The organism is Ruegeria sp. AD2(2025) (genome assembly GCF_056542385.1).
Genome location: NZ_JBQFZS010000006.1, coordinates 57,672 through 275,788, shown reverse-complemented (window position 1 = coordinate 275,788; position 218,117 = coordinate 57,672). Strand labels below are relative to the sequence as shown.

Annotated in this window: 184 protein-coding genes and 3 tRNA genes (1 of these 187 only partly in view); 90 read left to right on the top strand and 97 right to left on the bottom strand. The window is 60.9% G+C overall.

Translation table 11 applies throughout. From position 1 onward, the window contains the following. Positions 1 to 180: 180 nt before the first annotated feature. Positions 181 to 2,487 (bottom strand): Tex family protein, encoded by a 2,307-nt coding sequence (locus tag ACR1XV_RS14515; RefSeq protein ID WP_480532536.1) that lies wholly within the window; start codon positions 2,485 to 2,487, stop codon positions 181 to 183. Positions 2,488 to 2,648: 161 nt separating this feature from the next. Between ACR1XV_RS14515 and ACR1XV_RS14510 the strand changes: the two genes are divergently transcribed. The 4 genes from ACR1XV_RS14510 (at position 2,649) to ACR1XV_RS14495 (ending at position 8,153) form a co-directional block, all read left to right on the top strand. Then, positions 2,649 to 4,118: a DUF4153 domain-containing protein gene (locus ACR1XV_RS14510; protein ID WP_480532534.1), complete on the top strand. Its 1,470-nt coding sequence runs from the start codon at positions 2,649 to 2,651 to the stop codon at positions 4,116 to 4,118. Further along, positions 4,096 to 4,773 (top strand): response regulator transcription factor, encoded by a 678-nt coding sequence (locus tag ACR1XV_RS14505; protein ID WP_480532532.1) that lies wholly within the window; start codon positions 4,096 to 4,098, stop codon positions 4,771 to 4,773. The genes ACR1XV_RS14510 and ACR1XV_RS14505 overlap by 23 nt, the downstream gene beginning before the upstream one ends. Further along, complete coding sequence (locus tag ACR1XV_RS14500; RefSeq protein ID WP_480532530.1) at positions 4,761 to 5,729, top strand: sensor histidine kinase; 969 nt, start codon at positions 4,761 to 4,763, stop codon at positions 5,727 to 5,729. The genes ACR1XV_RS14505 and ACR1XV_RS14500 overlap by 13 nt, the downstream gene beginning before the upstream one ends. Positions 5,730 to 5,939: 210 nt before the next feature. Continuing rightward, the gene (locus ACR1XV_RS14495; RefSeq protein WP_480532528.1) at positions 5,940 to 8,153 is read left to right on the top strand and encodes an NADP-dependent isocitrate dehydrogenase; all 2,214 of its coding nucleotides are present in this window, start codon (positions 5,940 to 5,942) and stop codon (positions 8,151 to 8,153) included. Positions 8,154 to 8,514: 361 nt separating this feature from the next. On the opposite strand, the gene ACR1XV_RS14490 is transcribed toward ACR1XV_RS14495, so the two are convergent. The 12 genes from ACR1XV_RS14490 to ACR1XV_RS14435 form a co-directional block, all read right to left on the bottom strand. After that, entirely contained in the window at positions 8,515 to 9,621 is a 1,107-nt protein-coding gene (locus ACR1XV_RS14490; protein ID WP_480532526.1) for a peptidoglycan-binding protein LysM, read from the bottom strand. 44 nt (positions 9,622 to 9,665) lie between these two features. After that, positions 9,666 to 10,928: a type 2 periplasmic-binding domain-containing protein gene (locus ACR1XV_RS14485; RefSeq protein ID WP_480532524.1), complete on the bottom strand. Its 1,263-nt coding sequence runs from the start codon at positions 10,926 to 10,928 to the stop codon at positions 9,666 to 9,668. A gap of 22 nt (positions 10,929 to 10,950) precedes the next feature. Beyond that, positions 10,951 to 11,730 carry a PP2C family protein-serine/threonine phosphatase gene (locus ACR1XV_RS14480; RefSeq protein WP_480532522.1) on the bottom strand — a complete coding sequence of 260 codons (780 nt, stop codon included), beginning with the start codon at positions 11,728 to 11,730 and terminating at the stop codon, positions 10,951 to 10,953. Further along, positions 11,730 to 12,734: an FHA domain-containing protein gene (locus ACR1XV_RS14475; protein ID WP_480532520.1), complete on the bottom strand. Its 1,005-nt coding sequence runs from the start codon at positions 12,732 to 12,734 to the stop codon at positions 11,730 to 11,732. Before ACR1XV_RS14475 ends, ACR1XV_RS14480 begins: the two co-directional genes overlap by 1 nt. 201 nt (positions 12,735 to 12,935) lie before the next feature. Next, on the bottom strand, positions 12,936 to 15,110 hold the full coding sequence (locus ACR1XV_RS14470) for a serine/threonine protein kinase (protein ID WP_480532518.1): 2,175 nt from the start codon (positions 15,108 to 15,110) through the stop codon (positions 12,936 to 12,938). A 338-nt stretch (positions 15,111 to 15,448) separates the two neighbouring features. Then, the gene (locus tag ACR1XV_RS14465) at positions 15,449 to 16,735 is read right to left on the bottom strand and encodes a dynamin family protein (protein ID WP_480532516.1); all 1,287 of its coding nucleotides are present in this window, start codon (positions 16,733 to 16,735) and stop codon (positions 15,449 to 15,451) included. Then, positions 16,732 to 18,774 (bottom strand): dynamin family protein, encoded by a 2,043-nt coding sequence (locus ACR1XV_RS14460; RefSeq protein WP_480532514.1) that lies wholly within the window; start codon positions 18,772 to 18,774, stop codon positions 16,732 to 16,734. Before ACR1XV_RS14460 ends, ACR1XV_RS14465 begins: the two co-directional genes overlap by 4 nt. Positions 18,775 to 18,844: 70 nt before the next feature. Next, complete coding sequence (locus ACR1XV_RS14455; protein WP_480532512.1) at positions 18,845 to 19,696, bottom strand: hypothetical protein; 852 nt, start codon at positions 19,694 to 19,696, stop codon at positions 18,845 to 18,847. A gap of 23 nt (positions 19,697 to 19,719) precedes the next feature. Further along, on the bottom strand, positions 19,720 to 20,121 hold the full coding sequence (locus ACR1XV_RS14450; RefSeq protein ID WP_480532510.1) for a hypothetical protein: 402 nt from the start codon (positions 20,119 to 20,121) through the stop codon (positions 19,720 to 19,722). Positions 20,122 to 20,160: 39 nt separating this feature from the next. After that, entirely contained in the window at positions 20,161 to 21,777 is a 1,617-nt protein-coding gene (locus ACR1XV_RS14445; protein ID WP_480532508.1) for a dynamin family protein, read from the bottom strand. An 8-nt stretch (positions 21,778 to 21,785) separates the two neighbouring features. Beyond that, positions 21,786 to 23,786 (bottom strand): dynamin family protein, encoded by a 2,001-nt coding sequence (locus tag ACR1XV_RS14440; protein ID WP_480532506.1) that lies wholly within the window; start codon positions 23,784 to 23,786, stop codon positions 21,786 to 21,788. A 2-nt stretch (positions 23,787 to 23,788) separates the two neighbouring features. Further along, a complete protein-coding gene (locus ACR1XV_RS14435) occupies positions 23,789 to 24,202 on the bottom strand; it encodes a hypothetical protein (RefSeq protein ID WP_480532504.1) in 414 nt (137 codons plus the stop codon). A 749-nt stretch (positions 24,203 to 24,951) separates the two neighbouring features. Between ACR1XV_RS14435 and ACR1XV_RS14430 the strand changes: the two genes are divergently transcribed. From ACR1XV_RS14430 to arcC, 6 genes are all read left to right on the top strand, one after another. Further along, positions 24,952 to 25,036, top strand: a tRNA-Leu gene (locus ACR1XV_RS14430). A gap of 715 nt (positions 25,037 to 25,751) precedes the next feature. Next, positions 25,752 to 27,158 (top strand): YfcC family protein, encoded by a 1,407-nt coding sequence (locus tag ACR1XV_RS14425; RefSeq protein WP_480532502.1) that lies wholly within the window; start codon positions 25,752 to 25,754, stop codon positions 27,156 to 27,158. Between the two features lie 58 nt (positions 27,159 to 27,216). After that, positions 27,217 to 28,506, top strand: a complete 1,290-nt coding sequence (locus tag ACR1XV_RS14420; protein WP_480532500.1) for an amino acid permease — start codon at positions 27,217 to 27,219, stop codon at positions 28,504 to 28,506. After that, positions 28,503 to 29,732: an arginine deiminase gene (locus ACR1XV_RS14415; RefSeq protein WP_480532498.1), complete on the top strand. Its 1,230-nt coding sequence runs from the start codon at positions 28,503 to 28,505 to the stop codon at positions 29,730 to 29,732. Before ACR1XV_RS14420 ends, ACR1XV_RS14415 begins: the two co-directional genes overlap by 4 nt. Before the next feature lie 20 nt (positions 29,733 to 29,752). Beyond that, positions 29,753 to 30,754, top strand: coding sequence for an ornithine carbamoyltransferase (gene argF, locus ACR1XV_RS14410; protein ID WP_480532496.1), 1,002 nt, complete (start codon positions 29,753 to 29,755; stop codon positions 30,752 to 30,754). Positions 30,755 to 30,757: 3 nt separating this feature from the next. Further along, positions 30,758 to 31,687 carry a carbamate kinase gene (gene arcC, locus ACR1XV_RS14405; RefSeq protein ID WP_480532494.1) on the top strand — a complete coding sequence of 310 codons (930 nt, stop codon included), beginning with the start codon at positions 30,758 to 30,760 and terminating at the stop codon, positions 31,685 to 31,687. A gap of 177 nt (positions 31,688 to 31,864) precedes the next feature. Here arcC and ACR1XV_RS14400 read toward each other — a convergent pair whose 3' ends face one another. Beyond that, entirely contained in the window at positions 31,865 to 32,482 is a 618-nt protein-coding gene (locus ACR1XV_RS14400; protein ID WP_480532492.1) for a TetR/AcrR family transcriptional regulator, read from the bottom strand. A gap of 148 nt (positions 32,483 to 32,630) precedes the next feature. On the opposite strand from ACR1XV_RS14400, the gene ACR1XV_RS14395 reads away from it, so the two are divergent. The 6 genes from ACR1XV_RS14395 (at position 32,631) to zapE (ending at position 38,370) form a co-directional block, all read left to right on the top strand. After that, entirely contained in the window at positions 32,631 to 33,560 is a 930-nt protein-coding gene (locus tag ACR1XV_RS14395) for an AEC family transporter (RefSeq protein ID WP_480532490.1), read from the top strand. Between the two features lie 103 nt (positions 33,561 to 33,663). Continuing rightward, entirely contained in the window at positions 33,664 to 34,497 is an 834-nt protein-coding gene (gene fghA, locus ACR1XV_RS14390) for an S-formylglutathione hydrolase (RefSeq protein ID WP_480532488.1), read from the top strand. Positions 34,498 to 34,500: 3 nt separating this feature from the next. Next, positions 34,501 to 35,961 carry a Si-specific NAD(P)(+) transhydrogenase gene (gene sthA, locus ACR1XV_RS14385; protein ID WP_480532486.1) on the top strand — a complete coding sequence of 487 codons (1,461 nt, stop codon included), beginning with the start codon at positions 34,501 to 34,503 and terminating at the stop codon, positions 35,959 to 35,961. Continuing rightward, on the top strand, positions 35,958 to 36,410 hold the full coding sequence (locus tag ACR1XV_RS14380) for a YaiI/YqxD family protein (protein WP_480532484.1): 453 nt from the start codon (positions 35,958 to 35,960) through the stop codon (positions 36,408 to 36,410). The genes sthA and ACR1XV_RS14380 overlap by 4 nt, the downstream gene beginning before the upstream one ends. A gap of 145 nt (positions 36,411 to 36,555) precedes the next feature. Continuing rightward, positions 36,556 to 37,206, top strand: coding sequence for an HAD family hydrolase (locus ACR1XV_RS14375; protein ID WP_480532544.1), 651 nt, complete (start codon positions 36,556 to 36,558; stop codon positions 37,204 to 37,206). Between the two features lie 105 nt (positions 37,207 to 37,311). After that, on the top strand, positions 37,312 to 38,370 hold the full coding sequence (gene zapE, locus ACR1XV_RS14370; protein WP_480532482.1) for a cell division protein ZapE: 1,059 nt from the start codon (positions 37,312 to 37,314) through the stop codon (positions 38,368 to 38,370). Between the two features lie 75 nt (positions 38,371 to 38,445). Here the strand turns inward: zapE and ACR1XV_RS14365 are convergent, their stop codons facing one another. The 4 genes from ACR1XV_RS14365 to ACR1XV_RS14350 are packed head-to-tail and all read right to left on the bottom strand — an operon-like array spanning position 38,446 to position 44,688. Then, positions 38,446 to 39,720: a bifunctional folylpolyglutamate synthase/dihydrofolate synthase gene (locus ACR1XV_RS14365; RefSeq protein WP_480532480.1), complete on the bottom strand. Its 1,275-nt coding sequence runs from the start codon at positions 39,718 to 39,720 to the stop codon at positions 38,446 to 38,448. After that, positions 39,717 to 40,649, bottom strand: a complete 933-nt coding sequence (gene accD, locus ACR1XV_RS14360; RefSeq protein WP_480532478.1) for an acetyl-CoA carboxylase, carboxyltransferase subunit beta — start codon at positions 40,647 to 40,649, stop codon at positions 39,717 to 39,719. The genes ACR1XV_RS14365 and accD overlap by 4 nt, the downstream gene beginning before the upstream one ends. A gap of 60 nt (positions 40,650 to 40,709) precedes the next feature. Continuing rightward, the gene (locus tag ACR1XV_RS14355) at positions 40,710 to 41,603 is read right to left on the bottom strand and encodes a CPBP family intramembrane glutamic endopeptidase (RefSeq protein WP_480532476.1); all 894 of its coding nucleotides are present in this window, start codon (positions 41,601 to 41,603) and stop codon (positions 40,710 to 40,712) included. Continuing rightward, positions 41,593 to 44,688 carry an ABC transporter transmembrane domain-containing protein gene (locus tag ACR1XV_RS14350; RefSeq protein WP_480532474.1) on the bottom strand — a complete coding sequence of 1,032 codons (3,096 nt, stop codon included), beginning with the start codon at positions 44,686 to 44,688 and terminating at the stop codon, positions 41,593 to 41,595. Before ACR1XV_RS14350 ends, ACR1XV_RS14355 begins: the two co-directional genes overlap by 11 nt. 232 nt (positions 44,689 to 44,920) lie before the next feature. Here ACR1XV_RS14350 and ACR1XV_RS14345 point away from each other — a divergent pair, with 232 nt between their 5' ends. The 3 genes from ACR1XV_RS14345 to ACR1XV_RS14335 all read left to right on the top strand — a co-directional run bounded on the left by ACR1XV_RS14345 (position 44,921) and on the right by ACR1XV_RS14335 (position 47,669). Further along, entirely contained in the window at positions 44,921 to 45,682 is a 762-nt protein-coding gene (locus ACR1XV_RS14345; protein ID WP_480532472.1) for a DUF6478 family protein, read from the top strand. Positions 45,683 to 45,692: 10 nt separating this feature from the next. Continuing rightward, entirely contained in the window at positions 45,693 to 46,058 is a 366-nt protein-coding gene (locus ACR1XV_RS14340; RefSeq protein WP_480532470.1) for a hypothetical protein, read from the top strand. An 84-nt stretch (positions 46,059 to 46,142) separates the two neighbouring features. Beyond that, positions 46,143 to 47,669 (top strand): MFS transporter, encoded by a 1,527-nt coding sequence (locus ACR1XV_RS14335; protein WP_480532468.1) that lies wholly within the window; start codon positions 46,143 to 46,145, stop codon positions 47,667 to 47,669. Positions 47,670 to 47,699: 30 nt separating this feature from the next. On the opposite strand, the gene ACR1XV_RS14330 is transcribed toward ACR1XV_RS14335, so the two are convergent. The 7 genes from ACR1XV_RS14330 to ACR1XV_RS14300 form a co-directional block, all read right to left on the bottom strand. After that, on the bottom strand, positions 47,700 to 49,040 hold the full coding sequence (locus tag ACR1XV_RS14330) for a S41 family peptidase (RefSeq protein WP_480532466.1): 1,341 nt from the start codon (positions 49,038 to 49,040) through the stop codon (positions 47,700 to 47,702). A 6-nt stretch (positions 49,041 to 49,046) separates the two neighbouring features. Continuing rightward, complete coding sequence (locus ACR1XV_RS14325) at positions 49,047 to 50,177, bottom strand: murein hydrolase activator EnvC family protein (protein ID WP_480532464.1); 1,131 nt, start codon at positions 50,175 to 50,177, stop codon at positions 49,047 to 49,049. Next, complete coding sequence (gene gpmI / locus ACR1XV_RS14320; protein ID WP_480532462.1) at positions 50,174 to 51,691, bottom strand: 2,3-bisphosphoglycerate-independent phosphoglycerate mutase; 1,518 nt, start codon at positions 51,689 to 51,691, stop codon at positions 50,174 to 50,176. Before gpmI ends, ACR1XV_RS14325 begins: the two co-directional genes overlap by 4 nt. Positions 51,692 to 51,775: 84 nt before the next feature. Next, positions 51,776 to 53,446 carry a sulfatase-like hydrolase/transferase gene (locus ACR1XV_RS14315; RefSeq protein WP_480532460.1) on the bottom strand — a complete coding sequence of 557 codons (1,671 nt, stop codon included), beginning with the start codon at positions 53,444 to 53,446 and terminating at the stop codon, positions 51,776 to 51,778. A 15-nt stretch (positions 53,447 to 53,461) separates the two neighbouring features. After that, entirely contained in the window at positions 53,462 to 53,692 is a 231-nt protein-coding gene (nqrM, locus tag ACR1XV_RS14310) for a (Na+)-NQR maturation NqrM (RefSeq protein WP_480531099.1), read from the bottom strand. Positions 53,693 to 53,707: 15 nt separating this feature from the next. Next, on the bottom strand, positions 53,708 to 54,733 hold the full coding sequence (locus ACR1XV_RS14305; RefSeq protein WP_480532457.1) for an FAD:protein FMN transferase: 1,026 nt from the start codon (positions 54,731 to 54,733) through the stop codon (positions 53,708 to 53,710). Between the two features lie 65 nt (positions 54,734 to 54,798). After that, on the bottom strand, positions 54,799 to 54,984 hold the full coding sequence (locus ACR1XV_RS14300) for a hypothetical protein (RefSeq protein WP_480532455.1): 186 nt from the start codon (positions 54,982 to 54,984) through the stop codon (positions 54,799 to 54,801). Between the two features lie 123 nt (positions 54,985 to 55,107). On the opposite strand from ACR1XV_RS14300, the gene ACR1XV_RS14295 reads away from it, so the two are divergent. Beyond that, entirely contained in the window at positions 55,108 to 55,632 is a 525-nt protein-coding gene (locus tag ACR1XV_RS14295) for a CBS domain-containing protein (protein ID WP_480532453.1), read from the top strand. On the opposite strand, the gene ACR1XV_RS14290 is transcribed toward ACR1XV_RS14295, so the two are convergent. Beyond that, a complete protein-coding gene (locus ACR1XV_RS14290) occupies positions 55,629 to 56,414 on the bottom strand; it encodes a metallophosphoesterase family protein (RefSeq protein WP_480532451.1) in 786 nt (261 codons plus the stop codon). The two genes, ACR1XV_RS14295 and ACR1XV_RS14290, sit on opposite strands and share 4 nt — an antisense overlap. 151 nt (positions 56,415 to 56,565) lie before the next feature. On the opposite strand from ACR1XV_RS14290, the gene ACR1XV_RS14285 reads away from it, so the two are divergent. Beyond that, a complete protein-coding gene (locus ACR1XV_RS14285; protein WP_480532449.1) occupies positions 56,566 to 57,579 on the top strand; it encodes a GDP-mannose 4,6-dehydratase in 1,014 nt (337 codons plus the stop codon). A 15-nt stretch (positions 57,580 to 57,594) separates the two neighbouring features. Then, positions 57,595 to 58,878, top strand: a complete 1,284-nt coding sequence (tviB, locus tag ACR1XV_RS14280) for a Vi polysaccharide biosynthesis UDP-N-acetylglucosamine C-6 dehydrogenase TviB (RefSeq protein ID WP_480532447.1) — start codon at positions 57,595 to 57,597, stop codon at positions 58,876 to 58,878. A 57-nt stretch (positions 58,879 to 58,935) separates the two neighbouring features. Here tviB and nqrF read toward each other — a convergent pair whose 3' ends face one another. From nqrF to ACR1XV_RS14250, 6 genes are read right to left on the bottom strand one after another with little or no spacing between them, the layout of a single operon-like run. Beyond that, positions 58,936 to 60,159 (bottom strand): NADH:ubiquinone reductase (Na(+)-transporting) subunit F, encoded by a 1,224-nt coding sequence (nqrF, locus tag ACR1XV_RS14275; protein WP_480532445.1) that lies wholly within the window; start codon positions 60,157 to 60,159, stop codon positions 58,936 to 58,938. Positions 60,160 to 60,169: 10 nt separating this feature from the next. Then, entirely contained in the window at positions 60,170 to 60,778 is a 609-nt protein-coding gene (nqrE, locus tag ACR1XV_RS14270; protein WP_050603817.1) for an NADH:ubiquinone reductase (Na(+)-transporting) subunit E, read from the bottom strand. Next, positions 60,778 to 61,431, bottom strand: a complete 654-nt coding sequence (locus tag ACR1XV_RS14265) for an NADH:ubiquinone reductase (Na(+)-transporting) subunit D (RefSeq protein ID WP_480532443.1) — start codon at positions 61,429 to 61,431, stop codon at positions 60,778 to 60,780. Before ACR1XV_RS14265 ends, nqrE begins: the two co-directional genes overlap by 1 nt. Further along, positions 61,431 to 62,258: a Na(+)-translocating NADH-quinone reductase subunit C gene (locus ACR1XV_RS14260; protein ID WP_480532441.1), complete on the bottom strand. Its 828-nt coding sequence runs from the start codon at positions 62,256 to 62,258 to the stop codon at positions 61,431 to 61,433. The genes ACR1XV_RS14265 and ACR1XV_RS14260 overlap by 1 nt, the downstream gene beginning before the upstream one ends. Then, entirely contained in the window at positions 62,251 to 63,459 is a 1,209-nt protein-coding gene (locus ACR1XV_RS14255) for an NADH:ubiquinone reductase (Na(+)-transporting) subunit B (RefSeq protein ID WP_480532439.1), read from the bottom strand. The genes ACR1XV_RS14260 and ACR1XV_RS14255 overlap by 8 nt, the downstream gene beginning before the upstream one ends. A 5-nt stretch (positions 63,460 to 63,464) precedes the next feature. Continuing rightward, positions 63,465 to 64,805, bottom strand: coding sequence for a Na(+)-translocating NADH-quinone reductase subunit A (locus tag ACR1XV_RS14250; RefSeq protein ID WP_480532542.1), 1,341 nt, complete (start codon positions 64,803 to 64,805; stop codon positions 63,465 to 63,467). Between the two features lie 247 nt (positions 64,806 to 65,052). On the opposite strand from ACR1XV_RS14250, the gene ACR1XV_RS14245 reads away from it, so the two are divergent. From ACR1XV_RS14245 to ACR1XV_RS14235, 3 genes are all read left to right on the top strand, one after another. Continuing rightward, entirely contained in the window at positions 65,053 to 66,165 is a 1,113-nt protein-coding gene (locus ACR1XV_RS14245; protein WP_480532436.1) for a THUMP domain-containing class I SAM-dependent RNA methyltransferase, read from the top strand. 62 nt (positions 66,166 to 66,227) lie between these two features. Beyond that, a tRNA-Pro gene (locus tag ACR1XV_RS14240) sits at positions 66,228 to 66,304 on the top strand. 84 nt (positions 66,305 to 66,388) lie between these two features. Then, entirely contained in the window at positions 66,389 to 67,792 is a 1,404-nt protein-coding gene (locus ACR1XV_RS14235; RefSeq protein WP_480532434.1) for a tyrosine-type recombinase/integrase, read from the top strand. 46 nt (positions 67,793 to 67,838) lie between these two features. Here ACR1XV_RS14235 and ACR1XV_RS14230 read toward each other — a convergent pair whose 3' ends face one another. Genes ACR1XV_RS14230 through ACR1XV_RS14220 form a run of 3 tightly spaced genes read right to left on the bottom strand, consistent with a single transcriptional unit; the run spans position 67,839 to position 71,468 of the window. Continuing rightward, on the bottom strand, positions 67,839 to 70,040 hold the full coding sequence (locus ACR1XV_RS14230) for a topoisomerase DNA-binding C4 zinc finger domain-containing protein (RefSeq protein ID WP_480532432.1): 2,202 nt from the start codon (positions 70,038 to 70,040) through the stop codon (positions 67,839 to 67,841). Continuing rightward, complete coding sequence (locus ACR1XV_RS14225; protein ID WP_480532430.1) at positions 70,037 to 70,783, bottom strand: PP2C family serine/threonine-protein phosphatase; 747 nt, start codon at positions 70,781 to 70,783, stop codon at positions 70,037 to 70,039. The genes ACR1XV_RS14230 and ACR1XV_RS14225 overlap by 4 nt, the downstream gene beginning before the upstream one ends. 4 nt (positions 70,784 to 70,787) lie before the next feature. Next, positions 70,788 to 71,468, bottom strand: a complete 681-nt coding sequence (locus ACR1XV_RS14220; RefSeq protein WP_480532428.1) for a vWA domain-containing protein — start codon at positions 71,466 to 71,468, stop codon at positions 70,788 to 70,790. 160 nt (positions 71,469 to 71,628) lie between these two features. Between ACR1XV_RS14220 and ACR1XV_RS14215 the strand changes: the two genes are divergently transcribed. From ACR1XV_RS14215 to ACR1XV_RS14200, 4 genes are all read left to right on the top strand, one after another. Continuing rightward, entirely contained in the window at positions 71,629 to 71,835 is a 207-nt protein-coding gene (locus tag ACR1XV_RS14215; RefSeq protein WP_480532427.1) for a YozE family protein, read from the top strand. Positions 71,836 to 71,947: 112 nt separating this feature from the next. Next, a complete protein-coding gene (locus ACR1XV_RS14210) occupies positions 71,948 to 72,859 on the top strand; it encodes an ABC-three component system protein (protein ID WP_480532425.1) in 912 nt (303 codons plus the stop codon). Continuing rightward, positions 72,853 to 73,095, top strand: a complete 243-nt coding sequence (locus ACR1XV_RS14205) for an ABC-three component system middle component 6 (RefSeq protein WP_480532423.1) — start codon at positions 72,853 to 72,855, stop codon at positions 73,093 to 73,095. Before ACR1XV_RS14210 ends, ACR1XV_RS14205 begins: the two co-directional genes overlap by 7 nt. Beyond that, complete coding sequence (locus ACR1XV_RS14200) at positions 73,092 to 74,819, top strand: DUF2326 domain-containing protein (protein ID WP_480532421.1); 1,728 nt, start codon at positions 73,092 to 73,094, stop codon at positions 74,817 to 74,819. Before ACR1XV_RS14205 ends, ACR1XV_RS14200 begins: the two co-directional genes overlap by 4 nt. Positions 74,820 to 74,902: 83 nt before the next feature. On the opposite strand, the gene ACR1XV_RS14195 is transcribed toward ACR1XV_RS14200, so the two are convergent. Further along, entirely contained in the window at positions 74,903 to 75,184 is a 282-nt protein-coding gene (locus ACR1XV_RS14195; RefSeq protein WP_480532419.1) for a hypothetical protein, read from the bottom strand. A gap of 464 nt (positions 75,185 to 75,648) precedes the next feature. On the opposite strand from ACR1XV_RS14195, the gene ACR1XV_RS14190 reads away from it, so the two are divergent. After that, the gene (locus tag ACR1XV_RS14190; RefSeq protein WP_480532417.1) at positions 75,649 to 75,915 is read left to right on the top strand and encodes a helix-turn-helix domain-containing protein; all 267 of its coding nucleotides are present in this window, start codon (positions 75,649 to 75,651) and stop codon (positions 75,913 to 75,915) included. Between the two features lie 255 nt (positions 75,916 to 76,170). Here the strand turns inward: ACR1XV_RS14190 and ACR1XV_RS14185 are convergent, their stop codons facing one another. The 6 genes from ACR1XV_RS14185 to ACR1XV_RS14160 form a co-directional block, all read right to left on the bottom strand. Further along, positions 76,171 to 76,839: a recombinase family protein gene (locus ACR1XV_RS14185; protein ID WP_480532415.1), complete on the bottom strand. Its 669-nt coding sequence runs from the start codon at positions 76,837 to 76,839 to the stop codon at positions 76,171 to 76,173. Positions 76,840 to 77,765: 926 nt separating this feature from the next. Next, positions 77,766 to 81,239 (bottom strand): DUF927 domain-containing protein, encoded by a 3,474-nt coding sequence (locus ACR1XV_RS14180; protein ID WP_480532413.1) that lies wholly within the window; start codon positions 81,237 to 81,239, stop codon positions 77,766 to 77,768. A 625-nt stretch (positions 81,240 to 81,864) separates the two neighbouring features. Then, a complete protein-coding gene (locus ACR1XV_RS14175; RefSeq protein WP_480532411.1) occupies positions 81,865 to 82,257 on the bottom strand; it encodes a hypothetical protein in 393 nt (130 codons plus the stop codon). Between the two features lie 177 nt (positions 82,258 to 82,434). Further along, positions 82,435 to 82,755, bottom strand: coding sequence for a hypothetical protein (locus tag ACR1XV_RS14170; protein WP_480532409.1), 321 nt, complete (start codon positions 82,753 to 82,755; stop codon positions 82,435 to 82,437). After that, positions 82,737 to 83,249 carry a hypothetical protein gene (locus ACR1XV_RS14165; RefSeq protein ID WP_480532407.1) on the bottom strand — a complete coding sequence of 171 codons (513 nt, stop codon included), beginning with the start codon at positions 83,247 to 83,249 and terminating at the stop codon, positions 82,737 to 82,739. Before ACR1XV_RS14165 ends, ACR1XV_RS14170 begins: the two co-directional genes overlap by 19 nt. Then, positions 83,233 to 83,676: a hypothetical protein gene (locus tag ACR1XV_RS14160; RefSeq protein ID WP_480532405.1), complete on the bottom strand. Its 444-nt coding sequence runs from the start codon at positions 83,674 to 83,676 to the stop codon at positions 83,233 to 83,235. The genes ACR1XV_RS14165 and ACR1XV_RS14160 overlap by 17 nt, the downstream gene beginning before the upstream one ends. Before the next feature lie 532 nt (positions 83,677 to 84,208). Between ACR1XV_RS14160 and ACR1XV_RS14155 the strand changes: the two genes are divergently transcribed. From ACR1XV_RS14155 to ACR1XV_RS14145, 3 genes are all read left to right on the top strand, one after another. Beyond that, positions 84,209 to 84,311: transfer RNA gene (locus ACR1XV_RS14155), tRNA-Pro, on the top strand. Between the two features lie 300 nt (positions 84,312 to 84,611). After that, a complete protein-coding gene (locus ACR1XV_RS14150; protein WP_480532403.1) occupies positions 84,612 to 86,351 on the top strand; it encodes a type I secretion system permease/ATPase in 1,740 nt (579 codons plus the stop codon). Further along, positions 86,352 to 87,659 carry an HlyD family type I secretion periplasmic adaptor subunit gene (locus ACR1XV_RS14145; RefSeq protein ID WP_480532401.1) on the top strand — a complete coding sequence of 436 codons (1,308 nt, stop codon included), beginning with the start codon at positions 86,352 to 86,354 and terminating at the stop codon, positions 87,657 to 87,659. Between the two features lie 21 nt (positions 87,660 to 87,680). Here the strand turns inward: ACR1XV_RS14145 and ACR1XV_RS14140 are convergent, their stop codons facing one another. After that, complete coding sequence (locus tag ACR1XV_RS14140; RefSeq protein WP_480532399.1) at positions 87,681 to 89,726, bottom strand: dockerin type I domain-containing protein; 2,046 nt, start codon at positions 89,724 to 89,726, stop codon at positions 87,681 to 87,683. Between the two features lie 223 nt (positions 89,727 to 89,949). Here ACR1XV_RS14140 and ACR1XV_RS14135 point away from each other — a divergent pair, with 223 nt between their 5' ends. From ACR1XV_RS14135 to ACR1XV_RS14115, 5 genes are read left to right on the top strand one after another with little or no spacing between them, the layout of a single operon-like run. After that, complete coding sequence (locus ACR1XV_RS14135) at positions 89,950 to 93,798, top strand: beta strand repeat-containing protein (protein WP_480532397.1); 3,849 nt, start codon at positions 89,950 to 89,952, stop codon at positions 93,796 to 93,798. A 54-nt stretch (positions 93,799 to 93,852) separates the two neighbouring features. Continuing rightward, a complete protein-coding gene (locus tag ACR1XV_RS14130) occupies positions 93,853 to 94,653 on the top strand; it encodes a SapC family protein (protein ID WP_480532395.1) in 801 nt (266 codons plus the stop codon). A gap of 4 nt (positions 94,654 to 94,657) precedes the next feature. Next, a complete protein-coding gene (locus tag ACR1XV_RS14125; protein ID WP_480532393.1) occupies positions 94,658 to 95,983 on the top strand; it encodes a TolC family protein in 1,326 nt (441 codons plus the stop codon). Then, positions 95,980 to 98,112: a type I secretion system permease/ATPase gene (locus ACR1XV_RS14120; RefSeq protein WP_480532391.1), complete on the top strand. Its 2,133-nt coding sequence runs from the start codon at positions 95,980 to 95,982 to the stop codon at positions 98,110 to 98,112. Before ACR1XV_RS14125 ends, ACR1XV_RS14120 begins: the two co-directional genes overlap by 4 nt. Further along, positions 98,096 to 99,406: an HlyD family type I secretion periplasmic adaptor subunit gene (locus ACR1XV_RS14115; protein WP_480532389.1), complete on the top strand. Its 1,311-nt coding sequence runs from the start codon at positions 98,096 to 98,098 to the stop codon at positions 99,404 to 99,406. The genes ACR1XV_RS14120 and ACR1XV_RS14115 overlap by 17 nt, the downstream gene beginning before the upstream one ends. A gap of 37 nt (positions 99,407 to 99,443) precedes the next feature. On the opposite strand, the gene ACR1XV_RS14110 is transcribed toward ACR1XV_RS14115, so the two are convergent. From ACR1XV_RS14110 to aspT, 4 genes are read right to left on the bottom strand one after another with little or no spacing between them, the layout of a single operon-like run. Continuing rightward, the gene (locus ACR1XV_RS14110) at positions 99,444 to 100,145 is read right to left on the bottom strand and encodes a response regulator transcription factor (RefSeq protein WP_480532387.1); all 702 of its coding nucleotides are present in this window, start codon (positions 100,143 to 100,145) and stop codon (positions 99,444 to 99,446) included. Continuing rightward, the gene (locus ACR1XV_RS14105; RefSeq protein ID WP_480532385.1) at positions 100,145 to 102,046 is read right to left on the bottom strand and encodes a PAS-domain containing protein; all 1,902 of its coding nucleotides are present in this window, start codon (positions 102,044 to 102,046) and stop codon (positions 100,145 to 100,147) included. The genes ACR1XV_RS14110 and ACR1XV_RS14105 overlap by 1 nt, the downstream gene beginning before the upstream one ends. A 54-nt stretch (positions 102,047 to 102,100) precedes the next feature. Further along, positions 102,101 to 103,717: a bifunctional aspartate transaminase/aspartate 4-decarboxylase gene (locus tag ACR1XV_RS14100; protein WP_480532383.1), complete on the bottom strand. Its 1,617-nt coding sequence runs from the start codon at positions 103,715 to 103,717 to the stop codon at positions 102,101 to 102,103. A gap of 18 nt (positions 103,718 to 103,735) precedes the next feature. Continuing rightward, positions 103,736 to 105,421, bottom strand: coding sequence for an aspartate-alanine antiporter (aspT, locus tag ACR1XV_RS14095; protein ID WP_480532381.1), 1,686 nt, complete (start codon positions 105,419 to 105,421; stop codon positions 103,736 to 103,738). A 331-nt stretch (positions 105,422 to 105,752) separates the two neighbouring features. Between aspT and ACR1XV_RS14090 the strand changes: the two genes are divergently transcribed. The 4 genes from ACR1XV_RS14090 to ACR1XV_RS14075 are packed head-to-tail and all read left to right on the top strand — an operon-like array spanning position 105,753 to position 109,669. Beyond that, positions 105,753 to 106,877 carry an MlaE family lipid ABC transporter permease subunit gene (locus ACR1XV_RS14090; RefSeq protein WP_480532379.1) on the top strand — a complete coding sequence of 375 codons (1,125 nt, stop codon included), beginning with the start codon at positions 105,753 to 105,755 and terminating at the stop codon, positions 106,875 to 106,877. Position 106,878: 1 nt separating this feature from the next. Then, on the top strand, positions 106,879 to 107,694 hold the full coding sequence (locus ACR1XV_RS14085; protein WP_480532377.1) for an ABC transporter ATP-binding protein: 816 nt from the start codon (positions 106,879 to 106,881) through the stop codon (positions 107,692 to 107,694). Positions 107,695 to 107,699: 5 nt separating this feature from the next. After that, positions 107,700 to 109,016, top strand: a complete 1,317-nt coding sequence (locus tag ACR1XV_RS14080) for an MlaD family protein (RefSeq protein ID WP_480532375.1) — start codon at positions 107,700 to 107,702, stop codon at positions 109,014 to 109,016. Further along, positions 109,013 to 109,669: an ABC-type transport auxiliary lipoprotein family protein gene (locus ACR1XV_RS14075; protein WP_480532373.1), complete on the top strand. Its 657-nt coding sequence runs from the start codon at positions 109,013 to 109,015 to the stop codon at positions 109,667 to 109,669. The genes ACR1XV_RS14080 and ACR1XV_RS14075 overlap by 4 nt, the downstream gene beginning before the upstream one ends. A gap of 2 nt (positions 109,670 to 109,671) precedes the next feature. On the opposite strand, the gene ACR1XV_RS14070 is transcribed toward ACR1XV_RS14075, so the two are convergent. Continuing rightward, positions 109,672 to 111,252, bottom strand: coding sequence for an FMN-binding glutamate synthase family protein (locus ACR1XV_RS14070; protein ID WP_480532371.1), 1,581 nt, complete (start codon positions 111,250 to 111,252; stop codon positions 109,672 to 109,674). A 192-nt stretch (positions 111,253 to 111,444) separates the two neighbouring features. Here ACR1XV_RS14070 and ACR1XV_RS14065 point away from each other — a divergent pair, with 192 nt between their 5' ends. Continuing rightward, a complete protein-coding gene (locus ACR1XV_RS14065; protein WP_480532369.1) occupies positions 111,445 to 111,852 on the top strand; it encodes a fluoride efflux transporter FluC in 408 nt (135 codons plus the stop codon). After that, positions 111,849 to 112,220: a fluoride efflux transporter CrcB gene (gene crcB, locus ACR1XV_RS14060; protein ID WP_480532368.1), complete on the top strand. Its 372-nt coding sequence runs from the start codon at positions 111,849 to 111,851 to the stop codon at positions 112,218 to 112,220. The genes ACR1XV_RS14065 and crcB overlap by 4 nt, the downstream gene beginning before the upstream one ends. Here crcB and ACR1XV_RS14055 read toward each other — a convergent pair. Genes ACR1XV_RS14055 through ACR1XV_RS14040 form a run of 4 tightly spaced genes read right to left on the bottom strand, consistent with a single transcriptional unit; the run spans position 112,213 to position 116,201 of the window. Continuing rightward, complete coding sequence (locus tag ACR1XV_RS14055; protein WP_480532366.1) at positions 112,213 to 112,539, bottom strand: cytochrome o ubiquinol oxidase subunit IV; 327 nt, start codon at positions 112,537 to 112,539, stop codon at positions 112,213 to 112,215. The two genes, crcB and ACR1XV_RS14055, sit on opposite strands and share 8 nt — an antisense overlap. After that, positions 112,532 to 113,164, bottom strand: coding sequence for a cytochrome c oxidase subunit 3 (locus ACR1XV_RS14050; protein WP_480532364.1), 633 nt, complete (start codon positions 113,162 to 113,164; stop codon positions 112,532 to 112,534). Before ACR1XV_RS14050 ends, ACR1XV_RS14055 begins: the two co-directional genes overlap by 8 nt. After that, positions 113,161 to 115,251, bottom strand: a complete 2,091-nt coding sequence (locus ACR1XV_RS14045) for a cbb3-type cytochrome c oxidase subunit I (protein ID WP_480532362.1) — start codon at positions 115,249 to 115,251, stop codon at positions 113,161 to 113,163. The genes ACR1XV_RS14050 and ACR1XV_RS14045 overlap by 4 nt, the downstream gene beginning before the upstream one ends. After that, a complete protein-coding gene (locus tag ACR1XV_RS14040) occupies positions 115,248 to 116,201 on the bottom strand; it encodes a cytochrome ubiquinol oxidase subunit II (protein WP_480532360.1) in 954 nt (317 codons plus the stop codon). The genes ACR1XV_RS14045 and ACR1XV_RS14040 overlap by 4 nt, the downstream gene beginning before the upstream one ends. 134 nt (positions 116,202 to 116,335) lie before the next feature. On the opposite strand from ACR1XV_RS14040, the gene ACR1XV_RS14035 reads away from it, so the two are divergent. From ACR1XV_RS14035 to ACR1XV_RS14000, 8 genes are all read left to right on the top strand, one after another. Next, complete coding sequence (locus tag ACR1XV_RS14035; RefSeq protein ID WP_480532358.1) at positions 116,336 to 117,565, top strand: lytic murein transglycosylase; 1,230 nt, start codon at positions 116,336 to 116,338, stop codon at positions 117,563 to 117,565. A 391-nt stretch (positions 117,566 to 117,956) separates the two neighbouring features. Further along, positions 117,957 to 119,585, top strand: a complete 1,629-nt coding sequence (locus ACR1XV_RS14030) for a peptide ABC transporter substrate-binding protein (protein WP_480532356.1) — start codon at positions 117,957 to 117,959, stop codon at positions 119,583 to 119,585. Positions 119,586 to 119,652: 67 nt separating this feature from the next. Then, positions 119,653 to 120,576, top strand: a complete 924-nt coding sequence (gene oppB, locus ACR1XV_RS14025; protein ID WP_480518863.1) for an oligopeptide ABC transporter permease OppB — start codon at positions 119,653 to 119,655, stop codon at positions 120,574 to 120,576. A 10-nt stretch (positions 120,577 to 120,586) separates the two neighbouring features. Next, entirely contained in the window at positions 120,587 to 121,516 is a 930-nt protein-coding gene (locus tag ACR1XV_RS14020; protein WP_480532353.1) for an ABC transporter permease subunit, read from the top strand. Position 121,517: 1 nt separating this feature from the next. Continuing rightward, positions 121,518 to 123,323 carry an ABC transporter ATP-binding protein gene (locus ACR1XV_RS14015; RefSeq protein ID WP_480532351.1) on the top strand — a complete coding sequence of 602 codons (1,806 nt, stop codon included), beginning with the start codon at positions 121,518 to 121,520 and terminating at the stop codon, positions 123,321 to 123,323. Positions 123,324 to 123,537: 214 nt separating this feature from the next. Further along, the gene (gene galU / locus ACR1XV_RS14010) at positions 123,538 to 124,431 is read left to right on the top strand and encodes a UTP--glucose-1-phosphate uridylyltransferase GalU (protein WP_480532349.1); all 894 of its coding nucleotides are present in this window, start codon (positions 123,538 to 123,540) and stop codon (positions 124,429 to 124,431) included. A 24-nt stretch (positions 124,432 to 124,455) separates the two neighbouring features. Then, entirely contained in the window at positions 124,456 to 125,892 is a 1,437-nt protein-coding gene (locus tag ACR1XV_RS14005) for a mannose-1-phosphate guanylyltransferase/mannose-6-phosphate isomerase (protein ID WP_480532347.1), read from the top strand. A 119-nt stretch (positions 125,893 to 126,011) separates the two neighbouring features. Further along, positions 126,012 to 127,088, top strand: coding sequence for a DUF2793 domain-containing protein (locus ACR1XV_RS14000; RefSeq protein WP_480532345.1), 1,077 nt, complete (start codon positions 126,012 to 126,014; stop codon positions 127,086 to 127,088). Between the two features lie 34 nt (positions 127,089 to 127,122). Here the strand turns inward: ACR1XV_RS14000 and ACR1XV_RS13995 are convergent, their stop codons facing one another. From ACR1XV_RS13995 to ACR1XV_RS13985, 3 genes are read right to left on the bottom strand one after another with little or no spacing between them, the layout of a single operon-like run. Further along, positions 127,123 to 128,202: a helix-turn-helix domain-containing protein gene (locus ACR1XV_RS13995; RefSeq protein WP_480532343.1), complete on the bottom strand. Its 1,080-nt coding sequence runs from the start codon at positions 128,200 to 128,202 to the stop codon at positions 127,123 to 127,125. Positions 128,203 to 128,253: 51 nt separating this feature from the next. After that, a complete protein-coding gene (locus tag ACR1XV_RS13990) occupies positions 128,254 to 128,991 on the bottom strand; it encodes an anti-sigma factor family protein (protein WP_480532341.1) in 738 nt (245 codons plus the stop codon). Then, positions 128,988 to 129,524, bottom strand: a complete 537-nt coding sequence (locus tag ACR1XV_RS13985) for an RNA polymerase sigma factor (protein ID WP_480532339.1) — start codon at positions 129,522 to 129,524, stop codon at positions 128,988 to 128,990. Before ACR1XV_RS13985 ends, ACR1XV_RS13990 begins: the two co-directional genes overlap by 4 nt. An 86-nt stretch (positions 129,525 to 129,610) precedes the next feature. Between ACR1XV_RS13985 and ACR1XV_RS13980 the strand changes: the two genes are divergently transcribed. Then, a complete protein-coding gene (locus ACR1XV_RS13980; RefSeq protein WP_480532337.1) occupies positions 129,611 to 130,192 on the top strand; it encodes a YceI family protein in 582 nt (193 codons plus the stop codon). Here the strand turns inward: ACR1XV_RS13980 and ACR1XV_RS13975 are convergent. Beyond that, the gene (locus tag ACR1XV_RS13975; RefSeq protein ID WP_480532335.1) at positions 130,189 to 130,866 is read right to left on the bottom strand and encodes a GntR family transcriptional regulator; all 678 of its coding nucleotides are present in this window, start codon (positions 130,864 to 130,866) and stop codon (positions 130,189 to 130,191) included. The two genes, ACR1XV_RS13980 and ACR1XV_RS13975, sit on opposite strands and share 4 nt — an antisense overlap. 133 nt (positions 130,867 to 130,999) lie before the next feature. Here ACR1XV_RS13975 and ACR1XV_RS13970 point away from each other — a divergent pair, with 133 nt between their 5' ends. Beyond that, positions 131,000 to 132,019 carry an Ldh family oxidoreductase gene (locus ACR1XV_RS13970; RefSeq protein ID WP_480532333.1) on the top strand — a complete coding sequence of 340 codons (1,020 nt, stop codon included), beginning with the start codon at positions 131,000 to 131,002 and terminating at the stop codon, positions 132,017 to 132,019. Between the two features lie 6 nt (positions 132,020 to 132,025). On the opposite strand, the gene ACR1XV_RS13965 is transcribed toward ACR1XV_RS13970, so the two are convergent. From ACR1XV_RS13965 to ACR1XV_RS13945, 5 genes are all read right to left on the bottom strand, one after another. Next, positions 132,026 to 133,261 (bottom strand): NAD(P)/FAD-dependent oxidoreductase, encoded by a 1,236-nt coding sequence (locus tag ACR1XV_RS13965; RefSeq protein ID WP_480532331.1) that lies wholly within the window; start codon positions 133,259 to 133,261, stop codon positions 132,026 to 132,028. Further along, positions 133,258 to 134,187: a 4-hydroxyproline epimerase gene (locus ACR1XV_RS13960; protein WP_480532329.1), complete on the bottom strand. Its 930-nt coding sequence runs from the start codon at positions 134,185 to 134,187 to the stop codon at positions 133,258 to 133,260. The genes ACR1XV_RS13965 and ACR1XV_RS13960 overlap by 4 nt, the downstream gene beginning before the upstream one ends. After that, complete coding sequence (locus ACR1XV_RS13955) at positions 134,178 to 135,137, bottom strand: dihydrodipicolinate synthase family protein (RefSeq protein WP_480532327.1); 960 nt, start codon at positions 135,135 to 135,137, stop codon at positions 134,178 to 134,180. The genes ACR1XV_RS13960 and ACR1XV_RS13955 overlap by 10 nt, the downstream gene beginning before the upstream one ends. 127 nt (positions 135,138 to 135,264) lie before the next feature. After that, a complete protein-coding gene (locus ACR1XV_RS13950; protein WP_480532325.1) occupies positions 135,265 to 136,323 on the bottom strand; it encodes an ABC transporter ATP-binding protein in 1,059 nt (352 codons plus the stop codon). After that, positions 136,320 to 137,111 (bottom strand): IclR family transcriptional regulator, encoded by a 792-nt coding sequence (locus ACR1XV_RS13945; protein WP_480532323.1) that lies wholly within the window; start codon positions 137,109 to 137,111, stop codon positions 136,320 to 136,322. The genes ACR1XV_RS13950 and ACR1XV_RS13945 overlap by 4 nt, the downstream gene beginning before the upstream one ends. Positions 137,112 to 137,249: 138 nt before the next feature. Between ACR1XV_RS13945 and ACR1XV_RS13940 the strand changes: the two genes are divergently transcribed. The 13 genes from ACR1XV_RS13940 to ACR1XV_RS13880 all read left to right on the top strand — a co-directional run bounded on the left by ACR1XV_RS13940 (position 137,250) and on the right by ACR1XV_RS13880 (position 152,060). After that, on the top strand, positions 137,250 to 138,509 hold the full coding sequence (locus ACR1XV_RS13940) for an ABC transporter substrate-binding protein (protein ID WP_480532321.1): 1,260 nt from the start codon (positions 137,250 to 137,252) through the stop codon (positions 138,507 to 138,509). A 94-nt stretch (positions 138,510 to 138,603) separates the two neighbouring features. Next, positions 138,604 to 139,530, top strand: a complete 927-nt coding sequence (locus ACR1XV_RS13935) for a carbohydrate ABC transporter permease (RefSeq protein ID WP_480532319.1) — start codon at positions 138,604 to 138,606, stop codon at positions 139,528 to 139,530. Position 139,531: 1 nt separating this feature from the next. Continuing rightward, positions 139,532 to 140,380 (top strand): carbohydrate ABC transporter permease, encoded by an 849-nt coding sequence (locus tag ACR1XV_RS13930; protein ID WP_480532317.1) that lies wholly within the window; start codon positions 139,532 to 139,534, stop codon positions 140,378 to 140,380. A gap of 22 nt (positions 140,381 to 140,402) precedes the next feature. Continuing rightward, positions 140,403 to 141,743 carry an alpha-galactosidase gene (melA, locus tag ACR1XV_RS13925; protein WP_480532315.1) on the top strand — a complete coding sequence of 447 codons (1,341 nt, stop codon included), beginning with the start codon at positions 140,403 to 140,405 and terminating at the stop codon, positions 141,741 to 141,743. Positions 141,744 to 141,801: 58 nt separating this feature from the next. Beyond that, positions 141,802 to 143,508, top strand: a complete 1,707-nt coding sequence (locus tag ACR1XV_RS13920) for an IlvD/Edd family dehydratase (protein WP_480532313.1) — start codon at positions 141,802 to 141,804, stop codon at positions 143,506 to 143,508. Then, complete coding sequence (locus tag ACR1XV_RS13915) at positions 143,508 to 144,272, top strand: SDR family NAD(P)-dependent oxidoreductase (protein WP_480532311.1); 765 nt, start codon at positions 143,508 to 143,510, stop codon at positions 144,270 to 144,272. Before ACR1XV_RS13920 ends, ACR1XV_RS13915 begins: the two co-directional genes overlap by 1 nt. 4 nt (positions 144,273 to 144,276) lie before the next feature. Then, positions 144,277 to 145,170, top strand: coding sequence for a 2-dehydro-3-deoxygalactonokinase (locus tag ACR1XV_RS13910; protein ID WP_480532309.1), 894 nt, complete (start codon positions 144,277 to 144,279; stop codon positions 145,168 to 145,170). Continuing rightward, positions 145,167 to 145,772 carry a 2-dehydro-3-deoxy-6-phosphogalactonate aldolase gene (locus ACR1XV_RS13905; protein ID WP_480532307.1) on the top strand — a complete coding sequence of 202 codons (606 nt, stop codon included), beginning with the start codon at positions 145,167 to 145,169 and terminating at the stop codon, positions 145,770 to 145,772. Before ACR1XV_RS13910 ends, ACR1XV_RS13905 begins: the two co-directional genes overlap by 4 nt. After that, the gene (locus ACR1XV_RS13900; protein WP_480532305.1) at positions 145,769 to 146,629 is read left to right on the top strand and encodes an SMP-30/gluconolactonase/LRE family protein; all 861 of its coding nucleotides are present in this window, start codon (positions 145,769 to 145,771) and stop codon (positions 146,627 to 146,629) included. The genes ACR1XV_RS13905 and ACR1XV_RS13900 overlap by 4 nt, the downstream gene beginning before the upstream one ends. Further along, positions 146,626 to 148,539, top strand: a complete 1,914-nt coding sequence (locus tag ACR1XV_RS13895) for a beta-galactosidase (protein WP_480532303.1) — start codon at positions 146,626 to 146,628, stop codon at positions 148,537 to 148,539. Before ACR1XV_RS13900 ends, ACR1XV_RS13895 begins: the two co-directional genes overlap by 4 nt. 67 nt (positions 148,540 to 148,606) lie before the next feature. Further along, positions 148,607 to 150,433, top strand: coding sequence for a family 1 glycosylhydrolase (locus ACR1XV_RS13890; RefSeq protein WP_480532301.1), 1,827 nt, complete (start codon positions 148,607 to 148,609; stop codon positions 150,431 to 150,433). 21 nt (positions 150,434 to 150,454) lie between these two features. Beyond that, entirely contained in the window at positions 150,455 to 151,381 is a 927-nt protein-coding gene (locus ACR1XV_RS13885; RefSeq protein WP_480532299.1) for a carbohydrate kinase family protein, read from the top strand. A 13-nt stretch (positions 151,382 to 151,394) separates the two neighbouring features. After that, positions 151,395 to 152,060, top strand: a complete 666-nt coding sequence (locus ACR1XV_RS13880; protein ID WP_480532297.1) for a D-lyxose/D-mannose family sugar isomerase — start codon at positions 151,395 to 151,397, stop codon at positions 152,058 to 152,060. A gap of 67 nt (positions 152,061 to 152,127) precedes the next feature. Here ACR1XV_RS13880 and ACR1XV_RS13875 read toward each other — a convergent pair whose 3' ends face one another. The 3 genes from ACR1XV_RS13875 to ACR1XV_RS13865 form a co-directional block, all read right to left on the bottom strand. Further along, positions 152,128 to 153,393 carry an ABC transporter permease gene (locus ACR1XV_RS13875; protein WP_480532295.1) on the bottom strand — a complete coding sequence of 422 codons (1,266 nt, stop codon included), beginning with the start codon at positions 153,391 to 153,393 and terminating at the stop codon, positions 152,128 to 152,130. Continuing rightward, positions 153,390 to 154,196 carry a taurine ABC transporter ATP-binding protein gene (locus ACR1XV_RS13870; RefSeq protein ID WP_480532293.1) on the bottom strand — a complete coding sequence of 269 codons (807 nt, stop codon included), beginning with the start codon at positions 154,194 to 154,196 and terminating at the stop codon, positions 153,390 to 153,392. Before ACR1XV_RS13870 ends, ACR1XV_RS13875 begins: the two co-directional genes overlap by 4 nt. A gap of 75 nt (positions 154,197 to 154,271) precedes the next feature. After that, positions 154,272 to 155,267, bottom strand: a complete 996-nt coding sequence (locus ACR1XV_RS13865) for a taurine ABC transporter substrate-binding protein (protein WP_480532291.1) — start codon at positions 155,265 to 155,267, stop codon at positions 154,272 to 154,274. A 179-nt stretch (positions 155,268 to 155,446) separates the two neighbouring features. On the opposite strand from ACR1XV_RS13865, the gene ACR1XV_RS13860 reads away from it, so the two are divergent. The 4 genes from ACR1XV_RS13860 to hisD all read left to right on the top strand — a co-directional run bounded on the left by ACR1XV_RS13860 (position 155,447) and on the right by hisD (position 159,639). Then, positions 155,447 to 156,418, top strand: a complete 972-nt coding sequence (locus tag ACR1XV_RS13860; protein ID WP_480532289.1) for a LysR family transcriptional regulator — start codon at positions 155,447 to 155,449, stop codon at positions 156,416 to 156,418. Positions 156,419 to 156,625: 207 nt separating this feature from the next. Continuing rightward, positions 156,626 to 157,639 carry a D-cysteate sulfo-lyase gene (gene cuyA / locus ACR1XV_RS13855; RefSeq protein ID WP_480532287.1) on the top strand — a complete coding sequence of 338 codons (1,014 nt, stop codon included), beginning with the start codon at positions 156,626 to 156,628 and terminating at the stop codon, positions 157,637 to 157,639. Positions 157,640 to 157,671: 32 nt separating this feature from the next. Then, positions 157,672 to 158,367 (top strand): cysteate racemase, encoded by a 696-nt coding sequence (gene cuyB / locus ACR1XV_RS13850; RefSeq protein ID WP_480532285.1) that lies wholly within the window; start codon positions 157,672 to 157,674, stop codon positions 158,365 to 158,367. 9 nt (positions 158,368 to 158,376) lie between these two features. Then, positions 158,377 to 159,639, top strand: a complete 1,263-nt coding sequence (hisD, locus tag ACR1XV_RS13845) for a histidinol dehydrogenase (RefSeq protein ID WP_480532283.1) — start codon at positions 158,377 to 158,379, stop codon at positions 159,637 to 159,639. Positions 159,640 to 159,665: 26 nt separating this feature from the next. Here the strand turns inward: hisD and ACR1XV_RS13840 are convergent, their stop codons facing one another. From ACR1XV_RS13840 to ACR1XV_RS13815, 6 genes are all read right to left on the bottom strand, one after another. Beyond that, positions 159,666 to 160,325, bottom strand: coding sequence for a DUF2461 domain-containing protein (locus tag ACR1XV_RS13840; protein WP_480532281.1), 660 nt, complete (start codon positions 160,323 to 160,325; stop codon positions 159,666 to 159,668). Next, complete coding sequence (locus tag ACR1XV_RS13835) at positions 160,322 to 160,681, bottom strand: TfoX/Sxy family protein (protein ID WP_480532279.1); 360 nt, start codon at positions 160,679 to 160,681, stop codon at positions 160,322 to 160,324. The genes ACR1XV_RS13840 and ACR1XV_RS13835 overlap by 4 nt, the downstream gene beginning before the upstream one ends. After that, positions 160,681 to 161,079 carry an MAPEG family protein gene (locus ACR1XV_RS13830; protein ID WP_480532277.1) on the bottom strand — a complete coding sequence of 133 codons (399 nt, stop codon included), beginning with the start codon at positions 161,077 to 161,079 and terminating at the stop codon, positions 160,681 to 160,683. The genes ACR1XV_RS13835 and ACR1XV_RS13830 overlap by 1 nt, the downstream gene beginning before the upstream one ends. Positions 161,080 to 161,103: 24 nt before the next feature. Continuing rightward, complete coding sequence (locus tag ACR1XV_RS13825; RefSeq protein WP_480532275.1) at positions 161,104 to 161,490, bottom strand: VOC family protein; 387 nt, start codon at positions 161,488 to 161,490, stop codon at positions 161,104 to 161,106. Positions 161,491 to 161,561: 71 nt separating this feature from the next. Further along, positions 161,562 to 162,824, bottom strand: coding sequence for an RNA polymerase sigma factor (locus tag ACR1XV_RS13820; RefSeq protein WP_480532273.1), 1,263 nt, complete (start codon positions 162,822 to 162,824; stop codon positions 161,562 to 161,564). Beyond that, on the bottom strand, positions 162,799 to 163,173 hold the full coding sequence (locus ACR1XV_RS13815) for a YciI family protein (protein ID WP_480532271.1): 375 nt from the start codon (positions 163,171 to 163,173) through the stop codon (positions 162,799 to 162,801). The genes ACR1XV_RS13820 and ACR1XV_RS13815 overlap by 26 nt, the downstream gene beginning before the upstream one ends. A 167-nt stretch (positions 163,174 to 163,340) precedes the next feature. Here ACR1XV_RS13815 and ACR1XV_RS13810 point away from each other — a divergent pair, with 167 nt between their 5' ends. Continuing rightward, the gene (locus ACR1XV_RS13810) at positions 163,341 to 164,315 is read left to right on the top strand and encodes a LysR family transcriptional regulator (protein WP_480532269.1); all 975 of its coding nucleotides are present in this window, start codon (positions 163,341 to 163,343) and stop codon (positions 164,313 to 164,315) included. Positions 164,316 to 164,317: 2 nt separating this feature from the next. Here ACR1XV_RS13810 and ACR1XV_RS13805 read toward each other — a convergent pair whose 3' ends face one another. Continuing rightward, complete coding sequence (locus tag ACR1XV_RS13805; protein ID WP_480532267.1) at positions 164,318 to 165,841, bottom strand: trimethylamine methyltransferase family protein; 1,524 nt, start codon at positions 165,839 to 165,841, stop codon at positions 164,318 to 164,320. 183 nt (positions 165,842 to 166,024) lie between these two features. On the opposite strand from ACR1XV_RS13805, the gene ACR1XV_RS13800 reads away from it, so the two are divergent. Then, entirely contained in the window at positions 166,025 to 168,460 is a 2,436-nt protein-coding gene (locus tag ACR1XV_RS13800) for a GcvT family protein (protein WP_480532540.1), read from the top strand. A 117-nt stretch (positions 168,461 to 168,577) separates the two neighbouring features. On the opposite strand, the gene ACR1XV_RS13795 is transcribed toward ACR1XV_RS13800, so the two are convergent. From ACR1XV_RS13795 to ACR1XV_RS13775, 5 genes are read right to left on the bottom strand one after another with little or no spacing between them, the layout of a single operon-like run. Beyond that, positions 168,578 to 169,456 carry a ribokinase gene (locus ACR1XV_RS13795; RefSeq protein ID WP_480532265.1) on the bottom strand — a complete coding sequence of 293 codons (879 nt, stop codon included), beginning with the start codon at positions 169,454 to 169,456 and terminating at the stop codon, positions 168,578 to 168,580. Positions 169,457 to 169,471: 15 nt separating this feature from the next. After that, entirely contained in the window at positions 169,472 to 170,383 is a 912-nt protein-coding gene (locus tag ACR1XV_RS13790) for a nucleoside hydrolase (RefSeq protein WP_480532263.1), read from the bottom strand. A 54-nt stretch (positions 170,384 to 170,437) separates the two neighbouring features. Next, positions 170,438 to 171,775, bottom strand: a complete 1,338-nt coding sequence (locus tag ACR1XV_RS13785) for a sensor histidine kinase (RefSeq protein WP_480532261.1) — start codon at positions 171,773 to 171,775, stop codon at positions 170,438 to 170,440. Next, entirely contained in the window at positions 171,775 to 172,434 is a 660-nt protein-coding gene (locus ACR1XV_RS13780) for a response regulator transcription factor (RefSeq protein WP_480532259.1), read from the bottom strand. The genes ACR1XV_RS13785 and ACR1XV_RS13780 overlap by 1 nt, the downstream gene beginning before the upstream one ends. Positions 172,435 to 172,472: 38 nt before the next feature. Further along, the gene (locus tag ACR1XV_RS13775) at positions 172,473 to 173,057 is read right to left on the bottom strand and encodes a PepSY domain-containing protein (RefSeq protein WP_480532257.1); all 585 of its coding nucleotides are present in this window, start codon (positions 173,055 to 173,057) and stop codon (positions 172,473 to 172,475) included. A 207-nt stretch (positions 173,058 to 173,264) separates the two neighbouring features. Here ACR1XV_RS13775 and ACR1XV_RS13770 point away from each other — a divergent pair, with 207 nt between their 5' ends. Then, positions 173,265 to 174,284: a hypothetical protein gene (locus tag ACR1XV_RS13770; RefSeq protein WP_480532255.1), complete on the top strand. Its 1,020-nt coding sequence runs from the start codon at positions 173,265 to 173,267 to the stop codon at positions 174,282 to 174,284. A gap of 247 nt (positions 174,285 to 174,531) precedes the next feature. Here ACR1XV_RS13770 and ACR1XV_RS13765 read toward each other — a convergent pair whose 3' ends face one another. The 3 genes from ACR1XV_RS13765 to ACR1XV_RS13755 all read right to left on the bottom strand — a co-directional run bounded on the left by ACR1XV_RS13765 (position 174,532) and on the right by ACR1XV_RS13755 (position 176,473). Continuing rightward, positions 174,532 to 174,720, bottom strand: coding sequence for a hypothetical protein (locus ACR1XV_RS13765; protein ID WP_480532253.1), 189 nt, complete (start codon positions 174,718 to 174,720; stop codon positions 174,532 to 174,534). Between the two features lie 234 nt (positions 174,721 to 174,954). Beyond that, positions 174,955 to 175,911, bottom strand: a complete 957-nt coding sequence (locus ACR1XV_RS13760; RefSeq protein WP_480532251.1) for a methylenetetrahydrofolate reductase — start codon at positions 175,909 to 175,911, stop codon at positions 174,955 to 174,957. A gap of 1 nt (position 175,912) precedes the next feature. After that, positions 175,913 to 176,473 carry a methylenetetrahydrofolate reductase C-terminal domain-containing protein gene (locus ACR1XV_RS13755; protein ID WP_480532249.1) on the bottom strand — a complete coding sequence of 187 codons (561 nt, stop codon included), beginning with the start codon at positions 176,471 to 176,473 and terminating at the stop codon, positions 175,913 to 175,915. Positions 176,474 to 176,632: 159 nt separating this feature from the next. Here ACR1XV_RS13755 and ACR1XV_RS13750 point away from each other — a divergent pair, with 159 nt between their 5' ends. Then, on the top strand, positions 176,633 to 176,875 hold the full coding sequence (locus ACR1XV_RS13750; RefSeq protein WP_480532247.1) for a hypothetical protein: 243 nt from the start codon (positions 176,633 to 176,635) through the stop codon (positions 176,873 to 176,875). Between the two features lie 64 nt (positions 176,876 to 176,939). Here the strand turns inward: ACR1XV_RS13750 and ACR1XV_RS13745 are convergent, their stop codons facing one another. The 13 genes from ACR1XV_RS13745 to ACR1XV_RS13685 all read right to left on the bottom strand — a co-directional run bounded on the left by ACR1XV_RS13745 (position 176,940) and on the right by ACR1XV_RS13685 (position 194,852). Further along, the gene (locus ACR1XV_RS13745; protein ID WP_480532245.1) at positions 176,940 to 177,992 is read right to left on the bottom strand and encodes a ketopantoate reductase family protein; all 1,053 of its coding nucleotides are present in this window, start codon (positions 177,990 to 177,992) and stop codon (positions 176,940 to 176,942) included. 152 nt (positions 177,993 to 178,144) lie between these two features. Further along, a complete protein-coding gene (locus tag ACR1XV_RS13740) occupies positions 178,145 to 179,659 on the bottom strand; it encodes a tripartite tricarboxylate transporter permease (protein WP_480532243.1) in 1,515 nt (504 codons plus the stop codon). A 36-nt stretch (positions 179,660 to 179,695) separates the two neighbouring features. Next, positions 179,696 to 180,223 carry a tripartite tricarboxylate transporter TctB family protein gene (locus tag ACR1XV_RS13735; protein ID WP_480532241.1) on the bottom strand — a complete coding sequence of 176 codons (528 nt, stop codon included), beginning with the start codon at positions 180,221 to 180,223 and terminating at the stop codon, positions 179,696 to 179,698. A gap of 123 nt (positions 180,224 to 180,346) precedes the next feature. Continuing rightward, entirely contained in the window at positions 180,347 to 181,330 is a 984-nt protein-coding gene (locus ACR1XV_RS13730) for a Bug family tripartite tricarboxylate transporter substrate binding protein (RefSeq protein ID WP_480532239.1), read from the bottom strand. A gap of 144 nt (positions 181,331 to 181,474) precedes the next feature. Beyond that, positions 181,475 to 182,338: a universal stress protein gene (locus ACR1XV_RS13725; RefSeq protein ID WP_480532237.1), complete on the bottom strand. Its 864-nt coding sequence runs from the start codon at positions 182,336 to 182,338 to the stop codon at positions 181,475 to 181,477. A gap of 2 nt (positions 182,339 to 182,340) precedes the next feature. Beyond that, a complete protein-coding gene (locus ACR1XV_RS13720; protein ID WP_480532235.1) occupies positions 182,341 to 184,008 on the bottom strand; it encodes a formate--tetrahydrofolate ligase in 1,668 nt (555 codons plus the stop codon). Between the two features lie 22 nt (positions 184,009 to 184,030). After that, positions 184,031 to 184,954, bottom strand: a complete 924-nt coding sequence (locus ACR1XV_RS13715; RefSeq protein WP_480532233.1) for a methionyl-tRNA formyltransferase — start codon at positions 184,952 to 184,954, stop codon at positions 184,031 to 184,033. 57 nt (positions 184,955 to 185,011) lie between these two features. Beyond that, positions 185,012 to 186,286 carry a formyl-CoA transferase gene (frc, locus tag ACR1XV_RS13710; protein ID WP_480532231.1) on the bottom strand — a complete coding sequence of 425 codons (1,275 nt, stop codon included), beginning with the start codon at positions 186,284 to 186,286 and terminating at the stop codon, positions 185,012 to 185,014. Positions 186,287 to 186,303: 17 nt separating this feature from the next. Beyond that, positions 186,304 to 188,079 (bottom strand): oxalyl-CoA decarboxylase, encoded by a 1,776-nt coding sequence (oxc, locus tag ACR1XV_RS13705; protein WP_480532229.1) that lies wholly within the window; start codon positions 188,077 to 188,079, stop codon positions 186,304 to 186,306. 59 nt (positions 188,080 to 188,138) lie between these two features. Further along, entirely contained in the window at positions 188,139 to 188,831 is a 693-nt protein-coding gene (locus ACR1XV_RS13700; protein WP_480532227.1) for a GntR family transcriptional regulator, read from the bottom strand. A gap of 529 nt (positions 188,832 to 189,360) precedes the next feature. Beyond that, positions 189,361 to 192,144, bottom strand: a complete 2,784-nt coding sequence (fdhF, locus tag ACR1XV_RS13695) for a formate dehydrogenase subunit alpha (protein WP_480532225.1) — start codon at positions 192,142 to 192,144, stop codon at positions 189,361 to 189,363. Positions 192,145 to 192,158: 14 nt separating this feature from the next. After that, on the bottom strand, positions 192,159 to 193,862 hold the full coding sequence (locus ACR1XV_RS13690) for an NAD(P)H-dependent oxidoreductase subunit E (RefSeq protein ID WP_480532223.1): 1,704 nt from the start codon (positions 193,860 to 193,862) through the stop codon (positions 192,159 to 192,161). A 108-nt stretch (positions 193,863 to 193,970) separates the two neighbouring features. Beyond that, complete coding sequence (locus ACR1XV_RS13685; RefSeq protein WP_480532221.1) at positions 193,971 to 194,852, bottom strand: LysR family transcriptional regulator; 882 nt, start codon at positions 194,850 to 194,852, stop codon at positions 193,971 to 193,973. A gap of 117 nt (positions 194,853 to 194,969) precedes the next feature. Between ACR1XV_RS13685 and ACR1XV_RS13680 the strand changes: the two genes are divergently transcribed. The 3 genes from ACR1XV_RS13680 to ACR1XV_RS13670 all read left to right on the top strand — a co-directional run bounded on the left by ACR1XV_RS13680 (position 194,970) and on the right by ACR1XV_RS13670 (position 199,602). Beyond that, positions 194,970 to 196,118, top strand: coding sequence for a succinate--CoA ligase subunit beta (locus ACR1XV_RS13680; protein WP_480532219.1), 1,149 nt, complete (start codon positions 194,970 to 194,972; stop codon positions 196,116 to 196,118). A gap of 12 nt (positions 196,119 to 196,130) precedes the next feature. Then, complete coding sequence (gene sucD, locus ACR1XV_RS13675) at positions 196,131 to 197,018, top strand: succinate--CoA ligase subunit alpha (protein WP_480532217.1); 888 nt, start codon at positions 196,131 to 196,133, stop codon at positions 197,016 to 197,018. Between the two features lie 304 nt (positions 197,019 to 197,322). Continuing rightward, positions 197,323 to 199,602, top strand: coding sequence for an NADP-dependent malic enzyme (locus ACR1XV_RS13670; RefSeq protein ID WP_480532215.1), 2,280 nt, complete (start codon positions 197,323 to 197,325; stop codon positions 199,600 to 199,602). A gap of 63 nt (positions 199,603 to 199,665) precedes the next feature. Here the strand turns inward: ACR1XV_RS13670 and ACR1XV_RS13665 are convergent, their stop codons facing one another. The 4 genes from ACR1XV_RS13665 to ACR1XV_RS13650 all read right to left on the bottom strand — a co-directional run bounded on the left by ACR1XV_RS13665 (position 199,666) and on the right by ACR1XV_RS13650 (position 204,792). Beyond that, entirely contained in the window at positions 199,666 to 201,264 is a 1,599-nt protein-coding gene (locus tag ACR1XV_RS13665) for a phosphoenolpyruvate carboxykinase (RefSeq protein WP_480532213.1), read from the bottom strand. Between the two features lie 249 nt (positions 201,265 to 201,513). Further along, positions 201,514 to 202,950 carry an NAD-dependent succinate-semialdehyde dehydrogenase gene (locus ACR1XV_RS13660; protein WP_480532211.1) on the bottom strand — a complete coding sequence of 479 codons (1,437 nt, stop codon included), beginning with the start codon at positions 202,948 to 202,950 and terminating at the stop codon, positions 201,514 to 201,516. Between the two features lie 95 nt (positions 202,951 to 203,045). Next, positions 203,046 to 204,011: a LysR substrate-binding domain-containing protein gene (locus ACR1XV_RS13655; RefSeq protein ID WP_480532209.1), complete on the bottom strand. Its 966-nt coding sequence runs from the start codon at positions 204,009 to 204,011 to the stop codon at positions 203,046 to 203,048. A 10-nt stretch (positions 204,012 to 204,021) separates the two neighbouring features. Then, positions 204,022 to 204,792, bottom strand: a complete 771-nt coding sequence (locus tag ACR1XV_RS13650; RefSeq protein ID WP_480532207.1) for an aspartate dehydrogenase — start codon at positions 204,790 to 204,792, stop codon at positions 204,022 to 204,024. Between the two features lie 146 nt (positions 204,793 to 204,938). On the opposite strand from ACR1XV_RS13650, the gene ACR1XV_RS13645 reads away from it, so the two are divergent. The 8 genes from ACR1XV_RS13645 (at position 204,939) to ACR1XV_RS13610 (ending at position 212,184) form a co-directional block, all read left to right on the top strand. Further along, positions 204,939 to 205,892 carry a dihydrodipicolinate synthase family protein gene (locus ACR1XV_RS13645; RefSeq protein ID WP_480532205.1) on the top strand — a complete coding sequence of 318 codons (954 nt, stop codon included), beginning with the start codon at positions 204,939 to 204,941 and terminating at the stop codon, positions 205,890 to 205,892. A 142-nt stretch (positions 205,893 to 206,034) separates the two neighbouring features. Beyond that, complete coding sequence (locus ACR1XV_RS13640) at positions 206,035 to 206,598, top strand: 3-hydroxyanthranilate 3,4-dioxygenase (protein WP_480532203.1); 564 nt, start codon at positions 206,035 to 206,037, stop codon at positions 206,596 to 206,598. Between the two features lie 94 nt (positions 206,599 to 206,692). Then, positions 206,693 to 207,856: an ABC transporter substrate-binding protein gene (locus ACR1XV_RS13635; protein ID WP_480532201.1), complete on the top strand. Its 1,164-nt coding sequence runs from the start codon at positions 206,693 to 206,695 to the stop codon at positions 207,854 to 207,856. Between the two features lie 80 nt (positions 207,857 to 207,936). Next, positions 207,937 to 208,863, top strand: coding sequence for a branched-chain amino acid ABC transporter permease (locus ACR1XV_RS13630; protein WP_480532199.1), 927 nt, complete (start codon positions 207,937 to 207,939; stop codon positions 208,861 to 208,863). Further along, complete coding sequence (locus ACR1XV_RS13625; RefSeq protein WP_480532197.1) at positions 208,860 to 209,861, top strand: branched-chain amino acid ABC transporter permease; 1,002 nt, start codon at positions 208,860 to 208,862, stop codon at positions 209,859 to 209,861. The genes ACR1XV_RS13630 and ACR1XV_RS13625 overlap by 4 nt, the downstream gene beginning before the upstream one ends. Before the next feature lie 3 nt (positions 209,862 to 209,864). Then, a complete protein-coding gene (locus tag ACR1XV_RS13620; RefSeq protein WP_480532195.1) occupies positions 209,865 to 210,620 on the top strand; it encodes an ABC transporter ATP-binding protein in 756 nt (251 codons plus the stop codon). Beyond that, entirely contained in the window at positions 210,620 to 211,321 is a 702-nt protein-coding gene (locus ACR1XV_RS13615; RefSeq protein ID WP_480532193.1) for an ABC transporter ATP-binding protein, read from the top strand. Before ACR1XV_RS13620 ends, ACR1XV_RS13615 begins: the two co-directional genes overlap by 1 nt. Continuing rightward, a complete protein-coding gene (locus ACR1XV_RS13610) occupies positions 211,255 to 212,184 on the top strand; it encodes an alpha/beta hydrolase (protein WP_480532191.1) in 930 nt (309 codons plus the stop codon). Before ACR1XV_RS13615 ends, ACR1XV_RS13610 begins: the two co-directional genes overlap by 67 nt. Before the next feature lie 6 nt (positions 212,185 to 212,190). Here ACR1XV_RS13610 and ACR1XV_RS13605 read toward each other — a convergent pair whose 3' ends face one another. Beyond that, positions 212,191 to 213,183, bottom strand: coding sequence for an AraC family transcriptional regulator (locus ACR1XV_RS13605; RefSeq protein ID WP_480532189.1), 993 nt, complete (start codon positions 213,181 to 213,183; stop codon positions 212,191 to 212,193). A 149-nt stretch (positions 213,184 to 213,332) separates the two neighbouring features. Between ACR1XV_RS13605 and ACR1XV_RS13600 the strand changes: the two genes are divergently transcribed. From ACR1XV_RS13600 to ACR1XV_RS13585, 4 genes are all read left to right on the top strand, one after another. Continuing rightward, positions 213,333 to 214,832, top strand: a complete 1,500-nt coding sequence (locus ACR1XV_RS13600) for a flavin-containing monooxygenase (RefSeq protein WP_480532187.1) — start codon at positions 213,333 to 213,335, stop codon at positions 214,830 to 214,832. Between the two features lie 23 nt (positions 214,833 to 214,855). Then, the gene (locus tag ACR1XV_RS13595; RefSeq protein ID WP_480532185.1) at positions 214,856 to 215,305 is read left to right on the top strand and encodes a cupin domain-containing protein; all 450 of its coding nucleotides are present in this window, start codon (positions 214,856 to 214,858) and stop codon (positions 215,303 to 215,305) included. Between the two features lie 137 nt (positions 215,306 to 215,442). Then, positions 215,443 to 217,728, top strand: coding sequence for a bifunctional salicylyl-CoA 5-hydroxylase/oxidoreductase (locus ACR1XV_RS13590; protein WP_480532183.1), 2,286 nt, complete (start codon positions 215,443 to 215,445; stop codon positions 217,726 to 217,728). Then, a protein-coding gene (locus ACR1XV_RS13585; RefSeq protein WP_480532181.1) for an SDR family NAD(P)-dependent oxidoreductase crosses the window boundary here: on the top strand, positions 217,725 to 218,117 show its 5' portion. The gene runs 363 nt beyond the window's last position; only the first 393 of its 756 coding nucleotides appear in the window; the start codon lies at positions 217,725 to 217,727; its stop codon lies beyond the right edge, outside the window. The genes ACR1XV_RS13590 and ACR1XV_RS13585 overlap by 4 nt, the downstream gene beginning before the upstream one ends.

Sequence of the window (218,117 nt, the reverse complement as noted above, 5' to 3'; positions counted from 1 at the left end):
AAACGGCGTCAAAGAAGGCGTCATCGAAGCCATCAAGTTCTTCACCAACGTCAAAACATACTCCCTACCATGGCCAAGGTGAGCGGGAGGAGTTTGAAATAAGAAAGGGCCTCAGTTTGAGGCCCTTTTTTGTGATCCGTCACACGAGATCATGGCAAACACCCGAACTTCTCTTTGTGACTATTTGGGCTTCAGAGCGTCCCGGAGCGCGTCACCAAATGCGCTATTCTGCGTGCCTCGAACGGGCTGGGCGTTCCGGTTACCCTTAGGCTTTCCGTGATGCGCGGGTTTGCGCGAGCCGCGCGCGGCTTTATCCTCTCGCGCGGACGCACCGGCATCTTTGCGCATCGTCAGGCCGATGCGTTTGCGGGGCACATCGACCTCGACCACCCGGACTTTGACCACCTGACCGGTCTTGACCACCTCATGCGGGTCTTTGACGAACCGGTCGGCCAGTTGGCTGACATGGACCAGACCGTCCTGATGCACCCCGACATCGACGAAGGCCCCAAAGGCGGCGACATTGGTGACGGTGCCTTCCATCACCATGCCGGGTTTGAGGTCGGTGATCTCTTCCACACCATCGGTGAACGTGGCGGTCTTGAAGCTGGGGCGCGGGTCTCGGCCGGGCTTCTCCAACTCGGCGAAGATGTCGCGTACGGTGGGCAGGCCGAATGTGTCATCCACAAACTGCTCGGCTCGGAGACCCTTCAGCGCCCCGTCATGCCCCATGATCTGCCGGATATCGCGCCCGCAGGCACTGACCACGCGACGGGCGACGTCATAGGCTTCGGGGTGGACGGATGAGGCGTCCAACGGCTCGGCCCCGTCGCGGATACGCAGGAAGCCCGCGCATTGTTCAAAGGCCCGAGGTCCAAGGCGTGCGACGTTCAGCAGGTCCTTGCGCGAGGCGAAGGCTCCGTTGAGATCGCGGTGAGTGACGATAGCCTCGGCCAGACCGGGCCCGAGGCCCGAGACATGGGACAACAAAGGGGCCGAGGCGGTGTTCAGGTCCACGCCGACGGCGTTCACCACATCTTCGATCACCGACTCCAGTGATTGGGACAGGCGGTGCTGGTCCACGTCATGCTGGTATTGGCCCACACCGATGCTTTTGGGTTCGATCTTCACCAGTTCGGCCAGCGGGTCCTGCAGCCGCCGCGCGATCGAGACCGCGCCGCGCAGCGAAACATCCAGATCGGGGAATTCCCGCGCAGCTAGCTCCGAGGCGGAATAGACCGAGGCCCCGGCCTCTGACACCACAACCTTGGTGGGCGCTTTGACGGTTTTCGGCAGCAGGGCCAGCGTGTCGGCGACCAGACGTTCGGTTTCGCGGCTGGCGGTGCCGTTGCCGATGGCGATCAGTTCAATCCCATGCGCCGAGATCAGGTTCAGGATCGCCGCCTGCGCGCCGCGCAGGTCGTTCTTGGGCTGGAAGGGATAAAGCGTATCGGTTGCCACCACCTTGCCGGTTGAATCCACGACCGCCGCCTTGACCCCGGTCCGGATGCCCGGGTCCAGCCCCAAGGTTGCGCGCGCACCTGCCGGGGCGGCGAACAGCAAATCCTTGAGGTTGCGCGAAAACACCTGAATTGCTTCGTCCTGCGCGCGGCTGCGCAGATCAGCCATCAGCTCGACCATCATCGACAAGGATAGCTTCACCCGCCATGTCCAACCGGCGACCTTGCGCAGCCATTTGTCGCCCGGCGCATCGCCTCGGGTCTGCAAATGGGCGGCGACCATCGCCTCGGCCCGCGCGGCACCGGTTTCGGGCTCGGGGGCAATGTCCAGCGTCACGATCCCCTCTTTCGAGGCCCGCAGCATCGCCAGCGCCCGGTGAGACGGGGTTTTGGCCCACAGCTCGGTATGGTCGAAATAGTCGCTGAACTTCGCGCCTTCCTGCTCTTTGCCCTCGACCACCTTGGCGGTCAGCAGGGCCTCGCGCTGCATGAAATTGCGCAGTTCCCCCAGCAGGGTGGCGTTTTCTGTCAGACGTTCGGTGATGATATCGCGGGCACCGTTCAAGGCGTCCTTGGCGGTGGGCACGGCGTCACCCAGATAACCTGCGGCCAGCGCTTCGGGATCGGCGACACGGTCGGCCAGAATCGCGTTGGCCAGCGGCTCCAACCCGTTTTCGCGGGCGATCATGGCCTTGGTCCGGCGCTTGGGTTTGTAGGGCAGATAGATGTCTTCCAACTGCGCCTTGGTTTCGGCCTGCGCGATGGATTTGACCAGATCGTCGGTCAGTTTTCCCTGATCTTTGATCGAGTTCACGATGGCCTCACGTCGGGCCTCAAGCTCGCGCAGATAGGTCAGGCGGTCGGACAGCGTGCGCAGCTGCGTATCGTCCAGCCCGCCGGTCACCTCTTTGCGGTAGCGGGCGACGAAGGGCACCGTCGCGCCTTCGTCCAGCAGCCTGACCGCAGCCCCGACCTGTTCGGGGCGGGCGTTGATCTCGGTGGCGATGGTGCGGGCGATGCGGTCCAAGGGGGCCTCCTGATAGTCGGTTGGAGGACCGTCTTAGCCAGAGGGGCAGGCGAGGGGAAGGGGCTTTGACGCCCTGCACGAAAACTGCACGAGCCATGCGCGATGTTCTGCACCCCCGGCAGGTCAGAAAGAAGGTGCACTAGAACAAATGGAGCAGTGATATGGGACAGTTTATCGTGCGCGGCGTTCCGGCCTCGGTTCTGCAGGACAGTTGGTGGTTTGATGCGCCCGAGCAGTCGGGTAACCGACGTGATGGTAGTACCGGGCCGGGCAGGCGGCACGCGGTCGGAGGTCTGGTCCTTCTGATCGCGCTGGCGGATGTGTTGTTTCTGGACCATCCCCCGGGTGTTTCGCTTGCGGTTTTTGCCTGTGCGGTGGCCGGGGTTGTGTGGTTTCTATTGGCGCGGCGGGCGGGTCTGATCGGACCGGCGGTTCTGCTGGTGCTCAGCGTGTTGCCGGTTGTTGAATATGTGCAGGCGCTGTCGGTTGCGTTTCTGCTGGGTGGCGCGACCGTGGCGCTGTGCTGGGCGGTTCTGGGCCGGTACGAGGGCCCCTCGTGGCGCAGGTTCTTGTCTGTGGCCCCGCTGTTGGCGGTCCGCGACGCCATTGAGGCGCTGCGGAGCGGCCATGTCGCATCACGGGCCGATGGTGCGGTTCTGCGCCTGCTGCGGGCTTGGGGATTTCCGGTCGGGGGCGGTCTGATCCTGATGTCGCTCATGATGTCTGCCAATCCGATCCTGTCGGACTGGCTCGATCACCTCTGGCGGTTTGACCTTCGCATCGACCGGATTCTGTTCTGGCTGGGGAGCGCCCTGTTGATCTGGCCGGTTCTCGCCGTCGCGGTGCGGCCCGAATTGCTGGCCGCGCGGTGTGGGCCAAGGCAACCCCGATCTCTGCCCGGATTTGGCCTGAACGCTGGATCCGTGGCCAATGCGCTGATCACCTTCAACCTGCTGCTGGCGATGCAGACGGTCATGGACATCGCGTTTCTGTGGGGCAATGCCGACCTACCCGACGGCATGAGCCACGCCGAATACGCCCATCGCGGTGCCTATCCCCTGCTGGCCACCGCGCTGCTGGCCGGGGCCTTCGCGCTTGCCGCGCGCCCATTTCTGGCCGAGCGTCAGGGCCTGACCCGCTGGATGATGCTGTGGCTGGGTCAGAACGTGCTGCTGGTGATCTCGTCTCTGATGCGCCTGTCGCTGTATATCGAGGCTTATGGCCTGACCTATCTGCGGGTTCATGCCGCGATCTGGATGGGTTTGGTTGTGGCTGGGCTGTGCCTGACGGGCTGGCAAATACTGCGCGGGAAATCGAACCGGTGGTTGCTGCTGCGATCGGCTGCGCTGGGTCTTGGGGTGCTCTACGTGTGTTCTTTCGTGAATTTTGCGGCGTTGATTGCGCGGGAAAATCTGCGCCATCCGCAGCGCTATGATGAGTACTATGTCTGCCAGTTGGGTCCGATGGCAGCGGCTGAGATCGCAAATTCACCGCGCCCGACCGGCTGTACGGCATGGGTGCCGCAGATCAGCAATTGGCGGGAATGGGGGTTTCGCGCGGATCGCGTGATCCGTAGTCTGAACGCCGAAACGAAACCGGAGAGACCTGATGAAAATCCTCGTCGTGGATGACGATCCGCGCCTGCGCGAGCTGGTTTCGATCACGCTGGAGCGTGCAGGCTATCAGGTCATCACCGCGCGCGATGGGCAAATGGCATTGACCCATGCACTGCGCGAGGCCCCTGATCTGGCGGTGCTGGATGTGGGCCTGCCCGAACTGGACGGGCTTGAAGTCTGCCGCCGGCTGCGCGCCCGGTCCGAGGTGCCGATCCTTTTCCTGACCGCCCGCGATGATGAAATCGACCGGATTCTGGGCCTTGAACTGGGGGCCGACGATTACGTCACCAAGCCCTTCAGCCCTCGAGAACTGGTGGCGCGGATCAAGGCGATTCTGAAACGCAGCTCGGCGCGAGGGGCGGGGGCTGTTCTGCGCCACGGGCCGGTCGAACTGGATGCAGCGGGCCATTCCGTGCGTATCGATGGTGCCGCGCTGGCGCTGACGGCCACCGAGCTGTCGATCCTGCGTCGCCTGATGCAGACACCCGAGGCCATCGTCTCGCGCCCGCAACTGATCGACGCGATCTACGGCGCGGGCAGCGCTGTGGCCGACCGCACGCTGGACAGCCATCTGCGCAACCTGCGGCGCAAGCTGGGAGAGCAGGGCTGGGCCAGCGCCATCGAAACCGTGCATGGTATTGGTCTGCGGATGGGCGCATGGCCGGGCTAAGGCGCAAGTGGCGCCCCTCGCTCGGCTTTGTTCTGGGCGGTGCGCTGGCCGGTACGCTGGCCCTGTCGCTGCTTGGCCTGATCGCGCTGCGCTATCTGGGCCCCGAGATCGGATTTCGCAACGCGGCGCTGCTGCTGGCGGGGGTGATCGGCGTGGCAACCGGGGTTCTGGGCTATCTTCTGGTGCGTTTGCTACTGCGCCCGATCTCGGCTTTGGCGGCCTATTCGGCCTCGGTCGAATCCGGCCAGACCGCCGCACCACCGGCGCATTACGGAACGCAGGAATTGTCACGTCTGGCTAGATCGGTTCTCGGGATGGCGGAAACCCTGCAACGCCGCGAAGCCTCGATCCGCGGCTTTGCCGACCACGTGACGCATGAGTTGAAGACACCTGTGACAGCAATCCGCGCCGCCGGAGAGCTGCTGGACGACTCACCGGACCTGTCCGATCAGGACCGGGCTTTGCTGCGGCAGCTTCTGGGCGCAAACGATCAGATGCAAACTCACCTAAGTGCCCTCAACCGCGTCGCAGCCGCCCGGGTGCCCGAGCATCACGGGGCAAGTACGCTGGCTGAGTTGGCCGACGATTTGCAAGAGCGTTTCACCGGGCTTGATCTGCGGTTCGACGGCCTTGATCAGAGCCTCCCACTCGCCGCATCAGGTCTGAGAGTGGTTCTGCAGCAATTGCTGGACAATGCCAGCCGCCACGGCGCGGGTCAGGTCGCGCTGAGCGCCGCACCGGGGCGGTTGACAGTTCAGGACGATGGCCCCGGGATATCAGACGGCAACCGGGATCGCATCTTCGCCCCTTTCTTCACAACCGCCCGCGAACAGGGCGGTACTGGCATGGGTCTGGCCATCGCGGCAAGCCTGCTAGGCGCGCATGGGGGGCAGATTTCTCATGAACCGTCCGTGCGGGGCGCACGGTTCAAAATTCTGTTCCCTGCCGCCCGATGATACGGCGTCGGGACGGTTTTGTCCGAACCGTGTCAATATGCGCGCCCAAACACGATTGATCCCAGACCCATCCTGATTTATGGGAGGCCCTGTCAAATCAGAGTCACCCGTGGGGCGTTGTCGTCCCGTTACGGCTCGGTGCCGGTATTCAGCATTGGCACACACTCTTGGATCGCACGCCCCGAAAGGCTTTAAAAAAGGTAAGGGAATATGGCAGAAAATTCGAACTTCGATATATTGTATACCATTGTAGACGAAGCGCCCGAGCTGGCGAGCGCGTCGTTCCTGCCCATCATCCGCAAGTTCGCATCCGCCGCGGGTGTCAGCGTCGGGACCAAGGACATCTCGCTGGCCGGACGCATCATCGCGACCTTCCCCGAGAACCTGACCGAGGCGCAGCGAATCACCGATGATCTGGCTGCTCTGGGTGAGCTGGTGAAGACGCCGGACGCCAATGTCATCAAGCTGCCGAACATCTCGGCCTCGGTCCCGCAGCTGGTGGCGGCTATCGAAGAGCTGCAGTCGCAGGGCTATGATATCCCGAACTACCCAGAAGAACCCTCGACCGATGAAGAAAAGGCGATCCGTGCGCGCTATGACGCGATCAAGGGCTCGGCTGTGAATCCGGTTCTGCGCGAAGGCAACAGTGACCGCCGCGCGGCCCGAGCTGTAAAGAACTACGCTCAGAAGAACCCGCATTCGATGGGTGCGTGGGCTTCGGACAGCAAGACCAAAGTGTCTTCGATGCCGGGCAATGATTTCTATGCCAACGAAAAGTCAGCCACCATTACCGCCGCGCAGGCCGGTGATGCGAAGATCGAATTCGTGGGCAAAGATGGCGGCGTGACCGTCCTGAAAGACGGCTGGCCGCTGGAAGAAGGCACCGTGGCCGATGCGACCTTCATGTCGGTCAAGGCGTTGTCGGCGTTTCTGGCCGAGGCCATCGAAGACACCAAGGCAGACGGCACCATGTTCTCGCTGCACATGAAAGCCACGATGATGAAGGTCAGCGACCCGATCATCTTTGGCTATGCGGTCAAGGCGTGGCTGACCCCCGTGTTCGAGAAATTCGGCGCGGAACTGGATGCGCTGGGTGTGAACCCGAACTCTGGACTGGGCGATCTGCTGGAACGCGTTCAGGGCAATGCCGATATCATGGCCGCGATCGAGGCGATCAAGGCGGACCGCCCGTCCATGTATATGGTCGACAGCGACAAGGGCATCACCAACCTGCACGTTCCGTCGGACGTGATCATCGACGCCTCGATGCCTGCGGTGATCCGTGCGGGCGGCAAGGGTTGGGATGAGGCCGGTGCCAAGGGTGACACGAACTGCGTGATCCCCGACCGCTGCTATGCGCCGGTGTATGACGAAACCATCAAGTTCTTCAAAGCCAATGGCGCGCTGAACCCGGCCACCGCCGGGGCCGTGGCCAATGTCGGCCTGATGGCACAGAAGGCCGAGGAATATGGCTCTCACCCGACCACGTTCCAGGCTCCGGCCGATGGCGCCATCCGCATCGTTCTGGCCAATGGCGAGACGCTGCATTCCCATGAGGTCGAACAGGGCGATATCTGGCGGTCCTGCACCGTCAAGAAGGCGCCCATCGAGAACTGGATTCAGCTGGCGATGGACCGTCAGCGCCTGACCGGGTCCGAGGCGATCTTCTGGCTGGACGCAAACCGCGCCCATGACGCGGAACTGATCAAATACGTCAAACCGGCGCTTGAGGCGGCTGGCGTGGCTGACAACTTCCTGATCATGGCTCCGCGTGAGGCGACCCGCCAGTCGCTTGAGACCATCACGGCGGGCAAGGATTCGATTGCCATCACCGGCAACGTGCTGCGAGACTATCTGACTGACCTGTTCCCGATCCTGGAGCTGGGCACCTCGGCCAAGATGCTGTCGATCGTCAAACTGATGAATGGCGGCGGTCTGTTCGAGACGGGCGCGGGTGGTTCGGCCCCCAAACACGTGCAGCAACTGGTCGAGGAAAACCACCTGCGCTGGGACTCGATGGGTGAGTTCTGTGCGCTGGGTGAATCGTTGAACTTTCTGGCCGACAGCAAGGACAACGCCAAGGCGGGCGTTCTGGGCGCAGCCGCTGAGGCCGCAACGCAGGGCATTCTGGACAACAACAAATCGCCCAGCCGCAAGGTGGGCCAGCCCGATAACCGCGACAGCCATTATTGGTTCGCGCGCTACTGGGCCGAGGCCCTGGCCGCGCAGTCCGATGATGCCGATCTGGCCGCCGAATTCGCGCCAGTGGCGCAGGAACTGGCCGACAAGGAAGGTCAGATCCTGGCAGAACTGGCGGCGGCGCAGGGTGCTGCGGCTGATCTGGGTGGTTACTATCACACCGATCCGGCCAAGGCGGCTGCGGTGATGCGCCCCAGCGCGACGCTGAACGGGATCATCGGCTGATCTGCCGCGGCCATCGCCGTGTGAAAACTAAAAAAACCGGCCCTTCCCGGGGGGCCGGTTTTTTTCAGGTGCCCCAAATGGAAAAGGGCCGACCCCCATAGCCAGCCCTTTTCTGAGTGAGTGGGAGGCCGGAGCCTCACCGGTGCAGTTGAATTCATCCTACGCATATTGCTGATCCTGACTATTGGGGAATTCCCGTAGCGCGGGATTTTTGTGGCCAATAAGCGGCTTATGCAGGCTAAATCTACGCAGTTGGGGAGATACACCCTCATCGGGTTGTCGATGCACAAGACCCGAATCGGCAACAAAAAAGGGGCAGGTCTTTCGACCCGCCCCAAGATTGGCCTTATCGACCGAGGGATCAGTTTGACGCCGCGTTCAGCTTTTCGTTCTGCTCGCGCAGCGTGTCCGAGATGATCGCGTACCATTCACCGGATTCACGCATTTCGATCAGACCTTTGTTCATCATTGCGATGTATTCGCGGGCGAACGGGTTGGTGCGGTGCGCCAGGAAGCTCATCGACGACAGAGTGGAAACATAAGGGTTTTCAACGATGTCTGCCGAGGTCAGGCCCATGTCTCTCATGGTTGATGCAAACAGGTCGACTTCGAATGCGGCCACATCTGCTGTGCCGGTCAGCACGGCGTCAAGGCATTCGCGGGCCGAATTGGGTTGAACCACATTTGTGTTGTCGCGGTTCAGACCCTGTTCTTCCAGAACCACCATGCTCCAGCCTGCCATGCGGCAGATGGTCGAACCTTCGAGGTCCGAGAAATCGGTGGCCTTTGCGTATTCGCTCTCGGGCAGGGTGAAGAAGCCACCGACGATGTCGTAGACCGGAACCGAGGCGACAAACTGGGTGCAGCGCGCTTCGGTTTCTGCAGACCATTCATACGAGCGGTTGGTGCAATCCGGCACGGTCCAGGCGATGGAGATGTCGAACGCGCCCAGCGGCAACAGGGTGTCCAGGTGCGAGCTCCAGTCGTCGACAAAGCTGACCGAGAAGTCACGGCTGTTACCGGCCCGCTGCAGGCTGGTTGTTGCCAGACGGGTCATGATGCCGCCGCCATTCAGGTTTTCGGTTGTGAACGGCTCCCAGCCGTTGCCCGCAACCATCTTGATTGGCGGGGCGTAGACGTTCGAGCGTTTGACGCTGGCCGCGCGCTTTTCTTCCGCCGCGATCAGTTCCTGTGCGGACTGGCCGTTCGGCAGGCTGCCGTCTTCACAGGGCAGGGCCAGAACCAGACCGGTCTCCAGCGAGCCGGGATTGGTGATCGCGTTCCGGTTCGCGTTGAAGATCGGCTGATAGTTCGATGTGCCGTAGGCCGCGATGGCAATCGTCGCCAGCGTGTCGCCGTCCTGTACCGTATAGTTCGAACAGGCCTCTTGCGCGGCGGCTGCTCCGGCGCTCAGGGCGGTGAAGGCTGTTGCCGCCAATGCGGCTTTCTTGAATGTCTTGTTTGTCATGTCCTCGTCCTCCAGACTTTTGTTTTGTCAGGCCAATTGGGGCCTTAGCCATTTTCCATTTGATAGCGCAGGGCAGTCGACACGATGTCGCGCCATTCGCCAGATTGCTGCATGATCGCCAGACCCTGGTTGAGCGTCTCAAGGATCGCTTCCCCATCCGGATTATCTTTGTGGGTCATGACGTTAAGCGACTTGATTGCCGCCAGGTTGGGGTTTTCGATGATCTGATGCTCGTAACCCAGACGGCTGATGGCCTCGACCGCCAGATGGGCTTCGATGGCAACGATATCGGCGCTGCCATCCATGACTGCGTGAAAGCAGTCATCGGGCGACACCGGGCGCATCAGGGTGATTGCGGGCTCATACAGGCCCACCGCATCCATATGCGACAGAGACCAGCCTTCGGGGCGACAGATCGTGGTGTCGACGAAATCCGCATAGGTCAGAGTTTCCTCGTAGCCCGAGCCATCCTTTGCAAAGAATGTGTCCACCACTTCGTAGAACGGGTTCGAGAAGTTGTAGGTCTCGCAGCGGGTGCGGTCCTGTTCCGACAGCGCCGCGGCCTCTTCGCAATTCGGGCGCGACCACGGGAAGGTGGCGTCGAAGGCCAACGTCGGCATCAGCAGGTCCAGATGCGAGGACCAGTCGTTGACGAACTGGATCTTATAGGGCTGCTCGGGCGCTGCCCGCAGCATGGCGGTCTCGACCAAATCGGTGTAGAGGCCCCGGTTCGGCAGCGCCTCGTCTGTGAAGGGGGCATAGTTGCCGCCTGTGATCAGCAGCAGTTGACGATCGCGGATTTCCGGTCGCTCGCCACCTTCGGCGTTGCGGATCAGGGCGGCCCCTTCGGCGCGGGCGGCTTCGATCTCTTTCTTCGCCTCGGCCTTGGCCGCGATCACAGCGTCTTCGCTGGCCTTCTTGGCCTCAGCTTCGGCGGCGGCTACGCGAGCCTCGGCTGCAGCGATGGCTTTTTCGGCGCGTTCCTCCGCTGCCTTGACCAGTTCCGAGGCCATTTCAGCCGCCATGCGACCGGCTTCGGTATCGGGGAGTTCGGGCGCGCGGCCAATGTCTTCCAAGCATGGGAAGGTCAGAACGTCACCGACCCGGATGATGTTGGGGTTCGAGCCGATGACATCGCGGTTGGCGTCATAGATGAACCGGTAATCCTCGGTCGCGTAGACCTGGATTGCCAACTCCCGCAGGCTGTCGCCGCGCTGAATCTCATAGGTTGAACACGCCTCTTGCGCCGAGGCCGCCCCTGTTGCGGCTGCAAGAGCCAGGCTGGATATGATCAGATGGGTTCTCATGTTGTCCTGTTTCTCTGCCTTGTTATGTCTGCGCCGGTTTGACCACGGCGATTGAAATATTGTCTTGATCCGGGTCCGCCTTGGCGTGCAGCGCCTGCAGCAGCGCATCCGCAATGTCGCGGGCCGGAGAATGAATGTGACTGTGCAACAGCGCCTCGATCTGGGCATTGCTGAGATATTGCAGCCCGTCGCTGCCGAGGATCAGAATGTCCGCTGGGTTCAGCGCCAGCGGGTGTTCCGGGCAATCCACTTTGGGGATCGCCGCGCCCATGATGACCGAGGTCAACTGATTGCGGTCGGGATGAGTCTGCGCCTCGGCCTCGGTCAACAGGCCCTGCGCCAGTTGGTCGTCGATCACCGGGGCCATCGAATGATCCTCGTTGATCTGGCTCAGGGTGCCGTCGCGGAACAGGTACAGGGGGCTGTCGCCGATCGAGATCCAGAACAGGTTCTGGTCGACCAGCAGGGTGCCCAGTAGGGTTGACCCCAGCTGGATCCCCGAGGTTTCGCCATGGCTGGCCACCTGAGCATTTGCTTGCATGGCTGCCATGGGCAGGGCGTCGAGCAGAGCACCCTTCGTCACGTCATCGTCTTCAAGCTGCGCATCCAGCGCCTCTTGCCAGGCGGCGATCACAAGCGCGGATGCAACCTCGCCCGCGTCGTGCCCGCCCATGCCGTCGGCGATCACGACATAGCCCGCCTGGGCTGTGTCGAAGACCCGCGCGGCAATCGCGTCTTCCTGCGTCTCGCGCTGACCCTGGTCGAGGATCAGGGCGATGTCATATGCAGGGGTTGCCAGCATCAGTCGGCATCCCGCCAGTCAAAGCCATCGTCGCAGAAGGCGGTAAAGCGGATTGAGGTTTCGCTGATGCGGATCAGGTCGCCGCTGGACAGGGCAATGGTGCTGAGCACCGGCTTGCCGTTCAGACGCACAAGGTTCGCCTTGCCGCCATGGCCCAGATAGCATTTCCGGTCCTCGGGGTCATAGGCGATGACCGCATGATTGCTGCGCGAGATGCCGGTATCGCCGAAATCAAGCTGGATGGCCTGATCGTCGTTGCGACCGATCTGCATCAGGCCTTCGGTCAGGGTGATGCTTGCGCCACGACCGGGACCGGAGGTGACAACCAGCCAACCAACCGGGAAGGTCTGTTGCGCCGCCTCGGCCTTGGCAACCGGTTCGGCGGTTTCGATCAGCTCCTGCACATGGGTATCGGCGCGTTCAAAGCCCAGGAAGGTTGTCTTGACGCGTGACCGGCGATCTTCAGCGGGCGCGGCAGGGGTCTCGGGCTGTTGGGGCGCTTCGGCAACGGGCTGCGGAGCGGGTTCCGGTGTCGGTTCGGGAACCACCTCGGCCACGATCTCGGGCTCGGGTTCCGGCGCGACTTCGGGCTCGGGCGCTGAGGCTTCGGCGACAGAGGCCAGCATGGCATATTCGGTTTTGTCGACCTCGTCCTCTTCGGTCAGATGAAGGGTGACGATCTGGTCGTCTTCCTCAACTTCTTCTTCAGCCTCGGCGACGACGTTCTCGGGGGTTGGCATTTCGTCTTCGACGACCTCGGCCACCTCTTCGGGTGCGGGTTCTTCGTCGGCGAAATCCGGCATGGTATCTTCGGGGATCAGCTCATCGCTGTCTTCATAGGCGTCCGCCTTCATGTCGCCACCGCCCAGGGCGGCGCGCAGCGCGTTGAAATCGGCAATCGGTTCGGGCTTGTCGTCCTGTACCGCTTCGGTCTCGACCGCGTCTTCTTTCGGTTTTCCGGCACCTTCGAGAAGCCGGCTGAGAGGGCTTTTATATTTGAACATGGTGTCGTTACCTTCTTGAATTCTGGCACGGGGATCATCCCGTGGGGCTGCTACAAACCCCTGCGTCTGGTGCAGAGGCACTGATGAAAGGAAAAACAGGGAAACTGGTAACTTCGCGACGGGCCGGTTCCCGACAGGGGGGCGATGTTGGGGCCACCCTCAGCACACACACGCTGGCGAATTTCACACGAACCGGTAGAACTACTCCTGCGCCAGCTGCATCGCCGCAGCGCTTTCGGATCCGTTGCGCAGTACCGTCAGGCGCGCCTCGGGTTGATTGTCGGCGACAAGTTGGGCCAGAACGGCATCCAGACTTTCGGGCCCGTCGATGGGGGTGCCGGTGCTGGTCTCGCTCAGCAGGATGTCGCCACGTTGCAGGCTGCCCGCGCTGTCCTGCGGTACGGCGGTCACGACGGTCTGCCATCCGGCCTCACCATCATGGCGCACGTCAAAAGTATAGCCGTTGTGCAGGCCGAACATGCGGTAGGCGGGCAGGGCCAGCAGCCCGTTCTGTGCCCGGGTCTGTCCCAGCGGACGGTACCGGGCGGCGACGCGGATATAGCCATCGGGATCCACCGAGAAATTGTCCAGAATCTGCGCCGCAAAAGAGGCATCCGGGCGCACCGGTTCCCCGTTGAGCGTAAAGATCGTCGCGCCGCGTTGCACCCAATCTCCGATCACCGACATATCCTGATCCGCGTCGACGCCGTTGATCGCGATAGTGCTGCCCGTGGAACTGCGGCGTTGGGAAATTGAGAACGGGATTTCGACGTCCCAATGCCCGAAAGCCACCTGTTCGGGGGCCAGATCGACCGGTTCCGCCACAGCCGGTGCCTCGGTAACGACCGGTGCGCTGGTCTCGACCTCGGCCACCGCCGGTGTTTCGGTTGGTGCCTCTGCCGGTGCTTCGGTGACAACCGGGTCTTCGGGCGCTTCCAGAGTCTGCTCGACAGGTTGCTCCTGTGCTGGTTCTGGGTCCGGTGCCAAAGCGGGTTCGGCCTGTTGCGGCTCTGTTACGGCTTCGGCGGTCTGCTCGACCGGTTCCGGCGCTGTATCCGCAGGTGCCGGAGTGACCGTCGCCTGCTCTGTTGCCGGTGTTGCCTTGGGCGTCGACTGATCGCCCGAAATCATGAAATATCCCCCGGCGGCCAGCGCGGCACATACCGCCGCGGCCCCCGCGATCATCTTGCCGCTACCGCCCGAACCGCTTTTGACAACGGTGTCGACGGCCACGGCCGCTTCGTCCTGCGGCGTGAATTTGGCCAGCTCGCCATCGGTTTTTTCTTCGTTGCCCAGCACCAGATCAGAGTTTCCGGCCAGCAAGGCGGTCACGACGGCCTCGGCATTCTCACTTTCGGCCCGGATCCGTTCCTTTTCGGCCTGCGCGTCCTTACGATCCATGCCGACGATGACCGAGACCGGGCGATAGCCGAACGTGTCGAACATCACGTCGGGACCGCGGAACATGCGCAGCCAGTCCAGCGCCGATTGCAGGCGGTCCGTGGCATGGACCTCCATCGCTTTGTCGATCGCTTCCAGAAAACCCTCGGGGTAGCCGCTGAAGCGGCCGGTGAGCGGCGAATAGGGATCGTCCTGACCGTTGTTGAAGGCGTTCAGGCGGGTCTGGCCGTCAATCGGGCGCTCGCCGCTGATCGCGTGATAGAGCGTGGCCGCCAGCACATAGAGGTCGCTGCTTGGCCCCTGTTCCGCGCCGCGCACATAGAATTCATGCGGCGAATAGCCGTCCTTGATCACCCGCAAAGTCAACAGAGCTGCCGATTTATTGGCCGCTTGTTCGCGTGCAGCACCAAAGTCGATCAGGATCGGTTCACCATGTTCGTCGATCAGGATGTTGTCGGGCGAGATATCCCGATGCAGCATCCCGCTCTGGTGGATGAACGACACCGCCGACAGCATCTTTTCGGTGACCTGAATGATGAAATCCGGGCCGCTTTCATTCTCGGGGGTCTGGACGTAATCCAGCAGGTCACAGCCGCGGATCAGGTCCATCGCGATATAGGCGGTGTTGTTGTCCTCGAACACCTGATGCACGTCGACGATGTTGGGATGCACCAACCGCGCATGATTGCGGGCTTCCTGAATGAATAGGTCGATAATGGCGCGCAGATCGTCCTTGTGGTCGGGATTTGCGGGCTCGACCAGATCGCCGTTCCGGTGGCACAGCGCGCCCGGATAGCATTCCTTGATCACCACGTCCCGATCCAGGCTATCACGGGCCAGATAGGTGATCCCGAACCCGCCATTGCTGAGGAAACGCTGGATTTCATACTGGCCGCGCAGCAGCTTTGCGCCCGGCTGCAGTCCTTCGATCTGAGGTTCGTCGTGCGTTGCGCCGACAGCCTGGTTGTGGCTCATATCTTCCCGCCCATTTCATACGTTTTGCGGCACAGATAACTGGGGCTTCAGCCCGCGAACTCACAACCAAACACAACCGCAGGACACTTGAGACGGTTAGACGGTTCAAATTTGACTTTATTGGGGCCGCCTGATGGCTTCACTAAGGATCAAGATTTAGCGATAACTACATCTAGGTGACGAATCCCTGAAAAACACCATATGACGTAAATGTGGGGCAAAAAACTTGGTGCTTATCTGCTGAAATGCGGGGCTTGGTCCACGGATTCGAAACAATGCCAGAGTGATTCTGACCATCTCGAATCGCCGCGTTGCGGCTCAATTCTAGCGCGAAAGCTTCAGGTGCCCGTTCTGGGCGGGGCTGAGGCGACGGTGCTTCCGGCCCAGGCGAGGTTATCGCTGAGTTGCGCAAGGATGCTGATCGCATCCTTCAGGGGCGCATCGCCGCTTTCGAACTGCAGCAGCAACAGCAGGTCGGTGGCCTTTTCGAACTCGGCCGGAATCCAGTCGGCCTCGGGGTCGATCTCCTGACCCGATTCCAGCCGTTCCGCGAAATCCTCGACGATTTCCTGACAGCTTTGCAAAAAGGCGGCAGGCTCCATATCCGAGTTTTCGCGCAGGTCCTCGTAGATGCTGGCAATCGCGGCAAGCCAGTCCTCGAGGATCGGGTTGTCCAGCGGGGGCAGGGCGGATTCCAGGCTGGCGTGGACGGTTTGACCGTCGGTATTGGACTCGCCGCTGTCAGCGCTGCCAATCTGGTCCAGATAGGGCAGAAAATCCTGCGCAATGTCCTTGCGGGCTGCGTCCAGATCATGCTGGCGATGGTCCGAGGCGATCTGCAGCACGTGTTCGGCCAACGTCTGACCACCGCAGGTTTCCCATAGCTCGAAATCGGGCTCGGGTTCCTGTTCCATGGCGCGCACCGCCACGGGGGTGCCGATGGGCGCCACGGCGCGGAACATTCCGGCCTTTTCCTTGTTCAGACGGCCGGTCACGCGGTCCAGCGCGTCGCGGACGGGCGGCAGATCCGCATGGGTGACGGCCAGCAGGCTGTTGTCGCGCAGCTTTTGCGGAACCTGTGCCCACAGATGCCGCTCGGATTCGCGCCATGCGTTTGTGCCGTTCGTGCACCAGATCGCGCAGTCCACGTATTCGAGCAGGTTCAACGTCTCTTTGTAGGTGTCATCCAACGCCCCTGCGCCGGGCAGATCGAACAGTGAGATTTCCTGCAAAGCCGGCGTGTTCAGCCCGACCGAGATGAAATCGGGATTGTCCGCAGCGGCCTTTTCCAGTGCGATGCCCGAATAGGTCTTGGGTTCCTTGTCCCACCAGCCGACGGTGGTTTCAGGAGCCTCGGCATAAGCCACGATGACCAGCGGCAGTTTCAGATGCTGTGGACCCGTGGGCAGGATATCGGCCCCGGCCAGCATGTTGGCAAGGCTGGACTTGCCCGCGCCAAACTCCCCGGCGAATCCGATCGACACCGCGTTCGACAGCCGCTCGGCATGGGCCAGAGCGCGGGCGCGCATCTCGTCCAGCTCTGCCGAGGCGGGCTGTTTTTCAGTGACGGTCAAAAAGCGCTCCAGCTGGCGCACTTCCTGTTCGGTTCCGGGGAATTCAATCATTCTGCAGCCTCTGCCTGTGGCGTATCTATGGGCGCGGTACCTTGCACCGATCCCAGTTCATCAGCGATGCGGCGGGCCTGATCCACGGCCCGCTGGGCCTCGGTGCGTGCATTGGCCCCTTCGGGGTTGGTCCGGTGTTCCAGATGTCCGGCTAGCAGCGCCAGATAGTGTTCCAGAACCGTCTGCAGCCGTTCTGTCAGATCGCTGCGGGCGGTGTCCACCAGATCATCGCCGATCATCTCAAATTCCTGCACGATCATCCGCTCGGCCCGGTTCAGGACGTTGCGACGGGAAATCAGGCGCGACAGCCATGTCACACGCAACTCGACCGTGATCCCGCGCGTCAGGGCGCTGGTGTCGGGGCGGAACCAGCGCACGGCGCTGGTGTTCATGCGATTATCTGCGGGTTCCTGCCAGCCGGGCAGGGCGCGCAGAGCGGCGTTGCTTTGCATGTCGATGGCATAAAGCTCGCTCAGCATCCGTTGGCGCACGACCTGCGTTGCGCCCTGGACCAATTCGCGCATCCGTTCCCGCAGCGGCGTGAAATTCAGTTCGGTTTCACCATCCCGGGCCAGCAGGGGCGATTGCCCGTCTGGTCCGCGCACGACGATCGAGACCGACTCGGCCACCGTGTCATCCATCACCCCGCGCAGATTGGCCAGGACGTTGTCCATGTCGTTGGTGATGGCTTCGGTCTTTTCGGCGATCAGGGCGCGCAGATCGGCCAGCGTCTTGTTGTTTTCGTCGGCATCGGTGGCCTCGGGCTGATCCTGTTCCTCAAGCGCGCGCAGGCGGGCGGCACTGCGTTCCAGCTCGCCTTGCGCAAAGCTGTTGAGGTGTTGCCATGCCATGTTCAGATGTTCCTGACGCGGCCCTTCGGTCAGCGCCTTGGTGACGTGACGGCGCAGATCCGGCAGCCCCGAGGCGATCATCGCCGCAAAGCGCAGCACACCTTCGCGGCTAATCGGGCCGGGGCCCTGCTTGATCTCTTCGACGCCGGACAGGTATTGTTTCATCTGTTCGGGGTGGGCGCGCAGCCAGGCCAGAATCTGATCGTGGTCGATGCCGGTTTCGTCCCCGGTCAGTGCGTAATGCGCCCACTGGGCGCTGCCCATCAGCACGTCGATGTCGGAATTGCCAAGCGCCTGCGACAGCCCGTCGATCACGTCGGCGCGCACTTTCGAGGCATCCTCGGGCCCGCCGCCCAACTCGTCCACGCGGTTGATGAACACCACGATCTGACCCAGTTCCAGCGCCTGCATCAGGCGGAACAGCTTCAGATCGGCCCGCGACAGGGCCTGATGCGCCGACAGAACCACCACAAAGAAATCGGATTCCTTGAGATACTGGCGCGATATCTCTTCGCGGATCAGCAGCGGGTCATTGACGCCCGGCGTATCGGTCACGGTCACCGGATAGGGGAAATGGCCGATGTCGAAATAGACCTCGGCCTTGCGGGTGATATCGCTGTAAAGACCCCGGTCCGAGCCCGGGTCCTGTCCGCCGTCTTCGGTCGGATCGTCCCCGGCGCAGACATAGCGCGCCAGATCATCGGTGGTCAGATTGTCCAGATCGTGATGCTGGCCCAGCAGATGCTTGTAGCTTTCGCCAAGGCGCAGCTTGGCGCGGGTCTTCATCGCCTCGACCTGCTCCTCGATCATCTCGCGCTTATAGCTGTCTTCCTCGTCGGGAAACATATTGCGCAGCTCTTCGCCCTCGGCGATCAGCGCCTGCCACTGGCGGTTGTCGAAGAAATGAAATTCGGCCCCCGAGGTCCGGCCCGAGGGGTGGCCGAAATGCATGTCGGTGATGACGGTGGTCCAGGGATTGACGTCCGAGGGCAGATATTCTGCCTGACCGGTGAAGCCATTGATCAGGCGCGATTTTCCGGCCTTGATCTGGCCGACAAAGGCAATCGACGGCTTGAGGTTCGACAGATCATCAATGATGCGCGAGATGAAATGACGGGTTTCGTCATTGCTCATCCCGTTCATGTCTTCGGCGATGCGAATAAGCTCGCGGCGGTTCAGTTCACTCATTAGACTTACCCTGGTAACTCGTATTTTAGATTTAGTTTTGCAAAATGGACACTATTGGGCAGGAACGCGGTCATTCGACGGCGGGTTTCAAGGACTTCCACAGGTTGACGACGGCCCCCAACTTGCGGGCATCATGGACAGCGGCGGCAGTTTGCTGACCGTCGCTGAGAATGGCAAGGCCCGCGCCCTGGCCGCCCGAGGGGCGCAGCACCATCAGTTGCGGCTGCGACAGGGCTTCGGACCCGTCTACCTGCCATCCGGCCAGATCACGCGCGAACCGGGCCAGCAGGTCGGGGCCGGGATGGGCGGCCTGATCCGGGGCGCAGAGGCCGTCGAATGCCGGGTTTTCACCGGATGTATCCATCAGCACACGGCCCAGTGCAAAGCGGTCGGACCCTTCGTAGAACTGTTCGGCGATACCCGCCTCGGGCGACATGTCGGCGTCCGCCTCGGGTTCGGGGTCGGGGACAATCGACATGCGCGGTTCTTCGGGCAGGTCGATCCGAGCGCAGGCAGCTTCGACCTCGGAATAGGTGATGCCGACATCATCGGCTTCCAGCGCGGTGTCGGGACGCAGCGACACCAGTTCCAGCGGGCCGGAGGCGGTCGAGATGTCCGACACCAACTGGGCCAGCCGCGCGGTCAGATCCTCGCGCGCTTCGGTTTCGAAATCCGGCACCGGCCCCGAGGCGCAGCGGAACACATCCGTGATCCGCGAGCTGTTGACCTCGATCGCCAGAACCGCGCCATCGGCGGCGGTGAACTCCAGCCGCCGGGGCAGGATCGTGCCGCGGATCGCGCCCAGCACCTGACCCCGCCGGGCCTCGGCGCTGTCGCCTGCAAGGAACGTGGCCGGAGACAACCGCGCCACCGACGACCGCCCGATATCGTCGAGCATTTCCAGTATTTCGCTATCCATCATGCCGTGACCCCCTCTGGTCCCGTCTAAACTGCGGCCGCTACCGGCCCAAGGCTGAGATGTGATTTCGTAAGCGCAAGCCCGACATTTGCGCTGTCGCGGCAGATATAGCACACGACATGGTCGGGATATTCCTTGGTTCTGAGAAAGATGTGCAGGCGATCGTTCGAAAACACCGCGATTTCCCCAAATCCCGGGTGCCCGTCATCGTCGATCTGCGCGCTGCGCAACAGATCCTCGAACCCTTTTATGCCGCGTCCCTGAAACAGGTTCGCAACCGCAAGGGCCAGCGTTTCCATCGCATCGGCGCTGTTCGGGTCAGACGCATCCGCACCCAGCAACATCCCCGTTTCCATGTCAACATACCCGGCTGCAATGCAGTCGGGTATGTTCTGAATGGCGGCGTTCAGCGCGGTATCAATCGACATCTTTCATCCCATTCTTCGGCCTGCAAAAAAAGGCCAGGGTCAAAGGACATGCCGTTCAACCCCCCGGTTTTCACGAGCTTCGGGAACCCGGGGCAGGGCGTCGCCTTGCTTGCGGCTGCTGTGTTCCATCGCGATCTGGTCATATTCGGACAGAAACGCCGCAAAGGCGCTTTTCAGACCTTTGGCATCGTCGGGCAGAGCGTCCTTGGTGACGATTTCGTTCCACATGGCGCTGGCGCTTGGCAAGGCCTCGGCGGTGGCAATCTGGTCCGGTTTGTCGCCGGGCATCGGTACGATCTGCACCGGGGCCAGCGCATTCGATTCCGGTTCCGGCTCATAATCCTCGTCGTCGCGGTCCGATTGCTCGGACAACAACGCGGTGATTGACGACACCGACAGTTCGATATCCGATGCGTCCTTGCCCTCTTTGTCGGCGCCTTGCGCCTCGGGGTCAGACGGGGTGGCGGGCTCGTCCATGGCGTCCGACGGATCGGCTTCGGGGCCCAGAACGATCAGTTCTGCCTCGTCCTCATCGTCCTCGTCGGTCATGAAGTCGAATTCGTCCACATCCGTTGTTGACCGCGCCAGTGCGTCCAGATCCAGCGGCTCATCCGGTTTGCTGGCGAAAACGGCGCGCAAGTCGTCTTCGGCGGGTTGCGCTTCGGCCTCCATCTCGGCGCGCAGACGTTCGGCCTCATCCGCGTCGATCCGGGTCCGCTCGGCTTCGTCCGGGCGTCTTTCGACGCGAGCAGGGCGCACCGGGAAGCTGGTGATCACGTCGTCCGTATCCGAGGGCTGATCGACCGGATCAACAAGCTTGAGCGGTGTGCTCTCGGGTTGCGGCGGTGTCGGCAGGGGTCGCACGTTGGGCGTGTCCGACAGGGATTTGTCGATCTGATAACGCGCCAGCATGTCCGCGCGGCTGTCCATGATCTGTTCGGTGATCTCAAGAAAGCTGTCGACCATCTTACCGCCACCGCTGCGCGACCAAAGCTCGGCATCGCCGGTCTTGTCGCGGGCCAGAATGGCGTCGCGGGCGGAAAACAGGATGGTGCGGTTGAACAGATGACCCGCTTCGCGGTTCACCCGGCGCAGTACCTTCTGCCGGTCTTTCTGGTTCAGTGCATCCGCCCGGGTGACCAGCAACAGCGACTTGTGCTGCAGCCGTTCGGGCAGCGATACCCATGTGGCACGCTCGGTCTCGCGCCAGGCTTGCGTCGAATGGGTGCACCACAGAACGCCATTGGCCTGACCGACAGCGCGTTGCCACACATCGGTCGAGATTTTCGGGTCGGAAATGCCGGGAGTGTCGATCAGATCGACCGCCTCGAGAATGTCGGCCTCAAGGAAAATCCGCACGAATTGCGCGTCATTCACGCCGACCTGTTCAAGCTGATCCAGCTCGATATTCTGCGTACTGCCGTCGTGACGCTTGATATAGGCTGGCCGGTTGCCCCAACTGAACCACACGGGCGGCAGCTGCGTCGCCGTCACCTGTGTCGGCAAGGCCTGCTTGCGCAGAAGGAAGTTCATCAACGTCGATTTCCCGGCGCTGAATTCTCCCATAAGCGCAAACACAGGCTTGCGGCGGGACCACTGCTCGATGCGGTTCCAGGCCTTGGGAGAGACGAAGCGGGTTTGTGATTCTTTTACCATAACTCTACTTATGCTGCTTCGTTGCTGAGGTCTTTGAGGATGTCACCCAGAATTTCGTCGCGCGATTTCTGGGGCTTGGGCTCTGCGATCTGCGCCGCCGCCTTGTCGGGCGATTGCGAGATGCTGAGCAGCGTGTCTTTCTGCTCGGCTATGAAATCGCTCAGGACGGCGCGGACGTTTTCCAGAACGGCTGCGATCTGGTTCTCCTCGATATCCTTGGTGATCGAGTTCGCCTCGGACGCGATCAGGCGTGTGTAATCCGCGGCATAAGCCTCGAACCCTTTGCGTTTTTGCCACCAGCGGCGCCACCACGTACTTTGCAGATCAAGCGCGATGGTGCGTCCGATCCCCAAGGGCGGCGGAACGCGCGGGACGATGGGCGCTTCGATGCTGAATTCGCCCAGATGATTGCCCAGCAGCTTTTGATACAGGGCCTCGACATCCGAGGCTGCCGCCGAATAGAGCGCGCCCGCCTCTTTGCGCATTGACCGGGCAAAGCTGAAATAGGCCGCCTTTTGCAGCGTGCGCAGGCCCGCAGGGTCGTATTGCCAGGTGCCCTGCTCGCCATTCTGTTCCAGATGCGCGATCAGCGAATCCGTTGCGCGTTTGACAAAGTTGGCCTCGGCCGAAGCCAGCCGCTCCAGAACCTTATCCCGCAGTTTCGTGGTCAGTCCGGCAGCTTTCTTGTCATATTCCGCGGAGACGGTCGCAATCGCCTGATCGGGCGACACGCCATCCAGATCGCGCACGATGCCGTCTGTGTTCGACAGCGTCTTGGCCACAGCCGTGGCCCTGATCTGGCTGGCAATGTTGCGCGCCCGGTGGCGGACCCGATCCAAGAGACGAGTGCCTGCCCCTTCGGCAATCCGTTCATTCATCGCCAGCAGCAAATCCGGCAGGCCCGAAAGCGCCCAGATCTTGTCCAGTGACGCCGCCTGATCGCCAAAACCGGCGGCCAGATAGAAGGTGTTCAGCGCCTGCCGCGATTCCTCGGTCAGGATATCGGGGTTGCCGGTCAGCGCGGCCTCGGCCCACAGGGCGCTGCCGAAGACGATGCTGGTGTTGGTGTCGATGTTGTTCTGTTTCAGCGTGTCCTGAATACGGTCGCGGATCTCGGGCACCTGGTTGACCGGGTCGGACAATTCGTCGATGCGGTTTACGAACAGAATGATCTGGCGGTTCTCGAACTGTGCGATGATCCGCATCAGCGCCATATCCATCGTCGTCAGCGCCTGACTGGCCGCCAGCACCACCACACAGACCTCGGACCCGCGCAGGCTGCGCAGGGTGATCTGCTCGCGCACCATGAAAGTGTCGTTGACGCCGGGTGTGTCGCACAGTTTCAGCGAGATCGGATATTGCGGGATATCCATGAACAGTTCCGCCGATTTCGTGACATCGGCAAAACGGCCCGTCTTGGGGTCGATATCGGGGTCATCCTCGTCGCCGAGGCAGACATAGCGCTGGATGAGCTCATCGTCGAAATAGTTATACTGGTGGCTCTGCCCCAGAATCAGGTCGAAATGCTTGCCCAGCCGGTCCTCGGACTTGGCCTTCATTTCGCCGATCTGGCGGCGGATATCATCCATCTCGTCATCGGCACCGGCGCGGTTGGCCAACTCACCCAGACGGCCACCACCGACCATCAGATTGTCCCATTCTTCCTGTTCGAAGAAGGTGAATTTGGATCGGGTGTCGCCCTCGGTCCGGGTGTTGATGTTCAGCGTGGTCACCACTGAGGTCCACGGGTTCACATCCGACGGCAGCAGGTTCGGCCGCCCCGCCAGGATATTCACAATCGAGGATTTCCCGGCCTTCACCTGCCCCACCAGCGTGACGCTGGCGGTGAAATTCTCCATCTTCGTTTTCAGCGCCGCCAGCCGCGCCGAGGAGCGCGCATCCGCCACCTCTGTCAGTTGGTCGATTTGCGTCGTCAACGAGGTCATTGCCCCTGTCATCTCGGACAGGGACTCGTTGCCGACGGACAGAAGGTGGTCGTTACGCGCCATGGTCAGCCTCCGGTGCCGGTTGCGGGGATCTGGTCCCCTGCCCCGTCAGGCAGGCTTGCCAGCGTGTCGATACGTGCGATCAGGTCCAGCGCATTGCCAAGGATTGCGGCCTCGGTGCGCGGTGAGATCGATTCATAGGCCATGGAATCGGCCAGAATTTCGATGGAACTAAAGCCTTCGCCATTCTCAAGGCAGGCCACACGGCGCCCGGTCGGGAAGTCTTGTGATTTGTGGGCAGGCAGCGGCATGCGGGCATTGGCCAGCAGGTAACGGTTGCCCGAATGGGTGCGCAGAGCGATGCCGAACCCGGTGCCAGGATGCTGGCGGTTCAGGGTTTTCAGCTCACCAATGAAGTTTTCGCGTGCAAGACCGACGGCGTCTTGCTCGGAAGCAGCGGTTTTGATCTGATTGGTCACGACAGAGACCCTTGTTTCTGGAGTTGAGCAGAAACTCGTACGGTGCCGGATGGCGAAAAGACTCATTAACTCCTGCGCTTAATCAATTATGATCACCGCGGTGTTATTTTGACGCGAATAAGATTTTTTGGCGTTTGAAATGTGGCGCAATTATGGTTCCGCCTCATAGAAATGCCTCAACCAGTGGATGAGTCATTTCCCAGAGTTTGAGTTTTTGAAGGTTGGCCTGGGTGATTTCCGGGGGCCGCATTGTGGTGAGTTTTCCTGCCGTGAGCGAAGGGGATTTCTGTTATCTATTTGATGTAGTGATGTTAATATCCTCTCTGAGGAAGTGTCGGGTTGCCGAGAATTCGGGCGCTGAACCGTGTCCATCGCGCGATCCGCGCAAGAAGGAGAACCGCTCTCAGTTGCCGCATCCAATATATACAACCTATGAGGGTTTAATATCATTCAACATTCCTTTCCAAATGTTCCCAAAATGGAAACAAATATCGGGGAAATCCCGAGCGAAATGGCAGCGGCCAAGGCGATCTCCGGGGAGCAAGGCCGAAGAGGCCAGGATCGGGTGGACCGCTTGTCTGTTGGACTTCGGGGCTGATCGCCTCGGGTATCGGTCACTGCCACCTGATACGGGGTCTGAGTGTTCTCTGACCCATCGGCACAATCTTTTGTTTTGTCCAATTTCCCTCTCGCCCTCGTGCGAAAGCTTTGCTATTCAGCGCGGCATTCCGGCGCTGTGTCGCCGTGTTGCGGGTGTGGCGAAATTGGTAGACGCACCAGATTTAGGTTCTGGCGCCGCAAGGCGTGGGGGTTCAAGTCCCTCCACCCGCACCATTCTGTCTTAGCTGGTCCTTGTCCTGCGTGGGGAAGGCCCTCGCACTGGCAGCGCTTCAAAGCCAGCACTTTCCACAATGTCAGCCCGTATGTTGCCGGGCTTCTGGGGTCGCGGGCTTGATGCTGGCCGATGCTTTTGGAATTTCCGGCAAATCGAACCTTCGAATCTGTCCGGCCAATCCCACAGACGGACATAGCGGACCCGCCGAAGACACCGAGCTGAAGGGTTTGTCGGCACCACGCGGATGCCGCCTGGAAGGATTCGGGGCGATTCCGCGATGAGTCGCAAAACCGTCAAAATGACGACGCCCTTCTCAATATTACGACAGCATCGCGGATGTGGTGGTCGAACAACAGCTGACTGTCGTGCTGTCTGACACAACGCCGGGTGCATATCGGGACTGACCGCAGATCATACCCAGCGGGCTAAGAACCCTTTTTTGGCAAGTTTTATGACATCTAAGGCGTTGTATTTATAGGTGTATTTTTGGCTGAGGCGAGAACAAGCTGCACTCTTAGGGGGCAATATCCGATTAAGAAACTTCTTTGATTCATGTCAAAGCGACGCGCGGGCCGTTGGAGGAAACCGGCTGTGAGAAAACTCAGTCTTATCCTGTTCGTCGCTCCTGGATCCGAATTTCAGCCAGGAGCGCCGACACATCCAAAGCCGGAAAATCAAACAATTCCGACGTCCTAAGTCGAAGGAGTCAGTGATATGAAATTCAAGTTCCCAACGGCGTATACAATTTTGTTTGCGCTAATTGCGGTCGTAGCGTTGGCGACGTGGTTCGTCCCCGCCGGCCAATATGACCGGGTCGCAAATGAGGCACTGGGACGGGATGTTCCCGTTCCGGGCAGCTATCAGGTTGTCGAATCCAACCCTCAGGGTTTCTTCGATGTCGTACTGGCACCGATTGCCGGGTTCTATGACCCGGCCAGCTATGAAGCGCAGGCGATTGACGTCGCACTGTTCGTGCTGGTGATCGGTGGCTTTCTGGGCATCGTGGCCCGGACGGGTGCAATCGACGCGGGCATCGGTAAGGCGATGGCGCGCATGGAAGGGCGAGAGAAGTGGATGATCCCAATCCTCATGGCCCTGTTCGCAGCGGGCGGTACGATCTACGGCATGGCCGAAGAATCGCTGGCCTTCTATACGCTGATCATTCCCGTGATGATCGCGGCGGGCTACGACGCGACTGTCGGTGTTGCGATCATCATGCTGGGCGCAGGCGTCGGTACGCTGGGCTCGACCATCAACCCGTTTGCAACCGTAATCGCGTCGGACGCTGCAGGCGTTCCGTTCACCAACGGCATCATGCTGCGCTTTGCGCTGCTGGGTGTCTGCTGGCTGGCCTGTGTCGCATTCGTCATGCGCTATGCGGCCCGCGTAAAAGCCAACCCCGAACTGTCCATCGTTGCCGACAAACGTGAAAGCAACGAAGCGCACTTCCTCAAAGGTAAGCGCGAGGGCGAAGGCACACCCGTCTTCACCGGTATCCACAGCATCATCCTTGTGATCTTTGCCGCCAGCTTCGGCGTCATGATCTGGGGTGTGTCCGTCGGTGGCTGGTGGATGGCTGAAATGTCCGGCCTGTTCATCGTTGCCTCGATCATCGTGGGCCTGATCGCCCGCATGGGCGAGGAAGAGTTCACCTCGACCTTTGTCGACGGCGCACGCGACCTGCTGGGCGTGGCGCTGGTGATCGGTATCGCACGTGGTATCGTGATCGTCATGGACGCCGGCAATATGACCGACACCATCCTGAACTGGGCCGAAGGCGCAGTGAACGGTCTGGGTCAGGTTGCCTTCATCAACACGATGTTCGGGCTGCAGGGCTTGCTGTCCTTCCTGGTTCCGTCCTCGTCCGGTCTGGCCGTTCTGACCATGCCGATCATGGCACCGCTGGCCGATTTCTCGAGCGTCGACCGGTCGCTGGTTGTAACAGCCTATCAGTCCGCAAGCGGTCTGGTGAACCTGATCACACCGACCTCGGCTGTGGTTATGGGTGGTCTGGCGCTGGGTCGTGTGCCCTATGAACGCTGGCTCAAGTTCACCCTGCCCCTGCTGGCCGTCCTCATCGTAATCATCATGGCCGGGCTCAGCCTGTCCGCGATGGGCTGAGGTATCTAAGATGTCTACCGTGACCCGATCAGAAACAAAACGAACCCTGGGGTTCTGGATGTGCACCGCTCTTGTAGTGGGAAACATGATCGGGTCCGGTATCTTCCTGCTGCCATCGTCACTGGCCGAATTCGGACCGATCTCGATGGCAGGCTGGATCCTGACCGCAGGCGGTGCAATCGTTCTGGCACTGATCTTCGGACGGCTGGCGCGACTATCCTCTGGCGCTGGTGGGCCCTACGTCTATGCCCGAGAGGGTTTCGGCGACTTCGCGGGCTTCCTTATCGCCTGGGGATATTGGATCGCCTTGTGGTCAGGCAATGCAGCGGTGGCGGTAGCCTTTGCCGGTTACCTCAGCGTCATGGTCCCTGAAGTCGGACAAAGCCCGGTGGCCGGGTTGTTCGCGGCACTGGGGGCGATCTGGCTGCTGACCTGGATCAACGTGCGCGGTGTGCGCGAAGCGGGGATCATTCAGGTCGTAACCACGGTCATGAAGCTGACCCCGCTTATACTGCTGATCGTCCTGGGCGTGGCCCATGTCGACAGCTCGAATTTCAGACCCGTGAATGTGAGCGGCATGTCAAATATCTCAGCGATATCTACCTGTGCGGCTCTGACTTTGTGGGCCTTCGTGGGGCTCGAGTCGGCCACCGTTCCGGCGGGCGACGTCAAAGACCCCAAACGCACCATTCCACGCGCCACGATCCTGGGCACCTGTGTCGCCGCGCTGGTCTATATCGCCACAACCTATGTGGCGCTGGGTGTCGTACCCTCGGCCGTTCTGGCCGATTCCAATGCACCGCTGTCCGATGTGGCAGCCCTGCTGTGGGGCTTTGGCGGAGCCTTGTTCATCGCCGTCGGAGCCTGCATCTCAACCTTCGGGACGCTGAACGGTTTCGTTCTGCTGACCGGTCAGGTGCCCTTGGGCGCAGCCCGGGACGGGCTGTTCCCACCCCAGTTCGCGCGCCTGTCACGTACCGGTACGCCCACCTTCGGGCTGGTCGTGTCCAGCGTGCTCGCCAGCGGGCTGATCGCGATGAACTACACTCGTACTCTGGCCGAGCAGTTCGAATTCATCATTCTGCTCGCCACACTTTCAACCCTGATCCCCTACCTGCTTTGTGCGCTGGCCGAAGTAATGATCCGCGTACGCAGGGGCGATCTTACACAACTGTCACCGAACGTCTTCATCCTTGCGGCGCTGGGTTTTGCCTATTCATTCTGGGCGATCTACGGCGCGGGCGAAGACGTTGTTTTCTGGGGCGTTCTGCTGCTTCTGGCAGGATTGCCCATCCATGTTTGGCTGCGCGTGCAGTCAAAAACTAAAATGTCGAAGGAGAAATCATGACTGGATTTGGAGCTCATTCCGAGATTGGCAAACTTCGAAAGGTCATGGTGTGTGAACCAGGCCTGGCCCATTCCCGCCTGACACCCGGTAACGCGGCCGAGTTGCTTTATGATGATGTTCTGTGGGTGCATAAGGCCCGCACGGATCACGCTGATTTCCGCATGAAAATGGAAGAACGCGGGGTAGAGGTGCTGGAATTCCACGCCCTGCTGGAAACCACGATGAAGGATAAAGAAGCCCGTAAATGGGTTCTGGATCGCCGCATCACGGAAAATCAGGTCGGCGTCGGTATGTTAAACGAGTTGCGCGGCTGGCTGGACGAAATGTCCGCCAAAGACCTTGCCATGTACCTGATCGGCGGTATCGCGGTCGAAGATATGCCCTTTACCCCCTCGGGCATGTTCGGCAGCTACCTCGGCACCCATGGTTTTGTCATCCCGCCGATCCCGAACACTCAGTTCACCCGTGACAACAGCTGCTGGATCTATGGCGGCGTGACGGTGAACCCCATGTATTGGCCCGCTCGCCAGCCCGAAACGCTGCTGGTGACCGCGATCTACAAATTCCACCCGGACTTCAAGGATGGCGATTTCAAGATCTGGTGGGGCGATCCTGATGAAGATCACGGCGCGGCCACCGTCGAAGGCGGTGACGTCATGCCCTGGGGCAATGGCAGCGTGCTGATCGGTATGGGCGAACGCACCAGCCCGCAAGCGGTGGGTCAGATGGCCCGTGCGCTGTTCAAACAGGGTGCTGCAGAACGGGTTGTCGCCTGTCAGATGCCGCGCAGCCGTGCTGCGATGCACCTGGATACGGTGTTCAGCCACTGTGACCGCGAAACCGCGACCGCATTTGTGGACGTCTGCAACGAAATCCAGTGCATCAGCCTGCGTCCCGGCAACAAGGAAGGCACAATCGACTTCCGCCGCGAAGACAAGCACCTGTTCGACGTGGCCGCAGAATGCCTGGGCATCAAGTCGCTCAACATCGTGCAGACCGGCGGCGACTCGTTCAACCAGGAACGGGAACAATGGGATGACGGCAACAACGTTGTGGCGCTCGAACCGGGCGTGGTCGTGGCCTATGACCGCAACACCTATACCAACACGTTGCTGCGCAAAGCTGGCGTCGAGGTGATCACCATCTCGGGCGCGGAACTCGGACGCGGGCGCGGAGGCGGGCATTGCATGACCTGCCCGATCTGGCGCGACCCCGTTGACTACTAAATTCTAAGGAGACAAATAAGATGGCTTTTAACCTTCAAGGACGTAGCTTCCTGAAAATGCTGGATTTCACCCAACGTGAGATCCGTTACCTGCTGGACCTGTCGCGCGACCTCAAACGTGCAAAATACGCCGGTTCGGAAATCCAACACCTGAAAGGCAAGAATATCTGCCTGATCTTCGAAAAAACCTCGACCCGGACCATGTGCGCCTTCGAAGTCGCCGCAATGGACCAGGGCGCAGGCGTGACCTATCTGGGCCCGCAAGGCTCGCAGATCGGCCACAAGGAAAGCATGAAAGACACCGCCCGCGTTCTGGGCCGCATGTTCGACGGTATCGAATACCGCGGCTTCGGTCAGGAACTGGCCGAGACCCTGTCGGAATATGCAGGTGTGCCGGTCTATAATGGTCTGACCGACGAGTTCCACCCGACCCAGATGCTGGCTGACTTGCTGACCATGCAGGAATACGGCGAAAAGCCGCTGCATGACATCAAGTACGCCTATGTTGGTGACGCGCGCTCGAACATGGGCCACTCGCTGATGATCGCAGGCTGCCTGATGGGCATGGACGTGCGCATCGCCGCTCCGAAAGAGCTGTGGCCCGCCGACGAATTCCGCGGCCCGGCAGAAGAGCTGGCCAAGCGTTACGGCGGCAAGCTGACCATCACCGAAGACGCCAAAGCGGCTGTTGACGGCGTTGACTTCATCCACACCGACGTCTGGGTGTCGATGGGTGAACCGGCAGAAGTCTGGGAAAGCCGCATCAAGCAGCTGAGCCCCTATCAGGTGAACGCGGAACTGATGGCTGCGGCCAACAACCCGAACGTCAAGTTCATGCACTGCCTGCCTGCCTTCCACAACACCGAAACCAAGGTCGGTCAAGAGATCGCCGAGAAGTTCGGCATCTCGGAAATGGAAGTCACCGAAGAGGTCTTCGAAAGCCCCGCCGGTGTTCAGTTCGAACAGGCTGAAAACCGGATGCACACCATCAAGGCGGTTCTGGTCGCCACATTGGGGAGCTAAGAAATGCGGATTGTCGTCGCCCTTGGGGGCAACGCGCTGCTGCGCCGCGGTCAGGCTCTGACCGCGGAAAACCAGCGCGAAAACACAGCCATCGCCGCCAAGGCGCTGGCGACCATCGCCGAAGGAAACGAGCTGATCGTGACCCACGGCAATGGTCCGCAAGTGGGTCTGCTGGCGCTGCAAGGCAACGCCTACAAACCTGACGAGGCCTACCCGCTGGACGTGCTGGGTGCCGAGACCGAAGGCATGATCGGCTACATGGTTGAACAGGAACTGGGCAACCTGCTGCCGGCTGAAACGCCGCTGGCAACCCTGCTGACCATGATCGAGGTTGATGCCAAGGACCCCGCCTTTAAAAACCCGACCAAGTTCATTGGTCCGGTTTACGAAAAGGAAGAGGCCGAACGTCTGGCTGCCGAAAAAGGCTGGGAAATCCGGGCCGATGGTGACAAGTGGCGCCGCGTCGTCGCCTCGCCTCTGCCCAAGCGGATCTTCCAGATCCGGCCGATCAAATGGCTGCTCGAAAACCAGACCGTGGTGATCTGCGCTGGCGGCGGCGGTATTCCGACCGTCTACAACGAGGAAGGCTCGCTGGAAGGTATCGAGGCGGTGATCGACAAGGATCTGGCTTCGGAACTGCTGGCGCGTGAAGTGGGCGCCGACCTGTTCATCGCAGCCACCGATGCCGACAGCGTCTATCTGGACTGGGGCACCGAAAATCAGCGCGGGATCAAATCCATCACGCCTGATGCGATCAACGACTACGGCTTTGCCGCCGGGTCGATGGGGCCCAAGGTCGATGCCGCGACCCAGTTCGCCAAGAGCACCGGCAAAGCTGCGGCCATCGGGGCGCTTGCGGATCTGGCCGAAATCGTCGCCGGAACCAAAGGCACCACCATCAGCGAATCCGCTGGCGAGACCGCCTTCCACTAGTGAAGGCCAAAGCGCGCTTCGGCTTGGAGTTCAAATCGAAGCGCGCAATTGCACTGAAAACAAACCATCCCCGCCCTGCCCTGAACGTCAATCGCGCCGGGTCTGTGCGGGGGTGGTTTCTTTTGATTATGGTCGCGCGGGCGACCTCATTTCAGGCTACTCTTCAAGACGCCAGAGTCATGCCCCATAGCGCGCCATGAACATATCCACCGCCTGTTGTGCCACCGCGTCGATCTCATCTTCGGTGAATCGGGTCTGAATGCCGAAGGCCGCGCGGTTCCAGATGCGGACCTTACACAGTTCCGAGAACTGCGCCGCCGCCGTCTGAACGTCGTCAATCACCAACTCACCCTTCTCGACAGCCTTTTCGAGATATTCGGCCATCTGGCACTGACCGTTCTGCGGCCCGGCCTTATAAAACGCCTGCCCCAACTCGGGGAAACGGTCGCGTTCGGCGACACAGGCGCGAAAGACCTGCTGGGCGAAATCCGACACCAAGAATCCGGTCAGTTGCGTGGCGGCGATGGTAAGCACCTCGCGGGCGGGCTTGGTTTCGTCCACCATGGCTACCACACGTTCGGCCATGCGACTGCATTCGGTCTGGACGACCTCGGTGAACAGCAGGCGCTTGTCGGGGAAGTAGCTGTATAGCGTGGCCTTGGATACGCCGGCTGCGCGGGCGATGTCGTCAACGCTGGCACCTTCGAACCCATCCGCCATGAAAACCTCTCGGGCCCCGCGCAAAACCTGATCGAATTTTCGGCCTGTGCGCAGGATGGTGGCGGCTTGGGTCATGGTGGCTCCTGAAGATGTGTTTGCGCGATTCTATAAACCGCTCGGTTCACTTTCAACGATTCGCGCGCGAATTGTGATGCAAGCCTGATAACCTGTGCCCGCAAACCCAAGCCTTGCCGCGGCGGCAAACCATGCTATCCCTCGACCCATGGTCGAGATCTTTCTGCGCACCCTGCCCTTTTTTGCGATCATCGGCCTGGGATACGGTGCCGGACGCAGTCGGTTTTTCCCGCCCGAGGCGACGGCCTATCTGACGAAATTCGTGTTCTACTTTGCGCTGTCGGCGATGCTGTTCCGCTTTGCCGCTACCCTGCCCTTTGCCGAGATCTTCAACGGGCGGCTGGTGGTCGGCTACCTGATCGCCACGCTTGCGGTCTATGGGCTGGCCACGCTGGTGGCTTACCTGCGCGGGCTCGACATCCCCACAGCGGCGGTCGAGGCGCAATGCGCCGCCATCGGCAATGTGGGCTTTCTGGGCCTGCCGATGCTGGCGGTCCTGCTGTCCGAGGCCGCCATCGGACCGGTGATGCTGGTGCTGACGGTTGATCTGGTGGTGTTCTCATCGCTGATCGTGATCCTGATCAACGGCGCGCGCGAAGGGCGGTTGGCCGCCAGCACGCTGCGCCTGATCGGGATCGGCCTGCTTAAAAACCCCATGATCCTGTCGATCTCGGCCGGTCTAATCTGGTCGGCGCTGCGCGTGCCCGTACCCGCGCCGCTGAACGACTTCCTGACTATTCTGGGCGGAGCGGCCACGCCCGGCGCGCTGTTTGCAATCGGCGCGTCCCTGGCCGGAAAATCGGCCGAGCGTGTTCAGGTCGCCGCCTGGCTGAGCTTTTGCAAACTGATCCTCCATCCGCTTTGCGTGGCCGTGGTTCTGCTGTGGCTGATCCCGATTGCTCCGTTCCCGGCCGCCGTCGCCATCGCCGCCGCGGCGCTGCCCGTAGCAGGCAATGTCTACATCCTGGCGGCCCATTACGGGGTCGCGCCGCAGCGCGCCTCGGCGGCGATCCTGTTGTCGACCATGGCCAGCATCCTGACGGTACCTTTCGTCATCGCCTGGGTCGGCACACCCTGATCTTCACCTTTTCGAAAAATACTCCCGCCGGAGGCTCCTGCCCTTGCCGCCGGCGCTGTGGGTCGTTAGCCATGGCGCAGACCCAAAACAAGGACCAACCCAGATGGAAACCCTATCGGAAAATGCCTGTTTCGGAGGCGTGCAGGGCGTCTACCGCCACGCCTCGTCCGCGTGCAACTGCGACATGACATTCGGCCTGTTCCTGCCGTCCGAAGCCAAAGACGGCCCGGTGCCGGTGCTGTGGTATCTGTCGGGCCTGACCTGCACCCATGAAAATGCCATGACCAAGGCGGGTGCTCAGGGCTGGGCCGCTGAACAAGGCATCGCGCTGGTCTTCCCCGATACCTCGCCTCGGGGCGAGGGCGTCGCCGATCACGAGGATTACGATCTGGGTCAGGGCGCGGGCTTCTACGTCAACGCGACCCAGACCCCCTGGGCACCGAATTTCCGGATGTGGGACTATGTGGCCGATGAACTGCCCGCCCTGCTGGCCGAACAATTCCCCATCGACGCCGACCGGCAGTCCATCACCGGCCATTCCATGGGCGGGCATGGCGCGTTGACGCTGGCGATGAACCTGCCGGGGCGGTTCCGTTCTGTCTCGGCCTTCGCGCCGATCTCGAACCCGACGGGCGCGGATTGGGGTCGCAAACAACTGGCCGCCTATCTGGGTGAGGATGAAGCGGCATGGGCGAAACACGATGCCTCGCTGATGATGCGCAGCACCGGTTTCGACGGCCCCGTCCTGATCGACACCGGTGCCGACGACCAGTTCATCGACCTGCTGCGCCCCGAGGCGCTGGCGCAGGCGATTGCGGAACGTCGCCAGCAGGCAATCTATCGGCTGCAGCCGGGCTATGATCACTCATATTTCTTCGTGTCCACCTTCATGGAGGATCACGTGAGCTTTCACGCCGAAGCGCTGTATGGAGAGTAAGGCATGAGCAAATATGACTATGACCTGATCATCATCGGCTCGGGGCCTTCGGGGCGTGCGGCGGCGATTCAGGCGGGCAAGCTGAAACGCCGGGTTTTGGTGGTTGACCGCAAGGATCGGCTGGGTGGTGTTTCGGTGCATACCGGCACGATCCCGTCGAAAACCCTGCGCGAAACGGTTCTGAACCTGTCGGGCTGGCGCGAGCGCAGCTTTTATGGGCGCTCGTACCGGGTCAAGGACCAGATCCGCGCCGAGGACCTGAAGGCACGGCTGCACATGACGCTGGACCACGAGGTCGATGTGCTGGAACACCAGTTCAACCGCAACCATGTGGAAACACTGGCCGGTCTGGCGAAATTCGTCGGCCCGCATGAGGTTGAGGTGGCCACCGACGCTGGTGAGACCACCCGCCTGACGGCCTCGAAATTCCTGATTGCGACGGGCACCAAGACCTATCGGCCCGATTACGTGCCCTTTAATGGCAAGACCGTGGTCGATGGCGACGATTTCCTCGAGATGGGCGAGATCCCGCGCTCGCTCTGCGTGATCGGGGCGGGCGTGATCGGGGTGGAATACGCCACGATGTTCTCGGCGCTGGATGTGCGGGTGACGCTGATCGAGCCGCGCGAGAGCTTTCTGGACTTTATCGACAGCCGCCTGATCCATGAGTTCACCCACCAGATCCGCGAAAACGGTGTCGATCTGCGGCTGGGTTCGGCGGTCGACAAGATCGAGGATGCCGGAGGTCATGTCGAAGTCACGCTCGACAATGGTCGCCATGTGCGGGCCGAGATGCTGCTGTTTGCTGCCGGGCGCATGGGTGCGACCTCGGCGCTGAATCTGGAGACGGTTGGGATTGAAACCGACCATCGCAACCGCATCGAGGTGGATCGCAAGACCTATCAGACCACTGTGCCGCATATCTACGCCACCGGCGATGTGATCGGGCACCCGTCGCTGGCCTCGACCTCGTTGCAGCAAGGGCGCGTGGCGGCCTGTCATGCGCTGGAAACGCCAACGCTGCCGGAAAGCCCGTGGTACCCCTATGGCATCTACTCGGTGCCCGAGATGTCGACCTGCGGCATGTCCGAAGAGGAATTGCAGGAACGTGGTATTCCCTATGAGGTTGGGGTGGCGCGGTTCCGCGAAACCTCGCGCGGGCATATCATGGGGCTGGAGCACGGGATGCTGAAAATGTTGCTGAGCCTCAAGACCCGCCGGGTACTGGGCGTTCAGATCGTGGGCGAAGGCGCGACCGAGCTGATCCATATCGGGCAGGCGGTGATGAACCTGAAGGGCACGGTGGACTATTTCGTGCAGAACACGTTCAACTATCCGACCCTGGCCGAGGCCTATAAGATCGCCGGTCTGGATGCGTTCAACCGGATGCCCATCCCCGAGGAATTCAAGGTCCGCAAGACCGCCAAGAAAGCGGCTGCAAAACCAGCGAAGGCCGCCGAGTGACCTTGTATATCGACGGCGACGCCTGTCCGGTCAAGGCTGAGGCCGAGCGCGTCGCCACCCGTCATCGGGTGCCGATGATGCTGGTGTCGAATGGCGGGTTGCGGCCTTCGGCCAACCCGTTGGTGCAGGTGATCGTCGTCTCGGAAGGGGCCGATGAAGCCGACAAGTGGATTGCCGAGCGCTGCGGCACGGGCGATGTTGTGGTGACCTCCGACATCCCGCTGGCTGCAAAGTGCGTAGAGGCCGGTGCACGCGTGCTGCGTCCCAATGGTGAAGCCTTTACGGCGGCCAATATCGGTCAGCAACTGGCGATGCGCGATCTGATGGCGGATTTGCGCGCAGCCAACCCGTTTGGCGCAGGCGGTGGCGGCAAGCCCTTTGGCAAAGCCGACCGGTCGCGGTTTCTGGACGCGCTGGAACGCGAGTTGAGGGCGGCGGCGCGGGGATAGTTCTCCCGCCCGTCATCGACGCATCGAAGATGCGCCTCTTCCGGTTGGGCCGGGCAACGCGTGCCGCGCTGCGGTTGGTGCTTGCATCCGGGCCTGGGGATTGGTTCAGTCGGCGCGAACAGGAATGCAGCAGCAGGAACGCGCGATGCCGATTGACGCCGTTATTTTCGACATTGGAAATGTGCTGATCGAATGGCAGCCCGAGCGGTACTATGACCGGATCATCGGCGAGGACCGCCGCCGCGCGATGTTTGCCGAGGTCGATCTGCACGGGATGAACGATCTGGTCGATCAGGGATATCATTTCACCGACACGATTTACGACTGGGCCGAGAAATACCCTGAATGGCGCGACGAGATCCGCATGTGGCACGACAAGTGGATCGAACTGGCCACGCCCGAGATCCCGCATTCGGTGCATTTGTTGCGAGCCTTGCGGGGCAACGGCGTGCCGGTGTTTGCGCTGACAAATTTCGGAGTGCAGAATTTCGACTATGCCACGACGGTCTACCCGTTTCTAAATGAGTTCGACCGCCAGTATGTCTCGGGCCGGATGAAGGCGGTGAAGCCGCACGCTCCGATCTATGAGATGGTCGAGGCCGATTGTAAGTTGCCGCCCAACACGCTGCTGTTTGCCGATGACAGGTTGGAGAATATCGAGACCGCCCGCGGGCGGGGCTGGCAGGTGCATCATTTTGACGGCCCGCAGGGCTGGGCTGATCGCTTGGTGGCCGAAGGATTGCTGACGACGGCAGAGGCGGCCTGGCCGTCCGGGCAAGATGCCACGCCGGGGTAACTGATCCGACGATGGCGGGACGACGCAAGCCACGGGGCGGCAAAATTGGCTGCTCTGGAAAAGGCTTCTTTTCAAGGCGCGGTCCGGTCGGTATGGCTCGGGGTTATGACGGATGTGATTTCTCTTTATGACGCGCGTATCGCGAACGGGGCGCTGACCCGCGATGATGCGCAGGAGGCGGTGCTGCCCCGGTTCGACCGAATTCGCGCGGCGCTGGCCGAGCCGGTCAGGCGGGGGCTGTTCCGCAAGGCTCCGCCTGCGCCCAAGGGGCTGTACCTGTGGGGCGGTGTCGGGCGCGGCAAGTCGATGCTGATGGATATGTTCGTCGAAACACTGGGCGACATCCCGGCGCGGCGGGTTCATTTTCACGCCTTCATGCAGGAGGTTCATGCTGGGCTGCACGAGGCCCGCGAAAGCGGTGTCGAGGACGCGCTGGCCCCTGTGGCTGAGGCGGTGTTGCGGTCCGTCAGGGTGCTGGCCTTTGACGAGATGCAGATCACCGATATCACCGACGCGATGATCGTCGGTCGGCTTTTCGATATGTTGCACGAGGGTGGGGTCGTGATTGTAACGACTTCGAACCGGCATCCGGACGATCTGTATAAGGACGGCCTGAACCGTCAGCTTTTCCTGCCCTTCATTCAGCATATCAAAGCGCAGCTTGAGGTGTGGGAACTGGTCTCGCCCACCGACTACCGGCAAAACCGGCTGGAAGGGTCGCCGGTCTATTTCACACCCATTGGCCCCGAGGCGCGCGAGAAGATACGGCAAGTCTGGGCGGATCTGTCGGGCGGTCCAGCCGAGCCGCTTTCGCTGCACGTCAAGGGACGCGAGGTGGTTCTGCCTGCGTTCCGCAACGGCGTGGCCCGGGCGTCGTTTTATGATCTGTGCGGGCGGATGCTGGGGCCCGGTGATTATCTGGCAATCGCCGAGGCACTGAAAGTGCTGATCCTTGAGGATGTCCCGCGTTTGTCGCGCAACAATTTCAATGAGGCCAAGCGGTTTGTCATTCTCATTGACGCTCTGTACGAGGCGAAAGTCCGGTTGATCTGTTCGGCGGCGGACGAGCCTGAGATGCTTTACGTTGAGGGTGAGGGAACGTTCGAGTTCGAGCGTACCGCGTCGCGTCTGCGGGAGATGCAGGACAAGGATTGGGGCGTTTAGGGGGCTCTGCCCCCGTCGCCGCGGGCGACTCCCCCGGGATATTTTTGGCCAGATGAAGCTGTGTGGATCCCGTGGTCAGGCGTTTTCGCGCAGGATGTTTCCCGCCAGATAGAGCGAGCCGCAGATCAGGATGCGGGCCTCGGGGGCCGCGTCGGTGATTTTTCCGAGAGCCTCGGCGACGCTGCCTGCGGTCGACGCGGGAAGGTCGACTTTTGCGGCGGCAGCGGCGGTGTCTTCGGCGCTCAGCGTGTTGGCCTCGCCCGGGATCGAGACGGCGGTCAGGGTGGCGGCCTGCGTGGCCAGAGGCGCAAGGTAGCCGGTGACGTCTTTGGTGTTGAGCATACCGCAGATCATATGGGTCGGCTTTTGCGGCAGTTTTGCAAGCACATCCGCCAGTGCGCTTCCGGCGGCGGCGTTGTGTCCGCCGTCCAGCCACAGCTCGGCCTGCGGGGCCTGATCGACCAGCGGGCCGGATCTCAATCGCTGCATCCGGGCGGGCCATTCGGCGCGGGTGACCGCGGCTTCGTAGGCGGCGTCGCCCATTTCCAGATGGCGCAGAACGGCAAGGGCTGCGCCTGCATTCTGGATCTGGTGTGCCCCGAGCAGATTGGGCAGGGGCAGGTCGCGCAGGCCGGTTTCGTCCTGATAGACAAGGCGGCCGTTTTCCTCGTGCACATGCCAGTGCTGGCCGTGTATCAGAAGCGGCGCGCCGAGCCGGGCGGCGGTGTATTCGATGACCTCAAGCGCCTCGTCTTCCTGCGGGCCGACAATGCAGGGCACGCCGGGCTTGATGATCCCGGCCTTTTCGGCGGCGATCTTGCCCAGCGTGTTGCCGAGGAACTGTTCGTGGTCGATCGAGACCGGGGTGATTACCGTCACTTCGGGCTGCGCGATCACGTTGGTCGCGTCGAGACGCCCGCCCAAACCCACCTCGAGCAACGTGTAGTCAGCCTTGGTGCGGGAAAAGGCCAGCAATGCGGCGCAGGTCGTGATTTCGAAATAGGTAATGTTCTCGCCACCATTGGCGGCGTAGCATTCGTCGAGAACTGCGGTCAGGGCGGGTTCCGAGATCAGCGTGCCGGCCAGCCGGATACGTTCGTGAAACCGCGCCAGATGGGGCGAGGTATATGCATGGGCCGAGCGCCCTGCCCCTTCGAGCCCCGCGCGGATCATCGCCTGCGTCGAACCTTTGCCATTGGTTCCGGCGATGTGGATCACCGGCGGCAGCCTGAGCTGCGGATTGTCGAGCGCTTCCAGCAAACGCCAGACACGGTCCAGGGTCAGATCGATGATCTTGGGGTGCAGCGCCATCATCCGGTCGAGGATGATGTCCGAGCTTTGGCTGGTCATTTCTCGCCTGCGTCCTCGGCGGGGGCTTCGTTTGCCGGGGTTTCCGGCTTGGGCGCAGGCAGATCGCCTTTCACCGCCGGGGGCTGGTTCATCAGCATGCGGGTGATGGTGATCAATTCATCGCGCATCTCGGTGCGTTTGGTCACGCGGTCGAGCATCCCGTGATCCAGCAGGTATTCGGCGCGCTGGAAGCCTTCGGGCAGTTTTTCGCGAATGGTTTGCTCGATCACGCGCGGTCCGGCGAAGCAGATCAAAGCGTTGGGTTCCGAGATATGCACATCGCCCAGCATCGCATATGAGGCGGTGACGCCGCCCGTGGTCGGGTGGGTCAAGACGACGATATAGGGCAGGTTTGCCTCTTTCAGCATCTCGATTGCGACGGTGGTCCGCGGCATTTGCATCAGGCTGAGGATGCCTTCCTGCATCCGCGCACCGCCCGCTGCTGAAAACAGGATCAGCGGGCGTTTCAGCTTTACCGCCTCTTGGGCGGCGGCGATGATCGCATTGCCGACATACATGCCCATCGACCCGCCCATGAACGAGAAATCCTGCGCCGCGGCCACGATGGGCGTGCGCCCGATCTCGCCCGAGGCGACCAGCATCGCCTCTTTCTCGCCGGTCTTTTTCTGAGCGGCCTTCATCCGGTCGGGATATTTCTTCTGATCCCGGAACTGCAGCGGGTCGTCTTTAGGTGCGGGCACCGCGACTTCGGTGAAGATGCCGCCGTCGAACAGGTGGCTGAACCGGTCGCGTGGGGTGATCGCCATGTGGTGGTCGCACTGGGTGCAGACATTCTGGTTCTCGGCCAGCTCGCGGTGAAACAGCATCGTTCCGCACTCACCACATTTGTGCCAAAGATTTTCGGGCACTTCGCGGCGTGAGAAGATCGAGTTGATCCGGGGGCGGACGTAGTTTGTGATCCAGTTCATGTCGGAACCTTGGCTAGAGCGGCGTTGACGTCAAATAAGACGCCGGCGCGGGAATTGCAATCAGCGCCTGAGGGTCAGACGCGCGACCAGCCACCCTACGAGCATCAGCGCCATGTCGACCAGCAACCAGGGACGGATGGCCTGCGTGTCCGAGGCCTCGTATGGCAGGTGGTAAAGTGCCAGACCGCTCAGGTTGTCGGGCAGCGATATGATCAGCAGGGCGGTGACATTGTTGAAGAAATGCAGGGCGGTGGCCGGTCCGAGGGTTCCGGCCCGGGCAGTCAGGTCGGCGGTCAGGACGCCGAAGACCAGTGCCCAGATGGCGATCAGAAGGGCGTTATCCCCGGCGATTGCCGGATTGTAATGCCCGGCTGCAAACAGCACCGAAGGCAGGCCGATCCAGATCAGCGGGGATCGGAAGCGTGCCGCCAGACCCTGCTGCAGGTAGCCCCGGAACAGGATTTCCTCGGCGCTGGTCTGAATCAGGACGGCGACCAATGACAAGGGCAAGAGGATCAACCAGCGGGACAGGGGCAGATTGGCGACCACCGGCCCGCCCAGATCATAGGGGGGTAACAGGATCAGAACCGCTCCCAGCGCGATCAATGCCCGCAGGACCCGCCAGAACTGCCGCAGGGCAACCGCCTGTGGCCCGATCACCGTAATCAGTGCGCGGCGCTGCATCAAGCGCGCGGCAAGCGCGACCCCCAGCGTGACAAAGATGAAGCTGGCCAGAACGACCAGCAGCGCGGCCGGGGATGATCCGGTCAGAAAGGTGCTGGCCCATTCGGCTGAGCCGAGGCTGGCAATCGCCGTGAACAGGACGGTGTTCAGTGCCAAGACGACCACCGCAACGACCGCGAGACCGATGATCAGGCGCCACAGCTCTGGCGATCTCCGGGCCTCGGTCAGCAGCACCTGATGCGGATCATAGGCGCGCGTTTCAGGTCTCATGGTCTGGACCGGCGGGGGCGGAGCTTGCGGTTTCTCTGGCCGCGGCATTCGGGGCGCGCAGGCGCTCGGCGGCGGATGTCAGATAGCCCGCGACGGTCTGAAGCAATTGCATTGCCACACCCGCGTCGCTTTCGATCACGGCGCGCAGCTCTTCGGCTCCGATCCGCAGGAAGGCGCAATCAGTGGTGGCGACCAGATCCAGCTGGCGGGGTTCATTGGTGATGATTGCCAAATCGCCGATCAACCGCCCCGGTTCAACGGTCGAGAGGGATTCGACCTCGTCCTTCTCGTTCAGCCAGTTCAGGCTGGCCTCGCCCGAGATGCACAGATAGGCCGCATCCGGGGCCTGCCCTTTGGCAAATATGGTTTGCCCCGCCGCAGCCTCGTACCATTGCGCCGAGAAGGCCAGCAGCCGCTGGTTGCGGCCGTCCAGGCGCGAGAACAGCTCGGTTGAGGAAATGATCTTGAGCTTGCGGCTCAGGTCGTCCGACGCACCATCACCGGTATCGGCCCGCACGCGAGAGACACCGTCGATCCGGCCATCCTTGACCTCGACGAACAGGTCGTAGGCTTCGGGATGGGCAAAGTGATCCTCCATGAAGATCATGACCGAGTCGGGCAGCAATTCACGCAGTTTCAGCCGCGTCCGCAGGCGGCTTTCGGAATCGTGGCTGGCCAGCGCCTTGTCGAGGATCAGGATATCAGGTCGCTTGATCCCGGCGCGCGAAAACGCGGCGCGTTCCTGAAATACCGTCGGCAGGTTGTTTCCGCCCAGCCCCGAAGGCAGGTCGTAGATGATTGCCGCCGCGCGGCGGCGCAATCCGGCTTCGTTCAGCACTTCGGCCACCAGATCCTCGATCTCTTCGGCATGGGCGCCTGCCATGATCGACACCCGGCCATAGAGCGCGTTTTCCATCGCGGTCAGCCGTGGCACGTAGAGATCGGGCGACACCGGTACGAACATCCCGCCCATCGCGCTGCGCAGCCTGTCGGCTTGACTGTGGCGGATCGACAGGATCTTGTCCTTGTAACGCTCGGGGAAGCTGGGGCCGATCTGCTCGGCGGTCAGCATGAACGGGACCGTCAGCAACAGGGCGCGGTCCTGATCGCTGATCGCGTCGTCGCCTTTGGTCTTGCGCTGTTCCTCGATATCCAGCAGGCGGTGATACATCTCTTTCGACATGCCCAGCCGCAGGAATAGCGGGTGATCCGCGCCGTCGCGCCCGAAGGTCTGGTTCAGCGTGTTAAGCACCGCCCGCGCGATGCTGAGCGCATCATCATCCAGCTCATGCGCCGTCAGCATCGACAGGAACCGCCCGTCACCGGCCAGCAGGTCAGGGGCGATGTTGCGTGATGGCGAGGCAAACAGCAGGTTGCCGCCCAGCGGCACCGCCGGATTGAACCGGTCGGGGTCAAAGCGATAGACATACTGGTCCAGCCCGCGTTCCTTCAGGCGGGTGGCGACCGTGTCGCGCAGGTTGACGATTTCCTGCGCCAGAACCGGATGGACCTTGGGGTCGAATTGTGACCGCAGGGTGCGGCGGAACATGAATTCGTCAATGCCCATCGCTTCGACCAGCTGGAACCACCAGTCGCGGATGTCCTCGATATCCTCCAGCCCGGCCAGACCCGGATCGATCCACTCGTCGTCAAGCGAATCCGGCGGGTTCCCGGCCCGGACCGCCTCGATCTGGCGGCGCGAGGGAACCCGCAGCGCCTCGGCCTCGTGCTGTGGACCGGTACGCAGCGGCATCAGCAGGTTGTCGCCCAGCGTGCCGTCAAACAGATAGGGCCGTGAATAGGCATAGCCGATCCGCGCAGCGATCACAGATTGATGCAGGTCGTTCAGATTATGGCCGGCCATGACGACCTCGCCCTGGACCGGCAGCAATTCGCGGGTCAGCAGCTGCGCCAGAGCGCTGCGTTCCGACGCATGGGTTGACTGGATCGCAACCCGGGCGCCGCGGGGAATGGTCAGATCGATATCTTCAAGGATCGTCTTGCCGTCATCGTCGCGGACGGTCACGTTGCGCAGCTCGATATCGCCCGTCAGGCGCGGGATGGTTTCGGGAACGCCTTCGAACAGATGTTCGGGGATCATGTTCGACGGAGCAAACCGCTCGGTCACGATTTCCCACCGCAGCGACATATCCTGAACCTGATTGTAATAGGTCAGAAGGTCCTTCCATGGGCCGCTGAGGTCTTTGTAGGCCCCAAGCGCCGCCACCAGCGCGCCCACCGTCACCTCACCCGTGATCGCCAGATAGCCGCCCACCGAATAGAACAGGAACGGCGTCATCTGAGTGATCAGATTGTTGAGGAATTTCATGAAGAATTTCTTGTTGTAGATCTTGAACCGGATCTCGAACAAGGTGCCCAGACGGTGACTGAACTGCGCCAGCCGGTAGCGCCAGCCGCCATTGGTGCGCAGATCGCTGATGCCCGCCGCACTTTCACCGATTTCCGAGCTAAGCTGGCGCACCTCTTGAATGCGGTCCTTGTTCAGCAGGTTGATCTGACGCTGCAACTTGGGGATCAGCCACGCCTGCAGTGGGATCAGGGCGATGCTGGCCAGCCCGAACCAGACGCTTTGCATGAACAGGAAGGTGACGATGGTCATCATCTGCCCGAACTGAAACACCGGCTGCGCGATGGCATCGCCCATCAGCCCGCCCATCGGCTCGGCCTCGGAGGTAATCATCGACACCAACTCACCCTGGCTGGTGGTGGCGAAATAGGATTTCGGGAACCGCATCGACCGGCTGATCAGGGTAAAGCGCAGACGGCGCAGCATCCGTTCGGCCAGAATGCCCTTCATGGTGTTGATGCGCATCTTCATCAAGCCGCTGGCGATCACGGTGCCCAGAAAGGCAAAGCACAGGATCAGCAGGTACTGCACCTGGCTTACCGTGATTCCCAGCACCGTCACCGTATCCGCGGGCGCACCGATGGCGTCGTTGATGATCTGCTTGGGCAACTCAAGCGAGGCATAGAGAAACGGAAACGACAGAACCGTCAGCGCCAGCAGAACCAGTTGCTGCTTCTTCGAATATTTCCAGATGAATGAAAATAGGGTGGATTCCATGGCCCTGCCTCACCGTGACATTGAATCGTCTGGGGTAGATGCGGATCGCCCACGCAACCAGAACGCCGAAGTTACGCCCGGGCGGGACCTATTGCAAGAATGCTCAATCCTCGGGCTGCGCTAAATCCGGCGGTTGTTCATCTTTGGGAAAAAATGCCGGGCTAAGGTCGGACCGGGTTTGTCCCTCGCCCGGTCTTTGGCTAAAGAGGGGGCAGTTTCGGATATTGGGGCGATGGGCAGACTTCTGGACCTTTATATTCAGCGCAAGGTGCTGGCCCGTTGGGGCCGTGCCGCGCAGCAGGCCGACCAGACCGCGCCGCCCCAGCTGCGGCATCAGCGGGATGAAGCGCGCCAGTTGCGGGCGCTTTTGGATCAGGTCGTGCAGAAGGCTGATGGTCGTCTGACCCGCCCCCTGATCGGCTCGAACCAGTTTTCTAGGCCGCAGGGCACGGACTGGTCGTGGAGGCCCGATCTGTGGCGGGGTCCGCTGGCCCGCAGGGGGTTGGCATCGCCCGCGCGCAAGGCGCGACTGGATGGGCAGGTGACGCTGTTTCACGACTGCGACCGTGCCGAGATCGCCGCGCAGCAGGTGCGCAACCGCCGCGACAAGGATCTGGCCCCTTTCAGCCTTGTGATCGAGGCGTTCGATTTCCGCGGCTCTTTTCTGTCGCTGTCCGTAGAGCTGCCCGCTGACGCCGCCTTGTCGCTGACCCGGCAACACCTGATGCGGGTTGAGGCGTTGGTCGAGGCCGAACGCCCGACCACCGTGTTCGCGCGGCTCAATATCCAGCATGGCCCCAACACCGAGCAGGTCCTGCGCGAGTTTGACCTGAGGCAGCCCGCTGCGGCGGTGGATTTCGATCTGGCGCATCTGGATCTTAACGAGCGGCGGGTCGAAAAGCTGTGGCTGGATGTGATTCTGGACGATCCGTCCATGAACCGGGTTCTTCTGCGCGACCTGACCTTCTGCCGCTATCACCGGGCCGATCTGTAAGAGGCATCCCATGACCCAAGCAACGCTGACCCCGATCCGCTTTGAAAACGCCCTGTGGGAGGGTCACGTCTCGGCCACGGAACAACCACAGATCGAAGCCCTGTATCTGGGAGAGCCCCTGCCCGATGTTGAGCTGCGACCCGCCGCCGACGGCTGGTCCTTGCACATTCCGGTGCCGGTCGCGGCCCTGTCCGAGGGGGTCCACTCGGTGGTCATCCGCGATGTCACGACCGATCTGAAACTGGGTGATTTCACCATCATAGCGGGCCAACCCGCCGCCGATGACCTGAGGGCCGAGCTTGCGCTGCTGCGCGCCGAATTGGATATGCTCAAGCGGGCATTTCGCCGATCTCAGACCTCTGACAAGCAGGGCTGAAACGGGGCGGCGCGGGAATTTTCCTATCTTTTCAGCCCTATCCGTGCATCATTGAAGCATTCCGACATGACCGGGGGGGCTTCCATGGACCGCAACAGCATCGTAAAGGTCATCGCCCTGATGATCACGGGCTTTGGGATCGGCATTGATTTCACCGGGGCCCTGATGCTGGTCCCGGCGATTGAGAACAGCTTTGACGCGGATATCACCAGCACCCAATGGGTTCTGAACATCTATGCTCTGTTCTTTGCGATGACCATGGTGGCCGGCGGGCGGCTGGGGGATATGTATGGCCACCGCAAGGTGATGATCATCGGCCTGTCGATCTTCCTGTTTGCCTCGGTCCTGTGCTTTGTCTCACCCGGTCTGGACTATCTCATCGGCGCGCGGGCGCTGCAGGGGATCGGTGCGGGTTGTGTCTGGCCCTGCACGCTCGCCTTCGGGGCCACAAAGGTTTCAAAGCCAGAGCACCGGGCGCTGGTGATGGGGCTTATTCTGGCAGGCGTGACAACGGGCAATGTCTTTGGCCCGATGATCAGCGGCGCGGTGGTTAACTTCGGCGACTGGCGGCTGTTCTTCCTGGCCAATGTGCTGTTCTCCTGCATTTCGATGGCCACCGCGATCCTGCTGATGGAGCGCGAGACCGAGCACAAGAAAGGCGAGCATATCGACTTTGCCGGTATGGGCATCCTGTCCTTTGCGGTTCTGCTGCTGCTCTACGGCCTCGACGTGGGGGCTGACTGGGGCTGGACCTCGGTCCCGCTGCTGCTGCTGTTCTTCGTCAGCGCGGTGCTGTTTTTCCTGTTCCCGAGGGTCGAAAAACGCGTCAAGGAACCTCTGCTGTTGCCCCAGCTGATGCAGAACCGAGAGTTTCTGATCACGCTCGGCCTGAATATGTTCAACGTCTCGGCGGCCTTTGTCGCCCTGCTGTATTTTCCGCAATATATGCAAAAGGTGCTTGGCTGGTCGGTGTTCCAGTCTGCCTTGGGTCTGGCCCCGCTGACGGTCCTGCTGGCGGTGGGGTCGATTGTTTCGGGGACGCTTTATAATGATTTTGGCCCAAAGCGGTTGCTGTTTTGGGGCTATCTCTGCGCCACCATCGGCGCGGCGAGCGTGGTGATCTTGCCTGAAGGCTGGGGGTATTTTCAGATATTGCCCGGCATGGCCCTGATGGGGCTGGGCGCGACGCTGACCGTTGGCCCTTCGGGTACGGCGGCGGTCTGCGCGGTCAAGCCCGAACGCGCCGGACTGGTGGGCGGGCTCAGCTTCATGACGAACCTTGTTTATGGTGCCATCTCGGTCGCTGGTGCGACGGCGGTCATGTATGTGGTCAGCCTGTCCAGCCTGCGTGATAATCTTGCTGCCGCCGGGATCACGATGTCGGGGGCGGATCAGAAAGCGATCAATGGGGGCACGCTCACGACCGAGTCTGCAAAGGCCGTGCTGCAAAAGCTTGGGCCGGGTGAGACCGAAAAGGTCAAGGCCGCCATCGCGGCGGCCTTTGATAGCGGTATGAATATGGCCTTCGTCTTTGCGACGATTTCGGTGTCGTTAGGGATCGTCCTTGCCCTGATGCTGGACGAAAAGAAACTGCACAAAGTCGAAGGCTGACGGGGTCGCGGAACACGCGACCCCTGCGGGTTATTGCGACGGTCCTGCCGGGTTGAACGCCGACAGACCCTTGAGGATGTCGATGGCATAGGCCAGCTGATAATCCTGCTCGCGCAGCTCAGCGGTTGCTTCGGCCTTGGCGCGGTCTTCCTCGATCTGGCGGATTTCATCTTCGCTGAGGCTGTCATTGTTCAGACTGCCGCGCAGATCGGCCTCGGACCGGGTGCGGGCATTGTCTTCTTCCTCATCCGTCGCAGGGGCCGGGCGGGGCTGTTCCACGATGATATCCGGGCTGACGCCAAGCGCCTGAATCGAACGGCCAGACGGGGTGTAATAGCGCGAGGTGGTCAGACGCATCGCCCCATCGCCGCGCAAGGGCATCACGGTCTGGACCGAGCCTTTGCCAAAGCTTTTGGTACCCACAACAATCGCGCGGTGATGGTCCTGCAGGGCACCGGCCACGATCTCGGAGGCCGAAGCCGAGCCGCCATTGATTAGAACAACAATAGGCTTCCCGCCGGTCAGATCGCCCGCTGTGGCGTTGAACCGCTCTCCGTCCGCGGGATTGCGGCCTCGGGTCGAGACAATCTCGCCCTCGTCCAGAAACGCATCCGACACCTTGATGGCCTGGGTCAGCAGACCGCCGGGGTTGTTGCGCAGGTCCAGCACGATGCCGTTGACGTTTTCGATGCCGCCCGCTTCTTCGATCTGCTTCTCAAGCCCTTCCTTGAGGTTGGGATAGGTCTGGTCGTTGAAGGTGGTCACGCGCAGCACCACGCTTGTGCCCTCGGTCCGGGCGCGCACAGCGGTCAGTTTGATCGTGTCACGGATTATGGTGACGTCGAACGGTTCCTGTTCGCCCTCACGCACCACGGTGATCACGATTTCCGAGCCCACGGGCCCGCGCATCAGGTCAACCGCCTTGTCCAGTGTCAGGCCCAGAATGCTTTCGCCATCCACATGGGTGATGAAATCGCCCGCTTCGATCCCGGCCTCGTCCGCCGGGGTGTCATCGATGGGCGAGACGACCTTGACAAAGCCCTCCTCCTGCGTGACTTCGATGCCCAGCCCGCCGAACTCGCCGCGCGTCTGCACGCGCATCTGTTCTGCATCGTCGGGTGACAGGTAGCTGGAATGCGGGTCAAGCGAGGTCAGCATTCCATCGATTGCCGCCTCGATCAGTTCCTCGGTTTCGACTTCCTCGACATATTGCGCACGGATGCGTTCGAAGATGTCGCCAAACAGGTCCAGTTGCTCGTAGACACTTGCCTTGCTTTCCGCCTCCTGCGCCAGCAAGGGGCCCGCGATCTGAGTGGTTGCGATAATCCCTGCCACGGTGCCGGCCAGACCGGCCATCACAAATTTCTTCATACTCGTTTATCCATCCTTATCCGTGCGGAACCAGTCGTCCGGGTCCACGGGGCTGTTGTCTTGTCTTACCTCTATATAGAGCGTTTCTGACCGATCAGTTCCAGTGCCATCACCGCTTGTTGACATAATAGCGCCGATTCCGGGGGTTTCGCCGGGCATCAGACCGACCGGAGTGCCCTCTGGGATCACCTGCCCGGCCTGACCATAGACCTCTTGCAGGCCCGAAAACACAAAAAGCAGCCCGGGCTGAGGTTCAAGGATCACCAGATTCCCCAGATCCAGCAACGGTCCACGATAGCGGATCGTCGCGGCGGTGGGCGACACCACAAGGGCGCGCGGGCGAGTGCCCAGGACCAGACCGGGGCGTGTGACCCCTGCCGCATCCGTCTCACCGGCCCGATGCAAGACAATGCCCTGCGTTGGCAGCGCGATCTGGCCCTTTAGGTCGCTCACGTTGGCATTTGTCTCGGCAATCTCACCGTCCGAGATTTCGGACAGACCGCTGGCGAACCCGTCCAGCGTTTCGGTCGACGAAATCAGGATCGCGGTGCGCACCGGGTCCTCGACAAAGCGGCGCGGCAGGTCGGTGCGGTCGGCAATGGCCTCGCTGAGTTGTGTGCGGGCGTCCTGCACGCCAGTCAGACCCTCGGTCAGCGTGTCAGCGGCGCTTTGTTGCAGTTGCCGCAGCGTCTGCACCTCTTGCAGATCAGCTGCCAGGGCGCGGGCCTGTGCGTTCAGGCCAGGGGTGACCTCGGACAGCATCATGCCCGTCCGCGCGGCCCCCAGCGGCCCTGAAGGATGCAGCATCAGCACCGGAGGCGCGGTCGTTTCGATGGTCTGCAACACACCCAGCAGCTGCGCCACATCCTGTTCGCGGGCCTGCAACTCGGCGCTCAGTTGCGCCTCGCGCAGGGTGGCGCGGCGCAGACCGTCGCGCATGGCGGCGAGCCCGGCCTCATAGGCCTGTATCGTCTCGGTCAGGGCGCGCACCCTATCGCGGGCGCTGTCTGCGTCGGTCAGGGCGATCGAAGCTTGCTCGAGCATTTGCGCCGCCTGCAACGCAGCCTCGGAAGGGCTTTGCTGCGCCATTGCGGACCATGGCCAGAGCAGGGTCAGGCAGAGCCAGAACGCCCTCATTTCAGCAGGCTTTCTCCGGTCATTTCCGGCGGTACGGGCAGGTTCATAAGCTGTAACAGCGTCGGGGCCAGATCGGCCAACCGCCCGTTGCGCAGCCCTGCCCCTTTGGGCCCGCCGACCAGAGCCACAGGGACGGGGTTCAGGGTGTGTGCCGTGTGCGGGCCGCCGGTTTCGGGATCGACCATCATCTCGCAATTGCCGTGATCGGCGGTCACGATCATCGCGCCACCGACCTGCCGCAGCGCCTCAACCACCTGCGCCAGACCCTGATCCACCGCCTCGCAAGCCTTGATCGCCGCCTGCAGATCGCCGGAATGACCCACCATATCGGGGTTGGCATAGTTGGTGACGATCAGATCATAGCCCTCATGGATCGCCCGAACGAATGCCTCTGTCACCTCGGCCGAGGACATCTCTGGCTGCAGATCATACGTCGCCACTTTGGGCGATTTCGGCATATGGCGATGCTCGCCCCCCTCGGGCTGCTCTTTGCCGCCGTTCAGGAAGAAGGTGACATGAGGGTATTTCTCGGTCTCGGCCAGTCGGAACTGGCGCAGGCCTTGCTTGGCGACCCATTCACCCAGCGTGTTCACGATATCCCGTTTGGGGAAGACCGTGGTCATATAGGCGTTGTGACCATCGGAATACTCGACCATGCCCAGCAGCGCCGACAATTGCGGACGCGAACCGGTGCCGAAATCGGCAAAACCGGGCTCACCTATGGCGCGCAGAATCTCGCGGGCGCGGTCGGCGCGGAAGTTCAGGCAAAAGAACCCGTCGCCGTCTTTCAGGCCCGCGTATCCCTCAAGCACCGTGGGCGCGATGAACTCGTCGGTTTCGGATTGGTTATAGGCATGATCCACCGCGAAATGGGCGGTGTTTTCCACCCTGCCCTGCGCTTCGATCATGGCGTTATAAGCTTCGGCCACGCGATCCCAGCGGTTGTCGCGGTCCATGGCAAAGTAACGTCCGCAGACGGTGGCGATCTTTGCGCCGTCGGGCAGCCGGTCTTCCAACTCTGCGATGTAGGTGAATGCCGATTTCGGGGCCACATCGCGCCCATCGGTAATCGCGTGCAACGCCACCGGAACGCCCGCATCGGTGATGGCCTTGGCAGCGGCCACGATATGATCCAGATGCCCGTGCACCCCGCCATCCGAGACCAGCCCCATCAGATGCGCCGTACCGCCTGTGGCTTTGACCTTGGCGATGAAATCCTGCAGCGCGTTGTTGTCAAAGAATGAACCGTCTTCGATGGCCAGATCGATCTGCCCCAGATCCATCGCCACAACGCGCCCTGCCCCGATATTGGTGTGGCCAACCTCGGAATTGCCCATCTGGCCGCTGGGTAGACCCACATCCGGCCCGTGCGTGATCAACTGCGCATGGGGACCTTCCGCCATGATCGCATCGAAGGTCGGCGTGTTGGCCAGATGCGGCGCGTTGGCGGTTGTGTCATCCGACAGGCCCCAGCCATCGAGGATGCACAGAACAACGGGTTTGGGGGCGGTCATGAAAACTCTCCGAGTGCGGTGTTGCCATCTTCTACCCCCTGCCCGCGCAAGGTTGAACCGTCTTTTCAGGGTGCTGGTTCAGAATTAATCCGGCTTGTAGTCGCCAAAGGGCCGCGCCTTTCGGTTGCGGTACTTCACCGTCAGTTCCAGCGGCATATCGTTTTCGTCGTAAATGCCGATTACCACGCCGGTTCCTCGGCTTGATCCGTGCATGTTCAACAACTGCTCTTGCGACCGCGTTGTGCGCTGTGATGGACGCCGCGCCCAGGCGAACAGGTGGTCATACATCTGGGCAATGACCTCTGCGTGCTGGGCGCTTTGGCCCAGATCGGTCAGTTCATTGGGATCATTCTCAAGATCGAACAGAATCGGGCGAAATCCACCCTCGCAATGGATCAGCTTCCATTTCTCGTTTGCGACCATGAACATGACCGCATCGCGCACCGAGACATTCAGCACCTGCGCAATGGGCGAGGCGGAATAGTCATATTCGCAGATCACCACATCGCGCGGGGTGCTGTTCGCCTGACCGCGCAGGATCGGCAGCAATGAATGCCCTTCGAGGATGTGCCCGGCGGGTTCTCCGCCCGCGATCTCCAGAAAGGTGGGGGCCAGATCAATGGATTCGACCAGCGCATCACAGGCGGTGCCACGTGTGGCGTCGGCCTCGGGGGATGGATCGTAGATGATCAGGGGCATTTTGGTCGAGGCATCGTGGAAGAAGGTCTTCTCTCCCATCCAGTGATCGCCCAGAAAATCCCCATGGTCCGAGGTCAGCACGATCATCGTATCCCGCATCCGCCCGGTCTGTTCCATCCAGTCAAACAGCCGCCCCATCTGGTCATCGGCTTGTTTGATGAGGCCCATATAGGCAGGGATCACGGCCTCGCGCACATCCTGCCGCGAGAAGGTCTGGCCGATCTTCGTATCCATGAATGCCTTGAGCACCGGATGCGCGTTCTGCCTCTCAGCCTCGGACCGAACCACGGGCAAGACGTGCTCGGGACCGTACATCGAAGCGTAAGGCTCGGGCACGATATAGGGCCAATGCGGCTTGATATAGCTGAGGTGGCAGCACCATGGGCCCTCATGGGTTTCCATGAACTCGATCCCACGGGTGGTCAGATAGGGCGTCTCACTATCTTCTTCGGCGATATTCGCCGCCTCTGATGAGTTTTTCAGGAACCAGCCCGACAGCACATTGCCATCGGCATCCAGCCCGGAATTGGCAAAGTCATGCCACGGGTTGTCGCTCTCATACCCTTTGTCTTTGAGGTATTCGTTATATTTCTTGGCTCCGTCCGGGTCGTAGAAGCCGTCTGGCCCTTCGGGGCGCATCCCGTCATCGCGTTCAAAGACGTCAAAGCCGCATTCCGCCACGCGCGCGCCGATCAGGCTGTCGGGTTCCAGCCCCAGCCGGGCCATCCCTTCGGCATCGGCGCGCATGTGGGTTTTGCCGACCAGCCAGCAATCCATCCCCGCCTTGCGCAGGTGATCGCCCATCGTCATCTCTCCGACTTTCAGCGGAATGCCGTTCCATGACGCACCGTGCGAATGCACATACCGTCCGGTATAGGTCGACATGCGGGAACTGCCGCAGATCGGCGACTGGATGTAGGCGCGGTCAAAACGCACACCCATTGAGGCCAGACGGTCGATATTCGGCGTATGCAGATGAGGGTGTCCGTAGCAGCTGAGGTAATCCCGGCGCAGCTGATCGAACATGATGAAAAGGATGTTCTTGGCTTTACTCATGCCAAGAGGGGTATCCTAGCCTTCCATCTGTTGCAGCATCTTTTTCGCACGCTTGCACTGCAACTGGTCGCGCAGGGGGCTGTCGGGGTCGATATCCTTCTGACAGACCACGCATTTGTCAGCGCCTGAAATCGCATTCAAGCCACCGCAACTGCCCTTGATGGTCTTGCCCATCAACATCACACCCAAGGACATGCCGACCATGATGATCAGCAACAGGATGAAGGCCAGAATAAAGGTGCTCATTGCGGTTCCTACCGGTCAGTTGGTCCCCAGCGCATCCTTGAAGGCGCTGCTTTGTACGGTGATATAGGCTTCTTCCCCGCTTGTCACATCCCGCGAGATGAAGAACACGGCAAGTTTATGCTTTTCGGCCAGCTCCAGCCCCTTCTCCTGCCCCAGCGCCAGCATCGCCGTGGCCCAGGCATCCGCCATCATCGCGTTTTCTGCCAGAACAGTGACCGAGGTTGTGCGATGTGTAATCGGGTGCCCCGTGGTTGGATCAATGATATGCGAATAGCGCACACCGTCCTGTTCAAAGAAATTCTTGTAATCGCCCGAGGTCGCCATGCCTAGATTTTCCAGCGGCACGATCAGTTGAATGGCCTGTGCGCCAGCCTCAGGTTTCTCAACCCCGATGCGCCAGCTTTCGCCCTTGTCGTTCTCACCCATGGCCACGAGATCCCCGCCGATCTCGACCATGTAATTCTCGATGCCTGCCCCGCGCAGTTGCGCCGCCAGCGCGTCAATCCCATAGCCTTTGGCGATTGCGGACAGGTTGATCCCCACGCCCGGCTCGGACTTGGCCAGAGTGCCCGCGTCACGATCCAGCGTCAGCAAACGGGCCTGCCCCACCTGCTCTAACGCCGCCGCAATCTCGGCATCCGCAGGCACCGGGTCTTCGGGTTTGCGGGGACCGAACCCCCAAAGCTCGATCAGCGGGCCCAGAGTAACATCGAATGTGCCGCCGGATTTGGCATGCACGTCATTGGCGGCCTCAACGACAAGAGCGAACTCGTCGGATACCTGCATCGGCGCGGTGCTGGTCGAGGCCGAGAAGGTCGAGACCTCGGAATTCGGGTCCCAGTTGGACATCTTTGCATTGACCTCGGCCAAGGTGTCCTGAACCGCTTGGCCCAGTGCGACCTCGTCCAGATCTTCGCCGATCGCGGTAATGTTGAAGGTCGTCCCCATCGTCTCGCCCGACAGGCGCACCACATCCGGTTCCTTGTCGAACAGGCAGGCGGTGACGAACAGCAGCGAAGCCAGTGCAATCAGTTGGCGCATTAGGGTCCCCCGGCAAAACACGTGCCCGGCATATGCCAGCGGCCCCGATCAGAGTCAAACCGGCCTCAGACCTCTAGCGGTAGAAAGGCCAGCGCAAACAGCCCGATCGCGGCGGGGACGCCAAATAGCCAGGCGCGTTTCTGCCACCCCTTCGGTTGCTGTTTCCACGCCATGCGGAAATTGTGGCCGCAGACGACAACTGCAAAAAAGATCAGCGCAGCCACGGGTGGGGTCAGATAGAGATCGCTCAAAAGCCTCGATTTCCTTGTAAACGGGCCGGGCTGCGCCGGAATTCGAAATTGCACCCTATACAGTCTCGGTGCCTGCGATAAGGTAGAAGAAACAGCCATTTCCGGTGAAGGAGGAGACCGCCCATGGCCCCAAGCTCTTACCAGCCCCCGACACGCGGCGACAAGGCCGGGTCGACAACCCGTAGCCAGTCCGTTGAAACCAACCTTTCACAGACCCATACCACGGTTGCAAAGCTGATGGAGGGTAAGGGCGACGCGGTGTTTGCGGTGCGCCCCAACGACACGATCCATTCCGTTGTGGATATCCTGCGCGAAAAACGCATCGGGGCCGTGGTGGTGACCGATCAGAACGGGGCGCTGCAGGGCATCCTTTCGGAACGCGACATTGTGCGCCGCATGGCTGAAACACCGGGACAGACCCTGCCGCAATCGGTGTCCGAGTTGATGACGACAGAGGTCAAGACCTGCGCACCGAATGACCTTTTGAACGACGTGCTGAAAACCATGACCGAGGGGCGATTCCGCCACATGCCGGTGCTGAGCGACGGCAATTTGCGCGGCGTCATAACCATTGGTGACGTGGTGCATTTCCGGCTGAAGGAACTGGAATACGAAGCGCTCAAGATGAAGCAGATGATCGTCGGCTAGCGGCTGACCGTGCTGCGGATGATCCCGTCGCGGCTGGTCGAGATGAACTGCACGGCCCCGTCCGAAATCTCGGCGGCAGTCAGTTGATTGGTGGCAAATGCGCCTGTGTCGATTGAGATGACGCGGCCTTGCACGCGAGGCTCATCGACGATGGAGTGCCCGTGAACCACCCATTGCCCGTCTTTGCGTGGCTTGCCGGGGAAATTCGGATGCCCCCACAGGCAGATCCGGTCCTGTTGCCCGTCTAAGGGCTGCGCCGGGTCCAGCGCGCCGTGAACGGCGGTGATGTTGCCTTGTGTCCAAGTCACGGGCCGGTCGCGCAGCCAGTCCAGCAGCGGTTCATCCATCGCATGTCGCAATTGCTCGGCCAGCGCGGTGGCATCGAGGTTCTGGATGTTGGTCACACCGAAAGAGGCGAGCGTCTGTATGCCGCCATTGTGCATCCAGATACGTTCCATCCCGGCGGGATCGTCGAGAAAGCCCAACAGCATCTCTTCGTGATTGCCTCTCAGGCAGATGGCGCGGCTGCGGGCATCGGTGCTGAGACGATGCAGGTGGCGCAAGACCTCAGCGCTGGAGTCGCCCCGGTCGACATAATCGCCCAGAAAGACCAGCGGCACCGTATCGTCCAACGCCTCCAGCAGGACCTGCAACAGGTCAAACCTGCCGTGAACATCGCCGATCGCATAGAAGCGACCCGCAGGGGCCAGCGTCGACAACCCGACACCGGGCGGCTGCGCTGTTTCGGGGGACAGAAGGCGTTTGATCCATTGCGGTAGCATTGGCCAGATGCCTAACCCGGCACGTGACGGGCGGCAATGATCAAATCTGTGCGTGGCCGGGCCTTGCTGTAGGAAACATGAAAAATCCACTTGACGACCGGACGGGGAAAGTATCCCTGAGGGACAGGTTTCGGACAATGGTGCAGAACGCATGAAGCGGGTATTGATTACGGGCACGGCTGGGTTCATCGGCTATTATCTTGCAAAGCTGCTGTTGTCTGAGGGGTTTCGGGTGCACGGCTATGATGGAATGACGGATTACTATGACGTCGCCCTCAAGCAACGGCGGCACCAGATGCTGCTGCAGAACCCGGGCTTCACCGCGACCGAGGCCTTGCTGGAAGATCATGAAAAGCTGATGCAGGTGGCCGAAGAGTTCCAGCCCGAGGTTATCGTTCACCTCGCCGCGCAGGCCGGGGTGCGTTACAGCCTTGAAAACCCGCGCAGCTATATCGACTCGAACGTGGTGGGTACCTTTAACGTGATGGAGGCCGCGCGGGTGCACAAGGTCGATCACCTGCTGATGGCCTCGACCTCGTCGGTCTATGGCGCCAACGAAGACATGCCGTTCACCGAGGTCGAAAAGGCCGATCACCAACTGACCATTTATGCCGCGACCAAAAAGGCCAATGAGGCGATGGGGCATTCCTATGCGCATCTCTGGGATCTGCCGACGACGATGTTCCGGTTCTTCACGGTCTATGGCCCGTGGGGACGGCCCGATCTGGCGCTGTATAAATTCGTTGATGCAATCCTCGATGGCCGACCGATTGATATCTATAACCACGGCGATATGTATCGCGACTTTACCAATGTCGAAGATCTTGTACGCGGCATCCGGCTACTGATCGATGTGCCGCCGATCCGGCCCGCCAGCCCGGATGAGATCGAAGAGGGCGACAGCCTGTCCCCTGCCGCGCCCTATCGGGTGGTCAATATCGGCAACGGCGACAAGGTGCGGTTGATGGATTTTATCGAGACCATCGAAGACGCCATCGGCCAGAAAGCGATCCGCAACTATATGCCCATGCAGATGGGCGATGTCCCGGCCACATGGGCAGATAACGATCTGCTGCAGCGCCTGACAGGATACCGCCCGCAGACCGATTTCAAGGATGGCGTCGCCCAGTTCGTCAAATGGTTCCGCGAGTATCACGGCAAATAAGCAGAAGTGACCGCCATGTTTGAAACCGATCCAAATGCCCGCAAGATCGCCGTCATCGGCCTCGGCTATGTCGGCTTGCCGCTGGCGGTGGCTTTTGGTCGGATCGGGCCGGTTGTTGGCTTCGACATCAATGCGGACCGGATCGCGGCCTTGCGGGCCGGTCAGGACACGACTTTGGAGGTCGAGCCCGCTGAGTTGAGCGCCGCGACTGGTTTGAGCTTCACAACAGACACCACCGATCTCGCAGCCTGCGACACCTATATCGTGACGGTCCCCACGCCGATCACACCGGGCAAGCAACCTGACCTTGGGCCGCTGCTTAGTGCGTCAGAAACGGTTGGTTCGGTTTTGAAACCGGGTGATCTGGTCATCTACGAATCCACTGTCTATCCCGGCGCGACCGAGGAGGATTGCGTTCCGGTGCTCGAACGCGCCTCGGGCCTGTCATTCAACCGGGATTTCTTTGCGGGCTACAGCCCCGAACGGATCAATCCCGGCGACAAGACCCATCGGATTGCGGACATTTGCAAGGTGACCTCGGGCTCGACCCCCAAGGTCGCTGATCTGGTCGACGCGCTTTATACCCGGATCATCACCGCAGGCACCCACAAGGCCGAGAGTATTCGCGTGGCCGAGGCCGCGAAGGTGATCGAGAACACCCAACGTGATCTAAACATCGCTTTGGTGAATGAGCTGGCCATGATCTTTGGTCGCCTTGGCATCGATACCGACGCCGTGCTGCGCGCTGCCGGAACCAAGTGGAACTTTCTGCCTTTCCGTCCGGGTCTGGTTGGCGGGCACTGTATCGGCGTTGACCCATATTATCTGACCCACAAGGCCGAGGCAGTCGGACACCACCCCCAGATCATCCTCGCCGGGCGCCGCCTGAACGATAGTATGGGCAGCTATGTCGTGTCTCAACTGGTCAAGCGCATGACGCGCGAAGGGATAGACGTAAGCGCGGCACGGGTGCTGATCATGGGTCTGACCTTCAAGGAAAACTGCCCTGATCTACGGAATACGCGAGTCGTCGATATCATCACCGAACTGCAGGACTATGGCATATCTGTAGAGGTTCATGACCCGCATGCCGATCCGCAGGCGGCGCAGGACGAATATGGGATTTCTTTGATCGCGCAGCCTGAGCAGTCATCCTATGACGGGCTTGTTCTGGCGGTTGCACATCGCGAGTATCTGGCGCTCGATCCAGCGGAAATCCGGCGATATGGCAAGGATCAAAGCGTTCTATTCGACGTCAAATCTTGTCTGCCCGTTAACGCAAGTGATCTGCGGTTGTAACACACCAACTCGGCCTGAAAGAAAACCGGCGCCCTAAAGCGCCGGTTCGTTTGCTGATCACCCGCCGAAATCGTCGAGCATGATATCTTCGCGGTCCACGCCCAGATCCAGCAGCATGTTGATGACCGACTGGTTCATGATTGGCGGACCGCACATATAGTATTCGCAATCCTCGGGGGCCGGATGGTTCTTGAGGTATTCTTCGAAAAGAACATTGTGAATGAAGCCGGTATAGCCTTTCCAGTCATCCTCGGGCTGGGCATCCGACAGGGCGACATGCCATTCGAAATTGTCAAATTCTTTGGCCAAGGTGTCGAAATCTTCAACAAAGAACATCTCTTTCTTCGACCGCGCACCGTACCAGAAACTGATCTTGCGATTACGGTTCTCTAGGCGCTTGAGTTGGTCAAAGATATGACTGCGCATCGGGGCCATGCCAGCACCGCCGCCGATAAAGACCATCTCTTTCTCGGTCTCGCGGGCGAAGAATTCACCGAACGGGCCCGAAATCGTAACCTTATCGCCCGGCTTCAGGTTGAAGATATACGACGACATCTGACCCGGAGGGATACCTTCCGACCCCGGAGGCGGCGAGGCCACACGGACGTTCAGCATGATCATGCCCTTTTCGTCCGGGTAGTTGGCCATTGAATAGGCCCGCTCGATCGGTTCGGCCACGGTGGATTTGTATTGCCACAGATTGAAGCGATCCCAATCCTCGCGATACTCTTCTTCAACATCGAAATCGGTATAGGCCAGCTGGTGCGCGGGCGCTTCGATCTGGATGTAGCCACCGGCGCGGAAATTCACATCTTCGCCTTCGGGCAGGTCCAGAGTCAGGGCCTTGATGAAGGTCGCGACGTTTTCATTTGACCGGACCGTGCATTCCCATTTCTTGACACCAAAGACCTCTTCCGCGACTTCGATATCCATGTCCTGCTTGACCGCGACCTGACAGGACAGGCGGTCGCCGCACGAAGCCTCGCGCTTGGTGATATGGCTTTCCTCGGTCGGCAGGATTGATCCGCCGCCCGAATGGACACGCACGCGGCATTGGGCACAGGTGCCGCCGCCACCACAGGCGGATGGCACGAACAGCTTCTCGGCCGCCAGGGTTTGCAGCAACTTGCCGCCTGCAGGTACCGAAATGGTTTTTTCGCCGTTGATGGTGATGTTGACGTTACCCGTCGACACCAGCTTGGATCGCGCTGCCATGATGATGGCCACCAGCGCCAGAACGATCAGGGTAAAAAGGATGACGCCTAAGCTAAAGGTTTCCATTGCGCCCTCCTTACAGTTTCACGCCCGAGAAGGACATGAAGGCCATCGCCATCAGACCCGCGGTGATGAAAGTGATCCCCAGACCCTGCAGGCCGTCGGGAATATCCGAGTATTTCAGCTTTTCCCGGACGCCCGCCATCGCGGTGATCGCCAGCGCCCAGCCAAAGCCGGAGGACAGGCCATAGGTCGCCGCCTCGGCGAAGTTATAGTCGCGTTCCACCATGAACAGCGAACCACCAAGGATGGCGCAGTTCACCGTGATCAGCGGCAGGAAGATCCCCAGCGCGTTGTAGAGCGGCGGGAAATACTTGTCCAAAACCATCTCGAGGATTTGCACCATCGCCGCGATCACGCCGATATACGAGATCAGGCCGAGGAAGGTCAGGTCCACATCCGGAAAACCCGCCCAGGCCAGCGCGCCCGGTTTCAGCAGGTAGTTCAGCAACAGGTTGTTGGCAGGAACGGTGATGGCCTGCACCACCATAACCGAAATGCCCAGCCCCAGCGCGGTCGAAATCTTCTTGGACACGGCGATGAAGGTACACATCCCCAGAAAGAAGCTGAGCGCGAGGTTTTCGACAAAGATGGCCTTTACGGCCAGTGAGATCAGACCTTCCATCAGTGCGCCTCTACCTGCTGGATTTTGTATTCACGTTCCTCGACCTGATTTGGCTTCCAAGTGCGGAAGGCCCAGATGATCAGACCGATTATGAAGAACGCCGAGGGCGGCAGCAGCAGCATGCCGTTGGGCACGTACCAGCCGCCATTGTTCACGGTTTGCAGGATGGTGACGCCGAACAGCGAACCGGCACCGAACAGTTCGCGGATGAAGCCCACCAGCAGCAGGATCAGGCCATAGCCCATGCCGTTGCCAACACCGTCGATGAAGGACGCCATCGGTGGGTTCTTCATCGCAAAAGCCTCGGCCCGGCCCATCACGATACAGTTGGTGATGATCAGACCGACGAAGACCGACAGGGTCTTGGATATCTGGAACGCATAGGCCTTGAGGATCTGGTCCACCAGAATAACCAGCGACGCGATGATCACCATCTGCACGATGATCCGGATCGAGCCGGGGATCTGGTTGCGCAGCATCGAGATGAACATCGATGCAAAACCGGTCACAAAAGTCACCGCCAGCGCCATCACGAACGCCACCTGCAGCGAGGATGTCACCGCCAGCGCCGAGCAGATGCCCAACACCTGCAGGGTGATGGGGTTGTTGTCGACAAGCGGGTCGACCAGCATCTCTTTCTTGGTCTGAGACATCAGAATTCTCCTGCTTGCAGTTTGGCCAGGAACGGAGCGTAGCCCGCATCGCCCATCCAGAACTTCACCAGATTATCGACCCCGACCGAGGTTAGCGTCGCCCCGGCCAGCGCGTCGACATAGAAATCGGGGCCTGCGGCGGGTTGCGATTTGGCAACCGTGATCTGCAAGTCGCCCGCATCGTCACGCAGCTTTTTGCCGTTCCACAGCGCCTTCCAGCGCGGGTTGTCCACCTCGGCTCCAAGGCCCGGTGTTTCGCCGTGCTGATAGAATTGCAGACCATAGATATCGTTGCCGTTGTTTTCTAGCGCGATAAAGCCATAGAGCGTCGACCACAGGCCATATCCGTGCAGCGGCAGGATCACCTTGTCCAAGGCCCCCGCCTCGTCGCGCAGCAGATAGATCACGCGGTACTTGGCCTTGCGACCGATCCCGGCCGGGTCATTGTCCAAGGCAACGCTCAGTTCAGGATCGCTGGCGGCGGCCTGATCGTCAAACGTGGCCGGGTCGAACTGGTCATCCACGAATTCGCCGGTTGCGAGGTCCAGCACATGCGGTTCAAACGCGGCGAAAGCCTCGGTCACGTCGATGCCGGGCTCAAAGACACCCGCCACCTGCAGGACGTTAACCTGCTTGTCCTTAAGCGCGTTGGCTTCCTGCACAGGGCGCAGGCTGACGGCGGCGGCGGACACGACCATTGAGGCAACAAGGCAGACCGCTACGGCGACAAAGATTGTCTTGCCGACCGAATCCGGTGAAGCCGCCAGAAACTTGGCAATCGCGCCCTTGGGTGCGTCGTTGTTATCTGGGGATTGCGTATCAGACATGGCGACGCGCCCTCCGTTTGATGTTGGCCTGTACGACGAAGTAGTCGATCAGCGGCGCAAAGACGTTCCCGAACAGGATGGCCAGCATCATGCCCTCGGGGAAGGCCGGGTTCACCACACGGATCAACACAACCATGACACCGATCAGCGCGCCATAGACATAGCGCCCAAGATTGGTGTGGCTGGCGGAAACGGGCTCGGTCACCATGAAGGCCAGACCGAAGGCGTACCCACCCAGAACGATGTGCCAGTACCATGGCATCGCGAACATCGGGTTAGTGTCTGACCCGATCAGGTTCAGCAACAGGGTAAAGCCGATTGTGCCGGCCAGACAGCCCACGATCAGGCGATAATTGGCGATCTTGGTCATCAGCAGGAATGCCAGACCGATCATGCAGGCCAGCGTCGAGGTTTCACCAAAGCTGCCCTGAATGGTACCAAAAAACGCGCTGGACCAAGTGATGCCCTCAGCCGCCAGCGCCTGCACGCCCTCGGCTGCCGACACGGCCAACGCGGTCGCGCCCGAGAAGCCGTCAACCGGGGTCCAGACCGCGTCACCCGACATTTGCGCCGGGTAGGCGAAATACAGGAACGCGCGGCCCACCAGCGCCGGGTTCAGGAAGTTTTTGCCGGTGCCGCCGAACACCTCTTTGCCGATCACCACCCCGAAGATGATGCCCAGAGCGACCTGCCACAGGGGCGTCGTTGCGGGCATGATCAGCGTGTAAAGCATTGAAGTAACGAGAAAGCCTTCGTTCACCTCATGGCCGCGCACGGTGGCGAAGATGACCTCGAAGATGCCGCCTGCAACCAGTGTCACGATATAAATCGGCAGGAAATACAGCAGCCCATGCGCGACGTTGGCAAAGATGCTGGACGGGTCCAGCGAGATGCCGAACATCTGCAACAGGGCAATCCGCCAGCCGGTCGCGGCATCCGCGCCCAAGGCCGCAATGGCCGAATTCGCTTGATAGCCGGTGTTCCACATCCCCCACAGGATGCAGGGGATCGTCGCGATCACGACATAGGTCATGATCCGTTTCATATCCACGTAAGACCGCGCGTGGGGTGCTACGGTGGCGACGGTTTTCGGAGTATAGATAAAGCTTTCCACCATCTCGTAGATGGGGAAATACTTCTCGTACTTGCCGCCCTTGGTAAAGTTCGGCTCGATCCGATCAAAGAAGCTGCGCAAACCCATGTGGCTCAGCCCTCCTTCTCAATCTTGGTCAGGCAGTCGCGCAGCGCCAGCCCGTATTCATATTTTGCAGGACAGGCAAAGCCGACAAGGCCCAGATCCTCTTCGTCCAGCTCGAGCGCGCCAAGCGCCTGCGCGGTGTCGGTGTCCATCACCAGAAGTGCGCGCAGCAGTTGCGTGGGCAGATAGTCCTGCGGCATCAGCTCTTCGAACACGCCGGTTGGAACCATCGCACGGCGACCGCCATTCAGGTTCGACGTGAACGCATAGAGTTTCTTCGCAAAGGCCGAGCCCAACACCGGTTGCACCGAATATTTCGACGGCATCGGTCTGATCCAGCCCATGGGGATCTGGTCATGATCCTCGCGGATAATGCTGATCTGCCGCGCAAAGCGGCCAAGATAGGCAGTTGGCCCCTTCGCGTGCTGCCCGGACAGAATCGAGCCCGATATGATCCGGGCGGTACCATCGACCGCCACTTCATCGCTGGTCAGGTCGTCGGTTGACGCGCCCATGACGGTGCGGATCAGGCGCGGCTGCCGCGCCCCCGGCCCGGTCAGCGCGATCACGATATTCGGGTCCAGATGGCCCGTCTGCATCAGGCGGCCTATGGCGATCACGTCCTGATAGCCGATGGTCCAGACCTGCTTGTCGCCTGCCAGAGGTTCAAGAAAATGGATATGCGTCCCGGCAAGGCCCGAGGGGTGTGGCCCGGAAAACGCCGCTGCGTCAACACCCGGCAGATCGGTGCCGGGGACCTGAGCGCCATCCCGATGGCACAGATAGGTCTTGCCGTCGGTCAGCTTCGCTATGGCTGTCAGTCCGGCGGCAAAGGCATCACCCGCCTCGGCGATGACCAGAGCGGCATCCGGGGCCAGCGGATCGCTGTCCATGGCGGTCACGAAAATCGCATCGGGTTTTGTGCCCGGCTGGGGCATCTTGGAATAGGGCCGCGTACGAAACGAGGTCCACAGACCCGAGGCGCAGAGTTTCGCCGTCAGACCCTCGGCGCTGTCATCACCTGTGCCGGAGAAATCGACGCCGCTATCGTTGGCATCGGACACCTCGATCACGACGCTTTGCAGAACACGGCGCGCACCCCGGTTGATGGCGACGACCTTGCCGCTGAGCGGGGCAACCATCATCGCGTCGGGCGCGTCCTTATGGCAGAACAGAGCTGTGCCGCGCTGAACCTCGTCGCCTTCCTGCACCAGCATCTTGGGCTTCAGGCCGATATAGTCGCCGCCCAGAACCGCAACGGTGGAAAATGCGGGGCCGGGGTGAATTTTCTGTTCGGGTGCGCCTTCAACCGGCAGATCCAACCCCTTTTTCAGTTTGAAACTGTGCATGTTGTTCTGGTCTTCCAAGCCTTGTTCCTGCGCTATCTGCCCTGGCTGTCCGTGCCGGTCCGATGCGAGCCATGCGGCATCCGTTCGATTATGGCTCCTTTACGCGTGGATTGCGGCAAACGCAAACCCGTTACCGCACAAACTCATGGCTTGGGCCCGGGTTCTGGCGGTTTTCCGGCCAGATGCGGCGATTTGCCGGGGCAAATTGGCGGTCGCGCGGGCGGGGCAACCGGTGTAAGCACCGGGAATGGAAAACGCAGAGTTCGAGATTTTTTTGATCGCTACGCCGGGGCTCGAGGGCCCCTTATGCGCCGAAGCCGTCGCGCGCGGGTTCTCTGACGCCCGTGCGACAGCCGGAGGCGTCATCTGCCGGGGTGGCTGGTCCGAGGTCTGGCGCGCCAATCTTGAACTGCGCGGTGCCAACAAGGTTCTGGTCCGGTTGGGTAGTTTTCCGGCCGTGCATCTGGCGCAGCTGGACAAGCGCGCGCGCAAATTTCCGTGGTCGGATTTCCTGCGCCCGGATGTACCGGTCAAGGTCGAGGCCACCAGCCGCAAATCCCGCATCTATCATGCCGGTGCGGCCCGCCAGCGGGTCGAGCGCGCCATCACGGAAACGCTGGGGGCACCGATTTTGTCAGACGCCACTCTGCGGGTGCTGCTGCGGATCGAAAAGGATATCTGCACCTTTTCGGTGGATACATCCGGCGATCCGCTGCACAAGCGCGGCCACAAAACCGCAGTCGCCAAGGCCCCGATGCGCGAGACGATGGCGGCGATGTTCCTGCATGAGTGCGGCTTTGACGGCGCTCAACCTGTGCTGGACCCCATGTGCGGCTCGGGCACTTTTGTGATTGAGGCCGCCGAAATTGCTCTGGGCCTGCGTCCGGGCCGGTCGCGCCGGTTTGCATTCGAGGACCTGGCGGGGTTCGACAGCGACGAATGGCAGGGAATGCGGCAGCCGCGCCCGGTATCGCAAACTGATCTGAGGTTTTACGGCTCGGACCGCAATGCCGGCGCGATCGAGGCTGCATCGAATAATGCCGCCAGTGCGGGCGTGGATCAGAGCACCCGGTTCCAACAGCGCGCAGTCAGCGACATCAAGCCTCCGGAAGGCCCCGCTGGTCTGGTCATCGTGAATCCACCCTATGGAGCGCGGATCGGTGATGAGAAACGGCTGCGGTCACTTTACGGCAGTCTAGGCAAAGTGCTGCTGAACCGGTTCCAGGGCTGGCGCGTCGGCATAGTCACAACCACGCCCGGCCTCGCCCGCGCCGCGCGCCTGCCCCTGTTGCCACCGGGCCCGGTTGTCGATCACGGCGGCACGAAGATTCGGCTGTACCGAACCGACCCGCTGGCATAGCGCTCCGGGTCAAAAACCCTCTTGCACATCCAAATCGTGAGGTATAGATCACCCGCCACGGTCGGAGTGTAGCTCAGCCTGGTAGAGCACTGTCTTCGGGAGGCAGGGGTCGGAGGTTCGAATCCTCTCACTCCGACCAATAAAATCAAGAACATACGCGAAAATTGAAATCTGCAACTTGTGCAAACTTGCATGAGTTGCGCAGAATCGCGAGAATGTTCTTATGAAGAGCCCTGTCCCATATCTCCGCCAGAGGTCCGACGACTACTGGGAGATCGTGTTTGAAGACCCTGAAACCGGGAAGACTCGGCGCAGGACCACGAAGACCAAGAACGAAGAAAAGGCCCAGAAAAAGCTGGATGAATTTCAGCCCGACGCGCCATCCGTTGACCCCGATGCGCCCCGCCTTCGCCAGCGAAAGGATGGCTACTGGGAAACGGTCTTCAAGGACAAAGATTGCAAAACCCGTCGGCATTCCCACGGAACCAAAGTTGAGCGCGAAGCGGAGGCCTTGCACGATACTTTCACCAAGGAATTGGCGCGCCCTGAATTCCCTGTGCGCCCCACGGTCGCTTGGGTCGTGGATCAATACTTCGACTACATCTGCCGTGAGAAGCCAGAGTCCACTTCTGGCCCCATGGCTGCGAATGTGGGGCCGCTGAAAGAACATCTTGGGCATCTGTGCTGGGATGAGGTCGTACAGGACACAGTAGACCAATACATAGAATGGCGGATGACGAAACCACGCTGGAAGGCACATCAGGACTTCGAAGGGCAGTATGGTACCACGTCACGCAACACCGCCTGCAAGGACCTACGAGTCCTGCGGGCCGCGTTAACACGCGCCCGGAAGAACCGATACACAGCCTATCCGCCAGACTTTTCCATCACAGAAGGGGAGCCCGTTCGGGACACTTCGGTTTGGCTTACAATGGAAGAAATGGAACGGATGATCGCTGTTTGCGAACCTCGCCCGATTTTCGTCAATGGAAAGAAGATTGACCGGGAGCGAAACCGCGATCACCTTGAGGGTTTCCTGTTGATCGCGCTGGCGACGGGCGCGCGGAAAGAGGCCATTTTGTCGCTGACTTGGGATCAGGTTTATATCCCGGAAGCGACATTGAAGGGCGTGACAGAAGTTGAGCCTGAACCCGTTCTGGACCCCGAAGACAATTGGGTTATGCCGGAGCGCTCTTTCCGGCGTGAGTACGAAAACCCACCGCTAAACTTTGAAGAAGGCACCGTGGTGAAAGGGGCCTACATCGACTTCGGTGCGGGAAGTGGAAACAAGCGACGGCCCCAAATTCCCATCGGTCAGAATTGGCGGCTTGTGAACTATTTGATTCACGCAGACCGGTCACAGCCCTACGTTATCACCTACAACGGCAAACGAGTGAAGAGCTTGAAGAAAGGTCTCGCCGAAGTCGCCAAGGAAGCAGGCGTGAAAAAACCAGTGACACACCACACCATGAAGCGCACAGCAATTACCCACATGGTCAGGGCGGGCATCCCGTTCAACATCATTGCTGAGGCGGTGAATACCACGGAAGATGTGTTGAAGAAGCACTACAACATGCACCGGCCTGACATTGAAGAGGCGTTTGGGGACGCGTTGTCAGTTCGGTAATCCGTTTCCGGGCGGGCTTGCGCTTATCAAGCCCGCACTTCACCCTCTAAGGATTGTAACGCGATTGTCCAGACAGATTCCGTGTACCTTTGCAGTGTGGATACCCTGAGCACCCCCAAAACTGATTCCCCGCATTTCGTCCACGTCTTGCGGTACGTTTCACCATTGATCTGCCGCAATAAGGACAGTCGGGAACGCCCCCCAATCTGGACGTAGTGCGGGGACGGGTAGATATGGTTGCGCGTTGAGGCTTCGATGATTGCGGGACAGGGCGCGGTGGCGGCGTCACCGTTAGGGCCACTGTGGATGCCGGGACAGAAACCCCCAGCTCGTTCAAATCACGTTCGGCCTGCGCCCTCGCGTTAAGTGCCTCAGAGAGTGCCCGGTCGTTCTTTACACGGGCAGGCAATGAGTCGAGCTTTGCGCGTGCGTTGTGAAGGGTGCCCAACCCGTTGCGGATAGTGGATTCCAGTTTAGCTTTCTCAGTGGCAAACCGCCCGCGTAGTGCCCGTTCGTCAGCTACGTCTTGAGCGTTTGGCGTCCGGTTATACTTGAACCGGGCCTCGTGCCCTCGACGCCATGCCACCAGTTTGCCGGTCATCACATCGCCGAAGCCGGGAACCCGCAAAACCGCGGAACGATTTACATCGGCTGCGGTTTCGATGCCGAAGGAAATCAGTGTTGCCGTCTTTGCTGGGCCTATCCCCGAAATGTTCGCGCGTCGTACTGAGAAACGGTCAAGATAGGCCTGTCTCTGACGCGACTCCCGGTTGGACTTGAGTATCATCACCTCGCGCGCAAGAGCGTCGTCATGGCCTTTGTAAGCGGCTATTGCTGCGTCCAAATCCCCGCGCACTTTCACAACCTCAGCCAGCCCGTTGCGCTGAACGAATGCGTTCAACTCGCGCTGCACCTTTTCATCGGCGTCTTTGTAGGTTTGAACAAACGGGCCAGACGACACCTCCCGGTCATTGAAAGTAGACCAACCCCAAATCGCCAACCCAATCCAGATGTAGAACACCGGCGCGGCGTATATGAACCCTGCGACCGCCCCACCCATCATGAGTAGGCCAAGAAACGCGCGCCCGCGTTTCCCGCTCTTGGCTTCACGAAGGGCCGGGCTGGTACTGCGAACCGAAACCGCAGTGAGCAAGTCACCAACGGTCGGGAAACGGAACGCCAATATCTCGCGGATGGCTTGTTCGGTGCCCTTCGCATCGGTTGGGATATTGGGTGTGACCGCCGACAAGTCCGGGAACATATCCAAACCGCTTTTTGCCGTCAGCTTGCACCATACACAGCCTTTGGCAGCGCTTGGGTAATAGTGCGTCTTGACCTTGCTACAGCGGCTCAGAGAGCCTTCCAGCTTCGAGAGGGTATGTATCCAGTCCAGCGCGCTAGGACGCGCGCCCGGTGACAGTCCGAATGCGTTTTCGAACGCCTTTGAAACCGCGTCTGGAAACAGATCAAGTGTCAACGCACCGGGTGGCGGTTTGGTCTGTGTTTGAACCTGCCGCAACTGCGAGTATGCGAAACGGTTCTGGGCAATATCTTCGCCCATTGAGGTTTCTGGCCCATTGCGGATTCCGGCATATGGGTGTTTTCCCATAAACAGCAAATGGAAGATCGCGACCGCTAAGCCAAAGTTATCGTGCGCAATCGTGCGCTCTACCGACGCTAGGTTTTTGCCGTGTAGCTCTGGCGGCGTGAAGTCCGGTACGCCAACAACACAAGGGTATGACGTGCCATTTAGGCGAAACTGAAAGCTGTCAGCATCAATCAGCGCTACAGTTGCATCGGGCGCGACAAGAATGCCGGAATGATTCAAATCCCCGATCACACATCCCGTTTGGTGAACTTTACCAACGGCACGGGCAACGTTCAGTGCTGCATGTATCAGAAACCTATAGTCCGCTTTCGGAAAATGGCGCATCCGTGACTTGGGGCTGTATAGCTCGTGAAGCGGGCGATAGCCCGAAACGAGACGCATAACAAAACCAAGGAAGTTCCCTTTGCGGTCTGTTACGACTTCACCGGGGTAGGCTATCAGATCGGTTTTAACGGCAAGGCCTTCGCCCACCATCGCTCGCACCTTGTCTTCTCGTTTTGAGCGTAGATTGGCGTTGTAAATCTTAACAGCTTGCCCGGCTCGCCCTCTAATCCCATAGACTTCGCCTTCGCCGCCCTTGCCAATCAGTTCAGCGACGGAAACGCGGTCCTTTCCAATGACTATTTCTTGCACGGTCACGCCCCCGAAATGAGGATGAGCGTTTTGTCATCGTCAGTGCGTTCACAAATAGCCTGCCCAGCGAGATAGGTGCCCAGCTTCGCGGACAATTCAGGTAACCGCCCTGTGCCGGGTGCGGTGTCAACGGGGCGCAGCATAGGTTTGAAGAACTGAGGCGATGCGGTTTGATCTTGGTGCGACAGTGCCAGATCGCCTATGCCGTCGGAAAACAGAGCGAACGCATCATACTCCCGCGCATAGCGCGCCATATTGAGACGGGGTTCAGGATCATCGGTCACGAAGTATGTCGTTGACGCGTATTCACCGTTTTCGGGCCAGCAAAGAACGTCCCAATCTTCGGCGCGCCGTCCAACAACGGCACTGTCGCCGATGTGCAAAGTCAGGGTTTCGTCTGGTGTTGAAACAACTGCCGCTAATGTAGATGCGAATTGGCGGGGCGTACTGTCTCGCTTCTCTGCGATAGCCGCAATTCTGTCCCGAACTTCATCAATCCAATCGGAAAGCATTTCGTCGCTAGGCAGGCTTGAATTGTCCCGGAACCACTCACGAAAGAGCACTTTCATCCTACGGCAGACAAGCCATGCCCCGAATGCGCCAAACTCCGCACTGCCAGCACCATCTGAAACAACAGCAAAAACACAATCGCCCCGCATCACCGAAACGGCATAGGCGTCCTGCAACCTATCGCCATTCCGAATATGGGACGTGCCGACTTTTGACGCAGCCGCCCACCGCCAATCCATAGGGTTATTCCGCTACAGCCCAGCCGTCTGGGGCGGTGGGGTTTGCGAGCGCCACGCCCGGATCGCCGGGGTTGGATTGTGAAACAGCGCTGAGCGAACTGGAAAGCCACTGGAACAGTTCTTTGAAGGCCAGCCCTTTGAGCTTGAGCGGTTGGCGTGTCGCGATCTGACCGAGTACACCCATGTCAGCCTGTTCTACACCCACGGCATAGAACATGAACTCTTTGCGTTCTTCGCCCTCATGGACTCGGCGTTTTGCTTCGTCCCAGCTATCAGTTGGGGCACCGTCAGTGATGAGAAACACCCAAGGCCGGAAGATTTTTAGGCCGTTCTCACGGATGTGGTCCTTTCTGACACGCAGCATGTCTAGGCCAGTTGTTATTGCTTCGCCCATTGGCGTCGCTCCGCCGACTTCCAAAGCTTCGGGAAAAAAGTTGTCAACAGTAGTGAATTCATTTCGGGTTTCGACTGGGCCGAATGTAACCAGTGCCAACTCAACACGCTTCGCGGCAAGCGAGTCTGATGCAAGCTCCTGTCGAAGCGTAGCCAACCCCTCATTCAGTTCAGAGATTGGAGCTCCATTCATCGAATATGACGTATCTAGCAGTAGCAATACCGGACATCGTGGTTCTGGGTTTTCCATAAGTTCGGCATCAACAAATGGTTCTTGTTCAAATTCGTCCATGAAATCACCTTCCGTAGTTCTTGTGCGCCCGTACCCAAACAAGATACGCCTATAGGGCGAGTCATATTGATCGTAGGTGCTCTAAATAGAACAGTACAGATGAGATTTGGCGTTGATCTACGTCATGTGCGATGCGCGACTTGAGAAGTGAAGAAATGAGATGAAGACTTTTTCGGCTTTTTTACAAGATTGGAACTTTTTCGACTCCCCAGAAGGCGATTTTGTTAACGACGCACTTGCCGACAACAAAATGCCCAATGCTAAGAGTTGGGACGAACTTGAGGCATACCTAATGAGTCAATCCGCCTCTCCTCAGGCACTTGATGCCGCTGAGAAAGTCTGGGCCGTTTATGCATCACGAGTGTAGCTGCCAAGTGAGCGCGGCAGTCCGCAATGAACCTTTGGTATCCGAAGGCAGAGTTTCTGCTACTCCACCACCATATTTTGTGTACTATGCATAGCGGGAGGGTAGATCAGGTATGAACAAATCTGATTTTGACCTGCATTTTGACTTGGCTTTAGCGACCAATAACCAATCAAAGTTTGAAGATTGGTTCGCTGCCATGGCAGCGTGCGTGTTCGGTTCCGATTTTGAGTTGATCAAAGCTGGTGGGCACGATGGCGACAAAAAGAGTGATGGTCGGCGCATCTCTACGGAGACGGTTTACCAGTGCTATGCGCCAGAATCTCCCAAAACCTTTGCCGACAAAGCAAAGGCAAAAATATCCGACAGCTTCCCGGAGGTGACCCAGTATTGGCCGAATTTGAAGGAATGGGTGTTTGTTCACAACAACGCTGATGGCCTGCCGACTACAGCAAGCGACGCACTTGAAGCGCTTCGAGGACAATATCCAAAGATCACAATTTCCGCCCCGTCGCCGCCACGCCGCTTCCTCAAGGACAACTTCCACGATAAGTTGAACCTGCAACAGTTGATTGACCTGTACCCTGCGGCGAGCAGGGACTTTATGGCGGTGACAATGAACGATGTGCGCCCGTTGCTCAAGAAAGTCATCGCCGACAAAACGGTCCAACCTGATCCAACCGCTTTCGGGGACTTGCCGGACGAAGCCAAGCTGGACTTCAACGACCTAAGCCCAGACGCAAAATACGACCTCAAACGCGCCAGACCTCACGTTGACATTGTGGATCGCTATTTATCTGGTATGAGCAACCCCCAACACGCATCTGTCATTCAGACGCAAATGCGGTCCAAGTACGAAGAGGCGCGGGACTTAGGGTATAACCCGGATGAAATCCTTGGGAAGCTGCTCGCGTTTGTAGGTGGCGACGGTACACCAACGGTCAGCGCCGCTGCGTATGTTATTCTTGCGTACTACTTCGACGCTTGCGACATCTTTGAAAACGTACCGAGCGATATCACATGCTGATGCCAACCAAACATATCAAGACCGAGAACGCATTGATTGGCGTAGGTGGCGAGGTGTTGGCGTTGCTGGATCAAGACAAGACAGTCTCTCGCTTGTTCTACGATTTACAGGAACGAAGACGCTCCAACGAACTGACGACCATTCAATTTGATTGGTTCTTACTCGCTGTCGATTTCCTATTTTCCGTGGGAGCCGTCAGATTCGATGAAGGCTTGTTAAAGAAGATGAACCAATGATTACAAGCTTATCCAGTTCGCTTCCGACTTTCAAAACACTGGAATTCAATTCCGGTCTAAACATTTTGTTGGCAGAGCGCCACGAAACCTCCGGTTCGCGTGATACACGTAACGGGACTGGCAAGACCAGTTTCATTGAACTTGTGCATTTTGTTCTTTCAGAGCGCCGCAATCCTAAGGATGATTTTCATAAGTCTCAATTAGTGGGCTCGACGTTTGACGTAACCTTCAAAGACAATGGCGCAGAATTTACCGTGAAACGACTAGCGGGAGCGACCAAGGACGAGCTTTGGCGCAACGACTTGGAGATCACACCCACCGATCTCAGGGCTGATTTGGCGCAAAGCTGGTTTGGTTTGAGTTCCGAAATTACTTCCGAGAAGTATAGCCCAAAGTTCGGGGCGCTTTTGGCTTATTTCGTCAGAAAAGAGCGCAACGGTGGATTTTCTAGCCCAGTCCTCAATAGTTCGTCGCAGCAGGGTTGGGATAGTCAAGTTTGCTTGTCATATCTTTTGGGGTTTGACTGGAAACTGCCCCAAAAATTGCAGCTAAAAAAGGATCAAAAGAAAGACGCAGATACCTTGGCGAAGATGATCAAGGGAGGCTATCTCACGGATGGTGCGCTGGACATAAAGAAGATGCAGGCCCGCCTCGATCTACTGGATACCGAGGTTGAGGCGAAACGAGCGGAAATTACCTCTGCGACTGTAGTTGATGGTTACCGTAGTCACGAGCTTACAGCAAACGAGCTTTCAACCAGTATCCGCGACCTGAATGAAGCAAACCTAGAAGATATGGACCTTTGCGAAGGTATCGACGAGGCACTGGAAGAAGTCGAAGACGCAAACATTGCCGATGTTCGCAGCTTATACGAGCAAGTGGGAATTTTCTTTTCAGATCAGGTCAACAAGAGATTTGAACAGGTTGAAGCCTTTCATCGGCAAGTGTCGCAAAACCGCGAAACACACCTGCGCAAAGAAAAACAAAATGCGCAGGAACGCATATCCGCACGCAGGGTTGAAATTGACCGCCTGCAAACTGCCCTAGCGGAAAAGCTCTCGTTGCTGCGGTCAGGAATTGCCATAGAACGCCTAACCTACTTGCAGTCTGATCTGAATCGCTTAGAGGCCGAGCAAGCCGATTTGCAGCAACAAATACCAAAATTCCAAAACGTTGCAGACGATCAAAAGAGGTTGAAACGCGAAATTGACGATCTTGTCGATTTAATCGGACAGGACGTTATGGAGCGTGATGCGCCGCGTAAATCAGCGGTGCAAATATTTGCTGACACATCGCAATTTCTCTATGACGAGCCGGGGCAACTGATCGTTGGTAAATCCAGCGGGGTTGCAGGTCTTTCGATAGAAACCGACATCGTCGGTAAAAAGAGCGGCGGGAAAAACCACATGCAGATTTTCTGTTTTGATTGGTTGCTCGTTGAAACGGCTTTGAAGCAAGATCGCTTCCCCGGCTTCTTAATACACGATAGCCACATTTTTGACGGCGTTGATGGACGTCAGATAGCGCTTGCATTGAAGCTTGCTCAAACCAAATGCGAAGCGCTCGGGGTGCAGTACATTGTGGCTATGAACTCCGATGATTTGATGAAGATCGAAGCCGAATTGGGCGATGAAGGTTTGGATGGATTCAACCCGTACGACCACGTTATGAAAACCCGACTGACGGATGAACCTGACGGTGGGCTTTTCGGAATCCGATTTTGATGCCAATCAGCCCTGGGATTTTGCACAATCGAGCGTAGATCATGCGCTCCAACTCACTCGCTTTGAGTGGAGCGCATCCAACATTACAAGCTCAGCCACAGGGCAAACGTAGTTCCACCAAATATGACCAAGCTCCACCATGCCGCCTTGCGCATGAATTCACTGTCTTCGTTGCGCTCTTGTGGCGGGACGCTTTCTGCGGCCCAGACCGCGAACACTAGAAAGAGGGTCATCAGCGCAGTGAATGCGGCAAACATGGCTCGAAAAAAGGCGACGTCAAACAGGCCAGATACAATCAGGATGACGACGAAACCCACTGCCAGTGCGGCTTTAATAATCAGACCAGCAAACCTCAAAGCAAACATGGTGCGCTCCGTTCAGTCTAAGGTGTAGCTGGTACGGTCAGAGTTGAACCGCAAAGTGTACGTGGCTCTTGTGCTGCTTGTAGAACTCACTACGCAACTAATCCGCCAGCCATCGTTTCCGATTGGCGTTACGGACATCATGCGGTGGCACCCCTTTCCCTTCGCAGCGATCATCGTCCCCAGCATGTCGCATACACCTTGATCCCCGCCCGAACAGGCCGGATCGCTTGCGTGAACGGGTGCGGCGAAAGCCATTGTTCCGAAAGCCAATGCAACAGCCACCGATCGTTCTCGAATATTTGTTCTTCTAAATGTATCCATTTCTGCCTCTCTGAACTTAGCGCGTTTTGATACGCCCTCGTCTTGGATACCTGCGCCAGACTAACCGAGCAACAAAATTATGCTGTTTTCAGATAATCTATTCTTAGCATTAATTCCTCAACCCGCAGAACGCGGGAATCGGAATGAAGAAAGCAAAAACAATAGTTTCCGATGGGCAGCGGGCTTTGATCTCTGCGCTAAAAGCTGCGCGCAAGGAAGCAGGGCTAAGTCAACAAGAGCTTGCCGACCGGCTAAGCCTACAGCAATCGTTCATCGCCAGAACTGAAAGTGGGGGACGCAGGATCGACCTTAGAGAACTGGTGATTTACTGCCGGGTGATGGATGCCGATCCTTTTGGGATTTTGCAGAAAGTTATCGACGCGACGCCGGATGACGAGTTTATCGGCTGACAGTACGGTTACACATTTTAGCTCATAACATTGGCTAACAATGCCGGTTTTCTGGCATGCACTTATTGCGCACTTAGGGCACCCCCTCCCCCGTACCCGCCGTTGGGGCCCTCAACAATTTAGTTTAAGGCAGGTAACGCTGTCGCCTGAGTAACCGGCAGATTTGTGTCGTCTTGGAAGGACAGTGAAGTTGGAAATGAGCTTTTTTCGGCTCACTCTGATTTTGTCATTAAGAACAAGCCGTGCGCGAGCTATTCATTGCTCCCAACGCCGAAGGGCAGCGTCAGCCGCCTCGGGCGTGTCCCTTATACGAAGGACGGCTTGGCGCGAAAGACCGGTCTCACGAGCGATTGCGCTGACTGTGTGAGCCCTTTGCGCCAGCATAACTTGAACCGTGTCAAAGGTGGTGCGGTCGAAGGATGGTTTCTTGCCTCTGTATTTCCGGTCGGCGTCAGCCGACTTTCGAACGTGATCAATTCCGGCCTGCCTAGCCTCCCGCTTGGCTGTTGCGTCGGCTTCTGCCAGCGCGGCCATGAATCCGAGAATGGCATTTCGAGCGGCCTTCATGGTCGGATCAGTCAGATTGTGATCCGCTTCGAACACCATACGGTTGATCACGGTGGCGACCGTTACGCCCTTCTTGTTGAAGGTCTCAATGACTTCCTTCACGTCTTCATAGTTGCGCCCCAGACGGTCCACCCAACGCACCAGAAGGGTGTCGCCGGGTTGCAGAAGGTCGAACAGCCGCTTTCCTTGGTCGCGTTCTATGAGGCGTGTGGAGACGCCGGAAACGCCGTGATCGGCGATGACATGTTCGTCTTCGACCTGAAAGCCTGCCTCTCTCGCCTGCGAAAGCTGGTGGGCGCTTGTCTGTTCGGCGGTAGATACGCGTATATAAAGGACAGTCTTCGGTGTCGGGGTCATTTCGGGCCTCATATGTCCGCAAGAGTTGTGTCCGAATATACTATTGTCCGTTGATGATTCGCAACCCTAATGGACACATCTCCGAGTGATTTTGGGGATGTTCGTGGGGCTATACCCTTACGGACAGACTTGTGCGGAAACAGTAAGGTTGGGACCGCGCAGGCTCGTCTCCGAAGAGGACCGTGCGCGGCTGGCTTCAAAGTGCAGCGGACTGGCATGAGTTGAAGCCCCCACACTTGCCCGATCCGGCAAAACCAATTTTGGACGTGTCGGAGCGCGGGCGTTTTCGTCCTATCGGACGAATGTCCGGCAGCGCTTCCGGTCTTCCGAGCAGTTCCGGGGGTAAGATTCCGGCGCACGTGATCGGGAAATTACGGGCCCGCTCTCGCCAATAACAAAAATTCTAGGGACATGATGAGTTGTGGATTTGGAAAAACCGGATTCCGTTCTCGTCAATACCGAAACAGCGAGACGTACAGAGCCCAACGCAAGCGAATCTTGCGAGACTTTAGATAACGGAGAAATATTATTGCGCTGGAGTGGAGCGGGCGGTGTGGAGCGGGATTGGCACTGTAATCAACTCGCGACGCGATGGCTGCGATGGATGGAATTTCGCGCACCCACCGCTGAAAAGTCGTATGGAATCAAGGCCGCGATGGCAGAAATGGCTGCGATGGCTCGTTCAGCACGGGTCTGACGGTATGGCGCGGATGCGCCCGATACAAGCGATGTGGAGGCATAAGAGGGGCCTTTCATAAATCTACTCTATTCTCTATCCATCGCAGCCATTTCTGCCATCGGAACGTTGATTCTAAATGGAAAAACCGCGATGGATAGCTCCCATCGCATCCATCACAGCCATCGCGGGGCGGCGTCCGCAGCACCGGCACCGAAAGGGGCGGCTGACGCCGCCCCATGACACCGTATCAAATTCCCAGCTTGTCGCGCCTCATCCGCACATTCTTCAGCTTCTTGCTGCTGCCGTCGGGCAACGCCCCGACTTCGGGCGGCAGCGACGTGTAGGGGATGTTACTCTTGCCGCTGCGATCCAATGCGTCGATCTCCTGCAACGCCGTCATGAGTGCTTGACGTTTCCCAAACGTGTTCGGGATGTTCATGGCTTCGAGCGCCTTCCAGTCGAGGATGATTTGAGTATCGGTGTACCAGCCGATCACACGCCCGCGCCCTTCGCTGTTGCTTGGTGGAGCCGCTGTGCCGAACTCATGGGCAGGTTTGCTGGCCGGGAGGATCGTCACATCCATCTGCGAATGCAGCCACGAAAGGAATCCATCCAAGAGGGACTCGTTGCCGTTGGCCGTTGCTGCCTCATCCGATTTCAGGAAGATTTCCCAGCACATCTTGACCCCACGCCGGACGGCGGCAACGTCATCCAGCAACTCGGCATCTACCGCCAGTTCGCCCGCGCGTTGCGCCAGCGCGAAGGGACGCGCCGCGCGTTCCAGCCCAGTCCCCTTGCTCAGGTCTTTCACGATGACCAGCACCTCTTTTTCCAGCTTCTCGGGATCGTCTGCGATTCCGTTGTCGAAGAGGTATTGAATGAACACCGGTCCAGCGTGACCGTAGTTCTTCTTGCAGGCCTCGATTTTCGCGCGTTCTTCCTGCGTGCGCGTTTTGCCATCGCTCACGTCCACATCCGGGAACCGGGAAGCCATGCCGCCACGGTAGGCCATGCTTGCCGCCTCAACTTCCGCCTTCATCCCGTGCTCGTTGGAGAAAAGCACGAAGGGGCGAAACTCGGCTGTAGCAGTCAGACCGGCACCGTTTCCACGCTTCCGTGCCTTTCCGCGTCCCGAGTGCAGTGCGAAGAGCAGAGGCGCGAGAATGCGCTTGTCTTGAACCGCGCCAAGGTCATCAATGTTGATGCCAGTGCCGCTGCCGAAAACCGCGAGGTCTTCGTAGGCGTTTGGAGTGCTGTTGGCACCCCAGAACGTGCCCTTTCCGTCCGCCGGATTTGCCCACGCTGCGGCGTTGAGCGTCTGCCCCATGGACTTGCCCTTACCCGTACCGCCGCTGAAATTGAACCCGACGGGATTCCAGTCGAGCACATCCAAGAGCGGCCCGGCGAACGCTGAAACGACTTCCAGCGTCCAATACGGGTTCCCTTCGACATAGGACAGTGCGGCTGACGCCGCGTCGGTCCACCCATGCAACGTACCCTTGGGGCAGGTGTCCTTGACCGTCGCGTCTTCATGCAAACGGGTGACCGAACTCCCGCGCGGAATGTATTCCCCGGTAGGCGGCATGAATCCGACGATCTGACCATCTTCATCACGGACCATCCCGGGTACGCGAAGCGTCGGCACCAGACGTTGCGGTGTCATTTCTCCCAGAAGGTCCAACATGCGATCTTCCGCCTTTTTGTCGCGTCCGGCGAGGGGCAGGCCAGCATCCGCCAGTTGCTTCCAGACGTCCTTCGGGCTGCCGTAGATGTCCGCGCGTGGAATCGTCAGTTCCACGCGCTTGCCGTTTTCATTGACGAAGGAAATGATCCGGGCTGAGTCACCCGTTCCGACGAGAGTGGCGGAGCGACCGACCACGTCGATAACGCCGCAGACCGGAACATGAACCTCATCGCCCTCTGCGTTCTTCTGTTTCAGGAAGATCGTGTCCTTCCCGCGCACGTAGCGCTTGGGCAGGTAGTCGTCCGGGTCTTCGAATTCACTGTCACCGGAATTCGCTGAACCTACCCCCACACCCTCTTCGATTTCGTCCGGGGTCGGTTGCATGTACTTATCGCCCTGCCAGTCATCCGGCAGCGGCAACATGAATGCAGGGTCTTCCAGCATCGCGGGGTCCAGATCGCCGGAGTCGATCCACGCCGCCAGATACTCCACCGTGTGGCGTTTCTCACCATTCGCTCCGCCGCTTTGGCAGGAACCGTGGCGACAGTCGATGACCGCGAAACCCGATTGGGAATCCTCGGCATTCATGACGAAGGTCGCTCCATCATCGCCGGGGTTTGTGTGCCCATCCGCGAAGGGGCAGCGGACGTGGAATTTGCCGCCACTATTGCTGACCTGCGCCGACGTTTCCAACCCGGCTGCTTCGCAGATGTCTGCGAGCATCCAGCGCTTGGCATACTTATCATAGAGGGCCGACACGTCGGTTCCGTCTTCCGTCACGACGTCGGGGCGGCGCTTCGTTGACGCATTAGACTTCGTTCCGGCTGCGAAGGCGTCGGTCGACTCGTTACCAGTGGCATCCACTTCCGGGATATCGGCGAAGCTGATCGGCGGGGCGCGATGGATAACCGTCCTGTGCGCGCTGCCTTTCTTGTGGCGTGGATCGTAGAAGAACCGGGAGGCATCTGTCGTTGCCGGGTCGGTCGGGATTCCCACCAGTTCAGCGATCCCCCGCACTTTCGACGCGTAGACTTTCAATGCTTCAGCTTGGGAGTTTGCCAAGTCACGCAGTGGCATGTCGCCTTCAGCGAACGGGAAGGTTAACCGGTATTTCGGGATCGGAGCATGACACAGGCGGATCAACCAACCGTTCGGTGTCTCAGCGCGCATTTCTTCGACTTCGATTGAGTCAACGATATGATCAGCGAGATTCTTTTTGTCCCGAAGGTACGCCTTGATCTGGTTCAACGTGGGTTCATCGCGCGTCTTGGCATGGCGCACAACGTCATCGTAGACCAGTTCCGTTTGGGTGCTCAGATGGCTGTGCGTCGTGTTCGCGATAAACCCGCACCCAATCGCACTCGCCATTTCAGTTGCCTCGTCGAAATCGAAGTGGCCTGTGTCCGAGTCAATCGAAAGTGACGGAAACGAAGTAACGGATTTTGCCCGGCGGTGAGTATTGCAGTTCGCGAAGTTCGTGCCCGCGCCGCTCTTGATGTCGTCTTCAGGGTGGCGACTGAGGCCGTGCACGGGGATGCGGTCCTTCCGGCTGAAGGCAGCTTTGCCGGGGTGCCCTTCGATCAACATCCGCCATGTGATTGCTTGACCATTCCATTGATCATCGCGCGTATTGAATTTCTTTTTGTCCGGGACAGTGTAATGGTAACCCCGCGTGACGTGCACAACCGTATCCAAAAGCTCGTCCCACTTGGAACCACCCTTGCCAGTCAATTCGGCATCGTTCCATTTCTCGCCATCAATGGCATGGATACCCGGCTGACGCCGAGCGGCATCTGCGTGGAATTCGGTTGCCGCATCCTTGAACAGCACGAACCAGTCTTTATCGAATTCATCGTCATCCTGCGCAAGTTGCAGAATCTCACGTGTCACATCATCAGGTTCGTTAACCTGTTCAGTGCGATCAAACTGGCGTTCTGCCAGAAACGCGCAGATAGCTTCTGGGGTGTTGTCTTCGTTAAGGTAGAAGTCGAGTGCTTCTTGGTCTTGGTAGTCGTTTTTAGTGGCTGGCTGGGCCATGTATGGGTCTCCTTGCACATTTCGAAAATCCCCCACCGCGAATGCGACGAGAGTGCGAAGACCGAGAGGGGGCGGGACCTACCCCTGTCCCTCCGATCTGAGCAAGAAATGTGCGGAGATTGTCATCTGTTAGCCGTATCCGTTTGACCGTGGATAGCTTGCGAAATCGCACGCGATTGCTATACTGGTCGTGTTCAAGTTGATAGCCCGTCGCCCTGTTTAGCCGTGGGGCGGCGGGTTTATTTTTTTCTATCTATCACGGCTCACGCCGCCTTGCAACCCCTTGATAGGGTTCACTTTTTTAGCTTGTGGGAAATTACCCCTCAGTAAAGAAACCAGCCTTCCTCTACGCCAGAAACAGCACGGCGTAGCTCTGGACCAACACGCATCCTGACGGGGGCATCACTCAGCGCGTCAGCAATCACGCCGTCGGCGTTTGACGTCCCAAGTTGCGCCAGCAATACACTTAGCTCTTCCGGGCTTCCGATCTCCCGGCACACCTCATGACCGGGAGTGTAGCAAACGGCATCCACGGGAAACCGAAGCCCCCGAAACCGCCGCCCATTGGGAGTCCACAAACCGCCTGAATCGACAACAACAGTCTGCGCTCCAAGGTTTGCATTCTTCACGGTTCGAAATCCTCCCGAAGCAGTGTCACTGTGACTGCTGGCACATTTTCCGGCGCATCGGACCAACGCATATCCTGAGCGCTGACGCGCTTGTCGTATCCTGCCAGCTTCATTGCCAGCCTGATCGTCGCCGCCGTGTACAACTCGTCCAGCGCACTGGCGTCCACCTCTGCATATTCGCAGCCGGAGCGGTGAATTTCACGATACACATAGAAGTCGATCTTCGCGGACAGATCGAGAAGCGTGGTCAGATCGGCAATGTTGTCTGTGTCGTTCCATGCGACAATTTCGCAGAACGCTTGTTCGACTGTCGGGTTTTCGCCCGGCATAACGTCGAGAAGGGCTGCGTGAACGCGGGCGCGCGTAGCGCGGTTGAAGTTCAGAGTCATTTTCAAGTTGCCTTCACAGGTGCCTCCGCCGGGAAGAGGGTTTCGTTTGGTTCGGGATAGATGGGTCGGTTCTCTGCGTCTGGCGAGCCGGACGGAGCCGCCCCGGCGCGCGTGCGGAGAAAACTCGCACCGGGGCTCTCGACGTCTAACCTGCGCGCAAGCTCGCAGGTCGGCAGGTCAATCGTCATGATCAGCACCGGAAGGGAGGCGTCCTCCACACACCGGGCATAGGCGATCAATCGTGCAGAGAAATGCACGGACGGCAAGTACGTCGATCTGGGCACCATCGTCGCCCGCCAATACGGGCGGCGTTTCTTCTGGCTCCAGCCACGCCAGTAGTTTCTTGATGGACGTTGAAGTCAATTCCGCCGCCTTGGTCAGCCGGTCAATCTGTTCCGGGTCGAAATCCTCAGCATACCCCCGAAGATCGCGCAGATTCTCGCGGAGCAAGATCAGTGACGAACGAGCTGTCCGATTCCTCAACGTGTTGGATGGCATGAACAGACCCCCAGATTTTGGATGCGCGCCATGATCTCCACAACGTCCGTTTCTTCACCCGTGGGCAACGGTTCATGGGCTTCATCCAGCTTGCCTTGTCGGGCCAAGTGCGCTGCCCAGACGGATTTCAGCCTTTCGATCTGTTGAGGTGAACACGCGCTTTCCACAGCACGCCGGTAGCAGTCCTCCAAAGCTTCGCTCACCTCCAGCGACGCCTGAACAATGTCTGCACGAGTCAGGGTCTCAGGGACACTTTCAGGGGCGCTGACGCGCCCTTGAATGGTCAGGTAGTCGATACGTGCGCGCACCTCAGGACGGCACTCCACTCGGTTGCCGCTGACGCGCAAAGAAAGGTCACCACCCTTGTACGCGGTCCCGAACGGGATTGTCGCCCTCCATGAATCGCTTTGCTTCAACCCCTTCGCCCGCGCGACGGCGTAGATTTCGTGGCGAGCGTTCGCCAAGGGCTCGGAGGGATCAGGCAAGGCGGGCATCAAACTTCTCCGCCACATATGCAGCCTTACGCTGTTCCAGAATCCCCGCCCGTTGTTGGTTGAGCGCTTCGCCGGGTTTCAGGCTTGCGAGGTATTCCGCTTCCAGTTCCGTCTTGCGACTGGCACTGGAAAACTCCAAATTCCGAACCGCCAGATCGTCGCTTTGAATGATGTTGCGCGTCAGCGCGCGCATCTTCGCGTGGTCCGACGGATCAACCTCTTCAGTGCCTCCCGTCACGAGGTAGTGAAACACGGCGGGATCGTTGACCAAACCGTCAACAAGTGCGTTGACCATGATCTGGCTGAGCGCGTCCGAGTGAAGAGCGGCGGCGTGGACCCGGAATGCGGATTCAACTTTTTCGAGGCGCTTGCGTTCACCGGCATGCAGCGCATCGCGAGTAACTTTGGCTTGGGGTTGATCAGACATGTTCATTTTCCTTACGGCGATTGTGGTCAAGAGCGGCAAGGTCACGTTCCATCGTCGGCGTGAACCAAAGCTGTGTGCGGAGAATTGGGACCAATGCCCCAAACCTCCAATATCGGCGCGGTCGTCCGGCATTCGGGGCGGGGTGTTCGGTGTACGTTTGTGAAAGAGCGGGGTCCCGGAAGAGTTTCCGGCAGGCATGATCTGACAGATTGCAGACCGAAGCCACATCCCGCATGGAAAGCGTAGCGTCCATGGGTGTCTCGATTGATTGGAAGGTTCATCGCCCTCAAAACGGCACTGCCCCACCGGGGAAATGTCGGCCTGCCCCGCAAGCCGAACGATGGGTCATTCATACCATAAAACCACCCGCAATGTCAAAATGACGCGGTTTTTTGTTCGGAGTTGGCCGTGTTTCCACAAACAGCATTCGATCCCAAAACCGCGCGCTTGAAGGCCGATGCAATCCGTGCAAGACTGTTCGGTGCAAGCTGTGCAGGTTTGCATAAGATTGCGTTTGTTCTACTGATGTTTACGGGGTGTTCCGTGCAAGTCTGCCTAATAGAGCCTTATTTTTAGGAGCAACCCTTGTCTTCGGGAGGCAGGGGTCGGAGGTTCGAATCCTCTCACTCCGACCAATCAAATAAGGCGCCCACGGGCGCCTGTTCTGTTTCTTGTGCCCAGGGCATATCAGCACGTCAGCGGGATTGATCATACTCTCCCCAACAGGCTTCGGATGGGTGGGCTCGGCGTCTTCCCGCCAGTCTTGCGCGGTATGGGGTCCAAACCTTGCTCAAAACATCGGACTGGGAAAGAAACGCGCGTTGTTCCTGTTCCGGGGGGCCGATATAGTCGCTGCGAATGGCGGGGTATCTCGGGGGTCAGGACGACAATCCTATGAACCATTGCCGTTCATGAACAGCTAAGGGCCGGAACGCGTGAGCATAAAAAACCGACAAACCCCGCCGCAACGGCATGAGTTGCGCAAGATACTCAGTCAGGGGAACAGTTTCTTTGCGCTTGCCTTTGTGTTCAGTGTGTTCGTCAACCTGCTGATGCTCACGGGCCCCCTGTTCATGCTGCAGGTCTATGACCGGGTACTGGGGTCACGTTCGGTCGAGACCTTGGCGGCGCTATTTCTGCTGGTGGCGTTGCTCTATGCGCTTATGGCCATGCTGGACTATGCCCGCGGCCGCATCGTGGCGCGGTTTGGTGCGCGCTTTCAGTCCTCGCTGGACGAGCGCGTCTTTGACGGCACCATGCGTCGGGCCCTGTTCCCGCAGATCCGCTCGGCCCCGGCGACCGCGCTGCGCGATCTGGAATCGATCCGGGCACTGTGTGCCTCGCCGGTTCTGCTTGCGGTGATGGACATTCCCTGGACGCCGATTTTCCTGGCGGCGATTTTCCTGTTTCATCCGCTGCTGGGCTGGCTGGCAGTCGCTGGCGGTGGGCTGCTGGTGGCAATTGCCCTGCTGAACCAGGCGCTGACCCACCGCAAGGTTGCCGAAGCGCAGAGCGCCTCGGCCAAGGCAAATGCGTTTTCTGAACACGCCCGTCAGGCTGCCGAGGTTGTGCGCTCGCAGGGGATGCAGGGGGATGTCTCGCAACGTTGGATGAAACAGCGGACCGAAGCGCTGTCTCAGTCCATTTCAGCAAGCGACTGGACGGGCAGCTTTACCTCGCTCACCAAATCGCTGCGACTGTTTCTGCAATCGGCGATGCTGGCGCTGGGGGCCCTGCTGGTTCTGCGCAACGAGATGACGCCGGGCGCAATGATTGCCGGGACCATTCTTCTGGGCCGTGCGCTGGCGCCGGTTGAGATGGCCGTCGGCCAGTGGTCGATGATCGAGCGTGCGCGAACCGCGTGGATTAGCCTGAACAAGTTTCTCGATGCCACCCCGCCTGAACCCGCGCGCACCAAACTTCCGGTGCCCAAGGCGCATCTTGTGGCACGAAACCTGACTGTCATTCCGCCGGGCGCGAATGTGCCCACATTGCGCAATGCCACGCTTGAGCTGGAACCGGGTACAGCGCTGGGGGTGATTGGCAAAAGCGGGTCGGGCAAGACGACACTGGCCAAGGCGCTGTTGGGGCTGTGGGCTCCGGCAGCAGGTGAAATCCGGTTGGGTGGTGCCACGCTTGACCAATACGACCCGAACGATCTGGGCCATCATATTGGGTATCTGCCGCAGCAGGTGACGCTGTTCAACGGCACCGTGGCCGAGAACATTGCCCGCATGTCCCAGACCCCCGACCCCGAGGCCGTTGTCGCCGCCGCCAAGACTGCAAATGCACATGAACTCATTCTGAGCCTCGAGAAAGGTTATGACACCTTTCTGGAAGGCAATGACAGCCAGTTGTCGGGCGGGCAAAAGCAACGCATTGCACTGGCCCGCGCGCTCTATGGCAATCCCGTGCTGCTGGTTCTGGACGAGCCGAACTCGGCCTTGGATGCGGATGGGACGTTGGCCTTGAACAATGCGGTGCGCGAATTGAAGGAGGCCGGGAAGTCCACCATCATCATGACGCACCGGCCTCAGGCTATTTCGGAATGTGACGATCTGGTGGTCGTCGAAAAGGGTCAGATCGTCAAATCCGGCAAGCGCGACGAGGTGCTGAACACGATGGTTCAAAATGCCAATGTCATCCGGCGGCATCTGAACAAGGTGGGTGAATAGATGTCTGATAAAAACGCGCGTCCGGCCTGGAGCATTAAGGCCCCTGCCACTGTTGGCCTGCTGGCGCTGGCCATCCTGATTCTCGGGCTGGGTGTCTGGAGTATCCGGACCGAGTTGGCCGGGGCGATCATTTCTCAGGGCGTGGTCGAAGTGCAGAGCAACCGTCAGGTGATCGAACATCCTGATGGCGGTGTCGTAGGCGAGATTTTCGTGCGTGACGGGGATCGGGTCTCGCGCGGGGACCTGTTGCTGCGGCTGGACGATACCTTCCTTGCATCGGAACAGACCATTGTGGAATCGCAGCTGTTCGAGCTGTTGGCCCGTAAAACCCGGCTTGAGGCCGAACGCGACGGCACCGAAGCGACACAGCTTGCCGCCAACCTGCAGGCGCTCAAGGCCAGCGAAAATATCGGCGATGATCTTCTGGACGGCCAGCAACGCCTGTTCGGCGCGCGGCTTGATACGCTGACGCAGCAGATCGAACAGCTGGGTGAGCAGAAAACCCAGATCCAGAACGAAATCGACGGGACTCAGGCCCAGCTGGCATCATATCGGACGCAGGTCGATCTGATCTCGAACGAGCTTGCAGATCAGGAAGGTCTGCTGAAGAAGGGACTGACACAGGCCAGCCGTGTCTCGGCCCTGCAGCGGGAAGAGGCTGATCTAAACGGTCAGATTGGTCGGCTTGAATCGCTGATTGCGCGGCTGACGGGGCAGATCGCGTCAACCGAGATTCAGATCGTGGAATTGCAGGCAACCCGCCGTGAAGAAGCCATTACCGAATTGCGGGACGTGCAGTCGCGCGCCGTCGAGCTGGCTGAGCGTCGCCTGTCGCTGACCGAGCGTCTCTCGCGCCTCGATATCCGCGCGCCGGTCGCCGGCACGGTGTATGACAGTCAGGTTTTCGCCGTGCAATCCGTGATCCAGCCCGCCGAACCGATGATGTATGTGGTGCCGCAGGACACACCCCTGCTGGTCGCGGCGCGGGTGGATGCGCTGCACGTGGATCAGCTGCATCGAGGGCAAGAGGTCGCTTTGCGCTTTCCTGCCTTCAACCAGCGGGAAACGCCCGAGCTGAACGGCCATGTGATCAACGTCTCTGCGGACACGTTCACCGATGAAAGCACAGGTTTCACCTTCTACAGGGCCGAGGTTGAACCCGACGACGGCCAGCTTGAGCGTCTGAACGGGCAAGAGCTGCTGCCGGGTATGCCTGTCGAAGCCATGATCAAGACCGACGAACGCACCCCGCTGTCTTATCTTATCAAACCGCTGGCAGATTACTTTTATCGCGCGTTCCGGGAATAGGGGGGCGTGTCACGGGCGAGGTCAGGCCGCTTCGATATTGCCAAGCAGGATTGAGGTCATGTCGACCGTAAAGTCGCCATCAACCACCGTGACCGATGTGCCGGTCTCATAGTCCACATTGGTGCGCGTGATTTCGGACAGGTCGGCATCCTTGTCCAGAAAGACCCACTCGGCCTCATGCGCTGTGGACTGCCCTACCGCCACCTGAAGAATTGCCAGCGCATCGAGCGCGTTGATTGTCCCGTCCCGGGTGATGTCGGCGGCGATGAAGTTATCGGCGGTCGCTGGACCCCATGTCGGGTCAAGCCCGACCGACATGCGCAGGACCTGCAGGGCATCCAAGGCCGTGATCTCACCGCTTGCGGTCGAATAGGATTTGACGATGTCCAGGTGCCCCGGGAATGTGCCGTCCGGTACGTCTAGCGTAAACTCCCCGTCCGCGTTGGCCTGAGCGGTGAGCGTTGCGCCGCCATCGGGTGTGAATTGAATCTCGGCGTCCCGGAACCCCGCGTTTGCGGCCGTAGAATCCAGCGTGACCGGCCCGGCTATCCCATCTGACGCGTTATTGTCGGGCCCGCTGCCCAGATTGACGGGGATATGATCTGCGCCGTCAAAGCCTGCCCCGAAAATCTCTTCGCGCGTCAGGGAAGACCCGTCATCCGAGAGGACTTCGATCGTTTCGCCGCGATAGGAAATGTGCGCGCCTTGCGCGGTGGTCAGAAAGTCCAGCTGCGCGGGGGATCGCAGGAACGGATAGTCGGTCAGGTCCAGCCGGTCGGTTCCTGCCTGAAAGTCGGTGATGGTGGTCGCGCCGCTGCTTTGACGCATTGCAAAGATGTCGGCCCCTGCCCCGCCGGTCATGGTTGTTGCGCTTGTGCCGCTGATCAGGATGTCATCCCCTGCCCCACCTATCAGCGTCGTATCCAGAATGCCGCCGGTCAGGATGTCGTCCAGCGCGGTCCCGGTGACGGTCCCATAGCCATGACGAATTTCCCCAAGATCGGCCACCGATGTCGTCAGTTGTGTCAGGCCCGCATCCTGCTGTGAGGCCGCAAATATCTGCAACTCATCGCCGATATGGGCGACGCTGATCGACTGGACGTTCTGTAATCCGCTGGCTAGCGTATCGGCAAAGCTGTCCATATGGATCAGCCGACCATCCGGCGTCATGGTAAACAGGGCGATCCCGTCATCGCCGCCTCCGGCGACAACAAAGACACGCCCGGCGACCTCGACGACCGAAAGATCCTGCACCGACGCGAACCGGGTGTGTAACGTGTCCAAGGCATGATCAGTCGGCGTCAGCCGTCCATCCGCGCCCAGTTCCATCACGCTCAGGGAATGACTGCCTGCGCCAGCGACGACAACCCACGACTTGCCGTATGCCTGAACGGTCTCAAGCGCGGTCGGCGCGGCGATGCCAAGGGTTTCGACTGCCGCATTGCCATCGATGGCCGACAGTCCGCCGGTCCCCGGACCGATTGCGTAGACGGTAACGGCGCTGTTCTGCGTATCGGCGGCGATGATGTAGTGGTTCGCCCCAACCTGCGCACCCTGCAGCGCATCGGCCCGCCCGGCGATACCGCCCGCTGCACTGAGCGATCCGTCAGCAGCGATCTGATAGGTACTGATCTGACCCGTGTCCTCATGCGACAACGCCAGCAGATCATTCGCCCCGACGCTGATCTGAACCGCCGCGGACAGGTCTCCGCCACCGTTCAGCGTGCCGGTTTCCCGCAGGCCACCGATTGAGCCATCAGAGCCCAGATCATAACCGACAAGACCTGTGGCCGTATCCACGTCGAGAATCAGCCGATCCTGCCCGCCAAGGTTGAGTGGTGTGCCGCTGCGGCCGACCTGATGGGCAATCGAAGCCTCGAAATACTGCTGATCTTCCAGCTGCGGATCACCCTGATCCACCAGTCGCCACGACGCCACCCCACCCCAGGCTCCTGTGGTGCTGTAGAGATACGTGTCGCCGTTAAACGTTTTTAAAGCCGTATCGCCGATACCTGAATCAAGCGCTGCGGTCCCCGTTGCCACCACTCTTTCGAACTGAAGCATCATCGCCCTTCACCCCAATGCCACCCAAGGCAATGACAGCAAGGTGACCTGATGCACAGACCGGAACCAGAGCAGGAATGTGGTGAAAACAAGGACTTCGGCTTCAGTTTAACTCAATTTTTCAGGTTCGGCCGCATGTGTCACCAGATCGTAATCCAGATGAACGGTTTCGAACCGGACTCACCCTATCGCGCAACACCCAGCGTCCATCAAATGTGAGAGTAAGATGACCAAAGACACTGTTTCGCCCGGAACCCCGACCGCCGATACGACGCCCGAAGCCGAACGCAAACGTCACATTCGCCAATGGATCGACAAGCGGCTTGGCAAATGGGTCGGTCGTGGGCTTGCCGGTGGATTGGGCTCGGCGCTGATGGCGCTTCCTGCGCTGGCTCAGGCAAGCGACGATCAACTGGACAGCTATCAGTTTGCCGAGGCGATCCCGGGGGTCAGATCCGTCAAGCTGTTGGCCAACGGCGACGTTCAGCTCAGCCTTGTGGACGGTCGGACGGTCGTTGTGGCGGCAGAGCACGTGCAGGTTCTTGACAGCGGCGCAATCATGTTGGCCGATGCCGTCGCCGGTGATGTCGCACAGTTTAGCATCGCCGCAGAGGCCGGGGCCGCAACCGCCGCGGGTGGTCTCAGCGGCGCGGGAATTGCCCTTGGCGGGCTGGGGCTTGCTGGTGCGGCCGCCGCAGCGGGTGGCGGCGGCGGAGGGGGTGACGACGACTCGGACAACGGAGGATCGCCCACCGTGACACCTCCGGCCCCGGCCCTGCCCAGCCTGAACCTTGCGCAACTGCAGTCGAACGCGCTCAGCAATACCAGCACACAGTCGACGGCACCTGACGGAACGACCTCTGTCGAGGTGACTATCGGTTCTGTTACCAAAACCGTCGCACCGGCAGCCGACGGCAGTTGGAGCGTTTCGCTGACGCAGGCTGAGGCCAGCATGTTGCCTCAGGGTGCCTCGTCGGTGACGGTTCGTTATCTGGACGGCGACGGCGTGGAACTGTCGACGGAAACGGCCCGGTTCGATGTGGACACGGTGCCGCCTACGGTGGCCATTACGGCGCTGTCGGACGGTGCCCTGATGAATGTAGCCGAGCAGGGCACTGACCTGCAGATTAGCGGCACGACCGATGCCGAAAATGGCCAGACCGTCACCGTAACCCTCAACGGTCAAACCTATACGGGGGCGGTCGCGGGCGGAACATGGAGCGTGTCGGTACCCGCCGCTGATCTGGCCGCATTGCCGGATGGGTCCGGGATCGCGGTGACGGCAGATGTTTCCGATCGGGCAGGCAACCCCGCGCTGCAGGCAAACAGCAGCTTTCAAACCGATTTTACTGCTCCGTCGCTGACGCTGAACCCGGTCGGTGGCGGGTCGATCGATCTGGTCGACGTCACGGGCGATCTGGTGCTGAGTGGGACGACCACCGCAGAAGACGGCCAGACGGTCGCGGTGGTTTTTGACGGCCAGAACTACACCGGTACCGCATCCGGCGGAAGCTGGACCGTTACCATTCCAAACGCGGATCTGAGCGGGTTGGAGACGGGCACTCCGGCCGCAGTTTCGGTTTCGGTCAGCGATATCGCGGGCAATCCTGCGATACCGGTCTCAGTCACGGTCCCGGTCGACCTGAGCGGCCCGTCGATTGCGATAACGCCGTTGTCGGTCGGGTCAATCCTGAACGCGGCCGAGGTTGGCTCTGACCTGACCGTATCTGGCACCACCGGAAATGTGACGGACGGCCAGCAGGTGACAATTACACTGGATGGTCAAACTTATACCGACACGGTCTCGGGCGGCAGTTGGAGCGTGGTGATCCCCAGCGTCGACCTGGGTGCCCTTGCGGATGGAGGTGACTTCAGCCTCACGGCGGATGTGACGGACGCGGACGGCCTTGCGGCCCCGCAGGCCAGTACCGGCCTGTCTAAGGACATCACCGCCCCCACGCTGAGCATTGACGGTTTCTCGGACGGTGCAGTGATGAATGCCACCGAGCAGGGAACAGACCTGACCATATCGGGCAGCACCTCGGCCGAGGACGGACAGCTTGTGACCGTCGGGATGAACGGGCAGACCTATACCGGTACAGCCTCGGGTGGCAGCTGGTCGGTGACCGTTCCGGCGGCTGATCTGGCGGCCCTATCGGACGGCGCGACCATCGTGGTCACAGCGGATGTCTCCGATGAGGCAGGCAATCCCGCGCTGCAAGCCACCGCCAGCTTCGACACCGATTTCAACGCTCCGACTCTGGCAATCTCATCCCTGTCCGCCGGTGGTGTCATCAATCTGGCCGAACAGGCAACCGATCTAGTGGTAACCGGCACATCTGATGCTGCTGACGGGACACTGGTATCGGTGCAGATCGCACAATCGGGCGGCGGCACTCTGCTGAGCGGGACTGCCACCGTCAGCAGCGGCACATGGACCTTCACCGCCGCCGCTGCCGACCTGAGCGGCCTGCAGGACGGCGAGGCCTACAGCGTGAACGCCTCGGTCACCGACAGCGCAGGCAACAGCAACAGCACGTCGGCCGGTTTCAGCACCGATCTCAGCGCGCCTTCGGTCACGCTTGACCCGCTTCCGGTGGGTTCGGTTCTGGATGTGATCGAACGGGGCGCGGACCTGCAGGTTTCGGGCAGCACCACGGCTGAGGATGGTCAGACCGTATCGGTCAGCTTGAATGGCCAGACCTATACGGGCGCAGCCTCTGGTGGCAGCTGGAGCGTCAACGTCCCGCAGGCCGATCTGTCCGCGCTGGCGGATAGCAGCAATTTCACCATCACCGCTTCGGTCGAGGATGCGGCCGGCAACCCCGCCCCGGATGCTACCACGACGCTCACCACCGATTTCCGACCCATTCTGACCTTGAATGACATTGGGGCAAATAATGCCCTGTCGCTGAACGATGCACAAAGCGGCGGGGTGACGATCACCGGCAGTTCTGCGGGTTTGACAGCGGGCCAGGCTGTGAATGTTCTTCTGAATTCGGCATCGGTCGGCACCGCGACAGTCGCCGCCGATGGCAGTTGGAGCCTTGTCGTCCCAGCCTCTGACTTTGCGGTGATCGACGCAGGAGATACCTTGGACTTCGCCGCTCAGGCCACCGTTTCCGGTGGCCCCGATCCTGTACCTGCGACCACCCAGACCGTCGCGCATGTACCAGCTGCCTACATCATTGCCGAGGCCGGTCGCAGCGGATCAACGATCACATTCGAGATCTATGCAGACTCGGACCGCGATACCTCAGGAGGGTTGGCGTTCACCGCCGAACTGGGCTTTGACCCGTCGGTTGTGACCTTCGATGCGGGTTCGGCCACCGAAAATGCCGATTTCGATCTGTTTCTGGCGAATCCGGTCGGTGCAGCGGCAATGAACTTTGCCGGAGCAGCCACAAGCTATGGCGACCTGTCCCAGCCAGTCGTCACCTTCACGATGACGGTTCAGGACGCAGATCAGCCGGTGGTTCTGACTCTGACCACGCCGGATGGCGGACCTTCGCAATTGCATCTGGGAACAGATGGCGCAGACACCCTGACCGGATCGAATATCGACGATGTGATCCGCGGTGGCGGCGGAGACGACACCATCGATCTGTCTGGTGCGGGTCGTGACGTTGTCGTGTTCGAGGCGGATCCGGCGGCCAATGGGGTCGACATTGTCAGCGGTTTCACCCTCGGCCCCGCGGCCAGCGCGGCGGATGCCCTGTTGTTTCAAGGGCTCGACCTCAGTTCGTTGCGGGGCACCGGCACTGGCGTCGAACTGCTAAGCGCCGGCGGGAATATCGGTGAAAATACCGGCTTCGTTGGTCTGGAGACCGCTTTATCTGACCTGAACGCGGATACTCTGACAACCGCAGCAGAAAGCCTGAGCGGCGCGCTGGCTGGGGATGAGGTTTATCTGCTGGCAACCGATGGAGCCGACAGCGTTCTGGTCCGGGTGGATTACTCGGCCCCCGATACCGCGACGGTTGAGACGCTGGCGCAGTTTGACGGGCTATCCGACCTCAGCAATCTGACCGCAGACAACATCCTGCTGACAGACCCGACCGGCGCAACGGCCTGACCCATCCGGCGACCGGTACCTGCCGGGCCGCAACCTTATGTATGAGAGGACCACATGGCAGAGAACGGCCTTTTCCCGGTGAGCCTTGATCGCCACGCTGAACGATATTGGCGCCGCTTTACCTCCTACGGGTTTGCACGGGCGGCAAGCACATGCCCCATTGTCAGCGCAGAGGCGGCTCAGGTGGCAACAGCTTTTCCCCTAGCCTTTCGCGCAAGGCCGGGCGGTTTTGAGCCGGTTGCATTGTTTTCAACCGCGTTCGATGCATCGTCGCCCTTTGTGGGTGGGGACGGTGAGTGGCGGGCGCATTACGTCCCGTCAGCGCTGCGCTGCGTTCCGTTTCAGGCAGGGGGTACGTCCGGCACCGACACGCTTCTTATGGTGGATGAAACCTCGGGGCTCGTGACATCCGATCCGGCGGATAATCGGTTTTTTACGTCTGGAGGGCAACTGACCCCCGAGCTTTGCGAGGTTCGGAGATTCCTGCACGCGCGGCAGGCTGCCGTGACCGAGACCCGGCGGCTGTGCGACCTGATAGCGGGGTTGAAACTGTTTGAACCATTGGAGGGGTATGACGGCGTTGCTCTGCAAGCGGGTCTATGGGGGGTCGATGCCAAACGGTTGGAACGCCTGCCCGATCCCGACATCCTGAATTTGGTGATCGGGGGTGCCCTCCGCCTGATCCATGCGCATCAGATATCGCTGTCGCATTGTGGCTGGCTGTCCCGGGCTCAGACCGCCATCATCCGGCGCTCCGATTCACCAAAGCGCGAGTTAGACGGGTTTGTTGCGGCTCTCGCCCAAGATGCCTCGCACGTGCTGATGAATTCCGAGGTAGCCCATGCTCCAGCATGAGATTATGTGGAGAGCTATTAGCCTTGTTGCCCTGCTTCTGCAGATCGCCGCTTGTGCCCCCGCCCCCGACCTTGCGCTGATCGAGAGATCCTTTGCCGGCGGCACCACCGGAGCAGGGGCCGTTGCGCCGTCGGGTCGTCTGACCACAAGTCAGTTCGGCCAACGTGTGCGCGAGGCTGTCCAAAACAGCCCGACGCTGAAGCAGAGCAAATCCGGGCTCGAGATTGCACAGGCCAACCGCAATGCGGCGCAAGGGGCGTTTCTGCCGCAGGTCGCGTTGGGTGTGAACGCCCGCTCGGAACGGGCCTTTCGGGAGGACGGCGATGTCTCGCCCTATCTGCGGGTATCGCAGCTTGTCTATGACGGTGGGGCGGTCGCCAGCGATCTGGCTGCTGCCCGCGCGCGCGTCTTCGAAAGCCGCGGCGACCAGCTGCAGACTGCAGCATCGACCGCCCTGGCGGCAATCGAAACCTATGTCATGGTACTGGACCGGCGTGAGCTTCTGCAGATTGCCCACGGCAATGTTGCGGTGCATGAAGAGATTGAACAACAGATCACCGATCGGGTGTCGGCGGGTCTGGGCTCGAATGCTGACGTTCTGACCGCGCGCTCACGGGCTGCAGATGCCCGAACCCGGCGGGCTGATGCGCGGACCAGGGTTGATCGTGCCGAAGCGCGGTTTCATGAGGTCTTCGGCGCTCCGCCCGGAGCTTTGCGACCGGCGGTCCCGGCTCCAGTGCTGGACCGCGCCGACTCGCAGATCGTACTGAACAGCCCTCAGGTCCGGCGCGCAGATGCGGCGGTGATGGCGGCCCGTGCGGAATGGGCCGCCGCACAGGCACGGCGACAACCCGACGTGCGCCTTGCGGCTTTTGCCGATCATGACGATTTCAAGGAAGCGGATTTTGGCGTCGATCTTTCGGTCAACTATCAGATTGACAGCACTGGCCAGCGCCGCGCCGCAATTGCGGCTGCGCAGGCACTGGTCGCGCAGGCCGAGGCCGACCGCGAGGTTCTGATCCGGGAAATCGGGCGTGAGTTGGGCTTTATCCGTTCCGATCAGGAGGCAGGGGCAGAACGTTTGCGCGATGCCCGGATTGCCCTGAATGCCAATGCCGACAGTGTCGCGGCAGCGCGGGCGCAGTTTACCATCGGACGCCGCAGCCTGACCGAAATTCTGGACGCTCAGCGTGACTATGTAAGCGCTCAGGAACGGCTCATCCTGGCCGAGCAGAGCTTTTTCCTGACCAATTACGCGGCGCTGAGTCTGACGGGTGACATCCTCGATTTGCTTGGGATCGTTCTGAACGGTTGGGAAGGAACCCAATGACCGGAACCTGTACATCGCTGACGGACCTCGAGGCCTGCATCCTGAACGTGGCCGAAACGCTCGAGCGTCCCATGACCATATCGGCGCTGCATGCCGCGCAATCCGGTGAGACAGAAGGGCTGACCGTGCGGGATGCAATTGTCGCGGCGCGCCGGGCAGGCTTGCAGGTGGGGTTCGGCCGCCGACAGCTTGCGGCGTTCGATACGCTGCTGGCTCCGGCTATTCTGCTGTTGGACGGGGATCGCGCCGTCGTCTACCATGGTCGGTCGGTAACCGGCAATCTGCTGGTCTTTGATCCAGCCTTGGACGATGGCATCGGAGAGATTTCGGCAGAAAATTTGCAGTCGAATTACACCGGCTATGCTCTCTTGTTTCGACGTGCGAGCCGGGATGACGCAGCGACACCAGATAATGACGCCGGTGGGCACTGGTTCTGGTCTGCGCTGACCGCCAACCGGTGGTCTTATGCGCAAGTGGCACTTGCTGCAGCGCTGGCCAACATTTTGGGGCTGTCGACGTCGGTTTTCATCATGGTTGTCTATGACCGGGTCTTGCCTAACGAAGCCATGGAGTCGCTTGTCGCGCTGACCTTTGGTGTCAGTTTGGCACTGGCGTTCGACTTCGCTCTGAAATTGCTGCGTGCCGGGTTCATTGACCGCGCTGGCCAGAAGGCGGACGGCTTTATGGCGCGTCGGATTTTCGATCAGGTACTGAACATCCGCATGACGTCTCGAACGGGTTCGACCGGTGCCATGGCCAGCACGGTCCGCGAGTTCGAGACGCTACGGGAGTTTTTCACCTCGGCCACGCTGGTCGCCGTTGTGGACCTGCCGTTTATTGCTGTCTTCGTGTTCACGATCTATCTGATCGGCGGACCTTTGGCGCTTATCCCTGCGCTTGCCGTGCCCATCGTTCTGCTTAGCGGGTTGGTGATCCAGCCGATATTGTCACGCCTTGCGGAACAAAGCTTTGCCGACGGGCAATCCAAGCAGTCGGTGCTGGTCGAGGCTGTGACGGGATTGGAAACCATCAAGACCACTGCTGCTGCGCGACAGATGCGCCGCCGGTGGGAAACTGCGGTCGAGCGGCAATCGGATCATGGCACCCGTAGTCGGGCGGTGACACAGTTTGCGCTGAACCTGACGGGCTTCACTCAGCAGGCGGCGCAGGTTCTGATCGTGTTTTCCGGCGTTTTCCTGATTGCGGAGGGACAGACCAGCATGGGGGCCCTTGTGGCGTCGGTCATGCTGACAGGTCGCGCGCTGGCACCGCTGGGCCAGTTGGCGCAAACCCTGACGCGGCTCAACCACGCCCGCAGCGCATTTCGCAACCTGAACGCTCTGATGTCGGCTGAAAGTGAGCGCCCGTCTGGCCAGAGCTGGGTCAGCCGCAAGGAATATGCCGGGCGCATCACCTTCAACAACGTTCATTTTGCTTATCCCGACCAGGCTGACGATGCGCTGAAGGGCGTTTCGTTCACTATTGCACCGGGCGAAAAGGTCGCCATTCTGGGTCAGATCGGTTCGGGCAAAAGCACCATCGCGCGATTGCTGCTGGGGCTGTATCAACCCCGGATGGGTTCGGTGATGCTGGATGGGCTGGATATCCGTCAGATCGACCCGGGCGACCTGCGGCGCAATGTCGGCTCGGTGCTGCAGGATGTGTGGCTATTTTCGGGCTCGGTGCGCGACAACATCGCTAGCGGCACCGTGCGCCCGCGCGATGAAGATCTGGTGCGCGCCGGTCAGATTGCCGGGGTTGAGGATTTTGTCGCCCGACATCCGCGCGGATATGACCTGCCGGTTGCCGAGCGTGGAGAGGGCCTCTCGGGTGGTCAGAGACAGGCGATTGCGTTGGCCCGCGCATTGGTGGGGCGACCGCCGGTCCTGCTGCTGGACGAGCCGACCAGTGCGATGGACGTCAAATCCGAAGCCGAGGTCATCCGGCGTCTGAAAGAGGCGACGCAGGACGCCACGATGCTGATCGTCACCCATCGCACCAGCCTGCTGCAGCTGGTCGATCGGGTCATCGTCATCGAAGACGGCAAGGTGGGTTTGGACGGGCCGAAAAGCCTGCTGAGTCAACATATCCGCCCCGTTTCGGAGAATCTGAATGTCGCGGCATCCTGATCTGGAAAGCCTCGCCCGAGAGATGCGGGGCAGCGCGCCGCTTCGAGGTTCGGTGCTGCTTATGCTGATCCTCGCTTGTCTGATCACCGCGGTGCTGTGGGCCTGCTTCACCGAGCTGGACGACGTCGTTCGCGTGGACGGTCGCATCGTGCCCTCTGGTGACCTTCAGCTGCTTGAAGCGACGGAGCCGGGTGTTCTGCAGGCTTTGCATGTGCGCGAGGGACAGGTGGTTGAACCCGGAACGTTGCTGATGGAATTGGACACCAACCAGATCGAAAGGGAGCTGAGCCAGGAGCAGCAGCGGGCCTATGCCCTGACGGCGCGCGCGCAGCGGCTACAGGCCGAAATTGATAGCACCGAATTGACTTTTGATAACAACCTATTGGAGGCCGCCCCTGAGGTCGTACGGTCTGAGACGGCGTTGTACCTGGGGCGGCAGGCCGAACTGGCGGCGGAGATCGCGATCCTGAGCCGGCAGCGTGAACAGCGGCACCGCGAATATGAAGAAGGGTTGGTGGATCAGGTGACCGCGGTCGAGACGCTGAATGTCCTCGCCGAAGAACGCGCAATAATGGCCCCCCTCGTGGAACAACGTATGGAGCCTGCGACAACCTTGCTGACCCTGCGTCGCAGTGAGGCCGAATGGAGAGGTCGCAAGATTCGCGCCGAGGCGGTGGTCAGCCGCTTGAAGGCCGGGCTGGACGAGGTCGAGGATAAGGTCCGCGCTACCCGCAGCCGCTTTCATAGCGCAGCCCTTGCAGATCTGGCGCAGGTCACCGCCGAACTCGCCACCCTGCGGCCCGCCCTGCCCGCCCTCCGCGACCGCGCCGCGCGGGCGCAGATACGCGCGCCGGTTCGCGGCATCGTGAACCGAATTCACCGAACCACGATTGGGGGTTTGGCCCGCAGCGGCGAGGAATTGATCGAGATCGTACCGCTGGATGATAGCTTGTTGGTTGAGGCGTATGTTCGGCCCGAGGACGTTGCCTTTCTATACGCCGGGCAAGGCGTAAAGATTAAGATTACCGCTTATGACTTCGCGCGATATGGGGGGCTGGATGGAGAGATTGTCCGCATCGGGGCAGATACCGTCACCCGCTCAGAACGCAGCGAAGAAGAGGTTTTTGTGGTCGAGATTCAAACCTCGGGCACAATGCTTGATGCGGGTGGCGTCGCGGTCGAAATCATTCCCGGAATGATTGCCGAGGTCGATATTCTGTCGGGCAGGAAAACAGTGATGGACTATCTGATCCAGCCGGTGCTGAAGATCAAAGATCGCGCATTGCGGGAATGATCTATGACGCGCCCTGCGGCCCTATCGCCCGCGCGTTTCATCGCCAGGTAACATCCCCAAGGAAAATGTAACCCGCGCCATAGATCGTTTTGATCAGGCGCGGTTTTTTGGGGTCTTCGCCCAACTTGGTACGCAAACGTGAGATGCGGACATCCATGGCCCGGTCGAAGCTTTCGCCCGCACCGCCGCCCAGCATTTCCTGCATCCTTGCCCGGCTGATCAGACGCTTGGGGCTTTCCAGGAACAGACGCAGGACCTCGCCCTCGGCATGACTGAATGGCGTTTCTGCACCCCCGGCGTCGATCAGGACATAGCGGTCGAACCGAGCAGTCCAACCGTTGAACATGGCCACATCAGAATTCTGCACTGCCGGGCCCGAGGATCGTAGGCGGGCGCGGATACGGGCCACCACCTCGGCGGGGTCGAAGGGTTTGGTGATATAGTCATCCGCCCCAAGCTCCAGCCCCGTTACCCGATCCTGCACCTGCGCCCGGCCCGAAATAATGATGACCGCCGCACCTTGTTCCAACGCCAGCCGATGCACCAGCGCCAGCCCGTCGGTGTCGGGCAGCGACAGGTCCACAAGGCAGACATCCGGTGTGACCCGCTTCAGCGAGGCTTCGAATTCCCGCGCGCGGGCGAAGCTTTGGGTGCGAAAGCCCGCATCCTCCAGCGTATCGGTCAGGATGCGGCGGATTTCCGGTTCGTCATCGAGAATTGTCACCAGTGGTTGAGTCATCACGCGGCCTCGGTGCGGATCAGCGCCGACAGTTGTGCACGGGTGAACGGCTTGTGCAAGACCGGCGCAAGGGTCAGCGCGCGCCGATGCAGCGGGTCGGAATAGGGCAGCGAGGTCATCAGGATGCAGGGCAACGACCGCTCGAGACGTTCGATCAGGTCCAAGCCGGTTTCGGTGCCCTCCAGCCGGATATCAGACAGGACCAGTGCGATGTCCCCAATATCGGCGATCAGCGCCAGCGCCTCGTTGGCCGAGGTCGCCTCGATCACCGCAAAGCCCAGTTCGATCAGCATGTCGCGAAAGGCATGACGCAGATCGTCGCTGTCTTCGACCAGCAAGGCAAGGCCGGTTTGCGCCGGGGGCGCGGGCCGGTAGGGCAGCCGTAGGATCACCGCTGCCCCCGAGGGGGTGTTGAGCAGGTTCAGGTCTCCGCCCGCCAGCTTGACAGTGTCATAGACCATCGGCAAGCCCAACCCCGACCCGTCGCTGCCCTTGGTGGTGAAAAACGGGTTCAGCGCCTTGTCCAGCGCCTCGGGCGAGAAACCCGGGCCGGTGTCCGAGACGGTGATCTCGGCCCAGATCCGCCCGATGGCGTGGGCGCTGATGGTGATCTGCCCCGAGGTCCCGCAGGCATCACGCGCGTTCAGAACCAGATTCAGCAGCGCATCCTGCACCATGCCGGGGTCCAGCATCAGCGCCTCGCCCGGCAGCGTGTTCACCACCGACAGCCCCATCCCGCGTGGCAGCGACGGCGAGGCCAGAATGCGCAGATCTTCAAGCAGCGCGGTCATGTCGGTGGCCTGAGGCTGCGGGGTCCGGTGGCTGGTCATGTCGGCGATGCGGTTCAGCAACTGCCCCCCGCGCCGCGCGGTCGACCGGGTGGCAGCGACCATCTGGCGAGCCTCGTCCGGCAGGTCCATGCGATCCAGCCGCGCCTGCATCCCCAGAATGATCGTCAACAGGTTCGAAAAATCATGCGCCAGCCCGCTGGTCATCTGCGCCGCCATTTCGCGGCGGCGGGTCTGTTGCAAGGCGACGCGGGCTTGTGTTTCCTCGGTGATGTCGACCGACATGATGTAGACGCCGCCGGTTTCATCCGGGGTGAAGGAGACCCGGATGCGGCGCTGATCCTGATCTTCGGTGAACTCGAACACCGAGGTCTGGCCGCCATAGGCCTGTTCCAGATGCGGTTTCACCCGCTCATAGGCCGCCGGCCCCAGCGCCTGAGAGATATGCAGGCCCAGAATATCCGAGGGCCTCCCCGGCATCACCGCGCTCAGGCGGCGGTTTGAATAGTCATAGCGCGCGTCAGCGTCCAGATGCGCGATATGGGCGGGCATCATCTCGGTGGTCATGCGGGTGCGGGCTTCGATCTCGGTCAATTGCCGCTTGGCCTCTTCCAGCGCGGTGATCGTGGCGGCCAGTTTGCGGTTGGTGGCCGAAAGCTCCTCGGCGCGGGTCAGCAACTGGCCCGAAAGCTCCTCGGACCGGGCGCGCAGCAAGTCCTCCGCCTGTTTGGTGCGCGTGATGTCGGTATAGACGGCCACCCAGCCACCCGTGGGCAGCGGCGCACCTTCGACCGAGATGACCTGACCGTTGGGACGGACGCGCTCGATATAGTGCGGTTCGAACGCAAGGGCCTGTTCAACGCGCTGCTCGACCATCTGTTCGACATCCTGCGCATCGCCATATTCGCCGCGTCCCGCAAGAAAGCGGATCGTGTCGCGGAAGGGGGCGCCGGGTCGCACCAACGCATCGGGCAGGTCGAACATTTCCCGAAAGCGCCGGTTGCTGACTACCAGCCGCAAATCGCTGTCATAGATCGACAGGGCCTGCCCGATCAGGTTCAGCCCCGCGGTGGTCATCGCCTTGATGCGCTGTTCGGTTGCGTCCAAATCCATCCCCTTTGCGCCTATGGGTAACACCAGTTCCGGCGCAGGTGTAGAGGGTACGCGCTATCCGTGCAGCGGCTGGTTTGTCGCGGCGCGATAGGCCTGAACATAACCGCGCGCGACCGAGCGGACGGCGGTTCCGATCTGGGTATAAGCCTCGTCCGGCAGGTTGGCGAAGGACACACGTGCAGACCAGCCCGGCGCGTCAAAGCCGCTTCCGTTCAGCAGGACGATGCCGTAATCCTCGGCCAGTTTGAAGGCGATATCCAGCGGATGCACGTTCTGCTTGATCCAGGCGACCACATCTTCGCCGACATATTTGCGCAGCCAGTATTCGAAATCGATGATGCCGTAATAGGCGTCATAATGCGCGCCCGCTTGTACGTCGATCCCCATGGCCTCGACCAGCAGTTTGAAGCGGCGGTGGACCAGCTCCATGCAGGCGGTTTGGTAGGCTTTCTTGGTGTCGACCAACTCGCACAGCGAAAACAGTGTCATCATCACCTGCTGCGGCAGCGAAAGACCGGCGGTGTGGTTCAGGGCCACATCGCGGCTGTCGGCCACCAGCCGGTCGATGAACCGGATATCGCGAGGCGTCAGGCTGAGCGTGCCATAGCGCTTATCCAGCGCCTGTTTGATTTCTTCGGGGTGCTCGGCCAGCTTGAGGTCAAAGATATTGTCCTGCGCAACCGCGATCACACCCAAACGCCAGCCGGTGCAGCCAAAATATTTGGAATAGGAATAAACCCCGATCGTATTGCGCGGCAGATGCCCCATCACGGATGTGAAGTCATGGACGAAGGTGCCATAGACATCATCGGTCAGCACGATCAGGTCGGGCCTGTGGTTTTCGACCAGATCGGCCAGTTTGCGCAGCGATGCAGTGCTGAGCGCGACCGAGGATGGATTGCCCGGATTGACCAGAAAGAACGCTTTGACCTTGGGGTCTTTCAGCTTTTCGACCGCAGCGTCGGTCAGTTGGAACCCGTCTTCTTCGTCGGTTTCCACATGCACGGACTCAAGCGCGTAATCCTCAAGCTCGGGCATTTCCAGATAGGGGGTGAAGATCGGCGTGCACAATGCGATGGTGTCGCCCGGGTTCAGCAGGCGGTTCGCTTTCAGCGTCTTGAAGATATAGCACATCGCCGCCGTGCCGCCCTCGACCGCGAACAGGTCGAACTGCGCATCGGTCTGGTGGCCCCGGCACATGGCCCACATCAGGTATTCATGAGCAATGACGGCATTGTGCTGTAAAATCCGGTCGGGCACCGGATAGTTGTCGCCGATGATCGAATCCGTCAGTTCGTGCACGAAGGCGTCGGCATCAAAGTCGAAGGCGGAAATGGCGTGGGCCACGACCTCGACCAACGTGTCAACACCCGGCATCTCGGCATTCGTGGCGGCCCAGTCGTGCAGGCGCTGATGGCACCCTTTCAACGCAGGCATCCCGCCCAGACCGGCGGGATGTTCCATCACGCGTTTGGACTCGGTGATAGCAAACTGACCAAGGGCAAAAAACGCCTCGCGCGGCCGGGTGGCGACCCAGTTGGGGTTGCCGCGGCCTGCGTTCAGAAAGGCGCTGTTGGCTTTGCGCGCCTCGGCCGAGGCCAGTTGGATCAGCTCATCCTTGATCTGAAACGGGCTGAGCGCTTCGTAATCGTGCAGCGTGACTCTATCCATGGGTCGAACCTTTCGAAATCAGCTTAGGATCAAAACAACGACCATCCCGAAGATGGTCAGCAGCGTGTTGCCGATGGCATAGGGCATCCCATAGCCAAGCGCGGGGATGCGGCTTTGGGCGGCTTCCTGAATCATGCCTAGGGCGGCGGTGGTGGTGCGGGCACCGGCGCAGGCCCCGAACAGGATGGCCGGATGGAACTTGAACACATAATGGCCCACGTAAACGGCAAAGATCATCGGCAGCGAGGTGGCAACGATCCCCCACAGCAGCAGCGCAATCCCCGCCTGTTGCAGGCCAGCGACAAAGCCCGGCCCGGCGGTGATCCCGATCACCGCGATAAAGACGTTCAGACCCAGCGTGTTCATCAACCACAGCGCAGGCCCTGGAATACGGCCAAAGGTCGGATGCACCGTGCGCAGCCAGCCCAGCACCAGCCCAGCCAGCAGCGCGCCGCCAGTCGTGGACAGGCTGATGGGGAAACCGCCGATCATAATGGCAAGCGTCCCGATGATGCCGCCGATGAAGATGCCCCAGCCCACAAAAGCCAGGTCGGTTGTGTCGACCGGGCGATCGGCATAGCCGACCTCAGCTATGACAGCCTCGACATGGCGTTTGCTGCCCTGCAGGGTCAGGATGTCGCCGCGATGCACCACCGTGCCGGGAAGCAGCGGTAGGTCCAGCATGTTGCGCGTCAGTTTTGAGACATAGACCCCGCGCGCAATCGGCATTTTGCTGAGTTCTTCGAGGGTTTTGTTGTGAACCTCTTTGCTGGTGATCAGGACATCCAGCTTTTCCGAGGGGATGCTGAGCAGATCGGGCGCATCGGCTTCTTTCAGAGTGGTTTCGAACAGTGTCACCAGATCGGCGCGGCGGCCCGAGAACATGACGATATCGCCAGCTTCAAGCATCGTATCGTCGTCTACTTCGATGATCTGGTCGCCCCGGCGCAGTCGTTCAGCGTAAACGCGCACGCCCGGCATCAGGTCCTTGACCGGCTGGCCGAGCAGATCGCTGCCCTCGGGGATTTCGAACGCCCGCGACTCGATGGCGCGATAGCCCGAGACGATGCCTTCGCCGGTTTCCATCGCCGTGCCGCCGCCCAGTTGCGCCTCGTATTCCTTGCAGGCCGCGACCAGATCGACACCAATCAGACGGGGCCCGATCTTGGCGAGGATGATCGCTGACCCAATGGTCCCATAGATATAGGTGACGGCATAGGCGACCGGGATCTGGTTGGCATAGGTCTTGGCCTGCTCGGCCGACAGCCCCAACTGCCCGATCTGGTCGGTGGCTACGCCGATCGCGGCTGAAATCGTCTGCGACCCGGCATAAAGACCGGCCGCATAGCCCAGCTCAAGCCCAGCCACCTTGGCGGCGACAATCGGGATCACCAGACACAAGCTCAGCACGCTGAGGGCAAAGAACACCTCGCGCGCACCGTCGACCTTGAGGCCGCGCATGAACTGCGGTCCGACGCCATAACCCACGGCAAAGATGAAGAGGATGAAAAAGGTCGATTTGACCGCCGAGTCGATATCGATCTGGGCCTGCCCGATCACCACCGCTGCCAGCAGCGTGGCCGTAACCGTGCCCAGACTGAACCCCATCAGCTTCCACGGACCGACCAGAAACCCGATGCCGATAGACAGGAACACCGCCAGTTCAGGATAGGTGCGCAGGATGTTTACAAACCAGTCGATCATGGCAAACCTCATAATCTCGGGCACCGGAGGCATATGGCGACCGGGGGCCGTCCGGCATTTCAATCAGAACAGGAAATCTTTGACGTCACGATACCCGGTCAGGGCGCGTTGTCTATGATTATCTGAATGTTACGGGTTGCCGGGCATTGGTACGGCGGTCGGTGAAAGGGGAGGAGCAGGTTTTCGTGGCGGGATCACAGGTATGATGCCCTCGCAACTCGGCACGTTGGGCGGAACCTGCTGTAACACCAGCGCAATTGCCTAGCGCGAAATCCCGGCGTGGTTGAACAAACCCGTTGCAGCGGATGCCGGTTTGCCATCACATACCGCTATGACTCGGCCCACGATCACCTCTGACACCGACGCAACCGGCGTTTGCATACGGATTTCGGGCGATCTGCGTACGCAGCTATTGGACAAGGTCGAACGTGATTTCGCCACGATCCAGCCCGGTGGTCAGGGCATCACCTTGGATATGTCGCAGCTTCAGGCGCTGGATACGGGCGGAGCGTGGCTGGTCGCCAATCTGGTTCAGCGGTTGGGCGCCAACGGCGCGACGGTCCGGTTCGAGGGGTTGGAGCCCGCGCATTCCTCGCTGATCGAAACCGTGTCGCACAACATCCCCGAGAAGGTCGGCGATCAGGCCCCGCCGCGCGGTTTCATGAACTGGGTCGCCCGGATCGGAGAGCGCACGGCGGGCGCGTGGCAGGACACGCTGTCGATCCTCGGCTTCCTGGGGCTGACGCTGCACCGTCTGGCGCGCACACTGATCATGCCTTGGCGGCTGCGGCGGGCCGCGCTGGTGTCGCAGATGGAACAGGTCGGCTTTAAGGCCCTGCCCATCGTGACGCTGATGGGCTTTCTGATCGGCGTCGTTCTGGCCTTTCAGGGCGCGACCCAGCTGAAACAGTTCGGGGCCGAGATTTTCGTGGTCGAGCTGATCTCGATCTCGATCCTGCGCGAGCTGGGCATTCTGCTGACCGCAATCATCGTGGCGGGCCGGTCCGGCTCGGCCTTCACCGCTTCGATCGGGTCGATGAAGGTGCAGGAAGAGATTGATGCCATGCGCACGCTGGGTCTGGACCCGATCGAGGTGCTGGTGATCCCGCGCGTTGTGGCCCTGCTGATCATGCTGCCCATTCTTGGCTTTGTGGCTGATATGGCGGGCCTGATCGGCGGTGGATTGATGAGCTGGATCGACCTCGGCGTCAGCCCCGGCATGTTCATCACGCGGCTGAACGAAAATACCGACGTCTGGCAACTGGCCATCGGCCTGATCAAGGCCCCGTTCTTTGCGCTGGTGATCGGCACGATTGCCTGCTGGCAGGCGATGCAGGTCAAGGGCTCGTCCGAAAGCGTGGGCCAACGCACCACGGCCTCGGTCGTGCAGTCGATCTTCATGGTCATTGCCATCGACGCGCTGTTTTCGATCTTCTTCTCGGAACTGGGGGTCTGAGATGGACGGCACCGCCCTGCAGGACCAACCCCAAAGCGACACCCAGCGCGAGGCGGTCATCCGCGTGCGCAACCTGACCAACCAGTTCGGTCAGCAGGTGGTGCATGACAACCTGAGCCTCGACGTCTGGCGCGGCGAGGTTCTGGGCGTGGTCGGCGGTTCGGGCACCGGCAAATCGGTGCTGTTGCGCACCATTGTCGGCCTGAATAAACCCAAGGCGGGCAGTATCGAGGTTCTGGGTGTCGATGTCCTGAACGGCCCCGAGGCCGACCGCCAGCGGATTGAAAGAAGCTGGGGCGTGGCGTTTCAGGACGGCGCACTGTTTTCATCGCTGACCGTGCTGCAAAACGTCATGGCCCCGTTGCGCGAACACACCGGCATCAGCGAAAGCCTGATGGAGGCGCTGGGGGGCCTTAAGATCAGCCTTGTCGGTCTGCCGCAGCTCAGTTGCAGCAAGTTCCCCTCGGAACTGTCGGGCGGGATGCGCAAGCGCGCGGCGCTGGCGCGCGCCCTGTCGCTGGACCCCGAAATCGTGTTTCTGGACGAGCCCACCGCCGGGTTGGACCCCATCGGGGCCGCAGCCTATGATGATCTGATCGGAGAGTTGCAGCAGGCATTAGGTCTGACTGTGTTCATGGTCACGCATGATCTGGACAGTCTTTACGCCATTTGCGACCGCATCGCGGTACTTGCGGAAAAACGCGTGCTGGTTGAAGGTCCGATTGAAGACATGACCAAGGTCGACCATCCTTGGGTTCAGGAATATTTCACAGGCCCCCGCGCGCGCGCCGCGCAAGAGAAGGGGCAGGACAGGTAGAGGCAATGGAGACCCGAGCGAATTATATCCTGATCGGTGCGTTTACCCTTGCCGGTATTCTGGGGGCCTTTGGTTTCTTCCTGTGGCTCGCCAAGTTCGAGGTGTCACGGCAATACGCCTATTACGATGTGCTATTCGACAATGTGGCCGGGCTGTCAGCCGCTGGCGGGGTCAACTATAACGGTCTGCCTGTTGGTCAGGTGATCTCGTTGAAGCTGGATGACGACGATCCGTCGAAAGTACGGGTCCGACTTGAGGTGGACGCGGATATCCCGGTGACGAAGGAAACCATCGCCCAGCTTCAGTCGCTGGGGGTGACCGGTGTTGCGTATGTCGAATTGTCGGGTGGCTCGCCCGGGGCCGAGCGTTTGCCGCAAGATAGCATCATTCAAAGCAAGCGCAGTTCGATCCAGTCCCTGCTGGAAGGCGCGCCCAAGGTTCTGGACAAGGCGCTGACCCTGCTGGAAGACCTGAACTCAGTCGTGGATGAAAAGAACCGCAATGCGGTGTCCGAGATACTGGGCAATCTGGCCTCGGCCTCGGGGCGACTGGACAAGACGCTGTCGGATTTCGAAAGCCTGTCGAGCGATCTGGGCAGCGCCGCGCGCGAGATCGGGGATTTCACCAAACGTCTGGACACGCTGGCCGACACCGCCGAAACAACGCTGACCACGGGTACCGATACGCTGAAAAGCATCAAGGGCGCATCGGAATCCGCCAAAACTGCGCTGGAGACCGCAAACGGAACGCTGCAGACGGCGCAGACCGTCATGACCGACGATATCCGCCCCTTCATCGAACGCGGCTCGCGGCTGGCCGATCACCTGATCGTGCTGTCCGAAGAAGGCAGCATCACGCTGGGCACCGTGACCGAGACCTTTGCCAATGCAAACACCACGCTCAGTTCGATCAATTCCGCTATGGACACCGCCAAGGCGGCGCTCGCCTCGGCTGAACGCGCATTTGACTCGGCCAATCGCGTGATGGACGAAGACATCGCCGCAGTCGCCGAGGATGTGCGTAAGGCGGCCAATCAAGTGGCTTCAACCGTGTCGAACATCACCGAGAAGATCGACAAGATTTCCGACGATATCCTCAGCGCCTCGCAATCGGCGTCTGACCTGCTGGGCACCATTGATGGGATCGTGCAGGACAACCGCCGTCAGGTCTCGGACTTCCTGCGGGTGGGTCTGCCGCAATTCGTGCGGTTCATCGAGGAATCGCAGCGTCTGGTCATCAGCCTCGACCGGCTGGTCGACAAGGTCGAACGCGACCCGGCCCGCTTTCTGTTAGGCACCCAAGCATCGGAGTTCCGCCAATGATCCGGCCTTTTCTTCTGACCCTGGCTTTGGTTTCGCTGGGTGCATGCACCGGTCTGGGCACGCTGCGGCAGGCCTCGAAACCCAATGATCTGTACCTGCTGACACCGAAAAGCACGTTCTCGTCTTCTTTGCCGCGCATCCAGAAGCAGATCGTCGTGCAGGAACCGATTGCGACGGCGGCCGTCAACACCGATCAGATTGCGGTTCAGCCGACACCCTTACAGGTGCAATACCTGCCCCGCGCCCGCTGGGCCGACCGTGCGCCGATCATCGTGCAGTCGCTGCTGGTTGAAAGCTATGAAAACTCGGGCAAGGTGGCCGCCGTTGGGCGGTCAACGGTCGGGCTGCGGGCCGATTATGTCATCGCCCCCGATCTGCGCGAGTTTCAGGGTCATGTGATCACGCGAGACGACAATTCCACCACGGTTCAGGTCAAGGTGCGTCTGAACATCAAGGTGATCGACGAATATAACGACAAGATCATCGCCTCGGCGTCATTCGAGGAGAACGTGATTTCACCCACCGATCAAACCCCCGATCTGGTCGAAACCTTCGACGAAGCGCTGGGGGACACCATGCGCGATGCGGTGGAATGGAGCGTGCGCACGATCCACCGGCATGTTCAGAACAACCCGCGCGATATCCCCAGCTAGGCCTAGAAACGGCTGGCCGAGGCCGCCTGCCAATCCGCCGCGAACTCTTCGGGGATGGTTTTACCCAACAACGCGCCGTCGTCCAGGAAGCTGTAGAGTTCGGCATAGGACCGTTCCCGCTCATCTGCGGTCCGGCGGCGAATATCGGAAGGCTGCAGGTCCGAGACCTTTTCCTTGCCCATCGCGCCCAGAATCTCGCGGAAGCTTTCCAGCGTTGCGTCGTGATAGCGGTGCACCCGTTGGCGTTTCTGTGGCACGTTCACCGCGCGACCCCGGATCGGGTCCTGCGTTGCCACCCCCGAGGGGCAGCGGTTGGTGTTGCAATGCAGCGCCTGAATGCAGCCGACCGCAAACATCATAGCCCGCGCCGCATTGCACATATCGGCCCCCAGCGCGAATTTCTCGACCATATCAAAGCCGGTGGCCACCTTGCCCGCGCAGATCACGCGGATCTTGTCACGCACACCAATGCCGCGCAGGCAGTTGTTGACGAAAATCAGCGCCTCGTTCAGCGGCATCCCCAACCGGTTGGTGAATTCGACCGGAGCGGCCCCGGTGCCACCCTCGGCCCCGTCCACGGTGATGAAGTCGGGCAGAATGCCGGTTTCCAGCATCGCCTTGCAGATCGCCATGAACTCGGACGGTTTACCGATACACAGTTTGAACCCGATCGGCTTGCCACCCGACATCTCGCGCAGGTGCTGCACAAACTCCATCAGCTCGGTCGGGCCGCCAAAGGCTGAATGCGTCGGCGGAGAGATCACGTCCTGATGCACGGGCACCCCCCGGATCTCGGCGATTTCTTCGTCGACCTTGGCAGCGGGCAGCACCCCGCCATGTGCGGGTTTGGCCCCCTGCGACAGCTTGATCTCAATCGCCTTGACCACGTCTTTGCTGGCCTTCTCGGCGAACTTGTCCTTGTCGAAGCCGCCCTCGGGGGTGCGGCATCCGAAATATCCGGTGCCGATCTGCCAGATGATATCGCCGCCCTCGGCCAGATGATGCGGGGACAGCCCGCCTTCGCCGGTGTTATGGGCAAATCCGCCATCCTTCGCGCCTCCGTTCAGCGCGCGGATCGCATTGGCGCTGAGCGCGCCGAAACTCATGGCCGAGACGTTCAGCCGCGACGCATCATAGGGCTTTTCGCACTGAGGCCCGCCCAGCATCACCCGCTCTTCGCTTTCAGCGACATGCTTGGGAGACAGCGAATGGTTCGCCCGGTGATAGCCGACGGTCATGATATCGTACTGGGTGCCGAAGGCCTGCGTGTCGACCTGCCCCTTGGCCCGGGAATAGACAAGACTGCGGATGATGCGGTTATAGGGCCGCCCGCTTTCGTTGGTTTCCACGAAATACTGCCGAATCTCGGGGCTGACAAATTCGAGCATGTATCGGAAATGCCCCAGAACGGGATAGTTGTTCAGCACGTTATGCTTGGTCGTCAGCATGTCGTAGAGGCCGATCACCGCGTAAGGCATGAGAATGACCAGCAGCCAATAGGCGGGCGGCCAGAAATACCCCAGCAGCAGGGTCAGCGGCAAACACACGTAGCTGAGGATGTAATAGAGCCTGCGAACAATCATTCCCGATCTCCCTGGGTGACGCCAAAAACGGCGCGGCCGTGGCCTTGTGCTGTTCGTGACCGTGGAACAGATTGACCTTTGCGCGCAAGCCTTTATGGGCAATCCTGCAGTAACGGTTGCTTCATCGGCGCGGTTGATCCGCACAATCGCAATCTGTATGCCGGAAGAAACGCCCAGAGCAGGATCAACCCAGTGCCACCAACAGCGCCTGCATTCCGCCATCGCACCCTGATGTACGCGGCGGTTTTTGTTGGCGGCGCCGCGGGGTCGCTGCTGCGCGAGCTTTTTGCGGTGCAGATCCCCGGCGCGCCCTTCCTGACAGCAACCTTCGGAATCAACATCGTAGCATGCTTTGTCCTGGGCTGGCTTTATGCCGTGCGCCACCGGGTCCACGCCCATGTGCTGCACCTGGGCGCGGTAGGGTTCTGTGGGGGCCTGTCGACATTTTCCTCCTTCGTGGCCGAGTTGGAGCGGCTGGCCGAAACCGGCGGCGGCATCGTTGTCGTGGCGATTGCAGCCGAGATCGTACTGGGATTAGGTGCCGCCATTCTGGGCGAGGCGCTGGGGCGTCGGTGGCCTCCGGTGGAGGCCCACGAATGAGCGGCCTCTATCTGCACGCCATGTTCGCAATCGGCGGCGGTCTGGGCGCGGTTCTGCGCCATTGGATCGCCCTGCGCGTGACGCATGATCTGCCATATGCAACCCTGATCGTGAACGTATTGGGCAGCTTGCTGCTGGGCCTGTGGGCTGGCTACCTGGGCGGCCCCGTCGAGATGGGTGAGGAAGCAAAGCGGCTTGTCTTCGGCTTTTGCGGCGGGTTCACCACGTTTTCCAGCTTTGCCTACCAGTCGCTGCAACTGCACCGCGAACGCACTATTGCGCTGGCGGCGGGTAACATCGTGCTCAGCCTTGTATTGTGTTGGTTCGCGCTGTGGCTCGGACTGGTGCTGACGCGCGGGCTTACATAGCGTGCATATGCATCCGCAGGGCCAGATTGCCCAGAATCCAGACGGTTCCGCCGATGATGATCAGCAGCACGAGGGTTGAGAACAGGATCAGGTCCAGATCCTCGCGGCTGCTGCGGCGGCGGTCGATATGCAGGAAATAGACCAGTTGCACGACCAGTTGCGCCAGACCCAGCAGGCCGATGGTCAGGTAGACGCCTTTGGTCTCGATACCGAAGTGATAGGCGATGGCGAACACGGACAGTGTCAGCAGAAGCGAGCCGCCATAGCCGATGACATAGCGGCGGCGTTCGCGACGGTGCATCTCGGCGCGTTTATCCATAGGTCAGCCCTCCGAAATACACGATGGTGATGATGCCGATCCAGATCAGGTCGAGGAAGTGCCAGAACAGCGCCAGCCGCACCACCCGGGACATCACCAGATCGGTCAGACCAAAGACCCGCAACTGGATGCCCAGCACGATCAGCCACAGGCACCCGGCGGCCACGTGTAGCCCGTGCAGCGGCACCAGACCATAGAACGCGGACAGAAACCCGCTGCGCTGGGGAATACCCCCAAGGGCGGCCATGTTCATGAAATCGCGGATTTCCAGCACCAGAAAGCTGAGGCCCAGCACCAGCGTCACGCCGAACCACAGCACAATCCGCGCGCGCGGCAGGTTGTATTTCAGCGCCAGCATCGCCAGCCCCACCGTCAGGCTGCTGGTCAGTAGGATCAGGGTCTGGGCAAAGATACTGTGCAGATCGAACAACTCATGCGGCCCCGGCCCGCCGGCCTGCGCGTCGATCATGGTGATGTAGATGGCGAACATCAGGCCGAAATAGACCAGATCGCTCATCAGAAAGACCCAGAAGCCGAAGGTCACGACCTGCGCGGCCTGGTCGGCGCTGGCGTGATCTTCGCCCAGATTGATGCCGGGATAGCTGTGTTTGGGTGCGCGCCTCATGTCACGGCCTCCATATCCGGGCGGGCGAGGCCGCGGTTTTCGGGGGCCGCTTCGTGGTCGCGGTCCACGGCCGGGGTGCTGTGAACCAGCGCCAGCCATGCTTCGTGATCCTTGCGGACCTCTTCGGCCGGAATGATGACCTCGGTGCTGGTATCGAAGCTCCAGAGGATGACGGCAAGGATCATGGCCACCGTCATCAGCGCCGCCAGCCACCAGATCCACCAGACCAGCGCGAACATCCAGACACCGCTGAGCACGCAGAGGATGAACCCGATGCCCGTATTGCGCGGCATCTCGATGTCCTCATAGGCGTCCGGCGTGGGATAAGCCTGACCGCGTTCCTTGGCGGCGGTAAAGTCGTCGCGGTCGGTGACCTGCGGGATGATGGCGAAGTTATACGGCGGCGGGGGAGACGGGATCGACCATTCCAGCGTCCGCCCGTCCCACGGGTCGCCCACCGGCGCACGCGCCTGATCGCGGTCGCGGATGCTGACCCAAAGCTGGATCAGGACCGAGAACAACCCGCAGGTGATCACCAGCGCGCCGATGACGGCGGTGATCATATAGGGGTGAAAGCTGGGGTCCTCCCAACTGAACGACCGGCGCGGCATACCCATCAGGCCGACGAAATACAGCGGCATGAAGGTCAGCAGGAAGCCGACCGTCCAGCAAAAGACCGAGACGCGGCCCCAGAACTCGTTCAGGCGGAAGCCGAAGGCTTTGGGGAACCAATAGTTATAGGCGGCAAGCAAGCCGAACAGCACTCCGGGCAGCAGCGCGTTATGGAAATGCGCCACAAGGAACAGCGTGTTGTGGACCTGATAGTCGACGGTCGGATTGGCAAGGATCACGCCGCTGAGGCCGCCGATCACGAACAGCATCAGGAACGCCAGACCATAGAGCATCGGCACCGAGAACCGGACGCGCCCGCGCCACAGCGTTGCCATCCAGTCATAGACTTTCACGCCGGTGGGGATGGCGATCAGCATCGTGGCGATGCCGAACACCGCATTGATCAACGCGCTTTGGCCCATCGTGAAGAAATGGTGCAGCCAGACCGTAAAGGACATGATCGCAATCGACATGGTCGCGATGACAAGCGAGTTGTAGCCATAGAGCCGCTTGGCCGAGAAGGTCGCAAAGACCTCGGAATAGATGCCATAGGCGGGCAGGACCAGCAGATAGACCTCGGGGTGGCCGAACAGCCAGAACAGGTTGGCATAGTTCATCATGTTGCCGCCAAGGTCATTGGTGAAGAAATGGAAATCCAGATAGCGGTCTGCCGCCAGCAGCAGCGCGGCGACGCCCAGCGGAGGCATGGCAAAGATGATCAGGATCGAGCTGCAGATAATCGTCCAGCAATACATCGGCAGCCGCATGAACTTCATCCCCGGCGCGCGCAGCTTATAGATGGTGACGGCGAAGTTGATGCCTGTCAGCGTGGTGCCGACACCCGAGACGACGATGGCCCAGATCCAATAATCCGGCCCCACGCCCGGATTGAACGCGGCCCCGGTATAGGGCGGATAGGCGGTCCAGCCGCCGGTCGAGAACTCGCCCACCACCAGCGACACCATCAGCATCATGCCTGCCGAGACGGTCAGGCCAAGACCGATCTGGTTCATCACCGGGAAGGCCACATCCCGCGCGCCGATCATCAGAGGGATCACATAATTCGCAACGCCGAACACGAAGGGCACGGCAACGAAGAACACCATGATTGTCCCATGGGTACTAAAAAGTTCAGCGAAATGTTCGGGTTCCAGAAACCCGTCCCCCGGCCCCGCCGCCTGTTGGGCGCGCATGACGACGCCCTCCAGCACACCGCGCGCCAGCATGACGATGGCGAAGACGATATACATGATCCCGATCTTCTTGTGATCGGCGCTGGTCAGCCAGTCACGCCAGAGCGTCCCCCACAGGCGGAACCATGTCAGCAGGCCAACAACGGCCACAACGCCGACGATCACGATGGCGGCGGCGGCGTTGGCAATGATCTCATTCGTGCTGGGGTTCTGGATCAGACCCGTGATGGGAAACGCATCCCAGTTCAGGCGGCCAAGGAAACCGGTCTCGGTGGATGTCATTGGCTGGCCTCCTGCCCAAACGCGGTGGTTCCGGGTTGCTGATCCCGCGGCAGGGGCGCGCCGCTGTGATAGCGGTGCAGGATCGACTGGAATAGGTCGCCGTCCTCCAATGTGAAATAAAGCGCGTTTAGCGGCATGAGCGGTGTGCCCAACGCCGCCTGAACCTCATCCCGGTCCGTGCGCATCGCCAGCGTACGATATGTGTCCTCGGTCAGCGGCCTGCCATGGGCCCGGACGCTTTCGACCCATGACTGAAAATCGCCGGGTTGCATGGCCTGGGTCAGAAACTTCTGCTTGGTGAAGCCACGGCCATTATATTGTGTGTTCGCGCCCTGCATGGTGGCGGGCACATCCGCCGCAACATGCAGTTGGGTCGTCATCCCCGGCATCGCGTAGATCTGCCCGGCCAGAGCGGGGATCAGAAATGACTGCATCACCGTATCGGTAGTCAGTGTCATCGCCACCTGTTGCTTGACGGGAATGCCCAGCTCTCCGACGGTGGCGATGCCGAGGTCGGGGTAGATGAACAGCCATTTCCAATCCAGCCCGACCACCTGCACCCGCAGCGCCGGTTCCTCGCCAAAAGATGCTGTGTAAGGGTCCAGACGGTGCGTGGCCTTCCACAGATAAAAGGACAGGATTGCCACGATGACGACCGGCACGCCCCACATCAAAAATTCCAACCCGGCAGAGAAATCCCAATGGGGCTTGTAGGCTGCGTTGCTGCCCTTGCGGCGGCGATACCGCAGGGCAATCAGCGGCACCAAGATCAGTACCGGAATGACCGCAATCAGGATCAGCGCCGTCGCCCGCAGAAGATGTGTCTTTTGAACCGCCGCAATCGGGCCCTGCGGGTCCATGAAACTGTCACTGGCTCCGGCTGTCTGAGCCGACACCAGCAGCGCCGCCAGAACGGGCCCTGCAACAGCAAAGATCCGGGAGATGGTCACGCCTGCTGATCCTCTAGCGACCGGGGTTCCCGGCAACTATCGGCAGAGTCAGAGGATTTCTCAAGACCTTTTCCAGAGAGATCCCGATACCGCCCGGTTGACACCGGGGGTCGATGCGCGCGAGACCTTTGAGAATGCGGTTTGTCAGTGTTCTTTTCTGTCTGCTGGTGTTTGCCACCTCGGCGCTTGCGCAGGATCGCGCGGCGGTTGAGCGCCAGTTTCAGAACTGGCTGCAACAGCAGGTTTGGCCACAGGCGCGGGCCAAGGGTGTTTCGCCGCGGACTTTTCAGCAGGCCTTTGACGGGGTCACCCTGAACTGGGACCTGCCGGATCTGGTGGTGCCGGGGCAGCCCAAGAAGACCCCCAAGGCCCAGCGGCAGGCAGAATTTGGCGCGCCCGGGCGCTATTTCAACGCGGGCTCGGTGCAGGGTGCGACATCCGTGGGGCGCAAGATGGCGCGGCGTCATGCCGAAACGCTCGCGCGGGTCGAGGCGCAAACCGGCGTGCCCGCCCGTATCATTCTGGCCATCTGGGGGCGCGAGAGTGGCTATGGCCAGGTCCCCATCCGTCACAATGCGTTTCAGGTGCTGGGCACCAAAGGGTTCATGAGTACCCGGGCGGAGTATTTCACCGCTGAACTCATCGCCGCTCTGCAGATTGCGGAGGCCGGTCACACCCGCACGTTGAAAAGCAGTTGGGCAGGTGCGCTGGGGCAGCCGCAATTCATGCCGACCAACTTTCTGGCCTATGCCACGGATGGAGACGGCGACGGACGCGCCGATATCTGGGGGTCCGAGGCGGACACGATTGCCTCGATCGGCGCCTATCTGGCGCAACACGGGTGGGTGACGGGGCGCGACTGGGGGTTCGAGGTGACGGTCCCGCCTCAGGTCTCGTGCACGCTTGAGGGCCCCGATCAGGGCCGTCCGGTCCGCGATTGGGCTGCAATGGGGATCACGCGGGTCTCGGGCCGGCCTTTTCCGACGCATGAACTGGCGGGCGAGGGCTATCTGATGATGCCTGCAGGCCGCCATGGCCCTGCTTTTGTCGTCACGCCCAATTTCTATGTCCTCAAGGATTACAACACCAGCGATCTCTACGCGTTGTTCGTCGGCCATGTCGGCGACCGCATTCGGTATGGTGTGGGGGATTTCACGGAGCGCTGGGGCAAGGTCGGGGGGCTCTATCGTTCGGACATTGCCGGAATGCAGCGGGCGCTGGTTCAACAGGGCCATGATGTTGGCGGTGTGGACGGGCTGCCGGGGTACAAAACCCGCCGCTCGATCGGGCGCTGGCAGGAAAGCGCGGGGCGTGCGGCAACCTGTTTCCCCGAAACGGCGATGAGGAGCCAACTGCGCCCCTGAGTCGATGACTGATTCGCGGCTTGCGGCTGCGCCCGGTGACCTATTCATCCGAGCCTATATGTGAGGCTTCACAAAAATGTCATGACGGCGGGACGTTTCAGAATTTTATTTCGATAGCCGCGGTCGTTACGGTTCCATTCGATATTTGATCACAGTTTTGCCCCCAAAACCCTTTACCTTTGCCCAAAAACTGGCACGTTCCGCGCCAGTGAAAGACGACTTTCGCAGTTGAGTTTCTGACATGGCTGGCTTCAGGAGCCCGGAAATTTGGGGCCCCTATGCGATCTAGATCAAAGCGAAGTCCCGGCAGATGCCAGAAACAAAATGGTAGACGAGCCACGTCGCGCAGGTGACGCGGTCATCTGATACCAAGAAAAATGGGAGTAAACACATGAACCGAATCATCCGAACCTCGTTGGCGGGGCTTATGACCTCGACCATCATCGCCGGGGCCGCCATCGCCGCGGGAACGCATCCGGAAACCGGCGAAGCGCTGGCCGATGATCAGACCTTCACCTATCGCATCCTCGACGAGCACAGCTCGGTTGATCCGCAGGTTGTCGAAGACGTCTCGGGTGCCGAGATTGTTCGGGACCTGTTCGAAGGCCTGATGAACCAGGACGAGGAAGGCAATCTGGTTCCGGGCGTTGCCACCGGTTTTGAGGTCAACGACACCAAGGACGTCTACACCTTCACCCTGCGCGACGATGCCAAATGGTCCAACGGCGATCCGGTGACCGCAGGCGATTTCGTCTTCGCATGGAAGCGCGCTGTCGATCCTGAGCTGTCCTCGCCCTACGCATGGTTCATGGAACTGATGTCGATCGAGAACGCTGCCGAGATCATCGCGGGCAACGCATCCGTCGACGATCTGGGCGTCAAGGCCATCGACGACAAGACGTTGGAAGTCCGCCTGAGTGCCCCCCTGCCCTATTTCCCGCAGATGACCACGCACTCGACCACCTTCCCGGCCCCTCAGAAAGTGATCGAAGAGTTTGGCGACGCGTGGACCAAGCCTGAAAACATCGTCTCGAACGGTGCCTATGTCCTGACCGAGCACCTGCCGCAGGAACGTTCGGTGCGTGAGCGCAACGAAATGTACTGGGACAACGACAACACAATCATCGACAAGGTCGTTGCACTGGTCATCAACGACGAAAACGTCGCCCTGACCCGCTATCTGGCAGGCGAACTGGACCGCACGGAAATCCCCGCCGGTCAATATCCGCGCCTGAGCCAGGAACACCCCGAAGAAGCCATCAGCTTCCCGCGTCTGTGTAACTACTACTACACCTTCAACCTGTCCGAAGGCGGCCCCGAGGCGTTCAAGGACCCCAATGTCCGCCAAGCGCTGTCTCTGGCAGTTGACCGCGCGATCATCACCGAAAAAGTGATGGCTGGTGGCGAGCCGCAGGCCTACACCTTCGCGCCCGAAGCAACCGCGGGTTTCACCGTTCCGGCGGTCGAAATGGCGTCGATGAGCCAAGCTGAGCGTGATGAACTGGCCAAGGAACTGTTGGCCGAAGCAGGCTACGGCCCCGACAACCCGCTGAGCTTCGAAATGGTCTACAACACCTCGGAGAACCACAAGAAGGTTGCCGTGGCGCTGAGCCAGATGTGGAAGCAAAAGCTGGGCGTCAATGCCGAGCTGGCGAACATGGAATGGAAAGTGTTCCTGGAAGAGCGCGGCAACCAGAACTTTGAGCTGGCCCGTGGCGCATGGTGTGGCGACTATAACGAAGCCTCGACCTTCCTCGACCTGCTGCAGTCGGATTCGGGTTACAACGACGGCAAGTTCAACAACGCCCGCGTTGACGAGCTGCTGAAAGAGGCCAAAACCTCGGACGATCCGGCACCGCTCTATACCGAGGTCGAGCGCATCATCGCGCAGGAAACCCCTGTGATCCCGATCTATCACTACGCTGGCGTCTACATGATGGACAGCGATGTCGGGAACTGGCCGGTCAACAACGTCGAGCAGAACTGGTACTCGAAGAACCTTTACAAGATCGCCGAGTAACCGTCTTTGAACCAAGCCCTGCTCCGGGACCGTCCCGGGGCAGGGCCAATAAACACGGGGGCAGAAAATGCTTGCCTATAGTCTGCGGCGGCTGCTGGTCGCCATTCCGACGATCCTGCTGCTGGTCGTCGCTTGTTTTTTCCTGATGCACGTCGCGCCCGGCGGACCCTTCACCTCGGAACGGCCTCTGCCGCCGCAGGTGCTGGCCAATATCGAGGCGCGCTACGGGCTGGACCAGCCGCTGTGGAAGCAGCTTTGGGACTATCTGTATAATATCGTTGTGCATTTCGACTTTGGCCCGTCCTTCAAGTTCAAGGACCGGGACGTCAATGACATCATCGCGCAGGGTTTCCCGATCTCGCTGACCTATGGCTCGCTGTCGTTTCTGGTGGCAACATCCATCGGTGTCGCGCTGGGGATCGCCGCTGCGATCAAGCACAATAGCTGGATCGACTATTTCGCCGTCGGTCTGGGCATCGCCGCGCAGGCGCTGCCGAACTTCATCATGGGCCCGATCCTGATCCTGACTTTCACCCTGTGGCTGGGTTGGCTGCCGGGTGGTGGCTGGCACGGAGGCCAGTGGCAGTATCTGGTGATGCCAGTGATCGCGCTGGCCACGTCGTATATGGGCTCGATCGCGCGGATCACCCGGTCGTCGATGCTTGAGGTTCTGAACTCGAACTTCATCCGCACCGCGCGGGCCAAGGGTCTGCCGACCAGAACCGTGATCTGGCGTCACGCACTGAAACCGACGCTGCTGCCGGTTGTGTCCTATCTGGGGCCGGTCTTCGTTTATGTGCTGACCGGTTCGGTTTTTGTCGACATCTACTTCTCGACCGGTGGTCTGGGTCAGGCCTATGTGAACTCGGCGCTGGCGCGGGACTATGCGGTGCTGCTGGGGGTCACGATCCTCTATGGCGCGCTGACCGTAATCGTGAACCTGCTGACCGACCTGGCTTATGCTTGGTTCGATCCGAAAATCCGCTACTGAGGGGCTGGCAATGCTTGGAAAATCTCAAAAAGCCGCCCAACTGGCCGAAGACGTCACCGACTACACGGCCATTCAGGGGCGATCACTGTGGCAAGATGCGCGGCTGCGCTTCGTGCGCAACAAGGCCGCGATGGCGAGTGTCTTTATCCTTGCCATGATCGTGCTGTTCACCATCTTCGGGCCGTATTTCGCAGTCTGGAGCAACGAGGAAATCGACTGGAACGTCATGGGTGACGTGCGTGGCCTTGGGATGCCCTCGGTCGAGACGGGGCACTTTTTCGGTGTCGACGATCTGGGGCGCGACCTTTACAGCCGCGTTATTCAGGCAACCACGACGTCGCTGCTGGTGGGTCTGATTGGTGCCGCGACGGCGCTGATTGTGGGCACCTGTTATGGCATCGCTGCCGGCTATATCGGCGGGCGCACCGACAGCGTCATGATGCGCTTTGTCGACATCCTGCTGGCGATCCCGGCCACGCTGGTCATCATTCTGCTGCTTGTCGTGGCGGGGCGATCCTTCTTCATGTTGTTCATCGCGCTGGGTGCGGTGGGCTGGCTAACGATGGCGCGGATCGTGCGGGGGCAGACCCTGACGCTGAAAAACCGCGAATTTATCGAGGCCGCCCGTGCCGCCGGTGTCAGCGAGTTCACCATCATGTACCGCCACATCCTGCCCAACCTTTTGGGCGTGGTGATCGTCTATGCCTCGCTGCTGGTGCCCGAGATGATCCTGACTGAGAGCTTTATCTCGTTCCTGGGTCTTGGCATTTCGGAACCCTACACCTCGCTGGGTCGTCTGATCGCCGAAGGGGCCGGTACGATGAGCTATGGCACGCTGTGGCAGCTGATGTACCCGCTGACATTCTACGTCACCATCATCATCACGATGTTCTTCATCGGCGATGGCCTGCGTGACGCTCTGGACCCGAAGGATCGCTGATATGAGTTTGTTCTCCGTCAAGGACCTGAGCGTCCAGTTCGACACCCCCGATGGCGTGGTCGAGGCCGTCAAAGGCATCAGTTTCGACATCAATCCCGGCGAATGTCTTGGCATCGTGGGCGAAAGCGGGTCAGGTAAGAGCCAGACCTTCATGGCCGCGATGGGTCTGCTGCCGCCCGCGGGGCGCGCATCGGGATCGGCCATGCTGAACGGTCAGGAAATTCTGAACCTGCCCGTGAACAAGCTGAACCAGATCCGCGGTGCCGATGTCGGCATGATCTTTCAGGACCCGCTGACCGCGCTGACCCCGCATCTGCGGGTCGGCCAGCAGATGCGGGAGGTTCTGCAGATTCACGAGGGCCTGCAGGGCTCTGCCGCCCGCCAACGTTGTCTGGACTGGCTGAACCGTGTTCGGATACCCGAGGCCGCGCGCCGTCTGGACCAGTATCCGCACGAGTTGTCGGGCGGGATGCGCCAGCGGGTCATGATCGCCATGTCGATGCTGTGTAACCCCAAGCTGCTGATCGCTGATGAGCCGACAACGGCGCTGGACGTGACCGTTCAGGCCGACATTCTGGACCTGATGGTGCGTCTGCAAAAGGACGAAGGCACCGCGATTGCTCTGATCACGCACGACATGGGTGTGGTGGCGCGGATGTGCGACCGCATTCAGGTCATGCGTCTGGGACAGTTCGTCGAGGCCGGAGACACGCGCGAGATTTTCCGCGCGCCGCAGCACGAATACACCCGCACCCTGCTGGACGCGATGCCCCGCATCGACGCGGGCGACGCGCCCAAGGCGCTGCCTCAGGTCGAGGAGCCGCTGCTGAAGGTCGATGACGTCAAGGTGCATTTCCCGATCCACGTCTCGGGCGGATTGTTCGGGCACAAGGTCCCGCTCAAGGCCGTTGACGGTGTCAGCTTTGACATCCGCAAGGGTGAAACGCTGGGCGTTGTAGGTGAATCCGGCTGTGGCAAATCCACACTGGCGCGGGCGGTGCTGCAACTGATCGAACCCAGCGCGGGCAATGTCAGTTGGCTGGGCCATCCCATCGTGGGTTTGAAACGGGCCGAGCTGAACAAGTACCGCAAGGACCTGCAGATCGTGTTCCAGGACCCGCTGGCCAGTCTCGATCCGCGGATGACGATCTCGGCCTCGATTGCCGAGCCGCTCAAGACCTATCGCCCTGATCTGACGGACCGCGAGCGCAAGCAGATGGTCAGCGAGATGATGGAGCGCGTAGGTCTGAACGCCAACATGATCAACCGCTATCCGCACGAGCTGTCGGGTGGTCAGAACCAACGGGTGGGAATCGCACGGGCGATGATCAACAAGCCCAAGCTGATCATCTGCGACGAGGCGGTTTCGGCGCTCGACGTGTCCATTCAGGCGCAGATCGTTGAATTGTTGCGAGAATTGCAACAAGAATTCGGCCTGTCGATGATCTTCATCAGCCACGACCTGTCGGTGGTGCGGGCGGTGTCGAACCGGATCATGGTTCTGTATCTGGGCCGCATCGTTGAGCTGGGCGATGGAGAGGTGATCTGTTCCGAGCCGATTCACCCCTATACGCAGTCGCTGATCTCGGCCGTTCCGATCCCGGACCCGGATGTCGAGCGCACCCGCCAAAGGCTTAAATTGCCGGGCGAATTGCCCTCGCCGCTGGACCCAAAAGCATCATTGCGCTTCCTGCCCAGCCGGTTGTCGGCGGGTCAGGTGGACTATGTGCCGCAACTCAGCGAGGTCGCACCGGATCATTTCGTGGCCGAGCACGACCCGCTTGAAACGATCATGGCCAACGGTTGAAAATCTGAGCGCCCGCAGTCATTCACGACTTGCGGGCGCTCAGCCTCTGTAGTCTGACAGGTTTCGTTTTGACTCTGCCCCGGGGTTAGTGGCAGATTCCAACCGGTCCATATAGCGAAAGCCGGGTCCGATTGATTGACGCGGATTTACATCTTATGGGAAAGCACCGGCATATCCTCACCCCGCCGGACCAGCATCGAATTTGAGAGGTAACATGACACGCAAGGTCACCAAGGCAATTTTTCCTGTTGCAGGGATGGGGACGCGGTTTCTGCCAGCGACCAAATCGGTGCCGAAAGAGATCATGACTCTGGTCGACCGCCCACTGGTCCAATATGCCATTGACGAGGCGCGCGCGGCCGGGATCAAGGAATTCATCTTCGTAACCTCGCGTGGGAAATCCGCGCTTGAGGATTATTTTGATCACAATCTGGTGCTGGAACAGGACCTGAAGTCCAAGGGCAAGGACGAGCTGCTGGAGGTTCTGAACGCCACCAATATGGAAAGCGGCGCAATTGCCTATATCCGTCAGCACAAGGCGCTGGGGCTGGGCCATGCGGTCTGGTGCGCGCGCCGCCTGATCGGGGACGAGCCCTTTGCCGTCATGCTGCCCGACGATGTCATCGCAGCCGACAAGCCCTGTCTGCAGCAGATGGTCGAGGCCTATGAAGAGACCGGCGGTAACATGGTGGCCGCGATGGAAGTTCCCAACGAGAAGACAAGCTCGTACGGGATTCTGGATACCGGTGAGAATGTCGGCACCGTGGTTCGGGCAAGGGGGATGGTCGAAAAGCCCAAGCCTGCCGAGGCGCCCTCGAATCTGGCCGCAATCGGACGTTACATTCTGGGCCCGTCGGTTCTGTATAACCTGAACCAGATGAAGACAGGCAGCGGTGGTGAGATTCAGCTGACCGATGCCATCGCCGAGGACATCACCAACGGTGTTCCGGTCTTTGGCTACAAGTTTGAAGGGCAGCGCTTTGATTGCGGGTCCAAGGCCGGGTTCCTGCAGGCCACCGTGTCTTTTGCGTTGGATCGCGACGATCTGCGCGATGACCTGAGCCGCTATCTGCACGACATCGTCGCTTCGGATCGTGCCGCCCAATAACGGCACTCTGAGGGAGCAGGCAACATGAGCAAGGTCTATCCGGTCATCCTGTGCGGCGGCTCTGGCACGCGATTGTGGCCGCTGTCGCGCAAAAGCTATCCCAAGCAATTCGTACAACTGATCGGTGAGACCAGCCTGCTGCAGCAATGCGCCGAGCGTCTGCGCGGGCCAGATAGCGGGCCTTATGCCAAGCCGTTGGTTCTGACCAACGAAGCCTTTCGTTTTGTTGTGCCCGAACAATTGATGGAAATCGGCGTCGATCCCGGCCCGATCCTGATCGAGCCCGAAGGGCGCAATACCGCCCCGGCCGTGCTGGCTGCCGCGCTGCATCTGGCCTCGGTCGATGCGGATGCGGTGATGCTGGTGGCCTCGTCGGATCATGTGATCCCCGACACCCCCGCCTTTCACGCCGCCGTGGCTGAAGGCGTGCGCACCATCGCTGATCGCGGCGATCTGGTGACTTTCGGCATTACGCCCGACCGGCCCGAGACCGGGTATGGCTACCTCAAACTGCGCCATACACCGGATGCATCCGGTATGGCGGTTCCACTGGATCGGTTTGTGGAAAAGCCCGATCTGGACAATGCAAAGGCGATGGTGGCGGAGGGCAGCTATCTCTGGAATTCGGGCATCTTCCTGTTTGCGGTGCGCGACATCCTGCAAGCCTTTGAACAGCACGCGCCTGACCTTATGGCTCCGGTGCACAAGGCGGTCGATCAGGCGCAGTCCGACCTCGGCTTTCTCAGGCTGGATGCTGAGGCCTGGGGCGGGGTTCAGGATATCTCAATCGACTATGCCGTCATGGAAAAAGCCGACAACCTCAGCGTTGTGCCTTATGCCGCCGGGTGGTCCGACGTCGGCAGCTGGTCCGCGGTGCAGGAGCTCAGCAATCCCGACGCCAATGGTGTTGCAACGGCCGGAGAGGTCACGGCCATCGATTGCCGCAACGTGCTGGTCCGTTCGGAATCCCCCGCGCAGGAAGTGGTGGCGATGGGGCTTGAGAATGTGATCACGGTGGCCATGCCCGACGCGGTGCTTGTGGCCAGTATGGACCGGGCGCAGGACGTCAAACAGGCGGTTGCGGCGCTGAAGGCCAAGGGCGCGAAACAGGCCGAGTCTCTGCCCGTTGATCACCGTCCCTGGGGCTGGTTCGAAAGCCTCGTAATCGGCGACCGGTTTCAGGTGAAACGCATCCACGTTCATCCCGGCGCTTCGCTAAGCCTGCAGTCGCATCACCACCGGTCCGAGCATTGGATTGTGGTCGAAGGTACTGCCGAGGTCACCATTGATGACAAGGTTCAGTTGGTTTCCGAGAACCAGTCGGTCTATGTGCCACTGGGCGCGGTGCACCGCATGACAAACCCCGGCAAAGTGCCGATGGTTCTGATCGAGGTGCAGACCGGGACCTATCTGGGTGAGGACGATATCATCCGGTACGAGGATATCTACGCCCGCGATTAGGGGTGGCATTCGTTAACAGATGACAAAACGGGCGTTCGGCCCGGTCAGGCGGGATTCACGCGGATCACGGCAGGGTGGCGCGCAATCATCACCGGACCGACAGCCACAGGAGGACGCCCGTGCCACAGAACTCACCCCGACTGGACCTGCCCTATCTGCAACCCGCGCAAGCCCAGAAACACGTTACCCATAACGAGGCGTTGCGCGCGCTGGATCTGGTGGTGCAGCTGAGCGTTACCTCGCTGAACGCCACCATCCCTCCGGCGGTCCCGGAGCAGGGCGAGACCTATGCGCTGGGGGCCTCCCCCGCCGGTGACTGGAGCGGTCAGGCCAACAAGCTGGCCGCGTGGATCGACAATGCCTGGCATTTTCTGACGCCGGATACGGGCTGGCGGACCTGGGATCAGGGCACGGGTCAGATCAAGGTTTGGAACGGGTCGGACTGGGTCGATCCTCCGGTCAGCACTCAGAACCTGACCGGGGTGGGCATTACCACCAGCAGCGACAGCACCAACCGTCTGGCGGTGCGCAGCCCCGCCACCCTGCTGACCCATGAAGGCGGCGGGCATCAGTTGAAGATCAACAAAGCGGGCGCTGGCGATACGGCCTCGCTGCTGTTCCAGTCGAACTGGACGGGCTACGCCGAAATGGGGCTGTCCGGTAGCACTGAGTTTTCCATCAAGGTCTCGCCCGATGGCGGCAACTGGTCCGAGGCGTTGCGGATCGACGCCGCCACCGGCACCGTCAGCGGTGCGGCGGTGCAGAACAGCGCGGATGACACCACACCGGGCCGTTTGATGCGGGCCGACTACGGGTACGGGCCGGGCAATGTGCTGGGTGCGGTGTCCGAAAGCGGTGGCACCCCCGGTGGAGCTGTGATCGAACGCGGTAGCAATGCGAACGGTGACTTTGTACGCTTCGCCGACGGCACCCAGATCTGCACCGTGACACCAGGTGCGGTGGGCTGCGCTACCGCAGCGGGTGCGCTTTTTGGCAGCGCTTCGGCGACTTGGGATTTCCCCGTCGCCTTTGCCTCGGGCACGACGCCTGCGCTCAGCGGTAACGGCGGAGGCATTGCGCGGTTCGTGGGATTCGATGCACCGTCAGAGACGCAGGCCAGCTATCAGGTGATGGCAGCGGCATCGGACGCGACCGCTTTGTCGCCGACGCTCATGGCGGTTGGCCGCTGGTTCTGATGTTCCGGACCGTCCGGGCCAAAGGTTCGGGCGGTCACAAATCGGCGGTCCAGACGCGATAGCGGCCCTGCCCTGTCACCTCCCGGATCAGCCCTCTGCGGGTGAACTTGTCCAGATTTCGCTGGGCAGCGGCGCGCGAGGATTGGGTCAACTCTTCGGCCAGCGGTGTCGAGACCATCGGCCACGCCGTCATCGCATCAATCAGCACCGGAGGCGTGCGACCACTGAGGTCTGACGTGGCCTCGCGGGCGCGGACCTCCCATGCGCTGATGCGGTCCAGATGCAACAAAGCTGCAAGCGCGGCCTGACCCGCCCCGGTGACCCAAGCTGATAATTTCTCCCCGACAGTTCCAGCCCCTCGCAGCGCGCCCGGTCCAGACAAAGCCAGCGGCATGAACAACGCCCCGCCCCGCCCCATCGAGGCGGCATGGCGGGCGGCGGCGATGGCGGCCTCGGTATCCTGCCCGATGCCGGGCGAGAAGGCGCGCCACGCGTGAAAGCTGATCGCCGCTTGAGTCACGGGATGCAGGCCGTCGGCGCTGCGCATGACCTCGGCCAGATCGGCGACGGCTTCGGGGACATCCTCGATCCCTTGCGCCTGACGGTCGAGGAAGGCGGTCAGCCCCGCATTCCAGCCGCCGTCGGATGGCCCGGCACCCGAGGTCAGTCGCCGCACCGCCCAACCCGCCCGATACAAGGCCTGCACATCGTCACTGGTGGAGCCGATCCGCAGCCCTGTCCACAGCGCCAGCCGGTCAACCCCGATCCGGTCACCGGTCCACCAGCCCAGATCCGAGACCTCCATCAGCGCCAACCGATGCCCCCATCCCGCTGGACCGGCGCGCAGACGTTCGTCCAGCGCACCGAAGGTCAGGGCTAGATCGGCCAGTTCGGGGGCCAGTTCGGATTGCGCCGCGCGCCAGTCCCGGGCATCGAACAACAGGCTCTGTTCAGGGCGCGGCCTCGGGGTGAGCGGATCGAGCGCCTCATCCTCGTCTGCAGGAGGGAGGAACCACAAATCCTCATCGTCGGGCGGATCGGTATCGTAGATGCTGCGGGGCCACTCTTCAGTGGCCTCGTCATCCGGGTCCGGTGTCAGAGGTTTGGGCGTCATGGCGGATATTCTTCGGCCATTTGCCGCGGTTCACAAGGGGTATTCGGTCGATCAGCCGGTGAATGCACCGGTCAGGATGTTCAGCCCGCCATCCAGATCGGTCTGTGGATCGCTGCCCAGCAGCATATAGCCATATCCGTCGCGCGCCCAAGTGGCCGTTGCCAGACCGCTGAGCACCGCACGGTTCACATCCTTTGCCGGGGCCCCGTCGCCCTGACGGATGACGCAGAAGGCAAAGGGTCGGCCTTGCGCATCTGCAAAGACGATCTGAACCAGAGGTTTGCCCTTGAAGGACAGAACCTGCGCCCGTTTCAGATCGAGGCCGGGCAGATTCTCCAACACATCCCGGTTCAGCGACCGGCCCAACTGCGCCTCAGCCTGCGCGAATTGCGCGTCCAGAGCCTCGGGCGAATTGTCCAGTGCGGCGATGGTTTCGGGTACATAAAGCGATTGATAGACAGCCGCCTGTTCCGCCCAGCCCGGATCCGCCGGGCGCGTGGCCCAGAAGGTCGCCGAGACAGCAATAACCCCGACCGAGGCCGCGACCGCCAGCAGGCGCAAAGGCCCCGCGGTGGCGCGCGCCGGGGTGGATGGCGGCAATTCGATCTCTGGTGCCACAGCAGGAACATCTTCAAACGCTTGCTGCACGGCTGCGGCAAACGGGTCCAGCGCCATCAACCGCGCCTCGAGCGCGGGATCGTCGGCGACGGCATCTTCGAGCGCGCGCATGGCGGACTCGTCCAGACTGCCGTCCAGATAGGCCAGAAGCGTCTCGTCCGAAAACTTCATTTGCCACTCCGTCGCGCGGTTTCAGCATCCTCGTGCTGCATCACGGTTTTCAGCTTTTGCCGGGCGTTGGACAACCGGCTCATGATCGTACCGATGGGAACGTCCAGCATAGCAGCCGCTTCGCGGTAGCTGTATCCTTCAACAAATACAAGCATTACGGTCTCGCGCTGCGCCTCTGGCAGTTGCATCACTTGGGTAAACACCTGAGCGGCGAAAATATTCGTTTCTGAATCGGGCCCAACCGCAATTAATTCCGCCTCGGGCGTGACCGACAGGGCCTGCGCCTTACGGACCGAACGCGCGCGCAGTTCGTTCAGCCAGATCGAGCGGCAGATTGTCATCAGCCAGCTGTCCAGCCGGTCATAGGATGTAACCTGATGGTGCTTTTCCAAAGCCCGCAGCGCGGTGGCTTGCAGCAGATCATCCGCCGCATCCGGAACCCCCGACAGGGCCAGCCCAAAACGCCAGACCCGTTTCGAATGGGTCTGGATTGCGCCGCGGACGGCCTGTTCGGTGCTTGGTTCAACACTCATCGAATAAAACGCGACCTGTGTGTGTTTGTTCTGTCACGGGGCCGGGCCCGCCTGGTCTGAACTGGCATAGACTCTGGAGGAAAGAAATGAAACTTCTGATCACAGCATTCACGATTGCGTCGGCGATTGTTGCAAGCCCGGCCTTTGCGGGCGGTTGGGCACTGAACCCAGATGCCTCGCATCTGGCCTATGGCACCATCAAAATCGACGATGTGGGCGAGGTCAATTCCTTCACCAATCTGTCCGGCCAAGTCGGCGAGGATGGCACGGTCGAGATCGGCATCGATCTGTCTTCGGTCGAGACCCAGATCGACATCCGCAACGAACGCATGATCGAGCATGTTTTCCGCAAGGCCGCCACCGCCACGCTGAGCGCGCAGATCGACATGGCGGTGGTCTCGGCGCTGGATGTGGGCGCATCGCAGGTGGTTGCGGTCGATGCGGTGCTGTCGCTGGTTGGGACCGATGTCAGTTTCGAGACCGAGATGTTCGTGCTGCGCCTGTCGGAAACGGCGGTCATGGTGTCCACCAACGACATGGTGTTCATCAGCGCCGAAGATGCCGGTGTGACCGCAGGTGTTGACAAGCTGATGGAACTGGCCGGATTGCCCGGGATCACCCGAACAGTGCCGGTTACCGCACGGCTGATGTTCACGCACGAGGGTTAATTCGCCGCGGCGCGGCGGGCGGTCATCAGCGCCAGCAACTCGTCCCTGGTCCGGGTGATGTGGGCCGCAAGCAAGGCACAGGCCGCCTCATCCTGACCGGCCTGCGCCAGCCGCAGCAGTTCCTGATGTTCGGCGCGGGCGGGCTGACGTTGCTGCATCACGCTCAGATGCATCCGCACATAGCGGTCCGATTGCAGCGAGACCCGGTTCAACAGCTCATTCGTCAGACCCCGGTCTGCGGCTGCATAAAGCGCGGCGTGAAACTGGTGATTCAGCGCGCCCCACTGACCGACATCATTGGCGTCATAGGACGCCTCCATCTGTTGCAGTATATCGCCACAGGCCGCATGATCCGCTGCGGTCATTACCGGGATGGCGCGGCGGAACAGATCGACCTCAAGCAACACGCGCAGGTCGAAAATCTCGGCGATCTGGTCCGGCGAGTGTTCGGTGACGGATGCGCCGCGATTGTTGGTCAGAACCACCAGACCCTCGGCATCCAGCTGCTTGAGCGCTTCGCGCACCGGCATCCGCGACACGGCATATTCCTCGGCCAGAGCCTCTTGCCGGATGGTTTCGCCCTCGGCCAGATCGCCGCTGAGGATCCGCTCGCGCAGGTCATTCGCGATCACGTCGGGAAGGCTTTGCCGGGCTATTGCGCGCTGTGTCGTCAAGGCGATATCCGTTTTTGCATTTTGGATACAAATACCCGGCTAAACCCGGATTTCCAACCTCAAAGCCCGGCGCAGAGTTGAACCGGGCAGCCTTTCCCCGCTATCCAGTTTCCAGAAGTCTGGGAGGCTAGATATGAGCGCAACGGTCCGACTATCGCCGGATGAGATCAACGATCTGTGTCTGCAGGTGCTGAGCAAAACCGGCTACGGCACCGACCATGCGCAGGCGATCGCCGAAATGCTGACGACCTGCCAGATGGACGATTGCCAGTCACACGGACTGTTCCGCCTGTTCATGTGCGCCCAGACCATGCAGGCAGGGCAAATCGACGGCCATGCGGTGCCGGTTGTTACACCGTCCGAGAATGCGGTGGTGCGGGTGGACGCGCAGGGCGGCATGTCCCTGCTGGCATTCCGACAGGCGCTGCCGGTGTTGATCGACAAGACCCGCGCACATGGGATTGCCGCGATGGCGATCAACCGCTGTTTTCATTTCTCGGCGCTCTGGCCCGAGGTCGAGCGCCTGTCCGCCGCCGGTCTGGCTGCGATGGCGATGGTGCCCAGCCATGCGTGGGTGGCCCCCGCTGGCGGTACGCGGGGCAGTCTGGGTACGAACCCACTGGCCTTTAGCTGGCCCCGGCCCGGGGGGCAGGACCCGTTCACCTTCGACTTTGCCACCAGCGCCTTTGCCCGGGGCGAGATCGAGCTTTACAAACGCGCCGGAAAACCCCTGCCCGAGGGGGTTGCCATTGACGTCCACGGCAACCCCACCACCGACCCGCAGGCGGCGCTGGACGGGGCAATGCTGACCTTTGGCGGCTACAAGGGCTCGGCTCTGTCGATCATGATCGAACTGCTGGCCGGGCCGCTGATCGACGACATGACCAGTCTGGACAGCATGGATTTCGCCGGGACCGCAGGCGGCGCGCCCTATCACGGCCAGATCGTGATCGCCTTTGATCCCGACCTGTTCAGCGCAGGCCAAGCTCAGACAGGTTCGGCCCGGGCCGAGCGTCTGTTTGCCGACATTCTGGATCAGGGCGCGCGTTTGCCCTCGCAACGCCGCTTTGCCGCGCGGGCGCGCAATCATCGGCGCGGCTATGCCGAGGTGTCGCAGCAACTGCATGACGATCTGCTGGCGCTGCTGGGCTGAGGCCGCTCAGAACCGCGTGGCGCGAAACGGGTCTGTCGGGATCGGCGAGGCCTGCCGGTCGATCAGTGCGGCGACCATCTCGGCGGTTGCGGGCGATTGGGTCAGGCCCAGATGGCCGTGACCGAAGGCGTAGACCACTCCGGGGGCGTTCGGCGCGGGCCCGATCACCGGAAGGCTGTCGGGCAGCGAGGGGCGGAACCCCATCCATTGAGTGCCGCCTTCGGTGTTGAGGCCGGGCAGGAACTGCGCGGCCTTGCGCAACAGGGTCTCGGCCCGTTTGTAGTTCGGCGGCAGGGTCAGACCGCCCAGTTCCACCGCACCGCCCACGCGCACGCCGCCATTGATTCGGCTGGCGACAAATCCGTGGCCCGAGAACGTCAGGTGCAACCGCAGATCAAACGCCCCCGGCGGCAGGGTGGTGTTATAGCCGCGCTCGGTCTCAAGCGGGATCGCATCGCCCAGCGTCCGGGCCAGATGGTGCGACCACGCCCCGGCGGCCACAACCACCTGCGAGGCCTCCAGCGAACCCTCGGCCAAAGTGAGCCGGACGCCACGTTCGGTCGGCGTCAGCGCACGGATGTCCTGCTGGTCGATCACACCGCCACGCGCCTGAAACACCTGCGCCAGATGCTCGACCCACTTTTTGGGATCAGCCACGTTGAACCAATTTGGGGTGAACCCGGCATGGGTGAACCGGGGGCTGAGGCCGGGCTGTATCTCGGCAATCGCGCCGGGGCTGTCCAGCAGATCAAAGGCAATTCCGTGGCGACGGCGCGTCTCCCACGCGGGCAGGCTGGCGCGGTATTCGGCGGCACTTTCATACAGCTGCATCTGCCCGTCGCGGCGCAGCATCGACCCGGCCTCGACATCCACGATCAGACGGTCCAGCGCGGCGGCGGACAGGTCCATCAGGCTGGCCTGCGCCGCCAGCAGATGCGCATAGCGATCCGGTCGGCTGGCCCGCCAGAACCGCAACATCCACGGCGCGATCTTCAGCGCATAAGCAGGCGGAACCGAGAGCGGCCCCAACGGATCGAGCAACCATTTCGGAGCCTTGCGCATGATACCGGGGGTGGCCAGAGGTTCCACTTCGGGAAAGGCAAAGGCCCCGGCATTTCCCGCCGAGGTCTGGCGGGCCACGCCCGACCGGTCCAGCACCCGCACCGCATGGCCCCGGCGCTGCAATTCCAGCGCGCAGGTGATGCCGATGACCCCCGCGCCGATGACGGTGATATCGGTCACGGGTCGATGCCGTTTCGAAACGGATCGGCGGGGTCGAAGACCAGCGTGGCCTCGGCCATGACAAAGGCCTGCCCGGTGATACGGGGTAACACGCCGCCGTTCGGGCCGGGTTGATAAGACAGCCGATAGGTGCTTCCGATGACGCTCTCCTGCACGATTTCTTCGCCCGGGGCCAGTTGCCCTTCGGCCGCCAGACAGGCCAGCCGCGCCGAACTGCCGGTGCCGCAGGGCGAGCGGTCATAGGCATCATCCGGGCAGAGGGTGAAATTGCGGCTGTGCGCGCCCTTGTCCGAGGCCCCCTGAAGGATCACATGATCCACCGCCTCTCCCTGCTCGCCGCCGACGCCCTGCCCGATCGAGGCCTCGCGGATCGCCCGCGTCAATGCAGTCATCGCAGGGATGTTCTCAGGGGCAACCGGGATCGGGCTGGGATCGACAATGAAGAACCAGTTGCCGCCATAGGCGATGTCTCCGGTCACGGGGCCATGTCCGGGAACATCCAGCGTGATGGTGGCCTGCACCCGGCGGCTTTCGATGTTGGTGACGCTCACGGTGTTGGCGTCGTGCAACTTGACCGTCACCACCCCGGCGGGGGTTTCGATGCGGTGGGTGCCCAGACCGATCCGCCCCAGATGGGCCAGCGTCACCGCCAGACCGATGGTGCCATGCCCGCACATGCCCAGCACCGCGTCGGCATCGAAAAAGATCACGCCGGTCGCGCAGCTCACGTCCTCGGGCTCGACCAGCAGCGCGGCGACCATGGCGGGCTGGCCACGTGGTTCAAGCAGCACCGAGCGATAGAAGTCCCTGTGTTCCGTCGCCAGCCGCCTTGCACGATCTGCCAGCGGACCCGAACCCAGATCGGGCGCGCCGGTCAGGATGACGCGCGTCGGCTCACCTCCGGTATGGCTGTCGATCACATGCATTTGGCGATCACCCCGCCCTGTTGCGACCAGTCGACGAACCAGGCGCGGAACAGGGCGTATTGCTGTTCACAGTAATTGCGCTGCGCGTCGGTCAGCGCATCAGTTTCATTGAAATGCAGACGGTACTCATCCTCGCCGTTCAGCACCAGAAGATGCTTGTAATAGAGCACCAGATCGGGACCTTCGTCAAAGCTGGACAGGACATGGATCGCCTCGGTCAGTTCCAGCGCGCGCTGACGGGCCTCGGCATTACCATCGGCGGCCCGGCGCGACAGCGCGGCCAGCAACAGCGCCTCTTGCGGCAGAGCGGTGCCGATGCCGGTGATCGAACCGGAGGCCCCGCAATTGACGATGCCGTGATAGACCTCGGTGTCGACGCCGACCATCAACGTCACCTGATCGTCGCGGCTGGTGATGTGTTTGGCGGCATAGCGCAGGTCGTCGCGGCCTCCGAATTCCTTGAAGCCGACCAGATTGGGGTGCTCAGCGCGCAGGGAGAAGAACAGATCGGCCCTTGTGGCAAAGCCGTAATGGGGGCTGTTGTAGATGATGGCGGGGACATCGGGTGCGACCGACAGGATGGCCTTGAAATGGTTGCGCTGCGCGGTTGCCGAGCTACCACGCGACAGCACCCGGGGGATCACCATCAGCCCTGCGGCGCCCATTCGTTGCGCGTGCGCCGCATGGGCCACGGCAGACTGCGTATTGACCGCCCCGGTGCCCACGACCACCGGCAGGCCCGCGCCGATCAGCCGTTCGACCCCCTCCATCCGCTGCGCGTCGGTCAACAGCGGCCAGTCTCCCATCGAGCCGCAATAGACCACCGCCGACATGCCCGCGGCGATCATCTGCTGTCCCTTGCGAACCAGCGCGTCGAAATCCGGTGCGCGGTTCGGGGTGCACGGGGTCATCAGGGCGGGCATGGTGCCTGAGAAGATGGATACGGACATGAGTTGGGGCTCCGATTGATGAGGTTGAATCCCCATTATCGGATATTGGATACAAAATCTAGCGCCGCTGCCGCCGGGTACCGGAAACTTTGAAAGTTTCCGGCCCGATTTCATTTAATGAAATCGCTTACCTCAGCCGCTGCCCGCTGTCGGGGTCAAACAGCATCGCCCGCTCGGGCCGGACCGAGATGCCAATCCGTTCGCCCTGCTTGCTGCGCTGGTCGTCACGCTCCTCGACGATCAGCTTGTCGCCATTTTCAGTCAGCAGATAGGAATAGCTGACACCGCCAAGCGCCTCGGTCAGATCGACGGTGCAGGTCTCGCCACCCCGGTCGATCTGGATATGCTCGGGCCGGATGCCCAGCGTCACCTTCGTCGCGCCCGCGGGCACGCTGGCCGTCACCGGAACATCATCGGTCAGGGCCGGGTGGTGCACCTTGCCGTCCACGACATCGCACTCGAGAAAATTCATTGCCGGGGATCCGATGAACCCCGCCACAAAGCGGTTGTCGGGGTCGCGGTACAGATCCATCGGCGCGCCGACCTGTTCGATCCGGCCATCGCGCAGCACCACGATCTTGTCGGCCATGGTCATCGCCTCGACCTGATCGTGGGTCACGTAGATCATCGTCGCGCCGATCTCCTGGTGCAGCCGCGCAATCTCGACCCGCATTTCGACGCGCAATTCGGCATCCAGATTGGACAGCGGTTCGTCGAACAGAAACACCTCGGGGCCGCGCACGATGGCGCGGCCGATGGCCACGCGCTGTCGCTGCCCACCGGACAGCGCCTTGGGCTTGCGCTTCAGGTACTGGTCCAGCTTGAGGATATTCGAGGCCTCCTGCACCTTCTGGTCGATCTCGGCTTTGGGCACGCCGTTCATGCGCAGGCCGAACCCCATATTCTCGGCCACCGTCATATGCGGGTACAGAGCATAGGTCTGGAACACCATGGCCACGCCGCGCTTGGCCGGGTCCATATGGGTCACGTTGCGCTGGCCGATGTCGATCTCACCGTCGGTGGTTTCTTCCAGCCCCGCGATCATCCGCAACAGCGTGGACTTGCCGCAGCCCGACGGGCCGACGAACACGCAGAACTCGCCATCTTCGATCTGCAGATCAATCCCGTGGATGACCTGAGTCTGGCCATACCGCTTGATCGCGTTCTTCAGGGTTACACCTGTCATGTTGCTTGCATCCTCTTCTGGCTCTCGGGGAACCGCCATGCCTGTGCCTCGGTTCCGATCTGCTCGGCCACGCGCCGCACACGGGGAACCCATGATTCCAGTTGTTTAAAATCCATCCGCCCGGTCGATCCCGTGACCGAGAGCGCGCCTAACACCCGCCCGCCCGGTGTCAGGATCGGGCAAGCGATGCAGATGATGCCGGGCTCGTGTTCTTCATCATCGACCGCATAGCCCCGGCTGCGAATCAGCGCGAGATCGGCGCGCAGCGCGTCCTCGGATGTCAGCGTCTTGTCGGTAAAGCGGTGAAAGCTCTGCTGCGAGATCGTCTTTTGCAGCCGGTCCTCGTCCAGATAGGCCAGCATCGCCTTGCCGACGCCGGTGCAATAGGCCGGACCGACCTTGCCCGCCTGCGAATACATCTCGACCGGCTGCGCGGCGTTGCGTTTGTCGACATAGAGGACCTGACTGGAATCCAGCTGCGCCAGATGCACCGTTTCTCCGGTATCCCGGCTGAGCGCATCCAGAAACGGGCGCGCAATCGGCGCCAGCGAGCTTTGTGTCCACGCCGCGTGGGCCAGCCGCACCAGCCGCAGCCCCGGCGTATAGGTCTGCCGGTCGGGGTCGTAATACAACATCCCCTGATTGGTCAGGGATTGCAGAAAGCGATACAATGTCGCTTTGGGAAAGTGGCTTTGTTCAAGCAGTTCGCCGAAACGCACCGGGCGACCGAAACCGGCTACCTGTTCCAGCACGTCACATGCTTTGCCTATCGTTCCGTCACCAGCCAAAAGCGATAACCTCCTCCGTCTCCCCGACGCTCCTCCCCGAGGGTCTTGACAACGCTAACCGATTCGATGTGTAGTTTTCAATATGTAAAACAAGGTTTCAATAAATGGAACCTCGAATGGAAGCTAAGGGAGGAAACCATGCATTCCATCTACAAGCGCACAACGGCCGCGCTGGCCATGAGCGTTGCACTTGCTGTGCCGGCCTATGCCGAGTTGACAGGCGAGCTGCGAATCTTCCTCGACACCTCGAACCCCGCGCCGCGCGCAACGATGGAAGCGATGATTGACCGGTTCGCGGCAAAGCATCCCGGCCTGGAAATCGAAACCACCGTGATCGACCGCGAGGCGTACAAGACCCAGATCCGCAACTTCCTGACCGCGGATACGCCGGACGTTGCCACATGGTATGCCGCCAACCGCATGAAGCCTTATGTCGAGGCCGGCCTGTTCGAGGATGTCTCGGACCTGTGGGCCGAGGCCGAGATCGGCGACAATCTTGCATCGACCAAAGGTGCGATGACCATCGACGGCAAGCAGTGGGGCGTGCCCTATACCTACTATCAGTGGGGCGTCTACTATCGCAAAGACATCTTTGATGAGCTGGGCCTGACCGAGCCGACCACATGGGAAGAAGAACTGGCCAACTGCCAGAAGATCGTGGAGTCGGGCCGCGCCTGCTATACCATCGGCACCAAGTTCCTCTGGACCGCTGGTGGCTGGTTCGACTACCTGAACATGCGCACCAACGGGTTCGATTTCCACCAGCAGCTGGCCAATGGCGAGGTGAGCTGGGAAGACGACCGCGTCAAGCAGACCTTCGCCAACTGGAAGCAGTTGATCGACATGGGTGCGTTCATCGACAACCACCAGACCTACAGCTGGCAAGAGGCCCTGCCCTTCATGGTCAATGGCGAAGCCGCCGCTTACCTGATGGGCAACTTTGCCGTGGCTCCCCTGCGCGAAGCGGGTCTGAGCGATGATCAACTGGACTTCTACCAGTTCGTGTCGATCAACCCCGACGTGGAACTGGCCGAAGACGCGCCGACCGACACGTTCCACATCCCGTCGAACGCATCGAACAAGGAAGCCGCGCGCGAGTTCCTGCGCTTTGTTGTGTCCCCGGACGAACAGACCGAGATCAACAATGGCAAAAACCTCGGCCAGCTTCCGGTCAACGCAAAATCGGCTGTGGATGACGACAAGTTCCTGAACCAGGGCTTTGAGATGCTATCCTCGAACAGCCCGGGTGGTGTTGCCCAGTTCTGGGACCGTGACGCACCTGCGGAAATGGCCAAAGTGTCGATGGAAGGCTTCCAGGAATTCATGGTCAAGCCTGACAACGCAGATAAGATTCTGGCCAAGCTGGAACGCGCACGTCAGCGTATCTACGACAACTGATCCGGCATGGGCCGGGCTAAAGCCCGGCCTACGTCACCTTTGATCGACGGGCGGGATTCAGCCCGCCTTCACCCCACAAAACCCGAGATGATCAATGACCTTAGCCGTCGAAGCTCCTGAACAGGAAAGCTGGTTCCACCGCAACCAGCAGCGCATCGCCCCGTGGCTGTTTCTCGCCCCCGGCCTTCTGTTCTTTATGGTTTATGTCATCATCCCGGTTTTCCAGTCCTTCAACCTGTCGCTTTATGAATGGGACGGGCTGGGTGCGGCGGAATATGTGGGCTTCCGCAATTACGAAGACCTCTATTGGGAATGGGTCGATCGGGATGCCTTCTTCATCTCGCTCAAGAACAACCTGATCTGGCTGGTCCTGTATCTGGCGGCGATCCCTGCGGGGCTGTTCATTGCCCTGTTCCTGAACCAGACCGTCTGGGGCATCCGGCTTTATAAGTCGCTGTTTTTCTTTCCTTTCGTGATCTCTCAGGTCGTGGTCGGTCTTGTCTTTACGTGGTTCTATGACCCGACCTTTGGTCTCCTGAACGAATTCCTGGGCTTTTTCGGCCTCGGCCCGCTGAACGTGCTGGGGGATGAGCGTTTCGTCACCTATGGCATCATCTTCGCAGGGCTCTGGCCGCAGACCGCCTATTGCATGATCCTGTATCTGACCGGCCTGAACGCCGTGGACCCCGAACAGATCGAAGCCGGACGTCTGGACGGCGCAAAGGGCGCGCGGATGCTGTGGCACATCATCCTGCCCCAACTGCGCCCCGCCACCTTCATCGCCTTCGTCGTGACCATCATCGGTGCGCTGCGGTCCTTTGACCTGATCTCGATCATGACCCAGGGCGGCCCGTTCGGATCATCCCGCGTGCTGGCCTATTACATGTTTGAGGTCGCGCTGTCAGAATATGGTTTTCGCATGGGATATGGCGCGGCCATTGCCGTGATCCTGTTCCTGATCATGCTCTGCTTCATCGCCTACTTCCTGTGGTCGATGTATCGCGAAGAAAAGGGGCACTGAGATGTTTCCCAAACCCATCGAAAAACAACCCCGCGCGGCGCAGATCACCTATCAGGCTATGTTGCCCATTGCGCTGTTGCTGTGGCTCGGCCCGCTGCTGGCGGTTGCCCTGTTCTCGGTCAAACCAGCGGCGGATTTCACCAATGCCAACTATTGGGGGCTGCCCTCCAGCTTTGAAGGTGCCTTCAACTACGGGCAGGTGTTCTTCAATTCGGACATGCCGCGCTATCTGCTGAACTCGTTCATGATCACCGTTCCGACTGTGATCGGAGCCGTCGCGCTCAGCTGTATGACCGGGTTCGCGCTTGGCATCTACAAGTTCAAATCGAACCTTTGGATCTTCTTCATGTTCGTCGCGGGCAACTTCGTGCCGTTCCAGATCCTGATGGTCCCCGTGCGCGACCTGACCCTGGAGCTCGGGCTCTACAACACCAAAACCGGCCTTGTCCTGTTCCACATCGCCTTCCAGACCGGGTTCTGCACCCTCTTCATGCGCAACTTCATCCGAGCGCTTCCGTTCGAGCTGATCGAGGCCGCCCGGGTCGAGGGTATCAGCGAATGGCGCATCTTCTGGTACGTGGTCCTGCCCCTGATGAAACCGGCAATTGCCGCGCTCAGCGTGCTGATCTTCACCTTCATTTGGAACGACTATTTCTGGGCCGTGGTCTTGACACAAGGGGCCGAAAGCCAGCCTGTCACCGCCGGGATCACCAGTTTCAACGCGCAATTCCGCGCCGCCTATCAATTGATGAGTGCCGGTTCCATCGTCGCGGCCCTGCCGCCGGTGGCCATGTTCTTCCTGATGCAGAAACATTTCATCGCGGGTCTGACCCTCGGTGCTGTAAAATAACGTCAAACCAAAGGTTTGCCTGATGACCAAGATCACCTTTATCGGGGCGGGCTCCACGATTTTCATGCAGAACATCGTGGGCGACGCCCTGCTGACCCCGGCGCTGGCCGACAGCCATTTCGCGCTGATGGATATCGACCCGCAGCGCCTGACCGAAAGCGAAACGGTGGCGCGCGCCATGATCCGCTCGGTCGGCACCGAGGCCACGGTCTCCACCCATACGGATCGCCGCGCGGCGCTTGAGGGGGCCGATTTCGTCATCACCGCCTTTCAGATCGGCGGGTATGATCCTTGCACGGTGACCGATTTCGAAATCCCCAAGCAATACGGTCTGCGCCAGACCATCGCCGACACGCTGGGCGTTGGCGGCATCATGCGCGGCCTGCGCACCGTTCCCGTCCTTTGGGATGTAGCGCAGGACATGATGCAGCTCTGCCCCGATGCGACGCTGCTGCAATACGTCAACCCGATGGCGATCAACACATGGGCGCTGGCCGAACGGTTCCCGGCGCTGAAACATGTCGGCCTCTGCCATTCGGTCCAGAACACGGTCGAGGAGCTGGCCCATGACCTCGACCTGCCCAAGGACGAGTTCCGCTACAAGGTCGCCGGCGTCAACCACGTCGCGTTCTTCCTGCGGCTGGAACATCAGGGCCGCGACCTTTATCCGGCGCTGCGGCAGGGCTATGCCAGCGGCGCGCTGCCCAAACCTCCGCTGCTGATGCCCCGCTGCCCCAACAAGGTGCGGTACGAGGTGATGGATCATCTGGGCTATTTCTGCACCGAAAGCTCGGAACATCTGGCCGAATACGTGCCTTGGTTCATCAAGGACGGGCGTCAGGACCTGATTCAGCAATTCTCGATCCCGCTGGACGAATACCCCACCCGCTGCGTCGAGCAGGTCGCAGGCTGGAAGGAACAGGCCAAAACCCTGACCGATGGCCGCGATATCGACGTCACCCGCAGCCACGAATTTGCCGCTGACCTGATGAATGCCATCGTCACCGATACCCCCTACACGGCCTATGGCAACCTGCCCAACACCGGCCAAATCCCGCAACTGCCGCTGGGTGCTGCGGTCGAAACCCCGTGCCTCGTGGATGCCAATGGCGTACAACCCTCGGTCGTCACGGACATCCCGCCGCAACTGGTCGCGCTGATGCGTACGCAGATCAATGTGCAGGAACTGACCGTCCGCGCCCTGACCGAGGAAAACCCCGAATACATCTACCACGCCGCGATGATGGACCCGCACACCGCCGCCGAACTGGACCTGCGCCAGATCCGCAGCCTCGTGACCGACCTGCTGACCGCCCATGCCGATTGGCTACCCGACTGGTGCCGCCCGGCGCGCGCGGCCTGATCTTCATCTTTTAACAAATACTCAAATCCCACCCCAGCCACGAAAAGCATCGCCCGACATGACAAAACGCCGCTCACAGCACTGGTACGGAAAACTCGATAAGGACGGGTTCATTCACCGCTCGTGGATGAAGAACCAGGGCTTTCCCGACCACGCCTTTGACGGACGCCCCATCATCGGCATCTGCAACACATGGTCAGAGCTGACCCCCTGCAATTCGGGCCTGCGCGATCTGGCCGAGGGCGTCAAACGCGGCGTGTGGGAGGCCGGAGGCTTCCCCGTCGAATTCCCCGTGATGTCGTTGGGCGAGACCCAGATGAAGCCCACCGCCATGCTGTTCCGCAACCTGTTGGCGATGGATGTCGAGGAATCCATCCGCGCCTATGGCATCGATGGCGTCGTGCTGCTGGGCGGCTGCGACAAGACCACGCCGGGGCAGTTGATGGGTGCAGCCTCGGTCGATTTGCCATCCATCGTGGTCAGTTCCGGCCCGATGCTGAACGGCAAGTTCAAGGGCAAGGATATCGGTTCGGGCACCGATGTATGGAAGTTCTCGGAAGAGGTCCGCGCCGGAGAGATGACCCTGCAGGGCTTCATGAACGCCGAATCCGGCATGTCCCGCAGCGCCGGGGTCTGCATGACGATGGGCACCGCGTCCACCATGGCCTCGCTGGTCGAGGCGATGGGGATGAGCCTGCCCACCAACGCCGCCCTGCCCGCTGTCGATGCCCGCCGCATGGCGCTGGCGCATCTGACGGGCAAACGCATTGTCGAGATGGTGGACGAAGACCTCAAGCCCTCGGATATCCTGACCAAGGAAGCATTCGAGAACGCGATTCTGGCAAACGCAGCTGTCGGCGGCTCGACCAATGCGGTCGTGCATCTTCTGGCGCTGGCGGGTCGCGTCGGCGTTGATCTGACGCTGAAAGACTTTGAGATCGGGTCCGAAATCCCGCTGCTGGTCAACTGTATGCCCTCGGGCACATACCTGATGGAAGATTTCTGCTATGCTGGTGGCGTGCCGGTTGTTCTGAACGAACTCAAACCCTTCCTGCGCCCGGCGAAGACGGTGCTGAACAAGGACATCTCGGCCCATTACGAGGGGGCGGAATGCTACAACACCGATGTCATCCGCCCCTTCGCCGATCCGGTCAAACCCGCCGCGGGCCTGCGCGTTCTGCGCGGCAATCTTGCGCCCAACGGGGCTATCGTGAAACCCTCGGCGGCAACGGATGAACTGTTGGAGACCGAAGCTGAGGCGTATGTTTTCGAAAGCATCGAGGACCTCAAGGCCAATATCGACCGCGATGATCTGCCCGTCACAGCCGACACCATTCTGGTGCTGAAAGGCTGCGGCCCCAAGGGCTATCCCGGGATGCCCGAGGTCGGCAACATGCCGATCCCCGGCAAGCTGGTGAAAGAGGGCGTGCGCGACATGATCCGCATCTCGGACGCCCGCATGTCGGGCACCGCCTTTGGCACCGTGATCCTGCATGTCAGCCCCGAGGCGCAAGCCGGCGGCACGCTGGCGCTGGTGAAAACCGGCGACCGCATCCGCGTTTCAGCCAGCAAGGGCGAGCTGGAACTGCTGGTGGACGAAGCCGAGCTTGCCACCCGCCGCGCCGCGTGGCAGCCGGATGATCCGCATTACACCCGCGGCTACGCCAAGCTTTATGTCGATCATGTGCTGCAGGCCGATCAGGGGGCCGACCTCGACTTCCTCGTCGGTAAAGACACCCGCCTTGTGACCAGAGAGAGCCACTGATGGACAACCCCGCCACCTTCCACGACCTCGACGGAGCCTCGGTCTATATCACCGGCGGCGGCTCTGGCGTCGGCGCGGCGCTGACCGACGGGTTTATGGCCCAGGGTGCCAATGTCGCCTTTATCGGCCGCTCGGATGCCAGCGCCTTTGTCGAGCAGATGCGCGACAAACACGGCCGTGCGCCACTGTTCCTGCAGGGCGACATGACCGACATCGAATTGCTGCACGCCACCATGGCCAAAGCAGCCGAGGCGCATGGCCCGATCAAGGTGCTGGTCAACAACGCCGCCAATGACAAGCGTCACGCGCTGGACGACACCACGCCCGAATTCTGGGACTGGATGATCGAGGTCAACCTCAAGGCTTATTTCTTTGCCTGCCAAGAAGCCGCGCGGCAGATGAAAGACGGCGGTTCGATCATCAATTTCAGCTCGATCAGCTATATGATGGGGAACGCAGGCTATCCGATCTATACCACGTCGAATGCCGGGATCACCGGCATGACCCGCTCGCTGGCGCGCGAGTTGGGGCCGAAGAACATCCGCGTCAACGCGCTGGCCCCGGGATGGGTTCTGACGCAGAAACAACTGGATATGTGGGCCACGCCCGAGGATCTGGCGGCACATCTGGACCGCCAGTGCCTGAAGGAACACCTGACGCCCGAGGACATGATCGCGCCGACGCTGTTTCTGGCGTCCGAGGCCAGCCGTGCGATGACCGGTCAGTGCATGGCGGTCGATGGCGGCGTTGTGGTGACGGGGTGATGCAATGAAGGTGGAATGGATCGCCGTCGATTGGGGAACCTCGTGCCTGCGCGTCTGGGCGATGCAGGGCGACACCGTTCTGGACAGCGCGCAATCCGACAAGGGGATGGGCGGGCTCGCGAGGGGCGATTTTCAGACCGCGCTGTTGGATCTGGTCGAAGGCTGGCTGGGCCCTGCCCCCATCGATGTGATCGCCTGCGGTATGGTCGGCGCGCGGCAGGGCTGGGTCGAGGCGCCCTATACCGCCGTGCCCACCGCGCCTGTGCCCGGAGCTCCGATCCGCGTGCCGGGCACTGACCCGCGCATCCGCGCCTTTGTGGTGCCGGGCCTGAAACAGCCCGACCCGGCGGACGTGATGCGTGGCGAGGAAACGCAGATCGCGGGCTATCTGGCCACGCGCCCCCATTGGGACGGCGTGATCTGCCTGCCCGGGACGCACACGAAATGGGCTCAGATCAGCGCCGGAGAGGTCATCAGCTTTCGCACCTTCATGACCGGTGAGATGTTCGACCTGCTGCGCGGCCAATCGGTGCTGCGGCACTCCATCGGCACCGGTTGGGACGATGACGCCTTCGCCGAGGCCATAAGCGACGCGATGTCCAAACCGGAACAGCTTGCCGCGCGATTGTTCGGTCTGCGGGCCGCGGATTTGCTGCATGGGCAGGATGGCGACACCACCCGCGCCCGCCTGTCGGGCCTGCTGATCGGGGCCGAACTGGCGGCGGCACGGCCCTACTGGCTGGGGCAGCAACTGGCCATCATCGGGGCCGATGGGCTGTCTGCCGTCTATGCGCAGGCGCTGCAGCAACAAGGCGCGCCGTCCGAGACCATCACCGCAACGCAGGCCACTCTGGCAGGCCTGTCGCAAGCCCGAACCCTGACGAGGCAAACCGCATGAGCCGTCCCATCATCGCCATCCTGCGCGGCCTGCGCCCGACCGAGGCCGCCGCCATGGGCCACGCCCTGATCGACGCAGGCATCGACCGGATTGAGGTGCCGTTGAACTCGCCCGACCCGCTGGACAGCATCGGCATTCTGGCGCGCGAATGCGGCGACCGGGCGCTGATCGGCGCGGGCACCGTTCTGACCCCGGATCAGGTTCAGGCCGTGGCCGATATGGGCGGCAAGCTGATCGTGTCACCCAACGCGGACGCCGACGTGATCCGCCGCACAGCCGCGCTGGGGCTGCAAAGCTGGCCCGGCATCTTCACCCCGACCGAAGCCTTTGCCGCATTGGCCGCCGGGGCGACCGGCCTGAAACTGTTCCCCGGATCAATGGCCGGCCCCGCGGGCCTGTCGGCCATGCGCGCGGTGCTGCCAGCGGGCACACAGGTCTTTGCCGTCGGCGGCGCGGGGCCTGAAAATTTCGGCGAATGGCTCGCAGCCAGCGCAGATGGGTTCGGAATCGGCTCGGCGCTTTACAAGCCGGGCCTGACAGTGGACGAGGTCGCCGACCGCGCCCGCCGCATCGTCTCGGCCTATGACGAGGCCGCCGCATGAGTCAGGTCTTTGACGACCGCCCCTGTGAACTGGGCGAGGGGCCGCTGTGGCATCCCGAACGCAAACAACTGTTCTGGTTCGACATCATCGCCAAACGCCTGATGACCCGCGAGGGCGATGCCGCCCGGGTCTGGCAATTCGACGAGCATGTCTCGGCTGCCGGATGGGTGGATCGGGACACGCTGCTGGTCGCCTCGGAAACCGGGCTGTGGCGGTTTGGGCTGACGCATGGCGATCAAACGCTGGTTGCCCCGCTTGAGGACGACAATCCCATAACGCGCTCAAATGACGGGCGGGCTGACCCTTGGGGCGGTTTCTGGATCGGGACGATGGGCAAGCAGGCCGAACCGGGCGCGGGCGCAATCTATCGCCTGTGGCGCGGAGAGCTGCGGAAGCTGGTGCCGGATGTGACCATCTCGAACGCGATCTGTTTCGCGCCGGACCGGTCCTGCGCTTACTATGCCGACACGGTGACGAAGCAGGTTATGCGTCAACCGCTGGATCCGGAAACCGGCTGGCCCGAGGGCCAGGCCTCCGTGCATCTGGACCTGCGCGCCGAGGGGCTGAACCCCGACGGCGCGGTCGTCGACGCGGCGGGCAACCTGTGGGTGGCGCAATGGGGCGCGGCGCGGGTCGCGGCCTATGACCCAACAGGGCAGTTCCTGCGGGCGGTTTCGTTCGAGGCCGCCCATACCTCGTGCCCCGGCTTTGGCGGGGATGATCTGACCACGCTTTACTGCACCACCGCCCGTCAGGGGCTGGATGCCGAGGCGCTGGCGCAGCAACCCAGCAACGGCATGACCTTCTCGGCGCCCGGTGCGGGTCAGGGTCAGGCGGAACATCAGGTGATCTTATGAAACCGGAACTTGGCGTCTGCTACTACCCCGAACACTGGCCCGAAGAAATGTGGGCACAGGATGCCGCCCGCATGGTCGAAACCGGCCTGACATGGGTGCGCATCGGCGAGTTCGGCTGGAGCCGGATGGAACCCACCCGCGGAGACCTGCAGTTCGGTTGGCTTGATCGCGCCATTGAGACGCTGGGTGCGGCGGGGCTGAAAGTGGTGCTGGGCACGCCGACCGCAACGCCGCCACGCTGGATGCTGGACCGGCACCCGGACATGCTGGCGGTGGATGCGCAGGGGGCCGCGCGCAAGTTCGGCTCGCGCCGACATTATTGCTTTAGCCACGCCGGTTATGTCGATGAATGCGCCCGCATCGCGCGGCTGATGGGCGAACGCTATGGCCACAACCCCCATGTCGCCGCATGGCAGATTGACAATGAATATGCCTGCCACGAGACCACGGTCAGCTACAGCCGCCCGGCGCTGCTGGCGTTTCGGGCTTGGTTGGCGGTGCAGTATGGCTCGGTCGAAGACCTGAATGCGGCGTGGGGCAATGTGTTCTGGTCGATGGAATATACCAGCTTTGACCAGATCGAGTTGCCCAACCAGACCGTGACCGAGCCCAATCCCGCGCATGTGCTGGCCTTCCGCCGGTTCAGCTCGGATCAGGTGGTGGCGTTCAACAAGGCGCAGGTGGACGTGCTGCGCCCACTGACCGACGCACCGCTACTGCACAATTACATGGGTCGGGTGCTGGAATTCGACCATTTCGCCGTGGGCGACGATCTGGATATCGCCACATGGGACAGCTATCCCATCGGCTTCCTGTCCGACCGGCTTGAGGCGGACGAGGCGCACAAGACCGCCTTTCTGCAGCAGGGCGACCCCGACATGCAGGCCTTTCACCACGATCTGTACCGCGCAGTCGGGCGTGGCCGCTGGTGGGTGATGGAGCAGCAACCCGGCCCGGTAAACTGGGCCCCCTATAACCCCGCCCCCCTGCCCGGCATGGTGCGCCTGTGGTCGCTTGAAGCCGTAGCGCACGGGGCCGAGGTGGTCAGCTATTTCCGCTGGCGGCAGGCTCCGTTCGGGCAAGAGCAAATGCATGCGGGCCTTTTGACCCCGTGGGGCGACGACGCTCCCGGACTGGCCGAGGCCCGGCAAACGGCCGATGAACTGGCCGATCTGGGACAGATCGCCCCCGCCCGCGCGCCGGTTGCGATCCTGTTCGACTATGCCTCGGACTGGGCGTGGGAGACGCAGCCGCAGGGTGCGGGCTTTGGCTATTTCCGCTTGGTATTTTCAGCCTATCGGGCGCTGCGGCGCGCGGGGCTGTCGGTGGATATCCTGCCAGCATCGGACCCGGTGCCAGACGGCTATGACCTGATCCTCGCGCCGGGGCTGGCCAGCATTGACGATCAGCTGCAACACGAACTGTCAAAGGCCAAGCTCGCAATCCTTGGCCCGCGCAGCGGGGCCATCACGCCCGAGTTCCGCATCCCCGACCACGGACGCCCCGGTCTGTCGGCGCTGAACTGCTCGGTCGACCTGATCGAAACCCTGCCCCCCGGTACCGAACACCCGGTTCAGGGCGGCGGCGCTGTCGTTCACTGGGCCGAGCATCTGTCCGGCGAGGCCCCCGATCTGCTGTGCTTTGCCAGCGGCAACGCCGTGCTTAAGGGAACCCAGAATCTCTGGTATCTGGGCGGTTTCCCGGATGAGGTCCTTTGGGATAGGATCATCGGTCTGGCTGCCCGGCAAACTGGTCTGACGGTACATCAGATGCCACCGGGTCTGCGCCGACGCGAGACGGCCCAGCACGAGGTACTGATCAACTATAATGCGGGCCCGGTCAGTTGGGAGGGTATCCGCATCGATGGCTGCGATGTTATGTTCCGACCGCATAAACCGGCCAGATCATAAGGCTAGATAACGCTAACATAACCTGCTAGGTGGCAGGGCGCAGGTCACGCCCCAGCAGGTTGCAGCGATGAAATACACCCGTTCAGACTTTCCCGCAGGTTTCCTGTTTGGCACCGGCGCGCCTGCGCCAATCATGGCAGGCCCCGACTGTTACCGCCTGCGGCTTGAATGGGCTCACATCCTGCCGGATGGGCGCAATCCCGACCCAAAAGCGCTGGACACCTGTGAGCGGCAGATCGACCAGATGTTGCATCGCGGTTTGCGACCTTGCATTACACTTGACCACACCACCCTGCCCGCGCCGCTGGCTGATATCGGGGGTTGGCGGAACCGGGACATCGCCCCCCGTTTCGCCGATTTCGCCGAGGCCGTCGTGGCCCGTATGGGCGCGCGGCTGTTCAGCATCGCGCATGGCGGGCGAACTCCGATCCATGACACCGGCCAACGCGGCACCGCGCGCAGCCTGCATCATCAGTATCTGGCCCATGGTCAGGCGGTTCAGGCGATGCGCAGCTACGGCATGACCAATATCGGTGCCGAGCTTGGCCGTGCCGACCCCGCCGAGCTTGAGGCGGTGATCACCGGGCATTATCCCGCTGCGATCCTTGAGCGGCTGGGCGACGGCTTGCCCCGGACCTGGCAGCAGGACCTTTCGACAATCGCCGAGCCGGTGGACTGGTACGGCCTGTCGGCAGAGGCCGCGCAGGCGCTTGAGGTTGTGCACGGCTATACCAAAGACCGGTCTCTATTTATGACTCTGCCCGCTGATGACGTGACAGGGCTGGACGCAGTCCAGCAGGCATTGAAGCATCATATTCCGATGCAAGGCCTGTTTCTTGAAGTGGATCGTCCCGAGCTACCAACCTTTCTGTCCGAGCCCCCCTGCCCCGCCCCATGGGTCCAACCCGAGCGTCACCTGCACGCCCATTGGAACCTTGTCGCAGATATCGGCGGCACCAATACGCGTTTAGGGGTGGTCACGAACGGAGAACTGACTGACCTGCGCAAGCATCCCACCGGGACTCTGGCGGAGCTACGCGCCGCGTTGCACGACCTGCGTGATGAGATCGGCACGGACCCGCGCGCCGTCGTGGCTGCGGGGGCCGGACCGGTGCGGGATGGCGCGATCCAGCTGACCAACGCAAATCTGGTGTTGTCCGAAGACGAGCTGGGCCGGGTCACCGGCGCGCGGCATACCTTCGTGATCAACGACTTTACCGCCGCCGCGTGGTCGGTGGCCGAGATCAGCGGGGATCAGGTTGAGGTTCTTCAGGGTAAGGCTACGCCCCCTATGGGAACCCGTTTGGTCGTGGGCCCCGGAACAGGGCTGGGCGTCGGCGCGCTGCTATATTCCGAGGGGCACTTTCACACCGTCTCGGGCGAAGGTGGCCATATGGGCCTGTCGCCGCGCCACCTTGATGAGGTCGCGGTGTTTGACGCCGCCCGTCGCCTTGCACCCGAGTATTTCTTCGATGACAGCCTTGTACTTGAGGCCGAGATGTTCCTCAGTGGAACTGGCCTGCCCATCCTGTATCAGGCGGTTGCCATGGCCGCGGGGCAGCCTCCCGCTGTGCGCCCCGCCAAGGACATTCTGCAAGACGCGCAGGACGGGACGGACCCCTGCGCCGTCAGGTCCGCGCGCATCTTTACCGAGCATCTGGGCGCGATCATGGGCGATCTGGCTGTTGCACTGGTGCCCACGGGCGGCGTGTTTCTGGTGGGCGGCGTGGCCGAGAAAAACCGCTGGCTGTTCGGGCAGGATTTCCTGCGCGCCTTCAACGCGGGCGGACGGTTCGATGCGTTGCGTCAGGGGATGAACCTTTATGTCTCGGAACAGGATGAGTTCGGCATTGTTGGCGCTAACAATTTCTGCAAGAATGCGCTCGCGCGCTGATTGACGGGAAAGGATGGCGGAATGATCCTGTGCTGCGGAGAAGCCCTGATCGACATGATCGCCGCCCCAACTGTCTCGGGCGAGCAAGGGTTCGTGCCGCATTCCGGGGGCGCGATTTTCAACACAGCAATCGCCTTGGGTCGATTGGATGTGCAGGCTGGGCTGCTGACCGGCCTGTCGACGGATATGTTTGGCGAGCAGCTGACCGCAGCGCTGCAGATCAGCCATGTCTCGACCAGCCACGTCATCCGCTCGGACCGCCCCACGACGCTGGCCTTCGTGCAGCTTCAGGACGGCCACGCAACCTATAGCTTTGTCGACGAAAACTCGGCCGGTCGGATGTTGCAGCCCGAGGATATGCCAGCTCAGTTGCCGGGTGTCTCGGCGCTGTATTTCGGCGGCATCAGTCTGGCCTGCGAACCCTGTGCCGACGCCTATGCCGCGCTGTTGGAGCGTCACGGGACAGACCGCGCGGTCATGCTGGATCCCAACATCCGGCCGGGCTTCATCAAGGACCAGACCCGTTACCGCACGCGTCTGAACCGGATGATCGCACAGGCCGATATCGTCAAGGTTTCCGACGAGGATCTGGACTGGATCATTCCCGGCCCCGAACCTCACGCCGAGAAAATTCCGCTGCTGCTGCAGGCCGGGCCGTCTGTGGTGATCGTGACCAAAGGCGGCGATGGTGCGACAGGCTATCTTGCCGACGGGTCCGAAGTCTCAGTTCCGGTGCAAAAGGTCGAGGTCGTAGATACCGTCGGCGCCGGCGATACATTCAACGCCGGTGTTCTGGCACAGCTTGATCGCAGCGGGCATCTGACGAAAACAGCCCTGCGGTCCCTGCCGGCGGAAGCCCTGCGGGCTGCTTTGGAACTGGGCGCGCAGGTGGCCGCTGTAACCGTATCCCGTGCCGGGGCAAACCCGCCCTGGGCGCATGAACTTTAACGAGCAGAAATCCATGAAACGATCCGATATCAACCGCATCAAGACCGAGGCGCAGGCCTTTATTCAATCCTTCGGGGCGGTGTTGCCGCCCTTTGCCGACTGGTCGCCCGACGAGATGCGCAGCGACAAGGCGGCGGGCATTCGTGACCGCGGGCTGGGCTGGGACATTACTGATTATGGACAAGGCCGGTTCGATGAGTTGGGTCTGTTCCTGTTCACCCTGCGCAACGGCGATGTGAACGACCTGAGCCATGGCCGCGGGATGCTCTATGCCGAAAAGCTGCTGATCTCGCGCGACAAACAGCTGTCTCCGATGCATCGCCATATCCTGAAGGCAGAAGACATCATCAACCGCGGCGGCGGCGACCTGGTGATGGAGATTTACGCCTCGGACCCCGATGGCGGCATCGACCGCGACACACCGGTGGTTGTGCCCAGCGACGGGTGCGCCGTTACCATCCAGCCCGGCGAATTGCTGCGCCTGAAGCCGGGCGAAAGCGTCACCCTGATGCCCGGCATCTGGCACGCCTTCTGGGCCGAACAGGGCGATTGCCTGATTGGTGAGGTCTCGACGGTCAACGACGACCGTACCGACAACGTCTTCGAAGACCCAATCCCGCGCTTTGCGACCATCGAGGAAGACGCCGCCGCCGATTTTCTGCTGGTCGCGGACTACTAAGCCCTGACCGCAAAACAAAACCGCCCCGGCCTACACCGGGGCGGTTTTCGCGTTCAGACCTTGCGCCTTAGCTGCGGCCCTTCCACGGCACCAGCCAGTTCTCGGCCTTGCGCATCAGGATGTCGATGCCATAGCCAATCACGCCGATCAGAACGATCCCCATGATGACGATATCCGTCAGCTGGAACTTGGACGCCGCGATGATCATCATCCCGGCCCCTTTCTGCGCCGCGACCAGTTCGGCGGCCACAACAGTCCCCCAGCAGACGCCCATGGCCACACGGGCACCGGTGAAAATCTCGGGCAGCGAATTGGGCACGATCACATAGCGCATGATCTGCCATTTCGACGCCCCCAGCGAATAGGCCGCGTGGATTTTCGAGATATTCACCCCCGACACCCCGGCTCGCGCCGCGATGGTCATGATCCAGAGCGCCGCAAGGAACAGCAGGACGATCTTGCCAGTTTCCCAGATACCGAACCAGATGATCACCAGCGGGATCAGCGCCAGCGGTGGAACGGGTCGCATGAATTCGACAATCGGGTCAAACCAGCCGCGGAACCAGCCCGACAGGCCCATGGCATACCCCAGCGGGATCCCGACCAGTGCACCCGCCACGAACCCGGCAATCACACGCAGCAGAGACCAGCCCAGATGCTGCCATAGCGAGAAGTTCTGATAGCCCTCGCTGGCGATTTCAAAGAACCGCGCCACGACGGTTTCCGGCGCGGGCAACCAGATCGGGTTCATCTGCAGACCCTGCTTGGGGGTAAAGCTGATCGCTCCTTTGCCGGTCAGAGTGACCGTACCGTCCCCGGTATCCACCGCATCATCGGGTCCGATCGGCGTACCGTTGATGGCGATGATCTTGGCCCCGTCCTTGCGTTTGGCCTCGTCATTCTTGTCAAACAGAATGGTCGAGGACCGCCCCGCCGGTGCGGCAAAGGCATCATCCTTGGCAAAGCCGGTTCCCGGCTCGACCTCGAAATCATCGACCTCTTCCCCAAAGGCCGGGACACGGACGAAGACCGTCGCCTCATCCGTGGTGCCATCGGCGTTTTCCAAGGTGTAGGTGAACTGCGTCTCGCCCACGAAGGGGCCGGGCACATGGATCGGGAACAGTTTGGATCCGGTGAAGGCGGCCCAGATCACAAAGATCACCAGAACCGAGATGATCGACGCCGCCCGATCCGCCCGCACGGCGCTTTCGTCGCCGAAGGTGACGGTTTTCAGGCTGGTGAAGTCCTGACGTGCGTGCAACCCGCGCCGCAAGGCGTAGACAATGAAGAAGGCACCCGCAAACAGCCCGACATAGAAAAGAAGAACAATCATCCCGCCTGCTCCGTCCGACCCATGATTTCCTCTTCCATCTCCCAGATCATCGAGAGAATCTCATCGCGTTTTTCGGCAAACCCTTCGGATTTCTTGACGTCGCGCAGATCGGCATTCACGCCGCGTTCCGCAAAGGGCAGATTGTATTCGCGGTGAATCCGGCCCGGTCTGGGGGCCATCACGATCAGCCGTTCACCCAGCAACAGCGCCTCTTCGACCGAGTGGGTGATCAGGATGATGGTCTTGCCGGTCTCTTTCCACAGCTTCAGAACCAGACCCTGCATCTTTTCCCGCGTCAGCGCGTCCAACGCGCCCAGAGGTTCGTCCATCAGGATCACGTCTGGCTCGTTGGCGAGGCAACGGGCCAGCGCCACGCGTTGCTGCATCCCGCCTGACAGCTCGTAAACCGCCTTGTCCTTGAAATCCTGCAGACCCACAACCTCGAGCAAGTGGTCCGAAATCTTATCGCGCTCGGCCTTGGGCATACCCTTCATGCGGGGCCCAAACTCGACATTCTCGCGCACATTCATCCACTCGAACAGCGCCCCTTTCTGGAACACCATGCCGCGCTCGGCGTCCGGGCCTTTGACCAGATGGCCGTTCAATTCGATCTGCCCCGAGGTGGGGGCCAGAAATCCGGCGACGATGTTCAGCAACGTGGTTTTGCCGCAGCCTGACGGGCCAAGCACCGACATCAGCTCTCCTTCCTTCAGGCTGAGCGAGACATCCTGCAGCGCCTGCACCGATGAGCCGTTGGGCAGGTCAAATCGCATGGACAAATCGACAATGTCCAGTTCGGGCATCCTGTTTCCTTCCTGCGTCCATAGCCAAGGACCGGCCCAATCACAGGGCCGGCCACAATAAGCATCTTGCGTGCTTTAGTTGTTCGCTGCCGTCAGCGGCGCCGCATTCACGGCCCCGTCATAGGAATCCAGCGCGGCCTCGATGCTGCCTGCGGACACAAAGACGTTGGCAACGCCCTTCATGAACTCCTGTGCGCCGCCGCCCAGCCACTTGTCAGACAGCTGTTCATCGACCGAAGGGAAGGTGAAGGTGGCGATGGTGGCCTCGGCATCTGCCGGGTCCATGCCCGCATCCTTGGCGATCACCGGCAGCATTTCATCCTTGCTGTCGCCCGCGTTCCACTTGGCGTTGGCATCCGCCGTGACCTTAAGGAATTTCGACAGAAGTTCGGGTTCTTCCTCGATAAAGCCGGACGGCGCGCTGGTGACGTCAAAGACCAGAATGCCCAGCTCTTCCTTCTCGGCACCGGTCAACAGGATGTTGCCATGTTCGACCATACGGCGCAGCGCGCCACCCCAGCCGCAGACCATGTCCAGATTGCCCTGCGCAAAGGCTGCCGCGCCATCGGCGGGGGCCATGTCCACGATCTCCATCGAGCCGACATCGACCCCGAAATGACCCATCTGCGACAGGAAGCCGTAATGCGCCGCGGTGCCGATCGGCACGCCAACCTTCTTGCCGTTCAACTCGCCCGCGTTGGTCTTGTCGATCTCCAGTGCTTCGGCCACGACGCAGTTGTCATTGTCGGAATAGCTGACCGCGACGTCGACGATCTGAATATCCTGACCCGCCGAGGTCGTCACCACGAAGGGCGGCACCCCCTGGCTGACCGCGATCTGCACGTCACCGGACGCCATCGCCGCCGACATCGCCGTGCCGGTGTCGAACGACACCCAGTTGATCTTGACGCCAAGTTCTTCCTCATAGGTCCCGTTTGCCTTGGCGTATTGGAACGGCATCGGCCATTCGAGGAAATACGCAACCGTAATCTCGTCCAGCGCCGCCGCCTGCGAAGCGGTCAGTGCTGCAATCCCCGCAAAGGTGGTTGTGAGCAGTTTTCTCTTGATCATTTTGACTATTTTCTCCCTGCTGGTCCCGTCTGTCCGATTATTTTCAGACTTCGGACTCCGGATCAGTGGGGAAACCATAAGCGGAGGGCGACAAAATCGTGAAACAAAAAACCTGTTGCGGAAAAAGCGAAACTTTGTTTCGCTTTTGACTTAGGCTTTTTTGTTTCGGGGATGCGCCGGTGGCACAAAAATCACTCAGTCTCAGATGGCTGGAAGTGTTTCAGCTGATTTCCAAGCTGGGGTCAATCCAGAAGGTTTCGGCCGAGACCGGGTTGTCGATCAGCACCGTCTCGAACCATCTGCGCAGTCTGGAAAAGGCGCTGGATGTGGAGTTGGTGGATCACAGCCGCCGCCCCATGGGCCTGACACCGGCGGGCACGGTGTTCTCCCGCCATGTACAGGAGGGGCTGCTGGCCCTCAGGCGCGGAGAGGCCGAATTGCGGTCAGGCAGCTGGCAACATGCGACCGATCTGAGGCTCGGGCTGATCGACGATTTCGACAGCCGGGTCGCGCCCGAGCTGTTCCGGTATCTATCGGCGACGCTGCCCCGCTGCAGTTTTCGTCATTTCACCCGGCCCAGCCACGAAATCATCGACAAGCTGCAATCCCAGAAGCTGGACGCCGGAGTGGCGACGCGACCGGCGGGGCATGTGGAGGGTCTGGTGGAATTCCCCTTGCTGCGTGATCCCTTCATCGTGATCCTGCCTCCGTCTTATAACGGTCAGGTCGAGGGGTTGCTGAATGCCGAAACCAACCTGCCGCTGCTGCGCTATTCGCGCGATCACACCATCGGCAAGCTGATCGAGATGCAGCTGACCCGCAGCAAGATCAACCTGCCCAACCGGTTTGAGCTTGAATGCAACCAGTCGATCATCGGGCTGGTTGCCGAGGGTAGCGGATGGGCGATCACCACCGCGGCCAGCTATTACCGGGCGCGGCGGTTTCACGACAACACCCGCGCCCTGCCCTTCCCCGGCAAGAGCTTTGCCCGCACCGTGTCGCTGTTCACCACAAGCGTCTATCCCCCGACGACAACGCGGCTGATCCACAAGACGCTGCAGAACCTGATCCGCCAGCATGTGACCGCGCCCATGAATGAACGCTTTGCCTGGCTGAACGAAGATTTCCGAACCCTTCAGACGCCGTCCTGACAGGCCTTGTCTCGCGGCGGAATATCGAAGTTATCTTCCGGCTTTTTCGAAACCATAAGCCGGTCCTTGACCCGCAGGGCCTGAGCGCTCTGATTACCCGTGACCCGCGTGGCCTACCATTCGGCCTCGCATATGCCCAAACCCAACCAACGGCCCCGCGACCTGCTGACCTTTCATCAGGCCCGGGGCTCAGATCAGGACAGCTTGATGCATCTTTCCCGTTTCCCCCGCGTTTTCCTTGCCCACCTGCCAACCCCGTTGGAGCCGATGGAACGTCTGTCCGATGCCCTGGGCGTCGAGATCTGGATCAAGCGCGACGATTGTACGGGTATGTCCACGGGCGGCAACAAGACCCGCAAGCTGGAATTCCTGTTCGGCGAGGCGCTGGAACAAGGCGCAGACATGGTGATGACGCAGGGCGCGACCCAGTCGAACCACGCCCGCCAGACCGCCGCCTTTGCCGCCCGGCTGGGGCTGAAATGCCATATCCTGCTGGAAGACCGCACCAGCTATAACAACGCCAATTATAACAACAATGGCAACGTGTTGCTGGATCATCTACATGGTGCCACCACCGAGAAATTCTCCGGTGGCCATGACATGCCCGCCGAGATGGAACGCGCCGCCGAAAAGAAACGCGCCGAGGGGCACAAGGTCTATGTCATCCCCGGCGGCGGTTCGAACCCCACCGGGGCGTTGGGCTATGTGAACTGCGCGCTGGAACTGGTCAGTCAGGCCAATGATGCCGATCTGCGGATCGACCGCGTGGTCCATGCCACGGGTTCATCCGGCACGCAGGCTGGGCTGGTGACGGGGCTGTGCGCCATGAACACGGGCATTCCGGTGCTGGGCATAGGCACCCGCGCGCCGCAACCCAAACAAGAGCAGATGGTCTATGACCTGGCCTGCAAGACGGCCGAGAAGCTGGGTTGTCCGGGCGTGGTCCGGCGCGAGGACGTCATGGCCAATACCGATTACGTCGGCGAAGGCTATGGCCTGCCGACTGAAAGCGGTATTGAGGCGATCCGTATGTTCGCGGAACTCGAAGGCATCCTGCTGGACCCGGTCTACTCGGCCAAAGGCGCGGCAGGTCTGATCGATCTGGCCCGCAAGGGCACGTTCAAGGGCGAACGTCTGGTGTTCCTGCACACGGGCGGCTCGGTCGGCCTGTTCGGCTATGATTTCGCCTTCGATCACGTTGATCGCTGGGTCAATCTGTAAATGTCGATGATCATCTTACATCAGGCGCGCACATGACCCGCCGGGTTGTGGGCATATTGGGCGGCATGGGCCCCGAGGCGACCATCCTGCTGCAACAACGTCTGCTGGGCACGGTGCAAGCGCGCGATGACGCGGATCACCTGCCCTTGCTGATCGATATGAACCCGCAGGTGCCCTCGCGCATTGCCCATCTGATCGAAGGCACCGGAACCGATCCCGGCCCGGTTCTGGCCGAGATGGCCCGCGGGCTGGAGCGGACGGGGGCCACGGCGCTGGCGATGCCCTGCAACACGGCGCATCACTATGCGGCGCAGATTGCGCAGGCGGTCTCGGTCCCGTTTTTGCACATGGTCGATCTGTCCGTCGCAGAAGCCGCGCAAATGCTGCCGCCCGGCGGTCAGATCGGCATCCTCGCCTCTCCGGCGATGAGAAAGGTCGGGGTGTTCGACGCACCTTTGGCGCGGGCGGGTCTTGCCGCGCTCTGGCCCGAGAACGAAGACCAGATGCTGGGCACAATCCGGCGCATCAAGGCGGACGGGGCAACCGCGGATACGCTAAAGACGCTCTCTGCCGCTGCGGATGATTTGGCCGCACGCGGGGCGGAGCTGCTGCTGGTCGCCTGTTCCGAGTTCTCGCTGCACACGCGCAACCTGTCTGCAGGGCCGCCCGTCCTCGACACCGTCGACGTTCTGGCCCGCGCCATCCACGCCCACAGCCTGCCCCGTTGAGGTTTCCCCATGGCCGTCACCTATCTGAAAACCGCCCAGCCGCGCCCTGAAACCGAGAACTCCGATATCCACGACATCGTGGCGATCATGCTCTCGAACATCGCACGCGACGGCGAAGAGGCGGTCCGGCGCTATGCTCAAAAGCTGGACGGCTGGACCGGCGATTTCGTGATGTCCGATGCCGCGCGCAAGGCGGCCTGTGACCGGGTGCCCGATGCGGTCAGGGAAGATATTCGTTTCGCCCATGCAAACATCCGCCGCTTTGCCGATGCGCAGATGGCCACGGTCCAGGACTGCGAAGTCGAGGTGATGCCGGGCCTGATCGCCGGGCAAAAGCAAATCCCCATCTCAAGCGCGGGCTGCTACGTGCCCGGCGGGCGCTACAGCCATATCGCCAGCGCGCTGATGACGATCACCACGGCCAAGGTGGCGGGGGTGCCGCATATCACCGCCGTCTCTCCGCCCCGCCCTGAAACGGGCATTCCCGATGCCATCGTCTATGCCATGGAGCTTGCCGGGGCCGACCTGATCCTGAACCTTGGCGGTGTGCAGGGAATCGCGGCGATGGCCCATGGCCTGTTCGGCGCGCGCCCGGCGGATATTCTGGTCGGCCCCGGAAACGCTTATGTCGCCGAGGCCAAACGGATGCTGTTCGGCAAGGTCGGCATCGATATGTTCGCCGGTCCCACGGATTCGCTTGTAATTGCCGACCACACCGCGCCGGTTGAAACCGTTGCCTGGGATCTGGTCAGCCAGGCGGAACACGGCACCGACAGCCCGGTCTGGCTGGTCAGCACCGACAAGGCGCTGGCCCAAGGGGTGATCGCCCGCGTCGGCACCCTGATCGACAGCCTTCCCGAACCCAACGCCACCGCCGCGCGGGCCTCGTGGCGCGACCGTGCCGAGATCGTCCTGTGCGACACCCGGGAAGAGGCCGCGCAGGTGGCCGATGGCTATGCGCCCGAACATCTGCAGGTATTGGCCGAGGACACAGATTGGTGGCTGAACCGGCTGTCGGCCTATGGCTCATTGTTTCTGGGGGCCGAGACGACGGTGGCTTTCGGCGACAAGACCTCGGGGCCCAATCACGTCCTGCCCACCAGTGGCGCGGCGCGCTATACCGGCGGGCTGTCGGTGCATAAATTCACCAAAACCGTGACCTGGCAACGCTGCACTCCGCTGGCCTCGCAGGAACTCGCCCGGCGCACCGCGCGGATCAGCCGTATGGAGGGTATGGAAGGCCACGCCCGCGCCGCGGAGTTGCGGTTGTAAGGCCTGCCCGATCTGAGGCGCGCCCGTCAGTTCAACGTCATCAGCAGATCGTAGATCGGCGAAAGCTCTCGGAATACACCCAACGTCCGCCCCACCAGGTCCGGCTGTGTCGTAAAATCGGGATCATCTTGATCGCGCCAGCCGACAAACCCCTTGCGCCGCAACGCTTCGGCATGAGGATGATCTTTGGCAAAGCCCGTGGGAACGCGCTTGAGCTCGGGCGCGGCTATGCGGATACCGTCTTGCCGCATCTTTTCGGTCATCCCGATCAGCGCTTTGCCTTCGGGCCCGTCCATGGCGGTACGAAACCGCGCCAGCCCCTCTTTGTCGAACTGGAACACACCGCATCCCAGCGACAGCTTGTCGGGGGCGAACCCGAAATGCCACATCGGCACAATACCTTCGATCCCTTCGGGAAAGAACGAGAGATGCACATGCGCATTGTAAGGCGTTTTATCCTTGGAAAACCGAATGTCGCGATTGATCCGATACAGTTTTGCGTCGTGCAGCTGCCCGGTATGTTCGGACAGGGCCGCACTCATGGCTGCCGCAAAGTGCCTTGTGGGTTCTTTGATTTCAGCTTCATAGGTTTTGCGGTTGGCTGCGAACCAGTCGCGCGAGTTGTTTACCTTCAACGCCAACAGGAACTGCCGGGCGTCGGATGAGAAATGGTCGAACCCTGTCATGGCCTCTCTTTCAGCTGTTTGGGCGGCAGGCTCGCGGCATGATCTAGGCAAAGCCGAACCCAGCCCTGCAATGCAGCATCATCGCAATCTTGCGCCCCGACCCGAACAAAGCCGCCGAGCTTGCGGCTGCCGTGAATGATGGGTCCGGCCGCGGGGTCGCGCAACGCCGCTTCTTCCTGTGCCTTGCCGACCCGAAACATGAAACGTCCCTCTCCTCCCTTATCCCGACTTGCGCCGCACAGCATGTTACCGTTCAGAAAGAAGCACAGGCCACCCATCATGCGCATCTCAGAGATGCCCGCGCGGTTGGCCAGTACCGCGCGCAGCCGCTGCCCGAGTATTGGGTCGTAAGCCATCAGAGCGCCCGGATCAGGTGCCAGAGCGTGGCTACCCCAAGCGCAGAGATTGTGACCGTGGTCAATGCAGCCCCGACCAGCCGGCCTTTGCTATCCTGCGCCGCACGCAGGCCGAAGTAGTGGATCAGCCGCGCCGCGATCAGAACCAAGCCACAGACAAGAACGAACCAGGATGGCCCACCCGAAACCTCAGCCGCCGCCAGAGCCATCAATGCGATGGGCACATATTCGATGAAATTGCCATGCGCCCGCATCCGGCGCAGCAGGTCATCATCATTGCCGTGCAGCAGGGAAATCCCCGTTCTGGCCCGCCTGAGCCCGACGGCGACCGACATCGGTACGCTGATCAGCGCAAAAATGGCGGTGATCCAAAGTGTTATTTGCGGAAAACTCTCCATTGGCTTCACTCCATTAACCGGCCCTTAGGACACCATGCTCTCATAGGTGATGAGTGCAAACCGCGCGCCTTGCGGATCGGTCAGCGTTGCCATTCGCCCGACACCGGGCATATCCATCGCAGGTGCAAGCACACGCGCCCCTTTTTCACTGGCCAAGGCAACGCTGGCGTCAACATCGGCAACAGTGAAGAAGATGGTCCAACTGCCATTTTCCTCGGGCATGGGGGCGAACCCACCGATCGGGGTCTGATCCACCACTACAGCAGAATAGCTCGAACCGTCCTGCATCGGCATGTCGCTGATCGTCCAGCCCAGCACATCTTTGTAAAAGGCCTTCGCCGCGCCCGTATCCGGGCCGGAATGGCCAATCCAGCCTGCGTTTCCAAGCGCAGTCATATCGAGAATGCTCATGTTCTTCCTCCTTTTGGATATCACCCGCCAGTTGCGGATCTGTCCCAAGGACGCCTGAGCTGCGCGTATGCCTACACCTGACCGGAAATTTTTCGACTTTGCCCGATCTTTTCATTGATCGCCGCGCGTTCGGGCACGGTGGGGGCCAGCGTCAGCGCTGTTTCAAACGCGGCAATTGCGGCGTCGTGATCCCCCACCTGCTGCAACAACCCGCCCCGCATCGTGTGGAACCAGCGGTACCGGACCAGTTCAGGCGCGATCTCGTCCATCATGCCAAGCGCCGCCGCCGGCCCCTGTGTTCTGGCCTGCGCCGCGATATGGTTCAGACGCACCACCGGGGTCGGCTGCAACGCATATAGAGCTGCATAATGCGCCTCGATCAGCGCCCAGTCGGTTTCCCCGGCGCTGGAGGCGCAGGCATGGGCTGCTGCAATCGCAGCCTGGATCCGGTAGGGGCCCTGATGGTTGATCCGCTGAGCCTTCTGCAGCAGGCTGGCACCTTCGGCAATGTTGCCACGGTCCCAGCGCCGGCGGTCCTGATCCTCCAGCGCGACCAACCGACCCTGTTCGTCGGCACGGGCATCGCGGCGCGCATGTTGGAACAACAACAACGCAAGCAGAGCGGTCTGCTCACCCATTCCTGGGAACAGCCCGGCCAGCAACCGGGCAAGACGAATAGCCTCTTCGCACATTGTTCGTCGTATCTGAGTATCCCCGCCCGATGTCGACCAGCCCTCGTTGAACATCAGATAGATCATCATCGAAACCTCACCCAGACGGGCGTGGCGTTCCTGCGGGCTTGGGGCTTCGAACGCGACCCGGGTGGCTGCGATTTTCTTCTTGGCCCGGGTGATCCGCTGTTCCATCGCCTTGGGTTTGACAAGGAACCCCCGGGCGATCTCAGCCACGGTCAGCCCCCCCACGACCCTCAGTGCGATGGCAATCTGGTCCTGCCGCTCAAGGTTTGGGTGGCAGCAGACAAACAACAGCCGCAGAATGTCATCTCGCAGCTCATCCGGGTCCGGAGGACCCTCATCCGGTGGCTGAAACTCGTGCTGATGACGAGCCAGGATGTCCTGCCGCCGCCGCATCTTGCGTACATGGTCCAGACCACAGTTGCGCGCGGTGGCCAGCAACCAGGCCAGAGGATCGCGCGGCCTGCCGTTTCGGTCCCAGTCCACGACCGCCCTCAGGCAGGCTTCGGCAAACGCCTCTTCCGCCAGATCAATGTCGCGGAAATAGCGCGACAGCGCCGCCAGCGCCCGGGGCCTTTGCTGGACAAAGGTCGCTTCCAGCCAATCCGACATTTCAGCCGCCCGAAGATAGTGCGCCACCAGCCCAGGCCACCGGTCGCACCTCAAGCCGGGCAACGGGGGATGATATCATTTCGGCATACCGCAGCGCCTCATCGAGATCGGCGAACTCGGCGGCGTAGAACCCCAGAAAACTCTCTTTTGTTTCAGCAAAAGGTCCGTCGACAATCAGCGGTGACTGATCCGCACCCGGCGCGGGATTCACCATCACCGCCGAGGTCGGTGGCATCAACTTGATCGAGATGAATTCACCCCGCGCGCGCAAGGCCTGTTGCAGCGCGTGATGGCCCGCCATGACTTCATCTTGCCGCGCACCCGGCAGCGCCTCGAACTCTCCGGCTTCGCCGTAAATCGTTATCGCATAAATCATGGTCGCCCTCCACATAGCCGTCCCAATGGTGCTAGGACGCGCGGCAGAAGGCAAATCCGACACAAACGGAAGCATATTCCCTGAATCAAGGGATACGATATTTTGAAATCAAAAATCTCAATTATTATGCTAAAGATCCGAGCAACCCTGATCGCGGAAGACCCCGGATGCCAAGGAATACCGCCCCCAAGGACCTCAGCCTCAGATGGCTTGAATTGTTCCAGATCTGCGCCCAAAAGGGCTCGCTTCAGGCGGCGGCGCAAGAGACCGGGCTGACCGTCAGCACGGTTTCGCACCATTTGCGCAATCTCGAGGATCATCTGGGTGTCGAGCTGTTCAATCACACCCGCAGGCCGATGGTTTTGACGCCAAAGGGGCAAGTCTTTCTGCGCAATATCGACGGCGCGCTGCAGCAGATCCGCAAAGCCAAAGCCGAAGCCTCGGCCGGAAGCATCGCTGATGCGAGCTATCTGAGGCTGGGCACGATCGAGGATTTCGACAGCGACGTCGTGCCAGAGCTGGCCGTTTTTCTGTCGGCCAACATGCCTGGCTGCGATTTCATGTACCAGACCGACACAAGCCACGCGATCATCAGGATGTTGCGCGACAGGCAACTGGATCTGGCCATTTCAGCCCCGCCGGACGAGAAGATGCGAGACCTGCAGGACCGTCCCCTGCTGCGCGATCCGTTCGTAATCGTTCTGCCGCGCGGGATCGATCCGTCGCTGGCCGATATCGTCGAAGGCCGCGCGAACCTGCCGTTCCTGCGGTTTTCGGGCAATCTGGTCATTGCGCGGCAAATCGAAACTCAGCTGCGCAGGATGGGCCTTGCTTCACCTCACAGGTTTGAATGCAGCAACAGCCAGACATTGATGGCGATGGTTGCCGCCGGTGCCGGATGGGCCATCACTACGCCGCTTCTGTTTGCCCGGGCCAAACGTTTCCAACCTGATCTGCGGATGCACCCGTTCCCGGGCAAAAGCTTTGCCCGCACGCTGGCGTTGGTGGCCACGCCCGATTGTTCGCGTTCGGTCATCGAACTGATCGACACCAAGACGCGGTCGCTGATCCGCGACCGTATCCTGACGCCGCTGCAGTCCGAGATCCCTTGGCTGGCGGGAGAGTTTGAGTTGATCCGCTAGGCTCAGCCGTCGATGATATTGAACCGATCCCTGATCTGCCGGTCCTGCTGATCGGAAAGGTAGCTGGGCCTGTGGTCCTGCAGAATCTGCCGCGCGCGCTGTCGGGCACGACTGCGCGCATCCAAAGCGCCGTTCTCGGCCCAGGTCCGGGGCTCCTCGCGGTCTGCAAGCGAAGGGTAGAAGTAGTCGCGCTCCATCGCGGCAAAAGTATGCGACGCTCCCAGAAAGTGGCCCTCGCCCAATACTGCGTCGCATATTGGCCCAAAGGCCAGATTGTCCTCGGTCACCTCGATCCCCCGCAGCGCACGATAGGTGTTCGAGTGCATTTCATCATCCAGAACAAACCCCTCAAAACTGACGCCAAGCAATGAGGCCGTCATGCCCGAGCTTTCATAGATCAGATTACCACCGGCCAACGCTGCGGCCATCGAGGTCAGGCCCTTTTCCATGCCATATTGCGCGTCGATTGCCTTGGCGTCGGTCATTGAGCAGGCCACGCCCGACGGCAGCCCCAGCCAGTTCGACAACTGCGCCGAGGCGGCGTTCAGCACCGCTGTCTCACCGCTGCCACCGGAAAACGCACCGGTGCGCAGGTCAATTACCAGCGGCCAGTTCGAGAACACCATCGGGAAGCCGGGCTGAATGGCATGGACCATCACCAGACTGGCCAGCGTTTCCGCCAGCGATTGGGCCAGGAAACCGGCCAGCGTCGCTGGTGCTGTCGCTCCGGCCTGCGCGGCGGTGATGCAGGACATCGGAATGTTATGTTCGATGCAGGCATAGACGACGTCCACCGCATCTTCTCCATAACGCATGGGCGAGATCACCGGGCTGATATGCGCCTTCATGAAGGGGCGTTTGGAAAATTCACCGGGCCCGCCTGCGGCGATGTCCAGCATGTCGACGATGGGGGCGACATGCTCGGCCAACGTGAATGAGGTCGCGGTGGGCTTGGTGGTGTTCCGGATCAGCGCATAGGCGGTGTTTACGTCCAGATCGAATGTCTCGGGCACATCGGTCGCAACACAGCAGCGGGTGAACCAACTGACATTGGCCAGCACATCCTGAAGCCGCGTGAAATCGTGCAGGTCCTGCAGGGTAGACGGGCGATAGAGGCCGGTCTCCAGATCAAGCGTCTGCACAGCCGCCCCTCCGGTGCCGAAATGCACGCGATTGCCACCCACCTCGATCGAGCGGGCCGGTTCCCGACCGTGCAGGACGAAGGTCCTCGCCGCCTGATCAATGGCTTGTTCAACAAGCTGTGGGGGGAAGGTCACCCGACCCTCGCCCGTGTCGCGCGCGCCAACAGTCAGCAGGTCGTCACGCAACCGGGGTGGCACTTCGCCCATGCCCAGCCGATCAAGCAGATCAAGGGCGGTCGAATAGATCCGCTCCAACTCGGCATCGGTCAGCGGCTTGTAGCTGCCGCCCGGCTGCCCCGGAGGGCACGGATCCAGCGCAGGTTTTTCAGCCCGTTGCGCCAGACGCCCCTTTCGACCGGCCCGCTTTCCCTGCCGTGCTGCCATAACGTCCCTCTCGCTCGCATGGCCTATTCAAAGAAACCGGTGTTCCGTGTTCAACGGAAACCAGATTAGTACGAGATATTCTGGATTAGTCTTCGATATTCTGCCCACAACCGCGCCACCCCTTGCGGAATGCGCAGCCAACCCGCCCTAATCCCGGAAAACCAGCCGGAGGATCCCTTCATGATGAAATCGCGCACCAAGGTGGTCGTCATTGGCGGCGGCATCGCCGGTTGTTCAACGCTGTACCACCTGACCCGCGAAGGGTGGACCGATGTGGTCTTGGTCGAGCGCAACGAATTGACCAGCGGCACCACATGGCATTCCGCCGCGCAGGTGACCAATTTCGGCATGAACCAGACGATGGTTGGGCTCAAGACCCACTCGATCAACCTGTATAAGGAACTGGCCGAGGACCCGGATTACCCGATCAACTACCATCACGGCGACGGCGGTATCCGTCTGGCCAATACGCCGGAGCAAATGCAGGGCTATCGCCATTTCGCATCCCTGGCGCGCGGTATGGACGTGTATTTTGAGGTGATCGACGCCGATGAATGTGCCCGCCGCCACCCGCTGATTTCGACCGAGAACCTGCTGGGCGGGCTCTGGGATCCGCTGGATGGCGACATTGACCCGGCGCAGCTGTGTCAGGCGCTGGCGCGACGTGCGCGCAAGGCCGGGGCCGAGGTCTATCGGAATACACCTGTTACCGCGCTAACCCAGCATCAGGACGACACATGGACCGTGCACACAGAACATGGTGACATTGACTGCGATATCGTGGTGAACGCCTGCGGTTACCGCGTGAACGAGGTGGGTGCCATGATGGATGTGCATCATCCCGTTGCCTCGATGGAGCATCAGTATTTCCTGACCGAGGAAATCCCCGCGATCCGCGAGGCGGGTCACCGGATGCCCCTGCTGCGTTGCCCGATCAGCGACTATTATTGCCGTCAGGAAAAGAACGGGCTGCTGGTGGGGTTCTATGAGCAGGATTGCAAGACATGGGGCATGGACGGGATCGATCCGAACTTTGTCAACGCGCTCTGCCCCGATGATCTGGACCGTGTCACCGATGTTCTGGAAGGAGCCTTTGCCCGGATGCCCGCACTGATGGAGGTCGGCATCCACACCGTCGTCAACGGCCCGATCACCTACACAATCGACGGCGCGCCTCTGGTCGGTCCGATCCCGGGCAAGCGCAACGCCTTCTGCATCATCGGCCTGCGGGCAGGTCTGGGCGAAGGGGGTGGCCACGGCTGGCTGCTGGCGCAACAGATCGTGCATGGTGAGGCTTGCTATGACACATGGTGCCTCGACCCGCGCCGCTTTACCGGCCATGCGAATGTGGAGCTGACCGCGCTGAAAGCCATCGAGGATTATCAGAACGAATTCCGGTTTCATTTCCCCCACGAACACCGCCCTGCGGGCCGCCCGGCCAAGACAACCACGCTGACGCCGGTGCTCGCCGCCGAGGGGGCAGAGTTCACCGTTGTGAATGGCTGGGAGCGGGTCGATTACATCAAGCCGTCGCCCGATTTTCACCCCACGCCGAGCTTCAATTTTGACGAGGCCTTCGATCTGGTCGCCGCCGAGGTTCAGAACATCCAGACCAATGTCGGCCTGACCGAAGTGAACGGTTTCAACCGCATCGAGATCACCGGCGCAGACCGGCACAGCTTTCTCGACCGGATGATGTGCGGTGCGGTGACCAAGCGTGACGGACGCGTGGGGCTGGGCTATCTGCTGAACCACCACGGCATGGTGAAGGCCGAGGCGACCATCGCGAACCTGCCCGCCAGCGATCGCGGCCCGGCGCGGGTCTGGTACGGCTCGGCAGCGGCCAGCGAGTATCACGATATGGACTGGTTGCAGGCGCATCTGCGGGAAGGCGAGGATGTGCAGCTGCGGTCCCTGACCAATGACCAGACCATTCTAGTTCTGGCCGGCCCCAAGGCGCGCGATGTGCTGTCCGCCTGTGCACGCGGCGACTGGTCCCGCGACGCATTCCCATGGCTTTCGCTGCGCGAATGTTACGTCGGCATCGCCACGGCCACGGTGCTAAACATCAGCTTTTCCGGCGAACTGGCGTATGAGATCCACGTCCCCAACGCCTCACTTTACGCCGCCTATCTTGCGCTGCGTCAGGCCGGAGAACCCCATGGACTGAAGCTGTTCGGCGTGCGGGCCGTGGAGTCGATGCGGATGGAGAAGGGGTTCCTGCATTGGAAGGCCGATCTGCTGACCGAATTCGACCCCTTTGAGACCGGGCTGGACCGGTTTGTGAAGCTGGAGAAAGGCGATTTCATTGGTCGGGATGCGCTGATGCGACGCAAGGCCGAGGGTCCTCGTAAGATGTTGGTCACGCTCGACGTAGATGCCACCCGCGCCCCGGCGCATGGCGGGGCATCACTGATCTCAGACAGCAAGGTTGTTGGGACCATCACGTCAGGCGACTGGGGACACCGGACCGGTCTGAACCTTGCCTATGCCTTTGTAACGCCGGATCTGGCCGGTGTTGGCAACACTATGCAACTGGATCTGTGCGGCGCGTTGGTTGATGTCCGGGTTATCGCACGGTCACCCTACGACCCCGATCTGCAGCGCGCCCGCAGCTGATGCCTGCGCCGTACTAGCCCGATCGCTCAGCACGTATCTCTGGGACAAGCACTCCACTCGTTTGAAATACTCCGGCAGCCTCATATGCCTGGGCGACCGCCGCCAATCGGCCGGCTCTCAGGTCTTGCTGCCAAGAAACGCCTGCACCTCTTCGTCGGTCGGGATTGCAACGGCGGCCCCGGGACGCTGAACCTGCAGGGCGGCGGCAGCGCTGGCATAGGTAAGCGCTGCAGACAGCGGCGTGGATCGCGCGTGTTTTGCCATGAACGCCCCAAAGAACGTATCCCCCGCGCCGGTCGTATCGACCGCCTGCACCGGATAGGACGCCACGCGCACCTCGTCCGAGCGGCTTATGAACGCGGCCCCGTCCACGCCATAGGTCAGCAGGAAATCGGGGCCCTGGACGTCTCGGCAGGACTGGCCGACCGCCTGTTCGAACTGCTGCGTTTCGGTCTTGTTCATCGAGACCAGATCAACCCTCAGGATCAGATCCGGCAGCGTCTGCACGTCAAACGGGGCCGCGACCAAAGCCACCTTCATTCCCTTCTCGCGCGCCACCTTCAGACCGATTTCGTTTGCATTGGTCTCATTCTGCAGAACAAGCCAGTCCCCCGGGGCGGCATCGGACAAGCTGCTGCGGATATGCTGTTCGGAAATGGCATGGTTGGCGCCGCCGACAATGACAATCTGGTTTTCGGACCGGTCGTCCACATAAACCACCGCATGTCCGGTCACCGCGTCCACCTGTGCAATCGCAGCGCAATCGACGCCCTGTTCGCGCAACATGGCCAACACCTTGCTGTCGCCGTGTCCGATGGCCCCGACATGGCGTACGTCGCCTCCGGCCCGGGCGATGGCGACGCTGATGTTCAGACCTTTTCCGCCCAGATTGACCCCGAAATCCTGCGCTTTCAGCGTCTCGCCCGGCGTCGGCAGATGAGGTAACCGATATACATAGTCGGTGTTGACCGATCCGATATTGTAGATTTTCGCCATTGGGTTCCCCTGCCGTCAGCCGTTGGTTTTGACATATTGCATGAACCGCGCCTTGACCCCAGCGGCATCAATCCCGACACAAACCGAAACCGGCGGCTTCGTCGCATCCCGCACCGTGTTACCGGCCTGCGCACCGTCCAGAACCACCGTCAGGCCGGTCGTTTCCATCCGGAACAGCTCGGGATGCGTACAGGCGATCAACGCGGTGGAATCGTGCAGCCCGCAGCCGTCTTCGTTGGCAATATCTTTATAGAACTTTAGATAAAACGCGCTGATATCGCGCAAAAATCCACCCGTTCGGGGCGCGGCCTGCGCGATCTCGTCAAAATCGTCCTGGTCGCACAGGGTTTTCAACGTCACGTCCAGCCCGACCAGCACAATTTCAGCGCCCGATGCCAGCACCTCGGCCGCGGCATGGGGGTCGTGGCGGATGTTGGCCTCGGCATGAGGGGTCACATTCCCGGGGCAATCCACCGCCCCGCCCATGATCACAAGCTTGGCGATGTTCGAGACAAACTCGGGATCAAGCCGGATCGCATCCGCAATATTGGTCAACGGCGCAATGGCGCAGACAACCAGTTCGCCCTTGTGCAACCGGGCCTGACGGACCAGAAATTCAGCGGCGGTCTCTGCCACGGGGTGCTTATCGACCTCAAGCCCGACCACATCGCCGAACCCTTCGGGACCGTGCACGGCGGTCGAGGGCGTATAGTCCGGGAAATCATGCGGTTCGGCCGCCCCCTGCGCCACCGGCAGATCGGCACCCAGCATCTCGGACAGATACAGCGCGTTGCGGGTGGCCTGCGACACCAGGACGTTGCCGAATACGGTGGTAAGCCCGATAAGCTCGATATCAGGTGCGGCATGTCCATAGAAGATCGCCATGGCGTCATCCACGCCGGGGTCAGTATCGATGATGATTTTCATAAACGTCGCACCTTTCTGGTTTACGATGCTCTTGATCGCAATATCTGACGGCACTTACCCATTGCCGATAGGGATCACAATCCTGCACTCCAAACCGCCGAGCGTCTGGGAAAAGCCAAGGTCCAACCGGGCACCGTATGCAGCCAACAGGTCGACAGCAATCGCCAGCCCCAATCCGGTGCCGCTGACCGACGTGTCCAGCCGCCCGCCCGAGCGCAACGCCTCGCGGTGGCCATCCTCGGGGATGCCGGGGCCGTCGTCCTCGATCAGAATTTCTATGCCGCTGGTCTTGCGTCTGGCATTCAGGCGGACAGAAGACCGGCACCATTTGACCGCGTTGTCCAACAGATTGCCCAAAACCTCCTCGATGTCCTGCGTGTCCATGCGAACCCAGAGCCCCGCGTCGCGCGCGATATCCAGCGATTTACCGTCACGTTCCGCCATGGTCCGGAACAGCCGGGCCAACCGGTCGATGGAGTTGGATAGATCCGTCCTCGAATGGGTCAATTCCGCCGCGTTCAGCGCCCGCAATCTGGCCAGCGACCGGCCCAGCTGCGCGTCGACCCGGTCCAGCGCTTCCTGAGCGGTAGCTGTTGCGGCTCCGGTCTCAGATAGCGTCGCCAGTTCATTGCGCAGAATGGCAGTCGGGGTCTTCAGCGCGTGCGCCAGATCCGCCGCCTGACGTCGCGAGCCGCTTACGATATCCCTGTTTCTGCGCAACAGGTGTTTCAGATCCTCGACCAGCGGCGAAACTTCACTGGGGTAATCCGCCGGCCTGAGATCTTCATCCCTGTCCCAGCGATGGGCCACATCCTTTCGCAGCCTGCGCAACGGGCCCAGAATGACCGACATCGAGAGCAAGGATCCGGCAACACCGATCAGCCCGACCAAAGCGAAGACCGGCCACAGGCTTTTTTGCGCAACACGGCGCTCGGTGACAAGCTGGGTCTGGCTCTCGGCGACGCTGATCCCCCAAACGGTGCCGTCTTCGTAGGTTATCTTCTGAAAGGCGCTGCGGATCGCCTCATTCTCGGGGCCGCGCGTGTTCCAAAGTGTCTGGCCATCCGGATCGCCCGACGGCTCGGCGATGATCTCGTCGAACAGCGACGCCGACGTGTAGACCTCACCCTCGCTGCTGCTCACCTGCCAGTACCGCCCGGAATACGGGGTCCCATAGGCCGGGTCGAACATCAGATCGCGCAGGGCCTCGGGGTTCTGAGTCGTGACGCTCAGCCCGACCACAAGCTGCGTGTGACGATCCCGAAGCGCGGTGTCGAACCTGTCAGAGACGCGGGCATCGATATACGAGAACACCGCCAAAGTGCCCAAGCCGACCGATAAGGCACCCGATGCGATCCCCCCCAGCAATGCCCGTTGGCGCAGCGACAGCATCAGGGCGAATCTATCATATACCCACGACCCCGAACCGTTGTGATCAGATCGGAACCCAGTTTCTTGCGCAGGCGGGTTATGAAAACGGCAATCGTGTTCGAATCCCGATCTCCGTCATATTCATAGATATGTTCCGACAGCTCGGTCCTTGAAATCATCCGGCCGGCATTATGGGCCAGATAGGTCAGAACTGCGATTTCCTGAGCCGTCAGATCGACCGGGATACCATCGGTCGTGACGCGCCCGTTGCGCGTGTCAAGAACGACATTTCCCATCTCGATAACAGGGTTCAGCTGCCCGCTTTGCCGCCGCAAAATGGCGCGGACCCGTGCTGCCAGTTCGGGCATATGAAACGGCTTGGTCATATAGTCGTCGGCCCCGGCGTCCAGACCATCGACTCGCTCGCTCCAGCCATCGCGGGCCGTCAGGATCAGCACGGGCGTTTTGACCCCGGCGCTACGCCATTCGCGCAGAACGGAAATACCATCCCGTTCCGGAAGTCCTATATCAAGGATGATCATGTCATAAGGCTCGGTCGCGCCCAGATGCAGGGCATCAAGCCCGCTATTGGCCACATCCACCACGCGGCCTTCCGCGTTCAGCAGTTTTTTGATCTGCTCGCAAAGGTGCGGCTCATCTTCTGCCAGCAATACTCTCATACCACAGGACTATAGGCGCGCGGCTGCCGGGTTAACCACTACTTTTTACCGCCGCCATTGCCGCCGGAATTACCACCGCCATTGCCGCCGGAATTTCCGCCACCATTGCCGCCCGAGTTTCCGCCGCCATTGCCACCACCGTTGCCACCCGAGTTTCCACCACCATTACCGCCGGAGTTTCCGCCACCATTGCCACCGGAATTGCCACCGCCGTTGCCGCCACGGTTACCGTTGTTGCCCTTGTTGCTGGATTTACCCTTCGATCCCGCGCTAGCCGAGTTCCCCGGAGCCGAGCGTGCGGCCTCGGATATCTGGCGGCCGATGCTTGACCGGTTTGGGACGACAACTCCGGTCTGGGCGTTCACAATGACACTGATGATCTTTCCATCCGGCTTTTTGACCAGAATCCTATAATAGACCTTGTCGGCCTCGAAGGCGCGCGCGTCGACCGGGGTTCCGCCAAAGGCCTTCTCGACCCCCTTGATGACTTTCTTCAGCCGGATGGCACTTCCCGATGTTGTCGCTTTGCGCAATTCGGACTGCTTGAGCTCACGCGCCGCGGCATCCCCCTCTTCGGGAAGAAGGAAGGCAAGGAGACTCGCAATGATCAACAGCTGTTTCATGGTCGGTACTTTTTACGGCGTAAACGCATCATGAATCTACCGTTTCCAATGTGAACTGGCGATGAACGACCAGTTACGCGTGGGTTCAATGAGCATCGGATTATATCGGGACGTTGGCCCTGATTCCAACACCCGCCCCGCGCCTTCTGATCCTGGTCATGGGCGCACAGACTGAAGAAATTCGCACTCGGATAAACGAGGACCGTTATGAAAACCAAATCCACCAGCCTGCTGAAAGCCTCGGCTATCGCTATCGCCCTGCTGGGCTCGACCGCAATCGTAGGAACCTTCGCATTTCCTGATGTCGCCTACGCCAAGGAAGGAAAAGGAAATGGGGGCGGCAATGGAAACGGTGGAGGAAATGGCGGTGGAAACGGAAATGGGGGCGGAAAAGACGGGGGTGGAAACGGTAAAGGCGGCTCGAGCGCGTCCAAAGGCGAAGCCAAAAAGTCAGCCGGAAAGGCAGGCGGCAAACGGTCGGCCTCGGGTGGGTCGCGTTCGGGTACTTCGAAGAACCGGGGCTTCTCTCTCAAAGATCTTTTTGGGGGCAAGAAAGCCAAAACCAGATCTGCTGAAAAGACAACCGTGGTCCGCAAGGTGGAAAAAACGGTCCGGGTCGACAAATCGGTTCGGCCTACCGTCCGGACAACGGGGAATAGAATGGCCAACCTGCTGGGCGTGCACCCGTCTGAACTGGGCGCGCTGAACGCGGCCAACGCAAGCGAAACCGCACTTCAGAACGCTTCGCCCAATTCACGTGTGGGTCGCATTGCGATCTACCGCGATACCGTCCTCGCCGGAGACGGGTTGCGTGTCGAGCTTGAAGAGGCACAAGCCCTGCTGGACGGCATGACCCCGCCGGAGCGCCTGGTCTCGGAGATCGACGAGGAGCTTGAGGCCGCGCTAACAGATGCCGAGCAAAAGCAGAACACCGTGACCGAGCTTGAGGAAGCACTTGCCGAAGCGGACGAAGCGGACAAGGACGATATTCAGGCACAGCTGGATGAGGCCAATGCCGAACTGCAGGACGCGGTCGATAACGTCGACGGCCTGAATACCGAGCGGCAAGCGGCCCTTGAATATGAGGAAACAGCCGCAGAGGTCGACGACCTGACCAATGCTGTCGAAAATCAGACATTGACCGAGCGTGAAGCGTTGGAAAATGCCGCAAACAAGCCGGTCACCGATGAGGTCGAAGCGGCGGTGAAATCCCTTCTGGGTCTATAGCACCCGAGCTCTTTGCCAACCGCTCACGGAGGCAAGGAGAGCCGGGTCGGCCATGCGTCAACTGCGCTGCATGGCTGGCCCGGCTTCTTTTTTGCCCGGGGGTCGGGCGACGTCGTTTCGACGCTTGGCGGCGGATCCTGACAGGACGGTTCAACAAGAGAAAAGCCCGCTCCGAACCGGAGCGGGCTTCGGGTTTCCCCGGGCAGGACGATGAGGCCCGGGAAAATCTGGCCACCGTGATGTGAGGTCAGGTGCCCTTTTTTGCCTCTTTGAGTCGCTTATTGTTGATAATTTCAGTCAGTGCATTTTCGATAGGAGGGAAGCGACCACTGCTCGAATCCGTGGTGTTATTATGATCGGTGCGCAGAGCGGCACCCGAGGATCGCATCGCTGCGGGACTGTGTTGCGGTGCAACCTCGATGGCAGTCTTGATCATGCTGTTCCCCTTCCGACAGACCGGGCATTTCACTTTTTCCGATCCTATGGATACCAATATGCGTGATGGCGGTTGAACACGCAGCGAATACATTGTTCATGTTCTGTTAATGTTGTTGCGCTGCCGAAAACAAAGAAAGAGCGCGCCAACCTTCCAGTTCCGGAAGCACCATTTTTGTGATTCTGTCAGGAACTTCCAGCGCGCGGCCCTGCGGCGCACAATCAGGCACCGGAGTTAGTCGGATTTACGCACAGCAGACCCCGCCCTGTGTCGCAGCACCCCCGAGCGCTGCACGATCTCGGACACCATGTTTTCGCGCCGATAGGCCATGACATGCAGTCCAGCAACGCCTTCGATCGACATGATCTCCTGCATCAGCTCGATGCAGATCGCCTTGCCTTCTTCCTCGGGGTTTTTCGCTTGCTCAAGACGGGTGATCAGCGGCTCAGGGATGTGAATGCCGGGAACACGGGTCTTCATCCACCGCGCGACCCGGGCGGAAACCAACGGGCCGGTCCCGGGCAAAATGAACAATCTCTGATCCAGACCCAGATCGCGAACACGGCGCATGAACGCGCGGAAGCGGGGGATGTCGAACACATGGTTGGTCTGAATGAAATCTGCCCCGGCGTCGGCCTTCTTCAGTAACCTGTCGGGGCGCCATTCCAATGGGTCGACACAAGGGTTTTCGACCGCGCCCAGAAACAGACGCGGCGGGTGGGCGATCTTGCGCCCTGACAGAAAACACCCGTCATCGCGCATCCCCCGCAGAGTACGCAGCAATGAGATCGAATCGAGGTCAAACACAGGCTTGGCCCCGGGCTGGTCGCCCACCGCCACCCCGTCCCCCGATAGGCACAGGATATTCCGCACGCCCAGGGCCGCCGCGCCCAGGACATCGCCCTGAATGGCAATGCGGTTGCGGTCGCGGCACGACACCTGCATCACCGCCTCATACCCGGCCTTGTTCAGCAGCGCGGAAATCCCCAGCGACGACATATGGCAGTTCGCGCCCGACGCGTCCGTCGCATTGATCGCATCGGCAACCTCGGCCAGCGGGCGTGCGGCCTCGAACACCTCTTGAGGGTCGGCGCTGTCGGGCGGGTTCAGCTCGGCGGTAATCGCAAACCGGCCCGAACGCAGCACTCGCTCGAGACGGCTGTCGGGGTGGTTGGGGGCGGGGTCCGACACGCTAGGCCTCGTCTTCCGGTTCTTGCGCCAGCGGGGTCGTCGTCGGCTCCTGTCGGCGGGCGCCAGGGAAAAGCTGTGCCAGCGTTGTGCGCGGGCGGTCCTGGGTCACCCGCAGGTTCGCCGCCTTTTCGCGCGAGGCCCGCAGCCAGGCCGAACTGCCCTGTAAAGAATGGTCCACCGGCGGCAGGACTGTCTGAATCTGGCGGCCATTGCGCATCCGCACCGCACCGTCCCAGGCCAGAACCCAGACGCATTTCATCGCCGGTTTAACCTCGCAATAGCCACCGGGACGAACGCCACCGCAAGGCCCGTTGCGCAGCGTTTTGGGGCAGTTCATCGGGCAGGACATCCCGGTCGAGGATAGCACGCATTGCCCGCACATCCGACAATCGAACAGCAGCGATTTGGTGAGGCGCTCTACCGGCGCTACCACGCGTTCCATGCGGTGATACCCCACCCTGCGAAACAGCGGGTCCAGCGCCACCATCAGCGATTCGAGACGCAGGTAAACCCACTCGAACGAGCGGGCGTAGCGGTTGGTGATCAGGCGGGCTCGGTACATCGTTTCTCTCTGGTCGGGGCAAGGGTATGCCCATTTAGGTGCCCGGTCCATGTGTTATGCGCCCAGTGCAATGCGGCAATGCAGAAACGGAAATACTTATCCCGGTCCCAGAAGGCTACTTGGTCTGTGGTACCTATGAAACCTGACGGAGCTATGATCATGGCACATCACCCGGAAGCCGGTCTCAGAGCGTCTTTTGCGACAAACTTTGCATCCGCGGCGCTCGCCCCGCTGCGTGTCGTCGATCGCTGCCTGCAATCCGTCATCGCTGCCAATCGCTTGGGCAAAGAGCTTGAGAACGCTTTGCACGCCAATCAGGACAAGCTGAACGACATGGGCGTTTCGCGCGACGAGGTCGTGCAGCATGTGGCGCAGCGCTCGGCCAATTTCCGCGCGCTCTGAACCCGATACAGTTCATGTTCTAAAAGGCGGCCTCCGGGGCCGCTTTGTTGTTTGCTGCATCGCATCAGGCTGTGGTTTTCCGGTTTGACGCCAGACGCGCATCAACCGTATCGGTGACAGCCCGAAGGTCAGACGTCGACAGACCGAACTGATCGGCGATCAGGTTGACCAGCATATCCACCCGTTCAATCCGGTCCGCGCCGCCGTCGATCGCGCGGGCCGCAGACGAAGGTTTAAGCAGACCTTTGGCCGCGTTTGCGTATTTATCAAACGACACCTTGTCTTCAGGATTTGCCCCCAGATGGGCGACGATGCGGTTCACGGTCTCATAGATGCTTTCCGACAGGCCAATGTCGTCATAAACCGCCTCTTTGATCGGGCGGACCCCATGGGGCAGCACACAGCGGTAATTTCCGGTTAGCAACATGCTCCATTTGGCAAAAGGTACGAACAGTGAATCGAAAACCCGCAGCTTCACCGGCACCTCGTTTCCATCGACCCGGACCGCGTCGATAGCCGCCTCAAGGTCTTTCAGGATGGCATTATGGGCGTCCTGCTCAAACGGGGCCGCCTTGAAATTGGTGGGAAGACCGACATGCAGCGTATTCGCCCCCTCCTCGGGCACACGATAGGCCTGCGGGTCGGGGCTGCACAGTGTTACATTTCCGGGCTCGAAACCGCCCCAGACCTCGGGGCAGGAAAAGCAGGAGTTCAGCTTGCCGGCGTCCAGCCCCCCAATGCGGCGCAGGAAAGGCAGCGGCGGCATGTTCATGATCGACAAACAGGGCCTCTTGGCCGCCGCGATCCGGCTCAGCAACACGCTGATGGCAGCGTTGCAATACTGCGGCTCGGACATGGCGAGGGCGACCAAATCACATTCTTCTGGATTGACCTGTTCGGGGGTCCTGGCGTCCAGCTTGCCCGGCCGATCACCCGATCTAAACGCGCGGTGCTGATCTTCACCCCGCAGCTTGATCCGGACATCCGTCCCTTCTGCGTTGATCAGATCGGCGGTGGCCTGACGACAGACAAGCGTCACGTCCTGGCCCGCCATCAACAGCTTGGCCCCTAACAAAGACCCGTATGAGGCCCCGAGGATTACGATCTTATATGCCATTTCAATGCCCCCAAGTCTTATACCACCAATGAGATCAACCGTCAGCTTCACCCGCAGAGGATCAGATCATCGGATAGCGGACCAACGGAAACCGAAGCAGCGGCACACCTGCTACAAAAGCCGGGCCCGTCCGCGTGTGATGGCTGCGCGGCTCAGGTCGCCTCGGCCGCTCTGCGTTTCTTGATCATCTTCGAGATCATCGGATAGCTGACCAGACCCACCGCGATCAGAATGCAGACCAGCGAGATCGGGCGCTCGAGAAAGGTCATCGGATCGCCCTGGCTGGAGATCAGCGACTGGCGCATCGAGCGCTCGGTCAATGGGCCCAGAACGATGGCCAGGACCGCAGGCGCGACCGGATAGTTCAGCTTACGCAGCAGATAGCCCGCGATCCCCAAACCCAACATCAGATAGGTGTCGAACATCCGGTCGGTGGTGGCAAAGACGCCGACAACGCAGAGAATGAAGATGATGGGGGCCAGAACGCTGAACGGCATCGCCAGAACGCGGATGAAGATCGGAATCAGGGCGATGTTCAGCACAACGGTCATGAAATTCGCCACATACATCGAGCCGATCAGACCCCAGACGAAATCCGGACTTTCGGTGAACAACAGCGGGCCCGGGCGCAAGCCCCAGATGATCATGCCTCCCAACAGGATGGCCGTCGTGGGTGATCCCGGGATACCCAGCGTGATCATCGGCAGCATCGACCCGGTCGACGCGGCATTATTTGCCGCCTCGGGCGCGGCTACACCGGACACGTTGCCTTTGCCGAAGGTATCACCGTCCTTCGAGAAGGTCTTGGCCAGACCATAAGACATCAGTGACGCCGGGGTGGCCCCCGCAGCCGGAAGAGTGCCGACAAAGAACCCCAGAACTGAACCAACCAGCGAAACCGGCAGGTACTTTTTCATTTGCGCCAGATTGTTGATGATCTTCCTGAAGCCGACCTCGACCTTGTGCATCTGAATCTTGCCCTTAGTGTGCTCCAGCGTCCAGATCATCTCACCGATGCCATAGATACCGATGGCCAGCACCAGAAACGGAATGCCGCGCTGAAATTCCACCAGACCGCCAAAGATCAGGCGCGGTTGCCCCGAGATGATGTCAAAGCCCACAGCCGCCAGCACCAGACCGACGAGGATCGAAAAGATGGTTTTGGGGATGTCGTCGCCGCCGAGCCCGATAAAGGTCGCAAAGGCCAGTAGCATCAGCGCAAATTCCTCCTGCGGGCCGAACTTCAGGGCAAAGGCGGCAAGCGGCGGGGCGAAGCCGGTGAACAGGACAACTGAGATGGTGCCGCCGATGAACGAGGCGATTGCCGCCGCCATCAGCGCCTGATCCGCCCGGCCCGCCTGAGCCATGGGCCGTCCGTCGAACACCGTAGCCACCGCGGTCGAAGCGCCCGGAATGCCCAGCGTGATCGAGCTGACCGCCCCGCCATACATGGCACCATAATAAAGCGCTGCCAGAAAGATGATCGCAGCGGTGGGCGGCACCAGGAAGGTGACGGGCAACAGAATGGCGACGCCGTTGACAGAGCCCAGACCCGGCATGGCACCGATGAACAACCCGGCAAAACAGCCCAGAAAGATCATCATCAGGTTAAGCGGCTCGAATGACTGGAGTAATCCGGCACCAAGCAAGCTGATTATGGAGTCCATGAGCGTGTTCCCTGTTGGATGGCTGGCGGATCGGCGCTACGACATGATCGCGTAGCGGAAATCGTCGATATGCAGGAAGATGTTCTCGAAGAAGGGCCAGCCGCGCGGCAGGTATTTGTTCAGCGCGACCTCAAAAAGCATGTAGATGGCCACAGGCATTCCGAACACCACGGCCAGCGTCAGCCCCCAGCCATGCCGCCCGATGCCCTTCACATAGAACAACAGGAACAGCATCATCGAAAAGTAAAGGCCAATGATATTGGTCAGCACCAGCAGAAAGAAGATGGCTGCAACCGTGATCCCCACCATAAAGACCGTCTCGGGGTCGATATAAGGGTCTTCGTTGCGGGATTCCGGTGTCACCCCCCGGAACCAGCGAACAATCGTCCAGAGCGATGTCAGCGCCATACCAGCCGACAGCCAGAACGGCCACATGCCAGCACCGGGGCCTCTTCCCTCGACCCAGCCGATGGTGAGATCGTCGCTCAGGACGTTCCACATCAGGCCGAAGGAGGCCAGAAGCAAGACCACCCCCATGATCAATTCCGCTGTACGAACAGTCATGTTTTTCCTCCGCGCCCGGACTGCTGCCATCTGCAAAGCCGTTGCACTGCATCGCCGTGGCGCAATCGGGCCCTATCCCGTTACGTCCCCGGGCGGTCGATCCACCCGGAGAAGAAGGTCGCTTTATTTCGAGGTGATGGCGTCAGCGCCAACCGTTTCGATCAGCTCGACGTGACGTTTAAGCTGCGCATTGTGGAAATCGGCCAGTTCGTCGCCCGCAATCCATTCGTTGCAGGTCAAACCGTCGGATGCGCAATAATCCTGCCATTCCTGCGAGTTGAATAGTTCTTCGAACAGGTTCTGGTACCAGGCAATCGCCTCGGGATCCATTCCGGCCGGGCCAGAGATCGAACGCTGCATATAATACTCGATGTCCAGACCCAGCTCTTTGGCGGTGGGCACGTCCTCGAACGGAGGGGTGCGTTCGCCGTTGAACTGGACCAGCGGTTTCGAGTTGCCCGCACGCCAGAACTCCATCTGCTCGGACGGGTTGTTCACGGTCGAGTCGATCTGGTTGCCGACAAGGTTCTTCGCCACCGTGCCACCACCCGGAAACGGGATATAGGTCACGTTATAACCAAGTTCCTTTTCCATCATGGCCGTCAGGATCGAATCCTCCTGACCCGAGCCGGTGCCGCCAACCTTCCAGGTTCCATCCGCGCCCTGAACGGTCGCAACATAGCTGTCGAGGTCAGTGATATCTTCGCGGTCGGTGTTGACCCACAGCAGGAACGTGTCCATCGCCATACGCCCGATCGGGGCGAAGGTGGTGACGTCGATCTCAAGTTCTTCCTGAATGATCGGCGTGGTGTAGAAGCTGTTCAGGGCAACCAGCAAAGTGTGGTTGTCGCCTTCCTTGCCCTTGATATAGGACAGTGCCTCTGCACCCGAACCACCCGGTTTATTGATCGGGATAAACGGTCTGGGGCTCAACTCTTTCTTCTGGATCAGACCCTGCAGCAGGCGCGCGATCTGATCTGCGCCACCGCCGGTTCCGGCCATGATGATGAATTCGACCGGCTTGCGCGGCTGCCATTCGGCCATCGCAGCGGGCGCGGTAAGCGCCAAGGCGGCGGCTGTCATCGTCAGAGTTTTCCAAATCTTCATCTTTTCCTCCCTAGGTACGGTCATGATTGGTTTTCTTCGGTACGTGATCCCGATGGTCTGAGGGCCCTCCTCCCGAGATGGCCGCCGAACACCGGAATGCGTTACGTAATGTGCTTCATCCTCCTTCTTCATTCGCCCTGAGGCTCAGTGAACCATGACAACGGGTATCTTCGCTTCGGATACGATAGTCGCCGAGTTGCCACCCAGCAGGGATTCCCGTTCATAACTTTCGTGATACGCGCCCATGATCAGCATATCGGCCCCAACATCGCTGCATTTGCTCAACAGCTGGCGGCCCACATTGCCCTTCACGGCAAACTGAACCACATCCGAGGCGACGCCGCGGTGCATCAGATAGTCCCGGAACTCTTCTCCGGTGGCGGCGTGTTCGGACTGGCCGCCGGTCAGAACCGTGACCCTTTCGGCGTTTTCGATCAGCGGCATCGCCATGGCAACGGCCCGCGACGCCTCGAGCGATCCGTTCCAGCCAATGGCCACGTGGCGACCCAGATCCGCCGCCACCTTGGTTGAGGGTGGACAGACCAGCACCGGGCGACCCGACGAAAACAGGGCCGATTTCAGCGTGTTGAACCCAAGGTCTTCTTCCTTGCTGGGCTTTGGCACGCAGATCAGATCGGACAGACGGCCGTAATGACGCACCGCACTGACCTGTTTGCCCTTGTATTCATAGAACTTGGCCGTGGGCTTGTTCAATTCGGGGCCCTGTTCGCAGACCCCGTGTTTTGCGGCATCCGCCGAAAATTTCTCGTGCACAAAGCTTTCTTCGGTATCCGCGCTTCGCTGCGTAGCGGCCTCGATCTGCTTGCGCAGAAATCTCGGGATCACCACGCCATACGGCATCATGTCTTCGGCCTTAGGATGACAGTGCACGACCTTGATATGCGCGCTGAACCGCTTGGCCAGCGCCGCGGCGTGGGCAAAAAGCACAGGCCCCCTGCCGTCGCCACGCACGGGCATCATGATGGTATGGAGCGTGCTGCTGGTCATGATCAGAACAACCCGTCGATCAGGCCATCATCATTGATGCAGATCGCCTCGGCCGAGGGCACCTTGGGCAGGCCCGGCATGGTCATGATCTCACCGCAGATGACCACAATGAACCCCGCCCCCGCCGACAGGCGCACCTCGCGCACCGGCAGGCTGTGGCCTGTGGGCGCGCCGCGGCGGTTGGGATCGGTGGTAAAGGAATACTGCGTCTTGGCCATGCAGACCGGCAGATCCCCATATCCCTGTTCTTCCCAATCCTTCAGCTGCTTGCGGATCTTGCCGTCGGCCAACACCTCATCTGCGCGATAGATCCGCTTGGCGATGGTCTCGATCTTCTCGAACAGAGGCATGGCATCGGGATAAAGCGGCGCGTATTGCGCGGTACCGCTCTCCACGATCTCGACGACCTTGCGGGCCAGATCGGACGTTCCCTTCGAGCCCTCGGCCCAGTGCTTGCACAGCACCGCCTCGGACCCCTGGCTGGCCACATAGTCCCGGATTGCCTGAACCTCGGCATCGGTGTCGGTGACAAAGTGGTTGATGGCGACCACGGTCGGTACGCCGAATTGCTTGAGGTTCTCGATATGGCGACCCAGGTTGGGGCAGCCATCCTTGACGGCGGCAACATTCTCGGGCCCGAGATCGGCCTTGGCGACGCCGCCGTTCATCTTCATCGCGCGGACCGTCGCGACGATCACCACCGCCTCGGGCTTCAAACCCGCCTTGCGGCACTTGATATCCATGAACTTCTCGGCGCCAAGATCGGCACCAAAACCGGCCTCGGTCACCACGTAATCAGCCAGTTTCAGCGCCGTGGTGGTCGCCACGACCGAGTTACAGCCATGTGCGATGTTGGCGAACGGACCCCCATGCACAAAGGCGGGATTGTTTTCCAGCGTCTGCACCAGATTGGGCTGCATCGCCTGCTGCAGCAGAACGGTCATCGCACCGTCCGCCTTGATGTCGCGGGCATAGACCGGCGAGCGGTCGCGGCGATAGGCTACGATGATGTCGCCCAGACGTTTTTCCAGATCGGCCAGATCGGTCGCCAGACACAGGATGGCCATCACCTCGGACGCGACGGTGATGTCAAAGCCGGCTTCGCGCGGGAACCCGTTGGCGACACCGCCAAGGTTACACACGATCTGACGCAGCGCGCGGTCGTTCATATCCATCACGCGGCGATAGGCGACGCGGCGGATATCGATGTCCTGCTCGTTGCCCCAGTAGATGTGGTTGTCCAGCATCGCCGCCAGCAGGTTATGGGCGCTGGTGATGGCGTGGAAATCACCGGTGAAGTGAAGGTTCATATCCTCCATCGGCACAACCTGCGCATAGCCGCCGCCCGCAGCCCCACCCTTCATGCCAAAGCATGGGCCAAGCGATGCCTCGCGGATGCAGATCGCGGCGTTTTTGCCGATCGCGTTCAGCCCATCGCCCAGACCAACGGTGGTGGTCGTCTTGCCCTCACCCGCCGGGGTCGGGTTTATCGCGGTCACCAGAATCAGATGGCCGTCTTTCTTGCCCGCCAGCGACTTGATGAACGCTTCGGATACCTTCGCCTTGTCATGGCCAAACGGCAGCAGGTGCTCGCTGGGGATGTTGAGCTTTGCGCCGATCTCCTGAATCGGTTTCTTATTCGCGGCGCGGGCAATTTCGATATCAGACATGGGATTTTCCAAAGTTGCTAGGTTACAATGACTTGCCAAGCGTAGTACCGGGTTCCAGCCCAATGGACGCCGCCCATTCCGAGGCCGCAATTTTGCCCTGCCCCGCCGGGCGGACACGTTTGATCAGGATGCGACCACCGACACACTGGACCGAGACGCCCTCGTCGGTGATCTCGCGCACCCGCCCCGAAATGCCGTCACCGGGCACCAGGGCACAGTCGAACACCCCCAGCTCGGCGCCATCCAGCGTTGTCCACGCCCCCGGAGCCGGATTGGTGCCGCGGATCAGGTCATAGACCTGTCTGACCGGACGATTCCATTCGATGCGCGCATGGATCTTGGTACAGCGTCGTTCATAGGTCGCCCGGCTTTCATCGGGAACGATGTGCGGCGGGTTGCCCTTGCGATAGAGGTCACAGACAGTCAGGACACTGTCGACCGCATGGGGGTAAATCTTCTTGAAATACAGGTCGATGACGGTGTCATCCGGCCCGATCTCGCATTCCCATTGCAGCAGGCTGTCGCCTTCGTCCAGGCCGTCGGACGGGTAAAACCAGGAATAGCCCGATTTGGTCGCACCCATGATGATCGGCCAGTTTACTGCCGAAGGTCCGCGGTGCAGCGGCAGCAGCGAAGGGTGAAAGCAGATCGACCCGTGGGTCGGCGTATCCCGCGCCGCTTCGGGCACGAAGACATTCACGAAGGCCATGACCATCAGATCGGCATCGAAACCGGCCAGCCGGTCCAGAGTGTCCTGATCATCGAAATTGGCGGGCTGGTGGACCGGCAGACCCTTTTCCAGCGCGAACTCCTTGATCGGGTCGACCGGTTTGCCATCCCTGTCGGGCTCACAATAGACAGCGACGACTTCGTCAGTGCCTGCTTCCAAGAGCCGGGCAAGCACATCCTTCCCGAATGCCTGCTGCCCCATCACGATCAAACGCATCTTTTCCTCCCTTTGAGCGGCGCGCCGCCTCCTCGCGGCGCAACCGTCAAAACCTTCTTATTCGGCGGCCTCCTTGTTCACCTTGCCGACGGCGCCGGACTCGATGACACGGGCCAGGTCTTCGCCGTCATAGCCAAGAACCTGTTGCAGGATTTCGCTGGTATGCTCGCCCAAAAGGGGCGAACGGGTGACCTCGACCGGGCTTTCCGACAGTTTGATCGGGCAGCCGACGGTGGTGTAACGGCCACGCTCGGGGTGATCGACATCGACGATGGTGCCAGTGGCGCGCAACCCTTCATCTTCCATGATCTCTTTGGTCGACAGGATCGGACCAACCGGGATATCCAGCGGGTTGCAGATATCCATGACCTCATATTTGGTCTTGGTCATGGTCCACTGTTCGACACGTTCGAAAATCTCCTCAAGCTTGTCGAGCCGCTCGGGCGGGGTGGCATACCCTTCCTTGGTCTTCCACTCGGGCGCGCCGATGACATCGCAGACCTTCTCCCACACCGCGGCTTGGGTGATGAAATAGGTATAAGCGTTCGGGTCGGTTTCCCAGCCCTTGCACTTGAGAATGCGACCCGGCTGACCCCCGCCCGAGTCATTGCCCGCGCGCGGTGTCGCCTCGCCGAATGCGATACCCGCCCCATATTGCGAATATTCCTTGAGCGGCCCGGCGGCCAAAAGCTGCTGATCGCGCAGCTTGACGCGGCACAGATTGACCACGCCATCCTGCATCGGTGCCAGAACCTTTTGTCCCTTGCCGGTCCGCGCCGCCTGATACAGCGCGGTGACGATACCCAGCGCCAGATGCAGGCCCGTGCCGCTGTCACCGATCTGCGCGCCGGTTACGGTAGGCGGGCCATCAAGGAACCCGGTGGTCGAGGCCGCGCCGCCCGCACATTGCGCGACGTTTTCATAGACCTTGCAATCCTCATATTTGCCGGGACCGAACCCCTTGACCGAGGCCAGGATCATCTTGGGGTTGATTTCCTGAATCCGCTCCCACGTAAAACCCATGCGATCCAGCGCGCCCGGTGCAAAGTTCTCGACCATCACGTCGCATTCCTGGATCAGGCGGGTCAGAACTTCTTTGCCGGTCTCATGTTTCGAGTTCAGTTCGATCGACCGCTTGTTGTGGTTCAGCATGGTGAAATAAAGCGAATCCGCGCCCGGCACATCCACCAGTTGCTTGCGCGTGGCGTCGCCAACGCCCGGGCGTTCCACCTTGATCACATCCGCCCCGAACCAGGCCAGAAGCTGCGTGCAAGTCGGGCCGGATTGCACATGGGTGAAGTCGAGAATCTTTACACCGTCAAGAGCTTTCATTTCCTATCCCTCCCGATTTACTTGATCTGGCGCGCCTGCGGGTAACGCTGTTGCGCCACCACCGAGGACGGATTCAGATTGCCGATATTGCCGCTTTCCTTGCCCGCAGCCGGGTCGATCACCGCGTTGATCAGGGTTGGCTTGCGGCTAGCGAATGCTGCATCCACCGCCTGTTTCAGATCGTCGGGCGAGGTCACATGGACGCCCACGCCGCCAAAGGCCTGCATCATCATGTCATAACGCGAACCCGCAACGAACACGGTGGTGGCCGGGTCCTCGCCGCCCGACCAGTTTTCACCATCGCCGCGATAGACGCCATTGTTGTTCATGATCACGATGCAAACCGGCAGGTTGTAGCGGCAGATGGTTTCAACCTCCATCCCACTGAAACCAAAGGCGCTGTCGCCTTCGATGGCCAGAACCTGATTGCCGGTCTCGACCGCAGCAGCCACCGCGCTGCCCATGCCAATGCCCATAACCCCCCAGGTACCCACATCCAGACGGCTGCGCGGTTTGTGGATATCGACGATCGAACGCGCCTGATCCAGCGCATTCGCACCTTCGTTCACCAGGATCGTGTCGGGATTTTCGGCAATGCACCGTTTCAACGCTCCCAACGCGCCCTGATAGTTCATCGGGACATTGTTGTTCTGCAGACGTGGTGCCATCTTGGCCACGTTCGCTTCGACCTTGGCGCGTACCGCGCCGGTCCACTCTTCGGGCGCTTTGGCCCAGTTGTCGCCCATGGCTTCCACCAACGCGGTCGCACAACTTTCGATGTCACCGATCAGCGGCGCCGAGATTTTCTGGTTCGAATCCATCTCGGTCGGCTCAATGTCGATCTGGACAAACGTCTTTGACCCCTTCTCACCCCAGGCCTTGCCCTGACCGTGGCTTAGCAGCCAGTTCAGCCGGGCCCCGACAAGGAATACGCAATCCGATTCCTTCAACACCAGCGACCGCGCCGCCGAGGCACACAGCGGGTGCGTGTCAGGCAACAGCCCCTTGGCCATCGACATGGGCAGGTAGGGAATCCCCAGTTTTTCAACCAGTTCGCGGATCTTGTCATCGCACTGCGCGTAAGCCGCGCCCTTGCCGATGATCATCAGCGGTTTTTCCGCCGATTTCAGCACTTCGATGGCGCGCGACACCGCATCCGGGCCGGGCACCGAGGCGGGCGACGGGTCGACAACCTCGATCAGCGATTTCTGACCTTCGACCGCATCCATCACCTGACCCAGCAGCGCACCGGGGATATCCAGATACACGCCGCCGGGGCGCCCGGTCAGCGCCGCGCGGATGGCGCGGGCCACGCCCAGGCCGATATCTTCCGCGTGCAGGATGCGGTAGGCCGCCTTGGCATGGGGCCGCGCGATGGCTAGCTGGTCCATCTCTTCATAGTCGCCCCTCTGGAGATCGACGATTTCACGCTCGGACGAGCCCGAGATCAGGATCATCGGCCAGCAATTCGTGGTTGCATGGGCCAGCGCAGTCAGGCCGTTCAGGAACCCCGGGGCCGAAACGGTCATGCAGACACCGGGCTTCTTGGTCAGAAAACCGGCAGCGGCGGCGGCGTAGCCCGCGTTCTGTTCATGGCGAAACGACAGCACCCGCATCCCCTGCGCCTGCGCATAACGGCCCAGATCGGTGATCGGAATGCCCGGCACGTTATAGATCGTCTGGATGCCATTGAGCTTGAGCGCGTCGATGAGCAAATGAAACCCATCCGTCAGGCTTTCAGAAGCAGCTTCCGCCTCGGTTGTCGACGAACTTGTTGCGGTGGCTACAGCCATTTCCTTCCTCCAGTGTCAATTCGCGCCGACGGAAGGGCCCGGCTCGGGGCCCTTTGCGGCTAAGCTGTGTTGCTGTTGAGTTCGAGCCTCGTCCAGGTTTTGCGAATGTGCTCATACAGACGCATGGTGTGTTCCCGGACGCGCAGGGCCGCCTCATCGGGGTCGCGCGCTTCGAGCGCTTCGATGATTTCCGCATGATCCACCACCGAGCGCTTTACCCGATCGTCTTCGCCCATGGCCCGGAACCGGACCGCGTGCATATGCAGGAACAGGCCCTCGGCCATGGTTTTCAAAAGCGAACAATGCGAAATCTCGAGAATGCGCAGATGAAACCGCAGATTATCGTCGGAATATTCCGCGATCCGCGTCGCCGACAGCGTATCGTTGTATTTCGAGGCGATCTTGCGCAGCGAGGCGATCTCGCTGTCCGTCGCAACCTCTGCGGCCAGCCGTGCCGCCATGGATTCCAGTGCAGCCCAGGCCACGATCATTTCCAGAATCTCGGCCAGGCTCTTGCGCTGCACGTAGACGCCCTTTCTGGGAACCACGCTCACAAGGCCGTCTGCTTCGAGCCGGGCAATGGCATCGCGCAGGGGTGTTCTGGAGATGTTGAGCTGTTCGGCCAACGAACGCTCGTCCAGCCTGAGATCTGCATCTGCACTATAGATGTCCATCTCGGTTATCGCTTCCCGAAGCCGTTCGTAGACGTGGTCTTTCAGCGTGAAGTTTGTCGCGATCGGTCGCAGCTTCATTACGGTCTCCTGAGTGCCAGCGATCGGCGGCGGTTCAGCTGATATAGTGGTATACCATAGACCAGCGATTTCGACCGGGCAATTGGAATCTTGGATTTTCCTCGCCGCACATGCATCATAACGGGTCAAAGCATCGGGAGACAGGTTTGGTATCGGCCCGTGCGTCAGTGTCCGGGCAGGCAATCCAGTCAAGGCACCATCTGCCAGATAAGGCCGGTATTACCTTTGTTTTATTATGTATTTTTCCAGACTGGAAACCTCACCGAAGCGACACTGTCCCGTCGGCCGTGAAAATGCGCCGCGTCGCGGCGACGATTTTCTTCTCTGCAATCTGGTATTTGGCGCATCGGATACCCGACTCTGGTCGGCAATATTTCATTATCTCGCCGAAAGATTTCCAATTTGGTACATGGTATGCCAATGGAGATTCTTGCCACTGAACATTCAACCTCGCCGCCACTGGAAGTGATGCGCGACGGAAAAGGGCGGCCCCGCAAGGACCGCCCTCTTCGACATTGTAATAAGGGACCTACTCGGCCGCGACGGCATCCTCGATCTTTTCGACGCGAATGGCCGAAAACTTGAACTCGGGGATCTTGCCATATGGGTCGATGGCCGAGTTGGTCAGGATATTCGCCGCCGCCTCGACATAGGCAAACGGGATGAACACCATATCCTCGGCAATCGCCCGGTCGGCCCGTGCCATGATCTCGATCGAGCCACGGCGGGTGGTCAGGCGGATCGTCTCGCCCGGTTCGATCCCCATCAGCTTGAGCGTACGCGGGTTCATCGAACAGTTCGCCTCCGGTTCCACAGCATCCAGAACGTTGGACCGGCGGGTCATCGACCCGGTATGCCAGTGTTCCAGTTGCCGCCCCGTCGTGGCAATCATCGGGTATTCCTCATCCGGGGCCTCATCCGGCGGGATGACGCTGGCCGGGGTGAACTTGGCTTTGCCGCCCGCGCGCGGGAAGCCATCGCCAAACACGATAGACTGGCCCGGATCGGTATCGGACAGGGACGGATAGGTGATCGTCTCGGTTTCAAGCCGGTCCCAGGTGATGTTGTCGAGCGATTTCATCGTCAACTTCATCTCGGCAAAGACCTGAGACACATCGGTGTAGTCCCAGTTCAGTCCGATCCGCTGTGCCAGTTCAACGGTAATCGACCAATCCTCGCGCGCCTCACCCGGAGGGGTCACGGCGGGGCGCACCCGCTGCACCTGACGGTTGGTGTTCGAAACGGTGCCGTTCTTTTCATACAGTGCCGAGGCAGGCAGGATGATGTCGGCATAGTTTGCCGTTTCGGTCAGGAAGATATCCTGAACGATCATCAGGTCCAGCTTCGCCAGCGCTTCGCGGGCATGATTCACATCCGGGTCCGACATAGCCGGGTTTTCACCCAGGATATACATACCTTTGATGCTGCCCGCATAGATCTGGTCGATGATCTCGGTGACGGTCAGGCCCTTTTCATTCGAGAAGTCGTCCGAGTTCCAGACCTCGTTGAACTTGGAGCGGATGCCATCGTCGGTGACAGTCTGATAGTCAGGCAGGAACATCGGGATAAGGCCAGCATCGGATGCACCCTGCACGTTGTTCTGACCGCGCAGCGGGTGCAGACCCGCGCCGGGTTTACCAACGTTTCCGGTCATCAGAGCCAGAGAGATCAGACAGCGCGAGTTGTCCGTGCCGTGGATATGCTGGCTGACACCCATACCCCAAAAGATCAGACCAGCCTTGGCTTGCGCGAAGGTCCGCGCGACGCGGCGCAGCTGATCGGGTTCGATGCCGCAGATTGGGGCCATCGCTTCGGGCGTGAACTGACGCAGATGCTCTTTCTCGGCCTCCCAGTTCTCGGTCCAGCGGTGGATGTACTGGCTGTCATAAAGCTCCTCCTCGACGATCACGTTCATGATCGCGTTGAGCATTGAGACATCCGCGCCCGGACGGAACTGCAGCATTTCGTCAGCGAATTTGCGCATGCCAACGCCACGCGGATCCATCACGATCAGCTTGCCGCCACGCTTGGCGAATTGCTTGAAATAGGTCGCCGCGACAGGGTGGTTTTCGATCGGGTTGGCCCCGATGATGATCGCCACATCCGCATCCTTGATGTCGTTAAACGCCGCTGTCACGCCGCCCGAGCCTGTGTTCTCGATCAGGGCTGCCACAGACGAGGCGTGGCACAGACGGGTGCAGTGGTCGACGTTGTTGTGGCCGAAGCCCTGCCGAATGAACTTCTGGAACAGGTAGGCTTCTTCGTTGGTGCATTTGGCCGAACCAAAGCCTGCCATGCTGCGCGGATCTTCGTCGCGCATCGCTTTCAGCTTGGTGGCGGCCAGGTCCATCGCCTCTTCCCAGGTCGCTTCGCGGAAATGGGTCGACAGGTTCGCGGGATCGACATTCAGGCCCTTAGCTGGCGCGTCCTCGCGCCGGATCAGCGGCTTGGTCAGGCGGTGCGGGTGGTGGATATAGTCAAAGCCGAACCGACCTTTGACGCAAAGGCGGCCTTCGTTGGCGGGGCCGTTGATGCCCTCGACATACTTGACCTTGCCGTCCTTGACCTTCAGCGAGACCTTGCAGCCCACACCGCAGAACGGGCAGACGCTTTCGGTCTCGGAATCGTAGTCCTTGCTGTCTCCGCGCTGTTGGTCATCCAACACAGTGGCGGGCATCAGCGCGCCTGTCGGGCAGGCTTGAACGCATTCACCACAGGCCACACAGGTTGAATCGCCCATCGGATCGTTCTGGTCGAACACCACCTGCGCGGTATGGCCGCGACCGGCCATGCCGATCACGTCATTCACCTGAACCTCGCGGCAGGCGCGGACGCAGAGGTTGCAGTTGATACAAGCATCCAGATTGACCCGCATCGCAACATGGCTGTCATCCAGCAGCGGAATTTTCTCGGGTTCTTTCGCCGGGAACCGGCTGTCGCTGACATCGTTCAGCTTGGCCATGTCCCAGAAATGGCTGGAGGTATCATGCGCCTCTTCCGGCTGATCCGCGACCAGCAGTTCCATGACCAAGGCGCGGGATTTCTCGGCCCGCTCGCTGTCGGTCTTGACCACCATACCGTCGACGGCAGGGCGGATGCATGAGGCGACCAGCGTACGCTCACCTTCCACCTCGACCATACAGGCGCGGCAGTTGCCGTCGGGGCGATAACCCGGCTGCGGCTTGTGGCACAGGTGCGGGATGGTGAAACCCTGACCCTTGGCGGCTTCCCAGATTGTCCAGCCTTCGGGCACGGTGACATCTTCGCCATTGAGGTTGAAGGTGACGGTCTTGTTTGGGCTTGCGTCTAGCATGGCTCTGTCTCCCCTCAGATTTCGTCAGCGAAATGCTTCATGACCAGACGGATCGGGTTCGGGGCCGCCTGCCCCAGACCGCAGATCGAGGCATCGCCCATGACCTGACAAAGGTCTTCCAGCAGGTCCTGATCCCATTTGTCGGCCTGCATCAGCTTCACCGCCTTTTCACAACCCGCCCGGCAAGGCGTGCACTGGCCGCAGCTTTCATCCTCGAAGAACCGCAGCATGTTCAGTGCCGCGTCGCGCGCGGTGTCCTGATCGGACAGAACCACCACGGCGGCGGACCCGATGAACGTGCCCAGCGGCTGCAGAGTGTCAAAGTCGAGCGGGATGTCGTCAATATGGGAGGGGAGAATACCTGACGACGGCCCCCCCGGTTGATACGCCTTGAACACATGACCTTCGGCCATTCCGCCAGCGGCATCAATCACGTCAAGAATGGTTGACCCTGCGGGCAGCAAGTAAACCCCCGGCTTCGCCACCCGGCCCGAGACCGAATAGCTGCGCAGGCCCTTGCGGCCATTCTTTTCGGTGCTGCTCAGGCATTCCGGCCCTTCGCGGCACACTTTGGTGACCCAATAGAGCGTCTCGACATTGTGCACCAAGGTCGGACGATTAAAGACGCCAACCTGCGCCACGAACGGAGGACGGTGACGCGGCAGGCCTTTCTTTCCCTCAATCGATTCAATCATCGCGGATTCTTCGCCGCAGATATACGCACCAGCCCCCCGGCGCAGGTCGATATAGCCGGGTTGAACAATTCCGGCCTGCTCCAACACAGCAATCTCGCGGCGTAGAATTTCCAGCACGGCAGGGTATTCGTCGCGCATGTAGATGAAACAGGTTTCGGCTTCGACCGCCCATGCGGCGATCAACATGCCTTCAAGGAAGACATGCGGCGTGCGTTCCAGATAGTAGCGGTCTTTGAATGTACCGGGCTCTCCTTCGTCGCCGTTCACGGCCAGATAACGCGGGCCTTCGTTCATGCGAACAAAGCCCCATTTCTTGCCGGACGGGAAGCCAGCACCGCCCAGACCGCGCAGGCCCGAGGACAGGACGTCTTCCTGCACCTTCTCCCAATCGCCGCTCTCGCGCAGTTCTTTCAGTTTGGCATAGCCGCCATTGGCCTCATAAGCGGCAAAGGCTTCGTAGTCGGGCAGATGCGCATGGGTGTCATCCGCCGCAATCGCGGCCTGCACCTTTTCGGGGGTCGCGTGGTCGATGTGGTTGTGGCCGATCTCCAGCACTGGAGCGGTGTCGCAGCGACCCATGCAGGGTGCCCGGACAACACGAACCTCGGATGGGTCCAGACCGTCCTCCAACGCCTTTTGCAGCTGCTGGGCGCCAGCCATTTCGCAGGACAAAGAATCACAGACGCGGATCGTCAACGCAGGCGGAGGCGTCTCGCCCTCTTTCACCACGTCGAAATGGGCGTAGAAGGTCGCGGTCTCATAGATTTCGGCCTGACCGATGCGCATTTCGACCGCGAGGGCCGCGATGTGATCCGCACTGATATGGCCGTGTTCGTCCTGAATCAGATGCAGAAATTCGATCAGCAGGTCGCGGCGACGCGGACGGTCGCCCAACAGGCGCGCGATCTCGGCCTGCGCCTCATCCGTGAACTGACGGCCTTTGGGCGTGTGCCGCCCCTTGCCTTTACCTGACTTCCAGACGCCCTTGGGTGCGCCTGATGGCTTGGTATCTAATGGTGCCATGATGCCCTCCGGAAGACCCCGCCATGGGGCCTTAATCAGTGTAAGCTTATCCATCAATTTTTGTGAACTTCAATTAGTTCGTGCTGATGGCTTGATAATTCAAGCTTATCACGGTGCCGTGCAAATCCGGCGTAACGCTTTGACATTCGGCAGTTCCGGATCGCGGATCGGCGTAACTAGGCAAACCTCTTTTTCCAGCGTCGGCTCGACCAGCGGCAGCGCGACGGTTCCCTCGAGCCCGCCCAGCGATTCGACAAGGATCTTGGGAACGATGGTGGCCGACATCCCTTCGGACGCCAAAACCATGGATGCGGTGAACCCGCTGGTCTCGGACTTGACGTCCAGAACCACACCAAGCTCGCTGAACACGCGGTCAATAATGCGCCGGTTCTGCATTTGCGGTTCCAGCAGGCTCAGCGGCAGCTGCGCCGCCTCGGCCCAGGTGATCGAGCCGGTCTGGCCCGGCACGAACTGCTTGGGCGCAAGCAGCAGATAGGTTTCATCATAAAGCGGATCAACACGCAGAAAATCCGGTGCGATCCCCTCGCTATAGGTAAAACCAGCCTCATACTGCCCGTTCTCCAGCCCCTGCTGGATATCCAGCGAGGTTGTGGTTTTCAGACTGACGGTGATGCCGGGGTGTTGCGTCTGCAGATCCCGGACCGCCCGGGCAGCAAAGATGACGGCGGTCGGAATCGCGCCCACCGACAGCGTGCCCGTTGCCTCGCCACGTTTGGATCGGAACTCCTGCTCCATCACCTTGAGGTCGTCCAGCACCTTGCGGGCATGGCGCACCAGAGTCTCGCCTTCCGCCGTGAAACCCTGAAACCGGTTTCCGCGTTTGACGACGGCCGCGTTCAGCTTTTCCTCAATCTTGCGGATACGCATCGAAAAGGCGGGCTGCGACACGCCACAATCCTCTGCCGCGCGGGCAAAATGTTTGCGCCGCGCCAATGCCGATAGAAATTCCAGGTCTCGTAACGTGATCATAGGCGCCTCAAAGTCACCAAAGAAGTGGTTCAGTTTCCGCCATAATACAACCAGCATTGTTGACAGGCTCTGCTCTGTGGTATACCACATACCACAAATCGGGAAAGGAGAGCGGTCATGTTTCTTTCAGAACAGAAGTCAAAAGAGCTGTTGTCGCAATACGGTCTGCCGGTCCCCGAAGGCCGAGCAGCCAAGACCCCCGAACTGGCGGAAACCGCCTGCAAGGAGATCAACGCCCGGCGCTATGTCGTCAAAGCGCTGATCCCCGCGGGCGGGCGCGGCCTTGCCGGAGGTGTAAAATTCGCCGCAACGCCGTCTTCGGTCCGCGAGGTTGCCGAAAGCCTGCTGGGCACGACCCTTGTCACCGAACAGACCAGCGAGGCGGGCGAGCGTGTAGATGCCGTTTATGTCGAGGCGGCGATCGACATCGCAAAGGACTATTTTGTCGCCATTGCGCTGGATCCGAAAACCGGCGCACCGCTGCTGTTGGCCTCTCCGGATGGCGGGGTCACATTCGAACAGCGGTCGCGGATGGATGAGAGCACGGTCCGCACTCATATCCTGATCGCTGAAACCGAAGACAACCGCACCGCGCTCGAACGGTTTCTGAACGAGGTCGGACTCGAAGGTGCCACCGACAGCATCTATGCCGCCCGCCGCGCCTTTTGCGACAACGACATGACCCTGCTCGAAATCAACCCCTTTGCCCGCACGGCCAGCGGCGGCTGGATGGTGGTCGACGCCAAGATTCTGCTGGATGGCAACACCACGTTCCGCCATCCCGAGTTCGAGACCATGGCCTGGGACCTAAGTCAGCCGGAAAGCGAGTTGGAAGCGCAGAAAAACAACATCAATCTGGTCAAGCTGACCGGCAATATCGGTGTTGTTGCAAATGGGGCCGGACTGGGGCTTGCCACCCATGACATGCTGGTCGATGCCGGAGGCGATCCGGCCAATTTCATGGATATCCGCACCACCGCCAAAAGCTTCGATGTGGCCAAGGGGGTCGAACTGTTGCTGGGTGATCCAAACGTCAAAGCGATCCTGCTGAACGTGCATGGCGGCGGCATGACTGCAGCCGACACTGTCGCCGAAGGGGTGAATTTCGCCTATTCCCGGTCCCCGCGTCAGTTGCCGGTGATCGCCCATATCTCGGGCCAGAACGCCGAATGGGGCATCCGCATCCTGCGCGAACGCAAGGTGCCGGTAGAAACCTTTGACACCATGTCCCGCGCGGTCAGCCGCGTCGTCGAAATCGCCGGATAAGGAGGCCGAACCATGTCGATCTTCGTTGATTCAAACACCCGGGTGATCGTTCAGGGCATGACCGGTCGGGCCGGAACCTTTTACACCGATCAGGCGGTCCGCTATGGATCGACCTATGTCGGCGGTGTGCGCCCTGGCAAGGGCGGCACGCGGCATCTTGACATGCCGATGTTCGACACCGTTGCCGAAGCGATAACCGAAACCGGGGCCAATGCCAGCCTCGTCATCGTGCCCGCCCCCCATGCCGCTGACGCCATGATCGAGGCCATCGAGGCCGGCATCGGTGTCGTCGTCTGCGTGACAGAGCGGGTTCCCCAGCATGACATGAGCCGCGTCAAGGCTGTACTTGCGGGCACCGACTGCGTTCTGATCGGCCCCAACTCGCAGGGTATCCTGACACCCGGCCAGTGCAAGATCGGGGTCATGCCAACCCGCAACGCCAAACCCGGCAGCGTCGGGATCGCCTCACGCTCGGCCTCGCTGACATCCGAGGTTCTGGCCCAGTTCAGCAAGGCGGGCATGGGACAGTCCACCACGGTCGGCGTCGGCGGCGACACGCTGCATGGGGTGGATTTCGTGGACTGTCTGATACGGTTCAGAGATGACCCCGAAACCGAAACGGTCGTTCTGATCGGCGAGATCGGCGGGCGGTCGGAAGAAGATGCCGCTGCCTACCTGAACTCGGTCGATTACGGCAAACCTGTAGTCGCACTTGTGGTCGGACGTCACGCCCCCAAGGGTCGCAGGATGGGCCATGCCGGTACATTGTCCGTTTTGGGCGGCGGTTCGGCGCAGGAAAAAATCGCCAGCCTGCGCAATGCGGGTGTCCTGATCGCTGACGATGCCGATGATGTGGTGGCCTCGGTACTCCGGGCCCAGCCGCGCGCCAGGGCATCGTAACGACGGGGCTCCGCGCCTTTATCTGCGTAATGAAGACTGTCGAACGGATGTGCCCAAGCCACTGATGCCCGGCGACCATCCGCAAACGGCAGGGGTATTCGGGACCCGAAACCCTGCTGTTCTTCCGGGAAAGCATGCGCACGCTCCATGGCGATGCAAAACAGTCGCTGGACAAGCTGTTGCCGATGTTCAATTGATTGGAAAACAACCGCCCTGCGGCACGCTCGGCCACGCCCGCTGACCTGCAGACCCGGGGCCGTTTTTCCGCAAGGTCGGCTTGTGCAGTCATATGGGAGGCAACGCCGTGTCAAAGGACACCGACGGTAAGATTTCAAATCCGGCGCTGGACTATCACGAATTTCCGCAACCGGGAAAACTTGAAATCCGCGCCACCAAACCGCTGGCCAACAGCCGCGACCTGGCCCGCGCCTATTCGCCCGGGGTCGCCGATGCCTGCGTCGAAATCGCAAAGTCCCGCACCGAGGCGTTCCGCTATACCGCCAAGGGCAATCTGGTCGCCGTGATCTCGAACGGCTCGGCGGTTCTGGGGCTGGGCAATATCGGCGCGCAGGCCGCCAAGCCGGTGATGGAGGGCAAAGCCGTCCTGTTCAAGAAATTCGCCAATATCGACTGTTTCGATATCGAGGTGGATGAGACCGACCCCGAAAAGCTGGCCGATATCGTCTGCGCGCTGGAACCCACATTCGGCGCAGTCAACCTCGAGGATATCAAGGCCCCCGATTGCTTCGTGGTCGAAAAACTGTGCCGCGAGCGGATGAATATCCCGGTGTTTCACGATGACCAGCACGGCACCGCCATCGTGGTTGGTGCGGCAGCAACCAATGCGCTGCATGTGGCGGGCAAAAGTTTCGAGGACATCAAGGTCGTCTCGACCGGGGGCGGGGCCGCCGGGATTGCCTGTCTGGACATGATGGTCAAGCTGGGCGTGCGAAAAGAAAACATCTGGCTCTGTGACATTCACGGGCTGGTCTACAAGGGCCGGACCGAGGATATGAACCCGAAAAAGGAAAGCTATGCCCAGGCCTCGGATCTGCGGACGCTGGATCAGGTGATTGACGGGGCGGACTTCTTTCTGGGCCTCTCCGGGCCGGATGTGCTGTCGCAGGATATGGTCCGACGGATGGCACGGCGGCCGGTGATCTTTGCGCTGGCCAATCCAGTACCGGAAATCATGCCAGACGCCGCGCGCGAGGCCGCGCCCGATGCCATCATCGCCACGGGCCGGTCGGATTACCCCAATCAGGTCAACAACGTGCTGTGCTTTCCGTTCATCTTCCGCGGCGCGCTGGATGTGGGTGCGACCGAGATCAATGACGAAATGAAGCTGGCCTGCATCTCGGCCATCGCCGCGCTGGCGCGGACCACCACGATTGCCGAAACCGCAGCCGTTTACAAGGACGAGCAACTGGCCTTTGGCGCGGATTACCTGATCCCCAAACCGTTCGATCCCCGCCTGACCGGCGTTGTAGCCAGCGCCGTGGCGCGCGTGGCGATGGAAACGGGTGTGGCCACCCGGCCCATTGCCGATCTCGACGGGTACAAGGAATCGCTCGACGGGTCGGTGTTCCGCTCGGCCCTGTTGATGCGCCCCGTCTTCGAAAGCGCCCACCGGTCCCATCGCAAGGTGGTCTTTGCCGAGGGCGAAGATGAACGCGTCCTGCGCGCGGCGCAGGCCATGCTTGAAGAAACTACCACCTTGCCCATACTGATCGGTCGCCCCGGCATCGTGAATAAGAGGCTTGAAAGGATCGGCCTGTCGATCCGCGCCGGGGTGGATTTCGAGTTGGTGGATCCCGAACACGACTCGCGCCACGCGGAATACTGGCAGACCTATCACGGGCTGATGAAGCGCAAGGGCATCACCCCCGAACTGGCCCGTACGATCACCCGAACCAACACCACCGCCATCGCCGCGATCATGGTCTATCTGGGACAGGCCGACAGCATGATCTGCGGCACCTTCGGCCAGTTCCACTGGCACCTGCGCTATGTCACGCAACTGCTGCAGCGCGACGATCTGGCCCCGGTCGCGGCCCTGTCGATGATGATCCTGGAGGACGGCCCGCTGTTCATTGCCGACACGCAGGTCAACCAGTTACCGACGCCGGAACAGATTGCCGAAGCCGTCATCGGCTGTGGCCGCCACATCCGCCGGTTCGGGATCGAACCGCGGATCGCGCTGTGTTCCTATTCGCAATTTGGCGATCTCGACATTGATTCAGGTCGCCGGATGCGGGACGCGATGGACATTCTGGATGCCGCAAACCCCGATTTCATCTATGAGGGCGAAATGCATCTGGATGCCGCGCTGGATTTTGACATCCGGCAGCGGTTGATGCCCGATTCACGGCTGACCGGCACTGCAAACGCGCTGGTCTTTGCCAATGTCGATGCCGCCAGCGCGGTGCGCAACATCCTGAAGATCAAGGCAAACGGGCTTGAAGTCGGGCCGATCCTGATGGGCATGGGCAACAAGGCGCATGTGGTCACCCCCGCGATCACCGCCCGTGGCTTGCTGAATATGTCCGCGCTGGCCGGAACCCCGGTGGCGCATTACGGCTGACGCGCGGATGCGATGAAAAAGCCCGGCCTTGGAGGGCCGGGCTTGTGACTTCTTGGGGGCGTCTTACCCGACGACCACCTCTTTCAGCTCATCCCCGACATAAGGCAGATACTGCTCGAAATTGTCGGCAAACATCTTCACCAGTTTGGCGGCCTGCCGGTCATATGCCTCGGGGTCGTCCCAGGTGCGGCGCGGGTTCAGCAGCACCTCGGCAACGCCGGGCGCAGCAACGGGAACATCAAAGCCGAAATTCGGGTCCTTGCGGTATTCCACATTGTCCAACGATCCGTCCAGAGCCGAGCTGAGCAGGGCCCGGGTCGCGCGGATCGGCATCCGCGAGCCGATCCCGTAGGCCCCACCGGTCCAACCCGAGTTGACGATCCAGCAGGTCGAGCCATGTTCGATGATCTTGTCGCGCAGCAGCTTGCCGTAGACCTCGGGGCGGCGCGGCATGAAGGGGGCGCCGAAACAGGTGGAAAAGACCGGCTGCGGCTCGGTCAGGCCGCGTTCGGTTCCGGCCATCTTGGCGGTAAAGCCCAGCAGGAAGTGATACATCGCCTGATCCGGGGTCAGCCGGGCAATCGGCGGCATGACACCAAAGGCGTCGCAGGTCAGCATGATGACATTCTTCGGATGCCCCCCCTGCCCGCTTTGCGAGGCATTGGGGATATAGTCCAGCGGATAGGCGCAGCGCATGTTTTCCGTCAGGCTGGTATCCTGATAGTCCAGTTCACGCGTGTCCTCGTCATAGACCATGTTTTCGATCACGGTCCCGAACATGGAACAAGTGGCATAGATCTCGGGCTCGGCCTCGGCGCTCAGGTTGATGGTCTTGGCGTAACACCCGCCCTCGAAGTTAAAGACCCCGCGGTCGGACCAACCATGTTCGTCATCCCCTAAGAGCGTGCGGTTCGGGTCCGCCGACAAGGTGGTCTTGCCGGTGCCGCTGAGGCCGAAAAACACCGCTGAATCCTGGGGGTTTCCGTTAGCGTGGTTAGCCGAGCAATGCATCGGCATGACGCCTTTCTCGGGCAGCAGAAAGTTCATCAGCCCAAAGGCGGATTTCTTATTCTCGCCCGCATATTCGGTATTGCCGATCAGGATCAGCTTTTTCTCGATATTGACGGCGATCACGGTTTCCGAGTTGCAGCCATGCCGCGCGGGATCGGCCTTGAAACTGGGGCAGTTGATGATGGTGTAGTCGCTGACGAAATCGTCCAGATCCTCGCGGTCGGGCCGGCGCAGCATGTAGCGGATGAACAGGTTATGCCAGGCCAGCTCGTTGATGACACGCACCTTGATGCTGTGGCGCGGGTCGGCCCCTGCGATCAGATCCTGAACGAAATAATCCCGTCCCTCCATATGAGCCAGCATGTCCTCGTAGAGCCGGTCGAACGGCTCGGGATCCATCGGCGCATTGTTCTCCCACCAGATGTCGTTTTCGGTGGTGGCGTTGCGCACGGTGAACTTGTCCTTGGGCGAGCGGCCGGTGAATTCCCCGGTGCTGACCAACAGCGCCCCGCCCTGCCCCATCTCGCCTTCGTTGCGTTCCAGGGCGGCTTCGACCAGCGCGGATTGCATCAGGTTGTAGTGGACATTCCCCAACCCCGTAATCCCCTGATCTTCAAGCCGGAATTGCGGGTTAACCCGTCCAGATGACATCGTTCTCATTCTCCTCTTGCGGCGCGGCGCGTCATGGTGAGACGGTGCATACCGGCTGGTCCGGGCTGATGATTCAGCCTGTGCGGCGGGACAGTAACATGCAAGTTCAACGGCTGCCCAGCGGGTTTTGGCACGGTTAGCGCCATCACTTCCACATTTAGCGCAACCAGTTTTTTGGTCTACGTTCTGTGGCTTGCAGCGGGCGCCAATCGCAAATTCAGGCATCAGGTCACAGGAGACGCGAACGCGTCATACGATCCTCATGCTATGCGAGATATTCTTCACGATCTGGTAGTTCTCGAGCCCCTCCGTCCCGCCCTCGCGGCCCGAGCCGCTGGCTTTGACACCGCCGAAAGGGGTTTCTGGCAACGACGCCTCCAGCGTGTTGAACGAGATGTTGCCCGCCTCAACGTCATCCGTCATCTGATCGATGTAGTCGGCCCGGTTGGTAAACCCATATGCAGCAAGCCCGTAAGGCACCGCATTGGCCTGCCGGATCGCCTCGTCCAGCGTGGCCACCGGGTTGATCACCGCCAACGGGCCGAACGGTTCTTCGTGCATGACCCGCGCCGTCTCGGGCACGTTGGCCAGAACCGTCGGCTGCAGGAAGTGACCCTTCGGGCCGATGGCCGCGCCGCCGGTCAGCACCTGCGCGCCCTTGGCGCGGGCGTCCTCAATCAGTTTAAGCAGCGCAGGCACCCGGCGGGCATTGGCCAGCGGCCCCATTTCGACGCCCGGCTCGACCCCGTTGCCCACCACCGTTGCCGCAGCGCGTTCGGCAAAGGTGCTCAGGAACCTGTCAAAGATGCTCTCATGCACGAAAAAGCGCGTGGGCGAGGTGCAGACCTGCCCGGCGTTGCGGTATTTGCGCACCGCGCCGCAGAGCGCCGCGCGCTCGACATCGGTATCTTCGCAGACGATGACGGGGGCGTGCCCGCCCAGTTCCATCAGCGCCCGGGTGTCGTGTTGCGCTGCCAGAGCGGACAGGTGGCGGCCCACCACGGTGGAACCGGTAAAAGCGACAAGCCGCACCGGATCCTGCCGGATCAGATGGGTCGAGATATCCGCCGGGGTACCGAAGACCAGATTCAACACCCCTTTGGGCAGGCCCGCATCGTGGAAAGCCCGAGCGATATGTAGCGCGCCCGCCGGCGTCTCTTCGGCGGCCTTGAGGATGATGGAGCAGCCCGAGGCCAGCGCCCCGGCGATCTTGCGGGCAGGCTGGCTCATGGGGAAATTCCACGGCGACAGTCCCAGCGTCACACCGATGGGCTGGTGATGCACCACATAGCGCACACCGGGGGCCGAGGGGATCACCCGGCCATAGGTTCGCACCGCCTCGCCCGCATCCCATTCGAAAAATTCGCACCCCCGGATCACCTCAAGCCGGGCCTGCGCCAGAGGTTTGCCATGCTCGGCGGTGATCGACTGCGCGATCTCTTCCTGACGCTGGCGCATCAGGGCAGCCGCTTTCAGCAAAACATCAGCGCGGTCCCGGGGGGCGGTCTTGCGCCAGATGCGAAACCCGGCCTCGGCCGCCTGCAGCGCATCGTCCAGATCGCCCAGCCGTGCATGAGGTAGACGGCCGATCTCTTCCTCAGTCGCGGGATTGAGAACAGGCAGAGTCTCGGGGGTCTTCCGCCATGCGCCGTCGATATAAAGTTGCAGGTCGGGATAGATGCTCATGGGGGCCCTCGCATTCGCCTGTTGCGGCAAGGTTTCATGCCGGTGCACCCCGATACAATTGAATTGAGCAAATACTGATATCCGTTTGGCTGATATCAGCCCGTCGCCTGCGCCTCTTTCATTTGGCACGCCGCCGTGCGCAGCGCCTGCAGGAACGCAGCACCCGCCGGTGACAGGGATGCCTCGCCCCGATGCGAGGCCCCGACCGGACCCGCACCGAAGGGCACCGGCCAGTCGACCCGGGCCAGCACCCCGCGCTCGATATCCGGGGCCGCGACATGGGCGGGCATCAACCCCACGAACCCATGGCTGCGCAGCAACGCGCGGTTGGCAAGGTACGAAACCGACTCGATGGCGATATCGGGGGTGAACTGACCCTGCTTGACGAAATACTGGTCGGTCTGACGGCGCAGCGTGGTCTCGGCCGGGGGCAGAATCCAGCTATGGGCCTTGAGTTGTTCGAACTCCACACCCGGCGCACCGGCCAGGGGATGCTGAGGCCCGACAACGGCGATGACCCGTTCGTCAAAAAACGTCTCTTGCACGATCTTGGCCCGGTGGCGGTGGCTGGGCAGGCGGCCCACCACGATGTCGATCTCGCCGGACAGCAGGCCCGGCATCAACACCTCGTTCGTACCCTCGGCAATCTTGATCGCCACGTTCGGGCGATCCTTCAGAATCTGCCCCACCGCCAGCGGCAACAACGCCGGAGAGGCCGCCAGCAGCGTCCCCACCACCACGCGCCCGCTGTTGCCTTCGTTCAGATCATCCAACTCCTGCGCGGCGTTCGAGACCTGCGCAAAGATCAGCTTGCCATGCCGGATCAGCGTTTCGCCAAACACCGTCGGCACGACGCCGCGATTGGTGCGGTCGAACAGCTTGACCTCGAAATCAAGCTCCAGATCCTGAATCATCTTGGTCGCGGCAGGTTGGGATATGCCCAGATCGCGCGCCGCGTTCTGAATGCTGCCGCGCTGCCCCACCGCCACCAACAGCCGAAGCTGCCGCAGTTTCAGGCGCGTCAGGGCGCGGTCGACGATGCGATTGTGACGGGTGACCATGGCTGTGACCTCAGATGACGATGTCGGACTTTTCCCGCACGATGGCCGCCACCGCGCTCATCGCGGCGAGGGCAGAGCTGCGCGGATTATCCGGCAAGGCGCGGCCTTCGATACGGAAGGAGAACGATCCAAACGCGCCGCTGGCGTGGATTTCGTGGATATTGGCGGTGATCGACGGATCGGCCACCAGCCGCACCCGCGTCGCTTCGAACCCCGCCCCGGCCAGCGCCACCGCCGCCGCGACGTTGGCGTTCTTGGGATAGCGTAGCGCCGCCTGCCGCGCGTCCCCCTCGAAATGGGTTGCGGGATCGGTCAGGGCCTCAAGGTCGATGTGATCCTCGGCGGGTGATCCTTTCCACCCAGACGGCGGTTTGCGCCCGGTATAGACCACCTCGCTCAGCCCGCCGATGCGGGCGGCGGCAAGACAGTCCAGCGCCCCGATCGCGCCGCTGGCCAGGATCAGCCGCGCGCGCCCCGCCTGTGCCGCGCGCTGCAGCCTGTCATGCAGCCCCGCATCCGCCAGCGCACCAACCGAAACGGTCACCAGATCCATGCCGCGTTCAAGGATCGCCGGGCCATGTTCGATCAATGCCGAATGGCCTGCGCAATCCACCATGAGATCGATGTCGGCAGGCAGATCCGCCACCTCCGCCACTCGCTGAACCTCCGGGGTATCACCGGCTTTCACTTTGCCGGGCCGCACCAGCAGGACATGGGGCAGGCCCAGATGGTCGCAGACATACCGCCCGATTGCGCCTTCGCCGATGACTCCGATCTTCATGTATCCTCCTGCCTTTGACACCAGATATATGAAATCAAGTGTCGCTGGGTATAGTATTTTCGGATAGCCATATTAGCGCAATGGATTGGCATTCCACCCCTGCCCCGCGCCTTTATGCCCAAACCAGCAAAGACGGAGCCCGCGCAATGCAATACGCCAAACACGAAGCCAAAGCTTATGCGCGCGAGACCATGCGCGGGATCTGGGCCGCAGCGCTGAACCCGTTTGACGCCGATCTTGCACTGGACGAGGCCGCGCTGCGCCGCAACATCCGCCACTGGATCGACGATCTGAGCATTCAGGGCCTGTTCATCGCCGGCAAGCAGGGCGAGTTCTGGTCGATGTCTCTGGAAGAACGCAAGCGCAACATGACGATTGCGGTTGAGGAATGCGCGGGCAAAGCCGGGACAATCATGTCGATCTCGGATCAGTCGGTCGACACAGTGCTGGACCTGGGCCGTCATGCGCAGGAGTGCGGTGCCGACTATGTGGTGGTGCACACGCCGATGCTCAGCTTCTGCCACGACCGGGATGAGGTTCTTTACCAGTATTACAAATACCTCTGCGACCGGCTGGACATCGGCATCGCCATGTGGAGCCACCCCGATTGCGGCTATCTGATGGAGCCGGAGACCTGCGCGCGGATTGCCGAACTGCCCAACATCATGGCCATCAAATACTCGGTCCCGCGCGAGATGTATGCGCGGCTGACCCAAATGGCCGGCGACAGGATTCTGGTCTCAACCTCGGCAGAAGACGACTGGTTGGACAACATCGAAGAACTGGGCTGGCAGCTGTACCTGTGTTCCTCTCCGCCCTATCTGCTGCAAACCCGGAACGACCGGCGGATGCATGAATATACCGAACTGGCCTTTGCCGGACAGTTCGACGCCGCCCGGCGTGTGCGTGACAGCCTGAACCCGGTCCGCGATGCGATCCGTCGCACCAAACCCGGCGGCAAGCCGACCGCCCACAGCAAATACTGGCAGGATTTGCTGGGCCAGACGGGTGGTCGGGTTCGACATCCGATGCTGGAACTGACCGACGCCGAAAAGGCCGATATCGCCGCCGCCTTCGAGGGATGCGGGCTGCGTCTTTGACCGGCAGCTCAAACGCCCCAGATATCATGAAAGGTGATATCCAGTTTCTCTGAAACAAATATTTCCTTGCGCGGGTCTCCTCTAGGCTTTCATATCAGGACCCACGGGTCCAGCTGCGACGCTGCCTAATCCGGAGGAGATCATGCCCCTGCATCCGACGCTGAAGCCTTTCAACTTCAAGAAATGGGTCGAGGATAACGCCGACAAGTTGCGCCCGCCGGTGGGCAATCAGTTGCTGCACAAGGAAGGCGACATGATCGTCATGGTCGTCGGCGGCCCCAACACCCGGGTTGATTTCCATGATGACCCGGTCGAGGAATGGTTCTTTCAGCAAAAGGGCGACATGATGCTGAAAATCGCCGAGGGGGGCAAAATCTATGACGTACCGGTGCGCGAGGGCGAGGTATTTATGCTGCCCCCGCATGTCCGCCACGCCCCTCAGCGCCCGCAGGAAGGATCGGTCGGCATCGTCGTCGAAGCCCCGCGCCAGCCGGGCATGAAAGAGGGCTTCGAATGGTTCTGCTTCAACTGCGAAAGCCTGGTACACCGCGAAGAAGTCGCGCTTGATGGCCCCGAAGGTATCGTAACCGCCCTGCCCAAAATCTATGACGCGTTCCACAACAGCACCGAGGCGCGCACCTGCCCCAAATGCGGCACCTTGCACCCCGGCAAGGGAAAGCCACCGGAGGGTTGGGTGAAGCTTTAAGCTTGAATGTTTAGGCTTGAAATAATTACTGGAACGCATAAGGTTTCAACAAAAAGCGGTATAAACCGCAGTACGCAACAATAGGGAGATTGAAATGAGGACCATGAAACTTGGGCTGTTAGCCGGTCTGATGCTGTCGTCTACGGCGGCATTTGCCGAAGACCTCAAGATCGGCATGATCACTACCCTGTCGGGTCCGGCGGGGTATCTGGGTGCGGATGTGCGTGACGGCTTCATGCTGGCCATCGAGGAAGAAGGCGGCACACTGGGCGGCGTCCCGGTCGAGGTTCTGGTCGAAGATGACGGGCTGAAGCCCGAAAACGGGCGCGCGATTGCCGAACGTTTTCTGGAACGCGATGAGGTCGAGATTATGACCGGCGTCATCTTTTCGAACATCGCCCCCGTTGTGGCTCCACTGACCCTGCGGGCGGACCGGTTCTACATCTCACCCAATTCGGGGCCTTCGCAATTTGCGGGCAGCAAATGCCACGAGAACTATTTCGTGGCCTCGTGGCAGAACGACTCGCTGCACGAATCTGCAGGGATCAACGCGAATAACCTAGGCTACAAGAACGCCTATATCCTCGCGCCGAACTATCAGGCGGGCAAGGACGCTTTGGCGGGGTTCAAGCGCTTTTTCGATGGTGAGATCGTGGGCGAGACCTACACTCAACTGGGCCAGACCGACTATGCTGCCGAGATCGCCAAGATCCGCGCCGCCGATCCAGAGATGGTGTTCCACTTCCTGCCCGGCGGCATGGGCATCAACTTTATGAAGCAATATGATCAGGCTGGTTTGCGCGCCGACGTGCCACTGGTACTGGCCGCACCATCGGCGGATATCAACATCCTGCGGGCCGTGGGGGAATCCATGGTGGGCGTGGCCAACAGCTCACACTGGAACCACGATCTGGACAACGAGGCGAACAAAGCCTTTGTCGCGGGCTTTGCCGAGAAATATGACCGTCTACCCACCGTCTATGCCAGCCAGGGCTATGACACCGCGCGCCTGATCTCCAGCGCGCTCAAGGCAACAGGCGGCAAGGTGACCGAAGATATGGATGGCTTCCGCGAGGCCTTGCGTGCAGCCGATTTCGACTCGGTGCGCGGCCCGTTCCGGTTCAACTCGAACAACCACCCGGTTCAGAACTGGTATAGCCGCGTTGTGGTCGAAGAAGACGGCCAGTTCCGCAACAAGGTCACCGGCATCATCGCCGAGGATCATGCCGACGCCTATGTCGGCGATTGCAAGCTGTAATCGCAACCTGACAACAGGGACCGGCCTGTCCACGATATGCCGGTCCTGAACGCACCCCTTCCCAACAGGTACCCCAAGACGTGTCTCAGCTTGTTTTCGAGCAGTTCCTGAACGGCATCCAGCTGGGCATGTTCCTGTTTCTGGTCTCGGCCGGGCTGACCCTGGTGTTCGGTTTCATGAGCATCATCAACCTGGCCCATGGTTCCCTGTTCATGATCGGAGCCTATTCGATCGCCCTGATCTCAGGCGCGACGGGATCATTCTGGATCGGCTTGATCCTGTGCCTGCCTGTCACCGCGCTGGCGGCGCTGCTGATCGAGGTCCTGATCATCCGACCGCTCTACACCCGCGATCATCTGGATCAGGTGCTGGCGACCTTCGGGCTGATCCTGTTCATCAACGAAGGCACCACAATGCTGATGGGCCGGACACCGCAATTTGTCGACGTGCCTGCCGCCCTATCCGGCAGTGTCGAATTGTTCGGCGTGTTCTCGTACCCGCTTTACCGTCTGGCGATCATTGCTTCCGGCCTGATCGTCGCGGCCATCCTGTGGTTCATCATCACCCGAACGCGGGTCGGGATGCAGATCCGGGCGGGCACGACCAACCGTGAGATCGTGCAGCAACTGGGCGTCAATATCGACGGGCTGAACACCGCGATCTTCGTCGTCGGTGCCATGTTTGCCGGTCTGGCCGGAGCGATGGCCGGTCCGCTGACCTCGGTCGAGGTCGGGATGGGTGAGAACCTGCTGATCCTGTGCTTTGTCTGTATCGTGATCGGCGGCATCGGTTCGATCCGTGGCGCGCTGTTCGGGGCATTGACCGTGGGCATCGTCGATACCATGGGGCGGTCGTTTCTGCCTTCGATCCTGGGTGCGTTTCTGGACCCGGCCTCTGCCAGCGGGATTGCGGCGGGGCTGTCTTCGATGTCGATCTACCTGCTGATGGTGATCGTGCTTGTACTGAAACCCACGGGGCTGTTCCCGGTTGCCGGACGGGCCTCATGATCAGCGAACGTCACCTCCCCAAAGTCTTCGCCCTTGGCGTATTCGCCCTGCTGGTGCTGCCGTTTCTGTTGCAGGCGGCGGGCTCGTCCTATCTGATCTCGACCGCCACCCGTCTGGTGATCTTCGCCATCGCCGCCATCAGCCTTGACCTGCTGATAGGCTATACCGGGCTGGTGTCCTTTGGCCATGCGGCGTTTCTGGGGGTCGGAGCCTACACGGTCGGCATCCTGTCCTTTCACGCGTACGAGGGCGACACGTTCTTTGGCCTGCCGGGCACACTCTCCGGTCTGATCGTACTGCCACTGGCGGTGGGTTTGTCCGCCCTTGTTGCGCTGGCTATCGGTGCCCTGTCCTTACGGACCAAGGGCGTCTATTTCATCATGATCACGCTCAGTTTCGGGCAAATGCTGTTCTTTCTGTTCGTGTCGCTTGAGAAATATGGCGGCGATGACGGAATGATGATGTTTGACGGGCGAAATACCCTGCCCGGGCTGGACCTGAATGATCGCATATCCTTCTACTATTTCTGTCTGACCTGCCTGATCGCATTCTTCTGGTTCTGTCGCAGGCTGGTGGCGTCGAAATTCGGCCGCACCCTGCAGGCGATCCGCCAGAATGAGGCGCGCTTGTCCTCGATCGGAATCCAGCCCTACACCGCCAAGCTGCTGATCTTTGTCATCGCCGGGGCCGGGGCCGGGCTGGCCGGGGCGCTTTCGGCCAACCACACCGAGTTCGTCAGCCCCGCCCTCACCCATTGGACCCGGTCGGGCGATCTGATGATCGTGGTCATTCTGGGCGGCATCGGCACCCTGCTGGGCCCGGTGCTGGGCACCATCGTCTTTCTGCTGCTGGAAGAGTTCCTGCCCCTGATCCTGCATTCCATCGGGCTGGACCTGCTCAGCGAACACTGGCGGTTCGTGCTGGGGCCGATCCTGATCCTGATCGTGCTGTTTGCCAAATCCGGCATCTACGGCCTGCTGTTCCGGGCGAAGGAGTAGGCAATGCTGCAGATCCGTAACCTGTGCAAGAATTTCGGAGCGCTGACGGCGACCAACAACGTGTCATTGGATGTCGAAAAGGGCACGATCCACGCGCTGATCGGCCCCAACGGGGCGGGCAAGACGACGTTGATCGCTCAGATTTCAGGCTATTTGACGCCGACTTCGGGTTCGATCAGCTTCGACGGGCAGGACCTGCTGGCCATGCCAGCGCATCTGCGCCCCCATGCCGGGCTGGTGCGCAGCTTTCAGGTGACCTCGGTGTTCCCCGACCTCACGGTGATCGAAAATGTCTGCCTTGTGCTGCAATCCATGAACCATCAGGTGTTCCGCCTGTTCCGCCCCGCCACCGCCGACAAGGCGGAACGCGCCGAGGCGATGGGCATCCTCGAACGCGTAGCTCTTGGGGCAGAGGCCGAAACCGTCACCCGCAATCTGGCCCATGGGCAGAAACGGCAGGTCGAGATCGCAATGGCTCTGGCCGCCCGCCCCAAGCTACTGCTTCTGGATGAGCCGATGGCAGGCATGGGGGCGGAAGAAAGCCGCCAGATCACCGCCCTGCTGGACGGGTTGCGGGGCGATATCACCATGCTGCTGGTCGAACATGACATGGATGTGGTGTTCGGTCTGGCCGACAAGGTCTCGGTTCTGGTCTATGGCAAGGTGATCGCCAGCGACACACCTCGGGCGATCCGGCAGGACCCTGACGTGCAGCAGGCCTATCTGGGCGGGCATGAGTTTCACGATGGGGCTGTGTGATGTTGCAGGCTGAGAATCTCCATGCCGCTTACGGCTCGTCCAAAGTGCTGTTCGGTATTGATCTGGAACTGCGCCAAGGGCAGTTGGTCGCGATGATGGGCCGCAACGGGATGGGCAAGACGACGACCGTGCGGGCGATCACCGGGCTGACCCCGGCCTTGTCAGGCGCGGTCCGGCTGGACGGTCAGGACATTACGCAGCTGAAGCCGCATCAGATCGGTCAGGCCGGTGTTGCGCTGGTGCCCGAGGGTCGTCAGATTTTTCCAACCCTGACCGTGCGCGAGAACCTGATCGCCACCGCCCGCACCCGCCGCGATGCGACGCAGCCCTGGACGTTAGAGCGAGTGTTCAACCTGTTCCCCCGCCTGCGCGAACGGGCCGGGCAGATGGGGGATTCCCTGTCGGGGGGTGAGCAGCAAATGCTGGCCATCGGGCGGGCGCTGATGACCAACCCGCGCCTTCTGATCCTGGACGAGGCGACCGAAGGCCTCGCCCCGCTGATCCGCCATGAAATCTGGGAGATTCTGACCGAGTTGAAAGCCGAAGGTCAGACCACCCTGGTGATCGACAAGAACCTGGATGAAATGGCGCCGGTGGCCGATTACGCCTATGTCGTGCTCAAGGGACAGATCGCATGGCATGGCGATATAGCCGCCATGCGCGCCACACCGGATTTCGCAGAAACCTATCTGGGGGTCTGACCCGGATGCCGGTCTATCGGGACATGGATCAGCAAACCCTCGAGCGGGAATATAACGCCCGCGCCTCGGTCAGCGATTTCGACGCAGAGATGCGGCGCTATCGCGCGCTGAGCAATCAGGCCTATGCCCGTTGCCGGGTGATCCGCGATCTGCCCTATGGCGATCATCCCGACGAACGGTTCGATCTTTTTCCCGCCGGAGACGGCGCGCCGGTGCTGGTCTTTCTGCATGGCGGATACTGGCGGTTTCTGGGGCGATCCGACAGTGCATTCATGGCGCAATCCATGGTGAATGCAGGCATCGCCGTTGCGGTTGTGGAATACACCCTGGCGCCCGCCGTGACACTGGATCAGATAGTAGATCAGGTGCGCCGCGCGCTGGCCTCTATCCATCAGCAGTCAACCGCACTTGGGATCAACCCGGACCGGATTTACGTCTGCGGCTCGTCCGCCGGGGCGCATCTGGCGGCAATGGCCCTACTGACCGACTGGCAGGCGCAGTTCGGATTGCCATCGAACCTGATCAAAGGCGCCGTTCTCGTCAGCGGCCTGTTTGATCTGGAACCTGTGCGCCTGTGCCAGCCGAACAGCTGGCTAAACCTCAGCCCCGAGGCTGCGGCCCGCAACAGCCCAATGGGCCAGACGCTGCCAGTGGCTTGCCCGGTTATGATCTTCTGGGGCGCAGAAGAAACCCGCGAATTCAAACGTCAGAGTGCCGATTTTGCTCAGGCGTTGCAGACGCAGGGCCTATCCGTTTCCGCTACCGAGATCGCAGGGCGGAACCATTTCGACGTGATCGTAGACCTCGCCGATTCAGACCGGATGCTCTGCCGCGAGACGGTCACGCTGCTGCGCTCAGACTGACCTATGCTACGGTCCGCTATGGCTGGGTAGAACACCGAACCGCTGCTTGTAGTCTCGCGAGAACCGGCCCAGATGTGAAAACCCGCTGCCAAAGGCGACCTGCGTGATGCTGGGCCGGTCGCGCCGGATCGCCAATTGATAATGCGCCGCATCCAGCCGCGCGTTCCTGAGATATTGCATCGGTGTCAGCCCATACCGCTGACGAAAACCCTTTTGCAAAGTGCGCACATTCACTCCGGCCTCTGCCGCGATATCGTTCAGCGTGATCGGTTCGGCCAGATTGGCGTGGATATAGTCAACCGCCAGCCGCAAGGCGCGCGGGGTGGGTCCGGTGTCGGACTGTTCGAGAATGTGCGAGACATTGCTGCGCTGCAGGGTCAGCAGCGCATAGGCCAGATCCATCTCGGCCTTCAGATCGCGGCTTTGGCCATTGCCCAGATGCAGATCGCCGCGATCCGTGGCAGCAGCACAGGCCAGCACCATGCGTTTCAGACGCACCCCGTTTGGCGACCGTAGATCGACCCGTGTGTCAAACCGCACCGGGCCCGGCAATGGCGCACCGCTGAGGCTTTCCGCGACCGCTTGCAAGTGGGATTTGCCGACCTGCAGGATCAGCTTGCGACAGTCCGCCTGCCACATCATCCGGGTGTCTCGATCGGGGTTCAGCAGGGTCGCGGTTGCCGCATCGGACAGAACCTCTTCGCCGCGATGGGTGACGCTGGACGATCCTGATAACGGTATCTGCAACAGGTAGAACGACCCCAACTGCCCGGGATCAATACTTACGTCGCCACCGTAATGAAGATAGTTCAGCGAGACATCGCGCCCCGCCACATGATTATGCGTCACCGCCAAAGACCGGCTGCGGCCCACCCGTTCCAGCCGATGATCACAGAACTTCTGCGCCACGCAGCTGCGCGCCTCATCCAGATCACCGGTCTGAAGCAACGGGAATCGGTTCAGGAAATCAGAGGTCTTGGGTTGGAATACGCGCGTCAAAGGTCACAGCTCCTGCGGTCAGGCTAGCAGGCAAGCGGTTTATTTCAAGCCTGAACATTTTAGATGCAGAATAGTTCGTTTTTTGGATAAACGGTTTCACGCGCCTTGTGCACACTCATCCATACGCAGCACGTGCAGGGAGGATGTGAATGTCGGCAGGCGCAGCAAAACGCAAATCGGTTGCGGTGATCGGAGGCGGTGTCAGCGGCTTGGCCGCGGCCAAGGCCTTTGCTGAACGGGGGCATGACGTCACCGGATTTGAACGCAGCCATGACTTTGGCGGCGTATGGGAATTGTCGCGCTCTTACCCGGATGTGCAGACGCAATCGCCCAAAGACCTGTATTGCTATACCGACCACCCGATGCCGCAGGACTATCCCGAATGGCCCAAGGGCCCGCAAGTGCATGAGTACCTGCTGTCTTACGCGCAAAAACACGATCTGTCGCGGCTGTTTCGGCTGAATACCAACATCAAGGCGATGGAGCGGCGCAGCGATGGGCAACCCGGCTGGACGCTGACGGTTGAGGCCGACGGTGCGGAACGACGCGAAGATTTCGACTTTGTCGCGGTCTGCACCGGTCAGTTCTCGGAAAAGAACATCATCTCTCATCCCGGTCAGGAGACGTTTCAGGATCGCGGCGGGCAGGTGATGCATTCGTCGGAATATACCGATCCCGGCCTTGTGCAGGGCAAGGATGTTGTCGTTCTGGGGGGCTCGAAATCTGCGACTGATATTGCGGTGAACGCCACCAAGAACGGCGCGAAATCCGTGCGGCTGGTCTATCGCGAGAATGTCTGGCGTATCCCGTACTTCGTGGGTGGGATCAACTTCAAACACTTGCTTTACATGCGCGCGCAGGAACAGCAGTTCAACCAATGGGGTAAATCCCCGGCGCAGCGCGCGATTGCTGCGCTGTTCAAACCCCTGGTCTGGGCGAATTTCCGTGGGCTTGAAACCATGCTGAAACTTCAGCTGGGTCTGAAGAAGCATAATATGGTGCCGGATATTCCGATCGAAAAAGATGTCTCGTGTTCCGTTCCCATCGTCACGCCCGGTTTCTTCGAGGCGCTGAATGCGGGTCAGTTGCAGACCACCATCGGATCGTTCGACAGCTATACCGAGGACGGGCTGAAGCTGACCACGGGCGAGGTCGTACCCTGCGACGTCGCCGTTCTGGCCGTGGGGTGGAAACTGGGCGTGCCCTATCTGCCGCAGGCCTATCAGGACAAGCTGATCGAGGCCGACGGCCAGTACCGGGTCTATCGCCTGTCGGTGAATCCCGATCTGCCGGATATGGGTTTTGTCGGCTTCAACTCCAGCTTCTGCACCATCCTGTCGGCTGAAATGATCGCCAACTGGCTGGTGCGCTATGCTGATGGGCAGTTGGCCAATCAGCCTTCGGAGGCGGAGATGACCGAGAACATCGAGATGATGCTGAACTGGCGGCGGAACGAGCGCCCGGCGGCGCAGATCTATGGCGGGCTGTGCTCGGCGCCATTCCATTTCAAGCATTTCGACGAATTGCTGGCCGATATCGGGGCCGCGAAGACCAAACGCAGCAACCCGCTGGCCGAACAGTTTCGGTACCCGGATGCGGCGGCTTATGGTGAATTCCTTGCTTCGGCCCCGCAATACACAGCAACCTGATGACATAACCCAAGGAGGACCCGATGAAAGATCTGGAAAAAGGCATCACCAAAAACGGTGTCGGCTACAAGGAAACGACGTGGAACATTCTGGGGCAGGTCTATTACCCCAAGGCAGTCTGCGAGACCACATTTGCCTTCGAGACCAACTCGAACCCCGGCGATTTTGTGCCCGTCCACATCCACCCCACGCAGGACGAGTTCATCCTTGTGCAAGAGGGCGAGCTGGACCTGAAACTGGATGGCGTCTGGACCAAGGCCTATGCCGGTGATCTGGTGCGGATGCCGCGCGGCATCCCGCATGGCTATTTCAACAAATCCGACAAACCGGCGCGCGCGCTGTTCTGGGTCTCGCCCATGGGCAGGCTGAAGGACCTGTTCGAGGAATTGCACGAACTGACCGATGTCGAGCAGGTGGTGAAAATCTCGGCCGAGCATGAGGTCGATTTTCTGCCGCCCGAAGCAAACGAATAAGACCGGTATCCGGCGGCGTCCCCGCCGCTGGGCTTTCCAAGGGTCACATTTATTTCAAGCTTAAAATTTTAGACTTGAAGTAAATGTGGACCCGACCTAGGCTTTCAATCATACGCTATTCTGATCGGGAGGGCACAATGCGCGTCGCTTGTCTGGGAGGGGGCCCCGCAGGGCTTTACTTTGCCATATCGCTGAAGCTGCGCCAGCCCGATGCCGAGGTTGTGGTGATTGAGCGGAACAAGCCCGACGACACATTCGGCTGGGGCGTGGTTCTGTCTGACGAAACGCTGGACAATCTGGCCGCAAACGATCCCGTAAGCGCCGCGGCCATCCGCGATCACTTTGCCTATTGGGACGATATCGCGGTGCATTACAGGGGCGAAAAGATCGTCTCGACCGGGCATGGTTTTTGCGGCATCGGGCGCAAACAACTGCTGCTGCTGTTGCAGGCCCGCGCGCGGGAGTTGGGCGTTGATCTGCAGTTCGAAACCGAAGCCGCCAGCGCCACGGACTATGCCAAGGACTACGACATCGTCGTCGCCTCGGACGGGCTGAATTCAAAAACCCGCACGGAACTGGCGGCGCATTTCAAACCCGATATCGACATGCGCGCCTGCAAATTCGTCTGGCTGGGCACGCATCAGAAATTCGACGACGCCTTTACCTTCATCTTCAAGGAAACCGACAAGGGCTGGCTGTGGGTGCACGCCTATCAGTTCGACGATGACACCGCGACCTTCATCGTCGAGACCGATCAGGCCACATGGGACGCCTACGGCTTCGGCGACATGAGCCAGCAGGAAAGCATCGCCGTCTGCGAAGCGATCTTTGCCGAATATCTGGATGGTCACAGCCTGATGACCAATGCCAACCATATCAGAGGCTCGGCCTGGCTAAGCTTCCCCCGTGTGCTGTGCGAGAACTGGAGTCACGAGAACATCGTGCTGATGGGCGACGCCTCGGCCTCGGCGCATTTCTCGATCGGTTCTGGCAGCAAACTGGCGCTGGAAAGCGCGATCGCGCTGGCGGAATATGTTGACACCATGCCCCTGCCCGACGCGCTGACGCGCTATCAGGAGGATCGGCGGCTGGAAGTGCTGCGCCTGCAATCGGCGGCCCGTAACTCTCTGGAATGGTTCGAGGATGTGGGGCGGTATCTGAACCTTGATCCGGTGCAGTTCAACTATTCGCTGCTGACACGCTCGCAGCGGATCAGCCATGAAAACCTGCGCCTGCGTGATCCCGAATGGCTGGAAGGGGCCGAACGCTGGTTTCAGACCCGCGCAGGTGGGCCCGAAACACCGGTACGCGCGCCCATGTTCGCGCCCTACCGGTTGCGGGGGATGGCGCTGGCCAACCGTGTCGTCGTCTCGCCGATGGCCCAATACAAGGCTGTCGACGGCTGCCCGACCGACTGGCATTTCGTGCATTATGCCGAACGCGCCAAGGGCGGGGCCGGTCTGGTCTATACCGAGATGACCTGCGTCTCGCCCGAAGGCCGTATCACGCCGGGTTGCCCCGGGCTCTACGCGCCCGAGCACGAAACCGCCTGGGCCCGGCTGACCGATTTCGTCCATACCGAAACGCAGGCCAGGATCTGCTGTCAGATCGGCCATTCCGGGCGCAAGGGTTCGACCCAGCTGGGGTGGGAGGAGATGGACGCACCGCTGCCGTATGACAACTGGGATCTGGTCTCGGCCTCGGCGATCCCATGGTCGGACCGCAACGCCACCCCGCGCGAGGTCACGCGGGCCGAGATGGATGCGATCCGCGACCAGTTCACGTCTGCCGCGCAGATGGCCGACCGCGCCGGGTTCGACATGATCGAACTGCACGCGGCACACGGGTATCTGATCTCGTCCTTTATCTCTCCGCTGTCGAATATCCGAACTGATGAGTATGGCGGAAGCCTCGAAAACTGCCTGCGCTATCCGCTTGAAGTGTTCCGCGCCATGCGGGCTGTCTGGCCCGATGACAAGCCTATGTCGGTGCGCATCTCGGCCAATGACTGGACCGGCGATGATGGCGTGACACCCGAAGAGGCGGTTCTGATCGCGCAGGCGTTTGCCGAGGCCGGGGCGGATATCATCGACGTGTCCGCAGGCCAGACCACGACCCAGGCCAAACCGGTCTATGGCCGCATGTTCCAGACGCCGTTCTCGGACCGTATCCGCAACGAGGCCGGTCTCGCCACCATGGCGGTGGGCAATATTTATGAGCCCGATCATGTGAATTCGATCCTGATGGCCGGGCGGGCCGATCTGGTCTGCCTTGCTCGTCCGCATCTGGCCGACCCCTACTGGACCTTGCACGCCGGAACGCAGATCGGGGACCGCCACGCAGACTGGCCCCTGCCCTATGAGGCAGGCCGCGATCAACTCTGGCGCAATGCCGACCGCGAGGCCGAGGCCATTCGCGCATGACCCTGCAAGCCAAACACATCGTGATCAGCGGCGGCGGCAGCGGTGTCGGGGCCGAACTGGCGCAGGCCTTCGCGGAGGCAGGCGGCAAGGTCACCATACTGGGCCGCAGGCTCAGCGCGTTGCAAGAGGTCGCGGACGCAACCGGTGCCCTGCCCCTGCGCTGCGATGTGACGGATGGCGAGGCGGTCCGCGCCGCCATCGACAAGGCCCGCGCCATTCACGGGCCCGTTTCAGTGGCCATCGCCAATGCGGGGGCCGCGCCCTCAGCCCCGTTCCACAAGATTTCGGCGCAGGAGTTCGACGCGACGCTGGCGGTCAATCTGGGCGGGGTGTTCCACCTGTGGCAGGCCTGTCTGGCGGATATGAAAGCGGCGGGTTGGGGGCGGTTG

What these genes read in the sequence shown, in the direction of transcription:
- ACR1XV_RS13690 (WP_480532223.1), bottom strand. Translation starts at nt 193,862, where the DNA reads ATGGCACCATTAGATACCAAGCCATCAGGCGCACCCAAGGGCGTCTGG.
- cuyB (WP_480532285.1), top strand. Translation starts at nt 157,672, where the DNA reads ATGACCCGCCGGGTTGTGGGCATATTGGGCGGCATGGGCCCCGAGGCG.
- ACR1XV_RS13980 (WP_480532337.1), top strand. Translation starts at nt 129,611, where the DNA reads ATGAAACTTCTGATCACAGCATTCACGATTGCGTCGGCGATTGTTGCA.
- nqrM (WP_480531099.1), bottom strand. Translation starts at nt 53,692, where the DNA reads ATGAGCACCTTTATTCTGGCCTTCATCCTGTTGCTGATCATCATGGTC.
- ACR1XV_RS14075 (WP_480532373.1), top strand. Translation starts at nt 109,013, where the DNA reads ATGATCCGGCCTTTTCTTCTGACCCTGGCTTTGGTTTCGCTGGGTGCA.
- ACR1XV_RS14195 (WP_480532419.1), bottom strand. Translation starts at nt 75,184, where the DNA reads ATGTTTGCTTTGAGGTTTGCTGGTCTGATTATTAAAGCCGCACTGGCA.
- oxc (WP_480532229.1), bottom strand. Translation starts at nt 188,079, where the DNA reads ATGGCTGTAGCCACCGCAACAAGTTCGTCGACAACCGAGGCGGAAGCT.
- ACR1XV_RS14350 (WP_480532474.1), bottom strand. Translation starts at nt 44,688, where the DNA reads ATGGAATCCACCCTATTTTCATTCATCTGGAAATATTCGAAGAAGCAG.
- ACR1XV_RS14510 (WP_480532534.1), top strand. Translation starts at nt 2,649, where the DNA reads ATGGGACAGTTTATCGTGCGCGGCGTTCCGGCCTCGGTTCTGCAGGAC.
- ACR1XV_RS14450 (WP_480532510.1), bottom strand. Translation starts at nt 20,121, where the DNA reads ATGTCGATTGATACCGCGCTGAACGCCGCCATTCAGAACATACCCGAC.
- ACR1XV_RS13590 (WP_480532183.1), top strand. Translation starts at nt 215,443, where the DNA reads ATGCGCGTCGCTTGTCTGGGAGGGGGCCCCGCAGGGCTTTACTTTGCC.
- ACR1XV_RS13655 (WP_480532209.1), bottom strand. Translation starts at nt 204,011, where the DNA reads ATGGTCACCCGTCACAATCGCATCGTCGACCGCGCCCTGACGCGCCTG.
- aspT (WP_480532381.1), bottom strand. Translation starts at nt 105,421, where the DNA reads ATGATCGACTGGTTTGTAAACATCCTGCGCACCTATCCTGAACTGGCG.
- zapE (WP_480532482.1), top strand. Translation starts at nt 37,312, where the DNA reads ATGACGGATGTGATTTCTCTTTATGACGCGCGTATCGCGAACGGGGCG.
- ACR1XV_RS14080 (WP_480532375.1), top strand. Translation starts at nt 107,700, where the DNA reads ATGGAGACCCGAGCGAATTATATCCTGATCGGTGCGTTTACCCTTGCC.
- ACR1XV_RS14495 (WP_480532528.1), top strand. Translation starts at nt 5,940, where the DNA reads ATGGCAGAAAATTCGAACTTCGATATATTGTATACCATTGTAGACGAA.
- ACR1XV_RS13735 (WP_480532241.1), bottom strand. Translation starts at nt 180,223, where the DNA reads ATGACTGTTCGTACAGCGGAATTGATCATGGGGGTGGTCTTGCTTCTG.
- ACR1XV_RS13970 (WP_480532333.1), top strand. Translation starts at nt 131,000, where the DNA reads ATGAGCGCAACGGTCCGACTATCGCCGGATGAGATCAACGATCTGTGT.
- ACR1XV_RS13840 (WP_480532281.1), bottom strand. Translation starts at nt 160,325, where the DNA reads ATGACAGGGTTCGACCATTTCTCATCCGACGCCCGGCAGTTCCTGTTG.
- galU (WP_480532349.1), top strand. Translation starts at nt 123,538, where the DNA reads ATGACACGCAAGGTCACCAAGGCAATTTTTCCTGTTGCAGGGATGGGG.
- sthA (WP_480532486.1), top strand. Translation starts at nt 34,501, where the DNA reads ATGAGCAAATATGACTATGACCTGATCATCATCGGCTCGGGGCCTTCG.
- ACR1XV_RS14115 (WP_480532389.1), top strand. Translation starts at nt 98,096, where the DNA reads ATGTCGCGGCATCCTGATCTGGAAAGCCTCGCCCGAGAGATGCGGGGC.
- ACR1XV_RS13990 (WP_480532341.1), bottom strand. Translation starts at nt 128,991, where the DNA reads ATGAAGTTTTCGGACGAGACGCTTCTGGCCTATCTGGACGGCAGTCTG.
- ACR1XV_RS14465 (WP_480532516.1), bottom strand. Translation starts at nt 16,735, where the DNA reads ATGATTGAATTCCCCGGAACCGAACAGGAAGTGCGCCAGCTGGAGCGC.
- ACR1XV_RS13785 (WP_480532261.1), bottom strand. Translation starts at nt 171,775, where the DNA reads ATGCTGTCGCTGCGCCAACGGGCATTGCTGGGGGGGATCGCATCGGGT.
- ACR1XV_RS14210 (WP_480532425.1), top strand. Translation starts at nt 71,948, where the DNA reads ATGAACAAATCTGATTTTGACCTGCATTTTGACTTGGCTTTAGCGACC.
- ACR1XV_RS14475 (WP_480532520.1), bottom strand. Translation starts at nt 12,734, where the DNA reads ATGTTCAAATATAAAAGCCCTCTCAGCCGGCTTCTCGAAGGTGCCGGA.
- ACR1XV_RS13810 (WP_480532269.1), top strand. Translation starts at nt 163,341, where the DNA reads ATGCCAAGGAATACCGCCCCCAAGGACCTCAGCCTCAGATGGCTTGAA.
- ACR1XV_RS14175 (WP_480532411.1), bottom strand. Translation starts at nt 82,257, where the DNA reads ATGACTCTGAACTTCAACCGCGCTACGCGCGCCCGCGTTCACGCAGCC.
- ACR1XV_RS13960 (WP_480532329.1), bottom strand. Translation starts at nt 134,187, where the DNA reads ATGCATGTGATCGACAGCCATACCGGAGGTGAGCCGACGCGCGTCATC.
- ACR1XV_RS14045 (WP_480532362.1), bottom strand. Translation starts at nt 115,251, where the DNA reads ATGACATCCACCGAGACCGGTTTCCTTGGCCGCCTGAACTGGGATGCG.
- ACR1XV_RS13870 (WP_480532293.1), bottom strand. Translation starts at nt 154,196, where the DNA reads ATGCCCGAACTGGACATTGTCGATTTGTCCATGCGATTTGACCTGCCC.
- ACR1XV_RS14335 (WP_480532468.1), top strand. Translation starts at nt 46,143, where the DNA reads ATGGACCGCAACAGCATCGTAAAGGTCATCGCCCTGATGATCACGGGC.
- ACR1XV_RS13770 (WP_480532255.1), top strand. Translation starts at nt 173,265, where the DNA reads ATGAAAACCAAATCCACCAGCCTGCTGAAAGCCTCGGCTATCGCTATC.
- ACR1XV_RS13755 (WP_480532249.1), bottom strand. Translation starts at nt 176,473, where the DNA reads ATGTACCGAGCCCGCCTGATCACCAACCGCTACGCCCGCTCGTTCGAG.
- ACR1XV_RS14015 (WP_480532351.1), top strand. Translation starts at nt 121,518, where the DNA reads ATGAGTTTGTTCTCCGTCAAGGACCTGAGCGTCCAGTTCGACACCCCC.
- ACR1XV_RS13935 (WP_480532319.1), top strand. Translation starts at nt 138,604, where the DNA reads ATGACCTTAGCCGTCGAAGCTCCTGAACAGGAAAGCTGGTTCCACCGC.
- argF (WP_480532496.1), top strand. Translation starts at nt 29,753, where the DNA reads ATGGCTTTTAACCTTCAAGGACGTAGCTTCCTGAAAATGCTGGATTTC.
- ACR1XV_RS14255 (WP_480532439.1), bottom strand. Translation starts at nt 63,459, where the DNA reads ATGGGTTTGCGCAGCTTCTTTGATCGGATCGAGCCGAACTTTACCAAG.
- ACR1XV_RS14460 (WP_480532514.1), bottom strand. Translation starts at nt 18,774, where the DNA reads ATGAGTGAACTGAACCGCCGCGAGCTTATTCGCATCGCCGAAGACATG.
- fdhF (WP_480532225.1), bottom strand. Translation starts at nt 192,144, where the DNA reads ATGCTAGACGCAAGCCCAAACAAGACCGTCACCTTCAACCTCAATGGC.
- ACR1XV_RS14480 (WP_480532522.1), bottom strand. Translation starts at nt 11,730, where the DNA reads ATGCTGGCAACCCCTGCATATGACATCGCCCTGATCCTCGACCAGGGT.
- ACR1XV_RS13600 (WP_480532187.1), top strand. Translation starts at nt 213,333, where the DNA reads ATGTCGGCAGGCGCAGCAAAACGCAAATCGGTTGCGGTGATCGGAGGC.
- ACR1XV_RS13905 (WP_480532307.1), top strand. Translation starts at nt 145,167, where the DNA reads ATGAGCCGTCCCATCATCGCCATCCTGCGCGGCCTGCGCCCGACCGAG.
- ACR1XV_RS13875 (WP_480532295.1), bottom strand. Translation starts at nt 153,393, where the DNA reads ATGATTGTTCTTCTTTTCTATGTCGGGCTGTTTGCGGGTGCCTTCTTC.
- ACR1XV_RS13825 (WP_480532275.1), bottom strand. Translation starts at nt 161,490, where the DNA reads ATGAGCATTCTCGATATGACTGCGCTTGGAAACGCAGGCTGGATTGGC.
- oppB (WP_480518863.1), top strand. Translation starts at nt 119,653, where the DNA reads ATGCTTGCCTATAGTCTGCGGCGGCTGCTGGTCGCCATTCCGACGATC.
- ACR1XV_RS13830 (WP_480532277.1), bottom strand. Translation starts at nt 161,079, where the DNA reads ATGGAGAGTTTTCCGCAAATAACACTTTGGATCACCGCCATTTTTGCG.
- ACR1XV_RS14415 (WP_480532498.1), top strand. Translation starts at nt 28,503, where the DNA reads ATGACTGGATTTGGAGCTCATTCCGAGATTGGCAAACTTCGAAAGGTC.
- sucD (WP_480532217.1), top strand. Translation starts at nt 196,131, where the DNA reads ATGTCGATCTTCGTTGATTCAAACACCCGGGTGATCGTTCAGGGCATG.
- ACR1XV_RS14055 (WP_480532366.1), bottom strand. Translation starts at nt 112,539, where the DNA reads ATGGATAAACGCGCCGAGATGCACCGTCGCGAACGCCGCCGCTATGTC.
- ACR1XV_RS14400 (WP_480532492.1), bottom strand. Translation starts at nt 32,482, where the DNA reads ATGACCCAAGCCGCCACCATCCTGCGCACAGGCCGAAAATTCGATCAG.
- ACR1XV_RS13775 (WP_480532257.1), bottom strand. Translation starts at nt 173,057, where the DNA reads ATGAAACAGCTGTTGATCATTGCGAGTCTCCTTGCCTTCCTTCTTCCC.
- ACR1XV_RS14325 (WP_480532464.1), bottom strand. Translation starts at nt 50,177, where the DNA reads ATGAGGGCGTTCTGGCTCTGCCTGACCCTGCTCTGGCCATGGTCCGCA.
- ACR1XV_RS13915 (WP_480532311.1), top strand. Translation starts at nt 143,508, where the DNA reads ATGGACAACCCCGCCACCTTCCACGACCTCGACGGAGCCTCGGTCTAT.
- ACR1XV_RS14440 (WP_480532506.1), bottom strand. Translation starts at nt 23,786, where the DNA reads ATGGCGCGTAACGACCACCTTCTGTCCGTCGGCAACGAGTCCCTGTCC.
- ACR1XV_RS13720 (WP_480532235.1), bottom strand. Translation starts at nt 184,008, where the DNA reads ATGTCTGATATCGAAATTGCCCGCGCCGCGAATAAGAAACCGATTCAG.
- ACR1XV_RS13610 (WP_480532191.1), top strand. Translation starts at nt 211,255, where the DNA reads ATGGCATGGCGATATAGCCGCCATGCGCGCCACACCGGATTTCGCAGA.
- ACR1XV_RS14125 (WP_480532393.1), top strand. Translation starts at nt 94,658, where the DNA reads ATGTGGAGAGCTATTAGCCTTGTTGCCCTGCTTCTGCAGATCGCCGCT.
- ACR1XV_RS14330 (WP_480532466.1), bottom strand. Translation starts at nt 49,040, where the DNA reads ATGAAGAAATTTGTGATGGCCGGTCTGGCCGGCACCGTGGCAGGGATT.
- ACR1XV_RS14265 (WP_480532443.1), bottom strand. Translation starts at nt 61,431, where the DNA reads ATGTCTCAGACCAAGAAAGAGATGCTGGTCGACCCGCTTGTCGACAAC.
- ACR1XV_RS14420 (WP_480532500.1), top strand. Translation starts at nt 27,217, where the DNA reads ATGTGCACCGCTCTTGTAGTGGGAAACATGATCGGGTCCGGTATCTTC.
- ACR1XV_RS14215 (WP_480532427.1), top strand. Translation starts at nt 71,629, where the DNA reads ATGAAGACTTTTTCGGCTTTTTTACAAGATTGGAACTTTTTCGACTCC.
- fghA (WP_480532488.1), top strand. Translation starts at nt 33,664, where the DNA reads ATGGAAACCCTATCGGAAAATGCCTGTTTCGGAGGCGTGCAGGGCGTC.
- ACR1XV_RS13650 (WP_480532207.1), bottom strand. Translation starts at nt 204,792, where the DNA reads ATGAAGATCGGAGTCATCGGCGAAGGCGCAATCGGGCGGTATGTCTGC.
- ACR1XV_RS13940 (WP_480532321.1), top strand. Translation starts at nt 137,250, where the DNA reads ATGCATTCCATCTACAAGCGCACAACGGCCGCGCTGGCCATGAGCGTT.
- nqrE (WP_050603817.1), bottom strand. Translation starts at nt 60,778, where the DNA reads ATGGAAGGTCTGATCTCACTGGCCGTAAAGGCCATCTTTGTCGAAAAC.
- ACR1XV_RS13765 (WP_480532253.1), bottom strand. Translation starts at nt 174,720, where the DNA reads ATGATCAAGACTGCCATCGAGGTTGCACCGCAACACAGTCCCGCAGCG.
- ACR1XV_RS13700 (WP_480532227.1), bottom strand. Translation starts at nt 188,831, where the DNA reads ATGAAGCTGCGACCGATCGCGACAAACTTCACGCTGAAAGACCACGTC.
- ACR1XV_RS13660 (WP_480532211.1), bottom strand. Translation starts at nt 202,950, where the DNA reads ATGAGCATCTATCCCGACCTGCAACTTTATATCGACGGCGCATGGCGG.
- ACR1XV_RS14035 (WP_480532358.1), top strand. Translation starts at nt 116,336, where the DNA reads ATGCGGTTTGTCAGTGTTCTTTTCTGTCTGCTGGTGTTTGCCACCTCG.
- ACR1XV_RS14340 (WP_480532470.1), top strand. Translation starts at nt 45,693, where the DNA reads ATGACCCAAGCAACGCTGACCCCGATCCGCTTTGAAAACGCCCTGTGG.
- ACR1XV_RS13950 (WP_480532325.1), bottom strand. Translation starts at nt 136,323, where the DNA reads ATGACAGGTGTAACCCTGAAGAACGCGATCAAGCGGTATGGCCAGACT.
- ACR1XV_RS14375 (WP_480532544.1), top strand. Translation starts at nt 36,556, where the DNA reads ATGCCGATTGACGCCGTTATTTTCGACATTGGAAATGTGCTGATCGAA.
- ACR1XV_RS13780 (WP_480532259.1), bottom strand. Translation starts at nt 172,434, where the DNA reads ATGAGAGTATTGCTGGCAGAAGATGAGCCGCACCTTTGCGAGCAGATC.
- ACR1XV_RS14365 (WP_480532480.1), bottom strand. Translation starts at nt 39,720, where the DNA reads ATGACCAGCCAAAGCTCGGACATCATCCTCGACCGGATGATGGCGCTG.
- ACR1XV_RS14225 (WP_480532430.1), bottom strand. Translation starts at nt 70,783, where the DNA reads ATGGATTGGCGGTGGGCGGCTGCGTCAAAAGTCGGCACGTCCCATATT.
- ACR1XV_RS14395 (WP_480532490.1), top strand. Translation starts at nt 32,631, where the DNA reads ATGGTCGAGATCTTTCTGCGCACCCTGCCCTTTTTTGCGATCATCGGC.
- ACR1XV_RS13920 (WP_480532313.1), top strand. Translation starts at nt 141,802, where the DNA reads ATGACAAAACGCCGCTCACAGCACTGGTACGGAAAACTCGATAAGGAC.
- ACR1XV_RS13745 (WP_480532245.1), bottom strand. Translation starts at nt 177,992, where the DNA reads ATGGCATATAAGATCGTAATCCTCGGGGCCTCATACGGGTCTTTGTTA.
- ACR1XV_RS13955 (WP_480532327.1), bottom strand. Translation starts at nt 135,137, where the DNA reads ATGTCCGTATCCATCTTCTCAGGCACCATGCCCGCCCTGATGACCCCG.
- ACR1XV_RS14205 (WP_480532423.1), top strand. Translation starts at nt 72,853, where the DNA reads ATGCTGATGCCAACCAAACATATCAAGACCGAGAACGCATTGATTGGC.
- ACR1XV_RS14050 (WP_480532364.1), bottom strand. Translation starts at nt 113,164, where the DNA reads ATGAGGCGCGCACCCAAACACAGCTATCCCGGCATCAATCTGGGCGAA.
- ACR1XV_RS14090 (WP_480532379.1), top strand. Translation starts at nt 105,753, where the DNA reads ATGACTCGGCCCACGATCACCTCTGACACCGACGCAACCGGCGTTTGC.
- ACR1XV_RS14100 (WP_480532383.1), bottom strand. Translation starts at nt 103,717, where the DNA reads ATGGATAGAGTCACGCTGCACGATTACGAAGCGCTCAGCCCGTTTCAG.
- ACR1XV_RS14455 (WP_480532512.1), bottom strand. Translation starts at nt 19,696, where the DNA reads ATGATGGATAGCGAAATACTGGAAATGCTCGACGATATCGGGCGGTCG.
- ACR1XV_RS14005 (WP_480532347.1), top strand. Translation starts at nt 124,456, where the DNA reads ATGAGCAAGGTCTATCCGGTCATCCTGTGCGGCGGCTCTGGCACGCGA.
- ACR1XV_RS14445 (WP_480532508.1), bottom strand. Translation starts at nt 21,777, where the DNA reads ATGGTAAAAGAATCACAAACCCGCTTCGTCTCTCCCAAGGCCTGGAAC.
- ACR1XV_RS13895 (WP_480532303.1), top strand. Translation starts at nt 146,626, where the DNA reads ATGAAACCGGAACTTGGCGTCTGCTACTACCCCGAACACTGGCCCGAA.
- ACR1XV_RS14160 (WP_480532405.1), bottom strand. Translation starts at nt 83,676, where the DNA reads ATGTCTGATCAACCCCAAGCCAAAGTTACTCGCGATGCGCTGCATGCC.
- ACR1XV_RS13795 (WP_480532265.1), bottom strand. Translation starts at nt 169,456, where the DNA reads ATGGCGAAAATCTACAATATCGGATCGGTCAACACCGACTATGTATAT.
- ACR1XV_RS13595 (WP_480532185.1), top strand. Translation starts at nt 214,856, where the DNA reads ATGAAAGATCTGGAAAAAGGCATCACCAAAAACGGTGTCGGCTACAAG.
- ACR1XV_RS14110 (WP_480532387.1), bottom strand. Translation starts at nt 100,145, where the DNA reads ATGACTCAACCACTGGTGACAATTCTCGATGACGAACCGGAAATCCGC.
- ACR1XV_RS13635 (WP_480532201.1), top strand. Translation starts at nt 206,693, where the DNA reads ATGAGGACCATGAAACTTGGGCTGTTAGCCGGTCTGATGCTGTCGTCT.
- ACR1XV_RS13620 (WP_480532195.1), top strand. Translation starts at nt 209,865, where the DNA reads ATGCTGCAGATCCGTAACCTGTGCAAGAATTTCGGAGCGCTGACGGCG.
- ACR1XV_RS13885 (WP_480532299.1), top strand. Translation starts at nt 150,455, where the DNA reads ATGATCCTGTGCTGCGGAGAAGCCCTGATCGACATGATCGCCGCCCCA.
- ACR1XV_RS13685 (WP_480532221.1), bottom strand. Translation starts at nt 194,852, where the DNA reads ATGATCACGTTACGAGACCTGGAATTTCTATCGGCATTGGCGCGGCGC.
- ACR1XV_RS13900 (WP_480532305.1), top strand. Translation starts at nt 145,769, where the DNA reads ATGAGTCAGGTCTTTGACGACCGCCCCTGTGAACTGGGCGAGGGGCCG.
- ACR1XV_RS14030 (WP_480532356.1), top strand. Translation starts at nt 117,957, where the DNA reads ATGAACCGAATCATCCGAACCTCGTTGGCGGGGCTTATGACCTCGACC.
- ACR1XV_RS14315 (WP_480532460.1), bottom strand. Translation starts at nt 53,446, where the DNA reads ATGAGTAAAGCCAAGAACATCCTTTTCATCATGTTCGATCAGCTGCGC.
- accD (WP_480532478.1), bottom strand. Translation starts at nt 40,649, where the DNA reads ATGAACTGGATCACAAACTACGTCCGCCCCCGGATCAACTCGATCTTC.
- ACR1XV_RS14120 (WP_480532391.1), top strand. Translation starts at nt 95,980, where the DNA reads ATGACCGGAACCTGTACATCGCTGACGGACCTCGAGGCCTGCATCCTG.
- ACR1XV_RS14200 (WP_480532421.1), top strand. Translation starts at nt 73,092, where the DNA reads ATGATTACAAGCTTATCCAGTTCGCTTCCGACTTTCAAAACACTGGAA.
- ACR1XV_RS14170 (WP_480532409.1), bottom strand. Translation starts at nt 82,755, where the DNA reads ATGCCATCCAACACGTTGAGGAATCGGACAGCTCGTTCGTCACTGATC.
- ACR1XV_RS14290 (WP_480532451.1), bottom strand. Translation starts at nt 56,414, where the DNA reads ATGCTACCGCAATGGATCAAACGCCTTCTGTCCCCCGAAACAGCGCAG.
- ACR1XV_RS13615 (WP_480532193.1), top strand. Translation starts at nt 210,620, where the DNA reads ATGTTGCAGGCTGAGAATCTCCATGCCGCTTACGGCTCGTCCAAAGTG.
- ACR1XV_RS14105 (WP_480532385.1), bottom strand. Translation starts at nt 102,046, where the DNA reads ATGGATTTGGACGCAACCGAACAGCGCATCAAGGCGATGACCACCGCG.
- ACR1XV_RS14130 (WP_480532395.1), top strand. Translation starts at nt 93,853, where the DNA reads ATGGCAGAGAACGGCCTTTTCCCGGTGAGCCTTGATCGCCACGCTGAA.
- ACR1XV_RS13835 (WP_480532279.1), bottom strand. Translation starts at nt 160,681, where the DNA reads ATGGCTTACGACCCAATACTCGGGCAGCGGCTGCGCGCGGTACTGGCC.
- ACR1XV_RS14190 (WP_480532417.1), top strand. Translation starts at nt 75,649, where the DNA reads ATGAAGAAAGCAAAAACAATAGTTTCCGATGGGCAGCGGGCTTTGATC.
- ACR1XV_RS13625 (WP_480532197.1), top strand. Translation starts at nt 208,860, where the DNA reads ATGATCAGCGAACGTCACCTCCCCAAAGTCTTCGCCCTTGGCGTATTC.
- arcC (WP_480532494.1), top strand. Translation starts at nt 30,758, where the DNA reads ATGCGGATTGTCGTCGCCCTTGGGGGCAACGCGCTGCTGCGCCGCGGT.
- ACR1XV_RS14260 (WP_480532441.1), bottom strand. Translation starts at nt 62,258, where the DNA reads ATGTCTGATACGCAATCCCCAGATAACAACGACGCACCCAAGGGCGCG.
- ACR1XV_RS14355 (WP_480532476.1), bottom strand. Translation starts at nt 41,603, where the DNA reads ATGAGACCTGAAACGCGCGCCTATGATCCGCATCAGGTGCTGCTGACC.
- ACR1XV_RS13645 (WP_480532205.1), top strand. Translation starts at nt 204,939, where the DNA reads ATGCAATACGCCAAACACGAAGCCAAAGCTTATGCGCGCGAGACCATG.
- ACR1XV_RS14345 (WP_480532472.1), top strand. Translation starts at nt 44,921, where the DNA reads ATGGGCAGACTTCTGGACCTTTATATTCAGCGCAAGGTGCTGGCCCGT.
- ACR1XV_RS13910 (WP_480532309.1), top strand. Translation starts at nt 144,277, where the DNA reads ATGAAGGTGGAATGGATCGCCGTCGATTGGGGAACCTCGTGCCTGCGC.
- frc (WP_480532231.1), bottom strand. Translation starts at nt 186,286, where the DNA reads ATGAAAGCTCTTGACGGTGTAAAGATTCTCGACTTCACCCATGTGCAA.
- ACR1XV_RS14295 (WP_480532453.1), top strand. Translation starts at nt 55,108, where the DNA reads ATGGCCCCAAGCTCTTACCAGCCCCCGACACGCGGCGACAAGGCCGGG.
- ACR1XV_RS14500 (WP_480532530.1), top strand. Translation starts at nt 4,761, where the DNA reads ATGGCCGGGCTAAGGCGCAAGTGGCGCCCCTCGCTCGGCTTTGTTCTG.
- ACR1XV_RS14285 (WP_480532449.1), top strand. Translation starts at nt 56,566, where the DNA reads ATGAAGCGGGTATTGATTACGGGCACGGCTGGGTTCATCGGCTATTAT.
- ACR1XV_RS14085 (WP_480532377.1), top strand. Translation starts at nt 106,879, where the DNA reads ATGGACGGCACCGCCCTGCAGGACCAACCCCAAAGCGACACCCAGCGC.
- ACR1XV_RS13815 (WP_480532271.1), bottom strand. Translation starts at nt 163,173, where the DNA reads ATGATTTATGCGATAACGATTTACGGCGAAGCCGGAGAGTTCGAGGCG.
- ACR1XV_RS14305 (WP_480532457.1), bottom strand. Translation starts at nt 54,733, where the DNA reads ATGCGCCAACTGATTGCACTGGCTTCGCTGCTGTTCGTCACCGCCTGC.
- ACR1XV_RS14220 (WP_480532428.1), bottom strand. Translation starts at nt 71,468, where the DNA reads ATGGACGAATTTGAACAAGAACCATTTGTTGATGCCGAACTTATGGAA.
- crcB (WP_480532368.1), top strand. Translation starts at nt 111,849, where the DNA reads ATGAGCGGCCTCTATCTGCACGCCATGTTCGCAATCGGCGGCGGTCTG.
- ACR1XV_RS14245 (WP_480532436.1), top strand. Translation starts at nt 65,053, where the DNA reads ATGGAAAACGCAGAGTTCGAGATTTTTTTGATCGCTACGCCGGGGCTC.
- ACR1XV_RS13985 (WP_480532339.1), bottom strand. Translation starts at nt 129,524, where the DNA reads ATGAGTGTTGAACCAAGCACCGAACAGGCCGTCCGCGGCGCAATCCAG.
- ACR1XV_RS14490 (WP_480532526.1), bottom strand. Translation starts at nt 9,621, where the DNA reads ATGACAAACAAGACATTCAAGAAAGCCGCATTGGCGGCAACAGCCTTC.
- ACR1XV_RS13805 (WP_480532267.1), bottom strand. Translation starts at nt 165,841, where the DNA reads ATGGCAGCACGGCAGGGAAAGCGGGCCGGTCGAAAGGGGCGTCTGGCG.
- ACR1XV_RS13725 (WP_480532237.1), bottom strand. Translation starts at nt 182,338, where the DNA reads ATGACCAGCAGCACGCTCCATACCATCATGATGCCCGTGCGTGGCGAC.
- ACR1XV_RS14135 (WP_480532397.1), top strand. Translation starts at nt 89,950, where the DNA reads ATGACCAAAGACACTGTTTCGCCCGGAACCCCGACCGCCGATACGACG.
- tviB (WP_480532447.1), top strand. Translation starts at nt 57,595, where the DNA reads ATGTTTGAAACCGATCCAAATGCCCGCAAGATCGCCGTCATCGGCCTC.
- ACR1XV_RS13865 (WP_480532291.1), bottom strand. Translation starts at nt 155,267, where the DNA reads ATGATCAAGAGAAAACTGCTCACAACCACCTTTGCGGGGATTGCAGCA.
- ACR1XV_RS14470 (WP_480532518.1), bottom strand. Translation starts at nt 15,110, where the DNA reads ATGAGCCACAACCAGGCTGTCGGCGCAACGCACGACGAACCTCAGATC.
- gpmI (WP_480532462.1), bottom strand. Translation starts at nt 51,691, where the DNA reads ATGACCGCCCCCAAACCCGTTGTTCTGTGCATCCTCGATGGCTGGGGC.
- ACR1XV_RS13790 (WP_480532263.1), bottom strand. Translation starts at nt 170,383, where the DNA reads ATGAAAATCATCATCGATACTGACCCCGGCGTGGATGACGCCATGGCG.
- ACR1XV_RS13680 (WP_480532219.1), top strand. Translation starts at nt 194,970, where the DNA reads ATGTTTCTTTCAGAACAGAAGTCAAAAGAGCTGTTGTCGCAATACGGT.
- ACR1XV_RS13930 (WP_480532317.1), top strand. Translation starts at nt 139,532, where the DNA reads ATGTTTCCCAAACCCATCGAAAAACAACCCCGCGCGGCGCAGATCACC.
- ACR1XV_RS13750 (WP_480532247.1), top strand. Translation starts at nt 176,633, where the DNA reads ATGGCACATCACCCGGAAGCCGGTCTCAGAGCGTCTTTTGCGACAAAC.
- ACR1XV_RS13880 (WP_480532297.1), top strand. Translation starts at nt 151,395, where the DNA reads ATGAAACGATCCGATATCAACCGCATCAAGACCGAGGCGCAGGCCTTT.
- hisD (WP_480532283.1), top strand. Translation starts at nt 158,377, where the DNA reads ATGGCCGTCACCTATCTGAAAACCGCCCAGCCGCGCCCTGAAACCGAG.
- melA (WP_480532315.1), top strand. Translation starts at nt 140,403, where the DNA reads ATGACCAAGATCACCTTTATCGGGGCGGGCTCCACGATTTTCATGCAG.
- ACR1XV_RS13890 (WP_480532301.1), top strand. Translation starts at nt 148,607, where the DNA reads ATGAAATACACCCGTTCAGACTTTCCCGCAGGTTTCCTGTTTGGCACC.
- ACR1XV_RS14020 (WP_480532353.1), top strand. Translation starts at nt 120,587, where the DNA reads ATGCTTGGAAAATCTCAAAAAGCCGCCCAACTGGCCGAAGACGTCACC.
- ACR1XV_RS14180 (WP_480532413.1), bottom strand. Translation starts at nt 81,239, where the DNA reads ATGGCCCAGCCAGCCACTAAAAACGACTACCAAGACCAAGAAGCACTC.
- ACR1XV_RS13715 (WP_480532233.1), bottom strand. Translation starts at nt 184,954, where the DNA reads ATGCGTTTGATCGTGATGGGGCAGCAGGCATTCGGGAAGGATGTGCTT.
- ACR1XV_RS14145 (WP_480532401.1), top strand. Translation starts at nt 86,352, where the DNA reads ATGTCTGATAAAAACGCGCGTCCGGCCTGGAGCATTAAGGCCCCTGCC.
- cuyA (WP_480532287.1), top strand. Translation starts at nt 156,626, where the DNA reads ATGCATCTTTCCCGTTTCCCCCGCGTTTTCCTTGCCCACCTGCCAACC.
- ACR1XV_RS13800 (WP_480532540.1), top strand. Translation starts at nt 166,025, where the DNA reads ATGAAATCGCGCACCAAGGTGGTCGTCATTGGCGGCGGCATCGCCGGT.
- ACR1XV_RS14425 (WP_480532502.1), top strand. Translation starts at nt 25,752, where the DNA reads ATGAAATTCAAGTTCCCAACGGCGTATACAATTTTGTTTGCGCTAATT.
- ACR1XV_RS13740 (WP_480532243.1), bottom strand. Translation starts at nt 179,659, where the DNA reads ATGGACTCCATAATCAGCTTGCTTGGTGCCGGATTACTCCAGTCATTC.
- ACR1XV_RS14505 (WP_480532532.1), top strand. Translation starts at nt 4,096, where the DNA reads ATGAAAATCCTCGTCGTGGATGACGATCCGCGCCTGCGCGAGCTGGTT.
- ACR1XV_RS13665 (WP_480532213.1), bottom strand. Translation starts at nt 201,264, where the DNA reads ATGTCATCTGGACGGGTTAACCCGCAATTCCGGCTTGAAGATCAGGGG.
- ACR1XV_RS14250 (WP_480532542.1), bottom strand. Translation starts at nt 64,805, where the DNA reads ATGCACAGTTTCAAACTGAAAAAGGGGTTGGATCTGCCGGTTGAAGGC.
- ACR1XV_RS14235 (WP_480532434.1), top strand. Translation starts at nt 66,389, where the DNA reads ATGAAGAGCCCTGTCCCATATCTCCGCCAGAGGTCCGACGACTACTGG.
- nqrF (WP_480532445.1), bottom strand. Translation starts at nt 60,159, where the DNA reads ATGGAAACCTTTAGCTTAGGCGTCATCCTTTTTACCCTGATCGTTCTG.
- ACR1XV_RS13730 (WP_480532239.1), bottom strand. Translation starts at nt 181,330, where the DNA reads ATGAAGATTTGGAAAACTCTGACGATGACAGCCGCCGCCTTGGCGCTT.
- ACR1XV_RS14165 (WP_480532407.1), bottom strand. Translation starts at nt 83,249, where the DNA reads ATGCCCGCCTTGCCTGATCCCTCCGAGCCCTTGGCGAACGCTCGCCAC.
- ACR1XV_RS14485 (WP_480532524.1), bottom strand. Translation starts at nt 10,928, where the DNA reads ATGAGAACCCATCTGATCATATCCAGCCTGGCTCTTGCAGCCGCAACA.
- ACR1XV_RS14185 (WP_480532415.1), bottom strand. Translation starts at nt 76,839, where the DNA reads ATGACCCCGACACCGAAGACTGTCCTTTATATACGCGTATCTACCGCC.
- ACR1XV_RS13995 (WP_480532343.1), bottom strand. Translation starts at nt 128,202, where the DNA reads ATGACGCCCAAACCTCTGACACCGGACCCGGATGACGAGGCCACTGAA.
- ACR1XV_RS14070 (WP_480532371.1), bottom strand. Translation starts at nt 111,252, where the DNA reads ATGATTGTTCGCAGGCTCTATTACATCCTCAGCTACGTGTGTTTGCCG.
- ACR1XV_RS14140 (WP_480532399.1), bottom strand. Translation starts at nt 89,726, where the DNA reads ATGATGCTTCAGTTCGAAAGAGTGGTGGCAACGGGGACCGCAGCGCTT.
- ACR1XV_RS13640 (WP_480532203.1), top strand. Translation starts at nt 206,035, where the DNA reads ATGCCCCTGCATCCGACGCTGAAGCCTTTCAACTTCAAGAAATGGGTC.